The sequence below is a fragment of the Paenibacillus camelliae genome, from assembly GCF_023715345.1.
In the GTDB taxonomy this organism is placed as follows: Bacteria; Bacillota; Bacilli; order Paenibacillales; family Paenibacillaceae; genus Pristimantibacillus; species Pristimantibacillus camelliae.
Genome location: NZ_JAMBNY010000006.1, coordinates 1 through 228,706 on the forward strand (window position 1 = coordinate 1; position 228,706 = coordinate 228,706).

Annotated in this window: 186 protein-coding genes, 2 tRNA genes and 2 riboswitches; of the genes, 127 read left to right on the top strand and 61 right to left on the bottom strand. The window is 43.3% G+C overall.

Annotated features, from left to right (window positions below; genetic code table 11):
- On the top strand, positions 1-1,133 hold a 1,133-nt coding region (gene ltrA / locus M3180_RS11870; RefSeq protein ID WP_251667686.1), incomplete at its 5' end, for a group II intron reverse transcriptase/maturase.
- 107 nt (positions 1,134-1,240) lie between these two features.
- Here ltrA and M3180_RS11875 read toward each other — a convergent pair.
- From M3180_RS11875 to M3180_RS11890, 4 genes are all read right to left on the bottom strand, one after another.
- Entirely contained in the window at positions 1,241-1,990 is a 750-nt protein-coding gene (locus tag M3180_RS11875) for an NAD-dependent protein deacylase (protein WP_251667687.1), read from the bottom strand.
- Positions 1,991-2,057: 67 nt separating this feature from the next.
- Positions 2,058-3,227: a benzoate/H(+) symporter BenE family transporter gene (locus M3180_RS11880; protein ID WP_251667688.1), complete on the bottom strand. Its 1,170-nt coding sequence runs from the start codon at positions 3,225-3,227 to the stop codon at positions 2,058-2,060.
- 111 nt (positions 3,228-3,338) lie between these two features.
- The gene (locus M3180_RS11885; RefSeq protein WP_251667689.1) at positions 3,339-4,529 is read right to left on the bottom strand and encodes an NAD(P)/FAD-dependent oxidoreductase; all 1,191 of its coding nucleotides are present in this window, start codon (positions 4,527-4,529) and stop codon (positions 3,339-3,341) included.
- Between the two features lie 35 nt (positions 4,530-4,564).
- Positions 4,565-4,990, bottom strand: coding sequence for a helical membrane plugin domain-containing protein (locus M3180_RS11890; protein ID WP_251667690.1), 426 nt, complete (start codon positions 4,988-4,990; stop codon positions 4,565-4,567).
- 578 nt (positions 4,991-5,568) lie between these two features.
- Between M3180_RS11890 and rbsK the strand changes: the two genes are divergently transcribed.
- Both rbsK and M3180_RS11900 read left to right on the top strand, forming a co-directional pair.
- Entirely contained in the window at positions 5,569-6,504 is a 936-nt protein-coding gene (rbsK, locus tag M3180_RS11895; protein WP_251667691.1) for a ribokinase, read from the top strand.
- Positions 6,505-6,577: 73 nt separating this feature from the next.
- A complete protein-coding gene (locus M3180_RS11900) occupies positions 6,578-7,471 on the top strand; it encodes a Cof-type HAD-IIB family hydrolase (RefSeq protein ID WP_251667692.1) in 894 nt (297 codons plus the stop codon).
- Positions 7,472-7,599: 128 nt separating this feature from the next.
- Here M3180_RS11900 and M3180_RS11905 read toward each other — a convergent pair whose 3' ends face one another.
- From M3180_RS11905 to M3180_RS11915, 3 genes are all read right to left on the bottom strand, one after another.
- Positions 7,600-7,923 (bottom strand): AzlD domain-containing protein, encoded by a 324-nt coding sequence (locus M3180_RS11905; protein ID WP_251667693.1) that lies wholly within the window; start codon positions 7,921-7,923, stop codon positions 7,600-7,602.
- The gene (locus M3180_RS11910) at positions 7,920-8,633 is read right to left on the bottom strand and encodes an AzlC family ABC transporter permease (protein WP_251668042.1); all 714 of its coding nucleotides are present in this window, start codon (positions 8,631-8,633) and stop codon (positions 7,920-7,922) included. The genes M3180_RS11905 and M3180_RS11910 overlap by 4 nt, the downstream gene beginning before the upstream one ends.
- Before the next feature lie 87 nt (positions 8,634-8,720).
- A complete protein-coding gene (locus M3180_RS11915; protein ID WP_251667694.1) occupies positions 8,721-9,890 on the bottom strand; it encodes an MFS transporter in 1,170 nt (389 codons plus the stop codon).
- A gap of 123 nt (positions 9,891-10,013) precedes the next feature.
- On the opposite strand from M3180_RS11915, the gene M3180_RS11920 reads away from it, so the two are divergent.
- A complete protein-coding gene (locus tag M3180_RS11920) occupies positions 10,014-10,706 on the top strand; it encodes a Crp/Fnr family transcriptional regulator (RefSeq protein WP_251667695.1) in 693 nt (230 codons plus the stop codon).
- 361 nt (positions 10,707-11,067) lie between these two features.
- On the opposite strand, the gene M3180_RS11925 is transcribed toward M3180_RS11920, so the two are convergent.
- Both M3180_RS11925 and M3180_RS11930 read right to left on the bottom strand, forming a co-directional pair.
- Positions 11,068-12,573: a response regulator gene (locus M3180_RS11925; RefSeq protein WP_251667696.1), complete on the bottom strand. Its 1,506-nt coding sequence runs from the start codon at positions 12,571-12,573 to the stop codon at positions 11,068-11,070.
- A 20-nt stretch (positions 12,574-12,593) separates the two neighbouring features.
- On the bottom strand, positions 12,594-14,360 hold the full coding sequence (locus M3180_RS11930; RefSeq protein ID WP_251667697.1) for a cache domain-containing sensor histidine kinase: 1,767 nt from the start codon (positions 14,358-14,360) through the stop codon (positions 12,594-12,596).
- A 222-nt stretch (positions 14,361-14,582) separates the two neighbouring features.
- Between M3180_RS11930 and M3180_RS11935 the strand changes: the two genes are divergently transcribed.
- From M3180_RS11935 to M3180_RS11945, 3 genes are all read left to right on the top strand, one after another.
- On the top strand, positions 14,583-15,905 hold the full coding sequence (locus M3180_RS11935; RefSeq protein ID WP_251667698.1) for an ABC transporter substrate-binding protein: 1,323 nt from the start codon (positions 14,583-14,585) through the stop codon (positions 15,903-15,905).
- Between the two features lie 110 nt (positions 15,906-16,015).
- On the top strand, positions 16,016-16,888 hold the full coding sequence (locus tag M3180_RS11940) for a carbohydrate ABC transporter permease (protein WP_251667699.1): 873 nt from the start codon (positions 16,016-16,018) through the stop codon (positions 16,886-16,888).
- The gene (locus M3180_RS11945) at positions 16,888-17,712 is read left to right on the top strand and encodes a carbohydrate ABC transporter permease (RefSeq protein WP_251667700.1); all 825 of its coding nucleotides are present in this window, start codon (positions 16,888-16,890) and stop codon (positions 17,710-17,712) included. The genes M3180_RS11940 and M3180_RS11945 overlap by 1 nt, the downstream gene beginning before the upstream one ends.
- A gap of 109 nt (positions 17,713-17,821) precedes the next feature.
- Here the strand turns inward: M3180_RS11945 and M3180_RS11950 are convergent, their stop codons facing one another.
- Positions 17,822-18,565 (bottom strand): MerR family transcriptional regulator, encoded by a 744-nt coding sequence (locus M3180_RS11950; protein ID WP_251667701.1) that lies wholly within the window; start codon positions 18,563-18,565, stop codon positions 17,822-17,824.
- A gap of 311 nt (positions 18,566-18,876) precedes the next feature.
- On the opposite strand from M3180_RS11950, the gene M3180_RS11955 reads away from it, so the two are divergent.
- From M3180_RS11955 to M3180_RS11975, 5 genes are all read left to right on the top strand, one after another.
- Positions 18,877-19,560, top strand: coding sequence for a response regulator transcription factor (locus M3180_RS11955; RefSeq protein ID WP_251667702.1), 684 nt, complete (start codon positions 18,877-18,879; stop codon positions 19,558-19,560).
- A gap of 3 nt (positions 19,561-19,563) precedes the next feature.
- Positions 19,564-20,559 (top strand): sensor histidine kinase, encoded by a 996-nt coding sequence (locus M3180_RS11960; protein ID WP_251667703.1) that lies wholly within the window; start codon positions 19,564-19,566, stop codon positions 20,557-20,559.
- 171 nt (positions 20,560-20,730) lie between these two features.
- Complete coding sequence (locus M3180_RS11965; RefSeq protein ID WP_251668044.1) at positions 20,731-21,414, top strand: ABC transporter ATP-binding protein; 684 nt, start codon at positions 20,731-20,733, stop codon at positions 21,412-21,414.
- A complete protein-coding gene (locus M3180_RS22910) occupies positions 21,411-24,059 on the top strand; it encodes an ABC transporter permease (protein WP_251667704.1) in 2,649 nt (882 codons plus the stop codon). Before M3180_RS11965 ends, M3180_RS22910 begins: the two co-directional genes overlap by 4 nt.
- 33 nt (positions 24,060-24,092) lie before the next feature.
- Positions 24,093-24,317: a hypothetical protein gene (locus M3180_RS11975; RefSeq protein ID WP_251667705.1), complete on the top strand. Its 225-nt coding sequence runs from the start codon at positions 24,093-24,095 to the stop codon at positions 24,315-24,317.
- A 112-nt stretch (positions 24,318-24,429) separates the two neighbouring features.
- Here the strand turns inward: M3180_RS11975 and M3180_RS11980 are convergent, their stop codons facing one another.
- The gene (locus M3180_RS11980; protein WP_251667706.1) at positions 24,430-24,732 is read right to left on the bottom strand and encodes a hypothetical protein; all 303 of its coding nucleotides are present in this window, start codon (positions 24,730-24,732) and stop codon (positions 24,430-24,432) included.
- Between the two features lie 126 nt (positions 24,733-24,858).
- Between M3180_RS11980 and pepV the strand changes: the two genes are divergently transcribed.
- The 4 genes from pepV to rlmD all read left to right on the top strand — a co-directional run bounded on the left by pepV (position 24,859) and on the right by rlmD (position 30,165).
- Positions 24,859-26,283 (top strand): dipeptidase PepV, encoded by a 1,425-nt coding sequence (pepV, locus tag M3180_RS11985; RefSeq protein WP_251667707.1) that lies wholly within the window; start codon positions 24,859-24,861, stop codon positions 26,281-26,283.
- Positions 26,284-26,527: 244 nt separating this feature from the next.
- The gene (locus tag M3180_RS11990; RefSeq protein ID WP_251667708.1) at positions 26,528-27,004 is read left to right on the top strand and encodes a MarR family winged helix-turn-helix transcriptional regulator; all 477 of its coding nucleotides are present in this window, start codon (positions 26,528-26,530) and stop codon (positions 27,002-27,004) included.
- Between the two features lie 80 nt (positions 27,005-27,084).
- Positions 27,085-28,326 carry an MFS transporter gene (locus M3180_RS11995; RefSeq protein ID WP_251667709.1) on the top strand — a complete coding sequence of 414 codons (1,242 nt, stop codon included), beginning with the start codon at positions 27,085-27,087 and terminating at the stop codon, positions 28,324-28,326.
- A 102-nt stretch (positions 28,327-28,428) separates the two neighbouring features.
- Positions 28,429-30,165, top strand: coding sequence for a 23S rRNA (uracil(1939)-C(5))-methyltransferase RlmD (rlmD, locus tag M3180_RS12000; protein WP_251667710.1), 1,737 nt, complete (start codon positions 28,429-28,431; stop codon positions 30,163-30,165).
- Between the two features lie 208 nt (positions 30,166-30,373).
- Here rlmD and M3180_RS12005 read toward each other — a convergent pair whose 3' ends face one another.
- Together M3180_RS12005 and M3180_RS12010 are read right to left on the bottom strand one after the other, a co-directional pair.
- On the bottom strand, positions 30,374-31,162 hold the full coding sequence (locus tag M3180_RS12005) for a CPBP family intramembrane glutamic endopeptidase (RefSeq protein WP_251667711.1): 789 nt from the start codon (positions 31,160-31,162) through the stop codon (positions 30,374-30,376).
- 1 nt (position 31,163) lies between these two features.
- Complete coding sequence (locus M3180_RS12010; protein ID WP_251667712.1) at positions 31,164-31,751, bottom strand: TetR/AcrR family transcriptional regulator; 588 nt, start codon at positions 31,749-31,751, stop codon at positions 31,164-31,166.
- A gap of 538 nt (positions 31,752-32,289) precedes the next feature.
- Positions 32,290-32,469, top strand: a riboswitch (Lysine riboswitch).
- Between the two features lie 156 nt (positions 32,470-32,625).
- On the opposite strand from M3180_RS12010, the gene M3180_RS12015 reads away from it, so the two are divergent.
- The 4 genes from M3180_RS12015 (at position 32,626) to M3180_RS12030 (ending at position 43,197) form a co-directional block, all read left to right on the top strand.
- Complete coding sequence (locus tag M3180_RS12015; protein ID WP_251667713.1) at positions 32,626-34,077, top strand: amino acid permease; 1,452 nt, start codon at positions 32,626-32,628, stop codon at positions 34,075-34,077.
- 127 nt (positions 34,078-34,204) lie between these two features.
- Complete coding sequence (locus M3180_RS12020) at positions 34,205-35,188, top strand: dimethylarginine dimethylaminohydrolase family protein (protein WP_251667714.1); 984 nt, start codon at positions 34,205-34,207, stop codon at positions 35,186-35,188.
- A 276-nt stretch (positions 35,189-35,464) separates the two neighbouring features.
- Positions 35,465-38,413 carry a DEAD/DEAH box helicase gene (locus M3180_RS12025; RefSeq protein WP_251667715.1) on the top strand — a complete coding sequence of 983 codons (2,949 nt, stop codon included), beginning with the start codon at positions 35,465-35,467 and terminating at the stop codon, positions 38,411-38,413.
- 449 nt (positions 38,414-38,862) lie between these two features.
- Positions 38,863-43,197, top strand: a complete 4,335-nt coding sequence (locus M3180_RS12030; RefSeq protein ID WP_251667716.1) for an InlB B-repeat-containing protein — start codon at positions 38,863-38,865, stop codon at positions 43,195-43,197.
- A gap of 130 nt (positions 43,198-43,327) precedes the next feature.
- Here the strand turns inward: M3180_RS12030 and M3180_RS12035 are convergent, their stop codons facing one another.
- Positions 43,328-44,155: a helix-turn-helix domain-containing protein gene (locus tag M3180_RS12035; protein WP_251667717.1), complete on the bottom strand. Its 828-nt coding sequence runs from the start codon at positions 44,153-44,155 to the stop codon at positions 43,328-43,330.
- A gap of 464 nt (positions 44,156-44,619) precedes the next feature.
- Between M3180_RS12035 and M3180_RS12040 the strand changes: the two genes are divergently transcribed.
- Positions 44,620-46,074 carry a purine-cytosine permease family protein gene (locus tag M3180_RS12040; RefSeq protein WP_251667718.1) on the top strand — a complete coding sequence of 485 codons (1,455 nt, stop codon included), beginning with the start codon at positions 44,620-44,622 and terminating at the stop codon, positions 46,072-46,074.
- A gap of 82 nt (positions 46,075-46,156) precedes the next feature.
- The gene (locus M3180_RS12045) at positions 46,157-48,421 is read left to right on the top strand and encodes an excinuclease ABC subunit UvrA (RefSeq protein WP_285855712.1); all 2,265 of its coding nucleotides are present in this window, start codon (positions 46,157-46,159) and stop codon (positions 48,419-48,421) included.
- Positions 48,422-48,508: 87 nt separating this feature from the next.
- Here the strand turns inward: M3180_RS12045 and M3180_RS12050 are convergent, their stop codons facing one another.
- Positions 48,509-51,535, bottom strand: coding sequence for a hybrid sensor histidine kinase/response regulator (locus tag M3180_RS12050; RefSeq protein WP_251667722.1), 3,027 nt, complete (start codon positions 51,533-51,535; stop codon positions 48,509-48,511).
- A 146-nt stretch (positions 51,536-51,681) separates the two neighbouring features.
- Here M3180_RS12050 and M3180_RS12055 point away from each other — a divergent pair, with 146 nt between their 5' ends.
- The 4 genes from M3180_RS12055 to M3180_RS12070 all read left to right on the top strand — a co-directional run bounded on the left by M3180_RS12055 (position 51,682) and on the right by M3180_RS12070 (position 56,582).
- The gene (locus M3180_RS12055; RefSeq protein WP_251667725.1) at positions 51,682-52,386 is read left to right on the top strand and encodes an SDR family oxidoreductase; all 705 of its coding nucleotides are present in this window, start codon (positions 51,682-51,684) and stop codon (positions 52,384-52,386) included.
- Positions 52,387-52,564: 178 nt separating this feature from the next.
- Positions 52,565-53,731, top strand: a complete 1,167-nt coding sequence (locus tag M3180_RS12060; RefSeq protein WP_251667727.1) for a cobalamin-independent methionine synthase II family protein — start codon at positions 52,565-52,567, stop codon at positions 53,729-53,731.
- A gap of 192 nt (positions 53,732-53,923) precedes the next feature.
- On the top strand, positions 53,924-54,637 hold the full coding sequence (gene bglS / locus M3180_RS12065) for a beta-glucanase (RefSeq protein WP_251667729.1): 714 nt from the start codon (positions 53,924-53,926) through the stop codon (positions 54,635-54,637).
- A 265-nt stretch (positions 54,638-54,902) separates the two neighbouring features.
- A complete protein-coding gene (locus M3180_RS12070) occupies positions 54,903-56,582 on the top strand; it encodes an extracellular solute-binding protein (protein WP_251668047.1) in 1,680 nt (559 codons plus the stop codon).
- Positions 56,583-56,666: 84 nt separating this feature from the next.
- On the opposite strand, the gene M3180_RS12075 is transcribed toward M3180_RS12070, so the two are convergent.
- Complete coding sequence (locus M3180_RS12075; RefSeq protein WP_251667731.1) at positions 56,667-58,298, bottom strand: response regulator; 1,632 nt, start codon at positions 58,296-58,298, stop codon at positions 56,667-56,669.
- 10 nt (positions 58,299-58,308) lie between these two features.
- Positions 58,309-60,027, bottom strand: coding sequence for a sensor histidine kinase (locus tag M3180_RS12080; RefSeq protein WP_251667733.1), 1,719 nt, complete (start codon positions 60,025-60,027; stop codon positions 58,309-58,311).
- A 219-nt stretch (positions 60,028-60,246) separates the two neighbouring features.
- Between M3180_RS12080 and M3180_RS12085 the strand changes: the two genes are divergently transcribed.
- The 5 genes from M3180_RS12085 to M3180_RS12105 all read left to right on the top strand — a co-directional run bounded on the left by M3180_RS12085 (position 60,247) and on the right by M3180_RS12105 (position 68,177).
- Positions 60,247-61,131, top strand: coding sequence for an ABC transporter permease (locus tag M3180_RS12085; protein WP_251668048.1), 885 nt, complete (start codon positions 60,247-60,249; stop codon positions 61,129-61,131).
- Positions 61,132-61,148: 17 nt separating this feature from the next.
- The gene (locus tag M3180_RS12090; RefSeq protein WP_251667734.1) at positions 61,149-62,027 is read left to right on the top strand and encodes a carbohydrate ABC transporter permease; all 879 of its coding nucleotides are present in this window, start codon (positions 61,149-61,151) and stop codon (positions 62,025-62,027) included.
- A gap of 74 nt (positions 62,028-62,101) precedes the next feature.
- Complete coding sequence (locus M3180_RS12095; RefSeq protein WP_251667736.1) at positions 62,102-66,556, top strand: carbohydrate binding domain-containing protein; 4,455 nt, start codon at positions 62,102-62,104, stop codon at positions 66,554-66,556.
- Positions 66,557-66,745: 189 nt separating this feature from the next.
- Positions 66,746-67,687: a ribonuclease Z gene (gene rnz / locus M3180_RS12100; RefSeq protein WP_251667738.1), complete on the top strand. Its 942-nt coding sequence runs from the start codon at positions 66,746-66,748 to the stop codon at positions 67,685-67,687.
- A gap of 118 nt (positions 67,688-67,805) precedes the next feature.
- On the top strand, positions 67,806-68,177 hold the full coding sequence (locus M3180_RS12105; protein ID WP_251667740.1) for a PH domain-containing protein: 372 nt from the start codon (positions 67,806-67,808) through the stop codon (positions 68,175-68,177).
- A gap of 84 nt (positions 68,178-68,261) precedes the next feature.
- Here M3180_RS12105 and M3180_RS12110 read toward each other — a convergent pair whose 3' ends face one another.
- Together M3180_RS12110 and M3180_RS12115 are read right to left on the bottom strand one after the other, a co-directional pair.
- Positions 68,262-68,966 carry a glycosyltransferase family 2 protein gene (locus tag M3180_RS12110; protein WP_251667742.1) on the bottom strand — a complete coding sequence of 235 codons (705 nt, stop codon included), beginning with the start codon at positions 68,964-68,966 and terminating at the stop codon, positions 68,262-68,264.
- A 191-nt stretch (positions 68,967-69,157) separates the two neighbouring features.
- On the bottom strand, positions 69,158-70,069 hold the full coding sequence (locus tag M3180_RS12115; RefSeq protein ID WP_251667744.1) for an SDR family oxidoreductase: 912 nt from the start codon (positions 70,067-70,069) through the stop codon (positions 69,158-69,160).
- A 103-nt stretch (positions 70,070-70,172) separates the two neighbouring features.
- Between M3180_RS12115 and M3180_RS12120 the strand changes: the two genes are divergently transcribed.
- From M3180_RS12120 to M3180_RS12155, 8 genes are all read left to right on the top strand, one after another.
- The gene (locus tag M3180_RS12120; RefSeq protein ID WP_251667746.1) at positions 70,173-71,132 is read left to right on the top strand and encodes a helix-turn-helix transcriptional regulator; all 960 of its coding nucleotides are present in this window, start codon (positions 70,173-70,175) and stop codon (positions 71,130-71,132) included.
- A gap of 250 nt (positions 71,133-71,382) precedes the next feature.
- Positions 71,383-72,024 (top strand): TetR/AcrR family transcriptional regulator, encoded by a 642-nt coding sequence (locus tag M3180_RS12125; RefSeq protein ID WP_251667747.1) that lies wholly within the window; start codon positions 71,383-71,385, stop codon positions 72,022-72,024.
- Between the two features lie 15 nt (positions 72,025-72,039).
- The gene (locus M3180_RS12130; protein ID WP_251667749.1) at positions 72,040-74,361 is read left to right on the top strand and encodes an ABC transporter permease; all 2,322 of its coding nucleotides are present in this window, start codon (positions 72,040-72,042) and stop codon (positions 74,359-74,361) included.
- A 4-nt stretch (positions 74,362-74,365) separates the two neighbouring features.
- Positions 74,366-75,124 carry an ABC transporter ATP-binding protein gene (locus M3180_RS12135; protein WP_251667751.1) on the top strand — a complete coding sequence of 253 codons (759 nt, stop codon included), beginning with the start codon at positions 74,366-74,368 and terminating at the stop codon, positions 75,122-75,124.
- Positions 75,125-75,258: 134 nt separating this feature from the next.
- Complete coding sequence (locus M3180_RS12140) at positions 75,259-75,885, top strand: TetR/AcrR family transcriptional regulator (RefSeq protein ID WP_251667753.1); 627 nt, start codon at positions 75,259-75,261, stop codon at positions 75,883-75,885.
- Between the two features lie 29 nt (positions 75,886-75,914).
- Positions 75,915-78,197: an MMPL family transporter gene (locus M3180_RS12145; RefSeq protein ID WP_251667755.1), complete on the top strand. Its 2,283-nt coding sequence runs from the start codon at positions 75,915-75,917 to the stop codon at positions 78,195-78,197.
- Positions 78,198-78,370: 173 nt separating this feature from the next.
- A riboswitch (ZMP/ZTP riboswitch) is annotated at positions 78,371-78,451 on the top strand.
- Between the two features lie 54 nt (positions 78,452-78,505).
- A complete protein-coding gene (locus M3180_RS12150) occupies positions 78,506-79,093 on the top strand; it encodes a DJ-1/PfpI family protein (RefSeq protein WP_251667757.1) in 588 nt (195 codons plus the stop codon).
- 64 nt (positions 79,094-79,157) lie between these two features.
- Entirely contained in the window at positions 79,158-79,643 is a 486-nt protein-coding gene (locus M3180_RS12155; protein ID WP_251667759.1) for a GNAT family N-acetyltransferase, read from the top strand.
- A gap of 96 nt (positions 79,644-79,739) precedes the next feature.
- On the opposite strand, the gene M3180_RS12160 is transcribed toward M3180_RS12155, so the two are convergent.
- Positions 79,740-80,315 (bottom strand): NAD(P)H-dependent oxidoreductase, encoded by a 576-nt coding sequence (locus tag M3180_RS12160; RefSeq protein ID WP_251667761.1) that lies wholly within the window; start codon positions 80,313-80,315, stop codon positions 79,740-79,742.
- Between the two features lie 241 nt (positions 80,316-80,556).
- On the opposite strand from M3180_RS12160, the gene M3180_RS12165 reads away from it, so the two are divergent.
- From M3180_RS12165 to M3180_RS12180, 4 genes are all read left to right on the top strand, one after another.
- Entirely contained in the window at positions 80,557-81,474 is a 918-nt protein-coding gene (locus tag M3180_RS12165; protein WP_251667763.1) for an FMN-binding protein, read from the top strand.
- Positions 81,475-81,929: 455 nt separating this feature from the next.
- Complete coding sequence (locus M3180_RS12170; RefSeq protein WP_251667766.1) at positions 81,930-83,783, top strand: NAD(P)/FAD-dependent oxidoreductase; 1,854 nt, start codon at positions 81,930-81,932, stop codon at positions 83,781-83,783.
- Between the two features lie 131 nt (positions 83,784-83,914).
- The gene (locus M3180_RS12175; RefSeq protein WP_251667768.1) at positions 83,915-84,349 is read left to right on the top strand and encodes a hypothetical protein; all 435 of its coding nucleotides are present in this window, start codon (positions 83,915-83,917) and stop codon (positions 84,347-84,349) included.
- A gap of 13 nt (positions 84,350-84,362) precedes the next feature.
- On the top strand, positions 84,363-85,349 hold the full coding sequence (locus tag M3180_RS12180; protein ID WP_251667770.1) for a polyprenyl synthetase family protein: 987 nt from the start codon (positions 84,363-84,365) through the stop codon (positions 85,347-85,349).
- 661 nt (positions 85,350-86,010) lie between these two features.
- On the opposite strand, the gene M3180_RS12185 is transcribed toward M3180_RS12180, so the two are convergent.
- From M3180_RS12185 to M3180_RS12210, 6 genes are read right to left on the bottom strand one after another with little or no spacing between them, the layout of a single operon-like run.
- Positions 86,011-86,931 (bottom strand): prenyltransferase, encoded by a 921-nt coding sequence (locus M3180_RS12185; protein WP_251667772.1) that lies wholly within the window; start codon positions 86,929-86,931, stop codon positions 86,011-86,013.
- Positions 86,932-86,944: 13 nt separating this feature from the next.
- Positions 86,945-87,739: an energy-coupling factor transporter transmembrane component T family protein gene (locus tag M3180_RS12190; protein WP_251667773.1), complete on the bottom strand. Its 795-nt coding sequence runs from the start codon at positions 87,737-87,739 to the stop codon at positions 86,945-86,947.
- Between the two features lie 15 nt (positions 87,740-87,754).
- Positions 87,755-88,606 carry an ATP-binding cassette domain-containing protein gene (locus M3180_RS12195; protein ID WP_251667775.1) on the bottom strand — a complete coding sequence of 284 codons (852 nt, stop codon included), beginning with the start codon at positions 88,604-88,606 and terminating at the stop codon, positions 87,755-87,757.
- The gene (locus M3180_RS12200) at positions 88,555-89,442 is read right to left on the bottom strand and encodes an ATP-binding cassette domain-containing protein (RefSeq protein ID WP_251667778.1); all 888 of its coding nucleotides are present in this window, start codon (positions 89,440-89,442) and stop codon (positions 88,555-88,557) included. Before M3180_RS12200 ends, M3180_RS12195 begins: the two co-directional genes overlap by 52 nt.
- Before the next feature lie 27 nt (positions 89,443-89,469).
- Positions 89,470-90,015: a Gx transporter family protein gene (locus M3180_RS12205; RefSeq protein WP_251667779.1), complete on the bottom strand. Its 546-nt coding sequence runs from the start codon at positions 90,013-90,015 to the stop codon at positions 89,470-89,472.
- The gene (locus M3180_RS12210) at positions 89,999-90,376 is read right to left on the bottom strand and encodes a NusG domain II-containing protein (RefSeq protein WP_251667781.1); all 378 of its coding nucleotides are present in this window, start codon (positions 90,374-90,376) and stop codon (positions 89,999-90,001) included. The genes M3180_RS12205 and M3180_RS12210 overlap by 17 nt, the downstream gene beginning before the upstream one ends.
- A gap of 132 nt (positions 90,377-90,508) precedes the next feature.
- Here M3180_RS12210 and M3180_RS12215 point away from each other — a divergent pair, with 132 nt between their 5' ends.
- Positions 90,509-91,561 carry an FAD:protein FMN transferase gene (locus M3180_RS12215; protein WP_251667783.1) on the top strand — a complete coding sequence of 351 codons (1,053 nt, stop codon included), beginning with the start codon at positions 90,509-90,511 and terminating at the stop codon, positions 91,559-91,561.
- A 129-nt stretch (positions 91,562-91,690) separates the two neighbouring features.
- Here the strand turns inward: M3180_RS12215 and M3180_RS12220 are convergent, their stop codons facing one another.
- On the bottom strand, positions 91,691-92,248 hold the full coding sequence (locus M3180_RS12220) for a glutathione peroxidase (protein WP_251667785.1): 558 nt from the start codon (positions 92,246-92,248) through the stop codon (positions 91,691-91,693).
- Positions 92,249-92,382: 134 nt separating this feature from the next.
- Complete coding sequence (locus M3180_RS12225) at positions 92,383-92,991, bottom strand: stalk domain-containing protein (RefSeq protein WP_251667787.1); 609 nt, start codon at positions 92,989-92,991, stop codon at positions 92,383-92,385.
- A gap of 188 nt (positions 92,992-93,179) precedes the next feature.
- On the opposite strand from M3180_RS12225, the gene M3180_RS12230 reads away from it, so the two are divergent.
- From M3180_RS12230 to M3180_RS12260, 7 genes are all read left to right on the top strand, one after another.
- Positions 93,180-94,592, top strand: coding sequence for a SulP family inorganic anion transporter (locus M3180_RS12230; RefSeq protein ID WP_251667788.1), 1,413 nt, complete (start codon positions 93,180-93,182; stop codon positions 94,590-94,592).
- 302 nt (positions 94,593-94,894) lie between these two features.
- Complete coding sequence (locus tag M3180_RS12235; protein WP_251667790.1) at positions 94,895-95,527, top strand: glycoside hydrolase family 11 protein; 633 nt, start codon at positions 94,895-94,897, stop codon at positions 95,525-95,527.
- A 133-nt stretch (positions 95,528-95,660) separates the two neighbouring features.
- A complete protein-coding gene (locus M3180_RS12240; protein ID WP_251667792.1) occupies positions 95,661-96,575 on the top strand; it encodes a formylglycine-generating enzyme family protein in 915 nt (304 codons plus the stop codon).
- Positions 96,576-96,730: 155 nt separating this feature from the next.
- Positions 96,731-97,537 carry a class I SAM-dependent methyltransferase gene (locus tag M3180_RS12245; RefSeq protein WP_251667793.1) on the top strand — a complete coding sequence of 269 codons (807 nt, stop codon included), beginning with the start codon at positions 96,731-96,733 and terminating at the stop codon, positions 97,535-97,537.
- A 130-nt stretch (positions 97,538-97,667) separates the two neighbouring features.
- Positions 97,668-98,054: a helix-turn-helix domain-containing protein gene (locus M3180_RS12250; RefSeq protein ID WP_251667795.1), complete on the top strand. Its 387-nt coding sequence runs from the start codon at positions 97,668-97,670 to the stop codon at positions 98,052-98,054.
- A 146-nt stretch (positions 98,055-98,200) separates the two neighbouring features.
- Positions 98,201-98,440, top strand: coding sequence for a DUF1803 domain-containing protein (locus M3180_RS12255; protein ID WP_251667797.1), 240 nt, complete (start codon positions 98,201-98,203; stop codon positions 98,438-98,440).
- A 170-nt stretch (positions 98,441-98,610) separates the two neighbouring features.
- Positions 98,611-99,366 (top strand): stalk domain-containing protein, encoded by a 756-nt coding sequence (locus M3180_RS12260; protein ID WP_251667799.1) that lies wholly within the window; start codon positions 98,611-98,613, stop codon positions 99,364-99,366.
- A gap of 102 nt (positions 99,367-99,468) precedes the next feature.
- Here the strand turns inward: M3180_RS12260 and M3180_RS12265 are convergent, their stop codons facing one another.
- Together M3180_RS12265 and M3180_RS12270 are read right to left on the bottom strand one after the other, a co-directional pair.
- Positions 99,469-100,254 (bottom strand): class I SAM-dependent methyltransferase, encoded by a 786-nt coding sequence (locus tag M3180_RS12265; protein WP_251667801.1) that lies wholly within the window; start codon positions 100,252-100,254, stop codon positions 99,469-99,471.
- A gap of 267 nt (positions 100,255-100,521) precedes the next feature.
- Positions 100,522-101,280, bottom strand: coding sequence for a glycoside hydrolase family 16 protein (locus tag M3180_RS12270; protein ID WP_251667803.1), 759 nt, complete (start codon positions 101,278-101,280; stop codon positions 100,522-100,524).
- Positions 101,281-101,427: 147 nt separating this feature from the next.
- On the opposite strand from M3180_RS12270, the gene M3180_RS12275 reads away from it, so the two are divergent.
- The 8 genes from M3180_RS12275 (at position 101,428) to M3180_RS12310 (ending at position 112,556) form a co-directional block, all read left to right on the top strand.
- Positions 101,428-102,348, top strand: coding sequence for an ABC transporter permease (locus M3180_RS12275; RefSeq protein ID WP_251667812.1), 921 nt, complete (start codon positions 101,428-101,430; stop codon positions 102,346-102,348).
- Between the two features lie 16 nt (positions 102,349-102,364).
- The gene (locus tag M3180_RS12280; RefSeq protein WP_251667814.1) at positions 102,365-103,249 is read left to right on the top strand and encodes a carbohydrate ABC transporter permease; all 885 of its coding nucleotides are present in this window, start codon (positions 102,365-102,367) and stop codon (positions 103,247-103,249) included.
- Between the two features lie 38 nt (positions 103,250-103,287).
- A complete protein-coding gene (locus tag M3180_RS12285; RefSeq protein ID WP_251667816.1) occupies positions 103,288-104,955 on the top strand; it encodes an extracellular solute-binding protein in 1,668 nt (555 codons plus the stop codon).
- Positions 104,956-105,151: 196 nt separating this feature from the next.
- Positions 105,152-106,990, top strand: coding sequence for a sensor histidine kinase (locus tag M3180_RS12290; RefSeq protein ID WP_251667818.1), 1,839 nt, complete (start codon positions 105,152-105,154; stop codon positions 106,988-106,990).
- 1 nt (position 106,991) lies between these two features.
- On the top strand, positions 106,992-108,563 hold the full coding sequence (locus tag M3180_RS12295) for a response regulator (RefSeq protein ID WP_251667820.1): 1,572 nt from the start codon (positions 106,992-106,994) through the stop codon (positions 108,561-108,563).
- 380 nt (positions 108,564-108,943) lie between these two features.
- Positions 108,944-111,331 (top strand): glycoside hydrolase family 16 protein, encoded by a 2,388-nt coding sequence (locus M3180_RS12300; RefSeq protein WP_251667822.1) that lies wholly within the window; start codon positions 108,944-108,946, stop codon positions 111,329-111,331.
- 228 nt (positions 111,332-111,559) lie between these two features.
- Positions 111,560-112,165, top strand: coding sequence for a class I SAM-dependent methyltransferase (locus tag M3180_RS12305; protein WP_251667824.1), 606 nt, complete (start codon positions 111,560-111,562; stop codon positions 112,163-112,165).
- 91 nt (positions 112,166-112,256) lie between these two features.
- Positions 112,257-112,556 (top strand): YjcN family protein, encoded by a 300-nt coding sequence (locus M3180_RS12310; RefSeq protein WP_251667826.1) that lies wholly within the window; start codon positions 112,257-112,259, stop codon positions 112,554-112,556.
- 98 nt (positions 112,557-112,654) lie between these two features.
- Here the strand turns inward: M3180_RS12310 and M3180_RS12315 are convergent, their stop codons facing one another.
- The 4 genes from M3180_RS12315 to M3180_RS12330 all read right to left on the bottom strand — a co-directional run bounded on the left by M3180_RS12315 (position 112,655) and on the right by M3180_RS12330 (position 116,539).
- Positions 112,655-113,314, bottom strand: coding sequence for a PspA/IM30 family protein (locus M3180_RS12315; protein WP_251667828.1), 660 nt, complete (start codon positions 113,312-113,314; stop codon positions 112,655-112,657).
- An 87-nt stretch (positions 113,315-113,401) separates the two neighbouring features.
- Entirely contained in the window at positions 113,402-113,620 is a 219-nt protein-coding gene (locus M3180_RS12320; protein WP_251667830.1) for a PspC domain-containing protein, read from the bottom strand.
- Positions 113,621-113,867: 247 nt separating this feature from the next.
- Positions 113,868-114,767, bottom strand: coding sequence for an AraC family transcriptional regulator (locus M3180_RS12325; protein WP_251667832.1), 900 nt, complete (start codon positions 114,765-114,767; stop codon positions 113,868-113,870).
- A 179-nt stretch (positions 114,768-114,946) separates the two neighbouring features.
- Positions 114,947-116,539: a bifunctional metallophosphatase/5'-nucleotidase gene (locus M3180_RS12330; RefSeq protein WP_251667834.1), complete on the bottom strand. Its 1,593-nt coding sequence runs from the start codon at positions 116,537-116,539 to the stop codon at positions 114,947-114,949.
- Between the two features lie 186 nt (positions 116,540-116,725).
- On the opposite strand from M3180_RS12330, the gene M3180_RS12335 reads away from it, so the two are divergent.
- From M3180_RS12335 to M3180_RS12355, 5 genes are all read left to right on the top strand, one after another.
- Positions 116,726-117,844 (top strand): phosphate/phosphite/phosphonate ABC transporter substrate-binding protein, encoded by a 1,119-nt coding sequence (locus M3180_RS12335; protein ID WP_251667836.1) that lies wholly within the window; start codon positions 116,726-116,728, stop codon positions 117,842-117,844.
- Between the two features lie 149 nt (positions 117,845-117,993).
- On the top strand, positions 117,994-118,773 hold the full coding sequence (phnC, locus tag M3180_RS12340; protein ID WP_251667838.1) for a phosphonate ABC transporter ATP-binding protein: 780 nt from the start codon (positions 117,994-117,996) through the stop codon (positions 118,771-118,773).
- Positions 118,766-119,581, top strand: a complete 816-nt coding sequence (gene phnE / locus M3180_RS12345; protein ID WP_251667840.1) for a phosphonate ABC transporter, permease protein PhnE — start codon at positions 118,766-118,768, stop codon at positions 119,579-119,581. The genes phnC and phnE (M3180_RS12345) overlap by 8 nt, the downstream gene beginning before the upstream one ends.
- Positions 119,582-119,595: 14 nt before the next feature.
- Positions 119,596-120,405: a phosphonate ABC transporter, permease protein PhnE gene (gene phnE, locus M3180_RS12350; protein WP_251667842.1), complete on the top strand. Its 810-nt coding sequence runs from the start codon at positions 119,596-119,598 to the stop codon at positions 120,403-120,405.
- 145 nt (positions 120,406-120,550) lie between these two features.
- Positions 120,551-121,384, top strand: coding sequence for an AraC family transcriptional regulator (locus M3180_RS12355; RefSeq protein WP_251667843.1), 834 nt, complete (start codon positions 120,551-120,553; stop codon positions 121,382-121,384).
- Between the two features lie 185 nt (positions 121,385-121,569).
- On the opposite strand, the gene M3180_RS12360 is transcribed toward M3180_RS12355, so the two are convergent.
- Positions 121,570-122,739 (bottom strand): glycoside hydrolase family 27 protein, encoded by a 1,170-nt coding sequence (locus M3180_RS12360; protein WP_251667846.1) that lies wholly within the window; start codon positions 122,737-122,739, stop codon positions 121,570-121,572.
- Positions 122,740-122,986: 247 nt separating this feature from the next.
- On the opposite strand from M3180_RS12360, the gene M3180_RS12365 reads away from it, so the two are divergent.
- From M3180_RS12365 to M3180_RS12410, 10 genes are all read left to right on the top strand, one after another.
- Entirely contained in the window at positions 122,987-123,664 is a 678-nt protein-coding gene (locus tag M3180_RS12365; protein WP_251667847.1) for a histidine phosphatase family protein, read from the top strand.
- A gap of 186 nt (positions 123,665-123,850) precedes the next feature.
- A complete protein-coding gene (locus tag M3180_RS12370; RefSeq protein ID WP_251668050.1) occupies positions 123,851-124,312 on the top strand; it encodes a LytTR family DNA-binding domain-containing protein in 462 nt (153 codons plus the stop codon).
- Positions 124,302-124,718 carry a DUF3021 domain-containing protein gene (locus M3180_RS12375; protein WP_251667849.1) on the top strand — a complete coding sequence of 139 codons (417 nt, stop codon included), beginning with the start codon at positions 124,302-124,304 and terminating at the stop codon, positions 124,716-124,718. Before M3180_RS12370 ends, M3180_RS12375 begins: the two co-directional genes overlap by 11 nt.
- A gap of 36 nt (positions 124,719-124,754) precedes the next feature.
- A complete protein-coding gene (locus M3180_RS12380) occupies positions 124,755-125,681 on the top strand; it encodes an ABC transporter ATP-binding protein (RefSeq protein WP_251667851.1) in 927 nt (308 codons plus the stop codon).
- A gap of 12 nt (positions 125,682-125,693) precedes the next feature.
- Positions 125,694-126,440, top strand: a complete 747-nt coding sequence (locus M3180_RS12385) for an ABC transporter permease (protein ID WP_251667853.1) — start codon at positions 125,694-125,696, stop codon at positions 126,438-126,440.
- Positions 126,441-126,770: 330 nt separating this feature from the next.
- Positions 126,771-128,381, top strand: coding sequence for a Na/Pi cotransporter family protein (locus M3180_RS12390; protein ID WP_251667854.1), 1,611 nt, complete (start codon positions 126,771-126,773; stop codon positions 128,379-128,381).
- A gap of 309 nt (positions 128,382-128,690) precedes the next feature.
- Positions 128,691-129,302 (top strand): hypothetical protein, encoded by a 612-nt coding sequence (locus M3180_RS12395; RefSeq protein WP_251667856.1) that lies wholly within the window; start codon positions 128,691-128,693, stop codon positions 129,300-129,302.
- A gap of 230 nt (positions 129,303-129,532) precedes the next feature.
- Positions 129,533-129,784, top strand: a complete 252-nt coding sequence (locus M3180_RS12400) for a hypothetical protein (RefSeq protein ID WP_251667858.1) — start codon at positions 129,533-129,535, stop codon at positions 129,782-129,784.
- Between the two features lie 2 nt (positions 129,785-129,786).
- Positions 129,787-130,680 (top strand): hypothetical protein, encoded by an 894-nt coding sequence (locus M3180_RS12405; protein WP_251667860.1) that lies wholly within the window; start codon positions 129,787-129,789, stop codon positions 130,678-130,680.
- 11 nt (positions 130,681-130,691) lie between these two features.
- Positions 130,692-132,485 carry a hypothetical protein gene (locus tag M3180_RS12410; RefSeq protein ID WP_251667868.1) on the top strand — a complete coding sequence of 598 codons (1,794 nt, stop codon included), beginning with the start codon at positions 130,692-130,694 and terminating at the stop codon, positions 132,483-132,485.
- Between the two features lie 177 nt (positions 132,486-132,662).
- On the opposite strand, the gene M3180_RS12415 is transcribed toward M3180_RS12410, so the two are convergent.
- Positions 132,663-133,400 (bottom strand): HAD family hydrolase, encoded by a 738-nt coding sequence (locus M3180_RS12415; protein ID WP_251667870.1) that lies wholly within the window; start codon positions 133,398-133,400, stop codon positions 132,663-132,665.
- Between the two features lie 138 nt (positions 133,401-133,538).
- Between M3180_RS12415 and M3180_RS12420 the strand changes: the two genes are divergently transcribed.
- From M3180_RS12420 to M3180_RS12430, 3 genes are all read left to right on the top strand, one after another.
- Positions 133,539-134,246, top strand: coding sequence for a DNA alkylation repair protein (locus M3180_RS12420; protein WP_251667872.1), 708 nt, complete (start codon positions 133,539-133,541; stop codon positions 134,244-134,246).
- 99 nt (positions 134,247-134,345) lie between these two features.
- Positions 134,346-134,774 carry a VOC family protein gene (locus tag M3180_RS12425; RefSeq protein ID WP_251668052.1) on the top strand — a complete coding sequence of 143 codons (429 nt, stop codon included), beginning with the start codon at positions 134,346-134,348 and terminating at the stop codon, positions 134,772-134,774.
- 131 nt (positions 134,775-134,905) lie between these two features.
- Positions 134,906-134,979, top strand: a tRNA-Ala gene (locus M3180_RS12430).
- A 19-nt stretch (positions 134,980-134,998) separates the two neighbouring features.
- Here the strand turns inward: M3180_RS12430 and M3180_RS12435 are convergent.
- The 5 genes from M3180_RS12435 to M3180_RS12455 form a co-directional block, all read right to left on the bottom strand.
- Positions 134,999-136,108: a Ger(x)C family spore germination protein gene (locus M3180_RS12435; protein ID WP_251667874.1), complete on the bottom strand. Its 1,110-nt coding sequence runs from the start codon at positions 136,106-136,108 to the stop codon at positions 134,999-135,001.
- Positions 136,109-136,119: 11 nt separating this feature from the next.
- The gene (locus M3180_RS12440) at positions 136,120-137,220 is read right to left on the bottom strand and encodes a GerAB/ArcD/ProY family transporter (RefSeq protein ID WP_251667876.1); all 1,101 of its coding nucleotides are present in this window, start codon (positions 137,218-137,220) and stop codon (positions 136,120-136,122) included.
- Between the two features lie 13 nt (positions 137,221-137,233).
- A complete protein-coding gene (locus M3180_RS12445; protein ID WP_251667878.1) occupies positions 137,234-138,655 on the bottom strand; it encodes a spore germination protein in 1,422 nt (473 codons plus the stop codon).
- 204 nt (positions 138,656-138,859) lie between these two features.
- Complete coding sequence (locus tag M3180_RS12450; RefSeq protein ID WP_251667880.1) at positions 138,860-139,786, bottom strand: hypothetical protein; 927 nt, start codon at positions 139,784-139,786, stop codon at positions 138,860-138,862.
- A gap of 13 nt (positions 139,787-139,799) precedes the next feature.
- Positions 139,800-140,330, bottom strand: coding sequence for a GNAT family N-acetyltransferase (locus tag M3180_RS12455; protein WP_251667882.1), 531 nt, complete (start codon positions 140,328-140,330; stop codon positions 139,800-139,802).
- A gap of 209 nt (positions 140,331-140,539) precedes the next feature.
- Between M3180_RS12455 and M3180_RS12460 the strand changes: the two genes are divergently transcribed.
- Together M3180_RS12460 and M3180_RS12465 are read left to right on the top strand one after the other, a co-directional pair.
- Complete coding sequence (locus M3180_RS12460) at positions 140,540-142,138, top strand: hypothetical protein (RefSeq protein WP_251667884.1); 1,599 nt, start codon at positions 140,540-140,542, stop codon at positions 142,136-142,138.
- Positions 142,128-143,417 carry a basic helix-loop-helix domain-containing protein gene (locus M3180_RS12465; protein WP_251667887.1) on the top strand — a complete coding sequence of 430 codons (1,290 nt, stop codon included), beginning with the start codon at positions 142,128-142,130 and terminating at the stop codon, positions 143,415-143,417. Before M3180_RS12460 ends, M3180_RS12465 begins: the two co-directional genes overlap by 11 nt.
- Before the next feature lie 124 nt (positions 143,418-143,541).
- On the opposite strand, the gene M3180_RS12470 is transcribed toward M3180_RS12465, so the two are convergent.
- Positions 143,542-144,762, bottom strand: a complete 1,221-nt coding sequence (locus M3180_RS12470; protein WP_251667889.1) for an MFS transporter — start codon at positions 144,760-144,762, stop codon at positions 143,542-143,544.
- A gap of 521 nt (positions 144,763-145,283) precedes the next feature.
- Between M3180_RS12470 and M3180_RS12475 the strand changes: the two genes are divergently transcribed.
- From M3180_RS12475 to M3180_RS12510, 8 genes are all read left to right on the top strand, one after another.
- Positions 145,284-147,866, top strand: coding sequence for a right-handed parallel beta-helix repeat-containing protein (locus M3180_RS12475; RefSeq protein WP_251667891.1), 2,583 nt, complete (start codon positions 145,284-145,286; stop codon positions 147,864-147,866).
- A gap of 99 nt (positions 147,867-147,965) precedes the next feature.
- Positions 147,966-150,146 (top strand): NAD-dependent epimerase/dehydratase family protein, encoded by a 2,181-nt coding sequence (locus M3180_RS12480; RefSeq protein ID WP_251667893.1) that lies wholly within the window; start codon positions 147,966-147,968, stop codon positions 150,144-150,146.
- Positions 150,147-150,153: 7 nt separating this feature from the next.
- The gene (locus tag M3180_RS12485) at positions 150,154-151,071 is read left to right on the top strand and encodes a hypothetical protein (RefSeq protein ID WP_251667895.1); all 918 of its coding nucleotides are present in this window, start codon (positions 150,154-150,156) and stop codon (positions 151,069-151,071) included.
- Positions 151,049-152,899 carry a DUF2194 domain-containing protein gene (locus tag M3180_RS12490; protein ID WP_251667897.1) on the top strand — a complete coding sequence of 617 codons (1,851 nt, stop codon included), beginning with the start codon at positions 151,049-151,051 and terminating at the stop codon, positions 152,897-152,899. Before M3180_RS12485 ends, M3180_RS12490 begins: the two co-directional genes overlap by 23 nt.
- A gap of 8 nt (positions 152,900-152,907) precedes the next feature.
- On the top strand, positions 152,908-154,362 hold the full coding sequence (pelF, locus tag M3180_RS12495) for a GT4 family glycosyltransferase PelF (RefSeq protein WP_251667899.1): 1,455 nt from the start codon (positions 152,908-152,910) through the stop codon (positions 154,360-154,362).
- Positions 154,322-157,417 (top strand): exopolysaccharide Pel transporter PelG, encoded by a 3,096-nt coding sequence (gene pelG / locus M3180_RS12500; RefSeq protein WP_251667901.1) that lies wholly within the window; start codon positions 154,322-154,324, stop codon positions 157,415-157,417. The genes pelF and pelG overlap by 41 nt, the downstream gene beginning before the upstream one ends.
- Positions 157,418-158,128, top strand: coding sequence for a polyphosphate polymerase domain-containing protein (locus tag M3180_RS12505; protein WP_251667903.1), 711 nt, complete (start codon positions 157,418-157,420; stop codon positions 158,126-158,128). It begins immediately after the preceding gene.
- Between the two features lie 29 nt (positions 158,129-158,157).
- Positions 158,158-158,829 (top strand): DUF4956 domain-containing protein, encoded by a 672-nt coding sequence (locus M3180_RS12510; protein WP_251667905.1) that lies wholly within the window; start codon positions 158,158-158,160, stop codon positions 158,827-158,829.
- A gap of 82 nt (positions 158,830-158,911) precedes the next feature.
- On the opposite strand, the gene M3180_RS12515 is transcribed toward M3180_RS12510, so the two are convergent.
- Positions 158,912-160,255, bottom strand: a complete 1,344-nt coding sequence (locus M3180_RS12515) for a gluconate:H+ symporter (RefSeq protein ID WP_251667908.1) — start codon at positions 160,253-160,255, stop codon at positions 158,912-158,914.
- Between the two features lie 199 nt (positions 160,256-160,454).
- Entirely contained in the window at positions 160,455-161,618 is a 1,164-nt protein-coding gene (locus tag M3180_RS12520; protein WP_251667910.1) for an ROK family transcriptional regulator, read from the bottom strand.
- Positions 161,619-161,853: 235 nt separating this feature from the next.
- Here M3180_RS12520 and gnd point away from each other — a divergent pair, with 235 nt between their 5' ends.
- The 8 genes from gnd to larC2 all read left to right on the top strand — a co-directional run bounded on the left by gnd (position 161,854) and on the right by larC2 (position 170,752).
- Entirely contained in the window at positions 161,854-163,269 is a 1,416-nt protein-coding gene (gene gnd / locus M3180_RS12525; RefSeq protein ID WP_251667912.1) for an NADP-dependent phosphogluconate dehydrogenase, read from the top strand.
- 126 nt (positions 163,270-163,395) lie between these two features.
- The gene (locus M3180_RS12530; protein WP_251667923.1) at positions 163,396-164,664 is read left to right on the top strand and encodes a nickel pincer cofactor-dependent isomerase, group 22; all 1,269 of its coding nucleotides are present in this window, start codon (positions 163,396-163,398) and stop codon (positions 164,662-164,664) included.
- Positions 164,665-164,675: 11 nt separating this feature from the next.
- Positions 164,676-165,446: an SDR family oxidoreductase gene (locus M3180_RS12535; protein ID WP_251667925.1), complete on the top strand. Its 771-nt coding sequence runs from the start codon at positions 164,676-164,678 to the stop codon at positions 165,444-165,446.
- 113 nt (positions 165,447-165,559) lie between these two features.
- On the top strand, positions 165,560-166,366 hold the full coding sequence (gene larE / locus M3180_RS12540) for an ATP-dependent sacrificial sulfur transferase LarE (RefSeq protein WP_251667933.1): 807 nt from the start codon (positions 165,560-165,562) through the stop codon (positions 166,364-166,366).
- A 41-nt stretch (positions 166,367-166,407) separates the two neighbouring features.
- Positions 166,408-167,886 (top strand): gluconokinase, encoded by a 1,479-nt coding sequence (locus M3180_RS12545; RefSeq protein WP_251667935.1) that lies wholly within the window; start codon positions 166,408-166,410, stop codon positions 167,884-167,886.
- 43 nt (positions 167,887-167,929) lie between these two features.
- A complete protein-coding gene (gene larB / locus M3180_RS12550) occupies positions 167,930-168,697 on the top strand; it encodes a nickel pincer cofactor biosynthesis protein LarB (RefSeq protein ID WP_432806933.1) in 768 nt (255 codons plus the stop codon).
- 41 nt (positions 168,698-168,738) lie between these two features.
- Positions 168,739-169,845 carry a nickel pincer cofactor biosynthesis protein LarC gene (gene larC / locus M3180_RS23130; protein ID WP_349774483.1) on the top strand — a complete coding sequence of 369 codons (1,107 nt, stop codon included), beginning with the start codon at positions 168,739-168,741 and terminating at the stop codon, positions 169,843-169,845.
- Positions 169,846-170,272: 427 nt separating this feature from the next.
- Positions 170,273-170,752, top strand: coding sequence for a nickel pincer cofactor biosynthesis protein LarC2 (gene larC2, locus M3180_RS12560; RefSeq protein WP_251667947.1), 480 nt, complete (start codon positions 170,273-170,275; stop codon positions 170,750-170,752).
- 484 nt (positions 170,753-171,236) lie between these two features.
- Here the strand turns inward: larC2 and M3180_RS12565 are convergent, their stop codons facing one another.
- The gene (locus tag M3180_RS12565; RefSeq protein ID WP_251667949.1) at positions 171,237-172,640 is read right to left on the bottom strand and encodes an MATE family efflux transporter; all 1,404 of its coding nucleotides are present in this window, start codon (positions 172,638-172,640) and stop codon (positions 171,237-171,239) included.
- Between the two features lie 306 nt (positions 172,641-172,946).
- On the opposite strand from M3180_RS12565, the gene M3180_RS12570 reads away from it, so the two are divergent.
- The 9 genes from M3180_RS12570 (at position 172,947) to M3180_RS12610 (ending at position 180,076) form a co-directional block, all read left to right on the top strand.
- Positions 172,947-173,744 (top strand): DUF4097 domain-containing protein, encoded by a 798-nt coding sequence (locus M3180_RS12570; RefSeq protein WP_251667953.1) that lies wholly within the window; start codon positions 172,947-172,949, stop codon positions 173,742-173,744.
- Positions 173,745-173,979: 235 nt separating this feature from the next.
- Positions 173,980-174,522 (top strand): RNA polymerase sigma factor, encoded by a 543-nt coding sequence (locus M3180_RS12575; RefSeq protein ID WP_251667954.1) that lies wholly within the window; start codon positions 173,980-173,982, stop codon positions 174,520-174,522.
- Entirely contained in the window at positions 174,519-175,301 is a 783-nt protein-coding gene (locus M3180_RS12580) for a hypothetical protein (protein ID WP_251667956.1), read from the top strand. The genes M3180_RS12575 and M3180_RS12580 overlap by 4 nt, the downstream gene beginning before the upstream one ends.
- A gap of 319 nt (positions 175,302-175,620) precedes the next feature.
- Positions 175,621-175,965: a YojF family protein gene (locus tag M3180_RS12585; RefSeq protein ID WP_251667957.1), complete on the top strand. Its 345-nt coding sequence runs from the start codon at positions 175,621-175,623 to the stop codon at positions 175,963-175,965.
- Between the two features lie 12 nt (positions 175,966-175,977).
- The gene (bshB2, locus tag M3180_RS12590) at positions 175,978-176,634 is read left to right on the top strand and encodes a bacillithiol biosynthesis deacetylase BshB2 (RefSeq protein ID WP_251667958.1); all 657 of its coding nucleotides are present in this window, start codon (positions 175,978-175,980) and stop codon (positions 176,632-176,634) included.
- A gap of 84 nt (positions 176,635-176,718) precedes the next feature.
- A complete protein-coding gene (locus M3180_RS12595; protein ID WP_251667959.1) occupies positions 176,719-177,234 on the top strand; it encodes a DUF402 domain-containing protein in 516 nt (171 codons plus the stop codon).
- A 20-nt stretch (positions 177,235-177,254) separates the two neighbouring features.
- The gene (locus M3180_RS12600) at positions 177,255-177,839 is read left to right on the top strand and encodes a sugar O-acetyltransferase (RefSeq protein WP_251667961.1); all 585 of its coding nucleotides are present in this window, start codon (positions 177,255-177,257) and stop codon (positions 177,837-177,839) included.
- An 890-nt stretch (positions 177,840-178,729) separates the two neighbouring features.
- Positions 178,730-179,455: a hypothetical protein gene (locus M3180_RS12605; protein ID WP_251667963.1), complete on the top strand. Its 726-nt coding sequence runs from the start codon at positions 178,730-178,732 to the stop codon at positions 179,453-179,455.
- A gap of 60 nt (positions 179,456-179,515) precedes the next feature.
- Positions 179,516-180,076: a hypothetical protein gene (locus M3180_RS12610; protein WP_251667965.1), complete on the top strand. Its 561-nt coding sequence runs from the start codon at positions 179,516-179,518 to the stop codon at positions 180,074-180,076.
- A gap of 295 nt (positions 180,077-180,371) precedes the next feature.
- Here the strand turns inward: M3180_RS12610 and M3180_RS12615 are convergent, their stop codons facing one another.
- From M3180_RS12615 to M3180_RS12650, 8 genes are all read right to left on the bottom strand, one after another.
- Positions 180,372-180,698: a single-stranded DNA-binding protein gene (locus tag M3180_RS12615; RefSeq protein WP_340838738.1), complete on the bottom strand. Its 327-nt coding sequence runs from the start codon at positions 180,696-180,698 to the stop codon at positions 180,372-180,374.
- Positions 180,699-181,000: 302 nt separating this feature from the next.
- A complete protein-coding gene (gene mnhG / locus M3180_RS12620; protein WP_251667967.1) occupies positions 181,001-181,396 on the bottom strand; it encodes a monovalent cation/H(+) antiporter subunit G in 396 nt (131 codons plus the stop codon).
- A complete protein-coding gene (locus M3180_RS12625) occupies positions 181,374-181,658 on the bottom strand; it encodes a Na(+)/H(+) antiporter subunit F1 (RefSeq protein WP_251667969.1) in 285 nt (94 codons plus the stop codon). The genes mnhG and M3180_RS12625 overlap by 23 nt, the downstream gene beginning before the upstream one ends.
- A complete protein-coding gene (locus M3180_RS12630) occupies positions 181,658-182,134 on the bottom strand; it encodes a Na+/H+ antiporter subunit E (RefSeq protein WP_251667976.1) in 477 nt (158 codons plus the stop codon). The genes M3180_RS12625 and M3180_RS12630 overlap by 1 nt, the downstream gene beginning before the upstream one ends.
- A gap of 39 nt (positions 182,135-182,173) precedes the next feature.
- Positions 182,174-183,652 carry a Na+/H+ antiporter subunit D gene (locus M3180_RS12635; protein ID WP_251667978.1) on the bottom strand — a complete coding sequence of 493 codons (1,479 nt, stop codon included), beginning with the start codon at positions 183,650-183,652 and terminating at the stop codon, positions 182,174-182,176.
- Positions 183,645-183,983 (bottom strand): Na(+)/H(+) antiporter subunit C, encoded by a 339-nt coding sequence (locus tag M3180_RS12640; RefSeq protein ID WP_251667980.1) that lies wholly within the window; start codon positions 183,981-183,983, stop codon positions 183,645-183,647. The genes M3180_RS12635 and M3180_RS12640 overlap by 8 nt, the downstream gene beginning before the upstream one ends.
- Positions 183,983-184,408, bottom strand: coding sequence for a monovalent cation/H+ antiporter subunit B (locus tag M3180_RS12645; RefSeq protein WP_251667982.1), 426 nt, complete (start codon positions 184,406-184,408; stop codon positions 183,983-183,985). Before M3180_RS12645 ends, M3180_RS12640 begins: the two co-directional genes overlap by 1 nt.
- Positions 184,409-184,410: 2 nt before the next feature.
- Positions 184,411-186,810 carry a Na+/H+ antiporter subunit A gene (locus M3180_RS12650; RefSeq protein ID WP_251667984.1) on the bottom strand — a complete coding sequence of 800 codons (2,400 nt, stop codon included), beginning with the start codon at positions 186,808-186,810 and terminating at the stop codon, positions 184,411-184,413.
- 108 nt (positions 186,811-186,918) lie between these two features.
- On the opposite strand from M3180_RS12650, the gene M3180_RS12655 reads away from it, so the two are divergent.
- The 7 genes from M3180_RS12655 (at position 186,919) to M3180_RS12685 (ending at position 195,430) form a co-directional block, all read left to right on the top strand.
- On the top strand, positions 186,919-187,572 hold the full coding sequence (locus M3180_RS12655; protein WP_251667986.1) for an adenine nucleotide alpha hydrolase family protein: 654 nt from the start codon (positions 186,919-186,921) through the stop codon (positions 187,570-187,572).
- A gap of 325 nt (positions 187,573-187,897) precedes the next feature.
- On the top strand, positions 187,898-189,265 hold the full coding sequence (locus M3180_RS12660) for an ABC transporter substrate-binding protein (RefSeq protein ID WP_251667988.1): 1,368 nt from the start codon (positions 187,898-187,900) through the stop codon (positions 189,263-189,265).
- A gap of 91 nt (positions 189,266-189,356) precedes the next feature.
- A complete protein-coding gene (locus M3180_RS12665) occupies positions 189,357-190,199 on the top strand; it encodes a carbohydrate ABC transporter permease (RefSeq protein WP_251667990.1) in 843 nt (280 codons plus the stop codon).
- Entirely contained in the window at positions 190,199-191,035 is an 837-nt protein-coding gene (locus tag M3180_RS12670; RefSeq protein WP_251667992.1) for a carbohydrate ABC transporter permease, read from the top strand. The genes M3180_RS12665 and M3180_RS12670 overlap by 1 nt, the downstream gene beginning before the upstream one ends.
- 93 nt (positions 191,036-191,128) lie before the next feature.
- The gene (locus M3180_RS12675) at positions 191,129-192,163 is read left to right on the top strand and encodes a LacI family DNA-binding transcriptional regulator (protein ID WP_251667994.1); all 1,035 of its coding nucleotides are present in this window, start codon (positions 191,129-191,131) and stop codon (positions 192,161-192,163) included.
- Positions 192,164-192,340: 177 nt separating this feature from the next.
- Positions 192,341-194,425 carry a methyl-accepting chemotaxis protein gene (locus M3180_RS22915; RefSeq protein WP_251667997.1) on the top strand — a complete coding sequence of 695 codons (2,085 nt, stop codon included), beginning with the start codon at positions 192,341-192,343 and terminating at the stop codon, positions 194,423-194,425.
- A gap of 342 nt (positions 194,426-194,767) precedes the next feature.
- A complete protein-coding gene (locus tag M3180_RS12685; protein ID WP_251667999.1) occupies positions 194,768-195,430 on the top strand; it encodes a hypothetical protein in 663 nt (220 codons plus the stop codon).
- 129 nt (positions 195,431-195,559) lie between these two features.
- On the opposite strand, the gene M3180_RS12690 is transcribed toward M3180_RS12685, so the two are convergent.
- From M3180_RS12690 to M3180_RS12700, 3 genes are all read right to left on the bottom strand, one after another.
- Positions 195,560-195,636 (bottom strand) — tRNA-Asp (locus tag M3180_RS12690).
- Between the two features lie 94 nt (positions 195,637-195,730).
- Positions 195,731-196,732 (bottom strand): electron transfer flavoprotein subunit alpha/FixB family protein, encoded by a 1,002-nt coding sequence (locus M3180_RS12695; protein ID WP_251668000.1) that lies wholly within the window; start codon positions 196,730-196,732, stop codon positions 195,731-195,733.
- 1 nt (position 196,733) lies between these two features.
- On the bottom strand, positions 196,734-197,561 hold the full coding sequence (locus M3180_RS12700) for an electron transfer flavoprotein subunit beta/FixA family protein (protein WP_251668002.1): 828 nt from the start codon (positions 197,559-197,561) through the stop codon (positions 196,734-196,736).
- 203 nt (positions 197,562-197,764) lie between these two features.
- On the opposite strand from M3180_RS12700, the gene M3180_RS12705 reads away from it, so the two are divergent.
- From M3180_RS12705 to M3180_RS12750, 10 genes are all read left to right on the top strand, one after another.
- A complete protein-coding gene (locus M3180_RS12705; protein ID WP_432806934.1) occupies positions 197,765-200,119 on the top strand; it encodes a (Fe-S)-binding protein in 2,355 nt (784 codons plus the stop codon).
- 7 nt (positions 200,120-200,126) lie between these two features.
- A complete protein-coding gene (locus M3180_RS12710; RefSeq protein WP_251668054.1) occupies positions 200,127-202,565 on the top strand; it encodes a 3-hydroxyacyl-CoA dehydrogenase/enoyl-CoA hydratase family protein in 2,439 nt (812 codons plus the stop codon).
- Positions 202,566-202,584: 19 nt separating this feature from the next.
- Positions 202,585-203,793, top strand: coding sequence for an acetyl-CoA C-acyltransferase (locus M3180_RS12715; protein WP_251668006.1), 1,209 nt, complete (start codon positions 202,585-202,587; stop codon positions 203,791-203,793).
- A gap of 28 nt (positions 203,794-203,821) precedes the next feature.
- Positions 203,822-205,603 (top strand): acyl-CoA dehydrogenase FadE, encoded by a 1,782-nt coding sequence (locus M3180_RS12720; RefSeq protein ID WP_251668008.1) that lies wholly within the window; start codon positions 203,822-203,824, stop codon positions 205,601-205,603.
- Between the two features lie 15 nt (positions 205,604-205,618).
- Entirely contained in the window at positions 205,619-207,394 is a 1,776-nt protein-coding gene (locus tag M3180_RS12725; RefSeq protein WP_251668010.1) for a long-chain-fatty-acid--CoA ligase, read from the top strand.
- A complete protein-coding gene (locus M3180_RS12730; protein WP_251668012.1) occupies positions 207,387-207,782 on the top strand; it encodes a PaaI family thioesterase in 396 nt (131 codons plus the stop codon). Before M3180_RS12725 ends, M3180_RS12730 begins: the two co-directional genes overlap by 8 nt.
- Before the next feature lie 36 nt (positions 207,783-207,818).
- Positions 207,819-207,959, top strand: coding sequence for a hypothetical protein (locus M3180_RS12735; RefSeq protein WP_251668014.1), 141 nt, complete (start codon positions 207,819-207,821; stop codon positions 207,957-207,959).
- A gap of 253 nt (positions 207,960-208,212) precedes the next feature.
- Entirely contained in the window at positions 208,213-208,401 is a 189-nt protein-coding gene (locus tag M3180_RS12740) for a hypothetical protein (protein WP_251668016.1), read from the top strand.
- A 117-nt stretch (positions 208,402-208,518) separates the two neighbouring features.
- Positions 208,519-209,307: a type I methionyl aminopeptidase gene (map, locus tag M3180_RS12745; RefSeq protein WP_251668018.1), complete on the top strand. Its 789-nt coding sequence runs from the start codon at positions 208,519-208,521 to the stop codon at positions 209,305-209,307.
- A gap of 76 nt (positions 209,308-209,383) precedes the next feature.
- Positions 209,384-210,247 carry a sulfurtransferase gene (locus M3180_RS12750; protein ID WP_251668020.1) on the top strand — a complete coding sequence of 288 codons (864 nt, stop codon included), beginning with the start codon at positions 209,384-209,386 and terminating at the stop codon, positions 210,245-210,247.
- Between the two features lie 82 nt (positions 210,248-210,329).
- On the opposite strand, the gene M3180_RS12755 is transcribed toward M3180_RS12750, so the two are convergent.
- On the bottom strand, positions 210,330-211,127 hold the full coding sequence (locus M3180_RS12755; RefSeq protein WP_251668022.1) for a hypothetical protein: 798 nt from the start codon (positions 211,125-211,127) through the stop codon (positions 210,330-210,332).
- A gap of 428 nt (positions 211,128-211,555) precedes the next feature.
- On the opposite strand from M3180_RS12755, the gene M3180_RS12760 reads away from it, so the two are divergent.
- Both M3180_RS12760 and M3180_RS12765 read left to right on the top strand, forming a co-directional pair.
- Positions 211,556-215,119 carry a glycosyl hydrolase family 18 protein gene (locus M3180_RS12760; protein WP_251668024.1) on the top strand — a complete coding sequence of 1,188 codons (3,564 nt, stop codon included), beginning with the start codon at positions 211,556-211,558 and terminating at the stop codon, positions 215,117-215,119.
- A gap of 181 nt (positions 215,120-215,300) precedes the next feature.
- On the top strand, positions 215,301-215,672 hold the full coding sequence (locus M3180_RS12765; RefSeq protein ID WP_251668026.1) for a sensory rhodopsin transducer: 372 nt from the start codon (positions 215,301-215,303) through the stop codon (positions 215,670-215,672).
- A 93-nt stretch (positions 215,673-215,765) separates the two neighbouring features.
- Here M3180_RS12765 and M3180_RS12770 read toward each other — a convergent pair whose 3' ends face one another.
- Positions 215,766-220,595: a beta strand repeat-containing protein gene (locus tag M3180_RS12770; RefSeq protein WP_349774482.1), complete on the bottom strand. Its 4,830-nt coding sequence runs from the start codon at positions 220,593-220,595 to the stop codon at positions 215,766-215,768.
- Positions 220,596-220,708: 113 nt separating this feature from the next.
- Positions 220,709-221,464, bottom strand: a complete 756-nt coding sequence (locus tag M3180_RS12775) for a YheC/YheD family protein (RefSeq protein ID WP_349774484.1) — start codon at positions 221,462-221,464, stop codon at positions 220,709-220,711.
- 201 nt (positions 221,465-221,665) lie between these two features.
- On the opposite strand from M3180_RS12775, the gene M3180_RS12780 reads away from it, so the two are divergent.
- The gene (locus M3180_RS12780) at positions 221,666-222,826 is read left to right on the top strand and encodes a serine hydrolase domain-containing protein (protein WP_251668030.1); all 1,161 of its coding nucleotides are present in this window, start codon (positions 221,666-221,668) and stop codon (positions 222,824-222,826) included.
- Positions 222,827-222,933: 107 nt separating this feature from the next.
- Here the strand turns inward: M3180_RS12780 and M3180_RS12785 are convergent, their stop codons facing one another.
- Both M3180_RS12785 and mgrA read right to left on the bottom strand, forming a co-directional pair.
- A complete protein-coding gene (locus M3180_RS12785; protein WP_251668032.1) occupies positions 222,934-223,770 on the bottom strand; it encodes an AraC family transcriptional regulator in 837 nt (278 codons plus the stop codon).
- Between the two features lie 11 nt (positions 223,771-223,781).
- A complete protein-coding gene (gene mgrA / locus M3180_RS12790) occupies positions 223,782-224,792 on the bottom strand; it encodes an L-glyceraldehyde 3-phosphate reductase (RefSeq protein ID WP_251668034.1) in 1,011 nt (336 codons plus the stop codon).
- Between the two features lie 269 nt (positions 224,793-225,061).
- Here mgrA and M3180_RS12795 point away from each other — a divergent pair, with 269 nt between their 5' ends.
- The 3 genes from M3180_RS12795 to M3180_RS12805 all read left to right on the top strand — a co-directional run bounded on the left by M3180_RS12795 (position 225,062) and on the right by M3180_RS12805 (position 228,518).
- Positions 225,062-226,261, top strand: coding sequence for an acyltransferase (locus M3180_RS12795; protein ID WP_251668036.1), 1,200 nt, complete (start codon positions 225,062-225,064; stop codon positions 226,259-226,261).
- Positions 226,262-226,291: 30 nt separating this feature from the next.
- Positions 226,292-227,146 (top strand): polysaccharide deacetylase family protein, encoded by an 855-nt coding sequence (locus M3180_RS12800; RefSeq protein WP_251668038.1) that lies wholly within the window; start codon positions 226,292-226,294, stop codon positions 227,144-227,146.
- Positions 227,147-227,279: 133 nt separating this feature from the next.
- Positions 227,280-228,518 (top strand): MFS transporter, encoded by a 1,239-nt coding sequence (locus tag M3180_RS12805; protein ID WP_251668040.1) that lies wholly within the window; start codon positions 227,280-227,282, stop codon positions 228,516-228,518.
- Positions 228,519-228,706 lie beyond the last annotated feature (188 nt).

Below are 228,706 nucleotides of genomic sequence, written 5' to 3' on the forward strand. Positions count from 1 at the left end.
AAACCATTCGTGAAAGCATAAAGAAAGGAGCGTATGAACCGAGTCCAGTCCGTCGGGTCGAAATCCCGAAACCGAACGGTGGAACTCGGCTCTTAGGCATACCTACGGTGACAGATCGCCTCATTCAACAAGCAATCATCCAAGTATTAACGCCTGTATTTGACCCAACGTTTTCCGAGCAAAGTTATGGATTTCGCCCACAACGGCGAGGGCATGATGCGGTAAGGAAAGCACGAAGCTACATGGAAGAGGGATACCGCATTGTGGTAGACATTGACATGGAGAAATTCTTCGACCGAATCCATCACGACCGCTTAATGGCAAAACTAGCGGAACGAGTGACAGACAAAATGGTGCTGAAACTTATTCGCGGCTATCTGCAAGCGGGAGTAATGGAAGGAGGTCTCGTTCAAGCGACAACGGAAGGGGCTCCGCAAGGAGGTCCACTTAGTCCGCTATTATCGAACATCGTCCTAGACGAGTTAGATAAGGAACTGGAAAAGAGAAACCTTCGTTTCGTGAGATATGCCGACGACTGCAACATCTATGTGAAAACGTGGAAGGCAGGACAACGAGTGATGAGCTCCATTACTGCATTCATCGAAGGAAAACTGAAGTTGAAAGTTAACCGAGAGAAAAGCGCGGTTGACCGTCCATGGAGGCGTAAATTTCTAGGTTTCACGTTCAGCTGGGAGAAGAAAAATCCGCGAATAAAGATCGCAAAGCTATCACTGGATCGAGTGAAAACAAAGATTAAAGCGATCACCTCTCGGAGTAAGCCAATCCCGATCGAACTACGAATAAAGGAACTTAATCAATATCTCACAGGCTGGTGCGGTTATTATGCATTAGCCGATACGAAAAGTGTGTTCCAAGCGTTGGACGAATGGATAAGAAGAAGGCTTCGAATGTGTATATGGAAAGAATGGAAGCAGCCGAAGACAAAGGTCAGAAAACTGCTGTCGTTAGGCGTTTCGAAACAAAAGGCACATGAATGGGGAAATTCGAGGAAGAAACACTGGCGAATTGCATGTAGTCCGATTCTTCATCGGTCAATGAACAACCAATATTGGTCATCTCTTGGACTGAGAAGTTTAACGGACAGATATAATCACTTGCGGAATATGACATGAACCGCCGTGTACCGAACGGTATGCACGGTGGTGTGAGAGGACGGGGGCTAGCCGCCCCCTCCTACTCGATTTCTCGTAGGTTTAGAACGATCTCTATTGCTGACCGATTAAGACATATTTAGCAGCTTTCGCAGCTCGGTAAATGTAGCTACAAGCTCATCATGAATAACAAGATCGAACAGATCATCCTTAGGAGTGGCCGTCATGTTGATGATCGCTGTAGTCGGACGCTCGGCACGAGAAGCATAATAAGGGAGCTCCTTGATTGGATATACCTCTAGTGAGGAGCCTAGCGTGAGAAACAGGTCACAATGCTGAGTAACCTCATATGCTTCTTCTAGGTGCTGCACACCGCCACCAAACAACACAACATCCGGCTTTAGAATGAAGTTATCGCTGAAGCAGCGCGGTACTTCCTGCTGCAGCACATGGGCTAGCGAATAGCTCGCTTTGCACTTTGGACAATGTGCACTTGCAATCGTTCCATGCACCTCGAGGATATGTGTGCTGCCAGCCTTACGATGTAGTCCATCGACGTTTTGCGTGACAATCGTTACTTTCTTGTCCAGCTTCTCAAGCTCAGCGAGCAGTGTGTGTGCGGCATTCGGCTCGTAGCTATCCATATGCTGGAGCTGAAAAATATTCTTGAAATTGATCCAGAACTCTTTTGGATGCTGGTGATAGTACGATTCAGATAATAAATGCTCCACACGCTCAAACTTCGAATAAACACCATTCTCCGATCGGAAATCAGGAATACCACTAGCCGTACTAATGCCTGCTCCGGATAACACGACGATATGCTTTGCAGCGGTTATCGCTTCTGCCAGCTTGGATATTTTCGTTTCTGTTTCCAAGGTTCATCCCTCCTCGTAACAAGATTAATGATCAATGGATAGTTGCTGTCTTCTACACCGCTTACGGTTAACCTTCCGCTTGCTCAGCAGATGTAGGTCGATGCTCCTTAAGCAGGAAAGCGATGATCGTACCGATTAGTAATGACCAAAGCGCAGCTGAAATACCAAGCATCGTTACACCAGATACGGAGATAATAAATGCAAAAAGTACAGAATACCGATACTGCTTATTACCAAACGATGATTGCATACTATTTAAGAAAATATTGAGCAGCGAATAGCCAATAAGGCTGGCAATAAAGTAGTCAGGTAACAGTGTAATGTACGGGATAATAAGCCAAGCGAACAACCCGAAAAGAATACATAAAACGCTAGATAAGAGGGCAGCTCGATAACGTTCATCCTTTGCCCCTGTCTCATCACTGCTGCACATCGTCGTCATCATTCCACCAATATTGATAGAATGCCCAAGTCCGAGGCCTCCAATGCCTGTAGCGATACCTGAATAAGAGATAATTCGATTAACAGGAGTGTTATACCCTTGCTTGTTTAATGATGCTACAGCAACAGCGATATCGTTACTAATAATAAGAATGCTGATCGGCAGGGCGACTGATATAAACCCTTGCCATGTAAATTCGGGTGCGATCCATACAGGCCATTCATATGGCAGTCGCTCCACAGCCGGGAAGGAGTAAGTAAACAGCAAACCGATTAACCCGAATACAATAACGCCTACGATAGCAGGCAGCGATTTTACCAGCTTCGGCATTACAAAGAATCCTACAGCTGCACACAGTCCAACGATCGGATTGCTTTGAAAGGCTGGAATTAATGAAACAATATAATGAGCAATAACGCCTGCCAGCATCGCATCGATTACCGGTCTAGGAATATGCTTGAAGACCACTGAGAAGATGCCGGTAAAGCCCAGTAAGGCAATAATGACCCCGATTAATATAAAGCTTCCTGCAAGCTGTGGTAAGGTTAGATGAACGGCTGCAGTGCTTAAGAAGGCAATGCCCGTTACAGAATGGGCCCCTGCAATAGGTAGACGATAACGCCAAGCTACGAAGAAATTGAAAAGTCCACCTAAAACATAGCAAACAAAAAGCCATGATAGTAGCTGTCTTTCATTAAGTCCAAGATGATTGGCACTATGTACAACAAGAATTGCTCCGCCCGTGCATGCCATTAATGCGGACATCAGACCAGATGACCATTGATTTTGATTCATGAAGTTAAGCTCCTTAATGCTGCCACGTAATAAAAAGCAGCCATCATGTCAGTGGACAGGATGGCTGCGGGAAATGCTCAGGCTAATACGTAGCCATTACGCTTTAAGCTACTATAGCTTTGTATGAAGCGCAGTTCGCATAGAATGAATATGAGACAAATAACGGATGTTACTTGCTTCCTTCATCAACGTTGCAGAGATACCTTTAAGCGCAGTGTTGCTTGCACCAACGGTAGCAACCGCATCTTTACGGCCAAGAGAAGCAAGCGTACCAGAGTTAACTGGGCTGAATTTCTCCATTTCTTTGCCATTGAAGTAAGCATACAGGTTGTAGCCTGCAAGCTCACCCATTTGCCAAGCGTTTTGTGCTGTTGGCGCGTATGGGCGTCCGCCTTCTTCTGGGAAAGCAAGTGCAGCGTCACCAACAACGAATACATCGTTGTGGGATTTAGATTGAAGGAAATCGTTAACTGCTGCTTTACCACGGTCGCATTCAAGACCAGATTCCGCAACGATTGGAAGTGCAGCTACGCCGCCTGTCCATACGAATGTATTAGCTTCAATCGATTCGCCTGTTTTAAGCTCGATTTTGTTGCCAACAACGCCTGTAACAGGAACGCCAGTAATAAATTCAACACCGCGTTTAGCCAAGCTTTCTGTTGCGCGCTCGATCAAATGATCGGGAAGTACTGGAAGAATTTTCGGACCAGCTTCGATCAGCTTGATTTTTAGGTTATGGAATGGCACACCATATTTTTTAGCGATTTTCGGGAAGTTATCCACGATTTCACCAACAAGCTCAACGCCTGTTAGACCACCGCCACCGATAACGATCGTTGCATCAGCTTCATTGCCACTTTGAGCATAAGCTTTAATACGATCCTCGATGTGCTTGTTGATTTGATTCGCATCATCAACAGATTTAAGCACCATACTGTTTTCTTCAAGGCCTGGGATACCGAAGTAGCCTGTTTGGCTTCCAAGAGAAACAACGAGCGCATCATAAGAAAGTGTAGAACCATCAGAAAGCTTAACTTCTTTGTTGTCTACAGAGAAGGAAGACACTTTAGCGATTTTGAGATTAACATCATAGCCTTTAAGAAGCGTTTTTAAAGGAATCGCAACGGCTTCTTCATTAATTGTACCGCCAGCAAGGCGATGAAGCTCAGTAATGATTTGGTGAGTAGGGTATTGGTTAACAACTGTAACTTTTGCTTGGTTTTTGTCCATGTAATTGCGAACAGATTGCGCAGCAAGAATACCGCCATAACCTGCACCCAAAATAACAATATGTTTAGACATAGCTAGTCCTCCGTCCATACGATAAATTGTTTCTACTATTTTTGATTACGCTCACGCTCGTTAGCAACTTGTAAGTAAGCGTTAATGAAGCGGAAAAGCTTTTGCGCTTGAGGATCCTTTAGCATTTTCATTAGTCCAAAAACACCGATGACCTCATTGCTTTGCTCAGCACGGTCACTCGCTTCAACAGCGTTAAGTGCGATCGTTCTTGCACCTTCAATGACTGGTCCAACAATTTCAGTTGTTGCGTTCACGATATCGCTTTTGAACACTTCATCTGTTGCAAGCTGTTTCGTAAATGCATAGGACTTTGTTAAAGTATTCACTAATTCAGTTAGCTGCGGAAGCTGATCCACTAACGTGTTCAGTGATGCCTGTACTTCCGGGTTAGCTAGCTTTTCAAGAAGAGCTTGCTGATCCGGAGCTACTGCAGATTGCGTTTGAGTGTTTGTTTCTGACATATCCAGGTCTCCTTTAAATAAACTACTTTAAGCCGATTTTTAATCGTCAAAGCCAATGATGAATTCCTTGCTATTTATCCAACATCATGTATTGTGATAAATTTCACCTAAAGTGAAAGGGAATAGTCTTGATATCTAGACATAGATAAACAATCTAAACGATCCTAGCTGCTCATAGCAAATACAGCACATGAGTATCATATGCCTCGAGACAGATTCAGATCCAATTCAAGATCGGCCTAAGCTGTTACTTTCCATTATAGCCTAAGTTGTTGAAATCGTCTCTAGCCTTGTGAACATTTTCTCGAGATTATGGCAAATAAATGATTATAAATTCGCAAAATGCTCAAAATTTGACGAAAATGTGCGAATAGAATATTCATGTGCACGTTTGGTTTGACTATAGCTTATGTCAATCGTCCAAAACTTATTAATGTAAAATAAGCAATTTGTACGAATGCAAAGTTGAACTTTCAGCACCGAATTAGACGTATATACAAGGAGAGGGTATAATTTTACATAACTATCCAGCAGGACCTAGAGATACATAATAAAGACTACGTTAGGAGAGAGTGGATTTGAGTAAGCTGATCGTTATCGGAAGTTTGAACATGGATATCGTAAGCCGAATTCAGCATTTTGCTAAAGCTGGTGAGACGATCCACAGTAGCCATTTGGCTTACTACCCAGGCGGTAAAGGAGCGAATCAGGCTGTCGCCGCTGCAAGATTTGGTGCGGAGTGTGTCATGGTCGGTGCTGTCGGCAGTGATGGCTTTGCTGATCAGCTCATTGATCAACTTCAATTAAGCGGAGTGAATACCGAGCATGTGCTAAGAACGGAGGGAGCCTCCGGTACTGCATATATTATGGTCAATGAATCGGGCGAGAACATTATCGTTGTGTCGGAAGGAAGCAACGGAAAGCTGTCGCCACAGGCTGTGGACAAGCATACACCATGGGAGCAGGCTAGTGCCATACTGCTGCAGAATGAAATTCCTTGGGAGACGACCTGTCATATCATCGCTAAAGCGAAGCAGGCTAATGTTCCAGTATGGTTCAATCCGGCGCCAGCCCGTTCAATTCCAGCTGAGCTGTGGGAAGATATTGATACCTTTATTATGAATGAGACGGAAACAGCACTTATTACGGGTAAGCCTGTTTATAATATGGAATCGGCCAAGGCTGCTGCTGAGCTGCTTACCCGTCAAGGCGCTAAGCAAGTCATTGTTACACTCGGTGAGCAAGGGTGTATCTATACCAATGCTGAGGGAATGTATGTATCGGTAGCTGCTTATGAGGTTAAGGCAGTGGACACGACAGCGGCTGGCGATACATTTATCGGCGTGTATGCTGCAGCTAGACTAAACGGGGCAACGATTGAAGCAGCACTGTCCAACGCAGTTGCAGCTTCAGCGCTTGCAGTCACGAAGGATGGAGCACAGGCCTCTATACCGCAGAAGCAGCAGGTGGCTGAGTTCATCGCAACTAACGGAATGCCATTAATTTCACGGTAATTTAATATACGGTTTATGGCCTTTCTCGCGCCATTATAAGCTATAATGGTGTAGTGGAGAGGAGGCATACTGTATGAAATTGATAGCATCAGATATGGATGGAACACTGCTGAATAAATATTGGAGAATTAGCGATGAGAATCGCTCAGCAGTGCTAGAGGCTCAGAAGAGAGGCATTGAATTCATCATTGCAACAGGAAGGCCTTATACGAATGTTAATGTCCTATTAGACGAAGCGGGGATTTCATGTCCGGTTATAAGTCTTAACGGTGCACAGACACATGATGCAAGCGGCAAGCTCATTGCGAGTCAACCGCTGACTAAGGAGCAGGCTCGACTAGTGCATGACATCTTGATGGAAGAGGGCATGTACTTTGAGCTGATGACACCAGATGGAGCAATCAGCCTAAGCTATGATCAGTATGTTGATATATCGCATTATTATGGGAAGATCGAGCTTGCACATTTGAGTGAAGCGGAGCGTCATGCAACCGTGCTGCGCATGTGTGAGGAGCGTATTCGTAATGAACGCTGCCAATTTGTTGAATCGTTCGAGTCGTATTTGAATGATGATCAGGTTGAAGTGTTAAAAATATTCGCATTAACAACAGATGAGGCATGCTTTAAGCGCTCCGATGAAAGAGTTCGTCAGCTAACTGGACTTGCCATTTCATCTTCTGCTCATGGCAACCTGGAAGTAAACTCAGCGAAAGGCAATAAAGGCTATGCCGTGCAGCAATATGCAGCATCTCTGGGCATTCAGCCAGCTGAAATTATGGCGATGGGAGACGGCTTTAACGATCTGTCCATGCTGCAAATGGCAGGCAAAGGTGTAGTGATGGACAATGCTCCTGAAGCGTTGAAGGCACTGATCCCGCATCGAACGAAGCGAAACACAGAGCACGGTGTCGCTCATGCGATCCGGGAGCTTCTCGATCAGCTTTCTTTATCAGCATCAGCCAAATAGGTAGTCGAATCTTTAAACTTGTACTATATAAAGAGAAAAGTAAATAGAAAAGCCGAGACGCTTTACTCTACTGCAGGCTGTAGCCTATGCAGATAGAGGGAAGCTCTCGGCTTTTTCTTATATAGAGGTTAGGAAAACATTCTTACCAATGCCATAGCGACCACACCAACGATGACGGTCACTGCCAGACTGCGTGTCCATAGCGCAGCAATTACGGTAGGGATGAGTGCAAGCATATAATGCCAGCTGATAATGAGCTTGCCCTGCTCAGCTGTCCACATGCCTTGTACGATTAATGCAGTTAGAATGCAGATCGGTATATAGCTTAACCAATCGGTCATCCATTTTGGCAGGCTGACCTTTTTTAAGAGAATAAACGGAGCAATTCTAGGGATTAAGGTAACTAAGCAGCAGCCTATAATAATAAGCAGCATCGTGGTTGAGATGGTCATCGCTTCGTAAGCACCCCAATCGTTGCAGCGCTCATCGTTGATAGCAGCACGGCCAAATGTGATGGTACGACAAAGCTGAACACAACCATAAATATAATCGTATAGCCGACAACAGCAAGCAAGTGCATGAGCTTGCCTGCAGCTTGCTGCTGAAGCTGAATAATGAGCAAGGCTACAAACATCGCTGGCAGTGCAAAATCAAGCCCGAAAACTGTTGGCTCCTCGATCCATTGTCCGAGCATGGCACCCGCTAGACTTGAAAGCAGCCAGCATAGATAGGCGGTAATATTCAATCCATGCATCCAGCTGGCATTGAGCTTAGTCTGCTTCGTTAGCTTCGAGGCAGCAACACCAAAGGTTTCATCGGTCAGCAGTGTGCCTAGCAGCACGTTTTGCTTCATTGAATATTGCGAGAAGGCTGGTGCAATTGCGAGTCCCATGAGGAAATGCCTTAAGTTCACGATAAAGGTCGTGGCAACAATGACGGGTATTGGCGTATGTACTACGAATAACGCACAAATGATGAATTGAGCTGATCCTGCATATACAAGCAAGGAGAGCAACGCAATTTCAAGCAGGCTGACATTAGAAGAGGCACCGACAATGCCGAAAGCAGCGCCGATACCGATATAGCCAAGGAGAGTAGGAAGACAATCTCGTACTCCTTGAATGAACTGTTGTCGATCCTCATGCATCTGTTCTATTTTCATTCCTTTCAAGCGATACCAAGCTGCCAGGTGTACCCAGGGCATACTCCCGGCAGCTTCTAAACTATAATACTTGTACCTGAAATCAATCTATGCAGCTTGCTTCTGATGATGGCTTGAAACCTTGCGAGTAATGGAGAACAAGGCGAAACCTAAGGAGATAGCCATCATGATCGCAGCAGCCCACGAAGTAACCGCAACATCGTTCGTTGTTTTAATAAGATAGCCGCCTAAGCCAGAGCCAGCAGCAATCCCAAGCTGGAGTGCAGAGTTATGAAGGCTCTGCTGAATATCCGCAGTCTCCGGTTCTGTTTCAATGAGATAAGCTTGCTCGGGAGGGGACACTGCCCACGACATCATGCCCCACAAAACTAGCATAATGATAAACATTGCAAAGCTGTCTCTCGTTACTGATATTGTAATGAGGGTGAGTAGAAACGTAAAGACAATCGCTACTATCGCTTTGCGTGGATTCAATCGATCCGACAGCAGGCCCCCAACATATCCGCCTGCAATTGCGGAGAATCCAAAAATAAAGTAAATGACACTAATCATTTGCGCACTTAATTGATAATATTGCGTCAGATACGGGGATAGATAGGCATAGAAAACATAGTGCCCCCCGATCGCGAACATGAGCATGCAATGTGCCGACCATATCTTCACGCGTTTAATGGCACGGAATTGATCGCGTAATGAAATGGTTTTGCCAGGTGCAACAGGATCGATGAAAGCGACAATAATGATAAAGGCAAACAGTGTTAATAGGGCTGCAAATAAAAATACAATTCGCCAATTCCAGTAGTCACTAATTAGGACACCAACTGGTATGCCGATAACGATCGATGAGCTGATTCCCATCGAGACAAATCCGATTGCACGTGCAATGAAGCGTTCAGGCACGACCTTTACAGACATGGTGAGTGCAAGGACTACAATTAACGAGCCGGATGCGGCATTAATAACACGCGCAGCAACGAGCATCATATAGCTTGATCCCCAGAAAGCGAGTAGCGTTCCGATAAAGAAGATAACGAGGGAGCCAAGCATAAGCTTTTTACGCTCAATTCTAGATGTCAGCGTAAGCAATAATGGTCCTGTCACCGCATATACAAGGCTGAATATTGTAATCAGCATGCCTGCCTTCGCAATCGTAATGTTAAGATCATCTGCGATTTGCGGAAGAATACCTCCAATAATTAATTCGACTAATCCAACGACGAACGCTGAAATGGTAAGTGCAATAACTTTGATGTTCATTAGATATACATTCTTCCTTTATGGTGTATGAATTTAAGGTTGTTCTCATGTATCTGCTCTATTATAGTGAAGAATAGTCGCATAACATAGGACATATGTCCTTTTCAGCTAGGAGGTACATTTATGGATCAGCATCAGGAGATCAAGAATTGGCTCGAGAAATATGAGCTGGGGCAATTGTTTCATCCGAGTACGATACAGCAGATGTCAATGATGAAGCTTAAACCAAGAGATACACTGGTTAATAGCGGAGATCTTCTTCAGTCTCTATATATTCAGGTCACCGGAAAATTAAAAGTGGTCAATGTTATGCCGAATGGACGAACTTTGCTGCTGCGTTTCTGTCAACCTATCTCCTTAATTGGGGATGTTGAGCTAGTCAATAAAGAGGCTGCCGTCGTTCAGGTTGAGGCAGTGAGCGAAACAAAGCTTATCGTTGTTCCACATCGCATACTGCAGGAGAACGATATGAAGCATGCACCGTTCCTACAGTACCTGCTAGAGCAGGTCTGTCATAAGCTAAACACGATCTCGTTGTCAGCTAGCATGAATGTGCTAACCTCTGTGGATCGTCGCTTTGCCAGCTATCTTCTATCCATTACCAATCATAGTGAGCAATTGAGGTTTAAGCGTGGAGAGCTGGAAACGACCAGTCTTACGGAAATTGCCGAGCTGCTAGGTACAAGCTATCGGCATCTGAATCGAGTCATTAAAAGCTTTATTGAACGTGGAATTATTGAAAAGCAACATAGTGAAATTGTGATAAGAGATGTCGACGCGCTGAAGCAGCTCAGCGATGGGCATCTGTATCAATAGCTTGAACTATGTATTTAATAAATACTGATAAAGAAACAGACTGAGTCCGTAGTAAAGGACTCAGTCTGTTTTATGTTCATCCACACTGCTAACAGCTTACGCACATAAACACATGCGGATAGCTAACGAAAAACATTATGCACATGTGGATAGTGTTTTTTATTCAAAGCGCTGTGGATACAAGTGAAAAATAAGAAAAAACGCTGTGGATAGCTACGCAGAGCCACACATATTCACTAAAGTTATTCAGTCTGTTCACATTCTAATGTGCATAGCAGAAAATATAAAAAGAGACAGATGACTATTATATCGGAATTGTTATGGAAAGTCATTATCGAATTCAAAAAAAGCTAGCGATAGCTTATGAATGTAAGTGCCATTGATTTTTATACTCCGTTGGCGTGTAGCCCGTATATTCCTTGAATACACGTGAAAAATAATGCTGATCACTGAATGCAAGAGCATCTGATAGCTCTCTAATCAACAAGCTTGGCTTACTTTGCATTAGACGACAGGACTCATCTATTTTTAATTTCATATAGTATTGGACAAAGGTTTGTCCAGTAAATCGTTTAATAATTCGGCTCACATAGGAAGGACTCACGTGAAATTTTAGCGCCAATTCACCAATGGACAGCTGGGAATAAACGTGACGCTGAATATGCTGATCCATCTGCTCGAACAACTCTTCACTGCTCTTGCGATTATAGGATTGTAGTCGTTGAAATTGGTCCTCGCACCAAGCTATGAATTGTACGCAAAAGCTATCGTAATCTTCTAAGTTTAGCTTTTTCAGAAGGGGAGTAGGATCAGCATTATATTCATCTGGAGCAGATTCCTGCCATGCCTCGTTAAAGGCACCTTCAAGGGCAGCGACGAGCTGCACTAGTTCGGACCATAAAGCCACAGTTAGCTTCATATGCTTTAAGTGCTCTGCTAGCTTCAACGAAAATTGTTCCTTTTGCCGATGTACGATATATTCCTGAAGAACTCGTAATGTATCATTGACAGCTCGTGAATAAGTAGGTATATGGCTTTGCTCATACTCTAAGAGAATAGGACTAAATAATGTAAGCTCTTGATCTAACATAGCTTCTAACGATAGATAGGTCGCGTAGATGCGATCTGGCTCGACGGGTTCGAGATGACAAACAGCAGATATGTTAATATCTTGGCGTCTCAGCTGCTCTTGGATGTCTTTTAGCCAAGCAGTACCAGTAGTAACCTTATCTCGTAGAGCTACCGAGCTAAGCAGCAGTAGTTTGTTATTCTGTTTAAGTGGGAGGAGCCAGCTTGGATAGGGCTCACAGCAATTAGACAATAGAGGACGAATCAGCTCATGCCTCCAGTTTCTCTGTGAGGTGAACGGCTGACTGCACAGCAGCATCATAAGCTTGGGCTGGTCGAAGAAGTCTTGCCTGTTATGAGGCTCAAGCACCCAATCTTCTGCAACGATATCTCCTAACATAGCTTGGCGAGCTTTACGCAGCTCATCAAGCTTGCGGAGGACACGACTCATGACATCATCCAGCTGCTGCTGCTCGACCGGCTTTAATAAATAATCAAATACCTGTAAGTTAATCGCTTTTCTCGTATATTCAAAATCACTATAGCTGCTTATTAGCACGACCTTAAGCTCAGGAAGATAGGATTTAGCTTCTTCTATAAGGCTTAAACCGTCCAGCTTAGGCATGCGAATATCGGTTAATAATATATCGATTGAATGCGTCTTAATATACTCTAGTGCTTCCTCTCCATTGTATGCGGTGTGCACAACGTTAAGCGGAAGCTCTGATCGCTCGATAAGTTGTTTAATATTACGTAAGATAGGCTTACTGTCCTCAGCAATCAACACGTTGTACATCATATGACACACTCCTTTAATCCTTAATAAAAATCATCCGTTAAGGAAGCGATAATAAGCACAGTAACCCCTTTTTCATGACCAGGATGATTGAAAATATTAAAAAATAGCCGGTTTCGATACATTAACTGAAGGCGATGGACGGTATTGACGATCCCCATATTTCCCCATTGTTGATCTGGTTGCAGACCAATGTCAGATGTATTGCCGCGATGAATATTATCCATAATGCTTTGAATTTTTTCTGGAGCAATGCCACTTCCATTGTCGCTAATTTCGATTGCCCACAGCCCGTTAAACAGCTTGTACTCGATACGAATTCGCCATGGAGGATCAGCCTTCGAGAAGGCATGCTCAATACAGTTTTCAACAAAGGGCTGAATCGTCAATCTTGGAATTTGGATGCTATCAGCACTTTCATCTGCAATGATTTCCCACTCTAGATCATCCTCATAATGCGCATGAACTAAGGAAAGATAGTGTCGTGTATATTGAAGTTCCTCTGTCAGACTAACATGATGGGTTGCATTACTTACAATATAACGAAGATTTTCAGACAAGTGCTTACACATCTCGGTAACGGCCTTATAATTCTGTTCCTGTGCGGCGATGCTAATCAAATAAAGGACGTTATGAATGAAGTGTGGCGCTATCTGTGCCTGCAGGGCGGAATTGCGCGCTTTAGCTTCTTCATGCACGGCCGCTTTTTCTCGCTCGATCGACTGCTGCAGTCGTAATAATAAATCCTGAAACGCTTCATGTAGAGATATGAGTTCATTATTATGCGTATGATGATTCACTTGAACATTCAGGTTATTATACTGAATGCGTGAAATTTGATTGCGAAGCTTTCGTATCGGAAGCAGCAAGTTTTTCGTTGAAAAATAGATGTACACAAATAACACCAGCAGCAAACCACTAATAATAAGGATAGAAAGCCTGATTACTGAATTTACAGGTCCAAGTACCGAATCACGCGGTGTTACGACGAAGGTGCTCCAGCCTGTCATCTCGGACTGAACATAGGTGATGTAATCTCCTGCTTTATTCACATACATTCCATTTCGCTCGCTTTGTTGCTGCAATTGCTGAGAGAGCTGGCTATCATCGTATTCTTCACTTGGCATGCCAGCTATAAGCTGGTAATGCTCATCAAATATTAACGCAAATCCGTCTGCCACGTTTTCCGTTGGACTATTCAGCCTTGCTTGATCGAGCTGAATCGTTAAATAGCCGTAAACGCTTCCGTTTTGATCGACGATTGCTCGGTTAAACGTGACGATGCCATTGTTCTCACGATGTAGAACATAACTAGTCTCATGTACCTTTCTCGAATCAAGACGCTCTTTTAGCTCAGAATTAAGTGAATCAGGTGTATCATTGAAGCCTAGAAAGGCGGCGATTCTCGATCCCTGTACATCGTAAATGATCATATCGCGAATATTCATCGTAGGTCCGATCGCTTGAAACATCGAATCCTTTAAGATCCGACTGTGGCGCAAGCCTTCCTCTGTCGTGGTTGAGATATGGCCTGCTGCTAGTATATTAAACACTTGCTTATTTGATAGAATACGTTGAGAAAGCTGGTTCTGAGCAATCATATAGTCATCGATCTGATTATTAATGCTGACAGCAAGCATGCGTTTCTCATCTTGCATATCGTCCTTCAGCGGTATAATGACGATCCAGTTTATATAAACCAAGAAGAAACAAAGAACGATGACAAGCAATACGATGTACCGTAGGAAAAATTTAGTTTGCATACTTGTTCGTTTATACCAGCTGTTCATGTCACGGCCCTTCTTTCTATTAAGAAGTACATTATTAACCTACTTTATCATTAGTATAATAAATTGAACAAGGGTGAGGCTCACCGTACAGAACTTCGTACAGGGCTTAGTTCAGAATTTTACACATGAACAGTAAATAGCAAACATGTACCACCTAAATCATGAACTTTATAATAAATGTAAGCGGTAACATACAAAGATACAACTAAGGGGGAATTTGTAATGAAACCAAAAATGAGAACGATTGCGTTAAGTGTAATTGCTAGTACGATGGCACTTTCGCTTGCAGCCTGCGGGTCGGATAATAAGGGCGAGACAGCAGGTGAAAGCAGTAATAAAAACAATAGCGGCAGCAAATCAAATGTAACACTTGAGCTGGCAATTTCAAAAAGCTCTCAGGATTCACCGTTTATCGCCGATTGGTTGCTTAAGGAGTTTGAGACTGAGACAGGTATTAAAATTAATTTACAGCTGATTCCTGCAGAGCAATCTACAACGGTGCTACAGACTAAGCTAGCAGTTAATGAAGTGCCTGATCTGATCCAATACAACTTAGCAAGTGCTGTAACCGATCTAAACCTAGAGCGTAACTTTGAAATACTAGATAATGAGCCGTGGGTAGATCGTATTCTTAACGCTGATGTTTTGTCGGCGTATGGAAATATTTATAGCTTTCATGTGAGCCAAGATACAGGCATGCAAGGGGTTGTATATAACAAGGATATTTTCGAGGAGCTTAACCTTGAGATTCCAACGAGCTATGAGGAGTTTCTAGCTGTTTGTGAAGCGATTAAGGCAAGTGGTGTTACTCCAGTGTTTATGCCTTATAAAGACGCTTGGGCAGCTAACATATGGCCAGCAGCAGCTTTTGCTGACTACGCAGCAAAAAATGATCCAACCTTGTTTGATGATATTAATGCAAACAAGAAAAATTGGACAGATATTCCGGAATTAGAAGGCATTCTGGATCAGCAATATCAGATCTTTAAGCTTGGCTACACGAATGCAGATGTACTAAGCGACAGCTATGATATGGCAGTAGGTAAGTTCTTGAATAAGGAAGTAGCGATGATGTTTATGGGGGATTGGCTCATTCAGAACATTGAGAGTCAAGATCCAGAGATGAACCTTGGATTATTCGCGATTCCTTACGGTGAGGATCCTACGATTGGGGCAAGCCCGCTTGGCGGTCAATTGTTTATTCCGAAAAACTCTAAGCATATTGCCGAAGCGAAGCAATACCTTGCGTTTATTGCATCGCCTGAAATCGCTCAAAAAATCGTTGATGAGGAGCGTTATGTTTCTAATTTAAGCGATGTAACGACACCTGAGCAACCAGCATACAAGCAAGAAATCATTGATAACTATATTACACCTAAAAAAGTAACGTTAACGATGGATGCACATACCGTGGTGGATCAGAACGAATGGTACCGTAACCTGCAGGATCATTTCACTGGATCAATCACTCCGAAGGAAGTATTAGAAAATTGGGATGTAAAGTTTAAGGATCTAATGAAGGCAAAAGGTGTAGAAGGCTTCTAAGCTCGCTTGTGTAGACCTGATTGGCCGCCGATGTTATCGGCGGCTGATTGCTATAAAGAGTGCTCAAAAAAGTCTCGACTTATTGAGCAAGCTCTAAAAGGAGTGACATCATGCATAAATCGAAGAGTATGTATCCATATTATCTGGTTTGGCCTGCATTAATCATTTACTTTATATTTTTTGCATTTCCAGCACTCATTGGTTTTTATTATTCGTTCACAGATTGGCGACTGGATCGCGACACCATTCAATTTGTAGGCTGGGATAATTTTAAGGCTATTTTTTCTGATAAGGTGTTAATCTTAGCACTAAAAAACACACTGATTTTCGCAGTCGTTACTGTAATCGGCAAAAATATATTCGGACTTTTGCTGGCTATAGGTTTAAATATGAAGCTAAAAACACGCAATGTGCTGCGTGCTGTTTATTTTTCTCCTTCTATATTAAGTATTCTAGTTATTAGCATAATTTTTACACCAATTCTCCGGACAGAGGGAATGATTAACTCATTGCTAGGCAAGCTGGGACTTGAGTCATTAGCACAGGCTTGGCTAACTAATCCTTCCATCGTAGTCTGGACGATCGCTGCCGTATCGATCTGGCAAAGTGTAGGCTTTCAGATGGCTATCTATCTAGCCGGTTTACAGTCTATCTCCAAGGAATATTATGAAGCTGCAAAAATTGATGGTGCAAGCGCATGGAGAAGCTTTACGAATATTACGCTCCCGCTGTTGTTACCGGCGATCAATATTAACATTATGCTGACTTTAATCGGAGGCTTAAAAGTATTCTCAGAGGTGTATGTATTAACTGGCGGGGGACCTGGTAACGCGTCTCAGGTTGTCGGTACAATTATTTTGCGTGCCTTTGGTGAAGGAAACTGGGGACTTGGTACAGCTGTGAATACGCTGTTGTTCATTAGTGTATCTGTCATCGCCGTACCACTGATTATGTTCATGAGACGTAAGGAGGTTGCAGAATAATGAGGGTACGACAAAAAGTTCAAACGATCATTGTTGAATTGATGCTGATCCTGCTATCATTGACAATCATTGTTCCGCTGCTGCTTATGATATTAGGTTCATTCATGAACAATATCGAAGTGATGCAATTCAAAATTCAGCTGCCTGAGAAGTGGCTGTTCGAAAATTATGTGACGGTATTCAAGGAAGGCGGGTTGGCAAGAGCATTTGTAAACGGTGTTGTTATTACTGTTATATCGTGTAGCGTAAATATCGTCACATCATCGGCAGCAGCCTTTATTCTCGCACGACGTGAAACGAAGCTTTCAAGTTTCCTGTATCTTTTCTTCTTTATGGGATTGATTGCTCCGATGTCTACGATTACGACCATTCGAGTAGTACAATGGCTGGGCTTTTACGGCTCCATCTCTAGTGTTGTTTTCATCTATGCGGCATTGAATATGGCGTTTAGTATTTTCCTTTATAGTGGATTCGTCAAATCACTTAACAAATCGTTAGATGAGGCAGCCTTTATCGAGGGAGCCAATGCGCTGCAGGTGTTTCTGAAAATTATTACGCCGCTTTTGTTGCCCGTTAATGCAACAGTAGCGATTATGGTCTTCATGGGAGTGTGGAATGATATTTCGATTCCGCTTTATTTCTTACCAGATAGCTCGAACTGGACGATGCCGCTATCTGTATATAACTTTTATGGGATGTATAGCCGAGATTGGAATCTTATCTTCGCTGTCTTAGTGCTGACCTCATTACCGGTCATTATTCTATACGTATTTGCACAGAAATTTATCGTTAGCGGAATGACTGCAGGGGCTATGAAGGGCTAGTAGTTTGTTAACAAAAAGCGATAAAGGAAAGGCTCGACCAGAGCTAGCTAGCTAGGTTATAGCATGCCTCTGGTCGAGCCTTTTTGAGCTTATATATACACGAGGAATGTTACTTTTGCAGCTGCAATTGTCCCCAGTGGCCCATCGCCTCGCACATATATTGCGCAAGACCTTTTCCGTAGTGATCGATATTTTTAGTAAAGCGCTCATCCTGCACGTACATTTGGCCTAAGCCGATGAAAGCTTCGTAGCTGTAGTTGCCCATCTTATTAAGCAGCTCAAACCAGCGCTTCGTGAGTGCCATCGTTTCCTCACTATCAACAGGCGTACCGATACGCTCAGCAAGTCCATAATAAATGTTATTCCACTCACGTTCTAGCTCTGCTTTCTCTGAATCTGAAAGCTTGCCTACACGCTTGTTGCTTTCATCAACAGCTTTATCACCCCATCTTTCACGTGCTTCCTGCTCGTACGGATTGTTATCCCACTGTAATCCTTCAAATTTATCTTTTGCACTCATTTCAAATTCTCCTTTAACATGTGATATCGTTCGATCAATCGTTGCGATCATCTTCTCCAGCTGCTCTCGTTTCGCGATTAGCGAGCGCCGCTGAAGCTGAAGAGCCTCGAAGGTGTTGAAGCTCGGATTGTGAATGATGCGATGAATTTCCTTGAGGCTAAAGCCAAGCTCCTTGAAAAATAAAATATGCTGCAAGGTTTGTAGATTGTGCTCAGAGTATTGCCTGTATCCAGCTTCAGTCACATGATCTGGTATAAGCAAACCAATCTCGTCATAATGATGAAGGGTGCGCACACTTACTTTGGCGAGCTGAGCGACTTCTTTTACATTCATAATTCCACCTCCGATAGCTAAAGCATAAAGGATAACGTTACGTGAGGGTCAATAGCAAATTTGTCATTATATTTTTTGAGAAATGACAGTAAGTTGGTTGCAGCTTGCTGATTATGATAAGCTTATGTAATTCATATAAGAAATAGCTCGGCTAACAATCTCCTCTACAATCATTCGTAGCTATAGTATAGATGGAAGTGCAGAAGCAAAATTAGTCGATTATGTGGCAACTATGGATAAATTTGTCATATCATTGTATACTTATTTTATTCAATACTCTATGTAATTTATCATCAAAGGAGCAAAAAAATATGAAGGTGCTCATTGTTGAAGATGATCGAACGATTGCAGCTGGTCTTGAATACTCACTGCAGCAAGAACAATACCAGGTAACGATCGCGCATCATATGAAGGAAGCTGAAGTGATCATACGTGAGCACTATACTGAATTCAGTCTATATATTTTTGATCTTAATTTGCCGGATGGCACTGGATACGAGCTGTGTAAGCTTGTCAAATCATTACATGAGGCCCCGGTTATTTTTCTGTCCGCTGTAGACGAGGAAGTCAACATTGTCATGGGCCTTGATATGGGAGCCGATGATTATATTACGAAGCCGTTTCGCGTGCGCGAGCTGCTATCCCGTATGAAATCGGTGCTGCGCCGATATCAGCGATCACCAGCAAGCCGATCAACGATTACGATTGGGGACCTACATATTCATACAGTAGAAGCAAAGGTATATAAGGGTAATCAGGAGATTATTCTTACTGCTCTTGAATATCGTTTACTGCTAATTTTCGCTAATCATCCCGGACAAGTATTGTCGCGTAGTCAGCTGTTGGAGCGGATCTGGGACGTAGCTGGAGACTTCGTCAATGATAACACGTTAACGGTGTATATCAAGCGTCTCCGCGAGAAATTAGAGGATGACCCTGCTCAGCCTAAGTTTATTCTGACGGTAAGAGGCTTAGGCTACAAGATGGGGGAATAGCATATGCTTCGTAATTATGAGTTTCGTCGATACTTGTGGCTGCAGCTGCTCATCTCAGCTATCGCACTAGTCGTAGCAGCATTATGGCTAGGCTGGGCAGCTGCCGGGTTAGTGCTTACAGCTCTTATTATTACCTATATTAATTTTTATCTATTTACACGCTGGAGATACCGTGAGCTGGAGGAGCTTTCTCGCTACTTGCGGCAAATCGCTAGCGGCGAATACAGCTTCGTTATTCGTGATAATCGCGAGGGCGAATTAAGCATACTGAAGAATGAAATTTTTAAGGTTACGGTACGTCTTTCTGAGCAAAGCGAATATTTGCTTCGAGACAAGGAGCGTATGAGCGAAGCGATCTCGGACATCTCACATCAATTGAAAACACCGTTGACGTCGATGGGCGTTATGCTTGATCTGCTTAAGCAGCCGAATCTGCCACATGATAAGCAGAAAGAATTTCTAAAGTATATGCAGCAGCAGCTCGAGCGTCTAGAGTGGCTCATTACATCACTCTTAAAGCTATCGAAGCTGGAAGCGGGAACCGTCCTTTTCCAGTCAGAGCGGGTAAAGCTAGCTGAGCTTGTGCAGAGGGCATTGTCGCCGATAGAGATCCCGATTGAGATTAAGAACATTAATATAGTACTTGAAGGTGATACCGACCTGACGCTTGACGTAGATAAAAAGTGGACGATTGAAGCGATCCTTAATGTCGTAAAAAATGCAGTGGAGCATACCCCCCATGGAGGGACCATTACGCTCACGCTGTCACGCAATGAGCTCTATACCGCATTAATTGTAGCGGATACGGGATCAGGAATAGCGAAGGAGGATATCCCGCATCTATTCAAACGTTTTTATCGTGGAAAGCAAGCCAGTGAGTCCAGTGTAGGCATTGGACTTGCGATGTCGTATCACATTCTACAGGCTCAAAAAGGTGTGATCGAGGTTCATAATGGATTGCAGCTAGGAGCAGTCTTTACCTTGAAGTGGTATCATTAGTGACAAAATTGTCACTTTGGAGTCACTGGGAAGTCATATGCCATCACTATACTGTGCTTTAAGAGGAAGTTCAAAAAAACCAACTTTGATTACAGCTTCTCGGTACTGAAAGCTGGGATTTTTGAACAGTATTTTGAACAGTTATTAAGGAAAAGTGATGGAGGACGTATGATGGATATATTGAAGGTAGAGAACCTGTCGAAGATTTATGGTAAAGGTGAAAACCAAGTGCACGCATTGAAGGATATTTCCTTTAGTGTGAAGAAGGGCGAATTTGTAGCGATCATTGGACCGTCTGGTTCAGGTAAGTCCACACTGCTGCATCTACTTGGTGGAGTCGATACACCAAGCACTGGTAAGGTACTAGTCGATCAGACAGATATGTATGCGCTAGGAGAGACGCAGTTGGCTGTGTTTCGTCGCAGACAAATTGGACTGATCTATCAATTTTACAATTTGATTCCGGTATTAACGGTTGAAGAAAATATAACGCTGCCCCTTCTGCTTGATGGTCATAAAGTAAACAAGCAGGAGCTGCATGATCTTGTAAGCACATTGAATCTTGAGCAGCGACTAAATCATTTACCTAATCAGCTGTCTGGCGGACAACAGCAGCGTGTTTCGATTGGACGCGCGCTCATTAATCATCCGGCAATTATATTAGCGGATGAGCCGACGGGCAATCTCGATAGTAAGAACAGCAAAGATATTATGGATATGCTCGTCATGTTCAACAAAAGATTCAATCAAACGCTTATCGTCATTACGCATGATGAGCGTATTGCTTTGCAGGCTGATCGCATCATTACGATCGAGGATGGCAAGCTAGCCAAGGTCGAGGTGATCAGACCGTGAATATCATTAACAAATTAACGCTGCGTCATATGAAGGAAAACAAGCGTCGCACCCTTGTTACGATTCTTGGAGTCATTATTTCTGTAGCGATGATTACTGCGGTTACAACCATTGGATTGTCGTTTATCGATGTACTAAAGCGTGAGTCGATTGCTAGTAACGGAAATTGGCATATCCAATATAATGAGGTGCCTGTCAGTAAGCTGCCCGTGCTGGAGGATAGCTTATATGCGGATGAGCTCATCCTGGAACATGAAGAAGGGTATGCTCTGTTATCTGAGCAAGGTCTTGAAGGTAAAGACAATAAGCCGTATATTCATGTATTAGCCTATAATGAAGCAGCTTTAAATAGGCTTCCACTGCAGCTGCTTGAGGGACGCTTGCCAGTAAGTCCTAATGAAATTGTAGTGCCGGAGCATTTTTTGAAGCATTTTAATAAGGATTCACACATCATCGGTGAGACGATGACGATGACATTAGGTGAGCGCTACAATCCAGACCTGGTTGAGGAAGATTATGTTGATCGATTAGACCAGAACTATTCCATTCTGTTTGATGATGAGCGACATACGAAAGAGACCGTTATTGGAGAGCGTGAAGCAGAGTTTACGGTGGTCGGCATCATAGAACGATTAGGGGATGAGTACGGCATCTCCCCGGGTTATAGCTTCCTGACTGGATTAGATCCATCGAAGCTTCCGAAGGATGCAACGGTTACAGCAAAACTGTATACAGCTAAGCCAGACCAAGAGATCTTTAAGGAAGGCGAACGCTTGAAACATGCATTGTCGATTGATGAGTATTACATTAATACGACGCTGCTGCGCTATTCCTTTGTTAGCTCACATGATGGCTTTGTAACAACGGTATTTTCTCTATTGTCCATCGTTATGGGCGTCATCATGATTGGCTCCATCTCACTTATCTATAATGCGTTCGGTATATCGGTCGCGGATCGTTCACGTTATCTCGGCATGCTAGCAAGTGTAGGTGCAACGAAACGGCAAAAACGAAATTCTGTATTTTTCGAAGGGATGATTATTAGTGTCATCAGTATTCCGCTTGGGATATTAGGTGGGCTAGCAGGAATTGCGATAACATTTGCTGTCGTTAATCCTACGTTTCGTGGAGTGCTTGGGCTCGATGTTTCGTTCGAAGTGAAGATGAATATATGGACGCTGCTGCTGACAATTGGTATTAGCTTGATTACGGTGCTGTTATCCGTATGGTGGCCAGCGAAGCGTGCTGCCAAGGTGTCAGCGATTGATGCGATTCGTCAGACTCAGGACGTGAAGCTTTCTAGAAAGCAAGTGAAAACATCCAAGCTTGTACGTAAGCTATTTGGCATTGAAGCAGAAATCGCTTTGAAGAACATTAAGCGCAACAAGCGCAGATATCAGATTACGGTGTTCTCGCTCGTTATTAGTATTATATTATTTATGACGGTTTCTTATCTGACAGAATCGATGAAGCAAGCATTATTCAGTACGAATAGCGGTGTGAACTATGATTTGCAAGTTAATTATGGTATGAAAGATGACCCGAATCTTGAACTGCTGCTCGAGTTTGATGGAATAACTGATTATAGCATCATTCAATCTACGCAGAGCAGTGCGCGCGTGCCATATCAGTATGTGCCAGCAACGAACGCTAGCGCAATGGTAGCTCAGCAGGAAGAGATTTCAGATGATCTATATTATGATGTATTCATTCAAGCGCTAGATGATGAGGAGCTTAAGGAGGTTGCTGAATACGCAGGAGTAGATGCTTCATTGCTCTTCGACACATCTCATCCGCAAGCGATTCTGTATAACGAGATTAGCTACTATCACAAGGGAGAAAAACGATACGTTGCTGGAAAAGTGTTGAGCCAAGTGACTGACATTATGGTTCAGCTTACGAACTGGACCTACGAGACTTCTACAGACGAGAGTGGAGAAACGATCTATATGTCGCACGAGGTTGAAGGTGAAGCCATCGAACTTGTTGGCGGAACAGATTTTGCTCCGATGGGGATTGTACGAACGACTCACGGTCCGAATGGTATGACGCTATATGTGAGTCAGGCCGTTATGGATAAGCTTAACAGCAATATCGAGCCTCGTGTTCAATACAACGTATATATTAAAAGTGACAACCCACTAGCTTTAGAGGAGCAAATTCGAGAGTCACAGCATTTTGATAATTACTATATTAGCAATGTATTCAAGCATAAGCAGGAAGAAGAGGCGACGATGTTTATACTGTCGGTCTTCTCATACGGGTTCATTGTGCTGATCACGTTGATTTCCGTTGCGAATATATTGAATACGATCTCGACAAGCATTCAGCTCCGCAGGAGAGAGTTTGCGATGCTGCGCTCGATCGGCATGACGGAGAAGGGCTTCTACCGAATGATTAATTATGAAAGCATACTGTATGGAGTAAAGGCACTGCTGTATGGTCTTCCAATCAGCTTCGGGATTATGGTGCTTATCTATTGGTCCATACTGAAAACCTCATATTATCCGTTCCAATTGCCATGGGTCCATCTCGGGATATTGTTCGTCGTATTATTTATGATTGTTGGACTTTCTATGATGTACTCTGGCTCTAAGGTGAAGAAGGGGAGCATCGTTGATGCAATTAAGCAAGAAAATATGTAGCTCAATGAGCGTTCGATGAAGGGGGAATGCAGCTTGGCAACTGCTCGATGCAAGGAAAGGTTAGTACAATATGAGCTTATCGTGTATCAGATGGCGATGCTGCTGCATCAACGCGATTCGATTGCGATTGAGATTACGAAGCAGGTGCTTTGTCAGATATGGCGAGACTATGACTTCTTCGATCTCGAGCCGAGCAAGCAGCGAAGTCGATTAATCTGGTTAGTCAGTCAAGCTACACCTGCTCCTGTAATGGCGTAGTCTAACGACTTGTCATCATGGTACAAATGATATAAGCAATGAAGGGTACAGGCACGCTAGGAGAATTCAATCTCCTAGCGGTGCTTGTACCCTTTTTTGATTGAGCCTTGCTTTACAGACATGCCTTTCGCCAATTGATTTTATCAAATAATCCGCTTTGCTTAGATAGATGAGTCCAGCATTGCTGCTTAAATTCAGGATGTATGTATTCCGGAGTCAGATACTTCCAAGACGATCCAAGCAATCCGAGCGCCTCAGGGAAGCTGTGGACGACGCTCTCTCCGATCGTTGAGGTCGAGGAAGTGGATGAAGTCGACGAACAGCAAAATTCCCATTCCTGCTGTTGTTTTCTCGCAAATAAGGTCATTTTTCCTGCTGCACCTTTAACGACTAAAATCGTTTGCCAATGCTCCATATTGAAATTCCTCCTTATTACGTGCATCACATAGCTCTAATATACATCATTTACCAGCAGGTACGCATCATTTTCTTATAAATATGGTACGATAAGAAAGATATTTGATAAGAATGAGGGCTGATGATGAAGGAAAAACAACAGATCGAGCAGTATTTTGCAGAGCATAAGGATGCATTTATAGAGCATATTCGCCGTTTAGTTCGTATTCGCAGTGTAAAGGGAGAGGCGCAAGCAGGAATTCCGTTTGGCGAAGGACCTGCAGAAGCATTGAAGGAGACTTTAATCATTGCGGAAGAGCTCGGCCTGCTAACCAATAATATCGACAATTATGTCGGTACAATCAGTATCAATGAAGAGGATACAAAGCTAGGCATTCTCGGACATGTTGATGTTGTTGGCGAAGGTAAGAACTGGAGCTACGACCCTTACGAAGGAACGATTGTAGATGGGAAGATGTACGGACGCGGAACAAGTGATGACAAGGGGCCTGTCATCGCAGCAATGTATGCACTGGCTGCGGTTAAGGATCTCGGATTCCCGCTTGCTTATAATACGAAGCTGATCGTCGGGACCGATGAGGAGTCCGGTATGGAGGATCTTGATTATTATTTAACGAAGGAAAAAACACCGCCATATCTGTTTACGCCTGATGCAGAATTCCCAGTCATCAATATAGAAAAGGGTGCAATTCGTACATCGTTTGATGCAAGCTTTGCTAAGACAGATAAGCTGCCACGCGTGCTTTCTGTTAGCGGCGGCTATAAAGTAAACGTTGTGCCGCCTGAGGCAATCGCTGAGATTGAAGGTATGCTGCTCCCCGATATAAGTGAAATTGCACTTCGAGTGACCGAGAAAACTGGCGTGAACTTTGAATTGCAGGATCTAGGCAAGGAGAGAGTTCATATTAAGGCAGTCGGAGTCGGCGGTCATGCTTCGACCCCGGAAACAGCAATTAATGCTATTACAGGCTTGCTAACGCTTATTAGCAAGCTGCCGTTAAGTGAAGAGGAAGGACATCGCATGCTGCGTGGTGTAGCAGATATTTTCCCGCATCAGGATTATTACGGGAAAGCAGCGGGACTTGCGATGGAGGATAAAGAATCTGGTAAGCTGACGATGAACTTCTCGATTTTTGAATATAGCAGCGATGGACAGCTTAAGGGGATGTTCGACAGCCGAGTACCGCTATGTGCGACCGAGGCGAATACATTCGATGTATTGGAGCCGAAGCTTGCTGACTATGGGATTCGACTGGAGCGAGGCGGGTTCGAGAAGCCACATCATACACCAGCGGATTCACCGTTTGTCCAAACGCTGCTCCAAGTCTATGAGCAGTATACTGGTCTAAAGGGTGAATGCATCGCCATTGGCGGAGGAACGTACGTTCATGATATTGAAGGTGGTGTGGCGTTCGGACCAACGATGCCAGGCATTGATACACGGATGCATAGCAACGATGAGTTTATTATTATCGATGATATGCTAAAAGCAGCCCAGATCTATGCACAGGTGATCGTAGAGCTGTGTGGAGCAGATAAGCAGCAATAATAGGCTCATATGACGAAAGCAAAGCTGCTTATCTACACGATAGATAAAGACAGATGTGATGTAAGAAAAGGTGGAGCAATAGCCAAGCTCCACCTTTTTTGTATGGTTCGCTGCTATGGCGATACATGTTTACTCTTAACTGTTTACGATATAGCTTTTTACGATACTACTGTTTGCATTACTTTTTAGAAATGTTACTTTTATTGCTACGTTGCGAAGTTTATCTTAAAGGTATATAATTGTCATGACAACTAATTTGGAAAGCGGTGAAACGATGAGCGATGGTCAATTGTTAATGTCTACAGGATTTTTGCTTGGTGTTACCCATCGAAGAGTTGTAGCTTTGCTTCAACATCGATTAAAGGAATATGATATAACACCTGAGCAGTGGTCGGTATTATTTCATATTGTGAGCGAGGAAGGTATGATTCAGAAGCACATTGCGGAGCAAACGTTCAAGGACAAGCCTACGGTCACTCGTATATTACATCAGCTTGAAGGTAAAGAATTCATCGTTAGAGAAGCCGATCCATCTGACCGCCGCTCTTATCGCATCTTCAGTACGGAGCATGGACGGAAAATTATAGCTGAGACGCATTCAATCGAGCAGAGCATTGATGAAGAGATGAAGCGCTGCTTAGGTGAAGAGGGGCATGATCAGCTTAACTATATTTTAATAAAGGTTAACGATCATTTTAGAGCGAAAAGATCTGATGATTAGAGAATCGGCTGCTTTAGCTGAGATACTAGGCATTCTTTAACAAAAGTCATACAAACATACAACAGGAGTGAACGAACAACATGAATGGAGAAACACAAGAAATGGCTCAGCAGAAGCCAGCCTTATGGACGAAGCAGTTTGTTACTTTAACACTTGCTTCGTTCCTTTTATTTTTGAACCTGCAAATGCTATTATCTACCTTTTCTATGCATATAAAAGGGAACCTATCTGGTGAAGATATACATGTAAGCTTGGCAACAAGCATGTTTGCTGTTACGGCTATCATCGCACGTCTAATGACTGGAAGATGGATAAAGCGATGGTCCAAGGATCAAGTATTGACGGTCGGTTTATTGATAGCAGCTGCTTCCACTGAGCTGGCCTCTCTGCCTAGCACGATAATGCCGTTACTGCTTATTCGGGCTTTATATGGCATTGGCTTTGGTATAGGAAGTACGGTTATTCCAACACTCGTATCGCAAATTATTCCGCCAAAACGGATGGGGGAAGGAATCGGCTATTTCGGATTGTCGACGAGCTTAGCGATGTCCATTGGGCCTGCTACAGGAATGCTCGTCATGAAGGAATTTGGCTTTACAACACTGGCAACGCTTGGTGCAGGTGCAGTTATCTGCATGTTTCCGATGCTATATATATCAGGTACTTATCTTCGGTCACGAAAATACAAAGGAACACAGCAAATGCCTGAAGCTCTGGCTAAAGTCGAAGTCAAAACCGCAAACCAGCAGGAGCAAAGCTCCAAACGATCAATCTGGCGTTTTTCTAATTACTTTCCTGCGATGCTTAACGCCCTGCTTTCTATTACGTATAGCGGCCTATTGAGCTTTATCGCTGTCTATGGGGAAGAGCTGCGATTGCCACAGGTTGGCTTATTCTTTCTATTTAATGCGTTAACCATTCTTCTCGTTAGACCTATAGCCGGCAAAATTTTCGATCGCAGAGGACCTATTCTCGTTCTTATTCCATCCGCTATATTTGTTACGGCCAGTATGCTGGTACTATCGTATACGACAAACATGGGAATGTTAATTGTATCTGCACTGCTATATGGAATAGGCTTTGGATCGATCCAGCCAACTCTGCAAGCATGGATGCTTCGCTCAGCAAGCAAGGAAGAGTATGGAGATGTGAATGGAATGTTCTACAACTCTACAGATGTCGGTGTTTCAATCGGTGCTATACTGCTTGGCGTAATTGTCACCTTCACTTCCTATGACATGATGTATCGTCTATCGTCGATTTTTATGATTATTTTTCTGCTCGCTATCGTCTGGTTTGTATGGAAGCGTAAGAAAAGCTAAACGCTTTGGATTGCTCATCCGTTTGTAGGCTCTGAGGACAGAATAAGCTATAATCAATATTATGACGTTTTATTATAGAGTACGGATGAAAGAGGAATCGAGATGAAACAGCAATCAGGCCCAATGAATAAGAAGCCGCGAAGTGCTAACCGTCATGAGCATCGTCGTGACAACCATACTAGCGCGAATACACATAGAGGTGATCGTCCTTCTCATGCAAGCTCGCAGAGCAGTGAGAATCGTATGAAGTCACGCAGCATCGGGAACGGTAGTGGCAGTCACAAAAATCGTCAGAGCGAGGATAAAGGTAGAAGATACGAGGGGCAGATGGATGCTGAGCATAAGCGCCCCATGAACGATGAGAAGCGCAGCAGTCTAGGCAAGCAGGATCGAAACTCGAACCGTAAGCCGGGAGCATCCAGCCATTATAAGAACAAGCAGCATGTGAGCAAAGCATCAGCAGAAGATGTATTAGTAGGTGACCGTATCGTCGTTACGATTAAGCGAATCGGCATTAATGGAGAAGGTGTCGGCTACTATAAGCGAAAAGCAGTCTTTATCGAAGGTGCAATAACGGATGAAGTCGTAAAGGCAGAAGTTACGAAGGTCGAACGCTCCTATTTACAGGCAAAGCTGACGGGCATTGAGAAGGCATCGCCATCTCGTCAGGAGCCGCCATGTCCAGTGTATGAGCAATGCGGCGGCTGTCAGCTGCAGCATATGACGCATGAGGCACAGCTTCGCGCCAAGGAAGAGATTGTACGCGAGGCATTTCAACGATATACAGGAATAACCGTGCTGCCGCTTCGTCCGATATACGGGATGGAGGATCCTTGGCATTACCGCAACAAGGCGCAGCTGCAGCTAGGCTGGCAAAGAGGCGAGCTTGTAGCGGGACTGTATGCACAAGGGACACATAAGCTGTTTGATATTAGTGAATGTACTGTACAGGAGCAATCTATTAACGACGTATATAAATCAATCAAGCATATCATTAAGGAGCTTAATATCTCACCCTATGAAGAACGTACACGCGAGGGTGTAATCAAAACAATCGTTGTACGCGTAGCTAAAGCGAGTGGAAAGCTTCAAGTTACCTTTGTTACGGCGACTGACCGTATTCCTGACCAGCGTAGACTGGTAGATCGAATGCGTTCAGAGCTGCCACAAGTGATCTCGATTGCGCACAATGTTCATAAAGAGCGAAGCTCGATTATTTTTGGACCGAAGACAACGATCCTGTGGGGAGAGGAACGACTACCAGAGAAGCTTGGTACGATTCAATTTGCCCTGTCTCCACGCGCATTCTTCCAGCTGAATCCAGAGCAAACGATTAAGCTGTATGGGGCAGTGAAGGAAGCAGCAGAGCTTAGTGGCAATGAGCTTGTGATCGACGCTTATTGCGGAACGGGTACGATTAGCCTATGGCTAGCTTCAGAGGCACGCGAGGTGCGCGGTATCGAGGTGATTGCTGAGGCAGTACAGGATGCAAGAGCGAATGCACAGTATAGCGGCATCGACAATGCGCTGTTCTATGAGGGGCAAGCGGAACGCCTCCTGCCGGAGTGGGTAGCGCAAGGTATTAAGCCTGAGGTCATCGTTGTCGACCCACCACGGACAGGCCTTGATGCTGAGCTCATTCAAGCTGTGCTTAAAGCAAAGCCTGAGCGCTTTGTTTATGTGTCGTGCAATCCGTCCACGCTTGCGAAGGACTGCAAGGAGCTGCTCGCTGGCGGCTACGAGCTTAAATGGGCACAGCCTGTCGATATGTTCCCACAGACGGCGCATGTTGAAGTGGTAATATTGATGGAAAGAAAAAGAAGTGACAGATTCGCTTGAGAAAATAAGTGGACAGGTAGACCTCATATGTGGAGTGCTATTCGTTGATAGTAAGTAGTAAAGAACAAGCAGAAGGAGCCTAGAGTCTATAAAAGATTATTGGGCTTCTGTCTGCCTTAATTTCAATTTGATCGATAAGTCGATTCTACAATTGAAGCATGAATTCCCAACTCCTTGACCTTATTCTCTCATTGCTTATTTCGTCATTCTATTTTAACCGATGGTTAATCATAGCCACGGCTTCTAATGTCCTGTTTCTTATGGACAATGATATTATAATATATGAAACTGCTATCACCACAATAGTTGTGACCAAAGAGGATAACATATTACTTTCCGTCGTTATACTTTCGCCTAGAGCGTTCCAGATTGAGTGGAACAGAATGCAAAGCCAGATACTCCCACTAATTTTGTAGATAGCTGCCAGTATAAAAGATAAACCAATTACTGTTATGGCAAACGCAAAAAAATTCCATGTATATTGATTAGTTCCTTTCATGAAAAACAAGGGTAAATGCCATATAGCCCAAACAACTCCCGTTAGCAGTGTTGCAAAGGTAAAGTTCATCTTTTTTTCAAGATTGGGCTGCAAAATCAGTCTCCAACCAACTTCCTCCAATCCACCGCCTACAATCATTATTGGAAGCGATAGCAGGGCAATATATAGAGGGGCTGTAATTGTTGAAGTATCCATCACAATAGGTATTACGTAGGATATAACAGCTGCTAGTATAATAAAAATATAGAAACGTATAGGTTGTTTAAATCCAAAAATTTTGTGGATCAGTTCTTTTCCTGTCATCTTCTTTAATTTGAGCAATAATATAATGGCGATAATCGGTATTGTATTTCCACCAATCATATAGAGAACCAGCATCAAAGGTGTTCCATAAGTTAAGAATCCATACTGATTTGCTATTACAATTCCCCACCAAAGTATCCAAGTGATTCCTATCGTTAGGACCACAAAAGATATTGCGATATTTTTCGACTTCATTCTATTTCCCCTCGCTTTCTTCTATATAGTCCACGATTGCTATAATAAGTCTATCAATTGCTTCGGTTTTTCCCTGTATCGAAATAGATGTATTGTTATTTAGATTACCAACACAATCCAATAATGCACCCAATACCTCCATTTGAACGATATTAATATTGAACATTTTCATGGTTTCTTCCATATTTTTTTTCGATTTTTCATTTTCTGCTTCACTAAATTCAGAGGGAAGTTTTCGTAAAAGGATGTCCATATCTGTTGGACTAACGTATCTACTAATACTGTCCTCAGAAAGATACCTTTCCCTAATGAACATTGTGATTTTTTCACGTTGCATCATTTCCGTCTTCATTATTGTTTCAAACTGCTCAAACAAAGCTGTTTCCCATTTCTTGATTACATCGTATAAACACTCCTCTTTAGAATTATAGTAAGAGTAAAATGAACCTTTCCCCATACCCACAGATTTAGCGATATCATCGACTGTAATATTTTTAATTCCATTATTCGTGCAAATAAGTTTCTTTGTGTTTTCAAAAATTGCGTTTTTTGTTTTGGCTCGTTCATGTTCGCTGATGATTTTTGGCATTGAAATTGCTCCTTTTTTATTTTATTGACTATAAGTATATTTTTGGTCAGCAAAAATAATGTAGACTATTTACTAAATTTTGTAAATATTAAAATACTCATCTACCCTTTCAGAATGATCAAAAAAATCCGATATCTAACTATTTATTCGCAATGGATGCCCAAAAAAGAGCTAAGAAGGACCTGAGTATGAAATAAAGGAGCGGCTTTATCTTAGTCGCTTTTTTAGTGAGCAAATGCCATTCACATAATTAACGCCGTCTGTACTCCCTATCAACTCAACACATGTGGAGTGCGTAGTGTCGCTTATAAAGAAATAATATCTCTGCCACATTTACCTATATCAAAAAGCCCAATCCTTTGTGAGAGGGCTTTTGATATGCAATACGGATAGGGAGGGATTTGTCTATAATTCCCCTTATATAAGCGAGATTAAAGCCAATAGCGTCAATATACTTTATATACCATTGTTTACCTTCTTACTGTTCGCTATAATGTTGTTGTAAAAATAAATTGAATACAGCCCTCATCATATCAAACGGTGAGGTAGAGGTCGCGGTTTTTAGAAGTAAATTAGTGGAGACGCAGAGAACGTCATTGAAGCTTGTTGAAAGGAACTACCGCCGAAGTTTGATTGCTGCTCTGGGCAATTGGGCTGGGACTGTTGCCGGAAGGCGCAGAACTGTCACAAATCTGATTTGTGATGAGCTATCTTCAAAGAAGATAAGATGGGAATGATATAAAACGTTCACCTCTGTGATCGTTTTTTTTATTTTTGACCGTAAGAAATGTATGTTCTGAAGGAAGTGTAAAAGTTTCTTCTTGGTTTCACACTCCAGAACAATGGGTCGACATCATGATTAAGGAGTGTTTTAATGTCATCAAACCATTCAACTGAGCCAAAGCAGCTGAGACGTGGGCTCAAGGCTCGTCATCTCACCATGATTGCACTTGGAGGCTCCATTGGCACAGGCTTGTTTCTTGCTAGTGGCAGTGCAATAGCAGAAGCTGGTCCGGGGGGAGCTCTCCTCGCTTATTTAACGGTAGGTATTATGGTATATTTTCTAATGACGAGTTTGGGAGAGCTTGCAACCTATATGCCAGAAGCGGGATCTTTTAACACGTATGCGAGCCGCTTCGTTGATCCTTCTTTGGGATTTGCCTTAGGTTGGAATTTCTGGTTTAACTGGGCGATTACAATAGCTTCGGAGCTTGCAGCAGCAACGCTTATTATTAAATATTGGTTTCCTGATAGTCCTTCTTATCTATGGAGCTTACTGTTCCTTGCCATTATTTTTGGTTTGAATTTACTGTCCGTTAAAGGATATGGTGAATCGGAATATTGGTTTGCATTGATCAAGATTGCTGTTGTCATCATCTTCTTGGCTGTTGGGGTGCTGATGATATTTGGAATAATGGGCGGCTCGAAGCCAGCTGGCTTCAGTAATTTCACACTAGACGGTGGACCGTTCCATGGTGGTTTCCTAGCCTTTCTTGGTATCTTTATGGCAGCCGGTTATTCTTTCCAAGGGACTGAGCTTGTCGGCGTTGCAGCGGGTGAAAGTGAGAACCCGAGGGAGAATGTACCGAAAGCAATAAAACAAATATTTTGGCGTATTCTCATTTTTTATATTTTCACCATATTCGTGATAGGTATGATCATTCCATATACCAATCCGAGCTTGATGCAAACTGGCATTGAAAATATTGCAGTTAGTCCGTTTACCCTTGTCTTTGAAAAGGCAGGATTCGCATTTGCAGCTGCAATTATGAATACTGTCATATTGACTTCGGTGCTGTCTGCTGGAAACTCGGGGATGTATGCATCTACACGTGTACTGTGGGAGCTTGCCAAAGAAGGAAAGGCCCCTAAGTTTCTGAAGAAATTAAATAAACGCGGTATTCCTATTAATGCGCTGCTAGTTACTACTTCAATCGGCATGCTTGCGTTTCTAGCTTCCTTCTTCGGTGATGGGGTAGTATATTTGTGGTTGCTAAATGCTTCAGGTATGTGCGGATTTATTACTTGGCTTGGCATCTCAATTAGTCATTATCGCTTCCGTAGGGCATATGTTGCACAAGGCCGGGATATAAATGACTTTCCTTATAAAGCCAGATGGTTCCCGTTTGGTCCACTATTTGCCTTTGCATTATGTATGGTCGTTATTATAGGCCAAAATTTTAAAGCTTTCACTGGAGAAACGATCGATTGGTATGGCGTGCTTGTTTCCTATATCGGAATTCCGTTATTCCTGGCTATATGGCTGGGCTATAAATTTGTGTACAAGACCAAAGTCATTCCTCTTCAAGAATGTAAATTTGACTAGAACGAAGTGGAGACATGCGATGATTAAAGCCAAAGCGGTTTAACGCTTTGGCTTTTCTTATACCTCTCAGCTGGATTGCCGAGCAAGTGAATTGGTTACAATGAGTACTACGAAAAGGAGGCACGTGATGAAGAAAAAATACTTATCCCGTAAACGAGTAACTTCAAACTTTTATGAAAAAAACCTACTACGAGACATATGGGGAGAAGCATGGGGCGTATCCGACGCAATTAGTAAAGTTAGAAAGGTAGTCATGCATAGGCCAGGACAAGAAATTATGCAGCTGCATGGTTCAGCGCAGAATATTGAATCGGGACCTGTATTGATTGAATCGATTATTGGGACAACACCGCAGAGTGATCAAAAGAATGAAAAGCCTAATCTTGAAGTGCTGCAGGCTCAGTTTGATGGTCTACAAGAAGCACTCATAAAGGAAGGTATTGAGATTATTCCTTTGGAGGGAGACTCTGAAGGTTGGCCAGAGAGGCTTTTTACACGGGATTTAGGAATTGTTATCCCTTCTGGAATCATACTTACCCGGCTAGCGCTTTATATCCGTTATGGGGAGACACCTATGATGGCCCAAACGATAACTCGCCAAGGTATGCCCATTCTTGGCACGATACAAGGTAATGGGTATATGGAGGGAGGAAGCTTCACAATGCTGAACTCCACCACTGCCATTGTTGGCTTATCCGAACGTATTAATGCGGAGGGCGTTGAACAACTTCGTTATATTCTATCGCTTCAAAATATCGAACTAATTTCAATCGATTTGCCATCAACAATAATCCATCTGGACGAGGCTTTTCTTATGGTGGACCACAATAAAGCGCTTGTTCAAACAGCATTACTGCCTTTTAGATTTTTGGAGGAGCTTCATAAACGCGACATACAATTGATTCATGTAGATCCGCAGGACCCAGAGCTGACGATCAACGCACTAACGGTTGCCCCTGGTCGCGTCGTGATCAGCAGCAGTGGAGTTCGTACGATAAAACTTTTAGAGCAACAAGGTATAACGACGATACCCGTACAAGTGGATGAGATATACAAGCTAGGCGGAGGCATCCATTGCGTAACGCTGACTTTGCTCCGAGACTACGAATAGTCATTTTCTATGAATTTAAACCCACCATTGCTGGTGGGTTTTTGTTTTAGTTATTCTGTAGCAAATCATCACTGCCCCAGTGTAACCAAAGTTAGATGCTTATTCTAATGGTTTTGCCCATATCCGATTTCCGTAGTGGTGGACACTGGGAACAGAGAATGCGACAATACATTTAGTAATAACAAAATATTACAAGAAGAGTAAAAAGTTTGATCAAATATTTCGCAATCAAGCCGTTGTGGTTTAGCTCGATTAGAATGAGGAAAAGGGAGAAAAATGAACGATAAAGTAAACGAAATAACAAGATACTTTAGAAGTGCTGTGGCTGCGCAAGCCAACATGGGCATTGATTTCAAGGCCGACTATTTTTCCATCCTTAGCCCAAATGAAGTAATGCGCGGTAGGATTAATCAATCAGCGTGCAAGGACATTTTTGCAGAAGCCAATAAACATGCTTTTGACGATGAGAATTTAGCTAAGAAAAAGTCCGCAGTTAATGTAATAATCTGTGCTAAAACGATAAAAACGATTTTTGAAGCAAACGAGAGAATACAGCATGAGTTGGATGAGTTGACTGGCATATATTATATTCCGGCCGTTCTTAATGAAGAAGGCTTACTTTTGTTTAGTGAAGGTGAGAACAAACTTCCCTGGTTCCCCAGAGATTATTTGATTCCTATGGTTGATCCAAAACTAGCAATCGGGGATTCAGATAATGTTGATCGCTTTATGAGTAATCATATAGATCAAATGAAAAGGATTAAATCGTGGCTCGATTATACTGCCTTTTTTACAAAATTATATGAAGCCGTTACAGGTTCTCCGTTTGATCAATCTACGATTCGAAATAAGGATGAGTCAGGAGAGTTTTTTGAATTAGAGAATAATATGTTTCTGTTCCTGGACAAAACCGTTAATTCTACCTTTCATATTATGAATTTGTATAACCATTTGCAGAAAGATGATCAGCCAAAAGCACTTTATGCTAATTTTCTATCTAATCAAATGCCAGCTGTAATGCCGCTTATAGAGAATGATTTCGTGACCATGCGGACTCATTTGGGTCAGATGAATGGAGAGTATCCGCTGTCTCCATCTCAAAGAGAGTCCGTCAATCATTTTAATGCTATGGGTGATGGAGAAATCCTTGCGGTTAATGGTCCTCCTGGTACAGGGAAAACGACATTGCTTCAAACGATAGTAGCAGATATGTATGTTAAAAGAGCAATAAATAAGGAAAAGGCTCCGCTTATTGTGGCTTCTTCAACGAATAATCAAGCGGTAACCAATATCATTGCCTCTTTCGGAAATATCAAGAGAGTAGGCATGTCTAATTTGGAAGAGAGATGGATTGAGGGAGTAAACAGCTTTGCTACATATTTTCCTTCTGCTTCGAAGATAAAAGAAGCTCGGAGCAGAGGATATCAGTACACAAATCAAAAAGGAGAATTTTTTGTCTCTGACATAGAAGATAAAGATAATATTGAAAATTCGAAGATCAAGTTGATCGCCTCATGTAATGAATATTTTGGTAGCAGGTTTAATAGTATACTTGCTTGTCAGGACAAACTGCATGAGGAGTTGATGTTCATTGAAAGAAGCAAGGACACACTGCTTTCAATTGCTGATGAAGCATCTCAATATAATCTGGGTGGTCAAACACTCGATAAGAGCCTTGCGCAATTATTAGTTGAAATCGATCGAGAGCAAGCATTAATCACGAAAATTAGCCAAAGAATTAACGATTGGCAAAACTGCTATAAGAAGATACCCTTCTATGTCAAATTACTCAGGTTTATTAAAAAATTCGAAAGAAAGATACAAACTGAGTTTCGTTTGTGTATGAACGACGAAGAGCAGAGCTTTCTGAATGAATATATGACTTATGATGAAATAATAGAAAAATACAGCCAGCTACATGCTGAGTCCAACAAAGCAATTACTGAATTTAAACAGAAGAAATCCGCGATTGAGAACCTCAAAAGTCGATATGATAGTGAATTGGAAACGCTAGAGCAACATAAGATTTATTTACATGGAGAAAAGGATGAAAGGTATCAGATTGAACTGAACTACCTAAACAATTTGCTAGATAAGAAGCATAGATATATCTCCTTTTGGCTTGCCGTTCATTATTACGAGTGCAGATGGGTTAATGGAGAGGATGAGCTGTCGGAGAAGCAGAAGGGCAAGAACTTTGTAAATGTGTTGGAAAAGTTTTATAACAGGCTCAGCATGATAACCCCTTGTTTGGTTATGACATTCTATATGCTGCCTAAGCAGTTTCTCGCTTACGGAGATCAAAAAAACTTTTTTCTCTATAATTATATTGATTTACTCATTGTAGACGAAGCTGGGCAAGTATCACCCGAAATTGCTGCAGGAGCGTTTGCTCTCGCCAAAAAATCTGTCGTCGTTGGTGATGTCTATCAGATAGAGCCGGTATGGAGTATAAACAAAGCATTGGACAAGGCATTGGCTTATTCTAATAGAGCCATACCATCCTTAGATCAATTTGAATTGCTGGAGCAGAGTGGATTAAACACCTCCAACTCCAGCGTAATGAAGGCAGCTGCCAAGAGCTGTAAATATACTAAATATGGCGAGAAGGGTCTCTTTCTTAGCGAGCACCGTCGTTGCTATGATGAGATCATTGAATATTGCAATCAATTGGTGTATAAGGGGAATCTCCGACCAATGAGGGGAATGGGGAGAGATGATGAAAAGCGTGCTATAAAGCATTGGCCACAAATGGGTTTCAAGCAAATTGATACGCAATATTCCAGTAGAATAGGCAGTAGTAGAATGAATCGCTTAGAAGCGGAAAAAATTGCTGAGTGGTTGAATAATAATTTCCAACTTATCTCAAATGCCTACCCGGATGACCCACAAGATAATCTAGTTGGAATTATCACACCGTTTAAGGCACAGGTGGAATGCATAAAGTCAGAGCTGAGAAAACAGAGGTCAATCAATTATTCAAAGATCAGCGTTGGTACTGTACATACGTTTCAAGGGGCAGAAAGAAATATTATCATACTCTCGACAGTGTATGGAAATCAAGAAGGATGTTTCTTCATAGATGCTAATAAAAGTCTAATGAATGTTGCAGTATCCAGAGCAAAGGACCATTTCTTCGTCTTTGGAGATCTCGCTTGTTTGAAAGATACAAAAAGCAGCGCCAGTGGATTGCTTAAAGATATTGTTAGTAAATCTCAATTATAGTGATGTAAATTATTTTTATTTTTTCGGATAATGTTAAGCCAGGATGTGTTGGATAGCAACAATGGTTAAGAGCCTATCAACCCGCTAGTTGGGTTGATAGGCTCTTTTATTATGTGATGAATCGACCATGTTAGGTATTTAGACAAAAAGCAGGTAGATAATTTTCGCAACTAATATTTTTTTGCATAAATAATCGACTATACTCGCAATTACTCTCTACCTTGGGGCGATTTTTACAGTGGTATATTTAGATAGGATATCTTCACTGTATAAAGTGGGTGAGCGAGCATTGGTCATCACGCGGGTAATCGAATGAGCTAATTTGAATGCGATTACATCCAGTTGATTACGAAGGCGGTGATATACAAAGTTATTAAGGAAAAGTCTAGTGAGAAAGTGATTGTAAAGCTGGAATAATCATTTTATGAGAAGGAGATTGAGACTATTATATGAAACAAACCATTCTACCAAATCGAAAGCGCTTTCTAAGTTTATTGCTCGCTTTGGTGCTGTTGAGCTCGGTCTTTATGATGCCGACGGCCCGGGCTGAATCCTTATCGGAAGCCTCAGTAACGGCAGCGTCGTCCACTCCAGAAAAAATTCGTGATGGGGTTATACTGCACGCCTTTGACTGGAACTTAAATGTTATAGAGGAGAACCTGCAGGCTATCGCTGACGCTGGGTACACTGCGATACAGACTTCTCCGATCATGGGCGTTGGTTCTGGGGCCGAATGGTATGCTGCGTATCAACCTAGAAATATGATCGTTGGAGGCGAAGACAATAGATACGGCGACAGGGATGCCTTTGTCAGCCTGACGTCAGCCGCAGAAAAATTAGGTATCAAAATTATAGTAGACGTTGTGCCTAACCATATGGGCAGTAAAAGCAACGCTCATGACCCTTGGAATGATGACACACACTTCCATAATGTGAGCGGCAGCGTAGGGTATAATGACCGTTTTCTTTTAACTCAGCCTGAGATGATCGGTGGGCTGCGAGATCTGGACACACACAGCTCTTTTGTCCAAGAATCCTTTATCTCTTACTTAAAGGACCTGATCGACGCTGGCGCGAGTGGCTTTCGTTATGATGCCATTAAGCATATTGAGCTAGACGATGACATACCTTCTCCAGCGAGCATAACTGCTGGTGAAAGCAATGATAAGTATCCTGGAGGACAGTTCAGCAGTGATTATGTGAAAAATGTAACTGGTGCCGCTAAGGCTTATTTTGAGGAGAAGGGCAAGGAAAACTTCCAGTATGGAGAAGTCCTGCAAGGAGGAGATCCAAGCAACGACAGAATGGCGGGCTATGCTAAGTACATTGACATGACCGCTTCCATGTACGGGCATCACGTACGTGGCGTCCTAGAGGTAGGAGATGTCGGCCGTCTCGACAAATGGGCGGATTACTCAGCGGAAGGTCTAACAGCTGACCGCTTAGTACCTTGGGTTGAATCCCACGATACCTACAACAACGAAGGGGAGTCTATGGGCTTCAGTCCGAAGCAGATCAGACAGGGCTGGGCAATGATTGCTGCTCGCAAGGACGCTTCCCCACTATTCTTTGCCCGTAATATTAATGAAGATGGGAGCCGAAGCATCAGCGTACGGACTGCAGATCACGTAGCCAATAGCAAGCCGCAGTGGAGTCATCCCGAAGTCGTGGCAATCAATAAGTTCCATAATGCTATGGCCGGTCTTGATGAGAATCTGGTAAGCCTCGGTAGCAATGCCGTTATGATCGAGCGTGGTACATTCGAGGACGGTGGTGGTGCGGTTCTTCTCAACACGAGTACAACCGATCGCGTTCTAGGCAGTATACCTGTGAAATTCTTAAAGGATGGACATTATGTTAACGCATTGGATCAAACCAATGTCTTTACCGTATCAAATGGCAGAATCAGTGGAGTAATACCTGGTAATCCCGCAAAAGTTTCTAACACAGACACCAGTACAAACCCAGGCCTTGTAGTTCTAATGGACAGAGAGAATGCTAACCCAGCCATTCTGGCTGCCTTTCCGAGCAATGACGATGTAATCGCTGGGAACAAATATACTGGCAATGAGCTGCAGCTCAGAATGTCGGCCGTCAATGTGACCAATGCTATGTATGCCATTAATAACGGCGATGCTAAGGAATTTGAGAATGACGAGATCATTAGCGCGGAAGCCAACTACAACGAGCCTATTACCGTCACGCTGATAGGTCAAATCGCTTCAGGAGATTGGATTACTAGGGAATTTACTTATATGTGGTACGAATCTGAAGGCGTAATTGCCCCTCCAGTTGAAGAGCCAACACACGTCAATGTTTATTTCTCTATCAATGGCAATCAGGATTTCCAAGCATGGAGTGAACATCCTCTCGGAGTTAGGGTTTACACTTTTAATCCAGAGCTGTTTGGTGGATGGCCTGGAGGTACGATGACGAGAATGAAATACAATGGCGAGGACACTCACTGGTACAAGATTAACATGCCACGGGCTGCCGTTGGTGGAATCATATTTAATAACGCAAATGGGCAACAAACTGGTCAACCAGCAATCAGTGCTTCTATGCTCAACAATGAGCAATTATACTTTTATGGCAATGGAGCCTCAGGCTTTGGTATCAACAATGGGGTTGATTGGGATACTGCCTTTACTGCAGGCGACAATATTGGCTTCGAAGCTAGTGGTATATTCCCACCTGGACGCAACGGCGTCATTTTCAACACATCGGGTGGTAGCCTAATTGACAATCAATATGTTCGCGATGGAGAACAAGCAACTCGACCGGCAACTAACCCGACTCGAAGCGGTTATCTCTTTGATGGCAAATGGTATACGGATTCGAATTTTGAAAATGAGTATAATTTCGATACTCCTGTAATCAACAATCTCGGCGGTGACACTATTTATGTGCTGACTCTCTATGCCGGGTGGATCGAGTTAGAGGCTGACAAATTCCTAGTCGAGTTTGATCCTAAGGGCGGCAGTCCAGTCATGTCGATCGCCAATGTGGTGGATGGAGGTAGCATCACCGAACCAGAACAGCCAGTTAGAAATGGCTATGCTTTCGCTGGATGGTATAAAGATTCTAACTACGAGCATGAGTGGAACTTTGAATCTGACACCGTAACGGCACCGACGAAGCTTTTCGCTAAGTGGGAAATCGTAACTTACGGCATCAACTATATAGACAATGGAGCACCTGCAGACATGCCAGACAGCGCGCCAGACAACTATAACGTTGAAACAGCGACGTTTAGCCTGAGCGCACCGAGCCCTAAGGAAGGCTATATTTTTAACGGATGGTACATCGATTCGAAATTCATACCGAGCTCAAGTCTCAACAGTATTGCTGTTAACTCTGTTGGCGATCTAACTCTTTATGCCCTTTTTACACCGAATACTTACAATATTACACTTGATTCCCAAGATGGGTCAGGCGGAACAGAATTCATATCGGTTAACTATGGCGGCAAATTACCACTTGGCATTAGCCGTCCTGAAAAGCCAGGCTATTCCTTCCAAGGCTATTACGCAGACACGAACGGAGAGGGACAACAGTATTACAACAGTAATGGAGTTAGAGAATTTATGGGCGAGTGGTCAATTGCCTCAGGGGGCACCTTCTATGCACATTGGATACCAGTAAGCAATCCGGGGCCAACTAATCCTCCGAGCAATCCAGGACCATCAATACCGTCAACACCATCGACACCAGCTCAGCCTGATGTTGTTAAGGATGGAGACAAAGCGATTGTGGAGCTGGGCAGCGGTGTCTCATCGAAGTCGATTGCTGTACAGGATATCGGTGGACTATCTCTGCAGGTGAAAGCCGCAAATGCAGTTGTAACGGTACAAGCGGATGCACTAAAGCAATGGCTGACTGCAGCGGGTAATCCGCCTGGAGCGAGCATTGAAGTCACTGTTGCACCAGTAACTGCTGCTGATATTGCGAATGCTCCAGCTAAAGGTGGTCAAGCGCGTGTGGAAGTTGCAGGCGTAATCTATGACATTACGCTTAAGCTGAAGCACAATGATCAAGTCATCGACATCAATAATGCTGACGGTGGTGTTGAAATCACTTTGCCTTATAACGAAAAGGCTGATGAAGACCTGTTAGGCATTTATTATTACAATGAAGATAGCAAAGAGTGGGAGTACGTAGGAGGTAGCGTAGATACCACTAACCATACCGTGACGGTTACGCTTGAGCATCTGAGCAACTATGCAGTGCTGGAGTATTCGAAGTCATTCACAGATGTTCCTTCGAACCATTGGGCTGCTCGGACGCTGGAGGTGCTAGCAGCGAAGCATATCATTAACGGCACAAGCGATACACACTTCACACCTAATGGGCCTACCACTCGAGCGGAGTTTACCTCCTTGCTAGTGCGTGCATTAGGCTTGACGAATGCTGCGAGCTCTGTTCCGTTTGAAGATGTGCAAGCGGGCCAATGGTATGCGGACGAAGTAGCCATCGCTTATGAAGCGGGGCTTATTACGGGAGTATCAGAAACTACATTCGATCCAAACGCGAAAATCACCCGTGAACAAATGGCGGTGCTGCTCGTTCGCGCTTATGAATACAAGAACAGCTTGATTACAGAGACTGTTTCAGCCGATTTCAAGGATGGCTCAAGCATCTCTTCATGGGCAGTAGAAGAAGTGAATAAAGCTATCGCAGCAGGACTTCTGCAAGGTAAAGGAAACGGAATCTTCGATCCTGCTTCCGACGCTAACCGCGCCGAAACGGCGCAAGCCATCTTGAACTTGTTCAATAAGCTATAAGGTAGAATAGAATGTAGTTAAGAGCCTATCAACCGGCTAGTTGGGTTGATGGGCTCTTTTTTATATAGAACGCCCTTCAAACACTATCCTCCTTTGACACAGTTATTTGTGTTGGGTTATAGCAGCTTTATCATAATGAGCTTATCTTTTGTGCAATCATTTCTGTCATGGCATGCTTGTGAGGAATGCCTGATGAATTGCAATCGAAAACAATTTCTGAGCTATCCTTAATGAGCCAGTCGTTGTAATATGTCAGTAATTCGCCTGAGTGCCACTTAAAAGCATTGGGTTCATTTTCAGGTGGTGGAGCAATAAAGGGCTTATTTACAAACACATTGAGGACATGCATGCCATTTTCATTTGTAAACTGCTTATAATTATTAAATATTTCTTTACGATAATCAGGCTTAATGTAGTGCAGTACACCACTAGAAAAGATAATGTCATAATACGTATCAAGCCGATAATCTAAAATATCTGCCTTAAAGACATTAACGTGAACACCGACCTTTTCTGCAAGACTTCTTGTTTTTTCGATGCCTGCGTCCGAAACATCAAACGCGCTAACATCATATCCATTTCGTGCAAAGAATACTGCGTCCTTTCCTTCACCGCAACCAATATCTAGTAGCTTTAAGTGTTTTGTTGGCGGCATAAGTTGTAAGACTTGATAACACGCTTTATTAGGCTCCATCCCCCAGTAATATTCTTGTGTTTTATATTCTTCCTCATAAATCGTAATCTGTCTGTCTTGCGCTACGTACCCAAGAAGCTTGTCAATGCTTACTCCTAATGTTTTTGACAGCTGAGGTAGTAGTGAAATATCAGGCATTGTCTGTGCATTTTCCCACTTGGATATGGCTTGAAAAGAAAGTCCGAGTATTTGAGCAAGTCCTTCTTGCGTAAGTCCTCTTTCCTTGCGGTATATGCTTATGTTTCTTGCTAATTTATCCCTCATCAAATCTTACACGCTCCTTTATATAATTTAATATTAATGAAAACACTACGAACGAAACAATAACTTCTTATTTTATATTTAATAATATTCAACCCCCGGTTGAAAAAGAGACCTACCGCTTTCATGTCACGAACGGTCGTCCCTGTTGGACGATGAAGGTCAACGAGATTTCGACAATAGATTCAATTTGCACTTTTCTACAGTATGAAAACCTACAAAAGTATAGTCTTGCATATAAGAGATACTTTGTTTTACAAGTCTCTTTAAATAAATGGAATTTGTATTTACTTGAATATATTTGTGAAATGTGTAACAATGTTAGGTAGAATGTTTATAAACTACATGCTGTAATTTACACATTCTGTTCCTCTTAGTATAGGGATTTAATCTAGAAAAGGGGGTGTGAATGTGACGTTGCAACTAAGGGAAGGGCAGAATGTGGGGCATTAAGAGAGGAAGATTGCATGAGTGTAGTCCAAACTACTGTTCCCACAGAACAAGAACAAGTAAAAGACGATTATTCATTTGATCAAGTTCCAAAGGATAAACGCAATATGGGTTGGTTCAGCGTAACCAACATAACGTTTGGTATTGCCACCGCTATTTTTTATTTTCAAACAGGCAGCGTGATGGCTCTTCAATACGGCGCGATGAACGCTATTATTTCAGCCATTTATGCCATCGTGATTGCCGGAGTATTAGGTACAGTAATTGCCTATTTATCTGCGAAATCAGGGATGAACGTCAACCTTATGTCCAGACAAGGCTTTGGATATATCGGTGCTTCGTTAACTTCATTTATATACGCATCGAATTTTATTATGTACTGTGCATTCGAAGGCATGATCCTTGTAGCCGCAGTACACGCATATTTCCCCGCAATACCTTTATGGCTTCTGATTATCGTATTTGGATCAATAGTCATCCCGCTTAATTGGTTCGGCATTAAACAACTAGATAAATTACAAAAATGGTCGTTACCTATCTTCGGTATCTTTTTAGTGATTACAATTATTGTCGCGTTCAACACACCATCGCAAGTCGAAGGACATTTCTGGGCGTATCTACCAGAAGGTGTGCAGATAGGTGGTACAGCATTACTGCTATGTATTGGAATGCAGCACGGAATTATGGGATTAACAGCTTTAATCGCATCCGACTACGCACGATTCCTAAAACCAAAAGACATCAAACTAGGATCCATCATGATTGGATTTATTCCTCAAATTTTCTGTTTTGGGGTTATGGGTCTACTTGGGGTATGGTTTGGCGTAAAATTAGGTGAATCTAACCCGGGAATTTACATTGTCACACTGCTTGGATTAGGTGGAGTAGTGTTTACCATGCTAACACAGCTGCGTATAAACGTAACCAATATTTATAGCGCATCGTTATCGTTATCTAATTTCTTTGAAAATATGTTTGGCTTCAAGCCCGATCGTCGTTTTTGGGTTGTTGTATCCGGCGTCGCAGCGATAGCGCTCATGCTCGGCGGCATTTTGGATCATCTAGGAAGTGCAATGACCTTCCAAGGGGTCCTTCTAATGGCATGGGCTGCTATATTAGTTACAGAAGCATTAGTAGTGAAGAAGCTGCTTAAGATCGCTCCGATAGAATATGAAGCGAGACAAGAAAAATTATATAAATGGAACCCAGTTGGCGTTGTACCATTAGTCATTTCAAGTGTTCTCGGTACGATTGCTGCATTAGGCTATATGGGAACCTTCCTGCAAAACACCGCGACCTTCTTTGCTGCGGTATTAGCGTCCATACTAACGATTTTGATTGCTTTGTTTACGAAAGGGAAATACTACAGTAAGCAGGAATCGATAAATAAGGTCGTACAGCTGCATATGGACAAGAGCAACACAAAGGTCAACATCAACAAAAAAGCAACAAAAGCAACCACCACCAATTGAATAAAGTATAATGGCTCTAATTAGCGGCTTTGTTCGCGGTTAGAGCCATTTTAATATGATATAGATTGATGAGGTGTCGCCAATGAATGACGAGATGATACTAAGAGGGCTTAAGGAAAATAATCTAAAAAATATAGATCTTAACATACCGAAACAAAAAATAATCGTATTTACCGGTCTCTCAGGATCAGGAAAGAGCTCCGTTGTTTTTGATACATTAGCAGCAGAGAGTAGAAGGCAGATGACATTAAATTATCCGCTCTATGTAAGAAATCAAATGCCAAGGTATGAAAGGCCGCACGCTGATCTGATGAAGAATCTAAGCCCAGTCGTTGTCGTTGAACAACGAGCGATTGGAAGCAATACCCGCTCTAGCGTAGGTACATATATGGATATCGATCCACTGATTCGATTGCTATTTTCAAGGATAGGAACGCCGCCGATAGGCTCGGCTACCGATTTTTCTAGTCATAGCACCTTCGGCCGATGTCCGGCATGTGGTGGCTTTGGCGAAGTTGTTGCCCCGGATCTTAATAAGCTGGTTGATTTCGAAAAGTCATTGCGTGATTATGCAGTTAAGTTTAAGCCGCTATCGCCATCTGGCTGGCAAGGCAGATGGATGATAACGGGCGGATTATTTGATCCAGATCTGCCTATTAAGGACTATTCCGAGGAAAAACTCAAACTGCTATTATATGGTCCTCCGAAGGGGGAGAAGGTATATGCGCCGTTTCATACGAAGAACGGGCCTCAGCCTCACGAGTGGGATGGGCTATTGCCTAGATTTACGCGTTTATATATTCATAGAGATGTGACCAAGCTAAAGGAAGTGTCTCAGGAGGATGTGTTAGCCGTTTCTGCACACGCTTTATGTCCGACCTGTCAAGGCTCCGGTCTCAATCCTAAAGTATTAGAATGTACGATACGTGGCTTAAACATAGCAGAATACGATCAACTAGAGCTGACAGAATTGCTAGTCGAACTAAGAAGCATACAAGATCCAATGGGAGAAGCGATTGCATGGCAAGCGATTCCACATATCCAGCAGCTTATCGATATGGGGCTTGGTTATTTAAGCCTTTCAAGAAAAGTAGGAACGCTGTCTGGCGGGGAAGCCCAAAGAGTAAAGATTGCACGTCATCTAGGAAGCAGCTTAAACAATATTACATATATATTCGATGAACCAAGTGCGGGCCTTCATCCAGAAGAAGTGGAACGATTGATACAGATGTTAAAAAGCATAAAGGAACAACATAATACGGTCATCGTCATCGAACACGATCTATCCGTTATTAAAGCAGCGGACGAGATCATAGAGATGGGCCCTGGAGCAGGTGTTTACGGGGGAAAGGTGATCTATCAAGGAAAGCTGGAAGGTCTACATCAGACGCCAACTGCAGCCATCCTACACCAAGCGCTATCTGTAAATAACAATCCAAGGCGAAGGTACAGTTATTTTTCCATACATGCGGCAAGCAACAATAACTTAAAGAGCATAAGCTTAAATATTCCTAAAAATGTTCTCGTCGCTGTGTGTGGTGTCTCGGGTTCAGGTAAAAGCTCCTTAATGACAGAAGCATTCCCAGATCGCTACCAAGATACAATCATGGTGGGGCAAGGTAGCATAGGCATCTCTACTCGTTCGACTCTCGCTACCTATATGGGAATTATGGACGATATTCGCAACATATTTTCAAAGGAAACTGGAAAACCTGCCGGCTTGTTCAGCTTTAACTCTCTAGGAGCATGCCCAGTCTGTGAAGGAAAAGGAGAGATCTTGCCTGATGTAGCCTTTGCAGATCCAGTGACGGTTCGCTGTGAAGCTTGTGGTGGCTCGAGATATTCAGACGAAGCACTGTCATATCGTTACCAACATAAAAATATAGTAGAAATTTTGGCTTTAACGGTAGATGAGGCGATGAGCTACTTTACAGTCCCGAAGATAATAAAAAGAGTGAATACGCTGAGGGACGTAGGATTGGGGTATCTTACCTTAGGGCAAACGACAAGCTCGCTGAGCGGAGGAGAGGTTCAGCGGCTAAAGCTCGCAAGCCACCTACAAAAGGAAGGACAAACCTACGTATTAGACGAGCCCTCATTAGGCCTGCATGCAGAGGATAACGGAAAGCTACTAGACGTATTTCAAACGCTTGTAAATAGAGGGAATTCCGTCATCATGATCGAGCACAATCTAGACTTTATCGCCGCGAGTGATTGGATCATTGAGCTTGGGCCAGGTGGAGGTAAGCAAGGCGGGCATGTCATATTTGAAGGTACACCAGAAGAAATGCTCCAAGCAGAGACACCTACTGCAAAGTGGTTAAAGGCTGGAGTTAATACATTATAATAGAGCGACAAGAACAGCTTCCTCCATTGATAACCGAGATATTATCCATGGAGGAAGCTGAATGAAAAATAAGCGATTAGTGGAAATTTATTTCGGAATATGGAAGGTAACCGTCGTACCTAACTCAGGTGTACTAGTTACGGTTAGTCCTTGGCCATATAGCTGTTTTAATCGTCGATCAGTATTCTTTAATCCGACTCCAGTTCTTTTATTAGAGTGTCTTGCTTGGCTGAATAATCGGCTTCGTTCTTCCTCCGTCATTCCTGCTCCATCATTTTGAATCGACACCTCGTAATGCTCATCTTTGCTTGTTATCCGTATCCAGATGGTACCACCACTTACTCTCTTCATCACACCATGTATGACCGCATTTTCTATGAGTGGTTGAATGGAGAGAGGAGGCAAGCAAAAGTCGAGCGCAGGATCGACATCCCACTGCACATTCAAACGATCACCAAACCGCTGTTTCTCTATATATAGATATGAACGAACAAGTGCTAGCTCCCGCTCTAGAGGAACGATTGGATCAGAGTTATGGAAATCAAAGCTTAAGCGTAAATAATGACTAAACTCCTCTAGCAGCACTTGCATTTTGTTGAAGTCTACTATCCCTAAGGCAGCAATCGAATTTAATGTATTAAATATAAAATGAGGTTGGATTTGAGATTGCAGCCAAGCCCCTTCCAGACGAAGGCGTTCCTTAAGTGAAAGCTTTAGATTCGTTAATGATTGCACTCTAGCTCGTAATTCCCATGCATCAACAGGCTTCGCGATATAGTCATTTGCTCCAGATTGGAAGCCGGTAACAATATCTTGCGTACGGCTTCGTGCTGTTAGGAGTAGAACAGGTAGTTCCACAATCGAAAAGTGTTCACGAATCTTTCGTGTTAATTCATACCCTGACACGTGTGGCATCATGACGTCTGAGATCACGAGATCAACTTGTTCGTTTTGTAGTACGTCCAAAGCCTCTTGAGCACTGGTCGCTGTAATGACATCATATTGCTCAGCTGCAAGCATATTGCGAAGGATGCTTAAGTTGATCGTGTCATCATCAACAGCTAATATCAATGGTTTTATATCTTGAGCTTCCAAGCTTATCTCAGCACGATCAATCTGTTTCGTCACGATGTCATCTGCATCAGAAATGGCTGCAGCGGTAAACTGTTCAGCAGACTCTAAAGCTTCGGAAGAATCGGTTGCCAAAGGAATCGTAAACGTAAACACAGAACCCTTACCCGGCGTTGATTGAACGGTTAACGTCCCGCCGTGTAGTTCAACGAGCTGCTTGGATATGCTTAGACCTAGGCCGAATCCCCCGCCTGCTCGGATTTCATTACGCTCTGCCTGCTCATAGGGAAGAAATATACTTTGAAGTGCCTTCTCTTCGATGCCAATACCGGTATCCTCTACTTGAATGTGAGCCATATGTTTAATGGTAGCCGCACGAATAATAATCGAGCCTTCATCGGTGTATTTTATAGCATTGTGCACGAGATTGAAAAGGATTTGAATGATTCGATTATGATCTCCTTGAACAGGAGGAAATGAATCGTCAATGTCTACAATGAGCTTGATCGGTTTTTCTGACAACATGATTTTCGCCATATCGAACACACCAGAGACGACGGACTGTAATTGAAAAGCAGTCGATTGTATGCGAATGGTGTTTTCCTTTAGCCTTGTTACATCAAGCAAATCGTCTACCATCAACGACAGACGTTTACTGACATGGATGAGCAGATTGAGACGTTGTTGCTGCTCTTGATGCAATGGTCGTTGGTTATCTTCCAGAATCGATTGTGTAATATTAATAATTCCATGCAAAGGATTTCTTAGTTCATGTGAAGTATTCACTAAAAATTCATCCTTGCGCTTATGTTCAGCCTGCAGCTGCTTCGTCAATAGCTTCGTTGCTTCTGTTGCATGGAAAAAACGTCTAAACCAAAATGCCGAGAAAGCAATGAGGGCAAAGATAATATCAAAAGGATAATGGATAAATTCGATTCCATAATAAAAATTTGCTACCGCCCAGACTACATTCGTTCCGAGAAACAAGCAGGCAAGCAATAAGAAAATAATATCCTCTTTGTCTCGCAGTGCTTTCCATAAAATATAAGCTGAGATTATGACAGATAAGATTAATATGATCGCAAGAATTCTTCCCCATGCAGTGATCAGATCAGTAGGAGCGAGTAGAATAAACACGGCATATGCACCGCATAAACTACCAAAGGCTCGCAATATTTTTATATTTAAATAAGCAGGGAGTATATGGTGAAACAGGGGTGGGATAAAGGCAACCGCACCGACATAGGAAAGATAAAAAAGTCTAATGATCCAGTAATTATTCGCATCAAACCAGAAAAATAGCAGCTTATCATCTACGACTAGTACACTGAACAGTGCACAGATCATAATTAATGAAAAATAAAATAAACCTTTGTTCTTCGATCCCATGAAGTACAGGATTAAAGCATATAAGCTATGAATCAATATAACGATACATAATAGTAACTGTAGGGCGGCTGAGATTGAGATGCGCAGCTGAAGAGCCTCCGCCGTACCAAACCGGATGGGATTTGTAATGCCCCCTGTTGCAGCATCACTAGATAGCTGTATAACAAGATCAATTTGACCATTTTTCGGTGTAAATGTTGCGGTATAAGGGATGTTCTGAGCTTGATAATCAGAAATAGTTGTTGCTGGTTGTCCCATCTGAGCAACTAAAATCCCATTGGCATAAACCGCAGATGTATTTTTTAGTCTAATACTAAAGGATTGATTCTGGTCTGCATCTAATAAGATTGTCAATCGGTACGTGCCGTAACGGAAGGAGTGCTCGTCCCCCTCACGCACGCTACTAGCAAATGCATCTTTCCATTCACTGGGAACTTGAAGGTGTTGAGGTTTCTCACTATCGTCCATAATGAATTGTGAAGGGTAGAACTCCCACTCACCATCTAGGCGAAGTGTGTGTCGATCTGTAAACTGCCAGCCTCGTAAATCAAGCACACCCTGCACAGCGACTGGTTTATCGATATAATTAAATGAGTTTAAATATTGCAGCCAGATGAGGCGCAGCCCAGTAATGGCTAACATTGAAATGATCATATATATAATCCACTTGCTAACTCTTCGTTTTGACATATTTATGTTCAACCCTTTTTATGGTATACGTGTCTTAAGTTCCATTAAACCACAATTATTGCAGCTTATACTACTCTATAACATGATTACATTTAGAATGGAGGATGTTTATGTCATTCAAAAATAAAGTTGTCGTTGTAACAGGTGGAGCACAGGGCATTGGGAAATGTATCTGTGATGAGTTTGAGAAACAAGGTGCAAAGGTAGGTGTTATCGATATAAAAGAAAATCCATACTTCCAAGGAGATATTAGCGAAGAGGAGACGTTAGTACGTTTTTCGAAAAAGATCATAACTGATTATGGTCATGTGGATTATCTTATCAATAATGCCTTGCCATTGTCCAAAGGATTAGATAGCTGTTCCTACGAAGAGTTTAATTACGCTCTCCGTGTAGGGGTGACAGCGCCATTTATGCTGACAAAGCTATTTAGAGAGCATTTTGCAGAAGGGGCAAGCATTGTTAATATCTCTTCCAGTAGAGATCGGATGAGCCAGCCTAACACCGAAAGCTATACTGCAGCTAAGGGTGGTATAGCAGCTTTAACGCATTCGCTTGCAGTAAGTCTTGCGGGGAAGGTCAGAGTGAATTCCATCTCTCCAGGCTGGATTGACACCGATTATGTAGAGTACGAAGGGGTAAATGCCCGTCAGCACCCGGCAGGTCGAGTAGGGAATCCACTGGACATTGCTAACATGGTGTTGTTTTTATGCTCTGATAAGGCAGGATTTATTACTGGAGAAAATATATGTATTGATGGTGGAATGACGAAGCAGATGATTTATCATGATGACTTTGGCTGGAAGCTGTCATAGGGATAAATATGACAATAGAGCACTCATCCTTCAGATGAATGCTCTTCTTTTTATTTGATTTTTGCTATAGCTTTTAGCTATAACTAGATATGACTTTTAGGTGTTACCTATACAATAATCTTCCATGCTACAATCAATGCAATACAACAGAAATGTACGAGCTGAGGAGGTTTTTTCTATGTGTAATAATCATAAATTTCAATTGGTTGGTAGCCTTTTGCGTCCAGCAGATTTGTTAGAATATAAGGCTCAAATTGAGCATCGTGACGATATCTGCTACCCATTCTATAATGAGCTTGAAGGATATGAGCAATGCGAAGCAAGCTCCATTCGTGCTGTAGTTAATAAGCAAATCGAGCATGGTATCACCCCGCTTACAGATGGAGAGCATTCAAAGTCAATGTGGCATTTGGACTTTGTGTGGGGCTTCCAAGGAATTAAACGCTATATTGCAGACCATGGTTACTTCTTCAGAGATATAGACGGCACCTCGAAATATGAGACGCGTAAAGATATCGGCCTTCGCATTACAGGTGAGCTAAGCGGAAAAAATCATCATTTTATTCATATCTATAAAAAGCTTCAAGCACTTGCAGGAGATCAAGAAACGAAGCTATGCGTGCCTTCTCCATCCCATATTTATGGAGAGCTGTCATGGTCAGATAATATTGGTGGAGCAGAAGCCGTTTATAAGGATCGTCAGGAGCTAAAGAGCGGTCTAGTTAAAGCCTACAAGGAGTTTGTTGAGGATTATGCTGCAGCTGGAGGAAAGATTCTACAGTTTGATGACTGCTTATGGGAGCTCTTTGCTGATGACAACCCGAATTCTCCATATACGGGCGAGCAAATTAATCAAGAGGAAGTACAAGCACTTGCTGCAGAATTCATTGACATAAACAACACATTAATCGACTACGGACATAGCTTAGGCTTGAAAATGTGGACCCATAACTGCCGCGGTAACTACGACTCTCGCAATATGGGTGGCGGCTCCTATGTTAAGATTGCTAACCTGTTCTTAAAGCAGCTGAACTATGATCGCTTCTTCCTTGAATGGGATGATGAGCGTGCTGGTTCACTTGAAGCATTGGCTGTATTTAAAGACAAGCCTAATACGGAGATTGTACTTGGCCTGCTATCGTCTAAGACGAATACGCTAGATGATGAAGCACGTGTACTAAGAATGCTAGATGAAGCAGCGAGCATTATTGATAAGGATAGATTGTTGCTTTCACACCAATGTGGATTTGCTTCCTGCGATGGTGGTAATGAGCTGACAGAAGCGGAGCAGTGGTTGAAGATCAATCAAGGACAAAAAATTGCCCAGCAATATTGGGGGAAGTAAGCTTGAGATAATTAAGCTTTGCAGCGTGTGAATTGCTGTAAAGTGTTCGTAAGAGGATGATTCTGAAGGTCGCACTTGACCGAGGAGTCATCCTCTTTGCTTAGAAAATGAACATGTATATTAAAAGTTTGCTATAGAGTCCCCTACTTAATCACTCTAGAATTAAGGTGAAATCATTAATGGAGGTGTAAGATGAAGAAGAAAACTTGGATTACTTTAGTTGCAACGAGTGTTATCTCACTATTTTTTGCGGTTAATGTATTTGCAGGGTTTGTGTTTTGGGAACCACTAACGTACCATAACGCTCAGACATGGGAAAAAGCAAATGGCTACTCCAATGGCGGCATGTTCAATTGTACTTGGCGTAGTAATAACGCCAGCTTTACCCACGATGGCAAGCTAAGACTCGGGCTAACAAGCTCGGCCTACAATCAATTTGATTGTGGAGAGTATCGTTCGACGAACACCTATGGGTATGGCTTGTATGAGGTAAGTATGAAGCCTGCTAAAAACACAGGAATTGTTTCCTCTTTTTTCACCTACACAGGGCCAGCTCATGGTACACAATGGGATGAGATTGATATTGAATTTCTAGGCAAGGATACGACCAAGGTGCAGTTCAATTATTTCACGAATGGAATTGGCGGCAATGAGAGAATAGTTGATCTTGGCTTTGATGCATCACAGGGCTTTCACACGTATGCCTTTGATTGGCAGCCGGGATATATTAAGTGGTATGTTGATGGGGTATTAAAGCATACAGCAACGAATAATATACCGAGTACACCAGGTAAAATTATGATGAATATATGGAATGGTACAGGTGTTGATGATTGGCTAGGTCCTTATAACGGAGCTAATCCATTGTACGCTGAATATGATTGGGTAAAATATACGAGCAACTAACATAACACAAAAGCAGCCCTAGCAGGCTGCTTTTGTGTTATGTTAGTCTAGCATTCATTGAGCAATCATCTTACTATTCATTAATAGAAATAGCATTATTTAAACAACGCATATTCAATTTTTAATATCCTAAATTAGTGCAATAAATGTTGCAATGTTAGTATGGGCAGCTATCAGGACATTCATTATGATTGGTTTTGTATATAACATTATATGACTGGGGGAATGAAAGTTGAACAGAGTGAAATCTAGTAAATGGAGCAGTATGTTATTGGTAGGCGCATTAACGATGACGACCATACTAGCTGGTTGTGGCGGGAATGGTGCGAATAATACGCCGAGCAACAACACGACAAGCCCATCTAATTCAACATCAACAAATACAACGAGTGTTGAGTTAAAGGATGGCAAATATGATCCGCCAATTACAATTAGTTATTTGCGTCCTTGGGGACCTGATGTAAAATTTAAGTCTGGCGAAGATCAAGACAATAACGTTCATACGCAGTGGGCAAAAGAAAAGCTAGGTATCGAACTAAAAAATCAATGGATATCACCTTCAACGAATAATGCATTTGAGACTAAGCTACGTTTGTCACTTGCATCGAATGCTGAAATGCCAGATATTATCTCCTACCGTGGTGAATTTAATCTAGTAAGAGAGCTTATCGAATCTGGAAAGTTTGTCGATGCTGGCGAACTATTCGATCAGTATGCAAGTGATGTTTGGAAAGCAGCGGTTAATGAAGATCCAACGGTTTGGTATCCGTATATGGAGGATGGCAAACGAATCGGTATTCCAATTCTTGACTTCGCTTATAACGGCGACCCTGTAATGTGGATTCGAGAGGACTGGATGAAGAAGTTTGGCTTTGAAGAACCGAAGACTCTAGCAGATCTAGAGCCAATCTTGGAAGCGTTCACTAATCAAGATCCAGATGGTAATGGTCAAAAGGATACGTACGGTTTGTCGATTGGATTCAAGAATGCGATCAATACATGGATGTCTGACGCTGGTTGGATATTCGGTGCATTTGGTTCCATGCCGAATCAATGGAACATGAAGGAAGACGGAACATTGGAATACGGTTCAGTGGGCGAAGGAACCAAGGAAGCATTGGCATTGCTGCAGGATTGGATGGGCAAAGGGTATATGTCAGAGGAAGCTGGCCTTTATGATGAGACCAAAGCTGCTGAAGAGTTCACTGCAGGTAAAGCAGGTATCGTTGTTGGTCCTCACTGGATGCCGTCATGGCCGCTTGAGGATGTGAAAAGAAACAATCCTGACGCTGAATACAAAGCGTATCCTATTCCTTCAGGACCTGATGGAAAAGCAGGCAGACGTGGAACATCTAATGGTAATGGTGTAATTCTTATTAATAAAGATATGGAAAATCCAGAAGCGTTCTTTACGTACCAAAACTACCTATTCGATCACTACGCTAATCCTGAGGTTGGCGGTGAGTTCGAATACGGCTTGGCAGAGGGTTATGACTGGGTAGTGGTTGATGGCGTGCCAACAACGGATTCAGCACTAACGGGCGGATATGCACCTGAGAAATATACACTTACGTTCGATGGAGCGCGTATTCCAAGCTTAAACATGGCGACATTAGCAAAGCTTGCAAGCGGGGAAGAACCATCAACACCATTTGAGAAAAAAATTAAAACGGGTGTGCCGCAACCGATGCTGGATGCAGCAACAATTGTAATGGCTCAGAAGGACATCGTTATGCCGCAAATGTTTACAGGTGCACCAACGAAAACGATGCAGATGAACAACGACATTCTATCTAAGATGGAAAATGACACATTCTCACAAATCATCTATGGAAAAACTTCAATCGATGCATACGATGCTTTTGTTGAGAAATGGTATTCCTCAGGTGGAAAACAGATTACAGAGGAAGTTAATGAATGGTATCAATCGGTTAGTGGTCAATAATCATTAACAGCAACTAAAACAAGCATTCTATACACGGTCAACGTGTGTAGAATGCTTGTTTTTAGGTTTTATTAGATGATGTGACTATAACGGTAGATTATCTCGATACTCTTGCGGTGTAACATCATAATATTTTTTGAATACGCGAATGAAATAAGCGGTATTGTTATATCCAACCCACTCAGCAATCTCAAACACTTTTGCTGTAGAGGTTCTTAAGTAATACGCTGCTTTTTCCATTCGCAATCGGTATACATAGGCCGTTAAGGCTTCACCCGTTTCTAGCTTGTAGATTTTAGATAAATATACGGGATGCAGATGAACATGGTCAGCAATGGCAGGTAGAGACACATCTGCTGCCAGGTTTCGGTCTACGAAGCTTTTTACACTGCGTACAATCGAGCTGTGATTATCCTTAAGCTCTTGCTCCGTATCCTCGCGAATATAGTATAGCGTTCGTTTGGACCAATCTAGCAGCTGCTGAGCGGTCGTATAGTGGGGGGCTTGGAAATAGCGATAGGACTCACTAGGTAGCACCTCAGAAAGCTGCTTGCCGTTTTTATGAATGATGAAGGCAAATGAGCCCGCTAAAATGTGATACACTTCGACCATCTGTTCAGCAATATCATGATTGCTGCTATGGAGCAATTCCTCAAAAATGTGATTTATCTTTTTCTCAACATCGTCAAATCTTCCAGCCTCGAGCAAATTATTTAAGGTTGGTGGCTCATACAGCGTTCGAATAGCTTGCATCGGGTCACGATTAGGCTCATCCAATGCGGTAACAAATAATCCTTGACCTTGCCCCATCCTTTTTCGCATAGATCTAACCGCGCGCTCGTAGATTTCATTGATCTGATTAGGAAACCGTCCCCAGCTGCCCACTAATATGGAGACAGCCCCTTTTAGGTACAGCTGAACATTCGTTTGAATTTGCTCCGCATATAGCTCAAGCTTCGCTTTCAAATGACCATCCTTACTTGAGGACACATCTTGCCGAGGGCTGACAAGAATAACGATATAATCATGAGCATCTCTTGTATGCCATATATGAAAGTCCTTTTGCATGACCTCGCTAACAATATTGCATATAGCATACTCTATGAGGGCAACATCTTGGTCTACCATCTCAGATAAATGCTCTTCCATCCGTATAACAAGCATACCGATCTGTTGGTCTACATGATAAGGGAGCTCGAGCAGCTGTAGCTTGTCCGTTAATGCAGCTTCTGTAAAGCTTTTTCCCGTAAGCAAGTCGTTAAGCAGCGTTGAACGGAGCAAGGGTAGATTCTCCTGCAAGGTATACAGAGCTTTGTGATAGGAGGCTGCTTCTTCCCATTTCTCTTTAATTCGATTGACGAGCCGCGTGACGGAATCGATCAGATCTTCATCACTTATCGGTTTTAATAAATAATCAAAGCTCTGCTGGGTGATGGCTTGCTTTGCATATTCAAAATCCGCATAACCCGTTAACAGTATGGAATGGACGTGCGGCCACCGCTCGTGGATGGTAGCAATTAATTCTATTCCAGACATACCGGGCATTTTTATATCTGTAATAATGATATCAATCGCGTTATTTTCCATAATTTCTAACGCCTTTGCACCTGACAATGCTTCATGGATGGTGCCAATTCCTAACGACTCCCACGGTATCGTCTCTGCTAATGTTTCTACAACTGAACGTTCATCGTCGACTAATAATAATTGCAGCATGTCTGTTCACCTACTCATTCGAATTGTTGTTGTTATGCCATGTAATGACGACCTTTACACCACCGAGCGGGGAATGGTAGTAAGTTAGACCTGCACATTCACCGTACATAAAGGATAACCGCTGGTGAACATTCCATGTTCCGCAGCCCATATTCTCATCTAGCGGTCGTTGAAGATTAGTTGTCATCTGTTCAAGCTGTTCCTCAGACATACCAACTCCGCTGTCCTCTACTGTAATGGTGTACACATTGTCGTTAAAATCTCCATAAATCCTTATCTCGCCATTCTCAGGCTTGGGCTCTATGCCATGAATTATAGCGTTTTCAATAATCGGCTGTAACGTTAGTCTTGGGACAGTTTTATTCAATACTTCATCGGGTACATCAATCGTATAGTTCACTCGTTCCAATCGAAGTGATTGGATTTCTAAGTAATTTGTAACCATTTTCAGCTCTTCACCAATCGTTGCTAGATCAGTTTCTGACCTCGTAATATATCGATAATAATCCCCTAGATTCAATGACATCGCTACGACAGCCTCTTCGTTTTTCATGCGAGCCATGTTTTTTATAAAAAACAAACAGTTGTATAGAAAGTGAGGATTAATCTGCGATTGTAATTGTTTTAACGTAGCCTCACGACGACGCAGCTTCTCCTCATACACGTTCTCAATTAGCTCTTGAATACGCTGAGCCATAATGTTGAACCTTGCAAACAGCAAGCTAAATTCATTGCGTGCTGAATAGTTTAGCCGCACAGAAAAATCCCCTGATGATAATCGATTCGTACCTCTTACAAGCTGCAGCAGAGGCAGCTGAATACTGCGATAAAGTGCAAATAAAATAATGACACTTACAACGATTAAAACTGCAACGGATGCATAGAACAAATTCCTGCTGCTCGTGATCGGACTTAATATTTGCTGGAGCGGTACGTAGTCGACATAATACCAATCTAAGCTGCTGGATTTAATATAGGACACATAATATACGGTTTCATTAAGCTTCGTACGAAAACCGCCATCATTCTGGAGCTCAGCGGATTTAAGCTGATCAGCCAGCAACGTCATTAAATCCTCTTGCTTTGAGCTATTGCTAATTAAGCCAAGCTCTGGATGAAACAGAAAGGGATCGCCATTGTTATTTAACTTGTTCTGGTCTAGAAGCGCTGCAAGATGATTAGCTGGGAAGCTGATTTTCGTAATTAATCTCGCTGTACTTGGATCATTCATTGCAGTAATAGGGTCGGTCGTATGCCAGATAAAGCTGTTGTCAGCATAGATCCATGACTGCGGAAAAGGCTCTATAAATTCGCTTTCCAGGTATGGAATCGATGAATAGTAATCGGTTGAAATTACCTGCTTCATACGCGGGAAATAGAGTGTAATCGTTGAGTGCCATTTGCTTGCCGCATTGTATAAATTGATCTTTTCGAGAATTGCTCTGTTCAGCTTAACTTGCTCATATGGACTATCTTTAAAGTCGGGTCTTTGGTACTCCTGAATGCTGGAATCTTGCCCAATTGATATGCCATATAGTGCAAGCTGATAAATGTTGGATTCGACAGATTCTGCAAAAGTCGTTAAACGATTCATCGTATTCGTTTCAATTTCATGCTCGATGACACGAATACTTTGCTGATTGGAATAGGTGTAAAGTGACAGCATGAGTATGAGCAGTAACACGATAAGCAGCGTTACCTTTGTAAAAACATTTAATCGAGCAATCAAAGTCATCCCCCCTAATCTAGTTAAAATATCAATATCGTTCTTGCAATATTAGGATATAGATCATAAATCGTCGTTGCTATAATCGTAACTATACAAGGTCTGGACGACCTAGAAAAGACAAAATTTTCAAAAGACTTGGAGGATGTTGGGGTGAAGGATCTTAATTTAGTTGCGGAGAAAGGGCCTAACGAGGCTCTTACTACCAAGAAACGTTGGAACATGAAACGAAACTGGCCACTGCATGTCATGCTCATACCTGCTGTGCTGTTAGCGATCGTGTTTCAGTATGTTCCAATGGCAGGTATTATTATTGCCTTTCAGGATTTTAAGCCGTGGCTTGGATTTTTTGAATCAGAATGGGTGGGGCTTGAAAACTTTCGTTATTTATTTCTATATCCCGATGTAGATCAGGTTATATGGAACACGCTCATTATTGCGGTGTTTAAGATAGTGGCTGGATTAATAGCCCCTTTAACGTTTGCCGTATTGCTCAATGAAGTGCGTTTAATGGCTTTTAAGAGAGTGACTCAGACGCTCGTTTATTTACCGCACTTCTTATCATGGGTTATTCTTGGCGGGATCTTACTTGATATTCTTTCTCCACAAGGTGGAATGGTGAATAAGCTTGTCGTTGCCCTTGGCGGGGAACCGATATTTTTCCTTGGTGATGGCAACTGGTTCAGATTTACGTTGATCGTCAGTGATGTCTGGAAGGAGTTTGGTTTCGGAACGATTGTATTTCTTGCATCTCTAGCAGGGATTAATCCTGCCTTGTATGAAGCAGCGGAAGTCGATGGAGCTAATCGCTTTAAGCAGACGCTGCATATTACGCTGCCAGCTTTGATGCCAATCACGATCGTCGTCATGACGCTTTCACTAGGTAATATCCTGAATGCTGGCTTCGATCAGGTGTTTAACTTATACAATCCGCTTGTATATGACAAGGGCGATATTATAGATACCTTTGTTTATCGACTAGGGATTCTGAATGGGAAGATGAGCTTTGCTACAACGGTAGGATTGTTCAAATCAGCAGTAGGTACTGTTCTAATTATTGTTTCGTACAGATTGGCTTATAAACTAGCTAATTACCGTGTGTTCTAGAAGGAGGAGAGACGAGCTTGTATTACAAAACTAGAGGATACAAAGTATTCAGCATTGCTAACTATATTTTCCTGGGGATCTTATCTCTGCTATGTATATTGCCAATTGTCCATATCTTGGCTGTTTCATTCAGTAGCATGGCACCAGCTTCATCAAATTTGGTTGGATTCTGGCCAATCGGCTTTACAACGGATGCGTACGTAAAAACATTTGGCAACTCAAACTTTATTAACTCACTTTTAGTTTCAGCACAGCGAACGATTTTAGCTACAGTGATCGGAATGGTGCTTGTGCTAGTAACCGCGTTTCCATTATCAAAGGAGGATGCGAGCTTCCGAGGTCGTTCGCTCTACACTTGGTTCCTTGTCTTCACGATTCTATTTAGCGGCGGATTGATTCCGAGCTATATTCTAGTCCAGAAGCTTGGAATTATGGATACGATCTGGGCGCTTATCTTACCGGGGGCGTTGTCCGTATGGAATGTGATCCTCATGATGAACTTCTTTCGCGGTCTTCCGAAGGAGCTTGAGGAAGCTGCCTATCTGGACGGTGCAGGGCAATTCAAAACGTTAATGCTTGTCTATATTCCTTTGTCCATGCCGGCTGTTGCGACCCTATCATTATTCACGATGGTTTATCACTGGAATGCTTGGTTTGATGGGATGATTTATATGTCGGATATTAAAAATTATCCGCTCGCTTCACTGCTGCAGACCATTATCGTGCAGCAGGATTTTAGTAAGATCAATGTTGATGCGTCGATGCTGGAGAATGTATCACAGCGAACTGTGCGTGCAGCACAAATATTTATTGGAGCACTACCAATTTTAATGGTTTACCCTTTCTTACAGCGATTCTTCGTTAAAGGATTAGTCCTTGGAGCGGTTAAGGAATAAGAAAGCTGCGATGAAAGGATTTGAGCCAACAGGAACAGTCAACAGGGTGAACAATCATATCAGGAGGATCAACGATGAAAAAGTGGTTAGCGTTGTGTATGGCAATTTGTTTAGTCGTAATGCTTGTCTCTGCAGCGAACGAAAACGTGCATGCAGCGGGAAATGTTGAGCAAGGACAAAGTCAGCACGATCTGGATGTAAGTGGGCAAGAAGAAGAGCCGGAAGTTAACACATCAGAGAACGTACAACCATGGAAGGATCTTACCGAGCATTGGGCTGAACCTGCAATAAAGCACATGAGTGCGTTAGCATTAATGAACGGCTATAGGGACGGTTATTTTAGACCGGAGCTTCACATTAGCCGAGCAGAATTTGTTGCTGTTCTAGATCGAATCTTTGGATTTACAGGTAGTCATGTAACCACATTTGAAGATGTGCAGGCTAGCGCATGGTATTACGATGCGATGATGCGCGCGAATGGTTCGGGTATCCTGTTAGGAACCTCTGACACAACACTTTCACCAGCAGCTCCCGTAACAAGAGAGGATGCTGCAGTGATGATCGATCGCGCTTTTCAGCTGTCGACCGAGATGAAAGACGACGCTGTGCTAGAAAAGTACGATGACTATAGCGAGGTATCTGAATACTCCAAGCAAGCTCTTTCCTATATGGTAAGTGAGAGCATAATGAAGGGGTATAGTGGAAAGCTGCAGCCGAAAGTACCTATTACGCGTGCAGAAACAGCGCAGCTGCTCTCAGCAATGATCGGTGATGTGATCAGTTCGCCTGATACGTATTCACCATCAACGGTAGAGGGAAATGTCATTATCCGCGCTGCAGATGTCTCAGTAAAGAACACCATGATTAATGGTAATCTATTGCTTGCTGAAGGTATTGGTGAAGGGGATATTACGCTAGAGGGCGTTAAGGTTACAGGAAGCGTAATTATAAAAGGCGGCGGAAGCCACTCGGTGAATATCAATCATTCAGATATTGATCGAATCGTGATTGATAAGAACGATAAGCCAGTAAGGGTTACCATTAACAACACTAGTCGAATTCAGCAGCTACTGCTGCTGCAACAAGCAATCATTGAGCTGTCCAACGATAGCTCGATCGGTACATTACATGTAGACGCTGAAGCTCATCATGCTGTTATTCAAGCTGAGGGTTCGATTCAGGAGCTACTCGTTCAAGCTAGCCATGTCATCGTTAATAATGAGGAGGTTCGAGCGGGATTGCGTACAACGATTAAAGGCAAAGCGGAAGATAATGATAATGACCAGGTCGGTACAGGAACTCCATATCAGCCAAGTAACCCAACTGGTGAGAAGCCAGTTCCGGCAACGACAATCCCTGATCATCAATGGCAGCTAGTTTGGAATGATGAATTTAACGGACCAGCTATTGATGCTTCGAAATGGACGGTAATGGATACGGGACTCGTATACAACAATGAGCTGCAATATTACAGTCCCAACAATACAAGAATTATCAAGGATAACGACCGCAGTGTACTCCAGATCGAAGCGAAAAGGGGCGGGGATGGCGGCAAGGATTATAGCTCAGGCAAGCTTATTACAATGGGCAAAGGAGACTGGACATACGGTAAAGTTGTCGTACGTGCTAAGCTACCTGTACAGCAAGGCATATGGCCAGCGATTTGGATGATGCCAACAGATGAAGCTCATTATGGCGGTTGGCCAGCCTCCGGTGAGATCGACATCATGGAGTTAATCGGCGGAGAGCAGAACAAAAATCGTGTATACAGTACACTGCATTTTGACAGTAAGCAGCCCGATGGAACACATGGTCACGTGCAGGGCAGCTTGACTCTGCCTGAAGGACAGTCGTTCTCAGATGACTATCATGATTTCCAAGTGGAATGGTTACCAGGCTTAATACGTTTCTATGTCGATGGCGTCATGCATCATGAGGTGAAGGATTGGCAAACAAAAGCAGCGGGTCAGCCAGAGTATTATACGTTTCCAGCCCCATTTGATCGACCGTTTTATTTAATTCTTAATGTAGCGGTAGGTGGAGATTGGCCGGGGTCGCCGAATGATGATTTCCAATCCGACACAATGGAATTGGATTTCGTTCGTGTTTACTCGTATCAGGATTTAGATCGTTGGCCAGATGTTACAGGAAATCCTCCAAAGCCGGAAAAGCTGCGTGAACCGCAAGAGGATGGCAATCTGATTTACAATTCTAATTTTACTGAAGCGGTTAATACAGACGGTGTCCCTCATCAATGGGAATTTCTAACGAACGCCAACGGAGCAGGTGCCGTAGAGGTTGTTAATGATGAGCTAAAGGGCAAGGTGGCACAAGTCACGATAGACGATGCAGGCACTGAGAGCTATTCGATTCAGCTTACACAGAAGCCGATCTATGTGGAGAAGCATAAGAGATACAAGGTTCAATTTGATGCGAAAGCATCAGCTGAGCGCAGCCTGATGTCAAAGGTCACACAGTTCGAGAATAGCTGGACGAATTACTCAGGAGATCGATCCTTTGAGCTTACTACAGCATGGCAGTCCTATGAATACGAATTTAATATGAATGCAAGCTCTGATAACAATGCTAGATTTGAATTTAATCTTGGACTGAATGATGGAACCGTTATGCTGACGAATGTTCGACTGATTGAGCTCGGTGATGCAGAACCACTTCCAGAGGTTCCTGGTGATCGCCCAGCCTTGTTCGATGGCAACTTAATCTATAACGGCACGTTTGATCAAGGAAAAGATCGACTAGCGTTTTGGAAGAGCAGCATCGCTTCAGAGGCAGCAGCGAAGGTAAGTGTTAACAATTTTCTTCAGTTTCCGATTATGGAACGTCAGTTAACCGTTGATGTTACTGATACGAACGGTGACCCAGAAGCAGTTGTTGTTGCACAGCCGGATCTTAGCCTTAAGGCGAATACAACGTACGGTTTATATTATGATGCGAAGGCTGATTCTCCAAGAGCTTTAACGATTGATGCTGTAAGTACAGGCAACCATACGATCCAAATTGCACAAGGGAGAACGGTACAGCTTGGAACGGATATGCAGACCTATGCAGGGGAGATCGTTGTAGGTGATGGTGAATCAGATATACGAGCTGCGCTCGAGTTTTTATTTGGCGAATCTACTGGAAAGGTCTATATCGATAATGTCCGTCTAGTGAAGCGTGGACACCCAATATTTGTTGATGGCTATGCCCATGTGCCAGCCACGCAGGCATGGCTAATGCAAGGCTTGCAGCTTGAGGATTCAAGCGAAGGCGGAAAAAATATAGGCTATATGGACGAAGGTGATCTGCTGCAATATAAGGTTCAGGTCGCGCGTAATGCTAATTATGTATTATCTGCTCGTTTAGCTAGTGAGGAAAGCAATTCGACTGTCGGATTCACAATTAAAGATGAAACAGGCAGCATCGTTACGCAATCAGCATTTAACCTTGGCAGCACTGGCGGATGGCAAACCTATAAGACGATACCTTTGGCACCCGTTAATCTAGAAGCCGGACGCAATTACTATGTTGAATTTACAGGGTTCGATTACAACACACTATGGATTGATTTCTCAGAGAATAAAGTGAGAGATGGACAGTTTTCAGATGAATTAAGCTACTGGGACTTAATTCCGTCCGATTTAACGGCATCTATCTCTGAGGCAGGAGATCTAACGATAGGTCTGTCAGGAACAACGGCAAACTGGTGGGATGCCTTATTGCAGCAGGATCAAATCGCACTTGAAGCAAACAAATATTATAGATTAGAATTTGACGCATATACTTCCGAAGAGCTTAAAGCGCTGCAGGTCGTTCTATCCCATAATGGTGGCGAGTTTAACAAGTATTTTGAGGAAGAAGTGCAGCTAAGCAGTAGTAAGCAGAGCTACGCATTTACCATCGCGATGGGTGCACAATTTGATGAGAATGCCGTGCTTGCCTTTGGATTAGGAAATAGTGTTTCTTCTAATGGAGCACATACTGTTTCGATTAATGAAGTAAGGCTATATGAGATCAATCCGAACGCCGATCAGGGCGGTCAGCCTATCAACGTTAATTTGATTGCGAATGGCGATTTCTCTAACGGGTCTGAGGGATGGATCACCTATGCAGCAGGCGATCAGAGCCAACTGACCATAGATACCATCGATGGTAAGCTTCTAGCGAGTATTGGCGATGCAGGAGAAAACTCATGGGATCGACAAGTGATCTACGAAGGACTTGCGATACAGCAAGGGTCACGATATACGATTTCCTTTAAAGCCAAAGCAGTGGATGCAAGAAAGCTAGGCATTGGCATCGGATGGGTAGATGCAGAAAACAACTACGCATGGCATGGTTACTTTGAGCATCAGGTGGACTTAACAGCGGAAGAGCAGCTTTATACCTTTACATTTGAGGCTAATAAAGAAAGCTATGCCAATGCTAGAGTTTCATTTGATATGGGGAATATGTTAGGCCAGCGTGACAGTGATACTACAATTACAATATCCGATGTAAGCTTAGTTAATATCGGACCAGCGAATTAATCTAGGCTAAGCTGCTTAAAGCCGTTGAAGTTTTACGAAAGTAAAATGTTCAACGGCTTTTTAGTTATAAATGATGGAGACAGCTTCGATGATGTATTCTACAATCTACAATGATCAAGCCTTAAACTGTTAATTTAACCCTAATTTGAGTAAACTATGAAGCATAACGTATTGGGGAGGCCGAATAGAATGGAGCTTTGGTTTTTAGGGACAAGTGCGGGTATGCCGATTCGTGGAAGAAACGTAACCTCGATCGCGTTAAAAATATCCCGTAACAGCGGACAGTTTTGGATGTTCGACTGCGGCGAGGGCACCCAGCATCAGCTGCTGAATACCCCCTTGAAGCTTAGCCGCTTGAGTAAGCTATTCATTACTCATTTGCATGGAGATCATGTCTATGGCTTGCCGGGCTTGCTAAGCTCTCGTTCATCATTAGGTGGTATAGAGCCACTACATATTTATGGACCGCCCGGCTTGCGTGAGCTCGTGGAAACCAACCTGCGGATCGCGGAGACGCACTTGAATTATGCAATAAGCATTGTGGAGATTGCAGAAGGGGTTATTCTCGAGGATGAAGATATGACGATCGAAGCAGCAAAGCTGGATCATCGAATCGATAGCTATGGCTATCGCTTGATGGAGCGTGAGCGTCCAGGGGTATTAAATGCTGGGTGGCTGGCAGAGATGGGGATTCCACCTGGGCCGTTATATGGACAGCTCAAGGCAGGGAAGGACGTAAGCTTGGAGGATGGCCGGATGATTCGATCTGCAGATGCCGTTGGCGAGCCATTGCCAGGTCGCATTATTACGATATTAGGTGATACAAGGCCGTGTGAAAATGCAGTGTACCTAGGCAAAGGAGCTGATGTGCTTGTTCATGAAGCAACATTTGCACATGACTTGGCAGACAAGGCTCATGAATACGGTCATGCTACGACGATACAAGCAGCACAGATTGCACGTGCTGCAGGTGCTGAAAGGCTGTTTTTAACTCACTTTAGCTCCCGATATTTGGATGAGCAATTAGCTGAGCTTGAAGCGGAGGCTAAAACTGTGTTCGATAATACGGTAGCGGCTGTAGAGCTTAAACCATATATTGTGCCTATGAAAACAAAGAAGGTCTCGGGCTAACAGACCTTCTTTGTTTTTTAATTAATGTTGCTTACCGCTTGTTCATTGAGTCATAGCTATACGCTAGCTTTAATAGATTAGTATGTGGAATTACTAATTGAAAAGGAGGCTGAAACGATTGTCACAAGCGAGTATTTTGGAATGGACCTTTGTCACAGAGTGTCCAATTCCACAGGATGTAAACCAATTGCTGGTGGAAGGTGAGGTAGCGGTTGCTGCGTATCAAACTTACCGGGATTCCGCGATCTTTACAAACAAAAGACTGATTGTGAGAGATGCACAAGGCTTCACAGGTAAAAAGGTGGAAATATATTCGTTGCCTTATTCTTCAATTAACATGTGGTCGACAGAGAATGCGGGAAGCTTTCTTGATTTCAATGCTGAGGTAGAATTGTGGACACGAGCAGGTCATATCAAAGTAAAGCTGCAAAAAGGAGTGGATATTCGAGCATTCGATAGGTTGATCGCTAACGCTATCTTAAAAGATTAATACATAACAAATACACCATTTGTAAGGCTAATGGTGTATTTGTTGTACATATTTAGTGTGGGGAATAACCTATACCCCTCAAGCTTAAGCAAATTTACGCACGGAGATTTTACGGAAATCCTTAGTCTTAGCAATAGGCTGGCCGCCTTCGAGAAACTTTTGATCGCCAACCTGCCACGTATGAGAATATTTATCTTTTCGACGGATATAGACGTAGTTAAAGGGTGAGGTCGCGTATATCGTGTAGCCCTTTTCGGCGCAATCTCTTAAAAATTTGACATCTTCACCAAGCGTGATGTCAGAGAAACGTACATCTTTTAGTATGCTTCTTCGGAACAAGAGTGTTCCTCCTTGAATAAAGCTTACTGGTTTGTTCATTTCAAGAGGAGAGCGAACGAGAAGCTGCTGACTTGCGGCGAGATAGACAAAGCAAGCGTGCTTGCCCACTACCGCGCTTCCTGTACGTAGGAGCGTGTGGACCTGCTCCTTTAGATAATATGGTGAATAATAATCATCATGGTCAAACTTAGTAATGAGTGGATACTTGGCTTTGCTAATCCCGCAATTTAAGCATTGACCAAGCGAGACTCGCTCTGCAACCCTATATATGGTTATATCGGGATACATAGCGACCTTCTTCTTCCATTCTCTTACATCAATGCTGTCTTTATTAATGATGATAATGAGCTCTTTTCGTTGATAGCGCTGAGACCGATAATTGCGCAATATATTTTTGAAAAAACCAGGGTGATTCGTACACGTAATAATGGACACACCAGGTTCGTACAAAAGCTTTCCCTCCATTTCGTATTAGTACAATGTCACTACTATATGGTATTAGTATCCATAGCAGTTTGCTTAGACTTATCCGAAAAGAGAGGGAAGAATATGATAATGAAGAAAGATTAGCGGAACAGATATCTGTCGGTTATTTACATGAAGGAATGTAAGTGAAGCGTGTATCTATCGTATTGAGCTTCTTACCTGTACCCGTTAACGTCTGCAGGCTTTTCTGCGTCCACGACCTCGTCAAGGTACCGCATAGCATCAGGCTGTGAGCCATCGATATCGGTAAAGCCATAGATTCTTGCCAGCTCTCCGCTAGAAAGCGATTGTCCGCTGAACCGAACCACTTGGGCATCTCCAGCTAAAGCAGCAACAGCACGCCCTACATAGCGAGTTGATTCTGATATAACAAAGTGTGGCTCCTCTACTGTCGCATCACGCCAGTTCTCTTCGGTTACCTTATAATGCTCAAGCATAATCTCGGAGCGCATCCAACCCGGAGTCAATGACACGGCAGTACATTGATATGGCTTAAGCTCCTCGGCAAGTGCCCACGCCATTCGATTAATAGCTGTTTTTGCTTGATCGTAGAACATTGACAATCTGTAATGCGTCTTGTTATATTCTGCTGTTCCATCTGTCATCTCTACGACTAGTCCATGCTTGTTCTTAATTAGAAGAGGCAGGGCATAGTGGTTTGTGATGAGATGTGAATCGATGGCAAGTCTCAGTATACGCAGTCCTTTCTCCAGCGAATGCTCCCATATAGGCACATTCCATTCCACCAAATATTCAGCGCCCCAAATATCATTGACAAGTATGTCGAGCCTTCCTTGCTCGTCCTCAATCTGTTTCACTAGTGCTTGTACCTGCTCAGGAATTAAATGGTCGACTTGCACCGCAATTCCTCGTCCGCCTGCCTTCGTAACGAGCTCGGCTGTTTCCTCAATGGTCTCTGGCCTGTTGTATTCTGAGCGTGCTGCTCTTGTCGTTCTTCCTGTGACGTAAACCGTTGCACCAGCCGCTCCTAGCTCCATTGCGATCCCACGACCAGCCCCTCGTGTTGCGCCAGCGACTAATGCTATTTTTCCATGTAAAGACTTCATCGCATATCCTCCTTTTGTTGCTTCATTCATCATTGTAACCTATAATGACGACATCTATTGTCATATATAACATGCTTCAAATAACTATATTGCAGGTGAGAATATGAGGGCGGATCGATTATTAAGTATTATGGTTTTGCTGCAAAATTATAAAAAAATGACGACAAAGGAGCTTGCTACTCGTCTTGAAGTGTCTGAACGAACGATTTTACGTGATATGGATGCGCTAAGCACAGCGGGCGTGCCCGTTGTAGCGGAGCGGGGACCAGCAGGGGGATGGCGACTAATGGAGCATTTTCAATCGCAGCTAAGCGGGTTGAAGCTAGAGGAGATGAAGGCATTATTCATTCTTCCTTCTGAGCAAGTATTGGAGGATCTCGGTGTGCAGGCATACGGAGTAGACATTCGTGAGAAGCTGCTTGCTGCTACGCCGCCTACAACCAAATCAGCTGGTCGAAATTTTTTAGAAAAGCTCTATATAGACACTAGTACCTGGAAACAATCTAAGCTAAATAACAAAAACTTGCTTATTGTGCAGCAGGCGCTATGGGAGGACATGAAGCTTCATATTGTCTATCAAAAAGCTGACGGGGAACGTACTAAGCGTGTCGTATCTCCCTTAGGCTTGGTAGCGAAGGGGAGTGCTTGGTATCTCGTCGCATTAAATGAGGAACATCAATATCGCAGCTTTAGATTATCTAGAATCGTTCAAGCGGAGCAAGTAGAAGAAGGGTTTACAAGACCAGAGCAATTCCAGCTCAGTGAGTATTGGAAGCAAAGTAAGCTCAGCTTTGTCGAAGCCTTGCCCTCCTTTCAGGTAGAGGTTGAGGTGGATCCAGCGATTATGGGCAGACTCACCTTTACAGACAAATTTGTAGATATAACGACTATAGGTGATTCGCACAATGGTCAACCAACTCCCGTCACGTTAACCTTTAACACAGAACAGGAGGCCATCAGCTATATACTCGGCTTCGGTGCAGCCATGACAATTACACAGCCGGAATATTTGAGGGAGAAGGTCGTTCAGCAAGCGCAGCTTATGATTAAGATGTATGAGTGAGGAAGGGATGGAGTGCGTGCTTCCTATAGGTTGAGCTTATTGATGTATCATCAAGAAACTCTCTATCACTTTTATCTATGTTGGCATGGCTCGGGTCTACCGAGCTCATGCTTTTTTTATGCCAATGCTTGATGGTGTGACCTTCAATCTCGAAAAAAATTTCAAATTAATAAAAAATTTACAAATATATGCAATAATTTATGTTATGATATTACCGACAGACTGTCGGTCGGTGAAGGGGGATGCACTCATGAGAATAGTTAAGACGGCTGAAGATCGAAGAAACGAAATACTTGACGCAGTAGATGAGCTCATCGGGCAAAAGGGCTTAGACGGTACGAGTACCAATGATATTTTGAAAAAAGTCGGGATTGCAAGAGGTACATTGTATCATCATTTTAAATCCAAGGAAGAGATGGTTAACGCTTTAATTGAAAGGTATAGTGTCCGTCTACTGGCTGCTGCTGAGGAGGTTGCAGCAGACAAAAGCATACCTATCGTTGAGCGAATCGTTCGCGTAGTTATGTCGATGAACCTGAGTGGTGAAAGCAGCAATGAAATTATGGAGCATATTCATAAGCCGCAGAACGCTCTTATGCATCAGAAGATTCTGAAGATGCTAATAAACGGCTTAACCCCAATTCTCACGGAAATTATACGCGAAGGCATCGAGGAAGGGCTGTTCGACACAGCATTCCCTTATGAGAGCATGGAGATGGTGATTATCTATGCAAACACTATTTTTGATGAAGATATCGTTCTAATGACGGATGAGGAGCGTATTTCGCGTATTCAGGCATTTATTTATAACGTTGAAAGGCTGCTCGGTGCTGAGGATGGTAGTCTAGCAATCGTGATGCAAATGTTTAGTAACGAAGAAAACGAGCATTGAGGATAGAGGGGAATTATGTATAAGAAAATAATTCGTAATGATATTCTACAGAGCAAATTGATTACGATCACAACGGTGATCTTTGTCACTGCAGCAGCTATGCTAGTTTCACTCGCTGCAATCGTCGCAGTTAATCTGTACGGTGCGCTGGATACATTGATGACTAAAGCGCAAACACCGCATTTTATGCAGATGCATGCTGGTGAGATCGATATTGAGCGGCTAACGAGCTTTGCTCAGCAGCATAGCAATGTCGAGGAGTTTCAGGTCGTCGAATTTCTGAACCTAGATGGCTCGCAGTTTACGTTTGGTGAGCGCTCGCTCGCTAGCAGCGTTCAGGATAATGGACTAAGCGTTCAGAGTCGTTCATTCGACTATCTATTAGATCTTGATGGTCAGGTTATTCAAGCAGCAGATGGTGAGGTTTATGTTCCAGTAGGCTATATGAAGGATAACGTGGTGAAGGTGGGGGATCGGGCTGTAATTAGCGGAAAGGAGTTTACTGTTGCTGGTTTTCTTCGCGATTCGACGATGAATTCATCACTATCTGCTTCAAAGAGATTTCTAGTAAGCAGCAACGATTACGCACATATAAAGTCGCAAGGTCATCCTGAGTATTTGATAGAGTTTAGATTGAAGGATTTAGCTGAGCTAGGCGCTTTCGAAACCGCTTATGCCAATGCAGGGCTTGAGATGAACGGGCCGACTGTCACCTACGCGCTATTCCGCATGATGAATGCTATTTCCGATGGGATGATGGTTGGAGTTATTCTACTTGTAAGCTTTCTTGTCGTTGCGATCGCCTTTCTGTGCATACGCTTTACACTGCTTGCGAAAATAGAAGAGGATTATCGCGAGATTGGGGTAATGAAGGCCATCGGGCTGCGTATTTCAGATATTAAAAAAATCTATCTTGCTAAATATGCAGCGATTGCTGCAGCAGGCTCCATTCTAGGCTTCGCTCTTTCGTTCGTATTTAAAGGCTTACTGCTAGAAAATATTCGTCTTTTTATGGGTGAAAGCGATCATACGGCGTTAGCCTATGTATTAGCTATCATTGGTATCCTGCTTGTGTTTATAGCTATCGTCATCTATGTAAACGGAGTGCTCAAACGCTTTAGGCATATCTCCGCGGCAGAGGCTATACGCTTTGGCAGTTTGCAAGAAAAGCACACAGGCGCAAGGCGTATCACCTTAAGTGGAAGCAGATTGCTAAATACGAATGTTTTTCTTGGCATGAAGGATGTGCTATCTAGAAAAAAACTATATGCTACGATGCTTGCTGTACTTGTGCTCTCATCATTTATTATGATCGTTCCACAAAACCTGTATAACACGATTTCCTCGAAAAGCTTCATTGGCTACATGGGGATTGGAAGCTACGATCTTCGCATGCAGCTGTCCGGCAATGTCGACAATTTCTCGGAGAAAGTGGCTGACATTACTAGGGCGGTGCAAAGCGATCAAGCGATATCGCAATTTGCGGTCCTTACGACCAAAACATTTAGAGTGAAGCTGCGGGATGGCACGGAAGAAAATATTAAAATCGAGCTAGGTGATCATTCGATATTCCCTATTGCCTATACGAAAGGGAAAGCTCCTGCTGCAGAGAATGATATCGCTCTTTCCACGCTGTATGCTGATGATATGGGCTACGAGGTGGGGGATTCGATGACATTGGTGATGGGGGATGTAGAGAAGAAGCTTATCGTAAGCGGAATCTATTCCGATATTACCAACGGTGGTAAAACAGCGAAGGCTGTATTCTCAGACCAATCCGCTGGAACAATGTGGAGTATCGTTAGCGCTAAACTATACGATCCCGCTCTCGTCGCTGTGAAGGTCAAGGAATATAGCGAAACGTTTGATTACACTAAAACATCAGATATTGATGAGTATGTTAAACAGACCTTTGGCTCGACGATCAGCGCGGTTAAGACAGCCTCTTACGTTGCAATTGTTGTAGCTATTGCTATAACGTTGCTAATCAGCATGCTCTTTATAAGAATGCTGGTTGCTAAGGATAGATATTCGATTGCCGTCATGAATGCGTTCGGCTATACCAGCACGGATGTGAAGGTACAATTTATTTCCCGTTCAATATTCATCCTAATCATCGGAGTGCTTCTAGGTACGATTCTCGCTAATACGCTCGGAGAGCTGCTTGCCGGCTTAGTTATCTCCTCATTCGGAGCATCGACGTTCGAATTTACAATTGATCCGATCTCAGCTTACCTGCTTAGCCCTCTGCTGATGGCGATCACAGTTATAATAGCGACGTTAATTGGTGTAGCGCATGTGGGACACATAAAAATCTCTAACCATATAAAGGAGTAGCGGTATGAAAAAGATAATTGTCGGTGACAGCCTCGTGAAATGCTTTGGGGAGGGTATTGAAAAACGAAATGTTCTTGACGGCGTGTCAGTAGAGGTGAACGAGGGAGAATTTGTGGCGGTCATGGGACCATCGGGCTCGGGAAAGTCAACGCTTATGTTCGCACTTAGCGGAATGGATACGATTGATGGAGGAAAGACTGTATTTGACGGTAAAGATATATCTAAAATTTCTGCTGATGAGCTTTCAGAGATTCGTAGAACAGCGATGGGTTTTGTATTTCAGCAGCCGACGATGCTTAAACATTTGAATATCCTTGATAACATCATTCTTCCCTCAATGCGTGATCAGCGTAAACATACGGCATCTATTGTGAAGAAGGCAAGAGCACTTATGAACAGAGTAGGTATTGCGGAGCTGGAGCAGCGCGACATTACGCAGGTATCAGGAGGGCAGCTCCAAAGAGCAGGGATATGCCGAGCATTAATGAACAGCCCGAAAATTATTTTCGGTGATGAGCCTACAGGTGCACTTAATTCGAAGTCAGCGCAGGAGATTATGGACATTTTTACGGAGATTAATAATGACGGTACCGCGGTTATGCTCGTTACGCACGATGCGTTGGTTGCTGCACGGACGGAGAGAGTGATGTTTATGCGCGATGGAAAAGTGGTGAGTGTGCTAAAGCTTCCTAGGTTTACTGGATTGAATATGGATGATCGGGTTGAGAGCATCACCCAAAGAATGCGAGAAGTAGGTATATGATTAAGCGCCTATGAAGAGATAGCCTCGTATTCTAGCAGAGTTATCTTTTATTGAATGATTGAATACTGTAACATAATTGCCCAAAGTGCAACATTGCACTTTGGGCAATTATGTTGTAAACTACTGTAAGAATTTTGTATGAAAGGAGTAGAAGAACCATCAAGCCTAATCTACGCGTTGCAAAAAAAGAAGCAACGGTTAAAGCACTTGCTGATGCGGCTTTCGAGCTTACGATGGAGCGCGGTCTAGAGGGCTTTGTCGTTGATGAACTTGTCCAAAGAGCGGGCTATTCCAGAAGAACCTTTGCCAATCACTTCACGTGTAAAGAGGAAGCAGTCGTTGCTGGAGCTTTTATGATTAATGACACGATTGAAGCAGAGAACTTGTTGGCGAATTTGTCAGAGGACATGTTACTTATTGATGTGCTCTTTAAGTTAATCAACATGCAGATCACCTTAGAGCTTCTTCGCAAAATGAATAAGATTGTCAATCTATGCACGGAGTACCCATCTCTTAAGCCTTACTTACTAGACAAAATGAGTCAGATGCAGACCGAAGCTAATAGCATTTTACTGGAAATTTCTAATGGGAAATATGATGACGTATATGTTCATCTTCTCGTAGGAGCAGTTTACGGAGCCATCTTGCCTGTAGTAAACGGAAGCCTTAATGTACTGCCAGAGCAAACGATGTCAGACAGCTCTTTTCATCAATACTTAGATAAAATCTATCAATATTTGAAAAATGGATTTAATCTCTAAAATCTAACCTAAAGGGGAACTTTCGACAGATGTCAATTTTTTTGTATAAAATCGGTAATTTTGCGTACAGAAAATCATGGTACGTTATTACAGCTTGGCTAGTTATATTAGCGGTTGTCGGTACATTAATTGGAGTTAATGGGATTCAAGTAAGCAGTAATATGAAAATCGAAGGCACAGAATCACAACGAATCCTTGATCAGCTTGCTCAAGAGCTTCCGATGGCATCAGGCGGACAAGGAAGCATCGTGTTTAAGGCCCCTGCCGAGGAGCGGATGGATACACCTGAACGTATTGCCGCCATTAGTAAAGTAATTAATGACGTATATCAATTAGAAGACGTATTGAATACAGCTGAATTAGCTACAGAAGCTAATGCTTTAAGCTTACTTATGATGCAGTATGCGACACCTGACCAGCTGCCGCCATATGGATACATGATGACAGAGGCTGGCCCACTTCCAGGGGTACTGCTTTCAAGCGATGGGAATATCGCATTGTTCCAATTTCAATTCTTAAAAGATGTAAACTCTGTTCCACAGGATGTTAAGGATGCAATTATAGATGCGGCAAAGGTAGCTGAGACAGAAGCGAATATTACGGTGCTGCCTAGCGAATCGTTATTGCCGCTTCACCTTGGCATCGGAGCTGGGGAAATTATTGGTGTAGTCGTTGCAGCGCTCGTCCTATTAATGACCTTAGGATCTATGGTAGCTGCGGGATTGCCTCTACTCACAGCTCTTTTAGGTGTTGCACTTGGTGTTGGGGGCGCATTCTCACTTTCAAGCATGATTGAGATGACAAGCGTCTCTGCTATGCTGGGACTTATGGTTGGCTTGGCGGTAGGAATAGATTACTGCTTGTTCATCGTCAATCGTCAGCGCCACTTAATATTTGAGCAAGGCATTAGTGCGCAGGAGGCTACAAGCAGAGCGATCGGAACCTCCGGAAGCGCGGTGTTCTTTGCAGGCTTAACCGTTATTATCGCTTTGTGCGGTATGCTCGTTATTGATATTTCCTTCCTATCCATTATGGCGCTAGTTGCTGCAGCAACCGTGTTTATTAACGTTCTGCTTGCCTTAACGCTATTGCCAGCTTTGCTTGGTCTAGTAGGAGAACGAATCTGCTCCGAAAAAGCTCGTCAAAAGTATAATAGCAAGTCAGCGACATCAGCAAAAAGTGGATTTTCTGATCGATGGGTTAGAGGTGTCATTAAGTTCCGCTGGCCAGTCATTCTAATCATTATCGTTGTTCTTGGTATTGCCGCAACACCAATTTCGAAAATGGATATGGGGATTCCAGGTGCGGCTACAGCGAATTTAGATACAGCAGCAAGACAGAGCTATGATGCAATAACGGAGGGCTTTGGCGAAGGGTTTAATGGACCATTCGTTATTGTAGCAGAGCAAAATAATTCTTCGGCTGCATTCACTCCTGAATCTCTCATACAGCTCGTCATGGAGCTCAATAGTCAGGATAATGTTGCTCAGGTCTCTCCGCTAGGTATGAACGAAAACGGCAGCTTGGCGATATTAAGCTTAATTCCTGAGACGGGGCCTTCCGATAAGGAAACGAAAGATTTGGTAACACATTTGCGTGATCCTAATCTTAATATTGTACAGTCTCATGATATTAAGCTTGGTGTAACTGGATTTACAGCGGTAAATATCGATATGTCAGCTAAGCTGGCAGATGTTTTTCCACTATATGTTGGAATTATCGTCATTCTATCCATTATTATTCTTCTGCTCGTATTTCGTTCGATTGTTGTACCTATTAAAGCAACCGTTGGATTTCTGCTTAGTATTCTAGCAACATTCGGCTGTACGACAGCGGTATTCCAATGGGGCTGGTTAAGTGGGCTGTTCGGATTTGACACGGGTGGACCGCTGCTTAGCTTTATGCCAATTATCATCACAGGTATACTATACGGCTTAGCGATGGACTATCAAGTATTCCTAGTAAGCTCCATGCGTGAATCCTACGTGCATGGACATCGCGGCACGGAATCCATCGTTCATGGATACAACCAAGCAAGTCGCGTCGTGCTAGCAGCTGCAGTCATTATGGTATCTGTATTTGCAGGCTTCATCTTTACAGAAGATATTATTATTAAGCAAATAGGATTTGCCTTAACGATTGGTATCTTTATTGATGCGTTTATTGTAAGAATGACGCTAGTACCTGCAGTTATGGCAATATTCGATAGCAAGGCTTGGTGGATACCGAAGTGGTTGGATCGGATGCTTCCTAACCTGGATGTTGAAGGAGATAAGCTCATTTCGAAGCTTAATGAAAAGAACGAGCAATAATCGTTTCCGTCATATCAGTGCAAAAATATCTAACGAAGCACAATATAGGCAACATAGATATATTGAAAGCATCGACGAGGTCCGCTTTAGAAGCGGGCCTATCTTTTATTATGATTACGCTGAATTATTGTTGTAATATTCAGAAATTATTGATATAAGAGTAATAGGAAGTAATTGGTATGTGCAACTGGCGTAAACGTGGAGTACCACGAGGGAGCACATATGATCATATGCCGTACGCCTGGGCAAAGTATTTGATCTCATGATCAGATACTTTTTTTATTTTTATGTAAGGTAGGTGTTAGTTTATGAAGATTGCATTTATTTTATTTGACAACATGACGACACTCGATTTTGTAGGCTTTTATGAAGCAATAACGTGGATAGGCATTCTTAACACTAAAGAAAATGTACAATGGGATTTTTGTTCGAATCAACAAGAAGTTAAAGATGATCGAGGATTAATTATGAAAGTAGGCAAGGTTTATCCTGACTTATCTGGCTATGACATGATCTTTATCCCTGGTGGTCTAGCTACTAGGCAGCTGCGGTACGATGATGATTTTATAGGCTGGATTCAGACTGCACAGGATGTAAAGTACAAGGTGTCCGTTTGCACAGGAGCTTTACTGTTAGGTGCGGCAGGTTTTTTACAAGGTAAGAAAGCAACAACGAATCCATCCGCGTACGAGCTTTTGGCACCTTATTGTGCTGAGGTTGTGAAAGAACGCTATGTAAGAGACGGTAATGTTTTTACTGGCGGTGGGGTATCAGCTTCTATTGATCTGGGCTTGTATGTTATTGAATCGTTGACTAGTGAAGAAGTGGCCAGACAAGTTAAAGAAAAGATGGATTATCCATACTATGTAACGGGAAGAAGAAACTTTAACGGTTAATTGCGCAGTTTGGAACCATTCGATCGGTTAGCTGTCACTATCGGTATGAAGGGAGGGCTGCAAGGTGCATATAAGGCCTTTTGAATATCAAGATGAAGAACATGTTGTAGCAATGATGAGGGAACATCCTTTACAGTTCCCTACGTTTATTATTGAGAAATACCCGTTGCGTTGGTCACAGTTTCTAGAATCGCAGGAACAAATGAATGCTGATAGCTGCTATTTCGTAGTCATTGGCGATGACCATAAAGTATTAGGTCATGCCGGCTATATATTTAATCATGAAGTAGGTCTTTATGAAATCGTCGGGGTAGCAGTTAACAAGGAACATCAACGACTAGGTATCGGGAGGCAGCTAATTGAGACAATATGCGATAAGCTTAAAGATAGGGGCAGTAATGAAGTCATTCTCTACACACTAGGTCATACTAACAATGAATCAACGATAATTTTTTATCGTAATCTAGGATTTGAAATCTCAGACTACGAATACGATTTCTTTACTACGGATTACCATAGGATTACATTTGTAAAGAAGCTGGTTCGTTAACTCCAATTGATCGAATAGTTCTCCTGTTTATATGTCGTGGTACTTAATCCGTTAAGCCGATAGCTATTTCGACTTAACGGATTTTTCTATTGCTTATTACGCTAGTGAATATGATGGGTCCATCGCTGAGGTTAAGTAATTTGCATATTCCTCGGCCTTGAGGGTAAGCTCCTCATCATTCAGCCCCATTGCATTATAGACGACAAACAAAGGCAGGAACGTTGCACCTACAACACTGGCTGTTACTTCAAATGGACGCAGCAATTGCTCCAGAGGATAAAGATTATAGCCTTGCTGGCTGTAGGTCATATCGGAGCCCCCAGCAGTAACTGCCAAACCCCATTCCTTGCCATGCAGCTTATTTCCTCCTTCACCATGAGCAAATCCATACGTCATTACATCATCTAACCATTGCTTTAACAAGCTTGGGCAGCTATACCACCAGATTGGAAACTGAAAGATTATTCGATCATGCTCAAGCAGCAATTTCTGCTCACGCTCTATATCAATGGGTGCGTTGCTATATTGGGCATATAAATCTTGTACAGTTGTAGCATGCTCGGCAGCAGCTTTAGCTAGCCTTTGGTTAGCGTGTGAACCCTTGTGTAGAGTAGGGTGAGCAATAATAACTAATGTTTTTTTCTGTTCTTCATGCTTTGGGGAAATCATCATTACTCGTCAGCTCCTTTATGGATATGAGTTTTTAGATAGCCTTGATTCCTCACTCTTCATACTGCATTTATTCGGTGCATCCTAGCATAGATTGAGTTTCATTAAATATATCAAATGTCGTTACCAAATCTTGTGATAATAATCACATACTTTAATGCTGCTGATGCTTAAAATACAAGTAAGCTAATTAAGTGAAAAGATTCACATTAAAAATTTCGCAAAAAACTAGGAGGAATTAGAGATGAAGAAAGTAGGAATGATGCTGTTGATGTTAATGCTTGTAGCTGCTATAGCTGCTGGCTGTGGAGGAGAGAAATCGACTAATGATAAACAACCTGCAAATACGGCAACCAATGCACCGGCAGAAACTAAGGCACCAGAGCCTACAGCATCAGCTGAAGCAACTGAAGGATATGCAGACGGCTCCTATTATGCAGAAGCTGTTCCTAAAGAGGATTCTGATTGGCAGGAAGTCATTGCTTTACAAGTTGAGGGTGGCAAGATTGTAGACGTAAACTGGAATGCCATTAATAAAAACGGTGGGCTTGATAAAAAGGCTTTGTCCGAGGCCGGCCAATATGGCATGAAGGAAAAGGGGAAAGCTGCAGCAGAATGGCATGAGCAAGCAGCGGCGCTTGAACAGTTTTTAATCGAGAAGCAAGAACCAGCAGCGATTGTTGTAGATGATAATGGGAAAACAGATGCCGTTTCTGGTGTATCGATTACAGCTAGCGGCTTTGCACAATTGGCGGATTCAGCACTAAAAGCAGGTCCGGTAGAACGTGGAGCTTACAAAGATGGCAGCTACTATGCAGAAGCGGACAGTTTTGACGAGAAGTCTGGTTGGAAGGAAACGGTTAACATTACGGTTATGAATGGCAAGATCGTCGCTGCGAGCTGGAATGGTGTGCATAAGGATGGAGGTACAGACAAAGTAACACGCTCCATATCAGGCGAATATGGGATGAAGGAAAAAGGCAATGCAGCTGCTGAATGGCACGAGCAAGCGTTCAATGCCGAGCAATATCTAATTGAAAAGCAAGATCCTGCAGCCATCACATATGGAGATGACGGCAGCACAGATGCAATCTCTGGCGTATCTATTCATGTGAATGGGTTTGTTGAGTTGGCAGCGAAAGCACTAGCAAACGCTAAGTAACTTTAGAGGAAGTTCAAAAAGTACAGCCTTGATCACGAAGCGGCACTGAGGGCATATTCGACATCGAAACTTGAATTCAGCCGAGCTTTCCGATGCTCACGTACCAACTACGTACGCTGCGCTTCTCAATCTCTAGCTTCTTTCAATTTTCTCGGTGCTGAAGGCCGAACTTTTTGAACACTCATTGAAAGAGGAAGTTCAAAAAGTCCAGCCTTAATCACGAAGCAGTACTGAATGTTTATTCGGCATCGAAACATGAATTCAGCCGAGCTTTCCGATGCTCACGTACCAACTACGTACGCTGCGCTCCTCTGGCCCTAGCTTCTTTCAATTACAGCGTTTTGGAAAAACGCACATCGGAAGCGTAAGCCCCGGTGCTGAAGGCTGAACTTTTTGAACACTATTGTTACATGAAATTCACGGACGTCTAGATCATGCAAAAAGGAGAGACCGTTATGAAGCAAATTATTGTTTTAGGCGGCGGTTATGGTGGAGTGTTAACAGCCAAGAAGCTTGCCAACAAGCTTCGTAAAAACAAAGATGTTCACATCACGTTAATTGATCGCAAGCCGTATCATACGTTATTGACCGAGCTTCATGAAGTAGCAGCAAATCGGGTAGAGGAGGACTCTATTCGCGTTGATTTGAAAAAGATATTTTCAGGCTTTCGCAATGTCGACGTTGTGCTTGATCATATTGATCAAATTGACTTTGAAGCTCAGAGGCTGACAGGTCAATGCGACAGCTATAGCTACGATTATTTAGTGATCGGTACAGGCAGTAAGCCTACATTCTTCGGTATTCAAGGAGCACAGGAGCATGCTTTCTCGCTTTGGTCCTATGAGGATGCAATAAAACTCAAGGAGCACACGCTCAAAATGTTTCGTGAGGCTGTGAAGCAGACCGACTCGCAAGTTCGCAAGCAAATGCTCACATTTGTCGTCGTTGGTGGTGGATTTACTGGTGTCGAGATGATTGGCGAGTTGGCAGAGTTTACGCAGGAGCTCTGCAAGGAGTTTTATGTAAACCCTAACGAGGTTTCATTGTACGTAGCAGATATGGTAGATACGATTCTGCCGATCCTCCCTAAAAAGCTAATCGTAAAATCAGAGAAGCATCTGGGCAAGCTTGGCGTTAACATCATAACTGGTGCGAAAATAACGAAAGTATCCGAGCAAGGTGTAATGGTAGGAGAGAAGTTTATTCCCTCAAAGACAGTGATATGGACAGCAGGTGTTCAAGGCTCAGATCTAGTCGGCGAGCTTGATGTCGAGAAGCAAGGACGCGAACGGATTCTTACGAACGATAAGCTTCAAGTGCCAGAGCACTCAAATGTGTATGTAGTCGGCGATAACATTTTCTTTATTCCGGAGGGCAGTGAGCGCCCTGTGCCGCAAATGGTCGAGAATGCAGAGCTTGCAGCTCCTATTATTGCACATAACATCGCAACAGAGTTTAATAGCCAGCAGAAAAAAGCTTACAAGCCAACCTTCCACGGTACGATGGTATGTATAGGCAGTAAGTATGGTGTAGCGAGTGTTGGCGTACCGAAGAAGATGTTTTCATTAAGCGGCTTTGCAGCTATGGGTGTGAAGCATCTCATTAATATGGTCTATCTATTCCAGGTATGTGGTTTTAATAAGGTTTATCACTATATTTTGCATGAATTTATGAACGTAAAAAATAATCGAAGCTTTGTCGGCGGTCATTTGGCTAAACGCTCCCCCAATTTCTGGCTTGTGCCGCTAAGAATTTTTGCAGGGTGGATGTGGTTCAAGCAGGGGTTTGATAAGGTTGGCAAGATTTTAGATGATCCAGGAGCTATGTTTCTTATTCCAGCAAAAGCAGTGGACGGCACCTCAGGTGCCTCGGTGGCAGAAGCTGCCGATGCAGTCTCAGCAGCATCAAGTTATACCTCAGAGGCACTTACTGCTTTACCTGTTCCAGACTTTATAAAAAATATTGTGGACTGGTCGATGGGACTTATGTTTTACACGGCGGATGGCGGGTATACGTCACTAGCTTATATCTTCCAAACTGGTATGGTTGCTGCAGAGATGCTCGTAGGCTTGCTGCTCATTGTAGGCTTGTTCACCGCACCGGCTGCTGTTGTTACCTTCTGTATGGGTGCCATGGTCTGGGTGTCGGGAATGGCTCCAAGCGAAATGCTTTGGTATATGGCTGCAAGTATTGCATTGATTGGCGGCTCAGGCAGCACATTAGGACTTGATTATTATGTTTATCCACGTCTCAAAAAAGTATGGAAGAGGCTTCCGATTGTTAAACGTTGGTATCTGTACACGGACTAATCTGAGGAAGTTCACGGATATTGAAAGAGGAAGTTCACGGATATTGAAAGAGGAATAACAGAGCAGAAGCGCAATGTGAACAAGTAGCCATTGCGCTTCCTCTGTACCTGAATGGTTGTGAGGTGCTTATTATGGATAAGAAATTACTGCTTGATACACTGGACCTAGTGAACGAGCTTATTCATAAACAGACGAATATAGAGCTGGATGCAGATGATCGTTCCCTGCAGGAGCTTGCCGAGATGATAGGCTCTTATTGTATGACACGTTCGCGCAAGATGACGGTATTATCGTGTTGTATGCTTATATCTGTCGGCATACGTAAGCATAATCATTTGCTGCCTGATGACAAAGAAAGCTTAGCAAGATCAATTTTAGATGGTGATTATTTAATCGGATTAATTTATCGGGTAGCCATAAGCCGTAAGGAGCAGAAGATATTAAAAAAAATCAATCCGATCTACAAAAGAATGCAGCTCCAATCGTTAGAAGGCCGGAAAAGCGAAGGATTTATGACGGAGCTGAAGCGGGAAATTAAAGATTACCTGGATCAGCAAAGCGCATAGGGAGTGAAAGGTTATGAAGAAGCCATTGCATGAGCAGCTTCAAATATCGCTTCATGAAATCAACGAGATGCTTCTGCACATTATCCAGTCTGATCATGAGCTGCAGCGGTCAACTGTGCTTTACGCTAGTGTTGAACGGCTGATTATGGCAGGAGGTAAGCGGCTGCGTCCTATCATGGCGCTTGTTGGTGGTAGATTTGGCACATCAGAGCGGTCTCATCTAGCTTGGAAAGCAGCCGGGTTGCTTGAATATATGCACATGGCATCGCTCATTCATGATGACATTATTGATGATTCGCCTTTGCGCCGCGGTGAACAGTCCCTGCATGCTGCAACGGATATTGGTACAGCAGTCCATGCCGGTAATTATATGATTGCTAGAGCCTTGGAATGGTCAAGCGAGGACGAATTAATCGATGAGAACTTTTATATGGGTGCCGAGCTTGCTGCGCTTATAACAGAGCTTTGTGTAGGCGAATACGATCAATTGCAGCATCGTTTCGACTTTAGCATGACACTCGATCAATATTTAGAAAAAACAAAGCGGAAGACAGCACTGTTAATGGGAGCATGTATGTCAGCAGGTGCTAGAGCAGCTGGGGCAGATGAAGCTGTAGCGAACCAGCTATATGAATTTGGTGAAGCGCTAGGTATTGCGTTTCAAATCCACGATGATTTGCTAGATTTTACAAGCACAAGTGAACAGCTTGGTAAGCCTACCGGATCGGACTTACGAAACGGAAATATTACGCTTCCTATTATATATGCGTTAGAGGATGAAGACTTGAGAAGACAGCTGCTCCTGCTTCATTGTGATACTAGTAAAGCACAGTTCGATGAGGCAATAGTAGCGGTGAAGCAAAGTGATGCATTAGATCGCAGCAGACAGCTCGCTGAGCAATACACGCTAAAGGCGAAGAGTATTTTGGAGAATTTTGAAGGTCATTCTAGTATAAAAGATTTACAGGTACTCGTATCCTATTTCATAAAAGCTGTATGATGTACACCTGCATTACAAATAAGAGTCAAACGAATAATAACCTTCTGAGACGGAAATAATCGTTATCTACTTATTGGAAGAGAATATCCCAAGTGCTCGAACGTATACGTTATCCCAGTATACGTTCGAGCACTTTTAATTTACAGTAGGATTCTATTGTGCGCATTCTCCCGACGTCTAAACATTTACGATTTAAGCTCTTCGTTTTATATGAAAAAACATATAAAAAGGAAACACGAGTATAATCGTTGAGTTATTTTGTATGATATTTTATACAAAATTGGTAACGCAAGTTCGCTATCTGGTTAATATGTATGATAATTCATACAAAACCCTCTCGTGTTATCGATTTGCACCTTTCTTTATATGAAAAAACATATAAAAAAATGAATAGCAAGTGCGCTCGCGCTTAAATCGTATCACAGTATACGCGTGAGTACCTTTTTATGAGGTTTACCGTTTAATTTGTTAGTATGAGTGATTCGGTTAAATCTATAAGAGCTGGCACTGGCAAATATACTCACTATCAATAGTGATTAAATTATATAGTACGATCGAGATCTAATATCAAGTAGAGAAAAGCTGCACAGAAGTAAGTTTTCACCCACTTCTGTGCAGCTTTCTTAATTAATATGCAATGAGAGTATTAGAAACATATAGGCTATGCCAGCAGAGCAGCAGCGATCATGGCGGCTCCTGTCAGCTGGTAAATCATAACCGTGCGTGCATTTGCAGTTAAAAACTGTGGTAGATTGTCCAGGTTCAGTGCTGCGATACGCACAGCTTGCACAGCAATAGGTATCGTCAATAGTCCGAGCAGCCAATAGTAATTACCGCTTGCTAGGGCAACAGCAGCAATACTAACATAAGCACCGGCGTAAAGCCACGCATAAACCTTAATCCCTCTAGCCTTACCGATTCGCACGAGCCAGTTCCGTTTACCACCCTTCATATCCGCTTCATAATCGGGATACTGATTAATCCAGAGCACCGCCGTAATGAGAAAGGCTAGCGGTAAACCTATAAATGCGGCATTGGCATCAAGCTCTCCAGTAAGCATTGCATACATACCGAGTACAATGAGCGGTCCGAAGGAAAGGCCAACGGCAGCTTCACCTAGCCCATTATAGTTGAATTTAAATGGAGGAAGACTGTAGAATACGGCGAGGAAGCCACCAATCATACCGATCCAGAATACATTCGGCTCACGTACAAGAGCGATATATAAGCCAATAAAAAATGCTAGTGCTAGCGTAATGACTGCAATGATCGCTGTTTCGAGCATTGAGAGCTTGCCGTCAATGATCGTCTTCTTCCCGCCACTGAAGGGATTGCGTTTATCTGTAGCGATATAGCGATCAACGCCAGTCCAGTAGTCGATAAACTCATTTACCGCGTTTTTTCCTATTTCAATTAAATAAATACCAACGAGTGCAAGCAGTACCCAGCCCCAATCTAGTGACTTTTCCTTGTTGTATGCCAGAGCAGTCGCTATGAGCATAGGTACAGTTGAAGCAATCCATATCTTTGGATCGGCTAGCTGCCAAAATCCACTCCATAATCTAGCATTCATACGGTTCATCGTTACCATCCTTTCAATTGAATAATGTGATCAAACAGATCGGCAGGGTGAATGATAGGACAAAAAGTGTATCGCTTCGCTTCCAGAGCATTTGCCTGTATTGCGAACGAGAAGCCCCAAGTCGATAGCTGCGTGCCTCCATTGCATCAGCTAGGCTTTCTGCACGGCGAAACGCACTTGAAGTGACAGGGACGAGTAAGGCGATCGTTCGTTTAGCTTTTTCTTTTAAAGGCTGATCTGCAAGTGAAAAACCACGCGAAACTTGAGCCTTCCATATTCGCTCTGCCTCCTCAAATATGGTTGGAATAAATCTAAGCGATAACGAAAGCATGAGCGTTAATCGTTCAACAGGCACGCCGAGCCTTTTCAGTGGTCGCAGGAAGCTGCCTAACGCGTTGGCGATTCGATCAGGCTGAGTCGTAAAGCTGAGCACCGACGCGAAGGCGATGAACAGCGTCATCCGTCCCGCCGCTACTAGCCCTTTCTCCAAGCCGCCGGAATAGATGGAAAACACCCCTACCTTAAGCATGCGAGCTCCTTCGGTATGGAAGAAGATATGGAATAAGGTGATAAAGGCAATAAGAAATATTAGCGGCTTTATTGCTCTGATATAGTACGAGAGCGGTATTTTGGTCAGCACAATGATGATGAGTGTAAATACTAGCCCGATGAACAGCGTAACGTAGGAGTTAATGAGAAACACAGCCGCAATAAAACATAGCATGCCAGCTAGCTTGGAGCGGGGGTCAAGTCGATGCAGCAGTGACTGTCCTTCAATATAGCGGCCAAGCATTAATTTGTGCTTCATGGCGGGACTCCTTTCTTATGAAATAGCTGCCTTAATCACTGCAGCCAGCTCGGCAGCACTTGGATAGTGATCAAGCTTGCTTAACCTTAACGGCTTCTGCAGCGCGGCATATAACTCATAAGCGGCTGGAATTTGCAGCCCTGCTTTGTCGATAAGATCTGTACGATTCACAAGCTCATGCGGTTTTCCTACAAAAGCGATAGTACCCTCATCCATAACAATGATCTGATCGGTAAAGGGGGCAACCTCCTCTAAAGCGTGAGTGACGACAATAACCGTTCGGCCCTGCTCTTGACATTGACGGTGCAGCAGCGTCATAAGCTCTAATCTACTTGAAGCATCCAGTGATGCGGTAGGCTCATCGAGTACAATGATTTCCGGCCCGGCCGCTAATACTGCTGCAATAGCGGCTTTACGAATTTGTCCAGAGCTCAATTGATAAGGACATTTGGCGAGAATAAGGTCATCTAGCCCCATGAATTCAGCTGCCGTCTTGGCGGCAAGCTCTGCTTCTGTCTTGCTCATATCAAAGTTGAGTGGCCCATACAACAAATCCTCCCATATCGTTTCCTTGAAAAGCTGCTGCTCTGGGTATTGAAACACAAGACCGATCCGCTGGTTAAGCCCCTTCGGCAGCTTAGCAGGGGATGGTGAGATGACCATATCAAGTACATGAATCGTTCCATGATCTGCTCGAAGCAGACCATTCAGATGCTGCAGCAAGGTGGATTTTCCTGATCCTGGAGCTCCGACGATCGTAATGAACTGATTAGTTTTTAACGATAAATCAATATGATCGAGCGCCAAATGCTGCTTTAGCGCGCGCTCTTTATAGCGATAGGAGACCTGCTCGAAAGTAATGCCCATAGCTTGTTCAGCACCTCCTGTTCATTAATCGATTCGCCGATATCAATACCTTGAAGCCTAAGCTCCTTGCACAGCTCGAGTACATAAGGAGCTTCGAGACGACATGCCTTTAGCAGCTGCTGTTGTATAAGTAAGTCTTCTGGCTTGCCATCAGCTAATATGACGCCATCATGAAGCATAATGAGACGATCAGCAGCTGAGAGCTCCTTAATGTCGTGGGAGATCGTAATCAATGTCAGCTGCTGCTCCACGTGTAATGCTTGTAAGCATTGAAGAAGCTGATCTCGAAAATGACTATCGAGCATCGAGGTTGCTTCATCGAGAATAAGAACGGAAGGCTGCATCGCTAATACCGCAGCTAATGCTGCACGTTGCTTTTGACCGCCTGACAAGGTAGCAGGATGTCGATCTAGCAGCTCGGTCAAGTGAAGAAGCTTAGCATAGGTTTGGATTCGTTGCTCGATCTGCTCGCGCGGCAGGCATAGATTTTCTAAACCAAAGGCAATATCATCTCGAACGGTGAGCCCGATAAATTGGTCATCTGGTGATGCGAAAATATAGCCGATCTGTGAACGAACGTCATAGATATGCTCTTGCTGAAGCGGCTGGCCGTGAATAATAATCTTGCCGCTTGATGCTTGCAGCAAGCCGTTTATTAAGCGTGCTAACGTAGATTTACCCGAACCGTTGCAGCCTGCGATTGCAACCCATTGTCCTGCAGGTATGCTGATGGATAGCTGCTTTAGCACGGTGTGACTACCGCGCTGAAAACGAATATTATTCAGTTGTATAGCAGGAGGCTTATGTTTGTCGTCTTGGTTATACATTAAAGGCATATTGCAGCTCCTTTCCCTTGTTTGTTTTCAGCTGCGTGAGTTGCTCGCCTCAAACATTTGCAAGCGGTGAAGTGAACCAATAAGATACTTGGAGGCTGCACCGACAAACAAGCCGGTTGCTATGCCTGCGAGTAGTAAAAATGGCAAGTAATAAAATATTTTCGTAGTGCCGAGAACGATGGAGGCTGCCAGCAGCTGCCCCAAATTATGAACGATGCCGCCCATCACACTGGTCATCATTAAGCTGAATAGCTTGGAGCCGAATCGTACCATCATGTACATGATGATAAAGCTGCTTACAGCACCAAACACACTAAATATAAAGGTGGAAAAGCTGCCGAGAATAAAGGATGTAATGAGCGTTTTTATGAAGATTAGCAGAAAAGCGTCCCGACCGCCTAAGCAAATGAGGCAGGTCAATACAACGATATTTCCTAGCCCCAGCTTTGCACCTGGTATCGTCACAGTAAACGGAATAAGCGCCTCTATGATGCCAAGCACAACAGCCAAGGAAGCAAGGATAGCAACAATCATTAGCTTTCGTAATTGATATTGATCAGGAGACAATGACATCGACTCCCTTCGAATCGTCGCCTCCATCTATTTCTACAAAAATTCGATTAGGCAAGCAGACGATATTTTCATCCTTGGAATGAATGTGGCCGAAGCCGATACAAATTTGATCAGGGCAATTGGATTCCAGCATTTCAATACCCATATTCGAAACCTTCAACAGGTTGTATCCTTTTCCTGAGCTAATCTCGATTTCGTAGCCTTCCTCAGTAAGTGCGACTTTATCATAAAGCTCTCCATCTACATAAATGGAGGCAAATGCCGCTTCCTCGTGATGATGGTTATCTCCAAGCGTTGAATATGTGAACCAAGAAAGTGCAATAACTATCAGTGCCGCAATCGCCATGTCGCCTCGCTTCATAGCACTTCACTCCTATCTCATGTACGTACTTTAAGGTTAACACCTTCTAAAATGTGCGAGAATGATATTTGTCACAGGATTAACCCCAAAAGTTTGATACGCTCTATGCAGACACGGGGTGGAGGCGATCGCATGCGCTATAGAAATATCGGCACGATGATTTTAGTTACTTGTTTTCTAATCCTTTCAGGCTGTGGCAATACGGTTACTAGCAGCACTTCTACCGTTACGAAGCCGATTAGTAAAAATTATTTCATATTTGACACCGTAGTTAGCATAAGGGTGTACGATGAGCGGATTAGCGATACTCATTTCAAAGAGATAGAACAACTGCTGGAGCATATTAACGAGACGATGAATCGCTTTGAGGAAGAAAGCGAGGTCTCGAGTATTAATCAGTTCGCTGGTGAATCTGCTGTACAGGTATCTGAGGAAACCTTCCGTATCATTCAGACAGCTAAGGAGTATGCTGAGCGTTCCGGTGGTAAATTTGATCCTACAATCGGACCCCTAGTTGATTTGTGGGCCATTGGCAATGGAGGCAGCAAGGTCCCACCACAAGCAGCAATTGAAGAAGCAAAGCAGCTCGTTGATTATGAGAAGCTACTGCTTGATGAAAGCCAGCTAGCAGTGCAGCTTGATGATATTGATATGACTCTTGATCTAGGCGCGATTGCTAAGGGCTATGCTGCAGACGTCGTCGCAAATTATTTGCAGAAGCAAGGCTTCTCAAGCGCGATTATTGACCTTGGTGGCAATATTGTTGCGATGGGCAATAAGCCGGATGGTTCGGCATGGTCGATTGGCATTCAGAGCCCAGAGGAGAATCGAGGGGAATACTTAGGCACCCTTGAAGTGCGCGATCAAACGATTGTTACCTCTGGTGTGTATGAGAGGTATTTTATCGATCAAGATCAGCTATACCATCATGTTTTAGATCCTTTCACAGGCTATCCTGACAATAATGAGCTCGTCAGCACAACAATTATTACCGATCAATCCATGCACGCAGACGCCATGTCAACATCGGTGTTTTTGCTGGGCTTGGAGAAAGGAATGGCATTTGTTGAGGCCACGGAGCATACAGAGGCGATATTTGTAACCGGTGAGCATAAGGTGTATGTAACATCAGGGCTCAAGGATAGGTTTAAGCTAACCAGTGAAGCATATGAATTTGCTGAGTAGAGCTGAGTGTACTTCAAAGCAACGATAATAAAGACATTAAAAAAGCTACCCTGCACTGACACTTACTAAGGTGTTGTGCAGAGGTAGCTTTTAATATAGACTTACAATCATTGATCGCTAGTAGTTAATCTATTGGTTAGCAGCTATTAGCTCTTCGATTGCATTCTCGATCTCTAGGATTGAATCGCATGGCTCGAAGCGTTTGATGACCTGACCCTGTGCATCGACTAAAAACTTTGTAAAGTTCCAGCGGATATTGTTCCCAATTAAATAATCAGGATAGATTTCCTTAACTGTATTCGTAAGAATCACTTCCTGAATATTACTAGTATCAACTGGGCGAGGCTCGACCTCATGCTTCAGATAGTTGTAGAGTGGGTGTGTCGTTTCTCCATTTACATCGATGACATCGTACATAGGGAATTGAACCCCGTAGCTCGTTCTGCATGCACGAGCTGTTTCTGCTCCATCCTCAGGGTTTTGATTGGCGAATTGATTGCTCGGAAAGCCAAGCACTGTAAAGTCTTTATTGTTATACTTTTCATAAATGCGCTGAAGATCCTCGAATTGATACGTGAAATCACATTTATTCGCCGTGTTCACAATGAGCATAGCTTGCCCTTTGTACGTTTGCATGGAGACAATGTCCCCATTGGATTTTTTAGCTAGATAGTTATAAATACTCATCGTTGTTACTCCTTTTTATGTAATGTTCTCTGCTGCCTTTCTATCATCATATTCTATTAATCTATAAAATTCCACAAAAAAGGACTGTACAGAAGAGTGTGGATATCCATCATCTGAACAGTCCCTTATACGGTTTATTTTATTTTCAAGCGGTAGGAGAATTGCTCGTGATATTTTTGGAGTCTTTCATCACTTGTCAAACTGCTGCCAAGCTGATGGCTAAACTGGCGAGATTTCAACTCGACGATCGACCTACCCAGTGTTTGTTCTAGCTGGGCGGTTTGTGAATCAATAACGACCCCGTTCTTCAAAACCTCAAATATTAACGTTGGTTCAAAGTCAAGCTCCTTCGTTTGATTGACAATGACATTTACACGTTGAATAGCGGTACTCGACATTAAATCAAGCGAGGTTGATGAATCGATAATTTCAATGCCGTCCATTGAAACGACCGGATACGCTTCTTCTGGCATCGATACATTAACAGTATTGGAGCTGCTAAACCATTCAATCTCATAGCCTAATGCTTCACTGACGGCACGAACAGGCAGATAGGTTCTATTGTTATAGGTCAGTGGAACGTCTTTGCCGATATCAATCTCTCGGCCATCGTTCGTAATTTTAATGTGTTGTGCAAGTGTTGCAATCACTTCATTCTTTCCAATGGCATAACCAGCTACTCCCGAAAAAGCTACACTAAGGATCAATACAGTGAAAAACACGACAATTGCTTTCTTTTTCATATGCATCTCCTTTACATTAAAAAGTAATACAATAATTTCCATGGAGATTTTAACATCAATACATTTATTTGTCTATGATCATAACGTTATTATCGATATTTACAATAATTCTTATATACACAAGGAGTGAGAGAGATGTTAAAGTAGTAGAAGTGTAGAATTATAGAAAAGGAGCTTACGAGAAACAAATGCTGCAGCGAATAAAACAAGATTGGTTTTCTAATATACGAGCGGATGTTTTAGCGGGGATAACAACGGTTCTAGCTTTAATCCCAGATTCTCTTGCCTTTGCATTTATAGCAGGAGTTAATCCGATGATCAGTATTATTTCCTCGATATCGATTTTAGTATTAATCTCAATATTTGGCGGCAGACCTGCAATGGTATCAACGACCGCCGGATCGATGGCCGTGCTTATGACGGCATTAGTAGCAACGCATGGTGTGGAGTATTTATTTGCAGCTACGATTTTGACAGGCATTATTCAATATCTAATGGGCAGGTTTAAGATGGGGCGCTGGATGAGCTTTGTTCCTCATTCCGTCATAACAGGCTTTATTAATTCATTAGCAATCCTTATCTTTATATCGCAATTAAGATATTTTGAGAATCAGTCGTGGGGCATGTATGCGATGGTTATAGGAACGCTCGTTATGATTTACGTGATTCCTAAGTTTTTCAAAGCAATCCCTTCGCCCTTGCTCGCAGTTGTTGCCATGACGCTTTTAGTCGTCTTTGTTCCGGGCTCATTGCAAACCGTTGGCGATATCGCAGCGATCGATACATCATCCGTTAATTGGTTCCATATTCCGATGGTTCCATTTACGTTCGAAACGTTAATAATTATTCTGCCTGTTGCATTGTCACTTGCAGTGGTTGGATATTCAGAAACGCTGTTAACACAAACGATTATTGATGAGATGACCGATACGAAGTCGGACAAGGATAAAGAAATGCGTGGACAAGGTATTGCCAATACGGTTACTGGCTTTGTAGGTGGGATGGCAGGCTGTGCCCTTATCGCGGAATCAGCCATCAACGTAAAGGTTGGTGGACGAGGAAGGCTGTCTACGTTAGTTGCGGCTGTTATGCTGCTGCTAATGGTGTTTGTACTCGATGATCTGCTGAACATTATTCCGATTGCGGCACTTGTCGGGGTTATGATGATGGTATGTATTGAAGTGTTCGATTGGAGTTATATACGCCATATTAGAAGCAAACCATTTGCACATACCTTTATTATGGTTGTCACCGTCATTGTGATGGTTACGACTCATAACCTAGCACTTGGTGTAATTGTCGGTGTGCTGATGAGTGTTATCGTGTATGCCTACCGTTCAGCATCGCACCTAGATATTGAGAAAGAGACGAATGATAATCTCTCGGTTTATCGGGTGAAGGGTCAACTGTTTTTCGTATCCAGTAACGCATTGCTGGATAGCATTGATTTTACAGATGAAGCTAACAAGGTACAGCTTGATTTAAGCTCTGCTCATGTCTGGGATCACACTGCTAAGCAGACGCTTGATAAAATTGTAACGCGATTATCTGAAAAAGGTAAAGAAGTAGAGGTAGTTAGTCCAAGAAAACAAAGTGCTTAGCTATAAAAAAATATGTTTATTGTTGTTTTATTTATAATTTAATTAATAATTATTTATGGAAGCGGAGAAAAACCGCTTCTCTTTTTACATAGTTAATACCATTAATTTCTATATATGTTTAATTATTGAAGTTAATCCTAAAGTTTTTGCAGTGTACTGTATACGCTTACATTCTATAATTTTAAATGAAAGGAGGGACAAGCTTTAGCCAACAACAAGATTCACAGCCAAAGGCAAATCGACTAACAGAATGGGAAGTAGACAGAATGTGTCAAAAACTATTTTTTAGGAGGTTGGTTAGTATGATTAAGTTTAATAAGAGAAGTGTGAAATTGTTAATTGCAGCTACGATGTGCTTCTGTATGCTTGCAACAACAGCAAGTGCAAACACCTATTGGCAAAATTGGACGGATGGCGGCGGTACTGTAAATGCGGTTAATGGATCTGGTGGTAATTACAGCGTTAACTGGTACAATACCGGTAACTTTGTTGTTGGTAAAGGCTGGGCTACTGGCTCTCCTAACAGAACGATTAACTACAATGCTGGAGTATGGGCACCATCTGGCAATGGATATTTAACACTATATGGTTGGACGAGAAATTCACTTATTGAATATTATGTCGTTGACAGCTGGGGCACATACAGACCTACTGGTCAATATAAAGGCACGGTACACAGTGATGGTGGCACATATGACATCTATACAACAATGCGTTACAACGCACCATCCATCGATGGCACACAAACATTCCAACAATTCTGGAGTGTTCGTCAATCTAAAAGACCGACAGGCAGCAACGTCTCTATTACGTTCAGCAACCATGTGAACGCATGGAGAAATGCTGGTATGCATCTAGGCAATAACTGGTCATATCAAGTATTGGCAACAGAAGGCTACCAAAGCAGCGGTAGCTCGAATGTAACGGTTTGGTAATAAGCTGCCTGTAAGCTCTGGATGGGGTCTGCTGAAGCTAACTTCAGCGGCCCTGTCTGCTAAGGTAGGCCAAGTATCCGGATTCACTAAAATTATTTATTGTTACCACTCCACATAAAGGAGATCGATACGAATGAGAGCCATATTAATGTGTTTTATAGTAATACTATCCATCATAGCTAGTGGTTGCTCGCAGGAAGCTGCTCAGACGAAAGCACAGCAAACAACTCAGCAGTCTTCTCAGTTGAATAATAACAAACCTGAAGACCATCGTGAAAAAATAGTCGTAAGTGGTGAATTTATATTCGTAGAAGGCGGTAGTATCATAAGTGAACACTCAAATTTTAAGGGTGAAACGATACCTAGCTTTTATATTGGACAATATGAAGTTACTCAAAAAGAGTGGATGGACGTCATGGGAGACAATCCTTCAGCATTTGTAGGCGAGCAGCGACCTGTCGAAATGATTAGCTGGTATGATGTTATCGAGTTTTGTAATCTAAAGAGTGAAAAGGAAGGGCTAGAGCCTTATTACAATATAGATAAAAGTAATCTTGATCCAGATAATAAAAGTGAGTTCGATCCGATCAAATGGACGGTAACAATCAATAAGGATGCAAACGGCTATCGTCTTCCAACGGAAGCGGAGTGGGAATATGCTGCAAGCGGTGGTCAATTAAGCAAAGGATACCTGTATAGTGGCGGTGACGATGTTAACGAGGTGGCATGGAACTGGCGAAACGCTGGTAACAACTACTTAGAAGGAGATTGGAACTGGCCAGCAATAGAAAACAATCGGAATCAAACTCAATTAGTTGGCTCTAAGGAGCCTAATGAGCTGCAGTTATACGATATGTCTGGAAACGTAAGAGAATGGATATGGGATTGGTATGAAGATGAAGATAGCGAAAGTGGCTTACAGCGAGTTGTAAAGGGAGGCGGCTGGATGGGAGGCGAGAACAACAATGAGGTTGCATTCCGCGGTAGGTTCGAGGCAAGCGGATATGGGCCAGATCAAGGCTTTCGTCTAGCACGCAATGACTCTTGAAAGTAAAGATATAGAGTAAGTTTGTTATTGACAGTTATATTTGGAAGAATTATACTGGTTGAAATATTTCAACTTGCACATGACCTATCGCCCTTTTAGCGGCAATAGGTTTTTATTTTTTATATTACTTTTACAAAGGCAGGTGTTATGAACAGATGGAAAACATAATAAGTTATTATTCACAATTCGATGAATGGGGTAGATTAGATCGTGAGCCCTTAGAGTTTTATATTAACTGGCATTACATCAAGAAGTATGTATCACCACACGATCAGGTTTTAGATAATGGAGCAGGACCAGGAAAATATTCAATGGAGTTAGCGAAGCTGGGATGTAACGTGACATTATCTGATCTAACACCTCGACTGGTTAACATGGCAGAGGAAAAAGCACATGAGCTTGGCTTACATGAACAGTTCAACGGCTTTCATGTACTGAACGCGATCGACTTGGAAGGAATTGCGTCCGAAAAGTTCGATGCTGCACTGATGCTAGGTCCGCTTTATCATTTGCAAAGAGAGGAAGAGCGAATAAAAGCAGTAAACGAATTGTTTCGCGTTACAAAAAAGGGAGGCTTAGTATTCGTCGCATTTCAAAGCAGAATGAGAATGACCTTAACTTCCTTGCAATATCCACAGTACTGGAAGCCTAACGACACATTGGATTCTATTCATGAGTTTCGATCGACTGGAATCTTTAATCATACCGATAAGGGGAGGTTTACAGGAGCGTATTACTTTAACATCAATGAAATTAAACCTTTTATGGAGAAGCATGGTTTTGAAACGATTGATGTGGTAGCTTCTTCTAGTATTGGTGGACTATTAAGCAGTGATCAAATAAAGGTATGGGAAGATAAAGGAGAGTTGCAGATGCTAATGAGCTTACTTGTTGAGCTTGCTAATGACCCTTCGGTGCTTGGCATATCCTCTCACCTTCTATATATCGGTAGAAGAAAGTAGTTGTGAATGCACGACACAACTGTTGATCGGTATAATTCAACCATTGGTTGAGCCCCCCCCGTTCACCTCTATACACAAACAATCAGAGGCACGCTACGATAGTGGTAATTCTTTAAGGGAGGTTATCTAAATGGATAAGTTAAATGGTTTTGGCGAAAAAATTGCGAAGCTGCGGCGTTCCCACGGTATCACTCAAGAAGAGCTTGGAAAACAATTATCCGTTTCCGCACAAGCAGTTTCCAAATGGGAGAATGGTGACTCTTTACCCGATCTTCCGCTTATTGTTGAGCTCGCGCAAATATTTGATTGCTCGACCGACTACTTGTTGGGGAGGTCAGGAGGACTTTCAACGCTGTTACCACAGATTCATCAAGCCTTCGCTACGATGGCAATGGATGATAAAATTGCATTTCTTAGCGGTGTTATTACAGCCACAGCACCGTCAATCCTTACTCCCTCGGTAGGGTCGTATCGGCATCCAGCGCTTGTAGATATTTATCTAGGGCAACCGGAATAGGTCTATGGGCGAAGGATCGAATATCCTGTATAGTAACACCGCAGTTTCTAGAGGAAGCACTAGAAACATTAGAACAGGAAGCTGAGTTCCCGCTCACACTTCTGCCCGATGAAATTCGTCTAATCTTAATCGCCCTATTACGAGATATGGATGATTTGAAGCCAGATTATGCGATGGATGAAATAACGTTGAAGTCTTACTTGCCGGATTCTACTAATTTTGATCGCGTCATTACAGAGTCTATTGAGCTCGGATTCGTAGATCGAGTACGCGGTGGCTATCGACTAAATTTTAATGCGGATCTTGCTGTTCGATTACTAGTTATTATTCATCAAGCTATCAATAAAAGGGCGACGATGAATGTGACGGTAGGCAAGCCAGATTGACTATCAAGTAACGGTTGTGCACGAATATAAATCTAAGCAAAGAGCATTCCCGTAAGATGGAACGCTCTTTGCTTAGACCCTTATCAAGATTGTAAATCAGGACAGTATAGCACTTATAAAAGCGTGTCATCGTTTTATGAAGTATTCTATTAATAGGAGTGTGTGGAAGCATGAAACAGAAAAGAATAATACTTATTGCAATCGCCATTATATTATTTCTATGTTCATCAACAATGCTGGCTGCATCGGATAAGATAAGTGCTTATCTATTCAAAGGAAAGCTAGTCGTTAACAATCAAATGGTCGACTTAAAGCAGGATGTGTTTAATATTAATGGCAGTGTTTACGTTCCGTTACGAGCTTTTACGGATCAGCTGAGAGGACATGTTAGCTATAACAAAGACGAGCAAACGATCTACGTGGAACAGTCAACAACAACGACAAAGAAGTCTACTGTGAATGCTAAGGATTCAGATAATATATTTACGCTGCATGCTTTCGCCAGTAAATCGGAATATGAATACGGAGAGCCTATCGAGATCTGGGCCAGATTATCTAACGATACGGATCGCGTAGTGAATATATGGCATGGCCCATTACTCATCAATTATTACATCACCGACGAGGACGGCTTCACGAGCCATGTGTTAGCTGGATTAGCTTTGGAGTCCAGCACATTCCAAGCTGGTGATGAGCTGAATAAGAGCTTAGGTCGTAATGATTTCTTAGTGTATCATCTCAATAAAATTGGGTTCGACAATATTGACGATGTGAATGCTTACTTGAATAATGCAGATCGTCCGTCTATGCTTCCACCAGGTGAATATACGATCACCGTAAAAGCTGAGTATAAACTTGATGATGAAGTTGAAGCAGGAGCACAATGGCATACGTTAGAGGCATCTATTCCACTGACAATCCAATAGACGAAGTAAACTAGCTGGAAATATATTCGGCAATAAGAACAAAAAGCTGTAAGGCATCTCAACATGTCCTTACAGCTTTTATTCGTTATAGCTAGGCTAAGGTTAGCTGCTTTTCTTTACGGCGAACCATAGCGTCCATACATCCTTCTCGATAATTGGAAACTGCTTATGGCTAAGCTTTTCCTTTAAAAAATCGATCATATCAAGCAGCTCTGCATCATTCAATTCATGTAGAATAGACCGCCCTGTTCGCTGCATCAAGTCATTTGCTAACTGCTCGAAGCTATCATAAATATATCTAGTCTCCCAAAGTGTCTCGACTTTAACGACTTGAAAACCACTTGATTCTAATGCCTGTTGTACTTGCTCCGATTCATATCTCCTAGCAATTTCTTTAGGTTTTAGCTGGGGAAATCTTTCGAAGAAATAACCTCTAATGTGATGTTCATCTCCCGGTAGCAGACAGTTTTCAGGGGTTCTATCCTGGATAATCAAAGCCCCGCCTTCCTTAAGAATGCGAGAAGCCTCGACAAAACAAGCATCTATATTATCCAGATGGTGGATTAGAGCTCTCTCTAGTACAATATCCAAGCTTTTTGAGGGGAGAGCTGTGTGGTATGCGTCACCTTGATGAAACGTAGCATTGCCTATATGCTGACAGTTCGCAGCGGCTCCTTTTAACATCACTTCTGAGAAATCAACACCAATGACATGACCTGCACCCATCTCTAGCAGCGCTTTTGTATAAATGCCGCCCCCACAACCAATGTCAGCAATTTGCTTATTCGAGACATCAATGGTATTGAGTATGAGTGATTTCCAAGTGTCATCAGCGCTTCTCATCGCATAGGTATGTCTGTTATGCTCATCGTGAAAGTTTATTGGCAACGGGATCGACTCCTTCCAATAATAAGTTTCGTACAATGAAACATAGTTTCATATATATATTATACCATATTGTTCCACAACTCGCTTATTCAATAAAAAAACAGCACTCAAACCGTTAGACGTGGGTCTAATCGTATGGGTGCTGTATCCGCTTGCGTGTCTCCATTCACATCATTAAGAGTTTTTCGGTTGTGTCTAACAGTGAGCGCTCCATTTATTGCGTAGAGGAGGAGCATAATCAGCTTGCGTAGTTATCCTTTCGTGATACTACTCATACAGCCATATGCCTTCAATGGTCATATGTGCTGGAAAGGCTGTCTCGTCCACTTCCACACGATCGTACCAGCCGCCTACGGCAAGATTGAGAACAACATAAAAGGGCTGATCAAACGGGATTAGGTAGGGTGTATTATCTTTTTTCAATAAATGCTCAGCATAGCAATGCCCGTCAACAAGCCAGCGGATCGAATGCTCATCCCACTCCAAGCCATAATCATGAAATTCATTAATCGTACTGTTTGGCAGCTGATAAGCATACTCATCGGTTGCCTTGTCATCCCAAGCCTTGCCGTAGTGGAGAGTTCCCGACACTTGCTGTGGCAAGCGACCCTTCGCCTCCATAATGTCGATCTCACCGGAAGCAGGCCAAGGTCCATATGTTTGGTGCTGCGGCAGTAGCCATATCGCAGGCCATAAGCCTTGACCTACCGGCAGCTTGGCACGAATAACTAGCTTACCGTATTGATAAGAAAAATGATCCTTCGTGTCCAGACGAGCGGAAGTGTAGGCGAAGCTTCGACCATCCTCTGTTTCAACGTCCTCACGACATGCGCACAGATGAAGGCCCGATTCATCGATATATAGGTTGTTCGATTTCCCAGTGTAATACTGCTGCTCTCCATTGCCCCAGCCCGCAACGATGACATTTCCCTCGTCATCGAGTAAGTCATTGCCGATCCGAATATTCCAATCCTTCAAATTCGCGCCTTCCTTCAAGAAATCTTGATGCCATATAAGCTTACTCATCACATTTACACCCCTTTCGTATAGTTTCAGCATACTGATTTTCAGCTCTTGGTCAAACAAATCTAAAAAAATGGGATAGGGTCAAAAATGATGGCCTTTTTTTTATGTTTGCGTTTTCATACGATGAAATAGAAGGGGGCAGGGAATATGCATCAACACAAAACAGGACTTATGAAGTCATTTCTCAGACAGTGGCAATTGCAAAGTATGGTTATCCCTGGCATTGTCTGGATGTTCATCTTTTGTTATATCCCCATGTTTTGGCTCATTATTGCATTTATGGATTACAGTATAGCGAAACCGATGCTGGAATCACCCTTTGTCGGCTTGAAACACTTCGAAAGCTTTTTGTCGGATGATCGTTTCTGGCGTTCCATCCGCAATACATTGGGGATGAGTACGATTAAGCTTGTTCTTGGTTTTCCAATCCCGATTCTCTTTGCGTTAATGCTTAATGAGATTCGGAGCATCCGGTTTAAGCGCTCGGTACAAACGATCTCATATCTACCGCACTTTATCGCATGGACGATATTCGGTGGTATTACGCTCAATTGGCTGGGCGAAGGTGGGGTTGTCAATCAGCTGATGATGGGACTGGGACTTCAAGAGCGCGAAATTCTATACAATAGCGATCCGAAATATTTCTGGTGGATTACGTACTTTACCGATACGCTGAAGGAGACCGGTTGGAGCGCCATTATCTATATTGCTGCGATCGCGGGAATTGATCCTGGACTGTACGAAGCCGCAGAGCTCGATGGTGCCAATCGCTGGCAGCGAATGTGGCATATTACGGTTCAAAGTATTCGCCCAACGATTGCGATCTTGTTTATTCTTGCAGTCGCAGGCATACTGGGAAGCAACTTTGAGCAGATCTTCATGCTGAAGAACAACATGAATATGAAGATGGCGGAAAGCTTAGACCTGTACATTTATAACATGGGTCTCGTATCTGGACGTCATTCGTTCTCGACAGCCGTCCTCTTTGTTCGCTCGATTGTAGCACTTGGGCTGTTGTTCTTAGCCAATTACACCTCCAAAAAGCTGACGGGCGACGGAATTTTCTAAGAAGGGAGACGGAACGATGGACATACGTAGAAGGTTTCGAAGAATCGGAGTATTCGAGGTCTGCAATACGCTGCTTATGCTGGCCGTTTGCTTTATTACACTGTACCCGATGTGGTTTGTATTCATTAACTCGCTTAATGCACCTGAACAAGCGTTGCTTGGTACAGTTAATTGGTTTCCGACGGAATTTTCTTTGGCAAGCTACAGCGTCGTGTTTAACGATAAAAGTCTGATGAATGGCTTTTATATAACGACAATGCGTACCGTCATAGGGACGGTGGTGCATGTGTTGTTTACGGCGATTGTGGCCTACGGACTGAGCAAGACGAATTTGATCGGTCGAAAAATTTATATGAAGATCGCCTTAATTACGATGCTGTTTTCAGGTGGACTAATTCCTACCTTTATACTAATGACGAAGCTTGGCTTGTACGATAATTTCTTAGTATTCATCATTCCTGCGATGTACACCTTTTTCAATATGGTTATATTTATGAGCTTCTTCCGAACCATTCCCGAAAGCTTAGAGGAATCTGCTAAGGTTGATGGTGCTTCGGACTACGGTGTACTATTCAAAATCGTGCTGCCGAACAGTATGGCCGTTATCGCTACGATCGCACTGTTTTCAGCGGTCTATCACTGGAATGACTACTACCAAGGGGTTATCTACATTCACTCGCAGGATAAGCTGCCACTGCAAACGATGCTCTACAAAATTATTGCGGAGAACTCCATGTCGTTTATGCAGCAGCAAGCGATGGCGCAATTCGGTGCAAGGCTGCCGGGCAACTCGATCAAATTTGCTTCCATGATGGTAGCTACACTGCCAATTCTATTGTTCTATCCCTTCATTCAGCGCTATCTCGTCAAGGGCGTCATGATTGGTGCGATTAAAGGGTAATATCAATACAACTAAAGCGGAGAAAGGATGATTTAGTAATGAAGATCAAGCTCAACAAATTAAGCATGACGATAGCTCTAGCGGCAATTTTAATACTAACGATGGCCGCATGCAGCAAATCTAACAACAGTGACAATAATACACCGACGACATCACCAACTAATCAGTCACAGGAGCAGCAGCCAGAAGTAACATTGAACCCTGATGAGCCAGCATGGAAGCTAGATACTAGCCCAGTAGATTTAACGTGGTTCGTAGGAGCAAACTGGTACCCTCATAGCTGGGGAGAAAGCTTAGCATCTCAGTATGTAACAGAAAAAACAGGTGTTAACGTAACGATCGAGGTGCCATCTGGTGAAGCCAATGAGCACATTACACTAATGATGACCTCTGGCAAGCTGCCGGACATCATATCGATGGGATCTTGGGAAACCGCTGTTAAAAAGCTTTGGGAAGGCGATCATGTCTATGCACTGAATGAGCTGGCAGATCAGTATGACCCGTACTTCTTCAAGGTAGCTGGTGATGGTACATTGAAGTGGTACCGCCAGGAGAACGGCAACACGTATGGTGTGCCTAATGATTCCTATAGCCCTAACCTTATGCATGAAACAGGGATGACTGCTGCTAACCAAACATTCCTCGTACGTAAAGATCTATATGAGGAAATGGGTAGTCCAGATCTAACAACACCAGAGGGCTTCCTTGGTGCATTGCAGCTGCTGAAGGACCAATACGGTCAGTACAAAGGTCAGCCAATCAGTCCTTTCTTTGCACAGGGTAATGTTCCTTATGGTATGACAGAGTATCTGCAAAACCTACTTGCTGTTCCGTATGAGCAGGACGGTAAGGTGTATGATCGCATAACAGATCCAGATTATGTTACATGGCTAAAAACATTCCGTACAGCCTACGAACGCGGACTTATTAATGTAGATTTTCTAGTGGATTCTGATTCACAGGTAGAGGAAAAAACAAACAATGGTCGTTACTTTATGATGGTTCGCGAATGGACGGGAATGGCAGCTGTTAATCCAATGCTTGCTGCAAGTGAAAACCCTGACTCCTATTACATCGCAGTTGATGGACCTCAGAACAGCAAAGGAGAAAGCGCGAAGCTGTTCCCTGGTAATATGGACGGCTGGATGGTTACGATGATTAGCAAATCTACGAAAAACCCTGAACGCGCGATTCGCTTCTTAACGTACCTAGCGAGTGAGGAAGGCCAAAGAGATTTATTCCTTGGTAAAGAAGGCGAAACGTGGGATATGGTAGATGGCAAGCCACAGCTTAAGCCTGAAATGGTCCAGCTACTTGATAATGATATTGAGAAGCTAGAGAAGGAATACGGCATTATGGATACGTACTGGATGATGCGTAACCCAGTTATTATTAACCAATGGAGACCAGAGAAGGCTCCAGTGATTAAGCAAATGGAGGACTTTGCTAACAGTCAAGCTGATATTGATAGCGGTATCTATAAAGGCTTAGATCCACTAGGTGATTCTGATGTAGCGGTAGCATGGTCTCGCATCTCTCAAAACTGGGAGGAAGTGCTGCCTGAGCTCATTATGGCAAAGGATGAAGCAGCCTTCGATAAAATTTTCAATAGCTTCCTTGATCGCCGTGTAGAATATGGCTTTGACCAAGTAATGGAATACCGCCAAGCAGAGCTTGATGCACGAAAAGCGAAAATGGCAGAATAGTAAATGCTAGAGCAGTAAATGCAAGAGTAGCAAGTGAGAGAGCATTAAGGCTCATAGCTTATACCAGCCGCCGTATTGGCGGCTGGTATTCTCTGCTTTTATCGCAATCACGCTCTCCCTGCAGTACAAGCGTGATATGACATACCAGCATAATTGTAATATATGGTATATTACAGAGGTGGGGAGGGGCAATGATATGGAATATTTGCTGTCTAAAATGAGGAAGCTTTACCGCAATGCCCGTATATCTCAAAAGCTGTTTTTAGCGTTCAGTATGACCATTGCTATTCCTGTATTTATCGTTTCTTTCTTATTTATTCGCACGCAGGAAACACAGCTGTACAATGAGGCAATGGCCAATGGCAGCAGCCATGTCGCACGGCTTAACGAGCAGCTGCGGAGCAGGATGGATATGCTGGAGAATGTGTCCTCTACCGTGCTGACTCAAAAGACATTTATCGACTTTATTCACTCGAACATGCGAGAAGATGGATTGCGGCTAGTGAAATTCAGACAAAACCACTTTGAGCAGATGCACAATATTATTCAAAGCAATGAAATGATTAGTGAGCTTAGCTTTTATGTCGATAACCCGAATCTCTATGAGATCTGGCCTGAAATTTATCATTATGATAGGTTTTGGCCGCAGGATTATTGGTTAACCCTGCGCGATGAAGGGGGAGCGGCTTACCGACTGTTTGCCTATAAAGATGGCGAGCATACACTCTCCTATTATCGACTCGTACGCCTTCAGGAGCAGCAGCAAAAGCATCCTAGCATTATGGAAATTCGTATGGATCACAGTGTGTTTTTTAGTGAGCTGCTAGATGATACGGGTGGAGATTTTTTCTCTGTCATCATGGATGGAGCAGATCCTTCTAAGCATGTATACAATGCCCAGCATCAATTTTCGCTACACGCAGGCGATCAACTTGAAGTAATTTTAGGCAGCATACACCAGCAGCTGGATATGCTGCAGCAGAACAGTCCGATTAAGGTGAAGGTAGGCGACAATACCTACTATGCGTTGTATCGCTACATCGCTCCGCTCGAGGCATATGTCGTCGATATTGCATCACATCACGCCTTAATGAAAGAGCCACGCTACTGGTACGGACTTGTGGTAGCGGTTACATGCCTTGCGCTGTTGTTAATGCTGCTCATTGTGTCACAGACAACGAAACGTATGCTGCGCCGCTTAGATCTTGTGTTGTCTTCGATGCGCAAGGTACGCAAGGGTCAGTTAAACGAGAAGATCGATACGGGTCTTGAAGGGAACGAAACAGGTGATGAGATCGACGAGGTAGCGATTAGCTATAACAAAATGCTGGATGAGCTTCAACGTCTTATGACGCAGGTGGTTGATAAGCAGCTTGTTGCTAAAAACGCCCAGCTGCACTCGCTTCATTCGCAGATCAATTCTCATTTCTTATACAACGCACTGGAGTCGATTCGAATGCTGGCAGAGGTTGAGCGTCAGCCGGCTATCGCAGATGCGCTCGTGTCGCTCGGTTCGCTGCTGCGCTACAGCATGCAATGGCGCAGTGATACCGTTGCACTTCGAGAAGAGCTGGCGAACATACAGAGCTATATTCAGTTTATTAACTTTATGGAAGGAAGAGGCTTAGAGCTATCCACTGATATTCCTCAGGAGGTGCTTAGCTACGCGATTCCTAAAATGTGTATGCAGCCAATCGTGGAGAATGCTGTTCATCATGCAGCTCCATCGCACGGCACTATCCGTATTCACATTACCGTTGAGGTGGAAAGTGACAGTGTGCTGCTCATTAAGATACGAGATGACGGTGTCGGTGTAGAGCCTCAAGTGCTGGCTCAGCTACAGGCGGTGCTGCATGAAGATTTGGATACACCTATCGTTGCAAGCAAAAATGGACTTGGTCTAGAAAACGTACATAAGCGGCTGCAGCTTCACTACGGAAAAGACAGCGGCTTATGGATCGACAGTGTGAAGGGCAACTATACATGTGTAACGATACATTTACCTTGGGAAAATGTGAATCTTGGGGGGTGGTAGAATGATCAACATTTTGATTGTGGACGACCAGAAGCAAATCCGTGAAGGTCTGCAGGCAATGCTGAGCCAGTTTCCGCTGCATATTGACCATATATATTGTGCTGCAAGTGGAGTTGAGGCACTTGAGCTATTGCGTCAAATCAGCTTTCAGCTTGTTATTACCGATATTAAGATGCCGGATATGGATGGATTAACGCTGATGGCGCATGCCAAAGAGGAGCAGATTAAGGTAGAGTTCTTAATTATAAGCGGCTATAGTGATTTTGCTTATGCACAAAAAGCGATTGGATTAGGTGCCAAGGGCTATCTGCTTAAGCCTGTAAAGCGTGCGGATCTGCAAACTGCAGTAGAGCATGTGTTACAAGAAGTAAAGACAAGTGAGGCACTGTCACGCAATATGGAGGATCTTTCTCGCCGGGCCGAAGAAACAGATCGAAGAGAGCTGTGTATGTTTATGCAGGGCTCAGCAATCGATGAGGTATGGCTGCGTGAGACCGAGCAGAAGCATTCTAAGCTGTGGAGTAATTATCGGCTATGTTTGCTGCGTGAGGAGCTATGGATTAACCAGCCGAGTGCAAGCAGCTCACATAGCATAGAGTCGATTGCTTATCGCGTCTTCGGTAAAAATGGATGCATCTGCTTGCAGCATCGTCCTCATCTTATTATTGCGATTGATGCAGCTATAGATACTGGGGCATTGCCTGCTGCGCTTAAGGACGCGCAGATCGGTGTAATCACCGCTATGACCAATCCGCAGCAGGGCTTGCTGTCACTGCCAACCGCCTATACACAAGTGATGGAGCTCTATCGCCATAGCTACCTGTTTCCTGATAAGCAGCTCATCCAACCTGCGCATATCGAGGGGCTTGTTCAGCAGTGGCAGCTCCCATATGAGGAGCTGTATGAGCTGTTTCATCTCATTGGTACGAAAAATAGTGGGAAAATTGCTGATGGAATTTCTGCCGTGTATCGAAAAGATATATTGCAGCGCTATCATATCGGCTATACTCAGCAGCTATGCCGTGCGGTTGTTCAGCTGCTGGAGGAGTATGAGCGGGTCATCAGGCCTTATATGGGGGAGGAAGCGCTAGATATAGAGTGTCTACGTAATCTTTTCGATCACCGAGGTATTCGTGAATATATTCAAGCGCTGCAGCAGCAGTTGCTTCGATTGAACCAGTTTTATTACGAGTTTAAATGCAGCTATCGCAATACGCAGGACTTAAACGAAGCGATACGCTTTATTCATGAAAATTATTACAAGCCGCTGGATCTTGCGATGGTATCCAACCATGTCTCGTTGAACTATGCTTATTTCTCCAATCTGTTCAAGAAGAATATCGGCAAGGGCTTTGCAGAGTATTTACGCGATGTGCGGTTAGATAAGGCAAGACGCCTGCTGGCAGAGACTGAGCATAAAATCGTAGAGATTGCTGCAATGGTCGGATATGAAAGCTACAAAAGCTTCACTAGAGCCTTCCGCGATGTGATGGGCATGCAGCCAACAGAGTATCGAGAGCTGATGCGACGGAAATATGAACAAGAAGGGAAGCTGAAGGACCCAGCGCTATAAATGGGCAAAAGCCAAAAAAATGGGTCATGATAAAAACAAATGTACCTTTTATGACCTACTAATGTTCGATAGAATATAGGTGTCCTCCTGTGAAAGCGATTTCCTAAGCGCGTCCACAGAATGATTACTACCCAATTGATAAAGAGCCGCATTACGAAATTGGCGGAAATGCTCGCAAAAGAAGGCCCGAATGTTCGCTTTCCCACAGTGTAGGTTTTATAGCGATTAGACATGAGCTAGCCATGTATCGAAAGCTGTAGCTGCGCTATGTGATCACGGATGTTCGGGCATCACTGTTCATGACCGCCTTTCGTTCGTTTTTCGTTTTCGAACACAGGGGAGAAGATGATGCGTCAACTAAAGTTCGAGGAGGGTAAATAATGAAGCAAATCCACATTCCGATGTTCATGCAAAAGGTTTTGTGTTTGTTCTTGGTAGTAGTGATGGCAATGAGTGTCGTCCTATTGCCATCTTCGAAGGTTCAGACTGCAGCAGCGGCAGGAACTACCGTTACCTCTATGACTTACTTTTCACCATCAGATGGACCTGTAATCTCAAAATCAGGAGTTGGGCAAGCGAGCTACGGCTTTGTCATGCCAATATTCAACGGAGGCTCTGCTACTTGGAATGATGTTTCCGATGATGTAGGCGTAAATGTGAAGGTCGGCGGCAGCTGGGTTGACATTGATCAAACAGGCAGTTTTGTTTATAACCAAAACTGGGGGCATTGGAGCGACAGCGGTATTTATGGCTTCTGGTTCACGCTTTCTGAAACGACAGAAATTCAGCTGTATTCCAAAACAAGTGCAGCTACACTCGACTATACACTCGTCTTTCAAAATGTTAACAAGCAAACGATTACTTCAATGACACCGACACAAGGACCGGACATTACAGCAGGATTTACAGGAGGAGCGGGCTTTACGTACCCGACCTTTAACAATGATCCGCTAATCACCTATGAAGCAGTAGCTGATGATTTGAAGGTGTATGTAAAGCCAGTAAACAGCAGCACATGGATAGATATTGACAACAATGCGGCAAGCGGCTGGGTTTATGACAGCAACTTCGGACAGTTTACTGAAGGCGGCGGTGGCTATTGGTTTACGGTAACGGAATCGATCAATGTTAAGCTCGAATCGAAAACCTCTTCCGCTAATGTCATCTATACGATTATTTTTAATGAACCGGTCAGAAACTCATATACCCTTACGGCTTATGATGGAACGACCTATTCAGCAGATGAAAGCGGCGTAATTGGCATCCCGCTTCCGAAAATTGACGGAAGTGCAGCAATCGGCTCTGAACTTGGCAATTTTGTCTATGAGATTAACGTCAATGGTCAATGGGTAGACATGAGCAATTCTAGCCAGAGCGGCTTCGTATACTCAGGCAGCGGCTACAATAATATGTCAGATGCCAATCAGTGGGGATATTGGGCTGATTACATTTATGGATTGTGGTTCCAGCCGATACAGGTTGATATGCAGATCCGCATTGGGTACCCGTTGAATGGTCAGGCAGGCGGAAGCATCGGCAACAATTACGTTACCTACACGTTTATTGGAAACCCAAATGCGCCGCGTCCAGATGTTTCTGATCATGACGATATCGAGATTGGTACGCCGAGCGATCCAACGATCGCGGGGATGAATCTTATATGGCAGGATGAATTCGAAGGCAGCACGCTCGATTTGAACAAGTGGAGCTATGAGCAAGGCTACTACATTAATGATGATCCGAATAGCTGGGGCTGGGGCAATGCGGAGCTGCAGCACTATACGGACAGCCCGCAAAACATATTCCTTCAGGACGGGAAGCTGAACATTAGAGCGCTGAACGATTATAAATCATTCCCACAGGATCCGAATCGTTATGCGCAATACTCCTCTGGCAAAGTTAATACAAAGGATCATTTTACCTTCCAGTACGGTAGAGTAGACATCCGAGCTAAGCTTCCTACAGGCAATGGCATCTGGCCAGCGTTATGGATGCTTCCAGAGGATTCTGTGTACGGAGCATGGGCCGCATCAGGCGAGATCGATATTATGGAAGCGAAAGGGCGCTTACCAGGTACGACTAGCGGTGCTGTTCACTTCGGCGGCCAGTGGCCAGTGAATCGCTACATTGCTGGCGAGTATCATTTCCCAGAAGGGCAAACGTTCGCGAATGACTATCATGTCTATTCGATGGTATGGGAAGAGGATAATATTAAATGGTACGTCGATGGAAACTTCTTCTTTAAAGTATCGAGAGATCAATGGTACTCAGTCGCTGCACCTAACAATCCGAATGCACCGTTCGATCAGCCGTTCTATCTCATTATGAACTTGGCAATTGGCGGTCATTTTGACGGCGGACTGACGCCAGACCCATCGGATATTCCTGCGACGATGCAGATTGATTATGTACGTGTGTATAAAGAAGGCAGCGGTAACGGCGGTAATCCTGGCAACGGCAACGAGAATCCTCCGTCGAATGTCATTGTTATCGGTGACGAAGAAAAGGGGCTGAAGAAGACTGGCGATGATCTATTGTTCTATGTGAACGGTGCGACCTTTGCTGATCTGCATTATAAAGTGAACAACGGCCCGCAGCTGAATGTGGCAATGACTTCGACAGGCAACGGGAATTATACGTACCCTGTCAATAATCTGCAGGCTGGAGATACGGTCGAATATTCCTTCACGTATAATCCGGGACAAGGAGCACTAGATACGCCTTGGTTCACTTATATTCATGGGGTAACGCAAGGCACGCCTGAGTAAGTGGATAGAACATAGCAGAATATAGAACACAGCAAGCAAACAGGCTAGGGCTACCCTAGCCTGTTTGCGTTATATTTAGCAGTGAAACTTTTAATGAGGCGCGGCTATTCAGCGGTGAATTCTCTGTTGATCTGTGGCTATTCATATCATTGTGCGATACACTATAAATATAACAATTAACATTTTCTGTATATTGGTAATATATTTGCAGAGGGAGTGTGGAGCAAGTTGGATAAGACGAGACAGGTTCGTTTGTTTAACAAGCAAGCTGTTCAATATAAGACAAGAAAAGAAGGGGCTGCCCTAAGAAGCTGGCGCCAGAAGCTTTTGCGTCATGCAACAGGAGAAGTGCTCGAGCTTGCAGTAGGAGCAGGAGCTAATTTTCCTTATTATCCAGATGGTATAAAGCTGACAGCAACTGATTTTAGTCCGGACATGCTTAAACATGCACGGGAAGCTGCGGCCGGATATTCACTCGATGCTACGTTTATATTAGCTGATATAGAGGAGCTAGACTTTCCAGACCATTCCTTCGATACGATTGTCTCATCATTATCCTTCTGCAGCTACGAGCACCCGCTGCATGTCATGCAAAAGATTAAACGTTGGTGCAAGCCGGATGGGCACATATTGCTGATGGAGCACGGGATTAGCTCGAATAGAGTTGTGTCCATAGGACAGCGTGTGCTTAATCCGTTACTGCTGCGTACGATTGGATGTCACCATACGAGAAATATTCCTGATATTGTACGGCAATCAGGAATGTTCATCGAGCGTTCGGAGAGTCATATGCTCAATATGGTTCACCTCCTATGGGTAAAGCCAGAGAAATGAACAGGCGGGCGGATCGAGAGTTATCATCTTTCAAAGCTGATACAATTGAAGAGATGCTCCGCTATTCCATATTTAGATATAGAGGTGTTTTATGTTAAAGAGTAAAAGGAGCAAAATAGCTGCTCTTCTATTTATCTTTTTATTTTTAATGTGGCTCCTAAGCTTTTTCATACCGCAGCTTACCATTCGCACGTATATGGTTACTAGACTCCAGCTTGTGAGTGCATTTACATCAAATATTACAGATATGGAGCAGTATGATCGTCAATATGGCCATTATTATCAAGTAGAAGGATTGATTGATCATGCCACTGGTGAAGAGATAGGTGTATTCTACCTTCAAAAGAAGGGACCTTTCTGGACGGTATCCAGTGTAGGAGGAGCACCTTAGACTAAGAGAGGAATAGAAAAGCAGGACGAAATAACATAGTAAAAGCACCATGCAATGCCGCGCACGGTGCTTAGGGATATATATGAACAGCCTGAAGATTATACTTTCTGCATGAGACGTTGTAGGTGCTCTTCTACTAATAGATTGCGCTGCTCCTGCTTTGGATCGACCGCAGCGGAGTTATAGCTAACGTGGCGGTATGGATCAGGATACATTCCACCTAATTCAGACTGAGCCTCCCACTCCATAACCTTTCTTTCGATGCGCTCGAAGCCCTCTACGGAAGAGCTGCCTTGTAGATGATATTCTGCTTTGCTTTGCGAACGATTTAAGCGAGACATGAGCTCGGTACGCTTTGCTTGCAGCTTGCTTTTTTCTTCCTGCAGCGCTTCAATACGCAATTCCAAATCTATCGATGTTTCTCTAGAAAGCTCAATAAAGCGTGCAGTTTCATCTGCTTCTTCCTTGTATCTAAGCATCGCTTCAATTGCTGTACGAGCTTCAACTTCACGTGCTTCTGAAGCAGCCTGCTCTGCTTGCTTTTCGTATAAAGCAGCTTGACTGTTTAGCTCCTCATGCTTGCGCATTAGCATTCTTTCTTGCGCTTGCTGCTCCACAATTGCACGCTCCGCATCTGCAAGCTTTTCATCCAGATCTCTCAAGTAATGATTCATCATCGTAACTGGATTTTCTAATTTATCCAGCATGTCATTCGTTACAGCCTTTGTCATTTCAAATACACGTTGTAAAATTCCCATCGTTCATTTCTCCTTTAATATAGAATAATATGTTATGTTCAGTCTTTTTTGATTAGTCATAGTTTGTAATAGCTAAGCTAGTATTGATTAATAGTGATAGTTCGAAAATGGATTATTACCATAAGGCGCTTTTGGTACAATGATGGAGGCTACAATGTAGCAAAGTGCTACTGCTCCAAAGCTACACAATGCACTGATCACGACAATTAAGCGAACAATCGTTGCATCAATACCAAACCATTCTGCAATACCTCCACATAGCCCTGTCACCTTAGAATCTGTCATCGACCGATATAGTTTTTTCACGTTCAATCATCCTCTCGTCTTGTTCTTATGATGTAATTGTATAGGGAATCACAAAGTATTTTAACGTTCTAGAGTCTACTCTTTTTACTGGTCTTTAGGTTGAGTCTAACCTCGACGTAAGGCGGGGGAGCAGAGGGATGAAGGAGAAATCAAGTTATAATGACATGCAAAAAAACCGGTGCAGAAACTGCCCGGTTTTTATAGGATGTCTACTTATATAATGTTAGCTGTATTCTGGACTATCGCGTTAGATCGAGGCAGCACCTTTAGTAACAGCGAACCATAGCTCTATATATTCCTGCCCATCCTTGCTGCCATAAATCTCTAGCTGAGCTCCATGGACTTGCTCATATCCACTAGTCGGCAGCCATTCTGAGTATACACGTCGATATAATTCTGTAATGACTTCATCGAATTGTCCCCATTGAAATGGCTCTGAAGGGAAAATCGCCCAAGTATGCGCTGGGATAGATATGACGTCATAGCCTGCTGTTTGACTATTAGTGCTTTCGAAGGCACAGATTGCATAAGGGAAGGTATCCTTTTCCGTATCGCGATAACCGCACACCGCATGAACCTTGTACAGGTCCTTACTAACAAAGGGGGGTAAATCGCCAGCATGCTCCTCTAGCTTCGCTATCGTACCGTTTTCATGATATTTCTGCCAAACCTGTGCTGGTGTTTCACCGCTACCATCTGTGCGAAATATCCCCTCATGTCCAAATAGATGAAATGCTTCCTTTGCTTCAATTCGATAGTTCATTGCTTCCGCTCCTTTAATCGTAATAAGGAAGGAAAGACGAGGAAAGGCCTTTAGCTCAACGCCATTTGATCGTGCCATGGCAGGTGTAACCCCATGAATCGATTGAAAGGCACGCGCGAAAGATGTAGGTGAATCATAGCCGTACTTTAGTGCAATATCGATAACCTTTATTGTATGATTATTTTGTAATTCTAGCGCGGCCAATGTTAATCGTCGACGTCTAATATATTCGGCTAGTGTCACATCTGTAATGAATGAAAACATTCTTTGAAAATGATGAGAAGAGCAGCATGCCTTACGTGCGATCTCAGCTAAGTCTAGCTCCTCTGTTAGGTTTGCTTCAATATAGTCTAGTGCCGAGTTGATTCGATCAAGCCATTCCATTACGTCACCCTCCTTTCAATATGAAGTATAGAGTAGAAGCAGAATTGTTTAGCAACTTTTTGTGCACAAATAAGTTGCAAGCGTAATAGAATTAACTACCAATTTTAACTAGATTCTATTCATTATACGGAGGATAACGATTCACTGCAATCCTCGTGTCTGTTACGTCCGTATGTTACTCATGTAACCGCACCATTCGTAACACGCCAATTGTTATTCACCGACGCCTCGATATGTTGCTGTGCTTGAATATAGCTCGCGATCAGCTCAACCATCGTGACAGAGATGTCCTTTACGATCGGCTTGTCTTGAAGCATCTCATAGTTGCCACCGCCGCCAGCACGATAGTTGTTCATGACGACCTCATAGAGCTGATCGTCTGCAAGCGGCTCACCATGTCGTTCAAGTTGAACTACTCTTCGACCGATCGCCCTTGATATGTCTAAGGTGTAGTCAATGCCCTCCCACATATCATAGTTATAATGCTGTGGCTTTGGGTGTAGGAAGGCTTCACTTACGACCACGTTTCCTCGCTCATCTAACCGAAAATACTCTGCTGTTTTCTCTAGCGCAGCACGAATATCACGACCTGCTAGCTGAATCACTCTTAACGTGTTCGGATAGATATAATTGGTCACGATATGACGCATTGTTACTTGGGAGGGGAAGCCCGGCGTTTCATTATCGAATAGCGCCGTACAGGAGATATCAGCCCCTGAAACGTGCATTTGCAGCTTGTTCACAAATTCAATGAAAGGATGCTCTGTAAGACGAGCGTCTGCTGGTGAAGTGATTAGCATATCTCCATCTACATAGCCAAGCGGCAGGTCAAGCCAAGCCTGTGTTAACGCCTCATCCTCTGCAACGAGCCGCTCAATGTCGGAATCAGGCTCGTATATAGCTGCTTCAATCAGCTCGGATTGACATTGGATCAATTGCCAGCGTTTATCCGATTTCTCGAGCTGTAGCGTTACTTTTCCTAGAAAGCGGCCCTCCGCTGCTGGCTGCACAATACATACGCCATTAATGAAGCAATCCGCAATCGCGCGATGCTGATGGCCCGTTATTAATACATCGATACCTCCCACCTGCTCACAGAGTGCATAGCCAATATTTTCTCCGGTTAATGGCTCGGTAGCATTCCCATGTTCGATATCTCGTTCGAAGCCGCCATGGTAAGAGACGATAACGATATCACAAGCTCCTACCTCTCTTAAATGAGCTACCCAGTGCTTAGCTGTTTCGATTGGGTCTTCAAATTGAATGCCAGCGATATGCTGAGGCAGCTCCCAATGCGGAACATATGAGGTGGTCAAGCCTAGTATGCCGACGCGTAGTCCGTTGTCTAGCTGCTTTATGATATACGGCTCCCTAAATAATGGCTGACCAGTTGTCTCATCCAGCGTGTTAGCCGACAGCCAAGGAAATGCAGAGGCATCGACTGCCTGCTGTAAGTATGGCAAGCCATAGTTAAATTCATGGTTACCTAGTACGGCTGCATCATAACGCAGTTTATTCATACAGGCGATTACTGGGTTAGGTCGCTTGCTATTAACTTTGGCATGATAATAGGTGAGCGGTGTCCCTTGCAAGCAATCTCCATTATCTATTAATAGTGTATAAGGATGGTCTTGACGCAGTTGCTTAATGATACTAGATACTCGTGCTAGCCCGTAGCCAACTTCACGTTGATCGGCATAGCTTCGAGGCAGGATGAAGCCATGAAGGTCACTTGTTGCAAGTAGAATAAGCTCGCATGTAGATTTGCTCATTTTCATCTTCCTTTACGAACTAGATTATAAGACACGCACATTCTATCACATGCTGCCAAGTAAATTACCTTTCCAACGTAAATTTACCAAAAATTAACTTAATCTTTATATAGAATTAACTAAACTCCCCTATACTTCAAGCATGCGAATGAGCATAAAAAAGAGAAAGTAGTGGAGGAATTTTAGATGAAAATGAGGCTCATGGTTTTAATCGTAGGAATGCTCACTATTGGATTACTAGCGGGCTGCGGTGCTAACAATACACCGAAGAATACAAACACAGGCGCTAGTAACCAACCATCACCACAGGTATCAACACAGCCTTCGGCTAATGAGAGTGAAAAGCCGGCTGAAGATCCAACTATAAACATTGACAAGCTAAAGGTAAGCTTTGTTCCATCTAAGGATCCAGATGAAATTATTACGACGACTGAGCCTCTAAAGCAATTATTGATTAGTCAGCTTGCTACGCAGGGCTATGAGGTTGGCGATGTTCAGATCGATGTAGGTACGACTTATGAGGCTGTTGGTGAAGCACTTAGTGCGGGTACGACAGATGTTGGCTTAATTCCAGGGGGGACGTATACGCTGTACGATGACGGAGCGGAGGTTATCCTGACGTCAACACGTAAGGCATTGTCTAATGACTCAGATAATGCTAAGGATTGGAACGATAATAAGCCGACTACAGGCTTAGATGATAAACAAGCTTCCTACTACCGTTCATTAATTATTGCAGGCCCTTCTCCTAAAGGCCAAGAGCTAGCAGCGAAGGTTAACAACGGTGAGGAGCTGACTTGGGACGATCTGAACAGTGCAAACTGGTCGGTTATGTCTACGTCATCCTCTGCTGGCTATATCTATCCTACGCTATGGCTGCAGGATAAGTATGGTAAGAAGATTACCGATCTTCAGAAGGTTACACCAGCGGATTCCTATGGTACATCCTTCGCACGACTAGCTGTAGGGCAGGTAGATATTGTCGTAGCTTTTGCTGATGCGCGCCGTGATAACGAAGAGAAGTGGACGACGGACTATAACGGAACTGCTTCCATCTGGGATCAAACCAACGTTATCGGTGTAACAGATCCGATCTACAACGATACGGTAAGTGTAAGTAAAAACTCACCAATTATGAATGACGAGCTGAAGAAAGCACTTCAAGAAGCGTTCATAGCGATTTCTGAGACGGAAGAAGGAAAGCAAGTCATTGCCATCTACTCACATGAAGGATATCAGATTGCAAAAGATTCCGACTATGACAGTGAGCGTAAAGCACAGGAATTCATACGCAGCTTGAACTAGCTATATAGAACGATCAGCTTGTCTAATTCGAATGAATGAAACAAGCGAATGAATCAAAAGTACATCTCACCAAAAATGAGAACATCGTCATGTCATGATGTTCTCATTTTATTATTCAAAATTTATAGCTAAAGGGATGAAGCGCTCCGATGATTGAATTTATCGATGTAGAGAAGACGTATAAAAATGGCACCCATGCATTAACTCAGGTGAATCTTAAAATAAAGCAGGGCGAATTTGTCGCCATTATTGGACGCTCAGGTGCTGGTAAATCAACGCTAATACGATGTATTAACCGAATACACGATATTACAAAAGGAAAGTTAATAGTAGATAACGTAGATGTATCTCGGCTTAAGGGAAAGTCTATTCGTCAATTTCGCCGTCGAGTAGGGATGATCTTTCAGTCCTTTAATCTCGTTACTCGCACGACCGTACTTAATAATGTGCTCGTTTCGTTTGTGCCGGAGCTTCCAATGTGGAGGAAGGTTACAGGTATATTTACGAAGCAGCATAAAATAAAAGCGCTGGAGGCTTTAGATAAGGTTGGCATTTTAGACAAAAGCTTTGTACGTGTTGATCAATTATCTGGAGGTCAGCAGCAGCGTGTTGCACTGGCAAGAACATTGGCACAGCAACCAGATATAATTCTCGCCGATGAGCCGATTGCTTCGCTAGACCCAGTCACTGCGCGAGTGGTGATGGATGATTTTAAGCGAATTAATCAAGAGATGAACATTTCGGTCATTATGAATATTCACCATGTCGAGATGGCGCTGGAATATGCGGATCGCATTATCGGAATTCGCAAGGGTAAGGTTGTATTCGACGGCGAAGCATCGATGGTGACGCAAGCCGTACTGCAGGAAATATACGGTGGGAAGTGGGAGTCGAATCAAGAAGCAGAGGAGCAGGCGATATATGCTTAATAAACTTTTTCCTCCTAAAAAAATTACGCTGCCTAACGGGAAAATCGTGCTGCAGAATCGTTCATTCATACCATACATCGTATTATTTCTCGTACTATGTACGCTGCTATCTGCAAACTTTACTGGCTTCAGCTTCAAAGTATTGATCGATAGAATAGACGAGTTTTTCATTATCGTTAAAGCGATGATCCCGCCGAATTGGGGCTATATTTCTAAGGTTTGGAAGCCGCTGCTCGATACGATCAAAATGTCCTTGCTAGGCTCGCTGCTTGGAGCACTTCTTGCCTTGCCTATCGCTGTAGCCGCAGCTTCAAACATCACGAAGTCAAAGGTTATTACTGTTGTTAGCAAAACGCTGCTCAGCATTCTTCGTACTTTGCCAACGCTTGTTACGGCTCTTATTGCGACCTTTATTTTTGGACTTGGTCCGACGGCAGGGGCGGTTGCTATTTTGCTGTTTACTGTCTCCTACGTAGGCAAGCTGCTATATGAGCAGATCGAGACGGTAGATATGGGTGCTTTTGAGGCGATGCAGTCGATAGGAATGACTCGAATCCAAGCGTTTCGCTATGCGGTTATTCCGCAGGTGCTTCCAAGCTATATCTCTACCTCTCTCTATTGCTTTGAAGGGAATGTGAGATATGCCGCGATACTCGGATATGTTGGAGCGGGAGGGATTGGACTGCTTATTCAGGAAGGGCTCGGCTGGCGAGACTACCAGGCTGTAGGCTTGCTCATCCTCGTACTGATCATTACCGTATACATCATCGAAAGAGTAAGTGAGCATTTTAGGAAAAAACTAATCTAGGGGAGAGGTAAGGAATGAATCATATCGAGAAGCAATTGTCAGCTGCGCCTCGTAACCTACTATATGTCGCTGTTATATCTATGATGGTTGCAGCTTTATTTGTATGGTCACTTACAGCAGTTAACGTTCAGAATATCGGGCAGGGCGGACTTTCCATTGCTAAAAATATACTTTACGGATTAACGCATCCGAATATGGATATGCTTTTAAATTTTTCAAAGCAAAGTATTTTATATTTATTGCTTGAGACAATAGCAATTGCATTTTTGGGCACGATTGTAGGTGCGATATTAGCGATCCCTCTCGCATTTTTAGCAGCCTCTAACATTATGCCTAAGCCTGTTTCATGGCTAACAAGGCTGCTGCTGATCGTTATTCGTACCGTGCCTGCCCTAGTGTATGGCTTAATGTTTATTCGTGTGACGGGAACTGGAGCCTTTGCTGGTGTACTAACCGTTGGTCTTACTTCAATCGGAATGCTAGCTAAGCTGTATGTAGATGCGATTGAAGAGCTCGATACTCGCGTGCTGGAGTCGATGACCTCAGTCGGGTGCACCACATTTGAAAAAATTCGCTTTGGTATCGTTCCGCAGCTATTTTCGATCTTTTTATCGGTCATCATTTATCGCTTTGATATGAATATGAGAGAAGCATCTATATTAGGGCTTGTCGGTGCTGGTGGAATTGGAGCACCGTTAATCTTCGCTATGAGAGGCTACAAATGGGACGAAGTTGGTGCGATTCTTATCGGTCTAGTTATATTAATTCTACTGATTGAATTCATGTCAAACTATTTGCGTGCAAAGCTAGTGAGAGGTGAATAATGAAGGCTATAATAATCGTTCAAACTTATGCTAGATGACAGGTTGATGATCGCTGCTTGATCTGCTACGCTTTCTTTATTATGAAGGGTGTGTAAAGGTCTTCTAACATATGCTTCATACCATTGGAGAATAGGAGGCAGTACAAGTGAGCAGATCTCAACCCTACCGCATGGGTAACGGTAGTCGATCATTAGTCTGGATAAACAGTGGCTATAAGCCTCCTAATCTTCATAAATGGGGACCGGGTGTACGAGATGTTTTTGCGCTGCATTATATTGTGAGTGGAAAAGGGACACTAGAGACACAGAACGGCTCATTTTCACTGCAAGCTGGAGACAGCTTTATTATTTTTCCGGGCTCTGAAATATTCTACTATCCTCATTCACATGATCCTTGGGAATATGTATGGATTGAATTTAAAGGCGAAGAAGCTGGCGATCTACTATCTATGACAGAGCTCACCGCAGAGCAGCCTATTGTCACCAATGCAGGCTTCGATTTCGAGCCGTGGTACCGTATTGGAGACGAAGGTGATGTGCGTTATTTTCAAAGCTTGCGGGCAGAAGCGAAGCTGCGTCTGCTTCTGTCGTATTATATGGAGTATTATCCTAAGGAAGCAGAACAGGAACAGACAGATCACGTACGTCTAGCGAAGCAATACATTCATCATAATTATTGGAATTCGGCAATAAATGTTTCAGATATCGTCTACAACGTTAAGATTGACCGAAGCCATCTGTTTCGCTTGTTTAAAGCAGCAACTGGGATGTCGGTGCTAAGCTATTTGACAGCCTATCGCATTCAAAGAGCTAGTGAATTGTTAAAGTCATCTAGCTTATCTATCAAGTCGATCGCTTATTCTGTCGGCTATAAGGACCAGCTTTACTTTTCAAAGGCATTTAAAAAAGCAACATCATATACGCCTTCGGAGTATATGATGCTGCATTCCAGCTCTGCTGACAGGTTAACGGAACAGTGAGCATTTGCCGGATTCTTTATAATATTGAATTAGCTTCTCGATTGGCTCGCGGCCGCAGTTAAGCTTCACGCCCAGACAATCGATGCATAGAAAGTTCTGCGAGGTTCTAGAGATTAGCTTTAGGAAAATTGCAACGTCGTCAGTCATAAGCGGGACACTGCACTTTGTACAGATTCGCTTACTGCTCATTTCGTAACTAGCTTCGCTCGTACAACTAAGCAATCATGCGCTGGTACGGTAGGAGCGAATCTTTCCTTGAATACGCCAAGCTCCTTATGCTCCCAGCAATCGTATAGAGAAAGTGAGATGCCCGATGCATACGGGAGACCGATATCCCAAAATTGCAGTGATATTTCCCGCTGACTGTCACTTAAATTGAAAAAGCCAATCGCAAGATCGCCATCTGTTAGCACCTTAACTAGCATAAAAACTTCATCGGTATGGAACCATTGAGGTTCTGGCTTAATACGGTAAGCGCCTCTACCTTCAAGGTCCTGGTTAATCGCGATAAGATCGGGGTTCAACAGTATTCTTTTCGTTATCTCATTAGCGTTGCGAATATCACAGCCCATCATTAGTGGAGAGCCCATCATACTCCATAACGCAAAATGAGTTTTATATTCGTTATCTGTACAGCCCCCGATTCTGCCTATGTAATCATTGTTGCTGCCACCATACATCCCAACGATTAGCATATCCATATCGTTATGACAGAATGAGCCAGTATAGCTAGCCTTGTCTAGCTGCGATAGAGCCAGCTCTTTAATCGAATCCCAGTTGTCGCGAATATCTCCTGTCGAACGATACATATGAGCTCCTGACTCACGAATCCAATCATATACATTGTCTGCGCCCCAATTACAAGCAGAGAACAATATGTCTCGACCACAATTTTTAAGCGCCAAGCTCATACGCTTGTAGAGCAGCTCACCAGAAATATGTCTTGGTTTAAAGCAATAATCGTATTTCAGAAAGTCTACGCCCCACTCGGCAAACAGCTTAGCATCTTGAAATTCATGCTCGAAGCTTCCAGGATAACCAGCACAAGTATGCGTTCCTACACATGAGTAGATGCCGAACTTTAACCCTTTCTCATGCACGTAGTCTGCTAACGCTTTCATTCCACTAGGGAATTTCTCCGGGTCAGCGACTAGATTCCCTTCTGCGTCTCTTTCCTTCAAGCTCCAGCAATCATCGATAACGATATATTCATAGCCCGCATCCTTATAGCCCTCGGATATAAAGCGGTCTGCAACGTCACGAATAAGCTGTTCATTAATGTCCCAAGTAAAGGTGTTCCAGGAATTCCAGCCCATAGCGGGCTTAAGTCCAAGCTGCTGAGTCGTAATATTCACATTCATTCATCCTTTCCATTTTATCATTTATGAAGTCGAAGTAGATAAGCTTTGATACTCAGATTAAAACATAAGCCAATATTCTAGTCCTATAGCTTGACGTTGCTTTCATATGGAGAGATGTTGCTTCGAATCATGAGGGGGAATGGGTAGATTTCGTAGAAGTGGCTCGATCGTAAAGGATAGTGAGCATTGCATGACGAACTATGAAAGGAAATGAATGACTGCATAAGAAAGCGAGGAAGACATGAGTAAAACAGTAAAACTATACGTCGTCAGACATGGAGAGACGTATTTGAATCGATATCATAAGCTGCAGGGCTGGGCAGACAGTCCATTAACTGAAGAAGGAAAAGCAGTTGCAATACGTACAGGAGAGCGCTTGTCTCACATCGCCTTTGACCGTGTATATACAAGTGATTTGGGTAGAACGATTGAGACGGCAGAGTTGATCCTTAAGCAGAACAAGCACCGTGACCCGCTGGAGCTATGCCGACTGCCTCAGTTTAGAGAAGTGTTTTTCGGAAGCTTTGAGGGTGATCATGTTGACCGAATCGTTAAGGAGGTTGCTGCTCAGCATGGCTATCAATACGAGACGAGTCGAGAGGTATTCGAGCATCATTCGATGAGTGAGGTGCTCGCCTTTATGAAGCAAGCAGATCCTGCAGCAGATGCGGAAGATGCAGATCAGCTGCAAGCACGTATTAACCAAGGCATTGAGCAATTGCTGTCGGATGTGAACGATCAAGCCGCAGCTGTGCTGCTTGTTACGCATGGCGTCGTCATTCGACAATTGCTCGATCGGTATACTGATCATCCAGAGCATCAGGGCGAGGTGAAAAATGCAAGCGTTAGTGTGCTTGAGTTTACTGGTGATCGGGCGAATGTGCTCGTATTCAACAGCTTGTCTGGTTCATTGGATTAAGTAGAACTGGCAGTAGATCAATACTGATAACGTAGACCTCGAGCAGGGGTCTTTTCGTGTTTATCAGAGTTCATGCAGCAAAAGCTACAGGTTATACCGCAAATGCTGCAGGTTAAACGATTCATATAGCCGAAATATCGATGCTACTACATAATTTTACTAAATAGGAGGGATAAGACGTTGAAGGTGCGTATCGAGGTAGATGCCAAGCATGAGGAGACAATCATTACGATTCAAGCAAAGGAATGGACGGAGGAACTCGCCGCTATCGTCAGCAAGCTTCAGCAGCAGTCAGCTACAACCGGACGTCTTATGGGAGTGGAGAATGAGCGAACCGTGCTGCTTGAGCCTGCGGAGATTGATTTCGTCTATGCTGAAAATAGGCGAGTGCTCGCAGCACAGGGCAGCAACAGAATAGAGCTGCGCATGAAGCTATACGAGGCGGAGGAACTGCTGGCTCCCTATCGTTTTATGCGCTTTTCAAAGTCCGTCATCGGCAATATTGAGCGTATTGCGCGCTTTGAGCTAATGTTCAATGGCAATCTATGCGTGCACTATCATTCAGGCAACAAGGAATATGTATCTCGCGCCTATGTTGCAGAATTGAAGAAGCGTCTCGTATTGGGAGGTGACAAGGATGAGCATTAAATTCAGTGATGTGCTTGCACGTATAATGAACGGGCTCGGCTTTTCCGCAATTTTTACATTCATAGCTTTAACCGCGCTGCTAGCTAAGGACATAAACCCGCCTGTAGATGAAATATGGAAAAATATGCTCGGCAGTATGCTGATAGGAGCATATTATGGTGCTGCTTCATTCCTATTTCAATTTGTAAACTGGAGCCCGCTAAAGATGGTTATTACTCATTTTAGCTTATCGTTTCTTGTTTTCTTGCCAATTGCTCTTTGGACGGGATGGCTTTCACTAGAATGGAAGTCCTTACTTATTGGATTCGTTATCTTTATAGTTGTGTACGGTATATTCTGGTGTGGCTATGCGTACTATTACTGGCGACTTACGAAGGAAATGAATGAATCGATCGATAGGAAATAGAATAAGCTCCACTAGATCATGGAGGTGTTGAAGAGGATGAATGCAGTACTCAAAGTTGACCAAATCGTTAAAACGTATGGTACGGGAAGGCTTGCGGTAGATCGTATTGGGTTTCAGGTAAAGGAAGGGATCTGCTTCGGATTGCTAGGACCGAATGGTGCTGGGAAATCGACGCTAATGAAGATCATCTCCGGCATTATTCAAGCCGATCAAGGCAGTATTACACTACTGGATCAGCCATTAGCTACTAATCGTGAGCTGATCGGGAAGCATGTTGGTTATGTGCCGCAGGATGTGACGCTGTATGAGCAGCTGACTGGGCGCCAAAACCTTCATTTCTTTGGCAAAATGTATGGACTGAATGGCAGCCAGCTTAAGGAACGAATTTCTGAGGTGCTCGAAAAGGTCGGTCTGACTGATCGCGCGAATGAGCCGGTGATGTCGTATTCTGGGGGGATGAAGCGTAGAATAAACATCGCTGCTGCGTTACTGCATAAGCCTAAGCTTGTTGTACTGGATGAGCCAACAGTAGGAATCGACCCTCAGTCCCGCAACCATATATTCGAGATGATCCGACAGATGAAGCGGGAAGGAACAACGATTATCTATTCTACGCATTATATGGAAGAAGCAGAAGCGCTCTGTGATGAACTGGCAATTATCGATCATGGAAAAATTGTTGCTGAAGGTCCACTATATGAGGTGCTTGAGCAGCATGCCTTGCCTGCTGTCTATGTCGAAGCAGATGGCTGGAATCCACCAAGCGAGTTAGCTGCCGTAAGCCGCATCCAAGCACAGAATAAAGGCTGGCTGATCGAAGGTGAAAATGCCTTGCAGCTGCTGCATGATGTATCGAATGACCTTTTGCAAAGCGGGCATCGTGTGCGTGCACTTCAGCTACAGCAGCCATCGCTCGACAGTGTATTTATGAAGCTAACTGGCGCAGCATTAAGAGATGAATAGGGGGTGTTTACGGTGATCATTTCTATCTTTGCTAAGGAAGTACGTTTAATATTTAAAGATAAAAGCACTTATTTTTGGCTGTTCGCACTTCCGATATTATTTATCGTGATTTTTGCCGCAATCTTTAGTAATCTATCTGACAATCAAGGCGAAGCAATTGCACAGATTATACCCGGCTATACCGTAATGTTTGTCTTTTTCATTATGATCTCGATGGTGCAGTCCTTTTTACGAGACCGTGAGTCTGGTATGCTGGCAAGGCTGCGTTCAACCTTAATGCCTCCGTATCATTTCTTGCTCGGTATGTGGCTGCCACATGTGCTGGTGCTCATAATTCAGTCAACCGTTCTGTTAGGCTTCGGGTATTTGGTATACGGCTTGCAGCTCGGGAATGTTCTAGCGGTTATTGCCCTTGTCTTAGCACTTGCGATTTGTGCGACGGGTCTTGGGCTGGCATTATCTATGATCGCTAGTAGCTTGAATGCTGCGATTGGTGTTGTACAGCTCATTGCGATGGGGGGCGCGATACTGGGCGGACTATGGTTCCCATTTGAGATGCTGCCAGATGCAGTGCAGGCCATTGGCCGTTTTACTCCACAGTATTGGGGACTACAAGGATTGCAGTCTGCGATGATAAATGGCTCTGGCTTGAATGTAGCTACGGTATGGCAAGCGGTGTTTTTGCTGCTTGGTATTGGCGTAGTTGGGTTAGCAGGAGCAATCGCATTGTTTAAGCGTTATTCCTCGAAGGGATTATAGAAGAAATAGGTCTTTATCGAGTTAGGCTACTATGAACAGCCGGCAGACATATTCTGCCGGCTGTTCTGCATGCTGAGAAGATAAGATATTGAGGTCTAAGCAAGAATACTGAACGTCATAATAAGACAACCTATTAATTGTTAAGGAAAAGAAAGTAAGCGATGTGTTTCATAGGGTTCTCGATCTGTTATATCCAGTGAAATGAATGAATTATGTACTAATTTAAAAAATTTGTCGCACTATAGCGTAAAAGTGAATTTAACTTCCTCGATAAATATGCTAAATTATTAAGGATGTGTAAATACAAAAAAATCGAGGAGGATTTATATATTGGACTGGCAGGATTTGTTGTTCAAATTTGTAGGGGGTCTCGGGATATTTCTGTTCGGTATTAAGTACATGTCGGACGGGCTTCAAAAATCAGCCGGTGACAAAATGCGAGGTATACTTGAAAAGTATACGTCCAACCCAATTCTAGGTGTTCTTGTCGGTATAGCCGTTACTGTGTTGATCCAATCATCAACAGGTACGACCGTTATGGCAATTGGACTTGTTAATGCGGGTCTTATGACATTAAGACAAGCAATCGGAGTTGTCATGGGTGCTAATATAGGGACAACGATGACTGCATTTATTGTCGGGATCAAAATTGAAAATTATGCGCTCCCTATTATCGCAGTAGGTGCATTTTTCTTGTTTTTCATTAACAAAAAACGTTTCCAGTATATTGGGCAAATTATATTTGGATTTGGTACGTTGTTTCTAGGACTTGGCACGATGAGTGGTGGATTGAAGCCACTTCGTGAGCTGCAGGCTTTTACTGATTTTATGGTGGAACTATCCCATATGCCGGTTCTTGGACTAGTTGTAGGTACTGTTTTTACGATGATCGTACAGAGCTCAAGCGCAACGATTGGTATTTTGCAGACGATTGCGGACGAAGGTATGGTTAGCTTAAGAGGTGCCCTGCCAATTCTATTCGGAGATAACATTGGAACGACGATTACTGCTGTATTAGCATCTATCGGGGCATCGGTAGCTGCAAAACGAACAGCGCTTGTCCACGTTATATTTAATGTTGTTGGTGCAACTATATTTACGATTCTTCTAAACCCAGTACATAGCCTTGTACTATGGCTTGGAGAAGGTGTGAATATCCGGATGCAGATTGCATATGCTCATGGATTGTTCAATACAGTGAATACACTTATCTTCCTGCCGCTTATTCCGGTATTAGCATGGATTGTAACGAAAGCGATACGAGGCAAGTCGGACGAGCTTGAATTTAAAGCCATTTATCTTGATGATCGCCTTCTTGCGACACCGGCAATGGCACTTGGCCAAGCACAGCATGAAATTATACGGATGGGTCAATATGCTCAGCAGGCTCTTCAGGATGCAACAGGATTCTTCTTTAACAAGGATACCAAATCCGCAGAGAAGGCACTTCAGAAGGAAGATCTGGTCAATGAATTAAATCGCAAAATTACCGATTATATTATGAAAATCCATCAAAAAGGATTATCACCAGGCGAGTCTGAAAGTGCTACAGGATGGTTTCAAACGATTAGTGATCTTGAACGAATCGGCGACCATGCTGAGAATATTGTTGAATTAGCAGAGTTCAGATTGACGAATAAGCTTGAGCTGTCCGCAGATGCGGAAGGCGAGCTTAGAACTATGATGGAGGTTGCAGACGAAGCAGTAACAAAAGCTCTGATTGCACTTGAACATCATGATACAGCGGTTGCAGAGGAAGTGCTGAGTTTGGAATCTAAGCTGGATGATTTAGAGGCAGAGTACCGTAAAAATCACATTTATCGCTTGAACCAGAACTTATGCTCAGGCGGTACAGGAACGATTTATCTCGACCTGTTAACTAATTTAGAACGAATCGGTGACCATAGTAAAAATATTGCTCAGTTTGTATTGTCTAAATAGACGTATTGGAGAAGCTGTTGCAGCAGAATGGCGATCTAAGATCAAGCTATGCTGCTACAGCTTCTTACTTTATATGCAAATATATAGAGCTAGTTACAAGCCGAAGGGATGCATCCTTTCGGCTTTTTTCTATCGCTGTGTTGAGCATGAGCTTAGCGTACTGTCTATTTTAATAGCTTAATTTCTTAAGTAAGATCATTAGTTTATTTACATAAAAGTGCAAGCGTATCATGTATAATGAGGTGACCGTTTTCTTAGGTCTCTGAACAGCATGACGTGACGAATCAATCCTTTACTTATGGGGTGAGCATGATGGGCAAACGAAGCACGAAGAAGAAGTGGCTGTGGCTAGTCATTGTGTTAATATTGCTCGTAGCGTTCGCTAGCATCCTTACTTACAAGTCGCTAGAGAAAGAGCACGATATGCTGCCACCTGAACGAGTTGCTCTGCTGCGCTTAGAATATCCTGCCTACAATTCATTTCCAGAGCTAGTAGAAGTGATGCCAAGCAGCTTTCTTGAGCTTGCCCAGGAAGCAGAATCCATCGTTATTGTGAAGGTCATCAAGCAGCTGCCGCAGTATGAGATCAATCTTATTTCTCATCGGCCGAGCTTTGTCCAATATGAAGTGGCGGTTGAGAAGGTCATCAGTGGCAAGCCAACAGAGGATATTATTCATCTATCACATAATGCGATGTTTATTGGATTTGAGCCTGAGCTGAAAAACGGGATGAGGTTCATACTAGCGACAGGAGCAGGTAAAGACGCTCACGAGGGTAAATATTACTTCTCGCGCTACGGTACGTATTATATTGTCGATGACTACTATGTGCTCTCAACGGTAGATGATGAATATGCGGAAGTTATGAACGGTAAGACGTTACGCTCTCTTATTAAGGAAATACATAAGGTAAGAAAATAATCGACATAGCAGCACAACGATGAAGAAGCTATGGCCGCAGGCTGGTGATCCAAGGATCAAGCTTGCTGCTATTGCTTCTTTCTTTATATTAAATTGCAGTGAAAGCACATAGTTTTTTACAGTTCTGACATCGTTTTAGATGTGAAATATCGCAGCTGTCTATTATACTTTAAAGTATAATAGCAAACTTATAGAAATCTCTACTATACCTAAAGGAGTGTGATGCGAACGTGTATATCTTTATAGCGATACTCGCCATCATCGTCATTGCTATGATTGTACTCATAAGTAAGAAAAGGGTGAAAAAGGTGACTGCCAGCTACAGGGAGGCTAATGGTCGCACATTTAAGATAAAAGGCGACGAGGATACCTTTATTATTAGCAAAAACAAGCAATACGACTTTTTAGTAAAGCAGGGTCGGATTGTAGCGAGTCGAGATCGCAGCAGATCAAGGAAATTTGTTTATTACGAAGGAGAATAAGCATGGGATTTTTTGATAAATTTATGGGACGAACTAGGAATGAATCCTTGATCTCTGAGCTTGAGGATTTACGTGAAAGCTATAACGAAGAGGTAGCCGAGCTTGTACAGCTAATTAATCGGCTGTACGAGGAGTATAACCTGCGCATAGAAGAGGTCAATGATCTGCGGATGAACTCATGGCAGGCTCAAATTGAGCCGATGCAACTCTTTTTGAGCAGCTTCGGCAATGTAAAATCCTCAGGCGAGTATGCCGAGGAAGAAATGAAGCTAATGATGAAACGGCCAAAGTCAGAGTTTGAGCAGCTGGATCAATATATCGTTGATAAGGACTTTAGTGATAAAGGGATGTTCCTCGAATCTCTTGTAAAAACACCATTTTACGTTGCATGGCGCAATAAAAAAGCTAATGATAAGCTTGAACTCGAAATTCCGAAAATACAGCTACAGTTCGAGGAGCTGCTACATCGGCTGCGTATGAAGAAGGAAGTAACGGAGCTGGAGCTGGAGCTGTGCAGCCTGTACATGGATACGGTACGGTTTATTTTAACGTTTATTCGTGAACGAATTATTCCAGAGCTGACGTTAATTATAGCCTTCTTTGAAGCAGAGTCATTAAAGCATATGGTCATTGCTGGTCAAGCGCTTGGCGAGGTGCAGTATGACTATGATATACAGCTGCTTCAGGATACGATGTACCACAAGCATTATCAGTTTGTGCGAAATGCCTTCTTCTTCTATGTCATTTCCTGCAAATTTTACAATACGCCAGTACTGACACGACTACTAGAGCATACCAGTGATGAAGAGGATCTTCAGGAGCTAGAGGATTACCAAACGCTGCTAGAGGAACAATCGAAGCAGCTGGAGCAGCATATGCTGCTAAAATCAAGCTAAGGAGAAAGATGATGAGCCAATTGAGTGTAACCGAACTGATCGAACGAAGAGATCAGTATGTGAAGGATTACGAGCATACAGTGATGACTGCCGTAAAGCAGATCAATATGAAGCATCATGCCATATTGAACCAGAGCTTAGGAATCCGGCTCGGTGAATCGATCGCCAAGGATCTATCAGGCGAAATTGTAAGACATTATTTTGATACAAGTGATTATTATATAACAGCTGACCAGATGTACCACCGCATTAAGCACTTCACCTATGAGCAGGATCATGATGTGCTAAAGGATAGTCACGTTAAGGAGCTATATAACATTAATGATTCAGAGCTGCACAGTGCGACTCAGCATGAGCTGAAACGACTCAATGATAAGTCACAGCGGAAGCTCTTTACACAGGATCGTGAAAAGGACCAGCTGGATAAACGCGGTAAGCAGCAATACCGTGACAGCAAGCAAGCTGCTGAAGGCAAGCTCGTTGATGAGTTAACGGGCTATGAAGGCTCACACACGACCGTCGTACGTAACGGCAAGGAAATACTAGTTAGCGACCTGCATGCAGATCATATCCAGTCTCGTGAGGCTGCTACATATAACGCACGTTATTTGTCAGAGCCAGGTGCTGAAAGCATGCGTCAATTCTATAACTCAAGCGATAACTTCCAGATGCTGCACGCTTCAGCGAATACATCAAAGGGAGATGTACGTGTATACGACAATCGCGGACAAGATATTACGCATCGCGCAACACCGAAGCAGCTATCCGATGCGATCATCTCACAGTGGGAGAAGGAAACAGCTTCCGGTGATAAGCAGCAAACTCTAAAAGATAAAGGCTATCTGGATGAGTCAGGGAAAGTGAAGGACAGTGTTCGTAAGGAGCTGGAGCATAATATACGACACTCCCAGAATAAAGAAAGCGTGACAATGCTGAAGCATACGCAATATGGTAATGTAGCGAAGGATGCGCTATCAACGACAGCACGCTCCATTCCTAAAATGCTTGCCGGTCAGCTGCTATACTATGCGGTACCACCGATTACCTATGAGGTAAAGCAGCTTGCCCAGAAAAAGCAGATGACGCTGGATCGATTTTTATCTAAGCTGAAGGCAGCTGCAGGAAGAGTTACCGCCTATGTAATGAAAAATATGCGCTCAATTTTCCAGCATATACGTAGCAGCATGATTGGGAAATTTCTAAAGTCGTTCTTCGATATCCTTATTGGACTTGTAAAGGCGACGGTGAAGCGACTGCTGAAGCTTGTAAAAAGCCTTGTTATGTCACTTGTCTCCTGTGTTAAAGTACTCGGCGATAAGCACGCTACAGCTGCACAGAAGGCTGACTCTATCGTGAAAATACTAGGCGCAACGATTACGACAATTGTCATTGAGCTGCTTATGGAATACGCAGAGAAGCAATTTGGCCTGCCGAACTGGTTAATGGAGCCGTTGCAAATTATATTGACGATCATTGCTGCGAATGTGGTGATGCTAGTATTGGAGAAGGCGGATCTATTTAACGTGAAGCATGGCTTACTCGTTGCCAATATACGTCGTATGTTTGAGGAAGAGCGTGAAAAGCTGCAAGCAGCAACCCAGCAGCTTAACCAGCAGTTTCGTGCTGATACACAGCAGCTGCTGCAAGTGCTGCGTGCAGATATCGATGGAATTAAGGATCGCATGAATGCTATGGATCTCTATACGGAGGATGCACTGCCTGAGCTTGAACGGTTGAACCATATATACAAGCTCGATATCGATTTTCATCAAGAATGGCGAAACTACGTTATCCGTTCCGTGTAGCACCAATAGTAAGGTAAAAAGCTATGACTGTATGAAGCGCCTCTCACATAAGGTTACATGTATTATTGTAACCTTATGTGAGAACAGCTCAGTGACGGTCATAGCTTTTTTTTAATAGAGTGTGGCGGCCACCACACTCCGATCAAGTTTATAACTTATATATGAAATGTACTTACGCTAACCATTATGCGTCGTTTGCAGTGGCTTAGTCATTAAGTCTTGGAAGTCCAGCTCGGCCAAGCTATTTACTCGTTGATGCGGAATATCGAATATTAGCGTTTTAGTAATTGGATTTGGCACAACGATGCAGTGAATGCCTGCAGCTACAGCTGCCCGCGCACCATTAGGTGAATCTTCGATCGCTACAGCCTCTTCTGGACGAACGCCCAGCTTCTGTAACGCAAGCTCATATAGCTCAGGATCAGGCTTCACTTGTTTTACTTCACTGGCTGTGCAGATCACATCAAAATAATGAAGCAATCCAAGCTGATTGAGATAACGCTCTACCCATTCTCTAGGCGAGCTGGACGCAACAGCGAGCTTTAAGCCTGCTGCCTTGGCTTGCTCGAGATATTCAGGAACGCCAGGGCGAACCTGCTCCTTAAGCATATGCTCATCATAGCGCTGCTTAACCTTGTCTTTGACGATATCAAGCGTGACATCCAGCTCTCCTTGCTTAATGAGATGCTCATAAGGATCGAAAGCATCTAGGCTAGTACCGATACAGGTGGAATATTGCTCAAGCGTTAACGTAGCTCCGTACTCACCGTAAATATCGACCAATGCTGTATACCAAGACGATTCGGTATCTATAATCGTGCCATCCAAATCAAAAACAATCGCTTTTATCATCTCTCTCTCCTCCATATCCTTCAGTAATATCGTTCCTTTCATCATATATTTAAACGGTAACATAGCTTGATGACTCCGGCAACTGCTGTGACAAGTATTGCCTTTTTATAACTGCAGTGAGATTGTCGATGCTTGGCTGCAAGATGGTATAATGATCATGCTGCATCGATAAAAGAGAAATCTATATAAGGTGGGTTATATATGAATTTACAAGAGGTTATGCAGGAGCTTGAAGCACTTGGCAAGGAGCGTACCAAGAAAATTTATGTATCTAATGGAGCGCAGGAGCCTCTTTTTGGAGTCGCGACGGGTGCAATGAAGCCTATGTCGAGAATAATAAAAAAAGACCAGGAATTAGCCGAGCAGCTCTATGCTACAGGAAACTATGACGCGATGTATTTTGCAGGTGTTATTGCTGATCCTAAAGCAATGACAGCAGCAGACTTCGAGCGCTGGATCGATAGAGCTTATTTCTACATGTTATCTGATTACGTCGTTGCAGTTACTCTTTCAGAGACAGACATTGCGCAGGACGTTGCAGATGAGTGGATTGCAAGTGGAGAAGAGCTCAAAATGTCTGCAGGCTGGAGCTGTTACTGCTGGCTGTTAGGCAATCGTCCAGACCATGAATTTTCTGAACAAAAGCTTGCGAGCATGCTAGAGGCAGTAGAAGCTACGATTCATAGCTCACCTGAACGTGCCAAATATGCGATGAATCAATTTATTTATACTGTAGGTATATCCTTCTCTCAGCTCCACGAACTGGCTGTGGAGACAGCAAAAAGAGTAGGGCCGGTAGAAGTGAAGCGTGATAAGAAAAAAACGAGTGTCCTTCAAGCTTCGGAAACGATAAAAAAAGCTGTTGAAAAGGGGCAGATAGGCTTCAAACGCAAATATGTAAGATGCTAGAAAAAAACAGATCATTTGTTCGTAAAAATGCTTTACATTGGACGTTATTGGTATATAATGGATAAAGCAAGACCAATCCTTCGAAAGAGGTGTTCAATGATGACGATTCGATTAAACCCGTATTTTGTTTTTGAAGGCAAGTCAAGAGAAGCTATTTATTTTTATGAGAAGGTACTCGTTGGGCGTATTGAAAGCCTAATGACATTCGGTGAGCTTCCACCAGACCCGAATCATCCATTAACGGATGACGTGAAGGAGCTTGTTATGCATGCTCACTTAAAGGTTGGAGATGTTGATCTTATGTTCTCTGATACTTTCCCTGGCATGCCTCATCAACAAGGCGATAATGTTCAGATCTCGATCCAAAGTCCGGATGAAGAGAAAACGAAGGAAATCTTTGCAGCTTTAGAAGACGGCGGAGATGTTGTCATGCCTCTACAGGCGACCGAGTGGAGTCCATTGTACGGGATTGTAAGGGACAAGTTCGGTGTTACCTTCCAATTGAATGTCTCTGCAGAACAGTCATAATAACGCAGTTATCTCATCATTGCTAACATAAATAATTAATGAAAGAGAGGATCGCCATGAATGGGCATCCTCTCTAGTTTTTGCTTTAACAACATGATATAGTTTTGGTATAATAATGAAATAGTAAGTGTGGGGTCATAGTTTAGGGGGAAAACAGATCGCTGGCAGCGATCAGTCCGCGGTTCGATTCCGCGTGGCTCCACCAAACCCCATTGTAGCAGGCATTACTGCTCAATATTAACGAATTTACCGAAGTCCTTTATTCGAACATTAACGTTGCATGTTACTTCGATATTGGGGTAAATCCTTCTCCAATCCAGATTCTTCCACTCTTCATAGCTAAGCTTATTCCTTACATATTTCCCTAATCCGATGCTATCCACATTGTTTTTTTGCATCATAGCAACCATTTCCTCAGTCTTTAGCTTTATATATTCAGCAATAAGCTTCTCGATTTGTTTTTGGTGCTCGACATTATCAAGACTAAGCTTCCCTGTATACTCCAACACGGAACCTCTAACATTTATGCTAATATCCGCATGATAATGTTGACCTTCAGAGGTCGTTTTAATCTTGATCTTTCGTTTACTGATCATAGAGCTGAACATAATATGCTCATTAATTCTACCGACTTCAGACATGTCTACGCTCATCTCACCATTTTTAAATCTCCCTCGTAGGAAGGCGAAAATTAACGTATCATCAGGCTCTACTTTTGTAACATAGCGATCACCCTGAAACAAGGCAATCCCATCTATTGAAACATGTTCGTCAAGCTGCTTAATAATTGGTGCTACAGCATCAATCCCATCATCCAGAAAGTCTCTAGTAAATCGATAAAGAGTAATTTCTGGAACCGTCTGTGAGATTGCTTCCTTTTCTAGCATACGATCAAGGTACTTTCCTGTTCGATTATGCTGTGAATAATCTTTAGATAGTAACTCATGTGCGCTGCCGTTGACGATCGTAACTTTAACCCGCGGGGAGATCGAAGAATCTCTAACTAACGTATCAATATGCTCCCATATGCCTTGTTTAGCTAAGCTAAGCCCGAAAAGCGTATTACGCAGCTGACCGCTTACTATTGTAAGCTCGGTTTGACTTGAAAGTTTTATCTTTGCTTCCTTGCTAGTATAAGCTGTAGCAGTAATCAATTCTCTGCTATTCTCAGTTCTAGTTCTCGGTATCGTTACGCTTATTAATAATTTTTGTTGCCCTTGTTTCTCGTCATCTGAAGATTCCTCCGTATTAGGATCAAGATCATAGCTGGTTGTTTGTGTAAACCCCAGCTTCTCCAGTACTCGCTGGTCCCCGCATCCTATTAGCAGAAGCATGACAAGCAGCATCATGATGGCTCGTTGTAATCGATATATGGCTCATCCCTCCTCTTTTGGAGTAGCAGAAATAAGAGCAACATCAATGGTAGTCCGAAGGCTACTCCGATCTCGATCTGCCCAAGATATTGAAGCCAAGCATCAACTTCAACCAGTACAGTTGGTACCCAGGAGACCACGTATGCTACGGCCATAATAATAGCTGCTAGCCACTTTACGTTAGCTTTCGGAAGTATTCGTTGCGCCGCTTCGAGGGCAGACCAGCAATACATGACAATTCCGATTAAGGAGGTAAACAAATAAAGGCTGAAAATCAAATTCTCTATACGTTCGACAAAGGGAAACTCGATATAAGCTAACAGATCGAGCATCGGAAATTTCATTCGTTTTAGCTGATCGAAGCTGTAGAAACCATAACATACGAGACATACCAATATGTAGGTTAGAAAAGTGAGCAGGTTACCGATATGTACTGCCTTCATAACTCCTTTTCTCTTTTCAGCGTAAGGAAAGAGCAACAGTATTAGCTCATATCCCAAAAAGGCTGTAAATATTCTAAAGCTGCCTGTTACGATATCAGACGATTCATGGAAATAAAATGATGTTAAATTGATCCATTGAAAATCATGAAGAAAGAAAAGCAGCAGCAATATGGTCCAAATGACAAGCCAGAAAAACACCGTTGCAGCTTTAGATATATTGTAGATTCCCTTTATTATTAGGAGAAAAGCAAGCGTATCTACCAATATTTTAATAAGCATCGGATGAGTGGTTGGAAAGACGAAAATCTGATAAATGATAATATATCTTTTGGCAGATATACAACCAATCATCATCCATAGCGTAAGTAAAAAAATATAAAGGGGAATCACCGCTATTTTTGGAAAGAAATGTTCGATAATTTGAAAGATCGATTTACCATCAGCAAGACGATAAGCAAGTGAGATTAACGATATATTTAACGCCACAATGACATAGAAGACAGTTAAAGCAATCCACCCGTTATATCCCATATGCTGTGCAAGCACACGCGGCAATGAGAAAATAACGACCCCAGATTGTGTCATATAAATGAGTATTGCAATATGGAATGGATGCAATTTTTCCCTCATGTTGATCCTCCAATTATTTCTTCTGCTTCATTTTTACTTTGTTTGGTGTATTGGATTGCGATGGTCGATCACGCATTGCCCATAAGGGTGCTCTAATAAATACGTCACGCCAATCGTTGAAGTACGAGGGAGCGACGGGAGTGATATAAGATGTATTTAAACTCGTTAGTCCACATAGATGGATAACGATATAAGCAATTCCCATTGCAATACCAAGATCTCCTAGTGTGCCAGCTAATATGATTAAGCCAAAACGAACTAGTCGAATGGAGGCACTCATCACGTAGCTAGGGATAACAAAGGATGCAATTGCTGAAGATGCAACTGCAATGATAAGCACGTTACTCGTTAGGCCTGCTTGGACTGCAGCTTGACCGATGACGATACCTCCGACAATCCCGATCGTTTGTCCGATTTTAGTAGGGAGCCTTGCTCCAGCTTCTCTCAGTAATTCAATCGTTAGCTCCATTAACAGCGCCTCGTAAATCGGGGGGAATGGTACTCTGCTTCGAGATTCCGTTAACGTTAGTAGCAATGCTTCAGGAATCATCTCATAATGAAAGGTTGTAACTGAAACGTATAAGGCTGTAAATGTCAGCGTAATAACTAATGCTGCAAACCGCAGTAAACGTGTTGCAGTACCTAGAATCCATCGTTGGTAGTAGTCGTCGGGTGATGCAAAAAATTCAAAGAAAGAGGAAGGTGCTGTAAATACAGAAGGACTGCCATCTAGGATACCAATGATTTTTCCAGCAACGAGCTTGGATATTGCGGTATCTGGTCGCTCTGACGTTGAGAACAAAGGGAAAATGGAGTTAGGAAAATCATCGATGTATTGGATGAGCATATTTCCATCGTGAACCGCATCCACTTCAATCAACTCAATACGTTCAACCAGTTCTTTAACATAGTCCATGTTAGCTAATCCATCGATATACAGTATATATAGATCCGTTTTGGAAATCTCACCTACCTCTAGCTTTATAACCTTCAAATGTGAGCTTTTTATTTTACTTCTAATGAGTGACAAATTTGATAAAGCAGGCTCAGTAAAGGAATCGTGTGGACCTGTAATAACGGTTTCTGTTTGAGATGCATCAATCGAACGTGCTTCTGGTTTATAGGCATCGACTAAATAAGTATCGTCCTTATGAAAAATAGCTATCTTTCCATATAATATCCCTTTAATTACCGTATCAGAATCCAAAGCGAGTTGATATTGGCTTCTTATAAGCAGGTTCTGAATTTCATATTCTCTAGCTTCGGTCAGTGGGGTAATATATCGATATAATTCATCACTATTAATTAAATGATCAAAGTACACTAGATGCACATTGATCTCTGGAAATGTACGATGAGTAAGATCGATGCAATCTTTAAAATTGTCGAGCGTGTGCTGAAGACTAGGAGCAATTATGTGATTAGAATCTGTCATTTGCAAGTTCCGCCTTATCCAATCTGTTCTAGTTATGTTTTACCACTGTTTAGAAAGTTATACTTAAACAGGAAGCTGAAAGTAATCGAGAGAAAGTGGATAGGAATGAAAAGGTGGGCATCGACTAACGCAATTAAGCGTAATCGATGCCCACCTTTTTGGGATATCAGGAAAAACAAATATGTCCAAGCAGCAGGCATGATATCATGCTTGCTGTTTTATATAAGCTACAGATTCTTTTGGAGCATTGTGTGCGGGAGTAGGTATGCAGGAGTTTTGCAATAGCTCGACCTTTTCTCTTTCACGCAAATCGTTTGTTCGAATGTATTCGGCTGCAGTCATATATTTGCTCCACTGCAGCATTTCACCTGCTTCATGCCACACCGTTAAGTATTCGTTTTCCACTAAGGTGTACAATCTGCTCTTTTTTATTAGATCATAGGTAAAGAAATCATTTGCTGTTATACGTTGATGCTCCTCGTCTTGATTATGCATATAAGGCCCGGTGATGAGATTCATATCGACTTTATACGTATCATTGAACAGTGGCTTATGTGTAAAGCGAACCTCGCATATTTTATCTACATCGGTACCCATCTCAGCACATGCCTTTGCAATCGCACTGAACACCTTGCAGTAATTATCAATAACACGATCGTTATCCCCATATACGAGCTTGAAGCTGTCATTCCAAGGTGGTGACACAAGAATTTTAACGACTGCACCTTGTTTAATAGCCTGTGCGATGCTTGTTGTAATTTTACTAGTTAGGATTAACCGGTAGCCTGAGATCCACACTTCCTTATCTGACGATTGCAGTAGGTTTTCGAGCAGCAGCTTTTTATTAAAATGCAAATTACTTATACCAAATTCGTGAATCCCCTCAAGCAGCTGATCGTTTTCAAACGTTTTATACTTTACATAAACATCAGATACTAGTCCAAAGATCGTCGCTAATAAGGAGGTAGCGATGGCAAGCGTAAGCTCAGGTACAAACCTTACTTCCTGCAGCGGCGATATATATACGATAATTGCGGCGAATATGCTGCCAAGCAGCATAACAATAACATAAATATTATTTTGCAGCTTATAGGCCTTTAGCTTTTGCCATAGAGAAAATTTACGATGCATTCAGCTCTCCCTTTCATTCGGTAACTTTACGGTAATATACCGTGTCAATATTCGGACCGCGTCCATCTTGAATACGTTTCACCTCGTGAAAGCCGAACTTTTCTAATATATGAATATGGCTAGCGTTGGTTGACCATGTTCTCGTTGTTACGGGCATAGCTTGGCTTGCCGCCAATGCAAGGATTTCCTTATAGAAGCTGGACGTGATGCCCTTACCTCGTTGTGCTTCATCTACAATAATTGTCGTGACATAGATCGTATTGATGTGATCATTTAAATCCTCACACTGATAATGAGGACGATAGGACATAAAGCCAACGACTTCATGATGATCCAGCGCAACTAAGAAGGCCTGCTGCTTTAATATTTCAAAATATTGTCTAGGCTCTGTTTTTTTAATCAGCGATCCCGTTAGTTCAGCTTGAAATGTGTTTTCGCGAGCGGACAATGGGGGGATAAACGAATGGTCATACTTGCATAGCAGCTGCCATACTCCATCCAGTATATGTTCTTCAGTTAACTGCTCAAAATCGATGATTCTCATAAGATATTCCTCGCATTCGTTAGGTACAATGGCCTGAGAAGTTTATATTCAGTTCTTAACTATTATACATGATCTCTAGGAGAACAGGCATGTAAGTTCTTTCTATAAAGCGATCTAGCAAGAAGTTCATATATCCAATTTATGGGCTAGATTTATATCAAAGGTCCTATAGTATAATGAACCTACATCAAATGGTAGGGGTGGAGTGATTGGACGGACAAATTTTGGCTAGCGGGTTAATGTCACTGCACGGAACAGATTTACGTATGGTGTATGCGTTACTGTGCCGAACGAATATCGGACATTTATTAGCGTCGAAAACGAAGGACTTGTTTTTCGATGAAGAAAAGGATCATTTCACACTGCATCTAACCAATGAGGTTAGCAAGCTAGAAGCGATAGACGATGAAGTACTAAAGGTTGACTTATTTCTAGAGATAACGAAGCTGTTAAAGCTGAGAGGCACCAAGTATGCAGTAAGGAAAGAAATTGAGGATCAGTGCCAGCTGATCATTCAAGATGTCTATGAGCAGCTGCTGAAGCAGGATAAGCAGTTTCGAGCATTTGTAGAGGCATCGAGCTCTGCAACGAAGCTGCAGCAGATGATTACATATCAAATGAGCAAAGTATTTAGTGAGCTCGATCAAAGCTTTCAAGATTTTACAATTGAGGATCAGACGAAATTTGCTGCTCAAGTGAATGAATATATTCATAGCTTGCCAGAAGACAAGCAAGCCAAAATAAAAGATAAACTAGGCATTAATGATCTTACCGATGATATGGTACGAAAAGCGATTGCGACAAGTGGGACAAGCATCGTATTCGCCATCATTGTAGAGGTAAGCGGCTTTGCCTTCTACACTACGGCAACCTCGCTCGTAGCTGCATTTGCAGGCCTATTCGGACTTACACTGCCGTTTGGGTTTTATACCGGTTTAACATCGACGATTGCTGTATTAGCTAATCCTCTGTTTATTATTCCGCTGCTGCTAGGGGGAGGGATGCTGCTTGTTAGACATCAGAATAAGGCGCTGAAGAAGAAGCTTCTGCCGATTATTGTAATGCAAATCGCCTTGCCTTATATGAGCTCTAGTGGTCAGGAGCCAAGCTACGAAGAATTTATTCGTGAATGGCAAAGCCGCTATCAAGAATATGTACAGCTGCAAGCTGAAAAAGCGGTGCTTAGTCGAGAGAAGGCTGCTGTTGAAGCGGTCGTTGAAGAGCATAATGAACAAATTGGCAAGCTAAAAGCGAGTATAAGAGTGCGTCTAGCCGAGATGTCGAGCATTAAGCACAGCATCATCGAAACGCTTAAAGAGAGTGATGTCACTAAGCTTTCCATATCATCTGCCTTTTCCGGCTATGTGCTTAAGTATATTAGCGTGCTGCAAACGATTGTCGAGCTTCGTGAAGCAAAGCAGAATCGTCCTGAAGCGACAGGTTTTTTTGATAAGCTTGGCAGTCAGTTTAAGAAGATGACCTTGTCACTCGACATTTATGATGAACAGAAAAAGCTTGAGCCCATTGTATCGAATATGGCAGAGGAAGTATTACGAGCAACAGGAGCTGTCTTTATGCAGGCTGAACGCGAGCAATACCGGGCTTTACAGGCTGAGATTGACGAATTGTCACAGACAACAGCTAGTGTAGAAACCGTTCGAGACGAGCAGCAAGCCATCGCTAAACAGCTGAATCAACAGCTGCGCCAGATTGAGCAGCTTATCTATGAGCAGGAACAAGCAAACTATGGATTGGCTGATCTTGGGTGGGATGAGCCGAAGCTATTGGAGGAAGCTTATGGGGATTAGTAATCAGCGTTTCTGGGAGCATTGGAAAAAAGGTCAGTACGAAGCAGCGTTGCGCTGTGCTGCTCATGAAGAGCCTAAGCAAACCAATCGGCTGCAAACGATGCTGTTTGGTACCCCAGATCAGATGAAGCAGACAGCAGCAGTTACGATGATTAGTGTCGGTGAATTTATTTATGATGTTGTCATGCTGCAGCCGGAGGTTGTAAGCGGGCTTGATTTTGCAAGAACAGAGGATTTATCCTCGTTGTTTACGTTAAGTCAATTTGCAAGTCATATTGACACGTCGACACTTACTGGAGATATGGCTCAGCTGCAAGGCTATGTTGCTGAGCAGATGCTTGCTGCTGAGCTGCAAGCAAAGGGGCATGAGGTGGAATTTCCTGAAACGTCTAACCAAGCAGGCTGGGATATTCTCGTCGATGGACAGCCGTTCCAAGTGAAGAATTTGGCTAACCCAGATGGCGTGAGAGAGCATCTGACGACCTATCCCGATATTCCCGTCTATGTTAATGAGGAGCTGGCTCCTTACTTTGAAGGTAATCCAATGGTGTATGTATCGAGCTTATCAAGAGACGATGTGCTGGAAGCAACAACCTTGACGCTTCAGCATGCTGAGGATTTGCTAGATTTTGAGCTTCCTTGGATTGCAGCAGGAGTAAGCTCTATTAACAATATTAAGAGAGTATGGCAGGATGATGTCTCTATGAATCAAGCGGTGTTCAATGTCATTAGTGATACCTCTTCACGTGTCGTGCTTGGTGCACTTGGACAAAAAGCAGGGATTATTGTCGGTACGATGCTGTTCGGCCCGGCTGGTGGAATGACTGGGGCAATGGTTGGAGCCTATGCGGGAGCAAGTGGTGGCGGACGATTATCAAGCAGCATCAAGCGTCTGTTCTCACAAAAGCAAGAGGATGAGCTTGTAGATGCGCTTCACCAATTGGCAAGAAAGGTGATGGAGCAGCTTAATCATAAGCTGATTATTAAGCAGCGCAAGCACCAACGAATATATGACTCGCTGCAGGATATAGAAGAAGCGGGTCAAGCGATAAAGAATGGAATTAAGCAACGAGCAGAGCAAGACATTACCTATGTGAAGAATAAGCATGATGAGCTGCAAGCCTTTATGCATGCTCTTCAGAAGCGAACCAGCCCCGTCATCGAGCAGCTGCCTTCTGTGATGAGACTAATCTCTCGAAGCAGCGTTCATCCGTTTCACTATCAGCAGGAGCTGAAGCAGGTGCAGCAGGCATCGCTAGCCTATAAGAAAAAGAATTAATTGCTTAAACATATACAAACGAGCAAGTACAGGATGTCGAAATACATCTTGTACTTGCTCGTTTTACGAAATTACGAATGCTTTAATATACACAGTAGCTATTTCTTTCAGCTTCAGGTGCTTGTTAGCTACGCTGAAGATCTGGGTCAATGCCCTTTGTCTCTTTTCCCCAGAATAATACGGCGATGACACCGATTAGTATAGATATAAAGAAGATCGTGAATATGATCTCTATCGGTATGCCTTCAGATACAAACATACCTACTAAAAATGGACCCAGAATGCCACCGATTCGTCCGAATGATGTCGCAAGCCCTACACCCGTTGCTCTAGCTTCTGTAGGGTACAGCTCTGGGGTGTAGGCATACATTCCACCCCAAGCGCCTAGATTGAAAAAGGACAACAATGCGCCTGCAAGGAGCAGAGAACCTTCCGTCTGTGCCAAGCCAAACCATAGAGCGCAAATGGCAGTTAATAATAAGTAAACAACGAGTACAAACTTTCGCCCAAGCTTTTCAATAAAGTATGCAGCTGTAAAGTAGCCTGGCAGCTGAGCGAGTGTCATAATGAGCACATATTGAAAGCTTTTTACAAGTGTAAAGCCTTTAAGTACCATGACAGATGGAAGCCACAAAAACATTCCGTAATAGGAAAATACGACGGTAAACCACAAAATCCAAAGCACAACCGTAGACTTTCGATAAGGCTGTGACCAGATAAAGGAAATACGCTGCTTAAGTCCAAGCTTTTTTGTACGCTGCTGGTTTAAGTAACGAGGTGAATCTTCAATATTTCTCCGCAAGTAGATTGCGTAAAACACCGGAACCGCACCAATAACAAAGGCGATCCGCCATCCGTACTCAGGAATTACGAAATACGAGATAATTGCTGCAACAAGCCATCCTGCAGCCCAAAAGCTTTCTAATATGACAATGACTCTGCCACGTTCCTTAATAGGCACCGATTCCGATACAAGCGTTGAAGCGACTGGAAGCTCTCCTCCTAAGCCTACTCCTGCGATAAAACGCAGCACACATAACAAGGCGAAGCTTGTCGCTAGTGCTGAGAAGCCCGTAGCAAGCGAAAATAACACTAATGTACCTAGCAAGATAACCTTCCGTCCGTACCGGTCGGCCATCGCTCCTGCCAACGCTGCACCTACTGCCATACCGATCGAATTAATAGCAGTTAGCCAGCCAACCTGACCCGGATCTAAGTTCCATGAAACTGCTAAGGCCGCGACGATAAAGGACAGCATACCAATATCCATTGCATCAAACAGCCAACTAATTCCCGCATTAATCAGAAGCTTGCGCTGCTTAGAATCTTTCCAAAAGTTGCTCATCATTTACTCCTCTGTTTTCTATAGCTCATCTTCATTATGAACGAAATTATTACTAATTATGACGATTTGCCTTAGAAATCGCAATACTGCAGCTAAGGAAATATCGAGCTAATAAGAGTGGATACTGTAACGTAGCTCACATACAAATCAAATAAGTCGCAGTATAATGATGTATGATTTGTAACTTATGGGTAATTAAGGGTTTGATATTCGTAAGTGGAAGCAATATTTTTTTGTGCAATTGCTGTAAGCGCCCTTTAAGTTCAGTTTTTGTTGAGTGCTGGATAGTAATATCATTATGTTGTGCATTTTTACCAATCCGTTCTATGAAGTGGGCAATTAACTGATAAACAAACAACTATCTTTCTATTAAACTATGAAAAAAATGTAAAAATATATGGATGTCCACTAGATTTTTTTCTAAAAACATTTACAATTGAAATTACCATATAATAGAATAAATAGTTAAGTTGTACTAGTACTTGAGGCATATGTCAGTTGTAAATGGAGGGAACTGCACAATGATACTAGCAAGCACAAAGCATCAACGAGCTATGAAGCGCATTAAAATTAGCTTTGTCCTGTTATTAAGTGCAATGGTTCTCATAGTAAATCTACCAGCATTTGCGAATGCAAATGTTCAAACACCAGGAAAAGTCTACTACGTCGCACCAACAGGCTCAGATGAGAATGACGGCAGCCAGCAGGCACCATGGAAAACATTGCAGCATGCTGCCAATGTCGTTAAGGCGGGGGAAACAGTATTCGTGCGAGGAGGGACGTATAGAGAAAATATTACGATAAGAAGTTCAGGCTCAGAGACGTTTGGCTACATTACCTTTCAGGCGTATCCAGGTGAAACTCCAGTTATAAGCGGCTCCGCTAGTAAAAGCTCAAGTCTCGTTCAATTCTACAATGCTCATTATATTGTATTTGATGGGTTTGAACTCACTGATTTTGAAGTCAGTGATGCGTCCAAGTATATTTCAGCTATAAAAGTAACCGATGAATCCTCAAATATTGTCATACAAAACAATCATATTCATAAAATTAATCATCTAGCCAATAAAGGTAATGCAAATGGCATTATTGTGTACGGTAATAGTAAGAAAGCAATCTCAAATATTAAGATTGCCAACAATTATTTGCATGATTTAATACTCGGCTCTAGTGAAGCACTTACCGTTGTAGGCAACGTAGACGGATTTACGATCGAAGGCAACGTCATTGAACGGATTAACAATATCGGCATTGATGTAGCTGGCTTTTATGGAACATGTCCAGCGGGCTGTACGGATCAAGCACGTAATGGAACGATTTCTGGTAACCAGGTTTCCTATGTTGATACCATTGATAATCCTGCCTACCGGGGCTATCGAGCGGCAGCGGGGATTTATGTCGATGGCGGAACAAAAATTGTTATCGAGCGTAATTCGGTGTCCTATAGTAATTATGGAATCGAAGTGTCAAGTGAATGGGGAAAACAAGCAGCAACACAAATTATTGTTCGGAATAATTATATCCACCATAACCATATGTCAGGCTTAATTATGGGGGGCTCCTCTAGCAGTAACGGTGGAGCAATCGACAATTTTATTCTGAATAATACTTTTTTCAGCAACAACGAACTGCGCACTGGAGACGGAGAAATTACGTTTCAGAATTCAGTGAGAAACAATGTTTTTGCTAATAATTTATTTGTAACGAATCAACAGACTCCTTATTTCTACGACAGTAAAACGACAAATACGGGCAATACGATTAATTACAATCTTTATAGCGCAGTAGATGGAGCTCATTCGTATTGGCGCATAGGTGGTGTTCGCTACACTAGCCTTGATCAATATCAAAAAGCAACGAAGCATGATCAGCAATCGATTGTAGCTAATCCGAACTTAGTACAATTAAATGAAAGCTCTATCGAGCTAGCCTCAACCTCTCCAGCAATAGATGCAGGAACCGTAACGTATAAAGAGGTCGGAACTCTCGATCTTGTGGGAACTAGCCGAATTGTTGGTAAAACGATCGACCTTGGCGCGACAGAGTATGATGGTAATGCACAGCCACCTACAACTCAACCTCCATCTTCAACACCGCCGCCAGTAGGAAGTCCACCACCTACAACACCACCAGTAGATAATCAACCACCGTTCAAGATTGATGGATTGACAGATGATTGGAATAATACTCCTTCACTCGCTACGAGCAGCTCTAACGTGAGAAGCCTGAAGAGCACGATTCAAAATAATACGCTCTACTTGCTCATTACCGGTCAGCTGCTTCAGGAAAAAGGTCAGCTATATATTTACAGTAATCAAACAGGCCAGGCTTATTTCTCCATTCCGTTCTGGTCGAATCAGAAGGCTGATTATTTAGTAGAGAATGGAGTGCTCTATCAGTATACAGGCAGCGGAAAGGACTGGAGCTGGAAGAAGGTAAAAGATTACCGTAACAATGAGGTAGTCATTCACAGCACAGCAGTTGAGATGGGAATTCCATTAGCAGATATCGGTCAAACGAACGAGCTGCTTGTAGGTTATATATGGAAGGATAACAAAAGTAATCAGCTACCAGCAGGAGGCGATATGATTGCTATCCAACAAGCTGATACAGAGGAGCCATTGCCTTCACCAAGCTTTAATATAGATGGGAAAAAGGATGAATGGGCGAATGAGCATTTGCGTGCTCAATCAAGCGATGGCACATTGGCACTATATGCAGCCAACGATCAGACGCACATCTACTTCGCACTTTCATCATCTGTGACAACGAAAAAACTGCAGCTGTACTTGGATACGGACAATAACCATGCTACAGGATATCAAACCTCCAGATGGAAAGCGTCCGGCGCTGAGTATTTAGTTGAAAATGGTGTGCTGTATAAGTACGCCGGAGATAACAAAACGTGGGTTTTCAATAAGCTAGTTACGCTCGATTCAACGAGCTATATGGCAAGCTCTTCCTTCACCGAGCTAAAGCTATCACTAGAGCAGCTAAGCATAAAAGCCGGAGATACGATCTCGTATGGTGTGCTGCTCGATGATAAGGCAGCGTTAAGACTGCCACAGACCGATAGCCTACTGAAGCTTCAAGTGAAGAATTAACTTATGAAAAGACACCTAATGACTTACATCAATCTCCTTGACTGTCATTAGGTGTTTTTAGTTAGAAGAATTAACAAATGTAAGAAAAGAGGAGAGGCAATGAAAGTATTAATTACAGGCGGTTATGGTTTTATTGGCTCGCATGTAGCAGATCGATTTTCCAAAGAGGGCTATGAGGTATTCATTATTGATAATCTAGCTACTGGAAAAAAAGCCAATGTTCAGGTCAAGCATCGTGGCTATGTTCTTGATGTGCAGGATCCAAAATGCGAGGAAGTGTTCAGAGCATATCGATTTGACGTAGTTGTGCATCTTGCGGCACAGGTTAGTGTCAGCAAATCGGTCGTAAACCCTCAGCTCGATGCGGAGGCGAATGTGGTAGGTCTAGTCAACATGCTCGATCTGTCTGTGAAGTACGGAGTCAAACGCTTTTTATACGCTTCTTCCGCAGCTGTGTATGGACTTGAAGGCAATATTCCTCACCCGGAGGATGATCCTGCTGAACCAATTGCTCCTTATGGGATCAGTAAATACGTTAACGAAATTTATGCAAATAAATGGAGTGAGCTTTACAAGCTATCTACCATTGGTTTTCGTTTCTCCAATGTATATGGTCCAAGACAGAACCATCAAGGTGAAGGCGGAGTCGTATCGATCTTTATTAACGATTCATTGAACAATAGACCGTTGAAGCTTTATGGTGATGGGAAGCAAACAAGAGATTTTATTTACGTAGAGGATGTTGTTGATGCAATGTATCGCAGTGTCCATTCCACTATAGAAGGCGTGTACAATCTCTCAACGAATGAAGCACAATCTGTCAATGATCTAATAGAGGTGCTATCCAAGCTGCAGCCTAATATTAAGGTACAGCAGAAGCCACCGCGAGATAAAGATATTTTACATTCTAGGCTTGATAATCGCGCGATTATGCATGACCTAGACTGGTCACCGCTTTACAGCTTTGAGGAAGGCATAGAGCGTACATATGCTTATTTTGCTGGAAAGCAAGGAGAGAAAGAGGTAGCTATATCAGTTGCTGCTGAGGCAGCTCCAGTAAAACTGCGGCCTAAACGATCAAAATGGCTATTGCCGACTGCAGAGAACCTGATAGCTTTCTGTTTAACTGCTTGGCTCAGCTTAAGTCTTGTTAACAATATTATGAACGTTATCGACATCAAATTGTTCTATATAACGATCATTGGAATTTTATACGGTAATCGACAAGCATTGTTATCAGTCGTACTATCTATAGGCTTGCTTACGTATGAGCAGCTAGAGGCTGGCCGCGACTTTTTATCGCTCACCTATGACACGAACTACTTCTTCCATATCGCGATCTACTTGTTCATAGGTCTTGTCGTTGGTTATGCCATCGAGCGCAAAAATGTTCGCATCGCGCAGCAGGAGCAGAAGGTATCCGACGTAAGTGAACGCTATGAGTTTTTGGAAAATATCTATCAAGAAGTTAGAGATGTAAAGGATGAGCTGCAGCTCAGAATTCTGAATTCAGATGACAGCTACGGCAAAATCTACTACGCAACGAAGGAGCTAGAAAGTCTCGAGCCAGAGCTCGTATTCAACTCCGCTGTTAATGTTGTTAAGTCAATTATGCGCGTAGAGAAGGTTACGATCTACCGCGTCAACAAGCATCAAAGCTATCTAAGGCTGCTAGCTAGCTCTGGCTATGGAAATGAGGAGCTTAAAAAATCATTGCGAGTTGATGATTACGCGTATTTGCAGCAGGTACTGCAAACGGGTCAGATCTACTTGAACAAGGAGCTCGAGCCGACCATTCCTCTCATGGTTGCTCCGATCTATTACAAAGAGCAGGTTACAGCGATTATAGCGATTGACGGAATGAAATTCGAGAGCTTTTCCTTGTATCACCAGAATTTGTTCCAGATAACAGCGAACTTGATCGCTTCAGCATTAACTAAAGCCTTTTCTTTTATTGATGCAACAGAACGCAACCGCTATATCGATGGCACGATGATATTACAGCCAGAGATTTTCAATGAAATCCTGCACTCGAAGAACGATATTAAGCATCAGCATCAGGTGCCTTACTTGCTGCTGCAAAGTGAGTTAGGCGATGTATCGATAGAGGAAGCATCCCAATTTATTGTGCCATTGCTGCGCGAGACGGATTATTTGGGATTAAATGGTGAGAAGCAGCTGCAAGTGCTGCTATCTAATACGAATGAGCTTGATATTTCATCGATTTTGGCGAGATTATCGCATCCTAAAATATCATTCTCAGTTATGAATGAGGGGTGAGGAAGCGATGCTGTGGTTAGCATATGGGATTTATCTAGTGGTTTCCTTCATCGTGCTGCTGCTTCTTAACTGGAAAAGCAAGCCTACAGCAATCATTAAGCTGGCCATCGTAGCTTGTTTACCGGTTGTAGGCTGGTTTATGCCGATTCTATGGATACGGAAGCCTCGTCGCAACTCCGAGCAAGAGTTCGCAAATTATGTAGACAGTCAGCAGCAGGAGCATAAGATCAGACGAATTGGCGTATTTCACCGCATCGAGAAGCAGCGTGAGCTTGATGTAGTGCCGATCGAGGATGCATTAGTCGTCAGCCAGCATAAGGATCGCAGACAGGTGTTAATCGATGTATTGAAGCAGGATACAATTCAATATATTGAGATTCTGCAGCAAGCCATTAGCAATGAGGATACAGAAACCTCTCATTATGCGGTAAGTGCGATTATGGAATTGAAGCGCAAGCTGCTCATCTCTTTGCAGGAGCTCGAGGTTCGCTACGAGCAGGAACAGCATAATCCAGAGGTTGCAAAAGCATATATAGAGGTGCTGGCCATTTACCTAAAAAGCGGCTTTCTTGATGAAAGGACGATGCGTAAATACCAGTACACCTATCTATCTGTATTAACGCACGCTTATCAGCAGGGGGAGCAGGAGGAGTGGTTATTCTCAGCTAAGCTGGATATTGAAATCGAGCTAGGTATTTATTCCGACGCAGAACAAACGGCACTGCAATACGTTGAGCATTATCCGTTAAGTGAGCAAGCATATTTATCATTGCTGCGTGTATACTTTGTCATTCGATCCTATCAAAAGCTGCAGCAAACACTTGAACGCTTGAAAAGCTCTCCAATTAGGCTAACTAATCAAGGGCTAATGATGGTTAGATTTTGGTCAAGAGGGGTAGTAGATGAAGAACAATATAAGATTTAGAAGAAACGTATACATCATTATGCTCAGCATCCTCATCTTTGGCATCATTTCTCAAATTGCGAGATCTGACCTAATGCTCAAATACGTGTCGAATGATAGTCAAACGTCTTTGGGGCAGTGGCAAACCTTTCAGGAAACGGTCACTACCGTCTCTATGAATATTGACGGCGGCGATATTGCTGGAGTTGATGCACACTGCATCATATATAACAGTGAGGATTCACTCAGCGTAAGCTACTATAACAACTTTGAGAAGGTGTACAGTTATTTAAAGCAGCCTTATACCGTATTGGATACAGCTAGCGATGAGCTCAGCTATGATGCATGCCAAGCGGTCATTATGACAGCAAGTATAGAGGTGCTTACCGACTCCATTACAGAGCTTGAGCAGTATATACATGATGGAGGCTACGTGTTTTTTTCTCGAATGGATCACCCAGGACCGGTGTTTACGAAGCTATATCGTAAGCTAGGTATCGTAAATTACTGGTATGTTGTTGGCAATGATGATATCCACTTCACCTCCAATCTATTGATTGGGCAGAAGGATGCATTGTTTACCGATGACTTCTTCTATAATGATTCGATCTCGGTTGAGCTGGATCATAATAGTGAACTGCTTGCTAAAGGTAAAAACCAGACACCAATTGCTTGGCGCTACGAGCACGGAGATGGTGCGGTTCTAGTCTATAACGGCAATAATCTGTTTACTAAATCCAATCGCGGCTTAGTCGTCGGTGCGATCAGCATGCTTATTCCGGATTATATTTATCCAATATTTAATGCCAAGCTCTTCTATATAGACGATTATCCTGCACCGATGAGTACAGAGGAAAGAAAAGAGATTAAAGAGGAATATAATCGCAACGTCGCAACCTTTTTCAAAGAGATTTGGTGGCCGGATATGATTAAGCTTGCCAAAAACTATGATCTGAAATATACAGCAGTAGCGATAGAGGATTATAACGAAGCGATCGAAGCTCCTCTGCCTAAGTACCGTCAGGAGGATTTAACGAATTTAATTGTTTTCGGCAGAGAGGTGCTTAAGACAGGTGGTGAGGTTGGTATTCACGGCTATAATCATCAGCCGCTGCAGTTTAGGCAAGATATTGCAGACGAATATGATTACGTCGTCTGGAATTCCTACGAGGATATGGAAGCTTCTATAAGAGAGGTCTTATCGTATACCCAAAGCGCGTTTCCGAATTATAACGTCGTTAGCTATGTACCGCCTTCTAACATACTAAGTGCAGAAGGGCGTCAAGCACTTGTAGACAACTGGGAGACGCTGCGTGTCATTTCAAGCCTGTATGAGGAAGATCCAAAGGATTTCTCCTATGTACAGGAGTTCGAGATTGCAGATGACGGGATCATTGAAATGCCTCGTATTACATCTGGTTATTCTGATTCGCCAGATATGATGTGGTTGGAGGCAAGTGTGATGACCGCTTATGGTTTCATCTCGCACTTTATTCATCCTGACGATATGTTTGACGATTACCGAAGTGGCAACAAGGGCTGGGGTGAGCTGTACAAAGATTTTGAATACATGCTAAATCGTATGGAAAGCACGTATCCATGGCTAAAGCCGCAAACATCTGGTGAGGCTGCTATTCATGTCGCACATGTGTTAAACAGTCAAATTACTAGAGAGCAAACGGATTCCGAGATCAAGGTTGATATTAACCATTTCAATAGCAATCAATACTTTATTCTTCGTTCTAAGAAAAAAATTGGTAGATTGACCAATTGTAATGTCAAGCTCATTGATGAGCACACCTATTTGGTGGAAGCGACAGATGAGCATTTTAATATTGAGTTAAAGTAGGTGAAGCAATGAAAATATGTATCATTGCTGAGGGCTCTTATCCTTATGTCACAGGAGGAGTTTCCAGTTGGATTCATGAGATTGCAACGCAGATGCAGGAGCATGAATTTATAATTTTTACGATTGCTGCATCGCGTTCGCAAAGAGGAAAGTTTAAGTATAAGCTGCCTTCCAACATCGTTGAGGTGAGAGAGACTTTTCTTGATTCTTATCTAACGGAAGAAGGCAAGTGGGGACAGCGCTTCAAGCTGTCTGACAATGATCGTCAGAATTTGTTGCGTTTGCTTGGTGACGAAGGCGCGATTCACTGGCAGGAGCTTTTTGAGCTGCTGCGTCGAAAGCAATATGATCATGTGGCTGACTTCCTACAGAGTAAGGATTTCTACGATTTACTTCAAGATTTGTGTCAGCGATGCTATCCGCTCGTTCCTTACACAGAGATGTTCTGGACTGTACGGTCGATGATTCTACCGTTGTTTCTTACGATACGCGAGCAAATCCCTGAGGCAGACTTGTATCATAGCGTCTCTACTGGCTATGCAGGTGTCGTCGGTGCGCTGGCGAAGGGCTTGTATAATAAGCCATTTTTGTTAACAGAGCACGGTATTTATTCTCGGGAAAGAGAAGAAGAAATTATTAAAGCAGATTGGGTTAAAGGCTATTTTAAAGATCTATGGATTCAATATTTCTATCGTTTGTCTGCCTGTGCCTATGAGCAAGCAGATCAAGTAACAACGCTCTTTAATCGTAATCGAGAAATTGAGATCGAGCTGGGCTGTGATGAGCAAAAAATAAAGATTATTCCAAATGGAGTTAATGTATCAAGATACGAGCAGCTAGATACTGAAAAGCCGGAGCATCAGCTTAATATCGGGGCAATCATTCGGGTCGTTCCTATTAAAGACATAAAGACGATGCTGCAAAGCTTTGCGATCGTCAAGGAAGAAATTCCGAACGCAGTGTTCTATGTTATGGGCTCCTATGAAGAGGATGAGGAGTATTACGAGGAATGTATTCGACTGATGAATGCTCTGCAGCTAAAGGATGTTATATTCACAGGCTCGGTCAATATTATGGAGTATATCGGTAAGATGGATTTGCTCGTACTGACAAGTATAAGCGAAGGCCAGCCACTGGCTATCTTGGAAGGTATGGCAGCAGGGAAGCCTTTTGTTGCAACGAATGTAGGAAGCTGCAAGGAGCTGCTGGAGGGTATGGAGGATGCGATTGGACCTGCTGGCATAATTGCACCGGTTATGCATGTGGAGCAGATAGCTCAGGCTATCATCAAGCTGGCGAAAAGCAAAAAGCTGCGTGAACAATATGGACATAACGCCTATCAGCGTGTAAGTAGGCATTATCGTCAAGAGGATGTCATTGCAGGCTATCGCAAACTATATGTTGAATTGGAGGACAAAGCAAATGGCAGGAATAGGGTTCGAGCTGCGAAAGCTCTTTCATAAGGAAGGGTTGCTTAACAATTTACGTGCCTACGCATATTCCTCGATGACTACGGTTGGACCTATGATTTTATGTATGTCATTGATTATTATCCTACAGCGGCTTATGTCTAGATATAACGGAAGCTATATGGATTGGGAGCTGTACATCGCTACAGTTTCGTATTGCTTTATCTTCTCAATCGTTATGACGTCGGGCATTTCACTAGTCATTACACGGTACGTATCGGATTGTCTATATACGAAGGATTATCGAAAGCTGATGTCTTCCTATTACGGGGTACTAACCCTCGTATTGCCCATCGCTTCACTAGCGGCCTTTTTGTTTCTAAGTCGGGTACAGGCTGATTTATCCTATAAAATTAGCGCGTACTTCTTCTTTATATTTCTCGTCATTATTTGGCTGCAGGGAGTATATTTATCCGCACTTAAAGACTATGTGAGGATTGCAAGAAGCTTTATTATCGGTGCAGTTGCAGCTGTGTTGGTCGCTTGGCTCGGTATGGAGTTCTTCTCCATTTCAACGCTGCTCTCTGCATTCATTGGCTTAGATGTTGGTTTCTTCATCATCTGCACGTTAACTGGCTTTCACTTTCAACAAAAGTTTCCTAAAGCAGATACGAAGTATTATTTTGAGTTTTTGACCTACTTCAAGAAGTATCCAAGCCTATTTTTCTCAGGCTGCCTGATTTATTCAGGTATCTATCTGCATAACTTTGTGTATTGGTTCAGCGGGCACGGCTATCATATTGCAGAAGCATACAGAGTGTATATGCCATACGATGTGCCGGTATTCTATGCATTCCTTACCGTGCTGCCAACACTCGTTACGTTTGTCGTTTCAGTAGAAACCTCATTCTTTGAAAAGTTTAGACATTATTATTTGAACATATTGACGGGCGGGACTGTGCAGGATATTCAAAATGCAAAGCGGCGCATGCAGAATACGTTAGTTCGTGAAATCAGCTTCCTAATGGAAATACAGCTTGTGTTTACCGTGCTGGCAATTGGTGCAGGTATTTTACTGCTACCGCGTGTAGGATTTACGATGCAGCAGCTTGACTTATTTATTATTTTGTCACTGGCCTATTATCTGTTTATTATGCTGTTCTCGCTTGTTCATATTTTAATGTACTTTGATGACCAGAAAGGTGTATTTATGATTGGGGCATTATTCTTCTTGCTTAACATTGGATGTACTATCGTGACGATGAATCTGGATTACGATGGTTTAGGTATGTTTATAGCTGCGTTTATAGCACTAGCTGCTGTAATTATTCGCCTGCTATATGTACTGCGTAATATCGATTACTACACGTTTTGTGCGCAGCCTATTCATACGAAGGAGAAGCAGACCAGTAAGAGAAGACGCTTTAGATCGGGTGCAGTCACGATGCTAATTGCTTGTTGTATGCTGATTTCAGCTTGCAGCTTGGGCGACGATACCATTGATGATCTCAAAGAAAGCGGAAGTGCTGCTTTAGCCGGAGAAGTTAGCTACGCGCTAATGGATGATAAAAGACTGTATGAACGAGACCAGGACGACACATTGAAGGCACTCTACCTAACGATTCTACCGAAAAAGGATGGAGATGTGTCGTTCGATTGGTATGAGTTAAACCGTCAGATCGATAAGGAGCTTGGTAAGGATCTGGAAGTTATTGTTCAAGAGGGACTGCCTAATGGCGAGGGTCCCAAAGCAGGTATGTTTCAGTATGGAGCTACGAAAGCGAATGCCTCGATAGCAGTACGAGGCAATTCTGCTTGGTCTCGTGTACAAAAGTCCTATAAGCTCAAGTTTTATGCTGACGCTGGTACATACATGGACCAGGAAAGACTGAATCTGAACAAGCATATTGATGATATGTCTCGCTTGCGTAATAAGCTCAGCTTTGATCTGATGGAGACAATACCGGATATGACGAGCCTACGAACACAGTTCATTCAAGTGTACGTTAAGGATCTATCCAACGGAGAGAAGGATGCTCCTTATGAGGACTACGGGCTTTATACGCACGTAGAGCAGCCGAATAAGAAGTTTCTAAAAGCACATATGCTTGATCCAAATGGCTACTTGTACAAGGTTAAGTTTTTTGAGTTTTTCCGCTACCCGGATCAAATTAGATCGAAAGATGATCCTGCCTACGATATTGCAACTTTTGAGCAAATCTTTGAGGTTAAAGGGCGGGAGGAGCATGACAAGCTCATTGAAATGCTCGATGCGGTGAATGATTATAGCATTCCAATTGAACAAACGATTGAGAAATACTTCGATCTCGATAATTTTTTAACATGGACCGCCATGAATATATTGATGGACAATATGGATACTGACGCGAACAATTTCTTCCTGTATTCGCCGTTAAACATTGATAAGTGGTATTTCCTACCGTGGGATTATGACGGTGCATGGGAGCTTCAAAGGAATATGGACTTTATTCGTCCGTACCAATCCGGTATTAGTAACTATTGGGGCGTTGTTCTGCATAATCGTTACTTTAGAAACGCGGAGAATGTTAATAAACTCACCGAGAAGATCGAGGAGCTGTATACGTACATCAATGAAGAAACGGTGCAGCAACAGCTGAACAAGTATAAGAGCATTGTAACGCCATTCGTCTCTCGTATGCCCGACGTTAAATACTTGCCAGATCATGTATCAACCTATGATAGCGATATTCAGCGGATCCTGAATACACCGAAAAGATCGCTGGAGCGCTACTATGATGACCTGGAGAAACCGAAGCCGTTCTACTTAAATGATGTACGTCAAGAAAACGGTAAACTGTTTTTTGATTGGGGCGTTTCCTTCGACTTGCAGGATGATGAGCTAACTTATGAGATCGTCATTGCGAAGGATAAGTATATGCAGGAAGTTGTTTATGAAAACAAAGAAATAAAAGAAATCACGCATTCGATACCAAGCCTAGAACCGGGACGCTACTTCTGGGGTGTTTCTGTCGTCGATAGTCAAGGAAATCGACAGGACAACTTTGAGATCTACATTGATGTCGAAGATGATTTATTTTATGGCATTAAAGATTTCGAGGTGAATTAATTGAAATTAAGAGGGAAAAGACTGCGAACAGAGCAAAAATATTATTTGCATATGCATGACTACCTTACACTTCGAATGAGAATTTCACAGCTGTTAACGCTTGATGAGCATTCGATTGATATTGATGGCTACAATATTCGAAGCTTGTATTTTGATGATCCAAGACGAACGGCGCTTGAAACAAAAAATGATGGCGTGTTTAAACGGCAAAAGTTTAGAATTCGTATCTACAACGGGTCAGACAATCATATTGCATTGGAGCGAAAAAGCAAGCTTGGAGACTATGTTGCCAAGGAATCAGTAACGATTACTAGAGCGCAATATGATCAAATCTTGCTTGGAAACTATGAAAGCTTATATGAAACAGAGGATCCACTAAGACTTGATTTCTATGCAGCATTAACAGCATCGGGTTATATTCCGACTACGATCGTAGATTATTGGCGTGAAGCCTATGTATTCCCGCAGGGAAATGTGAGGATTACGTTTGATAAACGACTTGCTGTAGGAAGTAATCAGCTTGATTTATTTCATCCGGAGCTCTCGTTAGCCGAGATTATGCCTCCAAGTGTTACGATTATGGAAGTGAAGTTTGACGATATGCTGCCTAGCGTTGTGAAGCCGCTCATTACGCCAGCTAATCATCTGCGATCCAGCATATCAAAATACGTTTTGTGCAAGGAACAACAAATGCTGCTGCATACTCAGTAGTGTAACGAACAATAGGTTGGGGGATATGGATGACTACCTTTGAGGATATTATTAAAAAGAGTGTATTAACATTAGAGAGCTTCCGCACGGTTTCTTATTACGACGTTGTCGTTGGACTAATTATTTCTTTTTTAATCGGAATGTTTATTTATGCGATCTACCGCAAAACATTCCGCGGAGTTGTGTACAGCTACAACTATAATGTTTCCTTCGTGCTTATGACGATGATTACAACACTCGTCATTATGACGATCAGCACCAATATCGTCTTATCTTTAGGTATGGTTGGTGCCCTAAGTATTGTCCGCTTTAGAACTGCAGTCAAAGATCCGCTTGATATCGTTTATATGTTCTGGGCGATATCGGCAGGTATAGCAACAGGTGCTAAAATCTATCCGCTTGCCATTGGTGGTTCACTTATTATTGGTTTAGTGATCTTCTGGCTAAGTAAACGTAAGGTTAGAGAAGAGGCTTATCTACTCATCATTCGACATACTGATGAAGCGATCAACGAGCTGAGAACTGAGCTAAGAAAGCTAAAAGGAAAGCTGAAATCGAAAAATGTACGTAAAAACTATACGGAAGTCACCTATGAAATTAAGCTAGTAGATGACAATACCGCCTTCCTTCAATCGATCATTGAAATAAAGGGAGTTAGTGATGCTTCGCTAGTTAATTACACAGGAGATTACGCACAATAGAAGAAAAAGCAGGGGATGTCCAAGGTCGCGTTCAATGAACGGACAGTTGGACATCCCCTGCTTTATTATGATTGAGCTGTTGTTATATAAACAGATCGAGGATGAGTACGACACCTAAACCAACAATCGAGGTGGTGAAGAGCAGCAATCCCCAAGATTTGAACGTATCCTTAATAGACAAGCCAAAGTATTCCTTGAACAACCAGAATGAAGCATCGTTAACATGCGTAATCGTGTTACTTCCGGCTGCAGTAGCGAGTACCATCAGTGCAGGGTGAACGTCAAACGTTGTCATTAACGGCCCGACAATACCAGCCGCAGTAATGGCTGATACTACACCAGTTCCCGTGGCGATACGAATAAGGGCTGTAATGAACCATGCCATAATGAGAGGTGAGATGCTAGTGTTTTGCATCATTTGCGCAATCGTGTCACCTACACCAGAGTCAAGAATGACCTGCTTGAAAGCACCGCCTGAACCGATAATGAATACAACCATCGCAATGCCTTCAATCGCTTTAGAGAACGATCCCATCACTTCATTGAGCTTAAAGCCGCGCTTAATGCCAAATACATAAATCGCGATTAGCACAGCGATAATCATACTTATTTCCGAGCTACCGAAGAAATTAACAAGCTGATACGTGTTCGATTCCTTATCAATGAACATATTGATAAGCGTTGCGCACGTAATGATGATTGCAGGAGTAAGTGGTACTAGTAAGCTCGCTGCAAAGCTAGGCATCTCTTCATTGGTGAATTCCTTCGTTTTTTTCAATAATGGAGGTACTGGACGCTCCAAATTTGAGATCTTAGATAGCACTCGTGGAAGGATAATTCCCGCTGCGATAACGGCAGGAATAACAACGATGATGCCCAACATATAAACCATACCCATATCAGCACCATAAGCGCTTACAAGCGCGACAGGTCCAGGCTGTGGTGGGAAGATACTATGTGCCATCGTTGCTGCAGCTACCATCGTAATTCCAAGTCTTAGGAAAGGGATTTTGGCCTCAACTGCAATACTAATAACAAGTGGTGCAAGAATAATGAAGGCAACCTCGTAGAAGACGGATATACCAAATATCATACCGACAATAATGATCGCCCATTCTACGTTTCTAACACCGAATTTTTGCAGCAGCGTATCTGCTACGCGTTGAGCTGCGCCTGAATCAACCATCAGCTTTCCTAATACTGCACCAAAACCAACAATGATCGCTAAACTTCCAAGAGTTCCACCAAATCCTGATTTAACTGATGCAACAACATCTAGCAATGACATGTTGTTCAGTATACCAACAAAAATGGCAGATATTAAGAGCGAGATGACACTGTTAAGCTTAAACTTAATATTGAGCACTAACAGTAAGGCAACACCTAGCGCTACCCATATAATGGGCAAATAATCTGTAAAACTCATGCTGTTTCCTCCTTGATGTATATGCGTCTAGTGTGCTTACCTATGATTAGGCCTATTCAGTTTGTAAATAATGCATTCAATACGTCTAAACATGATAAAAAACACGTACACATTTGATTTGTTTATTTAACAAACAAATTCAATATTATGATAATGAACCGTTTTCAGTACGTCAATAACAAAAACTGGTAAGCACCTATTAATTTTTATAAGGCAGCGAAATCGTTGGAACATCTAAAAATAGCTGTATCGCCTTGGCACAAGCACCTAATGTGCACGATTTTTTACCTAGCTTTGATATATATAGCCCCTGGTAGTGGCTAATTTTAGAATGCAAATTTGCTGTAATTTTCTCTAATGAATGGGGATAGATCCGGAGCAGTTCGCTGTCAAGTACAACAACATCAGGATTATAGATGTTGATGACGTTGTTTAATCCAATCGATAAATAATAGATAAATTGATCGATAATTGCGGTGAGCCGTTCATCCTTTTCGTAATATTTTTGCAAAATGAGATTATAGCTTAAGCTCTCCTCAGGATATAGCTGAGAAAGCTGGTCTAATACGGTGTTCTCCGAGGCATATTTCTCCCAACAGCCCTTATTACCACATTCACAAGGCTTTCCACCAGGCACAACAATCATATGCCCGATCTCACCGGCAAACCCGTCTTTCCCGCAGAAATATTTATTATTCACGATCATGCCCATACCAATACCACTGTAAAGTGTCGCTGATATTAGATTTTCTGTATCGTGGTGTACATAGACACGCTCAGCGAATGCTGTTAAGTTCGCATTGTTATCAATATGAACCTCTACACCAAGCGCAGCCTCTAAATCCTGCTTCAATGGAGCACGTGACCAATTCAAGCGTGGGATAAAATGGATCATTTCATCATTAGATACAAGTCCATGAACTGAGATTACGATGCCTACAATCCCATGGCGTCGATCACTATAGTTTTTCTTGTAGGCGGTAATTTGCTTAATGAGCAGCTCTACGGTACTCTCATAGCGAGTAGAATCATTTTGCACGACACTAGTAGAGATTGGATTACCTAGCAGATCGGTGATCATGAACGTAATATGATCTGTTTCTAGATCTATGCCAAGCGCGTAGCCTGCCTCAGCATTCAAAGAGAGCATAATAGGCTTACGGCCGACATGATTGTGCTCGATATGCTTTTCCGTAACAAGGCCATCCTCAATTAAATCGGCAACCTGAGCTGACACTGTTGCTCTTGTTAGAGCTGTCACCTTCGAGAGATTAGCTCGTGAGATCGTACCTACCTTGAGTATCTCTCTTATAATAATGGAGCGATTTATCTTTTTAATATAAGCTGCATCTCCAGTAACCATATGTACCTCCTACCTATCGTAGCGACTCATTGCAAAGTAAGCTGCTTTTGAATACATGAAATTGAAACAGTGTTTTAATTATAACATGCTATCTTCAACAGTTTTAGTCAATGTGCTAGCAATAAAATTGAATTTTAATTTGACAAAGAGATTAGGAATTGTTACGTTTATTATATAATTAATTCACCTACTAAACAAATTAAATTTTTAGTGGTGTTCCAAGGAGTGATTCATAATGTCAAAACAGCAAATTGGTGTTATTGGGCTGGCGGTTATGGGGAAAAATCTAGCTTTGAACATAGAGAGTCGAGGCTATTCTGTAGCAGTATTTAATCGTTCTTACGATAAGACAGAGGAGTTTTTACAGCAAGAAGCAAAAGGCAAGCAGTTTGTTGGTGCTCGCACAATTGAAGAGTTTGTTGCTTCACTGGAAAAACCGCGTAAAATATTAATTATGGTAAAGGCTGGTGCAGCTACGGATTCTACAATCGAACAGCTGAAGCCGCATTTGGATAAAGGCGACATTCTTATCGATGGCGGAAATACGTTCTTCCATGACACGATCCGTCGTAATAAGGAGCTTGAGGCAGAAGGCTTCAACTTTATCGGCACAGGCGTATCAGGCGGAGAAGAAGGCGCTTTGAAGGGGCCATCGATTATGCCGGGCGGTAAGAAGGAAGCGTATGAGCTAGTTAGACCCATTTTGGAAGCGATCTCAGCTAAAGTCAATGGAGATGCTTGCTGTACGTACATTGGACCAGACGGTGCTGGCCATTATGTGAAGATGGTTCACAACGGTATCGAGTACGGTGATATGCAGCTAATCTCTGAAGCGTACTTTATTTTGAAGCATGTGCTTAAGCTGGATGCAGAAGAGCTTCAAGGCGTATTCAAAGAGTGGAATAAAGGTGAGCTCGATAGCTATCTGATTGAGATTACTGCAGACATTTTTGGTAAAAAGGATGAGCTGACAGGCAAGCCACTCGTTGATGTGATCCTTGATGCTGCTGGCCAAAAGGGTACAGGCAAATGGACGAGTCAAGATGCTCTTGATCTAGGCGTTCCGCTATCCATTATTACAGAATCAGTATTCGCACGCTTTATATCTGCAATGAAGGACGAGCGTGTACAGGCAAGTAAGATATTACCTGGACCTGCTGCAGCAGCGTATACAGGCAGCAAGGAAGAACTAATTGAAGCGGTGCGACGTGCGCTTTACTTAAGCAAAATCGTTTCCTATGCTCAGGGCTTTGCTCAGCTTCGTGTTGCATCAGAAGAGAATAATTGGAATCTAAGCTATGGTGACATTGCGATGATTTTCCGCGGTGGTTGTATTATCCGCGCGCAATTCCTACAAAAAATTAAGGATGCATACGACCGTGATCCGAAGCTAGCTAATCTGTTGCTTGATCCTTACTTCAAGGATATCGCTGTTCAATATCAAAGTGCTTTGCGTGATGTTGTTGCACTAGCGATTCAGCATGGTATTCCTGTACCTTCATTTGCAGGTGCGATTGCTTATTATGACAGCTACCGTTCAGACGTGCTGCCTGCGAACTTAATTCAAGCACAGCGCGATTACTTCGGAGCGCATACGTATCAGCGTGTGGACAAAGAGGGCGTCTTCCATACGAATTGGATGGAATCGTAATCCTCACTAGCATGTTATAGCTATACCTCAAGAGCGGCAACATGACAATGTGTTTCATTGACTGTGCAGTATAAATCTAAATTCGTTAACAGAAGCTAGAATATCGACGTATGAGGAGTGAGTAGGTTGGGGATTCTTCAAGAGCTTGTGAAAAATATACCATTGCCTAAGATGGCAAAGGTAAAGGTTAATTTTGATAATCGACAGCTTGATGACTTAGGCAGTGAGCTTCGTGCAAAGCTGGAAAAGGACAGCATTAAGCAGTTGATTACACCTGGTATGGAAATTGCCATTGCTGTAGGGAGCCGAGGTCTTGATCGTCTAGTTGAGATTACTGCAGTAACGGTGCAATTCCTTAAAGATGCCGGCGCCAAGCCATTTATCGTGCCAAGCATGGGCAGCCACGGCGGTGCAACTGCAGAAGGCCAGCGAGAAGTACTTGCTCATTTGGGAGTAACAGAAGAAAGTGTCAATTGCGAGATTCGTTCTTCTATGGAGGTTATACAGCTAGGAACTTTGCCTAATGGACTTCCTGTGTATGTTGATAAATACGCTTCTGAAGCAGACGGCATCGTCGTCATTAACCGAATTAAACCGCATACTGCATTCCGTGGTCCAGTTGAGAGCGGCATTATGAAAATGATCAGCATCGGACTAGGTAAGCAAAAAGGCGCGGAAGCATGTCACCAGCTTGGCTTTAAGTATATGGCTGAAAATGTACCAGCAATGGCGAAAATGATTATGGAAAAAAAGCCGGTCTTGTTCGGTGTTGCCAGCATTGAGAATGCGTTTGATAAAGTCGCATATATTGAAGCTCTAACGACTGAGGAAATTATCTCTCAAGAGCCTGCACTGCAGGAAAAAGCAAAATCACTGCTGCCGAAGCTTTTCTTTGATCAAATTGATGTGCTCGTTATCGATCAGATCGGTAAAAATATTAGCGGTGATGGAATGGACCCTAACATAACAGGGCGCTATCCGACACCTTATGCCCACGGCGGGCCAGATGTGAACAAGATGGTTGTGCTTGATCTTACACCGCAGACAGAAGGTAATGCGAACGGTGTGGGGACTGCAGACTTTACGACGCAGCGTCTTGTTGACAAGATGGATCTAGAAGTAACATATGCTAACGGCTTAACATCGACCGTTGTTGCTCCTACTAAAATCGCGACGACGCTGCCGAATGATATGCAGTGCATCCAAGCAGCGATTAAAACGTGCAACATCCTCGATTTTGATCAGGTTAAGCTTGTACGCATTCATAATACGCTGGAAATTAGCGAAATTGAAGTTTCAGAAGCTTTATTTGAATATGTGAAACAGCATCCGCAGATGGAATTGATTAACGAACCATACGCACTCCCATTCAACGAGGAAGGCAATTTATTTTAGGGGGAATCAGCATGTCACAGCTATTTGATCTAACAGGAAAAACCGTTCTTGCGTTTGGTGGGAACAGTACATTAGGCTCTTCGATCTCAGAAGGTCTTGCTGAGCATGGCGCTCAAATTGCAATTATCGGAAGAAACTTAGAGAAGGCTAACGCTGTAGCAGAGGCTATCGTTGCAAAAGGTGGTAAAGCAAAAGCATTTGCAGCTGATGTCAGCTCTAGAGAATCACTAGAAAAAGCAGCGGAAGAGATTGAAGCTTGGTCTGGTGGCTGGGACGTTATTCTAAATGCTCCTGGTAAAAACAGCTCAACGCCATTTCTTGAGCTAGGTATGGACGAGTGGGACGACATTATGGACGTGAATTTGAAGGGTGTCGTTGTAACGACTCAAATCTTCGCTAAAAAAATGATCGAGCAAAAGCGTCAAGGCAGCATTATTAATATTTCATCTGTATCCTCTACGACACCATTGTCAAGAGTATTCACGTACTCTGTGTCTAAAGCAGGCATCAACAGCGTAACGCAATATTTGGCACGTGAATTCGCACCTCATGGCATCCGTGTAAATGCGATTATTCCTGGCTTCTTCCCAGCGGAGCAAAACCGTAAGATTTTAAGTGCTGATCGTGTGGAATCGATTCTAAAGCATACACCGCTGAATCGTTTTGGTACGCCGGATGAGCTAAAGGGAGCTGCTGTATTCCTTGCATCCGATCGGGCATCTAGCTTTGTAACTGGCGCTTTGCTTCGAGTAGATGGTGGATTTGGCAGCATGACGATATAATGTAGGTAAGCAGTATATAGCCTGCAATAATTTAATGGATAATGAAGTAAAGTGATGAATATATCAAAAGAGAGTGCGATAGCAATATAATTGAAGGGATGGGGATCAATAACATGCTGAAGCAGAAATACGAGGCATTGCAGCATATATTACGTGAGATGGGATCAGTTGTTGTAGCTTTTTCAGGAGGTGTAGACAGCACATTTCTGCTAAAAGCTGCAGTTGATACACTAGGGGTGCAGCACGTATTGGCAGTAACAGCAGACTCTGAGACCTATCCCTCCAGTGAGCTTGAGGAAGCAAAGCGACTTGCCGCACTAATTGGAGCTCCGCATCAAGTGATTGAAACGTCGGAGCTCAACATTCCTGGTTATGCAGAAAACACGAAGAATCGTTGTTACTTTTGCAAGAGCAGCTTGTTCGATCATCTGATACCTTTGCTTGAGCAGCGTGGCTTTTCTAACATCGTGTATGGGGTTATCGCTGATGATATGAACGAGCACCGTCCTGGTATGCAGGCTGCTAAGGAGCGCGGTATCCGCGGTCCGCTATTGGAGGCGGAGCTGTATAAGGAGGAAATCAGGGAGCTTTCTCAGCAATTTGATTTGCCGACTTGGGATAAACCATCGTTCGCATGCTTGTCCTCACGAATTGCCTACGGCGAGTATATAACGAACGAGAAGCTTAACAAGATTGAGAAGGCAGAAGCGTATTTGAAATCATTGCGTATTCGTCAGGTGCGTGTGCGCACGCATGACAATATTGCTAGAATAGAGGTGGAGCCGCAGGACTTGCAGACAGTCGTTGAGCATCATGAGGATATTGTGAATGCACTGCAGTCTTATGGCTACCAATATGTTACACTAGATTTGCTGGGCTACCAAAGCGGTAGCATGAACAAAATGCTGAATATATCATAAGTTCACATGCAAAAAACGATAATGAAAAGGAATCATGTCATATGGCTAAACAGTTTGTAATTGGACTAGACCTTGGGACAACAAGTGTAAAAGCGTGCTTGTTTAATCTAAAAGGGAACTTAATCGCCAGTGTTGAGGAAATGATTACTTCTCATTACCCACAGCAAGGCTGGGTGGAGCAAAACCCAGTAGATATTGAAAAGCTTGCTGTGAAGGCGATTAAAGCAACGCTAGATCAAGCTGGTGTTCATAAGGATGAGCTGATGGCCTTGTCGTTTTCTGCAGCTATGCATTCCCTGCTTATTGTAAATGAGCAGGGATTGCCTGTTTCACCTGCGATCATCTGGGCAGATGGAAGAGCTGCAGCTCAAGTGGATGAACTGGCTTCTACGATGAAGCAAGTTATCTACACACGTACAGGGACACCACTGCATCCGATGACGCCGCTTATGAAGCTGCTATGGATGAAGGAGAATGAGTACGAGCCTTACATGCAAGCCGCATATTTTATGTCGATCAAGGAATATTTAATCTATTGCTGGACGGGTGAGCGAGTCATTGATTATTCGATGGCATCTGCTACAGGCTTATTCAGCCCCTCAGAGCTTAACTGGGATGCTCAGGTGCTGGCATTAGCTGGTGTTGAAGAGGATCAGCTATCTCGCATTGTACCGCCTACAGAGGTGCTTCCTCCAGTCAAGCCAGAAGTCGCAGAGGCCATGGGCATACCTGTGGAGCTGCCATTTGTTATTGGTGCGGCGGACGGACAGCTTTCTAATTTGGGCATCGGTGCGATATTGCCTGGTGAGGTCGCGGTTTCTGTTGGTACGAGCGGCGCGATTAGACAGTTCTCTCATATTGTAAAAGTTAGTGAGCAGCAGGAGACATTCTGCTATGCGTTTACCGAGGATCAATTCATTGTAGGCGGTCCAACGAACAATGGTGGGATTGTCATGCAATGGCTGAAGGATCTGCTAGAGGATGAGCGCGAATTTGGTGAATTTTTAAGTGATGCTGAGAAGGTTGAACCAGGAGCAGATGGCTTGATCTTCCTGCCTTACATTAATGGCGAACGAGCACCGATCTGGAATCAGCATGCGAAGGGGAGCTTCTACGGCGTGACGGTCACACATAAGAAGCCACACTTTATTCGTGCTGTGCTCGAGGGGATCACGTTTAACCTTTATCAGATCAACCGTGCACTTGATACTTCTAATGAAGAAGCAGGCCGAAAAATCTACGTAAATGGTGGCTTGTCCCGATCCTCACTTTGGCTGCAAATGATGGCTGATATATTCAACGCTGAAATCTATGTATCAGAGAATCATCATGGCGCAGCTTGGGGCGCTGCGTGGACAGCACTTGTCGCTCTTGGACATGCTGCTTCCTTTAACGATATTAAAAACAATATTCCGATGGGCTCGGCAACGCTGCCGAATCCAGAGCGTTCGAAGCTGTATCAGCAGCTTTATGCGAACTACGAAAAGCTAGGTGCTGCTATGGCACCGTTCTATAAATAAACGAAATGGTTAGTATGCCATCACAGTTATGGGGGGGAAGCTTGTGCTAGACGAAATATTGCATGAGGTTCAACGCGGTACATTAAGTATTGCTGAAGCAAAACAGAAACTTGCTGCTTTTGAGGATCTTGGCTTCGCTAAGGTCGACCATCATCGCAAGCAGCGTCAAGGCTTTCCCGAGATCGTCTATGGTGAGGGCAAAACGGCTGACCAGATCATCTCGATCCTGACATCATTAAGTGCGCATACGAAGCAGCTGCTCGTAACGCGCCTTGATCAAGATAAAGCTAATATTGTACAGCAGGCTTGTGCTGCGCTGGAGCTCACTTATAGTGAGCCCGCGCAGCTGCTGTATAAAAAGTTTGAAGTGCCGCCAGAGGAGCGCTTAAAAGGATATATCGCAGTTATTGCTGCTGGAACGTCCGATATCCGAATTGCAGAAGAAGCAGCCATTACGGCAGAGGTGCTTGGCAGCGAAGTGCATCGCATTTACGATGTTGGTGTAGCGGGGATCCACCGCTTGCTATATCACGCTCAGGAAATCCAGCAGGCTGTTGTATCAGTTGTTGTAGCAGGTATGGAGGGGGCGCTTCCAAGTGTTGTTGGTGGCCTCGTTTCTCATCCTGTAATCGCTGTCCCGACGAGTGTTGGATACGGCGCGAACTTTAATGGACTATCTGCATTATTAACGATGCTCAATTCTTGTGCCTCGGGTATTAGTGTTGTAAACATTGACAATGGCTTTGGGGGCGGCTACAACGCAGCTCTCATTCATCAGCTTGCAGGAAAAGGAGTTAAAGAAGAAGCATGAGAACGTTATATTTGGATTGTATCTCGGGAATTAGCGGTGATATGTTTATCGGCGCACTTTTAGATGCAGGTGCTGATGCTAATAAGCTGATGGAAGAGCTTAAAAAGCTGAAGATCAATGATGAATATGAGCTTAAATGGACGAAGGTTATAAAAAACGGCATCACCGCAACAAAGTTTGATGTTGAGCTGAAGCATAGTCACGACCACGGGCACAGCCATGATCACGGACACATACATACGCACAGTCACGATCACGCACATAGTCACGATCATGGGCATAGCCATGACCACATACATAGCCATGGACATGCACATAGTCACGATCACGTACATAGTCATGAACACGATTCTGCACACAGCCATGACCATGCACACAGTCACGATCATGGACACAGCCATGACCATACGCACAGTCACGATCATGGACACAGCCATGACCATACGCACAGTCACAATCATGGACACAGCCATGACCATACGCATAGTCACGATCATGCTCATAGCCATGATCACGCACATAGTCACGACCATGTACATAGCCATGATCACGCACATAGTCACGACCATGTACATAGCCATGATCACGCACATAGCCACAACCACGGGCATAGTCACAACCATGCACATAGCCACGATCATCGCTCCTACCGTGATATTGTTAAGATGATCGAGGATGCTGGCTTTGATGCACCAGTTCGTGATCTTTCCTTGCGAATATTTAAAAAAATCGGAGAAGCTGAGGGTAAAATTCACGGATTGCCGCTAGAGAAAGTTCACTTTCACGAGGTAGGTGCGGTCGATTCCATTATCGATATTATTGGAGCAGCGATACTGCTTGATTCTATGAAGATTGATAAAGTAAAAGCGTCTCCCGTACCAGTAGGTTCAGGGAAGATCCGAATCGATCACGGAGTATATCCGGTGCCAGCACCAGCTACACTCGAGATTCTAAAGGGTGTTCGCATAGAGCATTCCCCGATCCGCTCAGAGCTTACAACACCGACAGGCGCAGCCATCGTTGCCGTGCTTTCCGAGCAATACGGTCCGATGCCTTCAATGACCGTGCAAAGCATAGGCTACGGAGCGGGCACCAAAAGCTTCGGCGAGCATCCCAACGTGCTAAGAGTTGTAGTAGGCGAAGAATAGCTTCGAAAGCCCACAAACCACCCCAACGGAGTAACTGATGTGGTGTCACATCGAAGTGACAACCCACAAACCGCTCCAGCGGAGTAAAGGTGTGGCGTCACCTCGAAGCGACAACCCACAAACCGCCCCAGCGGAGTAATGATGTGGTGTCACATCGAAGCGCCACCCTAAACACGCTCCAGCGGAGTAAATAGTGTGAGTGTAAAAGCAAAGCGGTTGCCTTTGTTCACCGATTTCTACAATTAAAATACTCCTAGAAATCGGTGAACAACAGCAATTGAAACCACACTATTTACGGAGCGCTGAAATCAGAGGGCAACAGCAATTGAAACCACACTATTTACGGAGCGCTGAAATCGGTGAACAACAGCAATTGAAACCACACTATTTACGGAACACCGAAATATAGCTGTAAAGGAGTACCCCGATGTCTACTAAGCCACCACTGCATGAGCATATAGATAACGAAATGATAAAGCTAGAGGTTAATCTAGATGATACTTCTGGTGAACTGCTCGGCTACGTCATGGATTTATTGCTTGAGCAGGGTGCGAACGATGTATACTACACGCCTATCTATATGAAGAAAAATCGTCCAGGGGTGATGCTGCAGCTACTGTGCTCAGCTTCATTGCTTGAACAAATGAAGGATACAATTTTTCGAGAGACGACAACGCTTGGCATTCGCTACTATCCGCTAAGTGTACATCGACTAGAGCGTGAATTCATAAAAGTAACGACAGCGCTTGGTGAGGTTACAGTAAAAGTAGGGATACATCAAGGCAAAGTCGTTCAATGGGCCCCTGAGTACGAGGAATGCAAGCGCCTTGCGCAGCAGCACCAGCTACCGTTAAAAGAAATATATGACACCGTGCGTAGAACATACGAAAACAGCACTATAAGATAACGGCGGAGTAACGATGTGGGTCACATCGATGCGATACCCAAACCGCCCAACGGAGTAACTGACGTGGTGAACACATCGAAGCACAGCATACAAACCGCCCCAGCGGAGTAATGATGAGTTGTCACCTCGTAGCGACAACCCACAAACCACTCCAGCGGAGCAAATGTTGAGAGTGTAAAAGCGAAGCGGTTGCCTTTGTCCTCTGATTTCTACAATTAATATCCTTCTAGAAATCAGAGGGCAACAGCAATTGAAACCTCAACATTCTGCGTAGCGCTGAAATCGGTGAACAACAGCAATTGAAACCACACTATTTACGGAGCGTTGAAATCAGAGGGCAACAGCAATTGAAACCTCAACATTCTGCGTAGCGCAACCATCTCGCCTAAACAACCAAATCATTTACGGAGCAAATGAAACGGGGGTGTCTCAAGGTCATTAATCATGACCCTGAGACACCCCCGTCTAGTTTATATTTATTAAGCTACATACTACTTGATTCCACTGGCTTCGATGCTGGCTTAACAAGTGCATGCTTCTCCCAGCCACGACTCTTCCAGCGATAGGACATAATGAAGGCACGTGCCCATTCGTCGGCCGCAATGGCAAGCCATATACCTGCAAGCCCCATATCCATCTTAAATACGAAGAGATAACCAAGCGGTAAGCTCATTCCAACCATCGTGAAAATACCAACATACAGCGGGAACGAAGCATCACCAGAAGCACGAAGTGAATTAACAATAATAATGTTAATCGTTCTACCCGACTCTAAGATAATGCTTAACAGTAGTACACTCGCACCGATGGCAATAACATTGGTGTCCTCCGTAAAGATCGACATAAGCGGTACACGGAATAAGGTAACGACACCAATCATAACAAGCGAGACGATCGATGCAGATTTGACACTGCTCCATACTCTTCTGTAGGCATCATCCGGTTTGCCAGCACCTACAAATCGACCAACTAGAATCGAAGTACCGATCCCCACTGCAAAGGCAAACATATAAATAAACATCGAAATGTTGTTGGCATATGTTCTCGCTGCTAGTGAAGCTTCACCAAGATACGTTGCGTAGAATAAGAATACGATCTGACATGATTGATACATGACCTGCTCTAAGGCAGATGGAACACCAATCTTTAATATTTTCAAAATATAGTTCTTCGAAAGACTGAAGTAATCCTTTATTTTGATTCTTACTTCCATCACATTGTATAGGAGCCAGAAGAAGACGACTACTGCGATTAAGCGACTTGCGACAGATGAAATCGCTGCACCCTGTGTGCCTAATGCCGGCAAACCTAAATGTCCGAAAATAAGGATGTAGTTCAAGATGATATGAATAACGTTCATTCCGAGTGACACAAACATGGCTTGCTTCGTATAGCCATGAACACGAATGATGGCGGCAAGCGAGTTAATGATAGCTTGGAGGAATATTGCTCCACCGACGATCATAAGGTATTTTTTCGCATGCATCAGAACTTCGCCCTGCAGATTAAGCATAACTAGCAGATGTTCACCCATAATAACGAACACAGTACTAATAATTAATCCAACAATTAGATTAAGTGATACGGCTAGCGCAGAGATTCTCGATGCTTCCATTAGCATCCTAGAGCCTAAGTATTGGGCTACGACGATTGATGCACCGTTACCAATGACCTCAAGGATAAGTATAGCGATATGAAGAAACTGGTTAGAAGCACCAACACCAGATACTGCGTTGTCGGAAATCTCACTTAACATTAAGGTATCAACGATACCCATTAGCATAAATAAAAATACTTCTAGAAAAATAGGCCAAGTTAGCTTGAATAAACTTAATTCAGCAGCATTTTTGCTAGGCGTTTGGTTAATAGTCTTGTTGTCTGTTGACATATGATCCCTTTCTTTCTACAGTCAAATGAGCCAAGAGGTATCGTAGCATATTTGTATTCGAATTGCATTAGTTTTTCATAGTTTTACAAAAAAATATTTTAGTTCTAAAATTATTATCTTTTAAGTTAATTTAATGACTTTATCCTCACTATATCTATTCGCATTCCTTTCGTTGAGATCTTCTTCATTATGATGGACTGTGACCTCGCCCTAAGTCTAGGGGCATTGCTAGCCGATAGACTGTTTTATAGCAACTAATCATCGACTATACTGAAGCTATCACATGGTAAATAAAGGAGCGGGAACATGAATAAACTCGTAATGCGTGCTGGAATACTTATAACCGGAGCAATGCTGCTGCTAGCAGGGTGCTCTTCGGCAATAAATGTCGCTAGTAATAGTGCAATTGGTAAAGGCTCAGGCAAGGGTGAAGTCGTAACGCATAGTGTGGAGAGCTTTGAAGCAGCTCAGTTTAGTAAAGTTAATATTCAAACAGAAGCTATGAACATTGTCATTACACAAAATGATCAGGACGAAGCATCGGTAGAGCTTCTCACGGATGAACTGATTAAAGACCAAATTACTTTCGATGCCTCGATACAGGGCGAGGTGCTGGAGGTTAATGTTAGCGAACGTGGGAAATCGATGAAGGATAATAGCGGTGAGCGAACATTACTTATTACTCTGCCGACTAATGAAGAACTGGCACTTAACGTGAGCAATGCATTTGGAAGTATTAAATTAGAGGATCTTGTGCTTGATGAAGCGACGCTCGAGCTGAATGCGGGCAATATCTACACAAACAAAGTGATAGGTCATATCGATGCTACAGTAAATGCTGGTGAGCTTGAAATTCTAAAAGCAAAAAGCGAGCATGGAATACTAGCACATGTAGACGCCGGAAATATTAAAGTTGAATATGATGGAGCTCCGCAGCAAGCAAGCTATGATCTTCGAGCAGAAGTGGGTACTGTAAAGCTTACAGTAGATGATGTGGACTACTCCCTAAATAAGAAAAATGAAATTCAAGGTAAACTCGGATCAAATGGTGCGGTAGTACAGGCACGGGTCAATGTTGGAAATATTAGCGTAACTGTTAAATAACTTAGGATAACACCTTCGAGCAATGTAGCTCATGTCGAAAGATATGGATACGGCTTGAAGGTGTTTTTCTATATTCGTTCATACTATTAATGAAGCTACAAGTAACAAACCCTACATAGGGGGCGTTTATATAAGCGAATGATCGCAAATAAATATTTTTTTCTACCTGCGAAAACTTTTTAAGCGTACGGCGGGTAATGTATATAGCTTAACGTTAAGAGAGGAGAAGAAGGCATTGAACGATAATGAACTCATGACTGCGATCAAGCAGGGAGACCAGAGTGCTTTTCGGGCACTGTATGACCGCTATTATGATTATGCAGTACGAGTAGCAACCATCGTGCTTCGTAATCAGTCATCACTGGCGCTTGATGCAGTGCAAGAAGCATTTATTCGCATATATCGTAGTGCTGATAGCTTTAGAGTAGAGCAGTCATTTAAGCCATGGTTTTATACCGTTTTATTGAATGAATGCAAACGCATCGCAACGAAGCATGGAAAGCTGATTGCGATAGGGGATGAAGCACTGCAAGCCTTTGAACGAGGCAGCTATGATCAGCATCAATTTGAGGAATATGCAGAGCTGTATGATGAGCTGCAGCGTCTGGAGGAGCATAACCGAGTACCGATTATTTTGAAATATATCCATGATCTTAAGGATCAAGAAATAGCAGATACGTTAGGCGAAAATTTGAATACGATCAAATCTAGAATCTTTAAGGCGAAGCAGAGGTTAAGACAGAGATTGCAAACAACGTTAGGAGGTGGAGAAGGATGAAGGAGGATCAATTTGATACAAAAATGAAACGTTCCCTTGAGCAGCATTCCGACTCCATGCTAAAGCATAAAGAGGACATCTGGAAAAATATTGAGGAGGAATTATTTATGACTGAGCCAAGCAGAAAGACGACGCATGCGAAGCGTAAAAGCAAGGTAGGGAAACGTATAGCATGGATTATTAGCGTAGCAGCAGCAGCGAGTATTATTGGGGTATTTACGACAACGAACACAGGGCAAGCATTAGTGAATCAAATCAAGCAATACTTTGAACCGAAAAAGCAAGTAGAGGAACATATCGAAGGAATGCCAGAAGAGAAAGAAATTGTGCTACAGGATACCATTAAATCAGGCTATGTCATTTATATTGATGAGGAGCGCTACAAGCTGGTAGAGGAAGCGGATAGAGATATTATCGTACCAGCAGAGCCGCTTGGTGACATCTACCCAGAGGTTTCAATGAGTATTGAGCAGGTTGAGGATGAAGCACCAGAGGCAGCGGTTGCGCGCTTACAGAAGGAACTAGCTGACAATTATGCCACGGTTAAGGAACCAGAAGCAGTCACCGAGCCACTTACTGCAACGATGTTGTCGGCGATCGATGGGAATGAGTGGAACAGTCCTGTATCTAAAATTTACGTGCTATCCAATGATCGAGGTGGCAGCTTTATCATTACAGAAAAATACTTCCTAGAAGCAGCGGAAGGGCATGGTGCACGCTTCTATTATATGCTACAGCAATTTAGCATCGTAGAGGAAGTTGTTACGAATGAGGGGTAATCAGCTTGAGCGATAAGTAAGGCAAAAAATTCAGCCCAGCGCTAACATGACAACAAAACCGAAGCGCATAAACAGAAACGGCATCAAGAGAGTAGAGACAAAGGTTAGAGCAAGAAAGTATAGCTAAATGTTTAGAGAGCTTCAGCAGTGCAGTAGGGTCGAGCAGCAAAGCAATTCATGACCTGATTTCTCCCTGCAGATAAATCTGCTAAGGAGGATTCAGGTCATTTTTTGCTATCGTGCACTATGTATTCGAGATATAAAGGCGTATAATAGAAAGGTAAACTGCTGAGGCAATAGAAAAAGGGAGGATAACAGGATGATCCCAATACAAAAAGATGCCATTCAGAAGCAATTAGATGCCTTTGCGAATGAGCCTTTATATATTCATTTGGAGCTAACGATGGGCGCTTATGCTGCGCATTTTGACAGCAGCAAGCATCCGGCAGCGAACTTTATACGTAATGCCGTCATTCAGTATTCACAAGGCTCCATTGAAGGACATGGTCCGTACCGTGTAGGACTGAAGCTAGAGCATGGATGGGTGTATGCGGAAGGTTTAACACATGCTGTGGAGGATGAGGATGGACGTATTATCCTTGCAGGGATTAATTCGGAGGGCAAGCTTGTTGTAGCTTTCCAGCTTAGCAAGCAGCCATTCTAGGAGGGAAGCTGAATGTCAGAAAAGATTTTAGTTGTATTTCCACATCCAGATGATGAAGCATTCGGATTGTCAGGCACATTAGCTAAGTTTGTAGCCGAAGGTGCGCAGGTAACTTATGCATGCTTGACGCTAGGGGAAATGGGACGTGCCTTAGGCAACCCACCTATTGCCAATCGAGAGTCATTGCCGCTTATCCGCAAGGAAGAGCTAATCGCATCCTGCCAAGCGATCGGTATTCAAGATCTTCGCATGCTTGGTTTTATGGATAAAACGGTTGAATTTGAGCCTAAGGAAGTGGTAGACGCAGCCATTCGCAGCATCTACGAGGAAGTAAAGCCGACGTTAGTATTTACATTCTTTCCAGGCTACAGCGTGCATCCGGATCATGATGCAACAGGCGCATCAGTCATTCGCGTGCTGCAGGAGCTTCCTGCTGAAGAGAGACCAAAGGTACTGTGCATCGGATTTTCTCACAATATGGTTCAAGACAACGGCGAGCCGGATGTATCGATTGATATAACAAATTATCTCGTCCAAAAAAGAAATGCCATAGCTGCGCATCAATCTCAATTTCAAATTAGTGAAATGTTCGGTAATGAAGACATTCATTCTGAAGAGGTTAAGCAACGCTTCGGAAAAGAAAAATTTTGGACGTATTCATTTCAATAGGTTTTAGTAAAGAGGAGCATGCTCAGGCTTGCTCCTCTTCTTTGAGGAGTGCTGCATTCATGAAACAAATTAATGGAGGGAAGTATGGGGACACCAGTAACGATTCGAGCTTATAAATATGGAGAACGCCTTCATTACGAATGGCCAGCTGAAGTGATCAAGCAAACGGATGATTACGTGATGGTATTATGCAGGGCAGGCCGAACATTTACGCATCATACAAAAGGAAAAACCTTTACGATGCCCTATCCATCGATTGAGATATTCTATTTCAACCAATGGTATACTGTAGCGATTACGTTTCAGAGTGCTGATCGTTTGATGTATTACTGTAACATCGCTCAGCCCTCGCTATTGGAAGATCAAGTGCTTTCCTTTGTAGATCTTGACTTGGACTATATTAAAGAGCCGGATGAGTCGTGGAAGGTCGTAGACGAGGAAGAGTTTATTGCTCATCAGCAGCAATTTGGCTATTCTCCACAATTAGTGGCTCGTGCAGAACAAGCGCTTGAAGAACTGAAGCAACTAATTGAAGAAGAGCGGTTTCCGTTTAATGGAGAGATCAATGCATCGCTTTTAGAAAGCGTGCTTAAGAACTGAGTAAAAAGGAGATGATCACTATGAAAACTGAGAAAGAAAAAATGTTAAGTCAAGAATATTACATATGTTGGGACGAGGAGCTAACCGAAGAAAGAGAAAGAGCGAAAGATTTATTATTTGAATTTAATAAGTTGAAACCATCGGAACGCAAAGAAAGAAACCAAATTATAAAAAAGTTGTTTCATACGGTAGGAGAAAATGCGTGGATTGAATCACCTTTTAACTGTGATTATGGCTATAACATTAAAGTTGGAGATAATTTCTATGCGAACACCAACTGTACTATTTTGGATTGTGCAAAGGTTACGATTGGAAACAATGTGTTGATTGGTCCTAATGTTAGTTTATATACACCCAACCATGCTATAGATGCAGATGAGCGTAAGGCTGGCTACGAGAGATCATTGCCTATTACTATAGGAGATAATGTATGGATTGGTGGTTCTGTTACGATTGTTCCAGGAGTGACAATTGGTGACAATGCTATTATTGGTGCAGGAAGTGTTGTAACTAAAGATATACCTGCAAAAGTGATTGCAGCAGGTGTACCATGCAGAGTGATGAGGCCTATAACTGAAAAGGATAATAAAGGACTGAGAATATAAAATAATAGATTGTTGATTAAGGATGAATTTGGAACCTCTTGAACCTAACGTAAAATGGCTCGACTTGTAAGTGAATATAGTCAAAGGTTAACGCGGACTGACCATTTGGAATAATGAAACCGCAATGAGATAACATAGAGATAGTGAGTATCGTAAAAGTCGATTGGATTTATCTTACCCTGCAAGTTACGATAGTACATAACAATAACTGTAATTACAAAGGATTACTAGAAAATAATCAATTTTTTTGTAAATAACCTCTAGAATAACACATCTATTCCTTCTACAGCTGCTAGCACGGATAATGTATTTGATTTATATAAAATTCGAAAACGCAAAACCGATCAGACTATTGTCTGATCGGTTTTGTTTATTTTTAGTTTAATTTTTAGTAATCAATAACCACTCAACAAACTTTACAACAGAAGTAATTATAAATAATAGAATTTACGAAGAACCTTAAATAAAAAATAAGCAACTACGATCACTATGAATATAAGAAAGACGGGATGATTTAAGAAAAACTCAATCATAATTTATCACCTCGTCTTCATAGAATCCATTTTCTTCACTACTTGTTATAAAGACAAAGTATAGTACATTCCCCTTATCTTAAAAAATATTTTGGTCATATAATCTACGATACACTTGTCTTCAAACTGCCTAGGGCCAGTCTACAACTTTGTTTTACAGTATAATACTTAAATTTCAATAAAACATGAATTACAGCAAAAGGTTACAAAAAATATAACTATAAGTGAATAATATAGGAATTTATACAAATAATTCTTGTGTTTGATTAATTTATATGATAATTTATAGAAGTATTTTCAAAAAAATGGAAGGAGTTAAATGTTTTATTAAATTTACAAAAAAATGGAGGAAATTTAATGAAAATGATAATCAGGAAAATATTGGTATCTAGCTTGATCGCAACAACACTTGTTTCAGGAAGTTCTCTTGTAAGCGCAGGTTCATTTTATTCTGAGGAAGAGAAGCAAGATTGGCGTGAATCTTATGAGCTATCTAAACGGAATAACTTTATTGAAAAAAATGATATAATTGACGAGGTTCATTCTAAGGGAATAATTAGACCTTATGCAGATTTGCCTGGGACAGGTTCTCTGGATGTGAAGACGGTTACATATGCTTGGTATGGTGCACCAATAGTTCAAGATGAAAAAACGGGAAAGTTTGATCTAATAAAAGATATTACAGTAACAATCTTGGGAACACTAACTACTTCTGTTAGAGCATTGATTTTATCGATTTTTGACATAACATTATCTAATATTGATGTTCAACAATCTGCAAAAGCAGAAACAAAGATTTCTTATAATTTCCCTACCAAACAAGGACTTGTGTATTACAATAACAAATGGAATCTTCATTTTGAGAGCACAAATCGAAATACTTACAAGCATTATTCTGGTTACTATCATGATACTAATAAGAATGTCCGCCAGGCACAAAAAGATTTCGTTCCTGCTACAGGATATTCTGCAATAAGAGTGGAGGCTGCACCTAATTATTACAACCACTCTTACATTATGAATCAAGCTTACTTGAACTATTTACAGGATAAGAAATACTCCGACGAAGATTGGATGGATTAGTTTTAAATAATAAGAGACCTGCTTAAATGCAGGTCTCAATATTAGAATGGAGAGTCAACGATGAAAAAACAAATAATTACCACGCTCATTTTAATATTACTTTTAATTCCTGTGGGATGTTCAAACGATGAACATTCAGATGCTAAAGCAACGTATGTTTCTGAAGCTAGCGATTTAATAAATTTTATGAAAAATGATCCTTATGAAAACAATCCGAATAATTACTCCTTAATAAATACTTCCAAACTATTAATTGAAGAAGATGCAGTACGGTTAGAGTATGAGATTTTTATACAAGATCCAAAAGTAATTATGAAGGAAGTAATAATGTCCTTCCATTTAGCAGATGATATGATGAATTATTTGAATGCAAATAACGTTTTTCACACAAACACAGATTATGACAATTCTTTTGACATTACTCCTGCTGGTGAAGTAGAAGGTGCAAGTTTATCTAGAGCCTTTGTATTAGAACCAACAAAAATTGACGATAAAATACTAAGTATATATGAGACAATATACATTAAAATTTCTTATACTGTAGATAGTGAACGGATTGAAGATTACTTTAAAATGAAAATATCGCCTTCTCCAGAACTTGAGGCATACTTAATAAATTGATAACTCTATTGTAACTGTATGAATATTAACAACAATGATTAGGATTTTCTTTTCTTAAAGCATATATTTTATAGTACTTGATAGTAACTGAGCCAATTCGAACTATTTGAATTGGTTCTCTTTTTGAAAAATATGCATAGCTACGTAATAAGGTATATTTACACTATACAGATATGAACAGGGGCAGAACGGAAGATCGTCTTCAGAGATATCGAACGGATGAAAGCCATTAAAAAAGAGTCTTTGATGTTGCTTCATGATTGAGAAAGGGACAAGCACCACTATCAACTTATCGTTACTGCCATCTCGATTCGACACTAATGTTATCGGCAATGATCTCTGTAACGAATACTTTTTTCAACTCGTTGTTCTCGTAGTTCCAAACTCGTATACGACCTTCAACTACAGTTAAATGACCTTTATATAAAAAAATTACACATGTCTCAGCTAACTGTCTCCATGTAACAACTGGAATAAAATCGATTCTCACTCTCCATCTAAAAAACGACCGATCTATAACTTTAGTGAACTGAGTCACTTCTAAACGGCTTGGAATAGGTGAACCTATGTTATCACCAGCCTTTCCCTCCTTAGTAAAGTGCGTGCGATTTACACCGCACACGGCACGCCATCGCAACAAATTCCAATGTATTACAGTTTCAACTCAAGAGTTATCAGCATCTGAGCGACAATTACAATTAACTACACTATTAAATCTCTAATTTCACCTGTTTATTGAGTTTCGCTCTGTAACTCTCGACTTACTTATTAACTTGTGTCTGTGTGCAACAAATCTTTTGATTTTATGAAATAATTAACATTCAATTAAATATTGCTAAGTCAAAAAAATAAGGGCTGACTCGGCGTTAGGTTCATTAACGACGGGTCAGCCCAATTTCATTGTGACATATTCTTAGAATTAGATTAACTTTCTGCTTCAACCGGCCTTACCATTTCTTCCTCCATCGCTTCCTTGCTGTGCAGCTTCTTCAGATCATCCTGGACACTGATCGGAGCTAGCGGCGAACCGTAGCGATGAGCAGAGCGTATAATCAAATGACCTGCAAGTGGCGCCGTGAAGAAAACGAACACGATACCAAGCAGTAGACGAATACTGGATACGCCGTGTGTAAATAAGAAGTAAATAAAGCCCCCAAGTAATATCGAAAGTATCCCTAGCGTGGCACTTTTCGTTGAAGCGTGCGCACGATTGTAAACGTCAGGCAGACGAAGGAGACCTAGAGAGCTGATTAAGCTCATTGCAGTGCCAACGAGAACAAGTAGAGCGACGATCCACTCAATCATTGCGTTTCCGTCCAATAACGACACCCCTTTCCATATAGCGGCTTAGGGCAATAGTGCTCAGAAATGCCAATATACCAATTAATAATATCGTTTCTAAATATGCGTGTGAATCCAGCTGTATTGATAATACAGCAACAATCCCAATGACAATATAACCAATAGAATCTAGTGCTAAGATACGGTCATGTACAGTAGGACCTTTAATAATTCGATACAATGTGAGGAGAAGTGAGACCGTAAGCAAAAACATAGCTATCAGCATAATTGTGTCAAACATTATCTCATCACCTCGATTATCGCTTTTTCAAATCTCTTTTTCGTTTTCATGATGTTGTTATTAAAATCGTCAGCATCCATAGCGTGAATAAAAAGTACTCGTGCCTTTTGGTCGATTTCCATAACGACAGAACCTGGCGTTAAAGTGATCAGCGTAACAAGCAGGGAAATTTCGAGATCGGACTCGAGCACCGTAGTTGTACGAAAGATCCCTGGCTTGATTTTAATTTTCGGTCTCATAATTTCTTTTATTACGGTAATGCTTGATTTGAATAGCTCTATGATGAACAAGAGCAGCAGCTTAATCACTGCAATCGCCTTTTTTCCGTAGAAAGGTACCGGGAAAAAACGCCTCATCGAGGATATAATGGCGAAGCCAATCACATAGCCCACAGTAAAGCTTACTACATCCCAGTTCTCATTGAGCAGCATCCAAGTAATCGCAATTAACAGGTTAATTAAAATCTGTGTTGTCATAGATTTACACTTCCCTTTTACTTAGGTTGAATCAAGGACTTATTGCTTGAGAACAGCCTCGATATATAGGTTTGGATTGACCATGACCTCGGTAGCTTGAGTAACGTATGTATTCACCCATTCGGCGCCAAGACCCATTGCAACAATACAAACAACTAATATCGTCCCTGGAAGCAGTGCGTGCTTACCTGTGGAGTATTCCTGCCCTTCGCTCATCAAGGTTTCACCCCAGAAGCTGTGAATAAATATTTTCAGAATAGAATAAAGCACCATTAAGCTAGTGATTAAGCCGATAATGGATACAGCCAGCTCGCCAGCAGCAATTGCACCTTGCAATATCATGACCTTGCCAATAAAGCCGCTTAACGGTGGAACGCCTGCAAGCGCGAGCATACCGATAAAGAAGAGCCATCCGAGCAGTGGACGAAATAAGATAAGTCCACTAAATTCCTTCAGCTTGTCTGTGCCGAATATATTGATGATTGCTCCACCTGTAATAAAGATCAGCGCTTTAGACAGCATATCATGAATTAAGTAGTAGAAAGAACCGCTTAAGGATTGCTCCGTACCAACCGCAACCCCGAATAAGATGAAGCCGACAGAGATAATGACATTATAGGATAGAATCTTTTTGATCTCCCAATGCGATACTGCCCCCAATGCCCCCAATATCATCGTGAGCGCCGCCATCCATAGCATTACCGTATGCGTAATTTCTGGCTTGTGATAGAACAGCAGCGTGAATGTACGGATGATGGTATACACTCCGACCTTCGTAAGCAATGCGGCAAACAATGCAGCAATAGGCGGAGGTGGTGCACTATATGAGCCTGGTAGCCAGAAGAACAGTAAGAGTCCTGATTTCAATCCGAATACCGTCAAATATAAAAAGCTGATGGCAGTCAGTAAACCATCTTGACCAGCTAAAGCGATTCGTTCGGACAGATGCGCCAGATTGAGCGTACCGGTCGCAGCATACAGATAAGCGGTAGCAATAACGAAAAGCGTTGAAGCTATGATATTAATGATGACATACTTCATGGACTCGCGCAGCTGAATTTTTCTACCGCCCAAGGCAATGAGTACATAGGATGAGATGAGCATTACCTCAAAAAATACAAAGAGGTTAAAAATATCTCCTGTTAAAAAGCTGCCGTTGACTCCAGTTAGCAAGACAAGAATCATCGGATATACAAAGTGCTTCTTATGGCCGGTATCTATCGATTGAAAGCCATAAAGCAAGCACATGAGTGTTACAAAGCTCGCTACAGCAACTAAGACGACAGCAAGCATATCCCCTACGAGAACGATACCGAATGGTGCAGACCAACCGCCTAATTCGAGTACTAGAATTTGTTCAGTCGATACATAGTAAACGGTAAAGAGTGAGACGCCAATCGTTGCGAGAAGACTGAGCACGGTAAGCCACTGCTGCAGCTTAATGCGATCGCGGAAAAATACGAGCACCATAGCCATCAGCAATGGGATAATGATCGGGTAAATTAGTAAATTACTCATGCGACTCTCCTCTCAGCTTTTTCATGTTGTCTGTTCCCAGCTCAATATACGTGCGGTAGCCGAGAACGAGCAGCAGTGCTGTAAGTGCAAAGCTGATAACAATGGATGTTAAGATTAGCGCTTGTGGAATGGGATCAGTATAAGCATCGGCATGCTCACCAAGCAGCGGAGCAGCTCCTCGCTTTAGACCGTTAATGGCCATAAGCATCATGTGCGTAGCGTGACTGAATAATGTAATACCAAGGACAATGCGCAAAAAGTTCTTATTCAATATGAGATAAGTAGCTATCGTAAAAAGGATGCCAGATAATATAATCATAAACGTTTCCATTAGATGTCATCCTCACTTATGCTTGTAATAATCGTCATCGTAGTACCTACAACACACATATATACCCCGAGGTCAAATATCATTGCGGTTGTAAGCTCAGTATTCCCTAGGAAAGGGAGCTCGACGTATTTGAATGTTTGTGAAAGAAAAGGCACACCTAACACAAGAGATCCCACACCAGTCAATACAGATACTAACACACCGGTTGCAGCAAGCTTCTTATAATCTACAGGGAAGACCTCCTGAACGGTCTGCAGATCGAAAGCAATATAAAGCAGAACTAGAGCAGAGGCCGTTATTAGACCTCCGATAAACCCTCCACCCGGATTATTGTGACCCGCAAACAGTACATATATGGAGAACGTCATGATGATAAAAACTAAAATTTTTGTAGCTGTTTGTAAATATACATCGGTGAACTTCATGTCTAATCATTCCTTCCTGCATAGCGTAGCTTAATATACGTATAGATTCCAATACCTGCAGAGAAGAGAACGACAATCTCCAGCATTGTATCAAAGGCACGGAAATCAACAAGAATTGCATTGACGATATTTTTAGCGCCAGCTAGTTCGTAGGAATTTGAAAAGTATTCAGCAATCGGCTCGAATACACGATAGCCGTAAGCAGATAATCCTAACAATGTAAGTGTTAAGCCCACACCAATTGCGATGATGGCATTCGTCAGCTTGAATCGGATCGACTCTACACTTGCCTTCATTTTTGGCAGGAAGTAGAAGCATAATAGGAACAATGCAGTCGAGATTGTTTCAACGACAAGCTGGGTTAGTGCCAGATCCGGTGCTCGGAAAATAACAAAGAATAGTGATATCGTAAAGCCAATTACGCCAATGCCCATAATAGACATTAAGCGCGAAGTTGAGAACAGAACAAAGACTGCTGCGATGACGGTTGCGATACCAAGCATAAGCTCATACCATTCAATCGGCGAATCCTGAGACGTATCTAGAACAAAGGAGCCGGTACCGATGAGCGTGGCTAACGCCGCAATAATAAGGAATGAAAAGATATAGCTTAAATAATGAGTAGTTGAACCAGTCATATATGATTTTGTAATGCGCGTTGCCGTCTTCTCCATTCCTTCAATCGCTTTATCGTAAAGTGTAAATAAGTTTAGGTGTCTTGGAATTAAGTCGAAAACCGGAGTTTTCCACTTTTCATACGTAAGGTAAAGCCATGTTCCAAGCAATATAATACCAATCGTCATCACAAGCTCGAGATTAAAACCATGCCAAGCACTAATATGGACATGCCAGTCAGGATTCTCTATAAATAAAGGTGCCACAGGCGCCATTTCCTTCACGGTTGGTTCGATAATTGACGTATCAACAAGCCCTGGGAAGAAAAATAATGCGATTGCAAGTATAGAAAGTACTGCAGGCGATATTAACATTCCAAAAGGCGGCTCATGTGGTTTCTTATCTAATAAATCTTCATGATAGGTGCCCGTGAACGATTTGAAAATAATGATCATACAGTAGATAAAGGTGAAAATACTAGCTATCCATGCAATGATCGGAATGATCGTAATCCACGCATTTGAATGCTCTGCAAGCGATAGTACGCCTGTAAAGAACATCTCCTTACTAATAAACCCACCAAACGGCGGTAGACCGGCCATCGAGAATGCACCAATCATCGTAAATGTAAACGATATCGGCATCAGATGCATAATGCCACCCAATTTACGAATATCTCGAGTACCTGTCTCATGGTCAAGGATACCTACCATCATGAATAAACTTCCCTTAAACACAGAGTGATTGATTAAGTGGAAAATGGCAGCAACGAAAGCAGCGATGAAATACTCGCTATAAGGAGCATAGTTGCTATTCATCGACAGCGATCCGACACCTAACAAGCTCATAATTAAGCCTAGCTGGCTAATTGTGGAATATGCAAGCAGTGCCTTTAAGTCATATTGCTTCAATGCGTTGAATGAGCCCATCGCTAGAGTAACGATACCGACGATAATTATCGTCCATGACCACTCTAAAAACGCGCCGAAGATCGGTGTAAGCCTAGCTACAAGATAAACTCCAGCCTTGACCATTGTTGCCGAATGCAGGTAAGCACTAATTGGTGTAGGTGCTTCCATCGCATCAGGCAGCCAAATATGAAACGGAAACTGGGCTGACTTCGTAAATGCTCCTAACAGAATGAAAAACATTGCTGGAATAAACAGAGCATGTGTTGTAACGGCATCACCCATAGCAATGATCTCGCGAATGCTAAACGTTCCAGATGCTGCGTATAGAATGATGAAGCCGAGCAGCATAGAAAAACCACCGGTCATCGTAATATATAATGATTTTTGAGCACCGTATCTAGATCTCTTACGCTGGTACCAATATGCAATAAGTAAGAAGGATGAAACGCTTGTCAATTCCCAGAAGCTGTATAGTAGCAAAAGATTATCAGATAACACCGAGCCGAGCATTGCTCCCATAAAGAGCATTAAGTAGGCATAGAAATGATTGAGTCGCTCACGATCCTTCGACAAATAAAAGATCGAATACAGTACGACAAGTGTGCCAATCCCCGTAATGAGTAATGCGAATAGCAAGGAAAGACTGTCTAAATAAAGGGTTAAACCTAACCCAATGGAAGGAATCCATGGGACAGTTACAGTGATCGGATCAATCGCCTTGTTAATTGAAAAATATTGCATAAAGTATACAAACAAGGTGACCGGCACTACTAGAGCTATCCAGCCAGTATGTATAGCTCGTGTATATTTGTATAATAATGGTATTATTACAACAAATATAAAGGGCAGTAAAATCGCAAGATGTAAGGTCGACAAATAACTTCCTCCTTCATTAATTTCTATTTATTATACAATAACTTCATTGACAAGAGCACCCTAGTTATGTAGGCTAAAACTAATATTAAGTTGAGGTGAATAAATACCATGAAGACTACAGGTGTGAATGAATGCATACTGGTCTGTGTTTATTATGGACCAAACGGCGAACGACTTATTCGAAGAGGCGGTAAGCTCGCAGCTATGTTAGAATGCCCGCTATATGTGCTTACGGTTGACTCTCAACCTGAGGATGAGTGGAACATCGAAAAGATTCATTATATTGCAGCCTGGAAAAAGCTAGCTCACGAGCATGGCGCCGAATTTATCATCAAGTATAATGAAAAACGTCCAGTTGCAAAGGTTATTGGCGAAGTAGCCGCAGATAAGAAAATCACTCAGGTCGTACTCGGGCAAACAGCACAAAATCGTTGGGAAGAGATTACGAAAGGCTCTTTCATTAATGTATTGCTAAATGAAATTCCATATGTAGATCTCCATATTATTTCTGTCTCACGTGATATTAAAAATGTTGATGGTTTTTACGAAAAAGGAATTCGTGCATATCTTCTTAAAGCTGATGAAGGCTACAAACTTTGCTTTAATCATACCCAGCATGCCATATATGAAGGTATTTTCTATAAGGAAGTAGGAACGGACTTCAACAACGGACTTTTCAAATTTTTGAAGGATGAAGATATGATTGAAGTAAAAATAAAGGATGATTACGTAAAAGACATCAATCAGCATGTCAATATATAAATGCATAGCTACAGCATCGACATACAAAAGTCGCATCGTATTGTAATACGTTTGCGGCTTTTTTTCGTTTCATTTTTTTAAGGAAGCATAGGATAGTGACGTCATGGATACGATATTAAATGACTACAGCACATTGACAAAATTAGAGTGAATTCGACAAAGTTTACAAAGGTCAGGCTAAATAAAAAGTTTTAAAAGGTAATTGTCATCAACTTGAAGCTATGATAGTATTGTGTCAATGGAATCGTTTTCGGTACCGTTTCCGATAACCTTTCCGGACAACGCTTTCACAATATTTATTCATTTTAGAGGGGGATTTTTTAGAATGAAAAAGTTTAACAGAGTACTAAGTCTGTTGCTTGTCGCTTCACTAGTTTTTATTGCAGCTTGCGGCAACAACAACGATAAGAATGGTGGCAGCACATCTTCAGGAGGCGCTGAGTCGATCTATTTCTTAAACTTTAAGCCTGAAATTGCAACAGTCTATGAGCAAATTGCCAAGGATTACGAAGCAGAAACAGGTGTTAAAGTTAAAGTGGTAACTGCAGCAGCAGGAACATATGAAACACGCTTGAAATCCGAAATGGCTAAATCTGAAGCTCCAACGATTTTCCAAATCAACGGTCCAATCGGCTACAATGCTTGGAAGGACTACACACTAGATCTTAAAGATACGAAGCTGTACAGCTATCTCTCTGACCCAAGCCTAGCGGTAACTGATGGTGATGGCGTTTATGGTATTCCTTACGTAGTTGAAGGCTACGGTATTATCTACAACAACGCGATAATGGAAAATTACTTCGCTCTTCCAAACAAAGCGACAGGCGTTAGTTCAATGGAGGAAGTTAATAATTTCGATACATTGAAAGCGGTTGTTGAAGATATGCAAGCAAATGCTGATGCGCTTGGCATTAAAGGTGTATTCGCTTCTACTTCTTTAAGTGCTGGCGAGCAATGGAGATGGCAAACGCATTTAGCGAACATTCCTTTATTCTATGAGTTCAACGATATCGGCGGCTATGACAGCACAGTGCTTGCTGGTCTAGAAGCAGATGAAATTAAGTTTACGTATGGCAACAACTTCAAAAACATTTTTGATCTATACATCAACAACTCTACAGTAAAACCAACACTATTAGGTTCAAAATCTGTTGCTGACTCCATGGCTGAGTTTGCACTTGGTCAAGCAGCGATGGTACAAAACGGTAACTGGGCTTGGAATCAAATCGCTGAAGTGGGCGGTAACGTAGTGAATCAAGAGGATATTAAATTCCTGCCAATTTACACAGGTGTAGCTGGCGAAGAAACGCAAGGTCTTGCTATTGGAACAGAGAACTACTTAGCAATCAATAGCAAAGCATCGGAAGCGAAACAACAAGCATCAGTTGCATTCCTAGAGTGGCTGTTCAGCAGTGACAAAGGTAAAGCATATGTAACGAATGATCTTGGCTTCATCGCACCATTCAATACGTTCACAGATGAAGAAAAACCAGCAGATCCACTTGCAGCAGAAGTTATGGAATGGATGAACAAGGACACAACAGCTGTAGTTTGGACATTTGCAGCATTCCCAAGTGAAGACTTTAAGAATGACTTTGGTGACGCATTGCTTGAATACGCTCAAGGTTCTAAAACTTGGGAAGAGGTATCAGCAGTTGTCGTAGAGTCGTGGAAAAACGAAAAAGCGAAGTAGTTTATGCGCGTAATGAAGCATATGTCACTATTCGGTTTACCGCATAGTGACATATGTCTTTACACGCCATAACAGAACAGGAGACAAAGCTATGCAGAAGATGATTAAAAAATATTTTGCCCTCTTTGCATTGCCGACATTAATTGCATTTACAGTAGCTTTCGTCGTGCCATTTGTTCTAGGCATATATTTATCCTTTACTGAATTTACAACAGTAACCGATGCAAGATGGGTAGGTCTAGACAACTATGTGAAGGCGTTCAAGGATCCAGATTTCTTGAAAGCATTATGGTTTACAGCGAAGTTTACCGTTGTTTCTGTCGTGTCAATTAACGTGCTTGCATTTTTACTAGCGTTATTATTAACGAAGAAAGTATTAGGGACGAATGTGTTCCGTACAATCTTTTTTATGCCTAACCTAATTGGTGGTATCGTACTAGGTTATATCTGGCAGTTGATTATTAACGGGATTCTTTATCAATTCGACGTTACCCTTACTTCCGATCCGAAGTATGGATTCTGGGGACTAGTTGTACTCATGAACTGGCAGCTGATTGGTTACATGATGATCATTTATATTGCAGGGATTCAAAACGTGCCGAAGGAGCAGCTTGAAGCAGCAAAAATTGATGGAGCGACGAGTGGAACGATTCTTCGTAAAATTATTTTGCCGCTTGTTATGCCATCGATTACGATTTGCTTGTTCTTAACGATATCTAATTCCTTTAAGCTATTTGACCAGAACCTTGCATTAACTGCAGGTGCCCCTTCAAAACAAACGACAATGCTTGCTCTAGATATATTTAACACATTCTACAGCAAGGCTGGATTTGAAGGTGTAGGTCAAGCAAAAGCGGTCATGTTCTTTATTATGGTAGCACTAATTGTTGTTATTCAGCTTGGCATTACAAGAAGAAGGGAGATTGAAAACTAATGGTGGATGATACACAAAAAAATAGACCGTTTCTATTTTTAGTCCTTTTAGTATTGGCAGTTGCCTTTCTATCTCCAATATTAATTGTTTTAATGAACTCCTTTAAAGGTAAGTTTTTTATTAACGATGCGCCGTTCAAGCTCCCAACAGGTGATATTTACGTTGGTCTAGAAAACTATACAAGCGGCATTCAAAAAATAGGGTTCTTCTCTGCCTTTGGGATGTCCTTGTTTATTACAGTGCTGTCCGTAGCAGCGATTGTATTTTTCACATCGATGACAGGCTGGTTTTTAACTCGAGTGAAAACGAAATGGTCGAGTGCGCTATTTTTCATGTTTGTGTTCTCAATGGTCGTACCGTTCCAAATGGTTATGTTTACGATGACAAAAACAGCGAATGTCCTTGGATTAGATAATCCAGTTGGCATTCTGCTTATATATCTCGGCTTCGGTTCAGGTCTATCTGTATTCTTGTTCAGTGGCTTCGTGAAGTCGATTCCGCTTGAGATTGAGGAAGCGGTTATGATTGATGGCGGCGGCCCAATCGAGATGTTCTTTAGAGTTATTTTACCGATTCTAAAGCCTATCGCTATAACGGTAGCTATTCTTAACGTAATGTGGGTTTGGAATGACTATCTACTGCCATATCTCGTAATTGGTACAGAGTATCAAACCATTCCAATCGCTGTTCAATATTTGAAGGGTGGATATGGTTCGATAGATATGGGGGCTATGATGGCGATGCTCGTGCTTGCGATTATCCCGATCATCATATTCTATCTCATTTGCCAAAAGTACATTATCGAAGGTGTTGTAGCAGGTGCTGTAAAAGGATAAGGCTTACCTATTGGCGAATAAAGTAGTAAGTGTTATGTTATACACTAAGTTGTGTATCTTAGCATCGAAAAAAGCTTAGAAGGAAGAGTGCATATGGCTTCTCTTACTATTATTGATATTGCCAAAATTTGTGGAGTAGGCGTTACGACTGTCTCGCGTGCCATTAATAATCATCCTGATATCAGTGAAGAGACGAAGGCAATGATTATGAAGGTTGTAAAGGAAAACAATTACGTTCCGAACAATAACGCGAGAAATTTAAAACGAACAGCCTCTAAGACGATTGCTGTACTAATCAAAGGGATAAACAACCCCTTCTTTATTCGAATGATTGATTTGTTCGAGAAAGGTATTCAACAAAAAAAATATTCTTTCATTCTACATCGTGTCTATGAGCACCAAGATGAGATTGATGTAGCGAATGAGCTCATAAAAGAAAAAAAGCTAAAGGGAATTATCTTTCTTGGCGGATACTTGTCTCACTCAAAGGAAAAGCTTGAAAAGCTCACGGTGCCTTATGTTCTATGTACGGTTGGGCTATCGTCAGAGTTCGATAACTACAATTATTCCTATGTTTCTATAGACGATTATGCTGAAAGCTATAAGATGGTCGATTATTTGTGCAAGCAAGGACATCAACGGATTGCAATTATCTCAGCATCTATGCGTGATCGCAGTATAGGTCAGCTTCGTTATTTGGGATATAAGCAGGCGCTAGAGGATCACGGCATTGCTTTAGATGAGCAGCTTATTCGTCCAATGAAGTCACATTTGGAAAGCTATTCGATGGAAAACGGCTATGCTGTAACGAAGGAAATGATTGATGAAGGTATTGATTTTTCAGCAATTTATGCAATTTCTGATTCCATGGCGATTGGCGCTAGCAAAGCGCTGCTTGAAGCAGGTATAAGTATACCTGAGCAATGTGCTGTAGCTGGCTTCGATGGTCTGGACATGGCATATTATTACCATCCCTCCATTACAACGATTGAACAACCTATTGCCGAAATGGCTGAAGAAGCAATAAAAATCATTTTTGATCTTATTCATAAAAAGGTTACTCATGTTCAAAAAAAGTTTCCAGCGGAGCTTAAAGAGCGGTCTTCAACAGCAATAAGAAAAAAATAAACTTAAATATAAAATAGGGCTGTCCCTAAGGTCATACTTCAATGATCAAGGGATAGCCTTTTTTTGTGTTCCTAGCAATATTTTTGTTTTATGGTCAATTTCCTAATATAAAAAAAACAATTTGACGATATAGTAAGAGGAAATTATTTTAGATATAAATAAAAGGAGCGGCATCAAGTGAAACTAAAGCTATCATTTAAGCTCATTGCCACATTAATTAGCATTTTTCTCATCACAAATGTTATATTAATGACCATTATGATGATGCAAATGGAAAAGGCAGGATATGAGAAAGCCAGTTTGGAAGCAGTCGAAGCCAGTAAAGGCTACACAGCATCATTTCAAAGCTTTATAGATCAACAAGCAGGTTCATTGACCACATTATCCAGTACAATTACTGAGCTGCAAAATATGGGTAATGTAACACGTGAGGATATCATTGCTCTCGTTGAAAATTATATGCAAGGAAACGAGTCTGTTTTCTATGTCAATATAGCATTTGAGCCGAATGCTTTTGATAACAAGGACGATGAATATCAATATACACAGCTCTATAAGAATGAACAGGACCCTGGACGATTTGCGATCAGCATTATCCAGTCTGGAAAAGGCTCAATACGTTCGCCTCTAACCAATTTGCAGGAAGGTGACTTGGCACAATTTTACGTGAAAACAAAAGAGCGTGGCGAGTTAACTAGACTTGATCCTGTTAACTATGGAACAAGCAGCAGCCCGTTACTTTATACTTCTATTAATGCGCCAGTCTATAATAAGAACAATGAGATCATTGGTGTCATTGGCTACATGATATCGCTTAGTGCATTACAGGAAAGTGCGATGGAATATACAACAGATAATAGCAGTGTCGCTTTGCTTTCACAGAATGGCTATTACGCTGCGAATGGTAGTAATCCAGAGCTACTGGGACAAAGAGTAGATACCGCTCAATTAGGCGATAATTTAGAAAAATTATTAAATGGCGAAACGATCGAAATTGAAAACAAAGACACCCTTCAACACTTTATTTCATTGCCGTTTATTAATGAAGAGGATACATGGTATGTTGAAATTGTCACATCTAAAGATTATGTTCTAGGTGATGTATTTCAAGCTCGAACAATATCGATGATTGTTTCTGGAATTACGGTTATCGTATTTATAGTAAGCAGCATATTACTTGTTCGTTTCTTAGTACTTAAACCACTAAATAAGCTGAATGGTAGTCTACAGCAAATGGCAAATGGTGATTTGACGCAACGTCTTGATATACGCTCTAAGGACGAATTCGGCGAGATGGCCAATAATTTTAATCATATGGGCAACCAATTGAGCGACATGTTCCGTCATGTCACTGACCTTAGTCTTAATGTCAGTGCAACGTCACAGCAAATGTCCGCTAGCTCACAGCAGACGGCAAAAGCCTCTGAAAACATTGCACAAGCAATCGAGCACGTAGCATCTGGCGCAGAAGCACAACATAATCAGTCGTTGACAACGTCAGCAGAGATGAAGGAAATGGCTACTGGAATTGAGCGTATTGCAGAGTCCTCCCAGGTGGCAGCACAATCATCACAAATTGCTGAGGAGAATACGGTCGTTGGGCAACAGAAAATGCAGCAAACGGTGGATCAAATGATCGAACTGCAGCAATCTGTCGAGAATTCCAATGAGGCGGTTACTGCGCTTACTGCAAAATCTAATGAGATCAAGCAAATTACAGATCTAATTGCAAAGGTTAGCCAGCAGACAAATCTATTAGCACTTAATGCGGCAATCGAGGCATCGCGTGTCGGTGAGCATGGCAAAGGCTTTGCCGTAGTAGCTTCTGAAATTCGTAATCTTGCTGATCAAACAAAGCAAGCAAACGAAGGAATTGCAGCGTTAATTGAAGAGGTATATAACGACACGCTAACAGCTTCTGCAGCAATGGAAAATGGTACGAAGCAAATGGCGCTAGGTATTGCTTCTGTGCATGAGGCAGGTCAAATATTCTCTGTCATCAATGCAGAGGTGCAGCGTGTGAATGAGCAAATCTCTGAAGTGTCCGCAGCAGCGGAGGAGCTGCATGCTGGCTCGATTGATGTAGCTGCAACCGTTGAGCAGTTTGCAGGTAATGCTAATGGCACGATGAATGTGGCAGCTGAGGTTGCTGCAGCATCAGAGGAACAGCTCGCTTCTATGCAGGAAGTAGCAACCTCCTCCGAATCACTGTCGGTAATGGTTCAAGAGCTGATGGAGCGCATCGCTCGCTTTAAAATCTAACAAGCACATACCTTATCATCAGGGACCAATAAAAAAGAAGCACTGCTAATGGCGCTTGCTATAGCTAGAGCGAGAGGCTCTGAAAGTCAATTAAGACGACTTTCAGAGTCTCTCTTTTTTAGTTATTGGCTATTAGGTTGAAGTATATATTAAGCGTTATAATGGGGCTTTATCCAATTTTTGCAACATTAATTAGTTTGAACTCGTTATATAGACGGCAAGGAATTTGAGCACACCTTTATCCAATAGTTAAATATATTTTTAAATTGGGTCTATTTGCTATGGCGGATACAATCAGCAAACTTCAGCATCCTATGTATGCTAGAAAAAAGGGGGCTTGGAATGAAACATAAAAAATCATTATGTGTTATTTTTCTATTGATTATTACTTTATTAGCGGCGTGTACTTCTGATACATCAATGGGTCAATCGGAGAAAAAACAGATGGTGGAACATGTGAAGACAGTTGAAGAGAATGAATATGATCTCATCTACTTTAACAAATCATATGAACAATATCATAATGATATAAACGAAATTGTAAGTGAGGATTACATGGCATCAATCGGCGAAGAGACCGTATTCGGTTATGATAATGCAACTTACACTCGAGATGATATGGTGAATATGCCGCAAGAGGAGTACGACAAACACAAAGAACATATGCTTAATATTATTCGTGGATTGGGTATGGATAAGCTTATTACAACAATTCGTATATCGGATGTGTATGAAGGAAATCAGTCCAATCAAGTTAACATATACACATTTGAAAATAAAGAGTTGAATGATCAACCGTTCACCGCAATAGCTAAGAAGTATTCGTTGGAGAAGCGTAGTGGAACATGGCTTATTACCGAAGTGGAGTACGATAAATATACTTATGGAAGCGAGCAGACAGCAGAGGAAAAAGAAAAAGGAATTAAGGAGCTTCTTTATCAAACACATGATGGTAAGGTAGTTGAGTACCCGACAGTAATCGTGCTGTCTGGAGTAGGAAAATAACGAAGTCAATCGACCTGAACTGGAGCTATAATTGTTAGATATCTAACAATTATAGCTCCAGTTTGTTATGGTTATCAGTTATTTAAAACAAAAAAAAAAGAGCCCTCTTGGACTCTTAACGTTTTTAGATGGCGGAGCTGACGAGATTCGAACTCGCGGTCTCCTGCGTGACAGGCAGGCATGTTAGGCCTCTACACCACAGCTCCGTATTTCTTATCTTTGAAAGACAAGAAATAATATACCATGAATGAATAGATAATAGCAAGACATTTTCTAGTAATCTATTATTTTTTTATTAATCTATTGATGAAGTGCCTTCAGCTCTGCCGTTAAAAGCGGTACAACCTCGAACAAATCACCGACAATACCATAATCCGCAATCGAGAAGATTGGTGCATCTGGATCTTTATTAATGGCAACGATGGTACGTGACTGGCTCATGCCTGCCAAGTGCTGGATTGCTCCACTTATGCCGCAAGCGATGTAAAGCTGCGGAGTAACGACCTTACCCGTTTGCCCGATCTGTAAACTGTAATCGCAATACCCTGCATCACAAGCAGCACGTGAGGCACCTACAGCCCCCCCGAGCTCATCTGCAAGAGCTTGCAGCAGCTTGAAGCCGTCACTGCCCCTCACACCGCGACCACCTGCCACAACGATCTCTGCCTCTGTAAGATCAATGCTGCTGCTCATTCGCTGCACCACATTTTTGACGATGGAAGGCAGCGGAGTAGCCGCTTCCTCAGTAATAAATATTGGCTCGACATTTGCTTGCTCTACGTCATCAGCTACAGATGCAGGAGCAAAGTTGTTAGGGCGAATCGTTAATAGATGTGGTGATGTCCCATGAAACGTACGAGTTTCAAATGCCTTACCAGCATAGATCGGTCGAGTAAATTGCAGCTGACCCTCAAACTCCTCCATCGAAATAATATCAGCAATATAACCAGCTTTCAGCTCGGCTGCAAGACGTGGTGCAAGCTCGCGTCCATAGGCGGTATGTCCCGCAATAATATACTGCGGCTTCAGCTCCTTAATGATAGATAATATCGGTGGTAAAGAGGTAAGAGCCTGAATGGGCTGATGTGCTTCCCCAGACGCTACATAAACGTGATGAGCTCCGTGTCTTGCCAGCTCCTTGGAGGCTAGCTCCAGATCAGCCTTATTACTGCCTGCTAAGAAGCAAGCGATATCACCTGATCGTTCATGAAGTAAAGCGGCTGCGACTCCAAGAGCTTCTAGTGTTACGCGTCGCAGTGTACTGCCCTTTAATTCAGCGATGATGAGAATGGATGTGCCCATATTAGTTACCTCCTCGTTGAATAATATTAGCTTCAATCAAGGAATGCAGCAGCTGCTTCGTCTGCTGCGAGCCATCGCCAGATAACCGCTTGCCGGCACTGCGCGGCGAAGGAGGGAACAAAGCGGTTCGTACCGTAAGGCTTGAGCTTAAGTCGTCCTGATTAACCTCAGCTAACAGCTCTGATGGATAGCGTTCAATAATGGCTTTCTTTTTCGCCTTCATAATACCAGGAAGTGATGGATAGCGCGGGTCATTAAGCCCTTGCTGAGCGGTGACGACGGCAGGTAGAGGGATAACGACTGTCTCCACATCTCCTTCGACATCACGGTCAACGAGGGCCAGTGTACCGCTCCATGGTGCGTCCTCGATAAGAAGCTCTTCTGCGGTTCCCAAGCGAAGCTTAACTGCAGCTGAAGCATGAGGGAGCTGCAGCAGCTGAGCAACCTGAAGTGCAACGCTTCCGCTTCCAGAATCAACAGCAAACAGACCAGCTAGAATCAGATCTGGTTTCAGCGGTTTAATGACCTCAGCAAGCAGCGCTGCAATACGGTAGCTATGATCCCCATGCTCAGCATCACAGATCATAATGGCCTGATCAATGCCAAGGGCAAGCCCCGTACGCAGAGCAACGCTGCTGCGTTCTGGACCAACCGTAATGGCAATCACTTCTGCACCATTTTGCTCCTTGATGCGAAGTGCTTCCTCTAACGCATATTCATCATAAGGATTGATGACAAATTTGGCGCCATGCTCCTCAATCATGCCATTCGTAATTTCCACCTTCTCTTCCGTATCAAACGTTTGCTTCATAAGTACGATGATTTTCATACTAGAGCAGCTCCCTTCAATAAATGTACATTCAAAGAGCTCGGCCTTCACTGCCGAGACATCTATAGCAAGACGTACGATGGGCTAGTGCTACCATATGACAGCATGATTTAAATTAGACCGCTTTTCCTTACGCATGATCGCTCATATAAGCTCATATAAATGAAGCAGAGCTCGCACGATGAGTGGAAAGGAGGAGCATGATGGACGGAATAGCTTACATTAAGCTGATACTTGCTCTCATTGTAACTAGTGCTTCGGTCTGGATGTTTATCGAGGTGATAAGACGCAGGCTTGCCTACTTGTCCTTTGGAGTGCCAGTCAGCTGGTCAAGGATGAAGCGACCTCGGCTGGCTCGGGTAAGTAAAGAGGTGCTGCTGCACAAGCGTTTGTTAAATGACGTGAAAAGCGGTGTACTGCATCTCTTTTATTTTTATGGCTTTATTATGCTGCAGCTTGGTGCCATTGACATTATGCTTCAAGGCTTATTGGAAGTACCGCTAATTCCTTGGCCATCACTTTATGCTGTTTTTATTTGGTCACAGGAATGGATCGTTGTTCTAGTGCTGCTTGCAGTTCTGCTCGGCGCATTTCGCAGATATGGCGAAAGGCTGAAGCGGTTAAAGCGAGGAGCTAAGCCTTCAATCGTTTACTGGTTTATCGGATCACTGATGTTGAGCGTCCTGCTTACCTTGAGCTTTGAGCGCCTGCTACACGAGCAGCAGCTTGCTGAGCGATATTCACCATTCAGCTCCTTGCTTGCAAAAGGTTTGGAAGCTGCAGGTGTGGTAGTGGGAAGCACAGCTGCGACTGTTGGCTATGAGGTGTGCTGGTGGCTGCATCTAGTTATTTTGCTTAGCTTCCTTATCTACGTTCCACAATCGAAGCATTTTCATCTTATCGTTGCACCGATCAATCTTTGGCTTCGGCGTGACGAGCCAACCGGTAAACTCGCAACACTTGATCTCGAGGATGAGCAAGCGGAAAGCTTTGGAGTTGGGCATATTCATCAGTTCAATCAGAAGCAGCTGCTCGACCTGTATGCATGTGTAGAATGCGGTCGCTGTACCGAGGTTTGCCCAGCTGCCGCAACCGGAAAGTTATTGTCGCCCATGCATATGATTGTTAAGCTGCGTGATCATCTCACGGAACAAGGAGCTGCTCTCACCTCCAAATCTCCATGGCTGCCTAAAGGAATATGGGAGCATCCACCTCACGGTATCGGTGATTATCGCGTTGGAGCGCATGTAATGAAGACGGAAGACGTAAGGGTAGAGAACATGACGGATCTTCGAACGAGAGATGGAGCAGCTGGAGTGGATAGCGGTATAGCAACAGGAGGTGGAAACGCTTCCGATCACCAAAGTCCATATTGCACAGATATATCCTTAACGATGAAGCAGCAGGCAGCTGGATGGACATGGAACGCACAGCAACCGATTGACGACCTGAAGCTAATCGGTGATGTGATGACAGAGGAGGAGCTCTGGTCCTGTACAACGTGTCGCAATTGTGAAGAGCAATGTCCCGTTGGCAATGAGCATGTAGATAAGATTATAGACATGAGGAGACATCTTGTCCTTATGGAGGGCAGCCTGCCAAGTGATGCGCAGCGTGCACTTCAGAACATTGAACGACAAAGCAACCCATGGGGCATTAGCCGCAGCCAACGCGCAGATTGGATTGCGGATTGCTATGAGCGAACAGGAATTAAAGTGAAAACGATGAAGGAATGCGAGGCTGATCAGCAAGCTCCTGAGCTGTTGCTATGGGCTGGCTCCATGGCCTCGTTCGATAACCGCAGCCGTAAGCTGCTGTATGATTTGATACGGTTGCTGGATCACGCAGAGGTAACATTTGCTGTGCTTGGCCTAGAGGAGAAAAGCTCTGGAGATACTGCGCGTCGAATAGGCAATGAGATGCTGTTCCAGGAGTTGGCGCAGCAAAATATTGAGACCATCACACGCTACGACATAAAGCGTATCGTTACACCTTGTCCACATACGTACCACACATTCAAGAAGGAATATGCAGACCTAGGAATGCCTCAGCATATCGAGGTGCTGCATCATGCCGAGCTGCTCGATCAGCTTATAGCAGAAAAGAGGCTTATTCCGCAGTTCTCGCTGTCTGAGCAAATTACTCTCCATGATTCCTGCTACCTTGGGCGATATAACGATATTTACGATGCACCACGTAGAATACTTTCCAGCATTCCTGGCGTTCAGCTTGTTGAGATGAAGCGAAGCAGGGATAACGCGATGTGCTGCGGTGCTGGTGGAGGCATGATGTGGATGGAGGAGCATAGCGGCACAAGAGTCAACTATGCTCGTACGCAGCAAGCACTCGATACGAACGCATCAGTTATTAGTACGGCTTGCCCGTATTGTCTAACGATGATGGAGGATGGTGTCAAGGCACTCCTCGAGCATGAGAACATTGTTACGCGAGATTTTGCGGAGCTGCTTGCAGCGAGCGTGCTAGGAGATGGAACGATACCAAGTAGTGTCCATACGATTAAATCTGAGGAAAGGGGTGCTAATCGTGAAGGGGAGTAACGTAAAAATGACCGAAGTACGCAAGGTTGCGGTGATTGGCTCAGGTATTATGGGCTCAGGTATTGCTGCGCATATGGCCAATAGCGGCTTTGAGGTGTGGCTCTATGATATTGTACCGTCTACCTTAACAGAGCAAGAGCAAGCACAGGGTTTAACACTGAAGAGTGCTGAGGTTCGCAATCGCTTATCACTTTCCGCTATCGCGCAGCTGGTCAAGCAAAAACCCGCACCATTGTACGATGCTAGCTTCAGTTCACGTATTCATGCTGCGAATATGGAGGACGATGGTGAGCTGCTTCATGAGATGGATTGGATTGTAGAAGCAGTCGTTGAGCGGCTTGATATTAAGCAGCACGTATTTAGCTGGATCGATCAATATCGTAGGCAAGGCACCCTTGTAAGCACGAATACTTCCGGTTTATCTGCCGCAGTGATGATTCAGCATTGCTCCAAGGAGATGAGGCAGCACTTCGCAGTTACGCATTTCTTCAATCCGCCTCGTTATATGGCATTAGTAGAGCTTGTTGCAACGGAAGAAACGCTGCCTGCCGTAACGGAGGCGTTAACGTGGCTATGCCAGCAGCGTCTTGGCAAAGGCGTCGTGCAGGCAAAGGATACTCCGAATTTTATTGCTAATCGCATAGGCACCTACGGCATGCTCGTTACCCTACAGGAAACACTTCAGCATCGCTTAACAATTGATGAAGTCGATGCACTGACGGGTCCGGCTATGGGGAGACCTAAAACAGCGACCTATCGCATGCTAGATCTCGTCGGTCTCGATACGCTGCTGCATGTCGTCGATAATGTTCATTCAAGCAGTGAGGATGAGACAGAACGAGCGGTCTTCACTAGACCAGCTCTTCTGGAGCAGCTGGTGAAGCAGGGTGCATTAGGACAAAAAAGTGGTGCAGGCTTTTATCGGAAGCTCAAGGGCAGCGATGGCGGCAGCTATATTGAATCACTTCAGCTAGACACGATGACCTATGCGCCAAGCACAAAGCCAACATCACCAGTGATTGAGGCAGCAAAGCAAGCGAAGGGCGCTAAAGGCAAGGTCAAAGCACTAATCGGTGCAGTGCCTGAGCATCCTCATGCGCAATTTGCATGGAAGACGATTAAGGCAACACTGCTGTATGCGGCAGAGCGAGTCGGCGAGATTGCGGAACATATCGCAGATATTGATAAGGCAATGCGCTTAGGCTTTAACTGGGAGCTTGGTCCATTCGAGCTATGGGATGCGCTTGGACTCGCAGCAGTAGCAGAACGAATGAAGGCCGAAGGCGATCAGTTGCCTAATTGGGTAGAAGCATGGATTGCAGAAGGGAATGAGTCGTTCTACAAGCATGAGCTCGGAAGCACCTTCTATGTTCATCAGCAGCGCTACGTACTGCAGGAGCAAGAGGAAGGAATTATTGAGCTTGCCCGGATTAAGGAAGAGAAGGGGACCGTATGGAGCAATCGAGAAGCAAGCTTAATAGATCTAGGGGATGAGGTGCTGGCGCTAGAATTCCATTCCAAAAGCAATGCAATTGGCTCAGATATTTTATCAGCTATTCGATATGCCTGTCATGAGACAACGCGCAATTGGCGCGGTCTAGTTATCGCAAACGAAGGTAAAAATTTTTGCGTTGGAGCGAACCTCATGCTGCTGCTAATGGAGGCGATGAATGAGGAGTGGGATGAGGTCGAGGATATCATTATGCTTTTCCAGCAGAGCATGCTGCAGCTCAAGCGTTTGTCTAGGCCAGTTGTTGCAGCGCCTCATCGCATGACGCTTGGCGGAGGAGTAGAAGCGTGCTTGCCAGCAGATATCATTGTCGCTTCACCTGAAACCTACTTCGGTCTAGTAGAAACTGGAGTCGGCTTAATACCGGCAGGGGGCGGAAGCAAGGAAGCGGCGATACTAGCGATGCAACGAGCGGCGCACGGAGCAGGGCCGAATGGTCGTGTTGAGCGTAAGCTGCTAGCTGGTGATCTGCAGCCGCATTTGAATAGTTTGTTTGAAAGCATCGCCCTTGCAAAAACGTCCACAAGCGGATTCGAGATTGCAAGGCTCGGCTATGCAAGACCTCAGGATCGTGTACTGCTGCGCGGCGAGTCGAGAATATTCGAAGCTAAGCAGGAAGTGCTAAGACTAGATGCTGCAGGGTATGTACCGCCAGCAGAGGAGCTTGTTGCTGTAGCGGGTCGTGAAGGAAAGGCCGTTATGAAGCTGGCTATTCAGAATATGAAGCTTGGTGGCTATATTAGTGAGCATGATGAGAAGATCGCAACGAAGCTGGCACATGTACTAAGCGGAGGCGATGTGCCTTCGGGAGCACTTGTAACTGAACAGTATTTGCTGCAGCTGGAGTGCGAAGCATTTTTAAGCTTATGTGGGGAACCGAAAACACAGCAGCGAATGAGTCATATGCTTCGATACGGTAAACCTCTGCGAAATTAGTCTGAAGGGAGGGGAAAGGATGAGTAGTTACTTCGATGTTGGGGAGCGCGATGCTGTAATCGTTGCTGCCGTTAGAACAGCTGTTGGCAAGGCTAAGAAGGGGTGCTTGGCTGAGGTTAGAGCCGAAGATCTAGGCAAGACGGTTATTCAAGGTTTGCTAGCAAAGGCGCCCAGCCTGCAGCCTGATGAGATAGAGGACGTCATTATCGGCTGTGCAATGCCAGAAGGCGAACAAGGCTTGAATATGGCCCGAACGATCGCACTATACGCAGGGCTGCCTCAGGATGTTCCAGCCGTGACAATTAATCGCTTCTGCGCTTCGGGACTGCAATCTATTGCCTACGCTGCTGAGCGTATTCGCACAGGGGAAGCAGACGTCATCATTGCTGGTGGTGTTGAGAGCATGAGTCACGTGCCAATGTCGGGCTGGAGATTGTCGCCTCATCCAGATATCGTTGACACGATGCCAGAGGTGTATATGACGATGGGGCATACAGCTGAGGAGGTGGCTAGACGATATGACGTTACTCGTCAGGAGCAGGATGAGTTTGCAGTAGCCAGTCATCAGAAGGCGGCATGGGCTATCGCTTCTGGTGCCTTTGAAGATGAGATCGTCCCTGTCGTCGTTACGCGATCTACATTGAACGATCAAGGGCGTTATGTGGAACGCAGCTTTGAATTCAAACAGGATGAAGGTGTTCGGGCAACGACTTCCGTGCAAAAGCTCAGCAAGCTTAAGCCGTCCTTCGTCCTTAATGGTTCTGTTACCGCAGGCAATGCCTCGCAGATGAGTGACGGTGCTGCAGCAGTGCTTGTCATGAGCCGGGCGAAGGCGGAATCGCTTGGATTGAAGCCGATGGCTGCCTTTAGGCATTATGCGGTCGCAGGTGTTGCACCAGAGATTATGGGGGTTGGTCCAATAAGGGCTATACCTAAGCTGCTTCATAAGTCGGGATTAGATGTAGATCAAATTGATTTGTTCGAGCTCAATGAAGCCTTTGCAGCACAGTGTATCCCGATTATTAAAGAGCTGCAGCTCCCGCTGGAGCGTGTCAATGTGAATGGCGGGGCGATTGCATTAGGTCACCCATTAGGCTGCACAGGCTCAAAGCTGTCCGTTACGTTAATTCATGAGCTATCCCGTCGTGGCGGGGGCTTAGGTGTCGTATCGATGTGCATTGGTGGCGGAATGGGGGCAGCAGGGCTCATTGAGGTGTATTCAAGCTGAAGCACTACAAAATGAAGGAGTGAGTCACATGTCAGTAGAACCTGCAGTTGGAGGTCGCTTCATCATTGAACCTAGCGATCCGATGTCGACGTGTATCCCTGAAGACTTTACAAGTGAGCAACGCTTAATTGCAGAATCTGCAGAGCAATTTATTGACACCGAGCTAATACCAAGAGATGCAGAGATTGAGGCGCTGAACTATGAGTTGACGGTATCCTTAATGCGAACGGCAGGGCAGCAGGGCTTTTTAGCAGCAGACATACCGGAGGCTTACGGTGGGCTCGGTCTAGATAAAGTGAGCACAACGCTGCTCGCAGAAACTTTGGCGCGCACCTCCTCCTTTGCCCTGTCCGTAGGAGCACATACTGGAATTGGTACGCTGCCAATCGTATTTTTTGGTACGAAGGAGCAGAAGGAGAAGTACCTGCCAAAGCTGGCAACCGGGGAATGGATTGCTGCTTACTGTTTAACGGAGCCATCCTCGGGCTCGGATGCGCTAAGTGCCAAAAGCACAGCGCGCTTAAGTGAGGACGGTAAGCATTATATTTTGAATGGCTCTAAGATCTTTATTACGAACGCAGGCTTTGCTGACCTCTTTATCGTGTATGCCAAGATCGATGGTGACAAGTTTACAGCCTTTATCATCGAACGCGACATGGAAGGCTTTAGTGTTGGCCCAGAGGAGCATAAGATGGGAATAAAAGGCTCATCGACATGCCCGCTGTTCTTCGAGGATGTGCATGTGCCGGTGGAAAACGTACTCGGCGAGATCGGCAAAGGACACCTTATCGCATTTAATATATTGAACATAGGTCGTTTTAAGCTTGGCGCTGCATGCTTAGGCACATGCAAGGAGGCAATCGAGCTTGCAGCAGCGTACAGTAACGTCCGCAAACAATTTAATGAGCCGCTGTCCTCCTATCCGCTCATTGCAGGAAAGCTGGCAGATATGAACGTACTGACATATGTGACAGAAAGCATCGTTTATCGGACTGCAGGGTGGATGGATGATAAGCTTTCCTCGATTACGGACGGCAGTGATGTGGAAGCGGGGCGTCAGGCAGCTAAAGCGATCGGGGAGTATGCAATGGAATGCTCGATCGTCAAGGTTTTCGCCTCCGAGGCACTTGATGCGGTTAGTGATGAGGCTGTACAGATTCATGGCGGGTACGGGTTCATTAAGGAATATAAAGTCGAGCGCATTTATCGAGATTCTCGGATTAACCGTATCTTTGAAGGGACAAACGAAATTAATCGTCTGCTTATCCCTGGTACGTTAATTAAAAAGGCGATGAAGGGTGAGCTTCCACTTCTAGAGAAGATTGAAGGTCTGCAAGCATCGCTGCTAGAACCACAGCAGCCCCCTGAGCTTGACGCTCCTCTAGCGCTGGAGGGCTATCGCATAGAGCAAGCAAAAAAGCTATTTCTTATGCTAGGAGGCTCTGCTGTTCAGCGATATGGAACGAAGCTGGAGAAGGAGCAAGAAATATTAGAAGTGCTGGCTAATATGATGATTGTTATATATGCAATGGAGAGCGCTTATCTGAGAGCGAAAAAGCGTATGGCATTAAAGCTTGATCAGGACGATAAAAGCTTGGCAGCTCTTATGACAAAGGTTTATGTGCAGGAAGCAATGGAGCAGCTAGAAAGTGACGCCAGACAGGCAATTGTTCGCATGGAGGCTGGAGATATGCAGCGCATGCAACTGTCTATTGTAAAGAAATTAATGAAGGCAACACTCACAGATGTGATCACATTAAAACGACAAATCGCTGCAAAGGTTATTGGAAGTGAGCACTATACCGTGTGAAGGAGATGATTGGGTATGGATACACCTAATCAACAACCGTCGGATGTGCAAGAGACAGCGAGAAGCGAGAATGAGCAATTTGTAGATTTTTCAGAAAAGCGTTGGTTGAGATATTATCCAGAGGAAGTCAGGCATAAGCTGGATTATCCCGAGATTAATGTCGCACAGTTTCTAATTGATGCAGTGACGCAGTTTGCTAAAAAGCCAGCGTTAACCTTTATGGGGAAGACACTAACCTACGAGCAGCTCTACACTTCAGCAGATCACATGGCAAGAGGGCTTGGAAGGCTCGGCGTAAAGAAGGGTGACCGTGTCGCCATTATGCTGCCGAACTGTCCGCAGGCGGTCATATCATACTTTGGCGTATTGCTTGCAGGAGCAATCGTGGTGCAGACGAATCCACTTTATGTGGAGCGGGAGCTTACTCATCAGCTTAAGGATAGCGGTGCAGTTGCAATCATAACGCTAGATATGCTGTACCCAAGGATAGCTAGAGTCCGAGGTAAGAACCCAGAAGAAGGACCGATACCGAAGCTGCACACCGTCGTCATTACTTCGATTAAGGATGGCCTCCCATTTCCTAAAAATATGCTCTATCCCATTAAGCAGCGCAGAGATGGCTTTAAGGCTAAGATTCCTTACGGAACAGATGGCTATGTGCAGTGGAAGTCACTGCTAAGCCGCAGTGCGCTATCGTATGAAAGACCGACGTTAGCTGGTCATCACGACATTGCAGCACTGCAGTATACGGGAGGAACAACAGGTACTCCGAAAGGGGTCATGCTGACCCATCGAAATCTTGTGAGCAACACGCTGCAAAGCAAGGAATGGTGTGAGCGAATTCGGCTCGGAGAAGAACGCTATCTTGCAGCACTGCCGCTTTTTCACGTATTCGGCCTCACGGTGCTAATGAATTTGTCAGTGTGTACGGGGGGCTGTCTCGTTCTACTGCCGAAGTTCGAGGTAGAAGAAGTGCTGCGAACGATAGATAAGCAGAAGCCGACGATCTTTCCAGGCGCACCGACGATGTATATTGGACTCATTCAAGCCGCTTCAAAGCAAGAAAAACCGCTTGATCTTTCCTCCATCGAGATCTGTATAAGCGGATCTGCTGCACTGCCACTAGAGGTACAAGATCAATTTGAAAAAATGACAGGCGGCAAGCTAATCGAAGGCTTTGGCTTGACAGAAGCTTCACCAGTAACACATGCCAATCCGATATGGGGATATCGTAAAATTGGTACAATCGGCGTACCGTTTCCTGACACAGAAGCAGCTATTCTATCTTTGGAGACGGGACAGTTTCTGCCTCCGGGAGAAATCGGTGAGCTTGTCGTGCGTGGTCCGCAGGTGATGAGCGGATATTGGAACAACGAGGCGGCGACAGAGGCAGCTTTTCATAACGGTTGGCTGCGTACAGGAGATATGGCCTTAATGGATCACCAGGGATTCTTCGTCATTAAGGATCGAATAAAGGATATGATTATTGCTAGTGGCTTTAATATTTATCCTCGGGAAATCGAAGAGGTGCTGTATGAGCATCCGGCGATTACTGAAGCTGCGGTCATCGGGGTAAAGGATAGCTATCGTGGCGAAACTGTAAAGGCATTCGTTGTGTTGAAGGACAATGTAGCAGTGTCGGAGCAGCAGCTCAATCAATGGTGCAGGGAGCGTTTAGCCTCATATAAGGTTCCTCATATCTATGAATTCCGTAAGCAGCTGCCAAAAACAATGGTTGGCAAGGTGCTAAAACGCCAATTAATGGAGGAAGAGGAGCGGACGAATGAGTAGCTCATTTGATGAGCTTGCAAAGCAAGCTCAGTCAACCTTCTGGGGATATGTAGGCTTCGAGCTGGAGAAAGCAGAGCAGGATGAGGTAACGATTTCACTTGCTATTAAGCAGCACCATTTAAACCTGATGGGCATTGTTCATGGTGGTGTATTTATGACGATGCTAGATAATGCGATGGGGCTTGTCTTGATGCTCGATCCATCGGTTACAACTGTAACGGCGACGATGAATACACACTTTTTGTCTAATGTTGCTACTGGAACAATTTTTTGTAAAGCGGAACTTTTACACCGTACGAAACGTACTATAACAATGACAGCCTCTATTTATGATGAAAGCGGTAAATTGCTCGCATATGCAAGCGGTTCATATCGTTTATTATCTTAGTAGAATGCTAATCATTGTGATAGGGAGGGTTTCGGAGTGTGGCAGAGCGTAGCTGCGGCGGTTTTATTAGGATTCGGGATTATCGTTGCAGTAGTTGGAGTTGTCGTCTATTTGCGAATGTATCGAAAACAAGATCATAATGAATCGCGGTCACAAGATTCCGAATCAGAGCGTTAGCCCAATTTATACACAATGATGACGCTTTTTAGCCTCTGAATCGAACGTTGTGAAAGCTAAAATAAAATATTCTAATTTAACGGTTGTTTTATATTGATATCTGAAATGTTATAATAGTAAGAAAATTTGAAATAAATGATCTACCCTCGTAGAGCATCATTGCAGCAAAAGGAGCACAACGACAGCAATAGCTGTTTCGATAATCCAAGTTATCGATTGTGAAGACCGTCCAATGTGTAAGGGAGGAGATTTCATGGCAAAGCATAGCCAGAATGAAGTTAGGGAAAGTTTGAAGGAATTGACAAGAATTTTCCAGCCGAAGGATCCGAGGAAGTTTGTTAAGGATTATGTACGCAAGTATCGAATTACTGGCGGCTATGAGGATGAATTAACCTCTCTCGTAGAGGATGAGCTTAGCAGAATTAACTCCTCTGCGGTGTAGATCACATTTAGAGCCTAGTGAAATCTCGTATTTCATAGGCTCTTTTTCTGTTCCTATTGGTGTATTGGACAACGAAGCACGGAATACATTGAAAGTAAGGATGCAGGAGGTGTTGGAATGGAAGCGGTCTGTAGGAGCAGTGATGAGATTAAGAAGATTAGACGTGCGGGAAAAGTGGTGGCACAGTGCCACAAGGAATTACAAAAGCGTGTTAGAGCAGGAGTAAAAACGAATGATATCGAAAAGTTTATTGCTGGATTTTTCGCAAAGCATGGTGCTGTCGCTGCACAAAAAGGCTATAAGGGCTATCCATATGTGAGCTGTGTTTCTGTCAACGAAGTAGCATGTCATGGTTTTCCAAGCAGCTATGAGCTACAAAATGGCGATATTGTCACTGTTGATATGGTAGCAGATGTCGGCGGCTGGAAAGCAGATTCTGCATACACCTACATGATCGGTGAAGTATCACTGGAAGCTAGAAAGCTTGTAAGAGCGGCAAAAGCAGCGATGCGAGCTGGCATAGAAGCAATCGAGATTGGCAGAGATCTAGCAGATATCGGCTATGCGATTGAGCGGAGAGCTGAGCTGGATGGCTATAAGGTTGTTGCAAGCTTTGCAGGTCATGGTATTGGCAGGGAAATCCATGAGCAACCTCAAGTACTGCATGTAAGAACAGAGACAACAGGAATAAAGCTGCAGGAAGGTATGGTCATTACGATTGAACCGATTGTTACTGCAGGCTCGACGGAGTTGTACATCGCCCATGACGGCTGGACAGCGCGTACGATCGATCATTCACTAACCGCTCAGTTCGAGCATACGGTTGCCGTAAAAAAGCAAGGTCCTCAGCTGTTAACAGCATTGCATACGCCTCGGAAAACATCTCATGCAGCTAAACGAGCTTGAAGTAGAAATCCCGCAACAATTAAAATATAAGGGGAGAAGCAATGGTGCCTCTCTCCCTACATAGGAGGAGATATAGATGTCTTACATTGTTAATAATGAATGGTTGATTGATCGTCTGGAGCAGCAAAAAAACGGACAAGCCGAGCTAGTGATCGTCGATACAAGATATGATTTGTCAGATCCTGATGCAGGTGAGCTAGCCTATCGAGCTGGACATATTCCAGGAGCTCACTATGCGAGTTTAAGTCATGATCTATCCAGTGGTATGCGACCAGATGGAGCAGGAGGTCGTCATCCACTGCCAGAGCCTTCAACTGTCGCAGCGTTTTTCGCTTCAATCGGCATTAAGGACGGGGTATCGGTTGTCGCTTATGACGATCAAGGAGGTGCGATGGCATCGAGATTGCGCTGGCTGTTAGAATGGATTGGCTTTAATGGTGAGGTTGTTGTGCTTGAGAAGGGCTATAAGGGCTGGGTTGAAGCAGGCCAGCCGGTCGATACCGCTATACCTAAGCGTTACGATAACAATCGTCTGCCAGTACAGCTGAATGAAGCGATGGTATTAACACAGGAGCAAGTGAAAGAGAAGATCGGGAAGCCTGGCGTTATTATTATTGATTCACGTGATCGAGCGCGCTATCGTGGTGAGCATGAGCCCATTGATCGTGCGGCGGGTCATATTCCAACGGCGATTAACCATTTTTGGCAGGAAGGCAAGCGAGAGGATGGAACGTGGAAGTCTCCAGAGGAGCAAGCAAAGCGGTTTGAAGGTATCGATAAGAAGTCGAACATTATTGTATACTGCGGTTCTGGCGTAACAGCAACACCCAATGTGTTCGCGCTTAAGGAAGCGGGCTTCTGCAATGTCCAGCTTTATGCAGGTTCTTGGAGTGATTGGAGCAGCAATCCGGTGAATCCTGTTGCGATAGGCGAGGAGTAAAATAGAAGAATAAGTATAGAAGCCGATCATCCAGATATTTTGGATTGATCGGCTTTCATTATAGAAAAAAACTATAATCGGGCTAATTTCTGTGCTCAGGTATATATAGCAGATTAACTCGACCTATTCCGCTCGCATTGTAATAACGACGAGGATCATCATAGTGTAGAGATTCATCACGGATATCCCCCCAGTTGAGATGCGATATTAAGAATGGTATTTCATTGCTGCGTTCAATTGTAATAGCTGTATCGACCGTCTTGACATAGCCGTGTTTGCTATAGAAAAAGCTCTCTGCTATAAGGCTATCATTAAAACGTATACTGTATAGGTCGGTATCTTCATCCCCATATTGGGAATGCTCGCGATAAGAATCCGCTGGAAAGTCTCGTATTGCGCTGAACAGTTCGCTCAAAGTAAAAGCACCAACCGGAATAGGTCGATCAATTAATGACTTTACGTTTATCGTCTCCTGGCGGTCAATCAATACTAAATGATCTCTTTGCTGAGACAGCTGAAATTCATAGGATAGCATTTGTGTATTATCGTTAGTTTGTACTAGAATTCTGAATGAAGACGTCATGATATGGAACTCTACATCATCCTGCATTTGAGGGCGGCTGTATAATATAACGTTAAACCTATCCCCACTTGTTACAAATGGAATAGCATCTGGATAACCAATAGCTTGCATGATGTCAGTCGTTAATGCCTCGGGATTCAGATCTCCAGCAAGATTGTATGAAAAGGGGATTTGTAGTGGTTTAGGCTTTGCTTGTGAATGTATCTGTACACGCCAAATATACAAACCGACTGCTAAGATTAAGACGATAAGTGAAATGATCACAGTAGTGGCCATTATTATTTTTTTGTTCATCATTCTGCCCCTCCTTACACTAAATTCTTCCTTATTTTAACATCCTGACTACAATTTGTTTATAGTAAGTTCTGTGGACGGTTGATCATATATATTTCACCCGTTAGTCGTTAAATGTTACCCTCTTCCCCTCTGTAGCCTCATGCTATGATGGTTTCGAGATAGGGTAGTAAGACTAAATGAATGTATAAGAAGGTGATGAACAGAACGTACTTAGGATACAGCTATGCACCACGAAATCTAACCCAAACTAATACCCCAATAAATGAAAGCGTGTACAATACTATTTATTACAGTCTCAGCTTGTTGCAATGATATTAATCTCGTCAACTTGAGCTGTCCTCTGCTTTGATTCTTCCCATCTTAGATACAGCACAGCCCATCTTCATTAGAGCTCGTACATCAACGACTAAATGATTAGAGGTGATCGTGTGTATTCTATTTCACAAAAAAGAGTGTTTATGTTGATTTTATGCTTTGCATTGCTGTTTGGTACATGGATTAACACAGCTGTAATAAATGCTAATGAAGCGGAAGCTGAAGGTCAGCCACCGCAAAATCTTCGAGTAGTAGAGGGAACGATTACTCACAATAGTGCCGAAATTGAATGGGACTTGATCGGAGATGATGAACACCCTAATGACATTCAAGTTTTTCATGCTGATGACGACAAATATATTACTTGGGGTCATCGATGGAATAAAGTAATTGGCGGACTCCAGCCAGATACGACTTACCGAATATATATAACATGGGATAGTCAGAAGGAGAAAAGCAATGCTATTGAATTTACGACACTTCCAGATACATCGGAGTATAAGGAAGCACCATTGCCTGCTCCACTCAATTTTCAGGTGACTAGTGTAACAGCATCAACCGTCTCATTTAAGTGGATAGGAAGCCCCGATGCGAATGGTTATGATATTTACGTGAATGAAGCATGGATATCTGGAGTTTGGGATGGCTCTAATCAATATACGTATACATTGACGGAAGAGCAGGCGGTTGCAGGTACAGAATTAACTTTTCAAGTTGCCGCCCAGCTCGCAGCGGAAGGACAACCGACGATCGTTTCTGCTGGCAGCAATAAGATTTCAATAAAATGGGGAGAGCTTGCGGCTCCTCAGGATGTTCAGGCTACAACTGTAAATCGGACGACTGCAGTTTTGGGCTGGGCTCCAGTAGCAGGTGCAACCAGCTATAATATCTACCAGGATGATGTACTAATCGGATCATCCACTGAAAATCGCTTTACAGCAACAGGTCTAAACGAAGGCACCTCATACTCGTATACGGTTGAAGCGATTAATCCATTATGGACGTCTGAGGTAAGTGATGCTGTTGTAGTAGTGCCTGGTGCGAGCTACACGAACGTTACGTATTATGCCTCTTGGTCAGTTTATGATCGTCAGTTCTATCCTAGCGACGTAGATGTTTCTAAGATTACACATATTAATTACGCATTTGCAGATTTGTGCTGGAAAAAGTATGGAACAGGAACGACGGCATGTCAGTCAGAAGACATTCCTTTGCAAAATCGTTATGTGCATGACGGAGAAATCGTGTTAGGCGATCAAGTAAAGGATATTGAAAATTTCAACGCATTTACTAATCTGAAATCAGTCAATCCAGAGTATAAGCTACTCGTATCGGTTGGCGGTTGGTCTTGGTCTAAGCACTTTTCCAATATGGCAGCTAATGAGGTAACGCGTAGAACATTTGCACAGTCGGCTGTTGATTTTATTAGAGAATACAAGCTGGATGGCTTGGATATCGATTGGGAATATCCTGTAGAGGGTGGGGAAACACATAACTATCATTCACCAGAGGATAATTTGAATTTTACGCTACTCATGCAAACAGTAAGAGCTGCTTTGGATGCAGCGGGCTCCGAGGATCATAAATATTACTTATTGACAATTGCTTCTGGCCAAGGTGATAACTTTGTTGTAAACGCGGACTTGGCAAACTCAAGCAAATACTTGGATTTTATCAATATTATGACCTACGATTATGGTGGAAGCTGGGAAACTCTAGCTAATCATAATGCTCCGTTATATTATGATGCTAATCTGTTAAAGCCAAACTCAGCAAGAAATCATGTGCTCGGTGGAGTAGAGGGGCATCTTGCTGGAGGAGTTCCTGAGCATAAGCTAGTACTGGGCTTACCGTTCTACGGGAAAGCTTGGAGTGGCTGTGAAGCGCCAGGTCAATATGTGGAATGCACAAGCTTCCCTGATGGCTCTTGGGAAAAGGGGATTTATGATTATAGTGATATTATTACTTTTATAGGCGCAGACGGTTATGAACGCTATTGGAATGATGCCGCGAAGGTGGCGTATCTCTATAGTCCGGAGCAGCGTACGTTTATGACGTACAATGATCAAACATCAATGATGTATAGTGCATCACTTGTTAAATCAAAAAATTTAGCCGGTGTAATGAGCTGGGAGGTTAGTGGTGACCGTACAGGCGAATTACTTAGCCAATTGAACAAGGATTTACCGATTAATGGTGTCGTAAATGACGATGCTCTTGCAGCAACAGAAGGGCTTGCATTAACGATGGCTAGCTATAACGCGCTTACGATTAGCTGGGACCATGTTGATGGAGCAACTGGCTACGAGGCTTATATAGATGGACGTTATGCTGGCTACACGGAGAAAACGAATTTCACATTTGAGCAGCTTTCAGCTGTTAGCGATTACGATCTGCATGTGCTTGCTGTACAAAAGGAAGATGAACATATAACAGCCGTTTCTGCAAGCAGCAATGTGCTCAATGCTCGGACAGTGGCAATGAGCAGTGGTGGTTCTGTAGTGATTCCACCGTCCAGTCAGCGCGAGCTTTCCAACACTATCGTTAAGAATGAAGATCAGTGGATTGTCTCTGTAGATAAGGGCGGAGCAGTTGCAGTAATAAAAGGAAGCTCCAGCTCATCCTTTACATTAACGATTGATCCAGCAGCTCCTTCTGTTGAAGTGCACTTACCTAAGGAGGTAGCGGCTGCTTTGACCGCAGCAGGAGCGGAAGCAGAGCTTATCATCACTTGGAGCGATGTTACGTATCATATCCCTGCTCATGTATTGGATCAGGGCGCAGATACTCGAATTCTATTGAAGGAGCAAGGTAAGCCGTCTGTAGGATCTGTTCTTCAACCTGGCATAAGTGCACAATCAGGTGCGATAGCCTTAACAGTTGAAGCTATGAGCGAGGATGGAAAGTATGAAACGATTAATCAGCTAAAAGGAACAACAATTGAGGTGGTCCTGCCTGCAGGAAGTATGGAAGAGACGAAGGTGAGAGGAATTGTATATTTACCAGAGTCTAATACATTCCGCTCAGTAGTAACCACGGCTGTTAAACAAGCAGACGGCAGCATACAAGTAAAGCTAGAGGCTCTAGCAGGCGGAACGTATGTGGTTGTGAAAAGCTTCTTTAGTTTTAAGGATACAGAGCTGTTATGGGCTAATGATGCCATTAATCGTGCATCGAATCGATTGATCGTATTTGGTGAAAGCGAGGAGCATTTTGGAGCATCGACACAGATTTCACGCGCACAATTTGTTTCCATCATCGTCCGTGGGCTAGAATTGCTGCCACAAGCTGACGTTAAGCTCACTTTCGAGGATGTGGAGCATCAATCTCAATATGCAGAGGATATCGCGATTGCCTTCGCTCTAGGTCTAGTCAACGGTAAGCAGCCAGGAAAGTTTGATCCAAATGGCACAATTAGTCGTCAAGAAATGGCCGTCGTGCTGCATCGAGCAATGGCATTAACTCAAGATGTTAGTAGTCAAGCAGAAGTAGATGTGCTTAATCATTTTAATGATCAAGAGCTGTTCTCAGCCTATGCGAAAGATGCTATTGCGCACGTGTTCTCACAAAACATTATGAGGGGTGTATCCGCTTCTCGTTTTGATCCGTATGGAACCGTAACGAAGGCACAAGCTGTAGTAGCTATTATGCGTTTACTTGATCATATTGAATCTTAATACTCTATAATATCAATAAGCTTCTCTTATCGTTGTCAGGTTGCATAATAGAACCTGCAATGGTAAGGGAAGTTTTTGTATTCAATAAGAGATGGAATTGAGTATAATCTAAGTAAAGCAGCGAGTCAGACTAGCAACGTGTTGAGAGAAACTTAAACCAACGATGCGGAGGGGAAGTTTGATGAACAAAGCACTTGGAGAAACACAATGGGTTATTCCTGATGGCTATATTCCATCAGAAAGCTCTGGAGAATTAGTTAGTCATGAATCGATTTGCGTGCTCAATACTTCAGTAGAGGATGCAGAGCTTAGCATAACCATTTATTTTGAGGATCGTAATCCGATTAGCGATATTCGCTATGTCGTTCCAGCTAGACGTACAAAGCATATTAGAACGTCCTCGTTAGAGAAAAACAGTGAATTTATTCCGGTTGGGGTTCCTTATGCTATTCTTGTAGAGAGCAGCATTCCAATAGTAGTTCAATATAGTAGATTAGATTCAACTCAAGCAGAAAATGCATTAATGTCAACAATGGCATATCCATGTAAATGAGCGAGATAAAAGTTCTTTAAGACATGTAAAACAACCTGAAGGAGCAGCACCAAATGGCGTGCACTTTCAGGTTGTTTTTTGTATGCTTTACCCTTAACTGATGGCTAGACCTGCGCTCGCATAACCGTTAATAGATCTGGCAACAGCAGTACCTGTTTGTGTGGCATAGAAAACAAGAAGTAATCTCGTACCTTGAGTTACACCAACATTTATGCCCGTGACGCTGCCAGTACTTATTGATCCCACAGGAACAGCAGCGTTTAGCGTCGGTAGAAGATTTATTGTAGCACCAGGGACTGCTGAAAAAGTATTGTTAGGGGTCGTAGATTGATATAATCGGGCATGAACGGTTATATTTTCACCAGTCAGATTAAGCGCTGTTGCTAAACTAAAGTAGGCGGTCAAATTTGTAAGTGTGCCACTTCTCGGCATAGAAAATGCATAGTTAATAGCTATACCAGGTCCACCTGTTAAATCGATGGTAGCTCCTAAGTTGGCAGGTAATTGGGCAGAGCTTCCAAATCCAACTACAGCAGGAAGACCAGTTGAACCAGTTGCTAACGTTGTAATTGTGATAGGACTACCTGATGCATATGGGATAACGCTTGGGGTAGTCGAATTGCCCGTTGGCCCGATTGGCCCTGTTGAACCAGTAGCGCCAGTAGCACCAGAAGGTCCTGTTGGCCCTGTCGCCCCTGTTGGCCCTGTTGCTCCAGTAGGACCAACTCCTGTAGGGCCAGTCGGTCCAGTAGCACCAGTAGCACCAGTAGGACCAATCCCTGTAGGTCCTGTTGGTCCAGTTGCTCCAGTGGTACCAATCCCTGTAGGTCCTGTCGGTCCAGTTGTTCCAGTCGGTCCGGTTGCTCCGGTAGGTCCAGTATCACCGGTTGGTCCGGTATCCCCAGTAGGTCCAGTATCCCCAGTAGGTCCAGTTGTTCCAGTCGGTCCGGTTGCTCCGGTCGGTCCAGTATCCCCAGTCGGCCCAGTGTCACCAGTTGGTCCCGTGTCACCGGTCGGTCCGGTGTCACCGGTCGGTCCAGTGTCGCCAGTAGGTCCGGTGTCGCCTGTTGCGCCAGTATCCCCAGTCGCACCAGTAGCACCCGTGTCGCCTGTTGCGCCAGTATCACCAGTCGCACCAGTAGCACCCGTGTCACCTGTTGGTCCCGTGTCACCGGTCGGTCCGGTGTCACCGGTCGGTCCGGTGTCACCGGTCGGTCCGGTGTCACCGGTCGGTCCAGTATCGCCAGTAGGCCCAGTATCACCAGTAGCTCCAGTATCGCCAGTAGGTCCGGTATTACCGGTTGGCCCTGTGTCACCAGTTGGTCCAGTGTCGCCGGTTGGCCCCGTGTCACCAGTTGGTCCAGTGTCACCTGTTGGTCCAGTGTCACCAGTTGGTCCAGTGTCCCCAGTAGGCCCCGTATCACCTGTTGCACCAGTGTCGCCTGTTGCACCAGTCGCCCCCGTGTCGCCGGTAGGTCCAGTATCCCCAGTTGGTCCGGTATCACCAGTTGCACCAGTAGCAGCCGTGTCGCCCGTTGGTCCAGTATCGCCGGTTGGCCCCGTGTCGCCAGTTGGTCCGGTATCGCCAGTAGGTCCAGTATCGCCAGTAGGCCCAGTATCGCCTGTCGCACCAGTAGCACCGGTTTCACCAGTTGGTCCGGTATCGCCAGTCGGTCCGGTATTGCCGGTTGGTCCGGTAGCTCCTGTTGGTCCTGTGTCGCCAGTAGGTCCGGTATCACCCGTTGGCCCAGTGTCACCCGTCGGTCCCGTGTCGCCAGTAGCTCCAGTGTCTCCGGTCGGTCCCGTGTCGCCTGTTGGTCCGGTCGCACCCGTTGGTCCGGTATCGCCAGTAGCTCCAGTGTCTCCGGTCGGTCCCGTGTCGCCTGTTGGTCCGGTCGCACCCGTTGATCCGGTATCGCCCGTTGGTCCGGTATCGCCCGTTGGTCCGGTATCACCGGTGTCACCTGTTGGTCCCGTATCGCCGGTCGGTCCCGTGTCGCCTGTTGCACCAGTATCCCCAGTCGGTCCCGTGTCGCCAGTCGGTCCGGTATCGCCGGTTGGCCCCGTGTCACCCGTTGGTCCCGTGTCGCCTGTTGGTCCGGTGTCACCGGTCGGTCCAGTATCCCCAGTCGGCCCCGTGTCACCTGTAGCACCAGTATCACCCGTCGGTCCCGTGTCGCCAGTGTCGCCAGTCGCGCCCGTTGGTCCCGTGTCGCCAGTAGGTCCGGTGTTGCCAGTAGGTCCAGTATCACCGGTAGCTCCGGTGTCACCAGTTGCGCCGGTTGCTCCGGTCGGTCCGGTATCGCCAGTCGCGCCGGTAGCACCGGTGTCACCAGTAGGCCCAGTATCACCAGTAGCTCCAGTGTCGCCAGTCGGTCCGGTATTACCGGTTGGCCCTGTGTCACCAGTTGGTCCAGTGTCGCCGGTAGGCCCCGTATCACCTGTTGCACCAGTCGCCCCCGTGTCGCCGGTAGGTCCAGTATCCCCAGTTGGTCCGGTATCACCAGTTGCGCCAGTCGCCCCCGTGTCACCCGTCGCACCAGTAGCACCCGTTGGTCCAGTATCACCGGTAGGCCCAGTGTCGCCAGTTGGTCCAGTATCGCCAGTTGGTCCGGTATCGCCAGTAGGCCCAGTATCGCCTGTCGCACCAGTAGCACCGGTTTCACCAGTTGGTCCGGTATCGCCAGTAGGTCCGGTATTGCCGGTTGGTCCAGTATCGCCAGTCGGTCCGGTAGCTCCTGTTAGTCCCGTGTCGCCAGTCGGTCCGGTATCACCCGTTGGCCCAGTGTCACCAGTAGGTCCAGTATCGCCGGTTGGCCCAGTATCGCCGGTCGGCCCAGTGTCACCCGTCGGTCCCGTGTCGCCAGTAGCTCCAGTGTCTCCGGTCGGTCCCGTATCGCCAGTCGGTCCGGTCGCCCCCGTTGGTCCGGTATAGCCAGTGGCTCCAGTATCGCCAGTAGCTCCAGTCGCGCCGGTGGCACCGGTGTCACCAATTGGCCCAGTATCGCCAGTAGGTCCGGTATTTCCAGTCGCGCCAGTATCACCCGTTGGCCCAGTATCCCCGGTTGGTCCAGTGTCGCCAGTAGGTCCAGTATCACCGGTAGCTCCGGTGTCCCCAGTCGGCCCAGTAACGCCGGTCGGTCCAGTATTCCCAGTCGGACCCGTATCGCCCGTTGGTCCAGTGTCCCCCGTTGGTCCAGTATCACCGGTAGCTCCTGTTGGCCCCGTGTCGCCAATCGGTCCGGTATCACCCGTTGGCCCCGTGTCGCCAGTCGCGCCGGTGGCACCGGTGTCACCGGTTGGTCCAGTCACGCCGGTAGGTCCCGTGTCGCCAGTCGGTCCCGTGTCACCTGTTGGTCCCGTGTCACCTGTATCACCCGTATCGCCAGTCGGCCCAGTATCACCAGTAGCTCCAGTATTGCCCGAAGGTCCAGTCACGCCGGTCGGTCCAGTCGCGCCCGTTGGTCCCGTATCACCTGTTGGCCCAGTGTCTCCGGTCGGTCCCGTGTCACCCGTTGGCCCTGTGTCGCCAGTGGCACCCGTATCACCAGTCGGTCCAGTATCACCGGTTGGTCCCGTATCTCCAGTCGCGCCGGTAGCACCAGTGTCTCCAGTTGGTCCCGTATCTCCAGTCGGTCCCGTGTCCCCAGTTGGTCCCGTATCTCCAGTCGGTCCCGTGTCGCCCGTTGGCCCAGTGTCCCCAGTTGGTCCCGTGTCACCCGTTGGCCCAGTATCGCCGGTCGGTCCGGTATCCCCAGTTGGCCCCGTGTCGCCTGTTGCACCAGTATCACCGGATGGCCCAGTATCACCAGTAGGTCCAGTCGCGCCAGTCGGTCCAGTATCACCAGTAGGTCCAGTCGCACCAGTTGGTCCAGTGTCTCCGGTCGGCCCGGTATCGCCGGTCGTTCCGGTCGCACCAGTAGGTCCAGTCGCGCCAGTCGGTCCAGTATCACCCGTTGGCCCAGTGTTGCCAGTCGGCCCAGTCGCGCCCGTTGGTCCAGTGTCACCGGTAGGTCCGGTATCGCCAGTAAGTCCAGTGTCACCAGTCGGTCCAGTGTCACCAGTCGGTCCCGTATCGCCAGTATCTCCAGTCGCACCAGTCGGTCCAGTATCGCCGGTCGGTCCAGTATCGCCGGTTGGCCCCGTGTCACCCGTCGGTCCAGTGTCACCTGTCGGTCCCGTGTCGCCTGTTGCGCCAGTAGCACCCGTGTCACCAGTAGCTCCTGTATCGCCAGTCGGTCCAGTATCTCCAGTCGGTCCCGTGTTGCCAGTAGCCCCAGTCGCGCCCGTAGCACCAATTAAAGATTCGTCAACATCCAAAGTGACGATAGCAGATCCTTCTGAAACAGTGATATTAAGCGTTGATGAATCAAAAATTAACTGATCTGCTGCGTCCACAGATACAGAATTATTACTTGGATCTACAACACTGAATAAAGAAGTACCTGGTATGACTCCTCCAGGTGGTCCCGTTGGTCCGGTATTACCCGTTGGCCCGGTATCACCCGTAGGTCCAGTATCTCCGGTAGCTCCAGTATCTCCGGTAGCTCCAGTATCTCCGGTAGCTCCAGTCGCGCCAGTAGCTCCAGTATCACCAGTATCACCAGTCGGTCCAGAAGGTACGTCCCTAAGTTCAATATCTACGATTACAGAGCCTTGCCTGAGATTTATATCAAGAGTGTTTGAGTTGAAAACTACTGATTCACCGAACGTAACACTCATCTCATCTTCGTTATTATCCTTAATATAATAGAGAGGGGTGTCGCTTGATATACCCGTCGGCCCAGTAGCTCCCATTGGTCCGGTCGGACCCGTAGGCCCCGTCGGACCTCGACGACCGCGATTTGGTCGAATACCATGCAAATAGGCTTTTACTTCGGATCGATTTTGACCATTGTAGTTAACGTTACTTATTCCTATCACCCCCTAGCATTAGTATATGAAGGTGATAGAAATATCGATTGTACAAAACAACCTATTCATTGTGGTAATGCACAAGTTTTCAGTATGTGTGCAGAACATACTTAACTATTAAACTATTTCGTTCGCCCATAATGTTTTGCATACTTTATTATTTTGTTGTACACCGATTTATTCTTAAGTTCTTTCAATGGGTAAATCTGTGGACGAGTATTAACTTCAAGAATCCATATACGTTTATTTTGATCGAGAGCAACATCTAAGCCGAGTTCTTTAAACCCCTTATTATATCGAGAAAAAGTACGTGCTACACGTACGCCCAAATGCCTAAGCTTTTTCTTGTACTCCTTGGTCTTTTCATTATTGTAGCCTGCATTTTTAAGGGTAGAGTTAATTAATCGGGATTCTCCCCCTTGATGGTAGTTTGTAACGACCTTGCCTGGTTGACCAACCTTGCAAACAAGCGCAGTTGTTTTCCACTTACCTTTTTTCGTCTTTTGAACCATTACACGAATATCAAATGGTCTGCCATTTGTTTTAGCTAATGCAATACCCTTTTGCAATATAAATGAACGATTTCCCGCAAAAGCTTTCAACCAATAATATAAATCGTTCTGTGAGTGGAATACTTTGCGGTTTGTTTGATGCTGTGCGATAAATTGATGATCTGTTTTTTTTATTCTAACGATGTCAATTCCACCAGAGCCATTTGTTGGCTTGAAATATATAGTATTAAAACGATTGATCATTTTTCTTAAGTTATCTTTGGAAAATAACAATGTTTTAGGGACATGTGACTTGAGTTGAACATTGCTATTCAACCACTTTGTTTTTAACCATTTACTTTTATAAGATGTACTTTTATAACGAATCTAAAACACCTCCCAGAGAAGTATGATGCATAGTATGCTATGTATTAGCACATCGATAACGGTAGTAGCCTAGGTGGAGTAAGGTGTTATTGTTGTCATCCATGTATTAATTAGAAATTCCATAAGCTTCTGTATTATAATGTGGCTAGTATTGGTTGTATTTTGAGAATCTATCGATCTATTAATGTAGGAGGTAATGTGATGAGTTCATTTAAACATTTGGAAGAACTGCTTTCGGGTTTTGTTCAGAAGGACATCGCTGGATGTGGATGTGTCGTTACACATCATGGCAATATTGTATTTGAAGGGTACTATGGATATGCGGATCGTGAACGTAATCTATTAATGGATGAGAACAGTATCCATAGATTGTTCTCGACAACTAAGGTCATTATATGTACAGCGGCAATGCTATTGTTTGAACGTGGAAAATTTCTCCTTAACGACCCCTTATCTCAGTATTTGCCAGAGTTTAGTGAGATGGAAGTCGTTCACACCTCTACGAGCGGCTATGCGTGGACTAAGCCTGCTCAATCTCCTATTCTAGTAAAGGATCTTTTTGCTATGACATCAGGTATTCCTTACAGCGATGGACAATCACTGACAGCAATGCGGCTGCGTGAATTACAGGAGGAGCTAGGCGCAGAAGGTACATATACATTAGAGCAGCTTGTCCAAAAGATTGCTCAAGCTCCTTTACTGTTTGAACCTGGAAGCAACTGGGCATACGGCTTTAGCCACGATATTTTGGCACGGTTGATCGAGGTTGTGAGTGGAATGAGTATCGATGAGTTTTTGCGCAAAGAGTTATTTGAACCACTTGGTATGAAAGATACAGGCTATCAATTCTCTGGAGACCAGAAATCTCGCATGGTGACACTGTATGCTCCTGATGAGCAAGGTGGCATTAAACCGATCCCAGGTCGTAACGATGTAGCGTTTGAGCCAGAATCAAAGTTTTATGGTGGAGGCTCAGGACTGTTTTCTACACCAAAGGATTATACGCAATTTGCAAAAATGCTCGCTAATGGGGGCAAACACGAAGGTACACAGATTATCGGTCGTAAGACGATTGATCTCCTTCGAGCTAATCAATTAACCGAGCATCAGCTGGCTCAATTTCATAATCCTTACTCAGAGGGGTATGGCTATGGACTAGGAGTCCGTACCTTAATGAATATAGGTGCATCTAACGGCAACAGCTCACTTGGTGAATTTGGCTGGACAGGAATGACTGGAACGTATGTAGTTATAGATCCTGAAGAGCAGCTTTCAATCGTATATATGCACCAACGCTTGCCTAATATGGAGCGAGAGCATCATCTTCGCGTACGCAATACCGTTTATGGCTGCATAGAGTAGTTACAAAATTAGAAAGAATGTACTGGAACAAAAAGGGACGTTTCTTCGTTAGATAAGGTGCAGACACCTTAAATGAAGAATAACGTCCCTTTATTTTCTTGAAATGGTCAATCATTGCTATGTTGATCACGATATTGAGTTGGAGCAAGCTGCATTGTTTTTTTGAACATCTTAGAAAACAGAAGTGGATCCTCGTAGCCTACCGAACGTGCGATGTCACCAACGGTCAGCGTTGTAGTGCTTAATAGCTCACACGCTTTACGCATGCGATAAGAGATTAGATAATCCTGCAAGCTAATCCCCATTACATCCTTGAACAATGCGCTCAAATAACTGCGCTGTAACCCGACGAATTGAGCAATAGATTGAACGGAAATTTTGTTGGCATAGTTCACTTCGATAAAATGAACAACCTGGGATATATAGTGCTCTTTGTTATTTTCTCTTGCTTTCTGCTTCATTTCTGAGCCACGACAATCGATCATTGCGGATAGCCACAGATACAGCAGACCAGTCAGTCTTAGCTCGCGACCGGCATTCATCGTTTTAGAGTTCATCATTTGCTCGATGCTTTGTTCGAAGAACTCACTTTTTTCCCATGTATAGATTGGAGATTCGTCTGAAAGCTGGGCTTGACGGAGCAAGCCAGCAGCTTTAATGCCATTGAAGCCAATCCAGCAGTACGTCCACGGATCATGAGGGTCGGCTTCGTAGTAGCAGATTGTATCGGGTGTGACGAGAAAGCCTTGCCCTTTTTTTAGCTCATAGCGCTCGTTATTAATTTCGAAGATACCTTTGCCGTCAAGAATATAGTGAAACTTATAGTACTCCCGCATAGCAGGACCGAAGGAATGTCCTGGGTCACATTTTTCTCGACCGTATTGAATGAGATACAGATCAAGCTGATGAATATGCTGCGGAAGAAATTCAATGAATTTTTCCACTTTAGTAGTCCTTACGCTTTCTTTCCTAAGTATTTCTCGACAATGGAATCTATTGCTGTTAGTTCCTCGCTAGTAAAGTTTAAGTTTTCGAGAGCAGCTACATTTTCTTCGATCTGGCTAACGCGACTTGCGCCAATTAGAGCAGAAGTAACCTTTCCTTCGCGAAGCACCCATGCTAGAGCCATTTGTGCTAGGCTTTGTCCACGCTCGGCAGCCAGCTCGTTAAGCTCTTTCGCTACATGGACATGATTTTCTGTAATACTGTTCTCATTAAGAAACACAGAGTGACCTGCTGCGCGAGAATCTTGAGGGATGCCGTTAAAGTATTTATTAGTTAATATACCTTGCGCAAGCGGTAGGAAAGCAATGGTACCAATGCCTTCTTCTTTAAGGACGTCCTGTAGTCCATGCTCGATCCAGCGATCAATGATCGAGTAGCTTGGCTGATGAATAAGGCAAGGTGTACCAAGCTCTTTCAGTACTTTAGAGGCAGCAGCCGTTTGCTCAGCACTATAATTTGATAGACCGACGTACAGCGCTTTTCCTTGGCGCACAACATGGTCTAATGCAGCCATTGTTTCTTCGATTGGAGTATGTGGATCTGGGCGGTGATGATAGAAAATATCGACGTAATCTAGGCCAAGACGCTTTAAGCTTTGATCTAAGCTTGATACAAGATATTTACGAGAACCAAAGTCACCGTACGGGCCAGACCACATGCCATACCCAGCCTTTGTACTAATAATAAGTTCATCGCGATATGGAGCCATATCTAGCTTCATTATTTTCCCGAAATTCTCTTCAGCAGAACCAGGAGGCGGTCCATAATTGTTCGCAATATCAAAATGCGTAATACCAAGATCGAAAGAACGTCTTACCATGGCACGACCATTTTCGAATACGTCTTGTCCTCCAAAGTTATGCCATAAGCCTAGTGAGATGGCAGGGAGCAGTAGTCCGCTGTTGCCACAACGATTATATTTCATACTTTGATAGCGTTCAGTAGATGCAATATATGTCATTTTTACCTCTCCTAACATAGTTTGATAGTTTTCATTATGCGCATTGTCCGTTGATTTGCATATAGATAATCGTCACTTCCATATGTCATAATGTTTGATTTGCGAATATGAACTCTTTTATTTATAAGGTAATTTTAAGTAATTCAATATTGCAAGAAGCTAAATAGAATAGTAGCAAAATATTGAAGTAAATTGACAAACCTATGATTATATTTGATAATTGGAGAGTATTTTCGACACGATAAAAATGATAGAAAGAAGGAGTTAGCATGGCTCAAGGAGCTACGATCGCTAAGAGAGAGAATATTCCAGAACTGTCAATCGTTCGGGCGATCGCGATTATTGGCGTGCTGTCTGTTCACTCAACTTCTGTAGCAGTAAGTACAGGAATGATAGATTCCAATTGGTTCTTTCTCTATAATTTTGCCAACATCTTTTTGAAGTTTGGTACAACAACATTTATTTTCCTCAGCAGCTTTGTGTTGTTTTATAACTATTATGCTCGTCCGTTTACAGCGAAGTTAGTTACGAATTTCTATAAACGCAGAATGCTATACATCATTGTTCCCTATATCGTATTTTCGCTATTTTACTATTTTTTAAGATTGTATCAGAGTGGTGCGATTCCGCCGGTCGGAGATATGATTAGCGACATTGCCTCAAGATTGCTGCATGGCAATGCTTATACGCATTTATATTTTGTATTCATTAGCGTTCAGTTTTACTTGATGTTTCCTATATTTTTGTGGCTTTTTAAAAAGTTTCCGAGACTAACACCTTGGCTTATCGTATTCGGTATTGTCGCGCAATGGAGCTTTTTCCTTATCAATAAATATGTTCTAGAAACTCCAGTAAAAGCGCGCGGTAGCTGGTCATTAAGCTATTTCTCCTATTATTTCCTTGGAGCATACCTCGGTATACATTGGGATAAATGCAAAAACTGGCTCATCGTATGCAAGGACAACTTTACCAAGAGTAGACTTGTCGGCTGGTTAGTCTTAGCACTCGTCTGGTTAACTGCTGGTCTTACACATGTTTATATTTGGCATCAAATGAGATTGAAGCTTGATAGCTACAATACATCATTTATTGATGCAGTTTGGAATTTGCATGCTTTAACTACAGCATTAGTATTACTAATGCTCAGCTTTATTATTTATCGAATGGGTTCAGGAGTGTTAAATAAGCTGCTTATGCGCTTAGGGGAATTGAGCTTTGGTATTTATTTATTCCACCCGTTCGTACTGTTAATCTATCGCAAGTTTCCACCTGAAACAGGAAATGTCATTGCGCATCATGCATGGTATGTAGGTGGTTTTGCTTCAGCTCTTGTAATTTCGTGGATTGTTGTTAGTACGATCGCTCGGTTTGTGCCGCAGCACTGGATTTTATTCGGCAACATTCCTGGCAACAAGCGTAAAAAGACAGCGCCACAGCAGCCCGCTCGTGGCATTGATGCTAAATCATAGGTAAATTGTAAAGCTGAGAGGAGAATAGGTTTGAAGGCTCGCATATTTTTGTTAGGTCTTGTATTTTTACTTTGTTTTGCGCCAGTTAATGAGGTATCTGCTAAAACCAAAAATACAAAGGTGTATTATCGCGATAAGGTCATTGTGTTGATGTATCACCATATCGATGCTGTAGAAAGCGGAGCAACGATCTCACCCGCTCGTTTCGGAACACATATGAAGCTACTTCATGAACGTGGCTACAATGTGATATCGATGGATCAGTTTTATGATTTCATGCTAAAGGGTGGAGATGTTCCAAATAATGCTGTAGTCATTACGTTTGATGACGGATATGACAGCTACCGCACATATGGCGTGAAACTTATGGATAAATACAATATGGTTGGCACTCATTTTATTATTGGTCAAAGCTCTGATCTTCATAATGTAAAAACTGCCCATTTAACTTGGGATGATATGCGTGACTTAAAGGAAAAAGGCCACAACTTCTACAATCACACTTACAACATGCATAACTATGCTCCTCTTGATAAAAGTGGAAACAAGACAGGGCCTTTATTGACTAATCGAATTTATATTAAGGAAAAGGGCAGAGTCGAAACGCAAAAAGAATATGTGGAGCGAATTACTGATGATTTAGCTACGATGGAGATGCGTCTAAAGGAAGAGCTTAATAATGAACACGGAATTATTGCTTTTCCATACGGTGCATATAATGCGACAGCTAAACAAGTATTAAAAGACTTAGGTGTTAGCTTGTTCTTTACAATCAAGCCTGGCATTAATAAAGCAGGCTCAGATGAAGTATACAGACTTAATGCGGGTACACCGAAAATGACTGCAAATAAATTTGTAGAGCTACTAAAAAAATACCATGATTAAATGGTTAGTAAGAAGCACTTGTCCGTGCGGCAAGTGCTTTTTCTTTTGTCTGCTAAAATAAATGTGATATCTCGCTTCATTTGTTGGTAAACTATAACTATTGAATTGTAGATGATAAGGAAGGTGCTAAGTAATGAATAGTTCGTGGAAACGAACGACCGCTTTCTTTCTGACCGGGCAAAGTATTTCAATGATCGGCTCGATGATTGTACAATATGCGATGATGTGGCATATTACATTAACCTTACAGTCAGGTATAGCGATGACCATATTTATTATTTGTGGTTTTTTGCCTAGTTTTTTTATATCACCGTTTGCAGGGGTTTGGGCAGATCGATTTGATCGTAAAAAGCTTATTATCGCAGCAGATGCGATGATTGCGTTGGCGACATTAATACTGGCTGTTGTGTTTTTAATGGGGTATGAGGAAATATGGCTGCTGTTCTTGATGGCGGCTATTCGAGCAGTCGGTTCGGGTATACATATTCCTGCAGTAGGTGCTATTCTTCCGCAATTTGTACCTGAAGAGCATCTCATGCGTGTCAATGGGATTAATGGAACGATCCAAGCATTAATGATGTTTATCTCACCGATTATTAGTGCGGGGCTGATATCAGTTACGTCATTAAGCAATATTTTCTTTATTGATGTCGTCACAGCGATACTTGCTATCGTTACGTTACTCTTATTTGTTCCAATTGCAGCACACGAAAGAAGTAAGCAGCAAGAGAAGGTAAGTTATTTTGAAGATATGAAGCTGGGGATTGCTTACGTTCGTCAGCATCCCTTCCTTAAAACATTATTAGTGTTCTTTGTCCTGTTTTTTGTCTTATTGGCACCTGCGTCATTTTTAACACCGCTGCAAACAACCCGGTCATTTGGTGATGATGTATGGAGGTTAACGGCACTTGAAATTGTGTTCTCTGTAGGAATGATGCTTGGTGGGGCTGCCATATCTATGTGGGGAGGCTTCCGTAATCGTATTGTAACCATTTCTGCAGCCATTGCTTGGATGAGTATTTGTACGATTGCGCTTGGGATTGTACCTAACTTTATCGTGTATCTCGTATTTATGGGATTGTTTGGCGTAGCGATGCCATTTATGAATTCTCCGATGAACGTTATATTTCAAGAAAAGGTGGACCCGAATTATTTAGGTCGGGTATTCGGAATAGTAGGTATGATCTCGACATCCATGATGCCAATCGGAATGTTAATTTTTGGTCCACTGGCAGATGTTGTGTCGATTGAATCGTTACTCGTCATTACAGGTGGTATACTCGTTGTCCTGTGCTTATTATTTGGACGAAATCGAAAATTGCTGCAAGCTGGCGAGCCAGCTGTTTCATCTGCAGAAGCATCAAATGAGTAGTATAATAAGAACCTCTGCTTTTTAGGGAGGTTCTATTCTTGTTTCTCATTCCTTTATTAAGTGAATCAATTTCATAATGCACTTCTCTAAATAAAGTCAGACGAACAGAATTTCTGAAATCTCATTTTTGAAGCTTAAGCTGCTTGTTGGTTGAATTGTTTATTGATGCGATCTACTGCTAATTTCGT

What these genes read in the sequence shown, in the direction of transcription:
- M3180_RS11880 (WP_251667688.1), bottom strand. Translation starts at nt 3,227, where the DNA reads ATGAATCAAAATCAATGGTCATCTGGTCTGATGTCCGCATTAATGGCA.
- M3180_RS11885 (WP_251667689.1), bottom strand. Translation starts at nt 4,529, where the DNA reads ATGTCTAAACATATTGTTATTTTGGGTGCAGGTTATGGCGGTATTCTT.
- M3180_RS11890 (WP_251667690.1), bottom strand. Translation starts at nt 4,990, where the DNA reads ATGTCAGAAACAAACACTCAAACGCAATCTGCAGTAGCTCCGGATCAG.
- M3180_RS11900 (WP_251667692.1), top strand. Translation starts at nt 6,578, where the DNA reads ATGAAATTGATAGCATCAGATATGGATGGAACACTGCTGAATAAATAT.
- M3180_RS11905 (WP_251667693.1), bottom strand. Translation starts at nt 7,923, where the DNA reads ATGACCATCTCAACCACGATGCTGCTTATTATTATAGGCTGCTGCTTA.
- M3180_RS11910 (WP_251668042.1), bottom strand. Translation starts at nt 8,633, where the DNA reads ATGAAAATAGAACAGATGCATGAGGATCGACAACAGTTCATTCAAGGA.
- M3180_RS11915 (WP_251667694.1), bottom strand. Translation starts at nt 9,890, where the DNA reads ATGAACATCAAAGTTATTGCACTTACCATTTCAGCGTTCGTCGTTGGA.
- M3180_RS11920 (WP_251667695.1), top strand. Translation starts at nt 10,014, where the DNA reads ATGGATCAGCATCAGGAGATCAAGAATTGGCTCGAGAAATATGAGCTG.
- M3180_RS11925 (WP_251667696.1), bottom strand. Translation starts at nt 12,573, where the DNA reads ATGATGTACAACGTGTTGATTGCTGAGGACAGTAAGCCTATCTTACGT.
- M3180_RS11930 (WP_251667697.1), bottom strand. Translation starts at nt 14,360, where the DNA reads ATGAACAGCTGGTATAAACGAACAAGTATGCAAACTAAATTTTTCCTA.
- M3180_RS11935 (WP_251667698.1), top strand. Translation starts at nt 14,583, where the DNA reads ATGAAACCAAAAATGAGAACGATTGCGTTAAGTGTAATTGCTAGTACG.
- M3180_RS11940 (WP_251667699.1), top strand. Translation starts at nt 16,016, where the DNA reads ATGCATAAATCGAAGAGTATGTATCCATATTATCTGGTTTGGCCTGCA.
- M3180_RS11945 (WP_251667700.1), top strand. Translation starts at nt 16,888, where the DNA reads ATGAGGGTACGACAAAAAGTTCAAACGATCATTGTTGAATTGATGCTG.
- M3180_RS11950 (WP_251667701.1), bottom strand. Translation starts at nt 18,565, where the DNA reads ATGAATGTAAAAGAAGTCGCTCAGCTCGCCAAAGTAAGTGTGCGCACC.
- M3180_RS11955 (WP_251667702.1), top strand. Translation starts at nt 18,877, where the DNA reads ATGAAGGTGCTCATTGTTGAAGATGATCGAACGATTGCAGCTGGTCTT.
- M3180_RS11960 (WP_251667703.1), top strand. Translation starts at nt 19,564, where the DNA reads ATGCTTCGTAATTATGAGTTTCGTCGATACTTGTGGCTGCAGCTGCTC.
- M3180_RS11965 (WP_251668044.1), top strand. Translation starts at nt 20,731, where the DNA reads ATGGATATATTGAAGGTAGAGAACCTGTCGAAGATTTATGGTAAAGGT.
- M3180_RS11980 (WP_251667706.1), bottom strand. Translation starts at nt 24,732, where the DNA reads ATGGAGCATTGGCAAACGATTTTAGTCGTTAAAGGTGCAGCAGGAAAA.
- pepV (WP_251667707.1), top strand. Translation starts at nt 24,859, where the DNA reads ATGAAGGAAAAACAACAGATCGAGCAGTATTTTGCAGAGCATAAGGAT.
- M3180_RS11990 (WP_251667708.1), top strand. Translation starts at nt 26,528, where the DNA reads ATGACAACTAATTTGGAAAGCGGTGAAACGATGAGCGATGGTCAATTG.
- M3180_RS11995 (WP_251667709.1), top strand. Translation starts at nt 27,085, where the DNA reads ATGAATGGAGAAACACAAGAAATGGCTCAGCAGAAGCCAGCCTTATGG.
- rlmD (WP_251667710.1), top strand. Translation starts at nt 28,429, where the DNA reads ATGAAACAGCAATCAGGCCCAATGAATAAGAAGCCGCGAAGTGCTAAC.
- M3180_RS12005 (WP_251667711.1), bottom strand. Translation starts at nt 31,162, where the DNA reads ATGAAGTCGAAAAATATCGCAATATCTTTTGTGGTCCTAACGATAGGA.
- M3180_RS12010 (WP_251667712.1), bottom strand. Translation starts at nt 31,751, where the DNA reads ATGCCAAAAATCATCAGCGAACATGAACGAGCCAAAACAAAAAACGCA.
- M3180_RS12015 (WP_251667713.1), top strand. Translation starts at nt 32,626, where the DNA reads ATGTCATCAAACCATTCAACTGAGCCAAAGCAGCTGAGACGTGGGCTC.
- M3180_RS12020 (WP_251667714.1), top strand. Translation starts at nt 34,205, where the DNA reads ATGAAGAAAAAATACTTATCCCGTAAACGAGTAACTTCAAACTTTTAT.
- M3180_RS12025 (WP_251667715.1), top strand. Translation starts at nt 35,465, where the DNA reads ATGAACGATAAAGTAAACGAAATAACAAGATACTTTAGAAGTGCTGTG.
- M3180_RS12030 (WP_251667716.1), top strand. Translation starts at nt 38,863, where the DNA reads ATGAAACAAACCATTCTACCAAATCGAAAGCGCTTTCTAAGTTTATTG.
- M3180_RS12035 (WP_251667717.1), bottom strand. Translation starts at nt 44,155, where the DNA reads ATGAGGGATAAATTAGCAAGAAACATAAGCATATACCGCAAGGAAAGA.
- M3180_RS12040 (WP_251667718.1), top strand. Translation starts at nt 44,620, where the DNA reads ATGAGTGTAGTCCAAACTACTGTTCCCACAGAACAAGAACAAGTAAAA.
- M3180_RS12045 (WP_285855712.1), top strand. Translation starts at nt 46,157, where the DNA reads ATGAATGACGAGATGATACTAAGAGGGCTTAAGGAAAATAATCTAAAA.
- M3180_RS12050 (WP_251667722.1), bottom strand. Translation starts at nt 51,535, where the DNA reads ATGATCATTTCAATGTTAGCCATTACTGGGCTGCGCCTCATCTGGCTG.
- M3180_RS12055 (WP_251667725.1), top strand. Translation starts at nt 51,682, where the DNA reads ATGTCATTCAAAAATAAAGTTGTCGTTGTAACAGGTGGAGCACAGGGC.
- M3180_RS12060 (WP_251667727.1), top strand. Translation starts at nt 52,565, where the DNA reads ATGTGTAATAATCATAAATTTCAATTGGTTGGTAGCCTTTTGCGTCCA.
- bglS (WP_251667729.1), top strand. Translation starts at nt 53,924, where the DNA reads ATGAAGAAGAAAACTTGGATTACTTTAGTTGCAACGAGTGTTATCTCA.
- M3180_RS12070 (WP_251668047.1), top strand. Translation starts at nt 54,903, where the DNA reads ATGTTATTGGTAGGCGCATTAACGATGACGACCATACTAGCTGGTTGT.
- M3180_RS12075 (WP_251667731.1), bottom strand. Translation starts at nt 58,298, where the DNA reads ATGCTGCAATTATTATTAGTCGACGATGAACGTTCAGTTGTAGAAACA.
- M3180_RS12085 (WP_251668048.1), top strand. Translation starts at nt 60,247, where the DNA reads ATGAAACGAAACTGGCCACTGCATGTCATGCTCATACCTGCTGTGCTG.
- M3180_RS12095 (WP_251667736.1), top strand. Translation starts at nt 62,102, where the DNA reads ATGAAAAAGTGGTTAGCGTTGTGTATGGCAATTTGTTTAGTCGTAATG.
- rnz (WP_251667738.1), top strand. Translation starts at nt 66,746, where the DNA reads ATGGAGCTTTGGTTTTTAGGGACAAGTGCGGGTATGCCGATTCGTGGA.
- M3180_RS12115 (WP_251667744.1), bottom strand. Translation starts at nt 70,069, where the DNA reads ATGAAGTCTTTACATGGAAAAATAGCATTAGTCGCTGGCGCAACACGA.
- M3180_RS12120 (WP_251667746.1), top strand. Translation starts at nt 70,173, where the DNA reads ATGAGGGCGGATCGATTATTAAGTATTATGGTTTTGCTGCAAAATTAT.
- M3180_RS12125 (WP_251667747.1), top strand. Translation starts at nt 71,383, where the DNA reads ATGAGAATAGTTAAGACGGCTGAAGATCGAAGAAACGAAATACTTGAC.
- M3180_RS12130 (WP_251667749.1), top strand. Translation starts at nt 72,040, where the DNA reads ATGTATAAGAAAATAATTCGTAATGATATTCTACAGAGCAAATTGATT.
- M3180_RS12135 (WP_251667751.1), top strand. Translation starts at nt 74,366, where the DNA reads ATGAAAAAGATAATTGTCGGTGACAGCCTCGTGAAATGCTTTGGGGAG.
- M3180_RS12145 (WP_251667755.1), top strand. Translation starts at nt 75,915, where the DNA reads ATGTCAATTTTTTTGTATAAAATCGGTAATTTTGCGTACAGAAAATCA.
- M3180_RS12150 (WP_251667757.1), top strand. Translation starts at nt 78,506, where the DNA reads ATGAAGATTGCATTTATTTTATTTGACAACATGACGACACTCGATTTT.
- M3180_RS12160 (WP_251667761.1), bottom strand. Translation starts at nt 80,315, where the DNA reads ATGATGATTTCCCCAAAGCATGAAGAACAGAAAAAAACATTAGTTATT.
- M3180_RS12165 (WP_251667763.1), top strand. Translation starts at nt 80,557, where the DNA reads ATGAAGAAAGTAGGAATGATGCTGTTGATGTTAATGCTTGTAGCTGCT.
- M3180_RS12170 (WP_251667766.1), top strand. Translation starts at nt 81,930, where the DNA reads ATGAAGCAAATTATTGTTTTAGGCGGCGGTTATGGTGGAGTGTTAACA.
- M3180_RS12175 (WP_251667768.1), top strand. Translation starts at nt 83,915, where the DNA reads ATGGATAAGAAATTACTGCTTGATACACTGGACCTAGTGAACGAGCTT.
- M3180_RS12180 (WP_251667770.1), top strand. Translation starts at nt 84,363, where the DNA reads ATGAAGAAGCCATTGCATGAGCAGCTTCAAATATCGCTTCATGAAATC.
- M3180_RS12185 (WP_251667772.1), bottom strand. Translation starts at nt 86,931, where the DNA reads ATGAACCGTATGAATGCTAGATTATGGAGTGGATTTTGGCAGCTAGCC.
- M3180_RS12190 (WP_251667773.1), bottom strand. Translation starts at nt 87,739, where the DNA reads ATGAAGCACAAATTAATGCTTGGCCGCTATATTGAAGGACAGTCACTG.
- M3180_RS12195 (WP_251667775.1), bottom strand. Translation starts at nt 88,606, where the DNA reads ATGGGCATTACTTTCGAGCAGGTCTCCTATCGCTATAAAGAGCGCGCG.
- M3180_RS12200 (WP_251667778.1), bottom strand. Translation starts at nt 89,442, where the DNA reads ATGCCTTTAATGTATAACCAAGACGACAAACATAAGCCTCCTGCTATA.
- M3180_RS12205 (WP_251667779.1), bottom strand. Translation starts at nt 90,015, where the DNA reads ATGTCATTGTCTCCTGATCAATATCAATTACGAAAGCTAATGATTGTT.
- M3180_RS12210 (WP_251667781.1), bottom strand. Translation starts at nt 90,376, where the DNA reads ATGAAGCGAGGCGACATGGCGATTGCGGCACTGATAGTTATTGCACTT.
- M3180_RS12215 (WP_251667783.1), top strand. Translation starts at nt 90,509, where the DNA reads ATGCGCTATAGAAATATCGGCACGATGATTTTAGTTACTTGTTTTCTA.
- M3180_RS12220 (WP_251667785.1), bottom strand. Translation starts at nt 92,248, where the DNA reads ATGAGTATTTATAACTATCTAGCTAAAAAATCCAATGGGGACATTGTC.
- M3180_RS12225 (WP_251667787.1), bottom strand. Translation starts at nt 92,991, where the DNA reads ATGAAAAAGAAAGCAATTGTCGTGTTTTTCACTGTATTGATCCTTAGT.
- M3180_RS12230 (WP_251667788.1), top strand. Translation starts at nt 93,180, where the DNA reads ATGCTGCAGCGAATAAAACAAGATTGGTTTTCTAATATACGAGCGGAT.
- M3180_RS12235 (WP_251667790.1), top strand. Translation starts at nt 94,895, where the DNA reads ATGATTAAGTTTAATAAGAGAAGTGTGAAATTGTTAATTGCAGCTACG.
- M3180_RS12240 (WP_251667792.1), top strand. Translation starts at nt 95,661, where the DNA reads ATGAGAGCCATATTAATGTGTTTTATAGTAATACTATCCATCATAGCT.
- M3180_RS12245 (WP_251667793.1), top strand. Translation starts at nt 96,731, where the DNA reads ATGGAAAACATAATAAGTTATTATTCACAATTCGATGAATGGGGTAGA.
- M3180_RS12250 (WP_251667795.1), top strand. Translation starts at nt 97,668, where the DNA reads ATGGATAAGTTAAATGGTTTTGGCGAAAAAATTGCGAAGCTGCGGCGT.
- M3180_RS12255 (WP_251667797.1), top strand. Translation starts at nt 98,201, where the DNA reads ATGGATGATTTGAAGCCAGATTATGCGATGGATGAAATAACGTTGAAG.
- M3180_RS12260 (WP_251667799.1), top strand. Translation starts at nt 98,611, where the DNA reads ATGAAACAGAAAAGAATAATACTTATTGCAATCGCCATTATATTATTT.
- M3180_RS12270 (WP_251667803.1), bottom strand. Translation starts at nt 101,280, where the DNA reads ATGAGTAAGCTTATATGGCATCAAGATTTCTTGAAGGAAGGCGCGAAT.
- M3180_RS12275 (WP_251667812.1), top strand. Translation starts at nt 101,428, where the DNA reads ATGCATCAACACAAAACAGGACTTATGAAGTCATTTCTCAGACAGTGG.
- M3180_RS12280 (WP_251667814.1), top strand. Translation starts at nt 102,365, where the DNA reads ATGGACATACGTAGAAGGTTTCGAAGAATCGGAGTATTCGAGGTCTGC.
- M3180_RS12285 (WP_251667816.1), top strand. Translation starts at nt 103,288, where the DNA reads ATGAAGATCAAGCTCAACAAATTAAGCATGACGATAGCTCTAGCGGCA.
- M3180_RS12290 (WP_251667818.1), top strand. Translation starts at nt 105,152, where the DNA reads ATGGAATATTTGCTGTCTAAAATGAGGAAGCTTTACCGCAATGCCCGT.
- M3180_RS12295 (WP_251667820.1), top strand. Translation starts at nt 106,992, where the DNA reads ATGATCAACATTTTGATTGTGGACGACCAGAAGCAAATCCGTGAAGGT.
- M3180_RS12300 (WP_251667822.1), top strand. Translation starts at nt 108,944, where the DNA reads ATGAAGCAAATCCACATTCCGATGTTCATGCAAAAGGTTTTGTGTTTG.
- M3180_RS12310 (WP_251667826.1), top strand. Translation starts at nt 112,257, where the DNA reads ATGTTAAAGAGTAAAAGGAGCAAAATAGCTGCTCTTCTATTTATCTTT.
- M3180_RS12315 (WP_251667828.1), bottom strand. Translation starts at nt 113,314, where the DNA reads ATGGGAATTTTACAACGTGTATTTGAAATGACAAAGGCTGTAACGAAT.
- M3180_RS12325 (WP_251667832.1), bottom strand. Translation starts at nt 114,767, where the DNA reads ATGGAATGGCTTGATCGAATCAACTCGGCACTAGACTATATTGAAGCA.
- M3180_RS12330 (WP_251667834.1), bottom strand. Translation starts at nt 116,539, where the DNA reads ATGAGCAAATCTACATGCGAGCTTATTCTACTTGCAACAAGTGACCTT.
- M3180_RS12335 (WP_251667836.1), top strand. Translation starts at nt 116,726, where the DNA reads ATGAAAATGAGGCTCATGGTTTTAATCGTAGGAATGCTCACTATTGGA.
- phnC (WP_251667838.1), top strand. Translation starts at nt 117,994, where the DNA reads ATGATTGAATTTATCGATGTAGAGAAGACGTATAAAAATGGCACCCAT.
- phnE (WP_251667840.1), top strand. Translation starts at nt 118,766, where the DNA reads ATGCTTAATAAACTTTTTCCTCCTAAAAAAATTACGCTGCCTAACGGG.
- phnE (WP_251667842.1), top strand. Translation starts at nt 119,596, where the DNA reads ATGAATCATATCGAGAAGCAATTGTCAGCTGCGCCTCGTAACCTACTA.
- M3180_RS12365 (WP_251667847.1), top strand. Translation starts at nt 122,987, where the DNA reads ATGAGTAAAACAGTAAAACTATACGTCGTCAGACATGGAGAGACGTAT.
- M3180_RS12375 (WP_251667849.1), top strand. Translation starts at nt 124,302, where the DNA reads ATGAGCATTAAATTCAGTGATGTGCTTGCACGTATAATGAACGGGCTC.
- M3180_RS12380 (WP_251667851.1), top strand. Translation starts at nt 124,755, where the DNA reads ATGAATGCAGTACTCAAAGTTGACCAAATCGTTAAAACGTATGGTACG.
- M3180_RS12395 (WP_251667856.1), top strand. Translation starts at nt 128,691, where the DNA reads ATGATGGGCAAACGAAGCACGAAGAAGAAGTGGCTGTGGCTAGTCATT.
- M3180_RS12405 (WP_251667860.1), top strand. Translation starts at nt 129,787, where the DNA reads ATGGGATTTTTTGATAAATTTATGGGACGAACTAGGAATGAATCCTTG.
- M3180_RS12410 (WP_251667868.1), top strand. Translation starts at nt 130,692, where the DNA reads ATGAGCCAATTGAGTGTAACCGAACTGATCGAACGAAGAGATCAGTAT.
- M3180_RS12415 (WP_251667870.1), bottom strand. Translation starts at nt 133,400, where the DNA reads ATGTTACCGTTTAAATATATGATGAAAGGAACGATATTACTGAAGGAT.
- M3180_RS12420 (WP_251667872.1), top strand. Translation starts at nt 133,539, where the DNA reads ATGAATTTACAAGAGGTTATGCAGGAGCTTGAAGCACTTGGCAAGGAG.
- M3180_RS12425 (WP_251668052.1), top strand. Translation starts at nt 134,346, where the DNA reads ATGACGATTCGATTAAACCCGTATTTTGTTTTTGAAGGCAAGTCAAGA.
- M3180_RS12435 (WP_251667874.1), bottom strand. Translation starts at nt 136,108, where the DNA reads ATGCTTCTGCTAATAGGATGCGGGGACCAGCGAGTACTGGAGAAGCTG.
- M3180_RS12440 (WP_251667876.1), bottom strand. Translation starts at nt 137,220, where the DNA reads ATGAGGGAAAAATTGCATCCATTCCATATTGCAATACTCATTTATATG.
- M3180_RS12445 (WP_251667878.1), bottom strand. Translation starts at nt 138,655, where the DNA reads ATGACAGATTCTAATCACATAATTGCTCCTAGTCTTCAGCACACGCTC.
- M3180_RS12450 (WP_251667880.1), bottom strand. Translation starts at nt 139,786, where the DNA reads ATGCATCGTAAATTTTCTCTATGGCAAAAGCTAAAGGCCTATAAGCTG.
- M3180_RS12455 (WP_251667882.1), bottom strand. Translation starts at nt 140,330, where the DNA reads ATGAGAATCATCGATTTTGAGCAGTTAACTGAAGAACATATACTGGAT.
- M3180_RS12465 (WP_251667887.1), top strand. Translation starts at nt 142,128, where the DNA reads ATGGGGATTAGTAATCAGCGTTTCTGGGAGCATTGGAAAAAAGGTCAG.
- M3180_RS12470 (WP_251667889.1), bottom strand. Translation starts at nt 144,762, where the DNA reads ATGAGCAACTTTTGGAAAGATTCTAAGCAGCGCAAGCTTCTGATTAAT.
- M3180_RS12475 (WP_251667891.1), top strand. Translation starts at nt 145,284, where the DNA reads ATGATACTAGCAAGCACAAAGCATCAACGAGCTATGAAGCGCATTAAA.
- M3180_RS12480 (WP_251667893.1), top strand. Translation starts at nt 147,966, where the DNA reads ATGAAAGTATTAATTACAGGCGGTTATGGTTTTATTGGCTCGCATGTA.
- M3180_RS12485 (WP_251667895.1), top strand. Translation starts at nt 150,154, where the DNA reads ATGCTGTGGTTAGCATATGGGATTTATCTAGTGGTTTCCTTCATCGTG.
- M3180_RS12490 (WP_251667897.1), top strand. Translation starts at nt 151,049, where the DNA reads ATGAAGAACAATATAAGATTTAGAAGAAACGTATACATCATTATGCTC.
- pelF (WP_251667899.1), top strand. Translation starts at nt 152,908, where the DNA reads ATGAAAATATGTATCATTGCTGAGGGCTCTTATCCTTATGTCACAGGA.
- pelG (WP_251667901.1), top strand. Translation starts at nt 154,322, where the DNA reads ATGGCAGGAATAGGGTTCGAGCTGCGAAAGCTCTTTCATAAGGAAGGG.
- M3180_RS12510 (WP_251667905.1), top strand. Translation starts at nt 158,158, where the DNA reads ATGACTACCTTTGAGGATATTATTAAAAAGAGTGTATTAACATTAGAG.
- M3180_RS12515 (WP_251667908.1), bottom strand. Translation starts at nt 160,255, where the DNA reads ATGAGTTTTACAGATTATTTGCCCATTATATGGGTAGCGCTAGGTGTT.
- M3180_RS12520 (WP_251667910.1), bottom strand. Translation starts at nt 161,618, where the DNA reads ATGGTTACTGGAGATGCAGCTTATATTAAAAAGATAAATCGCTCCATT.
- gnd (WP_251667912.1), top strand. Translation starts at nt 161,854, where the DNA reads ATGTCAAAACAGCAAATTGGTGTTATTGGGCTGGCGGTTATGGGGAAA.
- M3180_RS12535 (WP_251667925.1), top strand. Translation starts at nt 164,676, where the DNA reads ATGTCACAGCTATTTGATCTAACAGGAAAAACCGTTCTTGCGTTTGGT.
- larE (WP_251667933.1), top strand. Translation starts at nt 165,560, where the DNA reads ATGCTGAAGCAGAAATACGAGGCATTGCAGCATATATTACGTGAGATG.
- M3180_RS12545 (WP_251667935.1), top strand. Translation starts at nt 166,408, where the DNA reads ATGGCTAAACAGTTTGTAATTGGACTAGACCTTGGGACAACAAGTGTA.
- larC (WP_349774483.1), top strand. Translation starts at nt 168,739, where the DNA reads ATGTTTATCGGCGCACTTTTAGATGCAGGTGCTGATGCTAATAAGCTG.
- larC2 (WP_251667947.1), top strand. Translation starts at nt 170,273, where the DNA reads ATGTCTACTAAGCCACCACTGCATGAGCATATAGATAACGAAATGATA.
- M3180_RS12565 (WP_251667949.1), bottom strand. Translation starts at nt 172,640, where the DNA reads ATGTCAACAGACAACAAGACTATTAACCAAACGCCTAGCAAAAATGCT.
- M3180_RS12570 (WP_251667953.1), top strand. Translation starts at nt 172,947, where the DNA reads ATGAATAAACTCGTAATGCGTGCTGGAATACTTATAACCGGAGCAATG.
- M3180_RS12580 (WP_251667956.1), top strand. Translation starts at nt 174,519, where the DNA reads ATGAAGGAGGATCAATTTGATACAAAAATGAAACGTTCCCTTGAGCAG.
- M3180_RS12585 (WP_251667957.1), top strand. Translation starts at nt 175,621, where the DNA reads ATGATCCCAATACAAAAAGATGCCATTCAGAAGCAATTAGATGCCTTT.
- bshB2 (WP_251667958.1), top strand. Translation starts at nt 175,978, where the DNA reads ATGTCAGAAAAGATTTTAGTTGTATTTCCACATCCAGATGATGAAGCA.
- M3180_RS12595 (WP_251667959.1), top strand. Translation starts at nt 176,719, where the DNA reads ATGGGGACACCAGTAACGATTCGAGCTTATAAATATGGAGAACGCCTT.
- M3180_RS12600 (WP_251667961.1), top strand. Translation starts at nt 177,255, where the DNA reads ATGAAAACTGAGAAAGAAAAAATGTTAAGTCAAGAATATTACATATGT.
- M3180_RS12605 (WP_251667963.1), top strand. Translation starts at nt 178,730, where the DNA reads ATGAAAATGATAATCAGGAAAATATTGGTATCTAGCTTGATCGCAACA.
- M3180_RS12610 (WP_251667965.1), top strand. Translation starts at nt 179,516, where the DNA reads ATGAAAAAACAAATAATTACCACGCTCATTTTAATATTACTTTTAATT.
- M3180_RS12625 (WP_251667969.1), bottom strand. Translation starts at nt 181,658, where the DNA reads ATGTTTGACACAATTATGCTGATAGCTATGTTTTTGCTTACGGTCTCA.
- M3180_RS12630 (WP_251667976.1), bottom strand. Translation starts at nt 182,134, where the DNA reads ATGACAACACAGATTTTAATTAACCTGTTAATTGCGATTACTTGGATG.
- M3180_RS12635 (WP_251667978.1), bottom strand. Translation starts at nt 183,652, where the DNA reads ATGAGTAATTTACTAATTTACCCGATCATTATCCCATTGCTGATGGCT.
- M3180_RS12640 (WP_251667980.1), bottom strand. Translation starts at nt 183,983, where the DNA reads ATGGAAACGTTTATGATTATATTATCTGGCATCCTTTTTACGATAGCT.
- M3180_RS12645 (WP_251667982.1), bottom strand. Translation starts at nt 184,408, where the DNA reads ATGAAGTTCACCGATGTATATTTACAAACAGCTACAAAAATTTTAGTT.
- M3180_RS12655 (WP_251667986.1), top strand. Translation starts at nt 186,919, where the DNA reads ATGAAGACTACAGGTGTGAATGAATGCATACTGGTCTGTGTTTATTAT.
- M3180_RS12660 (WP_251667988.1), top strand. Translation starts at nt 187,898, where the DNA reads ATGAAAAAGTTTAACAGAGTACTAAGTCTGTTGCTTGTCGCTTCACTA.
- M3180_RS12665 (WP_251667990.1), top strand. Translation starts at nt 189,357, where the DNA reads ATGCAGAAGATGATTAAAAAATATTTTGCCCTCTTTGCATTGCCGACA.
- M3180_RS12670 (WP_251667992.1), top strand. Translation starts at nt 190,199, where the DNA reads ATGGTGGATGATACACAAAAAAATAGACCGTTTCTATTTTTAGTCCTT.
- M3180_RS12675 (WP_251667994.1), top strand. Translation starts at nt 191,129, where the DNA reads ATGGCTTCTCTTACTATTATTGATATTGCCAAAATTTGTGGAGTAGGC.
- M3180_RS12685 (WP_251667999.1), top strand. Translation starts at nt 194,768, where the DNA reads ATGAAACATAAAAAATCATTATGTGTTATTTTTCTATTGATTATTACT.
- M3180_RS12695 (WP_251668000.1), bottom strand. Translation starts at nt 196,732, where the DNA reads ATGGGCACATCCATTCTCATCATCGCTGAATTAAAGGGCAGTACACTG.
- M3180_RS12700 (WP_251668002.1), bottom strand. Translation starts at nt 197,561, where the DNA reads ATGAAAATCATCGTACTTATGAAGCAAACGTTTGATACGGAAGAGAAG.
- M3180_RS12705 (WP_432806934.1), top strand. Translation starts at nt 197,765, where the DNA reads ATGGACGGAATAGCTTACATTAAGCTGATACTTGCTCTCATTGTAACT.
- M3180_RS12710 (WP_251668054.1), top strand. Translation starts at nt 200,127, where the DNA reads ATGACCGAAGTACGCAAGGTTGCGGTGATTGGCTCAGGTATTATGGGC.
- M3180_RS12715 (WP_251668006.1), top strand. Translation starts at nt 202,585, where the DNA reads ATGAGTAGTTACTTCGATGTTGGGGAGCGCGATGCTGTAATCGTTGCT.
- M3180_RS12720 (WP_251668008.1), top strand. Translation starts at nt 203,822, where the DNA reads ATGTCAGTAGAACCTGCAGTTGGAGGTCGCTTCATCATTGAACCTAGC.
- M3180_RS12725 (WP_251668010.1), top strand. Translation starts at nt 205,619, where the DNA reads ATGGATACACCTAATCAACAACCGTCGGATGTGCAAGAGACAGCGAGA.
- M3180_RS12730 (WP_251668012.1), top strand. Translation starts at nt 207,387, where the DNA reads ATGAGTAGCTCATTTGATGAGCTTGCAAAGCAAGCTCAGTCAACCTTC.
- M3180_RS12740 (WP_251668016.1), top strand. Translation starts at nt 208,213, where the DNA reads ATGGCAAAGCATAGCCAGAATGAAGTTAGGGAAAGTTTGAAGGAATTG.
- map (WP_251668018.1), top strand. Translation starts at nt 208,519, where the DNA reads ATGGAAGCGGTCTGTAGGAGCAGTGATGAGATTAAGAAGATTAGACGT.
- M3180_RS12750 (WP_251668020.1), top strand. Translation starts at nt 209,384, where the DNA reads ATGTCTTACATTGTTAATAATGAATGGTTGATTGATCGTCTGGAGCAG.
- M3180_RS12755 (WP_251668022.1), bottom strand. Translation starts at nt 211,127, where the DNA reads ATGATGAACAAAAAAATAATAATGGCCACTACTGTGATCATTTCACTT.
- M3180_RS12765 (WP_251668026.1), top strand. Translation starts at nt 215,301, where the DNA reads ATGAACAAAGCACTTGGAGAAACACAATGGGTTATTCCTGATGGCTAT.
- M3180_RS12780 (WP_251668030.1), top strand. Translation starts at nt 221,666, where the DNA reads ATGAGTTCATTTAAACATTTGGAAGAACTGCTTTCGGGTTTTGTTCAG.
- mgrA (WP_251668034.1), bottom strand. Translation starts at nt 224,792, where the DNA reads ATGACATATATTGCATCTACTGAACGCTATCAAAGTATGAAATATAAT.
- M3180_RS12795 (WP_251668036.1), top strand. Translation starts at nt 225,062, where the DNA reads ATGGCTCAAGGAGCTACGATCGCTAAGAGAGAGAATATTCCAGAACTG.
- M3180_RS12805 (WP_251668040.1), top strand. Translation starts at nt 227,280, where the DNA reads ATGAATAGTTCGTGGAAACGAACGACCGCTTTCTTTCTGACCGGGCAA.